Source organism: Streptomyces sp. NPDC012794, from assembly GCF_042901085.1.
GTDB lineage: Bacteria > Actinomycetota > Actinomycetes > Streptomycetales > Streptomycetaceae > Streptomyces.
In genome coordinates, this window is the sequence record NZ_JBIBCI010000007.1 from 57172 (window position 1) to 286709 (window position 229538).

Consider the following 229538-nt stretch of genomic DNA (forward strand, 5'->3'; position numbering starts at 1 on the left):
AGCCGAGCCTGGGGGTTTCCGTACGCGCGTACGACGGAGGGGCGCGGGATCAGCCGATCCCGCGCCCCTCGCGGTACCGCGTCAGGAGGCGGCCGGCGGCGTCGGCCCGCCGGGGGTGTCCTTGTGCGCGATCTTGCCCAGGGCGTCCTTCGCCTTGTCCGCGCCGGTCGTGATCCTGGCGCTGTACTTGCCGTGGGTCTTGGAGTCCACGACCCTGGCGACCTTGTCCAGGCCCTCGCCGATCTTGCCCTCGTGCTGCTGCGCGAGGTCACCGACCTTCTCCTTCGCGGGAGCGAGTTTGGCCTTCAGATTGTCCATGAACCCCATGGGGCACCTTCCAGTGGCGTGACTAGGTACGGGCGCCCTCGCCGGACTCGCTGTCCGCGGCAGCTTCCACCGACTGCTGCTTGGGGATCTCCACGGCCTCCGCCGCGGGGGCCCCGGCCACCGCAGTCCCGGTTTCCTCGGCCTTCCCGGCCTCCTCGGCCGGCTCGGTCTCCGCCTCCAGCGCCTCCGCCGTCCCGGCCTCGGTGGCGGCCTGATCGGCCACTACCTCTCCCTTGCGGCGAAAAATCCGGTCAAAAACGCCCATGTCTACTCCCATAACGTTACTCGTGCGGGTGAAGTTCCGCCCTGGCCGGACCGGCCTCCACCAGATGCGCGCCAGACGCACGCCGGGCCGGAACCTCTTCAGGGCAACGACGCCGCCCGCACCCCGTCACCTCACCCGATCGGGTACATGCCGCGGGGTTTGCGAGACTGTTCCGGTGAGCAACGCAGCCCCCGCCCCGCGGGTCATCGCCGTCGTCGGACCCACCGCGGCCGGAAAGTCCGACCTGGGCGTCGCCCTGGCCCGCCACTTCGACGGCGAGGTCGTCAACGCCGACTCCATGCAGTTGTACCGGGGGATGGACATCGGCACCGCCAAGCTGACGCCCGAGGAACGCGGCGGCGTCCCGCACCACCTCCTCGACGTCTGGGACGTCACCGAGACCGCCAGCGTCGCCGAGTACCAGCGCCTGGCCCGCGCGGAGATCGACGCGCTGCTCGCCCAGGGCCGCACCCCCGTCCTCGTCGGCGGATCCGGCCTGTACGTGCGCGGCGCGCTCGACGCGATGGAGTTTCCCGGCACCGACCCCGAGGTACGGGCCCGCCTGGAGGCGGAGGCCACCCTGCGCGGCCCCGGCGCCCTCCACGCCCGCCTCGCCGCCGCCGACCCGGCGGCCGCCGCCGCGATCCTGCCCAGCAACACCCGCCGCATCGTCCGGGCCCTCGAGGTCATCGAGATCACCGGCAAGCCCTTCACCGCCAACCTGCCCGGCCACGAATCCGTCTACGACACCGTCCAGATCGGCGTCGACGTGGCCCGCCCCGAGCTCGACGAGCGGATCGCGCTGCGCGTGGACCGCATGTGGGAGGCCGGACTGGTCGACGAGGTCCGGGCCCTTGAGGCCCGGGGACTGCGCGAAGGCGTCACCGCCTCCCGCGCGCTGGGCTACCAGCAGGTACTGGCCGCCCTCGCCGGGGAGTGCACCGAGGACGAGGCGAGGGCCGAGACCGTACGCGCCACCAAGCGCTTCGCCCGCCGCCAGGACTCCTGGTTCCGCCGCGATCCCCGCGTGCACTGGCTCAGCGGAGCCGCCGCCGACCGGGCGGAACTCCCCGGGCTCGCGCAGTCGTTGGTCGAACGAGCGGTCACAGCCTGATCACGTGATTGCATCGGGAAGCTCCGTGTGCCCGTCGCGGGCCCGGGTCCGTGCCATCATCAAACTTCTGAACAGTGGCGTACGAAGTCCGAGTGGGGAGGGCGCGTGGCTATGGAGGCCGGCCCTCGTGACACGGGGCGGGACGACACCGGGCGGGAAGCGGACCCGATGCTCCGCGGCGGGTCCGGCGAGCCGGGCGCGTCCGCCGGCACCGGCGTACCGGACGCCCCGGCGGGCTCCGGCGGACCCGGCACCCCCGTCGGCGCCGACTCCGTCACCGACGGTCTCGGCCTGCCCGCCGAACCGGCCCGTCTGAGCCCCGACGGCCCCGACGCCCCGGAGCCGGGCACGGAGGCGGCCGGCCCCGCCTTCGAGGTCGAGCTGCGACCGCAGCGCCGCCTGCGCATCTGGCAGATCGCTCCCATCGTGATGCTGGCCGCCGCCGGCTCCCTGATGTTCGCCTTCCCCCTCGCCTTCGAGTTCGGAGACGGCGGAGCCGTCGTCGCCATGCTCGGCTTCCTCATCAGCTGCTGCGCGGGCGGCTGGGGCATGATGGCCGCGCGCCGCGTCGGCTACACCTGGCCCGGGCTGCCGCCGCGCGGCAGCGGCCGCCGCCCCGACTGGCGCATGGCCGCGCTGTACGCGCTGGTCGCACTGGCCGTCGTAGCACTCGCCGTGTACCGGGTGGCCCGGCTGCGCTGACCGGCGCGGACCGGCGGCGTCACCCCACGCGGCGACGGCCCGGCCGCATGCCGGTACCGCAGGCCGCGGCGGTGACCCGCTCGGTACCATGGGCGCGTGACGCACACCAGCCTCCCCTTCCTCAAGGGCCACGGGACCGAGAACGACTTCGTGATCGTCCCGGACCCGGACAACGCCATCGAGCTGCCCGCCACCGCCGTCGCCGCCCTGTGCGACCGCCGGGCCGGCATCGGGGCCGACGGTGTGCTGCACGTGGTGCGCTCCGCCGCCCACCCCGAGGCCGCGCACATGGCCGGCGAGGCCGAGTGGTTCATGGACTACCGCAACAGCGACGGCTCCAGCGCCGAGATGTGCGGCAACGGCGTCCGAGTCTTCGCCCGCTACCTCCAGCACGCCGGCCACGTCGAGCCGGGCGACCTCGCCATCGCCACCCGCGGCGGCGTCAAGCGGGTCCACCTCGACAAGACCGGCGACGTCACCGTCTCCATGGGCCGCGCACTGCTCCCCGAGGGCGAGGTCACCGTCTCCGTCGGCGAACGCTCCTGGCCGGCGCGCAACGTGAACATGGGGAACCCGCACGCCGTCGCGTTCGTTGAAAGCCTCGACCACGCCGGCACGCTGTACAGCCCCCCGCCGTTCAGCCCCGCCTCCGCCTACCCCACCGGGGTCAACGTCGAGTTCGTCGTCGACCGCGGCCCCCGGCACGTCGCCATGCGCGTCCACGAGCGCGGCTCCGGCGAGACCCGCTCCTGCGGCACCGGCGCCTGCGCCGTCGCCGTGGCCGCCATCCGGCGCGACGGAGCCGATCCCGCCGAGACCGGCCGGCCCGTCTCGTACACCGTCGACCTCCCCGGCGGCACCCTCGTCATCACCGAACACCCCGACGGCAGCGTCGACATGACCGGACCGGCCGTCATCGTGGCCTCCGGCGAGTTCGAAGCGGCCTGGCTGACGGAAACGGCCTTCGCCTGAAGATTCCCTCTCATGGGTGATCCGTTTCACGCTGAGCAAGAGGTGGACTGCGCCACGTGGTGGGGTCGGTAACATCAGGCACCGGCCCTGAGGGCTCACCCCATGCCCGCCACCGCCGGTCGAAGCCGCCGGAGGTGCCCATGAGTGCAGAGGCCACGAACCCAGAAGCACACGCCGAGATCCGCCCTGAGCTGCGCAGACGAGGCCGGAGCCGACTCGATCTGCGCCGCCTGGGCCGCGCGGCCCTGCTCGGACCCACGTCCCGCGACCGCCTGCCGGACGCCATCGGGCACGTAGCGGAAGCCCACCGCGCCCACCATCCGGACGCCGACCTGTCCATCCTGCGGAAGGCCTATGTGCTCGCCGAGCACTCCCACCGCGGCCAGATGCGCAAGAGCGGCGAGCCCTACATCACACACCCCCTCGCCGTCACCCTCATCCTCGCCGAACTCGGCGCCGAGACCACCACCCTGACGGCCTCCCTCCTCCACGACACCGTCGAGGACACCGATGTGACCCTCGAACAGGTCCGGGCCGAGTTCGGCGACGAGGTCTGCTTCATCGTCGACGGCGTCACCAAGGTCGAGAAGATCGACTACGGGGCCGCCGCCGAACCGGAGACCTTCCGCAAGATGCTCGTGGCCACCGGCAACGACGTCCGCGTGATGTCCATCAAACTCGCCGACCGGCTCCACAACATGCGCACCCTCGGCGTGATGCGCCCCGAGAAACAGGCACGCATCGCCAAAGTCACCCGCGACGTCCTGATCCCCCTCGCCGAACGCCTCGGCGTCCAGGCCCTCAAGACCGAGCTGGAAGACCTCGTCTTCGCGATCCTCCACCCCGACGAGTACGAGAACACCCGCGCCCTCATCGCCGCCCATGCCGGCGAGGACGACCCCCTCGCCGCCATCGCCGAATCCGTACGCACCGTCCTGCGTGACGCCGGCATCGCCGCCGAGGTCCAAGTACGGCCGCGGCACTTCGTCTCCGTCCACCGCATCTCCCGGCAGCGCGGCGAACTGCGCGGCTCCGACCTCGGCCGCATCCTCGTCCTCGTCGCCGAGAACGCCGACTGCTACGGGGTGCTCGGCGAACTCCACACCTGCTTCACCCCGGTCGTCTCGGAGTTCAAGGACTTCATCGCCGTCCCGAAGTTCAACCTCTACCAGTCACTGCACACCGCCGTCGCCGTCCCCGAGGGGTACGTCGCCGAAGTCATCGTCCGCACCCGCCAGATGCACCGCGTCGCCGAAGCCGGCGTCATCGCCCTCGGCAACCCCTACGCCACCGGCGGCGAGACCGCCGACTGCGACGAGGAACGCGTCGACCCCACCCGCCCCGGCTGGCTCTCCCGGCTCCTCGACTGGCAGCAGTCCGCACCCGACCCCGACACCTTCTGGAGCGTGCTGCGCGCCGAACTGGCCCAGGACCGGGAGATCACCGTCTTCCGCGCCGACGGGGGCACGCTGGGCCTGCCCGCCGGGGCCAGCTGTATCGACGCCGCCTACGCGCAGCACGGCGAGGCGGCCCACGGCTGTATCGGCGCCCGCGTCAACGGGCGCCTCACCTCCCTCTCCTCGCCGCTCTCCGACGGCGACACCGTCCAGCTGCTCCTCGCGCAGGACGCCTCCTCCGGGCCCGCCCCCGACTGGCTGGAGCACGCCAGGACCCCGGCCGCCCGGATCGCCATCAGCAGCTGGCTCCAGGCCCACCCCGACGGCCCCGGACCCGCCACCGCCGCGCCCCGCGCGCCGCTGTCGGTGCCCGGGCTGCGCGGCGGCGGGGGCAACGCCGTCGCCGACCTGCCCGACGCGCACGTCCGCCTCGCCGGATGCTGCACCCCCGTACCGCCCGACGCGGTCGCCGGGTTCGTCGTACGCGGCGGCGCCGTCACCGTCCACCGCGTCCACTGCCCGGCCGTGGCCCAGATGCGCGCCCTGGGCCGCACCTCGGTCGCCGTGCACTGGCGGGCCACAGCGGACTGCCGGGTCACGCTGAACGCCGAATCGTTCGGGCGCCCGCACCTTTTGGCCGACCTGACCGAGGCCATCGCCCGGCTGGGGGTCGAGGTGGTCTCCGCCACCGTGGAACCGCCCGTGGAACAGCGGGTCCGGCACAGCTACACGCTGCAACTGCCCGACGCGGCGGTACTGCCCGCGCTGATGCGGGCGATGCGGGACGTGCCCGGCGTGTACGACGTGAGCCGGGTGTAGGGCCCGCTCGGCGGGAGGAGAGGGGCGGGGCCCAGGGGGGCTGGGGAAGGCTTCGGGGGAGGCGCGGGGGCGTCGGGGGTTCGGGGGCGTGGGGGTGTAGGCGTACCGGGGCGCGTCAGGGCTGGTTCCCCGGCCTCGGTGGGGGCTCGTGGAGACGTACGTGCGCGGGAGGTGCCGCGTAGGGGTGTACGCAGTCCTGTGCCCGGCTCCGGCGCCTCGTTCGGGTGGAGTCGTCGCGCGCCGCTCGCGGGCCCGCGACAAGCGCTGGTAAGCGGTGGTGGATGCAGCTCACCTCCCCGCGCCTGCGCGCCTCCCTGCTCGCCGCGGCCTCCCTCACCCTCGTCGCCGCCGTGCTGCCCCCGCCGAAACCGCTGGGCATCGGCGACCGGCTCTTCCCCGAGCTGGGCAACCCCGGCTACGACGTCCTCTCCTACGACCTGTCCTTCACGTACAAGGACAACCGCAGCCCCCTCGACGCGATCACCGCCATCGAAGCCCGCACCCTGGAACCGCTGGAGCGGATCAACCTCGACTTCACGCACGGAACCGTCTCCTCCGCCGAGGTCAACGGGCTGCCCGCGCGCTTCGAGTCCGCCGGGGAGGACCTCGTACTGACCCCCGCGCACCCGGTCCCGGCGAGCGCCCCGCTGCGCATCACCGTCCGGCACACCAGCGACCCGCGCGGCAGGGCCTCCGACGGAGGGTGGGTCACCACCGAGGACGGCCTCGCCATGGCCAACCAGGCGGATGCCGCCCACCGGGTCTTCCCCTGCAACGACCACCCCGCGGACAAGGCCTACTACACCTTCCGGATCACCGCCCCGTACGGCTACACGGCCGTCGCCAACGGGCTGCCCGGCGCCCTCCCCGCCGCCCGCGGGGGCGGCGCCACCGAGTGGACGTACAGGACCGTGCACCCGATGGCCACCGAGCTGGCCCAGGTCTCCGTCGGCCGCTCCGCCGTCGTCCACCGCACCGGACCGCACGGCCTGCCGCTGCGCGACGTGGTGCCCGCCGCGGACCGGGAGCGGCTGGAGCCCTGGCTGGCGAAGACCGCCGGGCAGGTGGCGTGGATGGAGGAGCGCGTGGGCCGTTACCCCTTCGAGAACTACGGGGTGCTCATCGCCCGGGCGAAGACCGGCTTCGAGCTGGAGACCCAGACGCTCTCGCTCTTCGAGCACGGCCTGTTCGCAGGGGAGGCGGCCGGCTACCCGGAGTGGTACGTGGAGTCCATCATGGTCCACGAGCTCGCCCACCAGTGGTTCGGCGACAGCGTGACCCCGCGGACCTGGTCCGACCTGTGGCTCAACGAGGGGCACGCCACCTGGTACGAGGCCCTGTACGCCGACGGGCTCGGCAAGTACCCCCTGGAGCGGCGGATGCGCGAGGCCTACCAGCGCTCCGACCAGTGGCGGGCCCAGGGCGGCCCCCCGGCCGCCCCGAAGGCGGCCCCGCCCGGCGAGAAGATCGGCCTCTTCCGCCCCGTCGTCTACGACGGGGCCGCGCTGATCCTCTACGCCCTGCGCCAGGAGATCGGCGCCGCGGCCTTCGACCGGGTCGAGCGGCGCTGGGTGGCGGAGCACAAGGACGGGATCGCGGGCACGGAGGACTTCGTACGGCTGGCCTCGCAGGAGGCAGGACGCGACCTCACGGCCTTCCTGCGGCCGTGGCTGTACGGGGAGACCACCCCGGCGATGCCCGGACACCCGGAGTGGGGCAGCCCGGCGTCCTCCAAGGCCGCCCCCGCCGCCTCCCCGGCCGTACCGGCCGGGTCCTCGGGGAAGCCGTAGCGGCGGGAAAAACGGTATGACGGGCGGGGAACGGGCATGACACCATCGACGAGTCCGACCGGGAACCCGGCGGAATCCCGCTCCGGGAACCGCCCCGGGGAATCACCGGACCGGACCACGCGTTGGAAGTGACAGTGTTATGTCACGCACAGCGGTACCTTTGGCCCTGGCTGAACCGGCCGGGCGCCGGAACCGGCCGGCGCGACACCATCGAATCGACGTAAGGATCCAATGACCTCCTCTTCTTCCCCTTCCCAGGACCCGCGGGACGCGCAGAACGTGCGGGACTCGCAGAGCTTCACCGAGAGCCTTCGGGCCGATGCCCTGATGGAAGAGGACGTCGCCTGGAGCCACGAGATCGACGGCGAGCGGGACGGCGACCAGTTCGACCGCTCCGAGCGCGCGGCCCTGCGCCGCGTGGCCGGTCTCTCGACCGAACTCGAGGACGTCACCGAGGTCGAGTACCGCCAGCTCCGCCTGGAGCGCGTGGTCCTCGTCGGTGTCTGGACCTCCGGCACGGTCAGCGACGCCGAGAACTCCCTCGCGGAGCTCGCGGCCCTCGCCGAGACGGCGGGCGCCCTCGTACTCGACGGTGTGATGCAGCGACGCGACAAGCCCGACCCGGCCACCTTCATCGGTTCCGGCAAGGCCCGCGAGCTGCGCGACATCGTGCTCGAGAGCGGGGCCGACACCGTCGTCTGCGACGGCGAGCTCAGCCCCGGCCAGCTCATCGCGCTCGAGGACGTGGTCAAGGTCAAGGTCGTCGACCGGACCGCCCTCATCCTCGACATCTTCGCCCAGCACGCCAAGTCCCGAGAGGGCAAGGCGCAGGTCGCACTCGCGCAGATGCAGTACATGCTGCCGCGACTGCGCGGCTGGGGTCAGTCGCTCTCCCGGCAGATGGGTGGCGGCGGCGGTGGCGGCATGGCCACCCGAGGCCCCGGTGAGACCAAGATCGAAACGGACCGGCGCCGCATCCGCGAGAAGATGGCGAAGATGCGCCGGGAGATCGCCGAGATGAAGACCGGCCGGGACATCAAGCGGCAGGAACGCCGCCGCAACAAGGTTCCCTCGGTCGCCATCGCCGGCTACACCAACGCGGGCAAGTCCTCGCTCCTCAACCGCCTCACGGGCGCGGGCGTACTGGTGGAGAACGCGCTGTTCGCCACCCTCGACCCGACGGTGCGCCGGGCCGAAACCCCCTCGGGCCGCGTCTACACCCTGGCCGACACCGTGGGCTTCGTCCGGCACCTGCCCCACCACCTCGTCGAGGCGTTCCGCTCCACGATGGAGGAGGTCGGCGACTCCGACCTCATCCTGCACATCGTGGACGGCTCGCACCCGGCACCGGAGGAGCAGCTGGCGGCGGTGCGCGAGGTCATCCGCGAGGTCGGCGCGGTCGACGTGCCCGAGATCGTGGTGATCAACAAGGCGGACGCCGCCGACCCGCTCGTCCTCCAGCGGCTGCTGCGCATCGAGCGGCACTCCATCGCGGTCTCGGCCCGCACCGGCCAGGGCATCGAGGAACTCCTCGCGCTCATCGACGCCGAGCTGCCCAGGCCCGCGGTCGAGGTGGAGGCACTCGTGCCGTACACCCGCGGCGCACTGGTCGCCCGGGCGCACGCCGAGGGCGAGGTGATCTCCGAGGAACACACCCCGGAGGGGACCCTGCTCAAGGCGCGGGTCCACGCGGAACTGGCGGCGGAACTGACGCCGTACGTGCCCGCCAAGCAGTAGGGGCACGACACGCCCGCATGACGGAGGGCCCCCGCACGAGCGGGGGCCCTCCGTCATGTGCGGACGGGGTCCGCTCCGCTCCGCGCGGGCTCCTACTTGAACTTGGCGCTCACCGCGTCGTAGATGCCCTTGGCCTCCGGGCCCAGCTTCGGACCGGCCAGCCAGCCGGCCTTGGCCGGACCGATCGAGGTGTTCGACACCAGCGCCGGCTTGCCGTCGGCACCCGTCGCGACCCAGCCGCCCCCGGAGGAACCGCCCGTCATCGTGCAGCCGATGCGGTACATCACCGGGTCCGCCTGCCGCAGCGCCAGCCGGCCCGGCTTGTCCGCGCACTGGAACGCCTTCTGCCCGTCGAACGGAGCCGCCGCCGGGTAGCCCGTCGCCGTCACGCCCGCGATCTTCCCCACCGCCGGCGCGTTGAACTCCACCGGCAGCGCCGTACCGACCGTCTCCTCCAGCGACTTGCCGCCGCCCTTCTCCGGCGTCACGTGCAGCACCGCGAAGTCGTACGGGGCACCCGCGCCACCCGTCGGACCGCCGGTCGCGATCCACTGGTCCGAGGTCTGCGCCCAGTCGCTCCACCACACGCCGTACGGGGCCACCTGCTCGCGCGGCGCGCCCTTGAGCGCCGCCGCCGGCTTGCCCGCGTTGTTGTAGGAGGGGACGAAGGCGATGTTGCGGTACCAGCCGCCGGCCTTGCCCGCGTGTACGCAGTGGCCGGCCGTCCAGACCATGTTGGACTTGCCCGGGCGGGCCGGGTCCTTCACCACGGTCGCCGAGCAGACCATCGAGCCCTCGGGACCGTCGAAGAAGACCTTGCCGGACGCCGGAACGCTCGTGTGGTACGGCGCGGCGGCCGGCTTGGCGGCCACCGGAGCCGGGGTCGGGTCGGTGACGCCCTGGTCCTTGCCGGCGTCCGGGTCGACGGCCGGGCGCTGCGGCTGCTCCGCGTCACGCATCCGGTCCGGATCCCAGAGACCGTCGATGATCGGGTTGACGTAGTCGCCCGCCTCGCGGAGCCAGTCCTCCTTCTTCCAGTTCTTCCACGCGCCCCCCTTCCACTTCTCCAGGTCGAAGCCGTGCTGCTTGAGCTTGTCCTTGAGCTCGTCCGGGATCTTGAGCCCGTCCGCCGCGCCGGACGGCAGGCTCGCAGCCACGGTCGGCTTGGCGTCGGAGCCGGCCTCACCGTCGCCGGGTCCGCAGGCCGAGGCGGTCAGCGCGAGCGCGGCCGCACTGAGGAGCGCGGTGACCGGTCGGTTCGGTCGCATGTCGTGAGTCCCCCTGGAGTTTCGAGGTGTTGAGACGGAGTCGATCGAGGTGGATCGCAGACCCCCACTATGCCGCCGAGGCCTAGGACGGCGGTCCCCGGGTCGGTGGTTCCTGCCGCGACGCCGTGGCGTCAGGCGTCGGGCGTCGGGGCCGCAAGGATCTTCGGGCGGACCGTGATCCGAAGCCGTCATCGTCGTTGGTACGTACGGGGGATGGTGCAGCAGCGCGCGTGTTCGACGCGCGATCCGAAGACCAGCCTGCGGGAGGACCGACAGTCGTGGCCGTGACCGAGCCGACCGCAGCCGCGGCACAGATGCCACCGCAGGCCTCAACCGCCCCTGCACCGCCGACCCCCGCGCCCCTGGCGACGCGGGCCGCGCGGCAGGTGCCGGCGCAGGGCGGGAGGGGATCCGCCTCGGCGGAGGGCATCCTGCGCAGGCAGTCGCTGCGGGAGTCCGCCGCCCGGACCTACGCCCGTTCCCTGCCCATCGTCCCCGTGCGCGCCCGGGGGCTGACGATCGAGGGCGCGGACGGGCGGCGCTACCTCGACTGCCTCTCCGGCGCGGGGACCCTCGCCCTCGGCCACAACCACCCCGTCGTCCTCGAAGCCATCCGGGGAGTCCTCGACTCGGGGGCTCCGCTGCACGTCCTCGACCTGGCCACCCCGGTCAAGGACGCCTTCACCACCGAGCTCTTCGAGAACCTGCCGCCCGCTCTGGCCGCCGACGCCCGCGTCCAGTTCTGCGGGCCCGCCGGGACCGACGCCGTCGAAGCCGCCCTGAAACTGGTCCGCTCGGCCACCGGACGCACCGGGCTGCTCACCTTCACCGGCGCGTACCACGGTATGACCGCCGGGGCGCTGGAGGCGTCGGGCGGTGCCGGCGACGTACGGGTGACCCGGCTGCCCTACCCGCAGGACCACCGCTGCCCGTTCGGGGTCGGCGGGGCCGAGGGCGCCCGGCTCGGCGCCCGCTGGACCGAGAGCCTGCTCGACGACCCCAAGGGCGGGGTACCGGCGCCCGCCGCCATGATCGTCGAGCCCGTGCAGGGCGAGGGCGGGGTCCACCCGGCCCCCGACGCCTGGCTGCGCAGGATGCGGGAGATCACCGCCGCCCGCGGCATCCCGCTGATCGCGGACGAGGTGCAGACCGGGGTGGGCCGTACCGGCGCCTTCTGGGGCGTCGACCACGCCGGGGTGGTCCCCGACGTGATGGTCCTGTCCAAGGCGATCGGCGGCAGCCTGCCCCTGGCCGTCATCGTCTACCGGGCCGAACTGGACGTCTGGGCCCCGGGAGCCCACGCCGGAACGTTCCGCGGAAACCAGCTCGCCATGGCCGCGGGCACCGCGACCCTCGCCTACGTCCGCCGCAACGGGCTCGCCGAGCGTGCGGCCGTCCTGGGCGAGCGGATGCTGACGGCCCTGCGCGGTCTGGCGGCGGACCAGCCCTGCATCGGCGACGTCCGGGGCCGCGGCCTGATGATCGGCGTCGAACTCGTCGACCCCGAAACCGGCGCCGCCGCACCCGCCCTCGCCGCCGCCGTGCGGGAGGAGTGCCTCGGCCGCGGCCTGATCGTCGAACTCGGGGGCCGCCACTCCAGCGTCGTCCGTCTGCTGCCGCCGCTGACCCTGACCGACGAACAGGCAGCAGCCGTCCTGGACCGGCTGGCCGACTCCATCCCCGCCGCCGCCCGCCGGCCCCACTGACCGCACGCGAAGGACCCCCGATGCCCGACCCCTCCACCACCCCCCGCCCGCCGGCCTCGACCGCGCCGCCGAGCGACCCGACCCCCGGCTCCCTCCCGCCGACCCCGGCTGCGGCGGCGGGCGGCGCGCCCCCCGGCCCGACCGCCACCCCCTCGGCCGCAGGCACGCTCCCGCCGGGCACGGCGAACCCGGCAGCGGCGTCGAGCGGCCTGGCCCCCGGCCTCGCCCCGGCTCCCACCCCCCTCCCGCCGACCCCGGCTGCGGTGCCGGGCGGCGCGGCCCCCGGCACGCTCCCGCCGGCCTCGACGCACCCGGCTACGGCATCTCCGGCCGCGGAGCGGCAGCCGGCCGATCCCGGACGGTCCCGGGCCGGAGCGGTGCCCGCGCCCTCGCCCGGACTCCAGGCGGCGCAGGCCACCCCCTCCCCCTCGGCCCCCGGCCCCCTCCCGCCCACCCCGGCCCACCCGGCAGCGGCGGGCCTGCCGCCTGCCCCCGGCCCGGCGCAGGCGGCCTCCACTGCCGGCGCTCCCGCAGCCGCGGCTGCTCCGGGCCACCCGGCGCCCGGCCCCGTTCACCAGCCCGCTCCGGCTCAGGGGGCACCGCCCGACCACCGCGGCCCGACGCCGGCGCAGCCCCTGGCCGCTCCCGGCCACCCCGGCCCGGCGGCCGCGCCCCGCCCGGCGCAGCCCGACGCGCCCGCCGCCCCGCAGGCACCCACGGGCCCCCACCCGGACTCCGCACCGCCCCAGCGGCCGGCGGCACCCCCGGCGGCGGAGCCGGAGCAGGCCGACCCGGGACGGCACCGGGCCGGAGCGGTGCCCGCGCCCTCACCCGGACTCCCGGCGCCGGCCACCCCCGCCCACCCCCCGGCGGGCACCGTGCCCCGGCAGAAGGACGGCACCCTCCGCCCCCGGGTGGGCGGCCCCGGACCCGCCGGCCCCGACCCGGCGGCGCTGCCCGACCTGCTGGACCACCCCGACCCGGCCACGGCCGCCGAATCCGCGACGGTGGAGAACCTGCTGCGGTGCTGGGTACGCGAGAGCGGCATCGGCCGCCCCGACGGGCCCGTCGGAACCCTGCTCCGCATCCCCCTTCCCGCGTCCGCGGCCGCCCTGCTCGTGCCCGTCCGGTACTGGTCCCCGACGGGCTGGCACCGCTTCGGCCCCGCCCGCCTCGAAGGCGCCCCGGCCCACGCCCCGGCCGTGGACGCCGTCACCCTCGCCGCCCTGCTCGCCCGGCAGGGCGACGGCCGCAGCGGCACCGACCTCGTCGGCCGGGTCGCCGACTCGGTGCGCCGCACCGCCGAGTTCATCGCCGACCGGCGCCGGCGCCCCACCGGCCCGGCCCCCGTCGCGGGGCACCTCTTCCTCACCGCCGAACAGTCCCTCCTCCTCGGCCACCCCCTCCAACCGGACCCCAAGAGCCGCGAAGGACTCTCCGAAACCGAAGTACGCCTCTACTCACCCGAACTCCACGGCTCCTTCCCCCTGCACTGGATCGCGGTCGCGCCCGAGGCCCTCGCCACCGACTCCTCATGGACCGAACGCGGCCGCCCGGTCTCCGCCGCCCAGCTCCTCACGCGGCTCGCCCCCGGACTGCCGCTGCCCCCCGGCACCACAGCCCTTCCCCTGCACCCCTGGCAGGCCCGCGACCTCCTCCACCGCCCCGCCGTCACCGCCCTCCGCGACGCGGGACTCATCACCGACCTGGGCCCGCACGGCGCCCCCTGGCACCCCACCTCCTCCGTCCGCACCGTCCACCGCCCCGGCGCCCCCGCGATGCTCAAGCTCTCCCTCGGCCTGCGCATCACCAATAGCCGCCGCGAAAACCTCCGCAAGGAACTCCACCGCGGCGTCGAAGTCCACCGGCTGCTGCGCACCGGCCTCGCCGAGCAGTGGCAGACCGCCCACCCCGGCTTCGACATCGTGCGCGACCCCGCCTGGGTCGCCGTCGACGCCCTCGACGGCACCCCCGTCCGGGGATTCGACGCCGTACTGCGCCACAACCCCTTCCACTCCGACGACGACGCCGTCTGCGTCGCCGCACTGACCTCCCTGCGCCCATGGCCCGGCCGGACCACGATGCGCTCCCGCCTCGCCGACACCCTCTCCCGGCTCGCCCTCACCACCGGCCGCCCCGTCTCCGCCGTCGCCACCGAGTGGTTCCTGCGCTACCTCGACCACGTCGTCCTGCCGGTCCTCGCCTTCGACGCACTCGCCGGCATCGCCCTCGAAGCGCACCAGCAGAACACCCTGGTCCTCCTCGACCGGGCTGGCTGGCCCATCGGCGGCCGCTTCCGCGACAACCAGGGCTACTACTTCCGCGACTCCCGGCGCGCCGAACTGGAACGACGCCTCCCCGGCATCGGCGGCGCCAGCGACACCTTCGTCCCGGACGCCGTCGCCGACGAACGCTTCGCCTACTACCTCGGCATCAACAACGTGATCGGCCTCATCGGCGCCTTCGGATCCCAACGGCTCGCCGACGAGCGCGTGCTCCTCGCCGCCTTCCGCCGCTTCCTCGGCAAGGCCTCCCGTCTCGGGCCGGTCCCCGCGCAGCTGCTCGACTCGCCCACCCTCCGCTGCAAGGCGAACCTGCTCACCCGCCTGGGTGGCCTCGACGAGCTCGTGGGCCCCGTCGACAGCCAGTCCGTCTACGTCACCATCACCAACCCCCTCCACGACTGACGCGCTCCCACCCACACCGAGAAGAGCCCCCATGCCTCCCACGGACACCACGACGAGCACCCTCGGCGGCCCCGCCTCCCACAAGGTCACCGCGCACCGCTTCACCGTCGGACTGCTGCCGCTGCTCGCCGAGGCGGACCTCCTCGAATCACCAGCGTGCTGGGGCGTGGCCGCGACACCGGCCGGAGCCTTCCGCCTCGAACCCGTACGGCCGGGCCGGGACCTGGAACTGCTCACCGGGTGGATGAACGACCCCGAGGTGGCCGCCTACTGGGAGCTGAGCGGATCCGCCGCCGTGACCGCGTCGCACCTGCGCGCCCAGCTCGACGGCGACGGCCACAGCATTCCCTGCCTCGGCCTCCTCGACGGCAGCCCCATGAGCTACTGGGAGATCTACCGGGCCGACCTGGACCCGGTTTCCTTCTACTACCCGGCGCTCTCCCACGACACGGGTATCCACCTGCTCATCGGAGACGGCGCGAACCGGGGCAGGGGCCTGGGCACCATGCTGCTGCGCGCGGTCACCGAGCTCGTCTTCGACAACCGCCCCCGCTGCACACGCGTCATCGCGGAACCGGACATTCGCAACACCCCCTCCGTTTCAGCCTTCATGAACGCCGGTTTCCGCTATTCCACGGAAATCGACCTCCCCGAGAAGCGAGCCGCTCTGATGATCCGTGAACGGGCGCTGCGCAATCTGCTCTGATTGGCGCCCCGGTCATACGGTCATACGGTCCTCCCGGATATCGGGCTCATCCAGCTCATGCCCTTTGTCCAGGCTCAGTTCGCGTCTTCGGTTTTCACAGCTCTCATCTCCAGAACTTCACGGCCCGCAGCAAGGTTCCCGATATTCGAGGAGTCCCGTGCCGAATTTCCCCGCCGCCCCCGGCTCCTTCGAAGACGACGTTCCCCCCTCGCCACAGCATCCGTGCACGCCGCCCGCACTCAACCGGCCCACCTGGGACCTCGCGGCGCGCCGGCTACTGGCCAAGATGCTCGGCGAGTTCGCTTACGAGGAGATCATCAGCCCCGTCCCGGCCCCCTCGACGGCCGGTGACGACTGGACCCTCACCCTCGACGACGGCAGCGGCCTGGGCTTCCGCGCCCGCCGCCGCGCGTACGGGAGCTGGCACGTCAGCCCGGACACGATCACGCTGACGCCGCCGGGCCCCGTGGCGGAGCCCCCGCTCGCGTTCGGGGACCCGTACGGCTTCCTCGTCCGGGCCCGCACCCTGCTGCGGCTCGACGGGCCGACCCTCGGCCACCTGATCCACGAGCTCAGTTCCACCCTCGCCGCCGACGCCCGGCTCGACCACCACGCGCTCACCGCGGACGTCCTCGCCGACCTGGACTACGCGGCGCTCGAAGGCCACCAGACCGGCCACCCCTGGCTCGTCCTCAACAAGGGCCGGGTCGGATGGTCCGCCTCGGACGCCGCCGCCTGGGCCCCCGAGGCGCGCACCCGGCAGCGGCTGCCGTGGCTCGCGGCCCACACCTCCCTGGCGGAGTACCGGGGCACCGCCGGACTCGAGGATCCGGCGCGGCTCTACGCGGCCGAGCTGGACCCGGTCACCCGGGCGGCGTTCGACCGGATCCTGCGCGACCGGGGCCTCGACCCGCTCCGCTACCTCTACCTGCCCGTCCACCCCTGGCAGTGGGACGAGGTCGTCCTCCCCCTCTTCGCCCCCGACCTCGCCTCCGGCGCCCTGGTGCCGCTCCCCGCCGACCCCGACGACAGGATCCCGCAGCAGTCGATCCGCACCTTCCTCAACCTCACCCGTCCCGACCGTCACAGCGTCAAACTCCCGCTGTCGGTCTTCAACACCACCGTCTGGCGCGGCCTGCCCAGCGACCTCAGCCTGGCCGCGCCCGCCGTGACCGCCTGGATCCACTCGATCCGCGACTCCGACGCCTTCCTGCGCGACGAATGCCGGGTCGTCCTGCTCGGCGAGGTCGCCTCGGTCACCGTCCGCCACCCCGTGTACGACCGGCTCCCCGAGGTCCCCTACCAGTACAAGGAGCTCCTCGGAGCGATCTGGCGCGAGCCGCTGGCCGGCCGGCTCGACCCGGGGGAGCGGGCCCGCACCCTCGCCTGCCTCCTCCACGTCGATCCGCGAGGCCGCTCCTTCACCGCCGAGCTCGTCGCCCGCTCGGGCCTCACCCCCGAAGCCTGGCTGCGCCGGCTCTTCGCCGCCCTGCTGCCGGCGCTGCTGCACTTCCTCTACCGCTACGGCACCGTGTTCTCCCCGCACGGCGAGAACACCGTCGTGATCTTCGACGAGCAGGACGTTCCGGTCCGCCTCGCGGTCAAGGACTTCGTGGACGACGTCGCCATCAGCGGTACGCCCCTGCCGGAGCACGCGTCCATGCCCGACGAGGTCCGGGCGGCGCTGCTCACGGAGCCGCCCGGCTTCCTCACCCAGTTCATCCACTCCGGACTGTTCGTCGGCGTCTTCCGCTACCTGTCCGCCCTGTGCGAGGACCGGCTCGACGTGCCCGAGAGCCGGTTCTGGGCCCTCGTGCGGGCGGAGACCCTCCGCTACCAGGACCGTTTCCCCGAGGACAAGGACCGCCACCGCCTCTTCGACCTGCTGACGGAACGGATCGACCGGCTCTGCCTCAACCGCAACCGGCTTTACGCGGACGGCTACCGAGACCGGCCGGACCGCCCGGGCGCCGTCGTCCACGGAACCGTCCCGAACCCCTTGCACGGACCCTGAAGAGTGATCGATGCGGTCGCTGTCGGTGGCGCCCCGTAGGGTTGGCAGTGCTATGACGAAGCCCTCCCTCCCCGACCTGCTGCACGCCGCCGTCTCCGCCGTCGGCGGTACGGAGCGGCCCGGCCAGGTGGCCATGGCCGAAGCCGTCGCCGAAGCGATCGACGACAACTCCCACCGGCTGATCCAGGCCGGCACCGGCACCGGCAAGTCCCTCGGCTACCTGGTGCCGGCCCTCGCGCACGGCGAGCGCGTGGTCGTCGCCACGGCGACGCTCGCCCTCCAGCGCCAGCTCGTCGAGCGCGACCTGCCGCGCACGGTCGAGGCGCTGCATCCGCAGCTGCGCCGACGGCCGCAGTTCGCCATGCTCAAGGGCCGGTCGAACTACCTGTGCCTGCACCGCCTGCACGAGGGGGCTCCGCAGGACGAGGAGGAGGGCCTCTTCGACCAGTTCGAGGCGGCCACCGCGACCAGCAAGCTGGGCAAGGACCTGCTGCGCCTGCGCGACTGGGCGGACGAGACCGAGACGGGCGACCGCGACGACCTCACCCCCGGCGTCTCCGACAAGGCCTGGAGCCAGATCTCCGTCTCCTCCCGTGAGTGCCTGGGCGCCACGAAGTGCGCGTACGGTGCGGAGTGCTTCGCGGAAGCGGCCCGGGAGCGGGCCAAGCTCGCGGACGTGGTCGTCACCAACCACGCGCTGCTCGCCATCGACGCCATCGAGGGCGCCCCCGTGCTGCCGCACCACGAGGTGCTGATCGTGGACGAGGCGCACGAGCTGGTATCCCGCGTCACCGGCGTCGCCACCGGCGAACTCACCCCCGGCCAGGTCAACCGGGCCGTGAAGCGGGCCGCGAAGCTGGTCGACGAGAAGACCGCGGACGCCCTGCAGACCGCTTCGGAAACCTTCGAGCGGGTGATGGAGCTGGCGCTGCCCGGTCGCCTGGAGGAGATCCCCGAAGACCTCGGCTATGCGCTGATGTCCCTGCGTGACTCCGCACGCAACGTGATCTCCGCGATCGGCGCCACCCGCGACAAGTCCGTCCACGACGAGGACGCCGTCCGCAAGCAGGCCCTCGCCGCCGTGGAGAACGTCCACACCGTGGCGGAGCGGATCACGAACGGCTCCGAGTACGACGTCGTCTGGTACGAGCGCCACGACCGTTTCGGCGCCACCCTGCGGGTCGCCCCGCTCTCGGTGTCCGGGCTGCTCCGCGAGAAGCTCTTCGAGGACCGCTCGGTGGTCCTCACCTCCGCCACCCTCAAGCTGGGCGGCGACTTCAACGGGGTCGCGGCCTCGCTCGGCCTCTCCCCGGAAGGCGTCGAGGGCGACGGGGTGCCGGTGTGGCGGGGGCTGGATGTCGGGTCCCCGTTCGACTACCCCAAGCAGGGCATCCTCTACGTCGCGAAGCACCTGGCGACGCCGGGCCGTGAGGGCACCCGCGGCGACATGATGGACGAGCTGGCGGAGCTGATCGAGGCGGCGGGAGGCCGCACCCTGGGCCTGTTCTCGTCCATGCGCGGCGCCAAGGCGGCCGCGGAGGAACTGCGCGGACGGCTCGACAACCCGATCCTGCTCCAGGGCGAGGAGACGCTGGGCGAGCTGATCAAGGCCTTCGCGGCGGACTCGCGGACCTGCCTGTTCGGGACGCTCTCGCTGTGGCAGGGCGTGGACGTGCCCGGGCCCAGCTGCCAGCTGGTGATCATGGACAGGATTCCCTTCCCCCGCCCCGACGACCCGCTGATGAGCGCGCGGCAGAAGTCGGTGGAGGAGAACGGCGGCAACGGCTTCATGGCGGTCGCCGCCACGCACGCCGCCCTGCTCATGGCCCAGGGTGCGGGCCGGCTCGTACGGGCCTCCGGCGACCGGGGCGTCGTCGCCATCCTGGACCCCCGCCTGGCCACGGCCCGGTACGGGAGCTTCCTGCGGGCGTCGCTGCCCGACTTCTGGTACACCACGGACCGCAACCAGGTCCGCCGCTCCCTGGCCGCCATCGACGCGAGCGCGAAGGCCGACGGCAAGTAGGGCCGCAGGGGCCGCGGCCCACGGCGCCGTGACGGCCCACGAGGAGGACGCGGGCGCCTGGGAGCGCGTACCCGGGCATGCAACAGCTCCGGGACCGGCGCAGTGGGTCCCGGAGCTGGCTGAGGGGCGACGGGTCGGACTCAGACCCGGCGCAGTACGGCGACGACCTTGCCGAGGATGGTGGCCTCGTCGCCGGGGATCGGCTGGTAGGCGGAGTTGTGCGGGAGCAGCCACACGTGACCGTCCTCCCGCTTGAAGCGCTTGACGGTGGCCTCGCCGTCCAGCATCGCGGCGACGATGTCGCCGTTCTCCGCGACGGGCTGACGACGGACGGTGACCCAGTCGCCGTCGCAGATCGCGGCCTCGATCATCGAATCGCCGACGACCTTGAGGACGAACAGTTCGCCGTCGCCGACGAGCTGGCGGGGCAGCGGGAACACGTCCTCGACGGATTCCTCGGCCAGGATCGGGCCACCGGCCGCGATCCGGCCCACCAGGGGAACGTAGGAGGCCGCGGGCTTGCCGGTGGTGTCCGTGGGCTGCGAGCTGGGCTGGTCGGAGCCGCGCACCTCGTAGGCGCGGGGCCGGTGCGGGTCACGCCGCAGGAAGCCCTTGCGCTCCAGGGCCATCAGCTGGTGTGCCACGGAGGAGGTGCTGGAGAGGCCGACCGCCTGGCCGATCTCGCGCATCGACGGCGGGTAGCCGCGACGCTGCACCGAGTCCCGGATGACCTCGATCACCCTCCGCTGCCGGTCCGTGAGTCCGGAGCTGTCGGCGCGGATGCCTGGAGGCCGCCCTGGCAGCGAGCGCGCGGGGCGTACGGCCTCCGCCTCCTGGTTCTGACTTACGTCATTCATGGCATGCACCGGCTCGAGTCGGCTCTGGGAGCGGTTCTGGGCAGTGATGGTGGCACTGTCTGCGGTGGTGGTCACGTCGTCGGCCCCTCTCGAAATGTTCTCCCTAGCTGGACAACGGTAGTTGCTTTCGAAAGGTTGCGCCAAACACACGTTCGAGTGAAAAATCGCGGATCGTCCACCTGGGTTAGATCGGCGGGTGTATGGGTGGCCGGGCCTGTGGATCGGGGCTGCTCACCGGCATGGGTGACCGGTCCGGAGGCCGGCCGGGAGAGGGGTGGCCGACCGGTCGGGCCGAACGCGGGTTCGGCTCCGCGTCCGCTCCTTACGGTACCCTTCCCGGTTGGATCGGCTGTGCCCGGGCGGGGCCCGGCGGTGTGCCCAGTGTGGCATCGGGAGCCCCCGTAACCGGCCCTCTGGCACCGCGACACGCGGAGTGGTGTAAATCCGGCCCAACCCAAGATCTAGTGGTTGGATGGGCGCGACCACCCAGAAGTTGTGGTCCTCGGTCCGCTGAGGCTCCCGGGATCGCATATGCTTGTGGCTGCTTCACGAGCCCCCGGCGGAGACTCGCTCTCCGTCGTCGGCGGGCTCCGTGGGGTGATTCGATCGTGCCAAGAGGAGGGTGAGGGAACCATGCACTGCCCCTTCTGCAGGCACCCCGACAGCCGCGTCGTCGACAGCCGCACCACCGACGACGGAACGTCGATCCGCCGGCGCCGTCAGTGCCCCGACTGCTCCCGTCGCTTCACGACGGTGGAGACGGCCTCGCTGATGGTGATCAAGCGCAGCGGGGTCACCGAACCCTTCAGCCGTACCAAGGTCATCTCAGGCGTGCGCAAGGCGTGCCAGGGACGGCCGGTCACCGAGGACGCCCTCGCCAAGCTCGGCCAGCGGGTCGAAGAGGCGGTGCGCGCCACCGGGAGCGCCGAGCTGACCACCCACGACGTGGGTCTGGCCATACTCGGCCCGTTGCAGGAGCTCGACCTCGTCGCGTACCTGCGGTTCGCATCCGTTTACAGAGCGTTCGACACCCTTGAAGACTTCGAGACCGCCATCGCGGAACTGCGCGAGCCGCGGCCTCACCCCCATGAGTGCGAGCCCGGAGGGACCCCCCCGGTCGTCCCCGTGCCCGCCTCCGCCGCCGACTGACCGCTCGGCCGCAGCGCAGCGCGGTCCGGCCCGTCGGCACGGCGAGATTCGCAGATAGAAGACACACAGCACTGTGCCGCGGAATATCGCTGGCACTTTAGGGCGTTTTTGCCCGCATATGGGAGGCAGGCGGCATGACAGAGACGGCGAGCAGCTCGGCACGTGGTTCCCGCGCCAAGGGGACCAAGGCCGCCAAGGGCGGCCTGCGGATCGAGCGCATCCACACCACCCCCGGCGTGCACCCCTACGACGAGGTGAACTGGGAGCTCCGTGACGTCGTCATGACGAACTGGCGCGACGGCTCGGTCAACTTCGAGCAGCGCGGCGTCGAGTTCCCCGACTTCTGGTCGGTGAACGCGGTCAACATCGTCACCAGCAAGTACTTCCGCGGGGCCGTCGGCACCCCGCAGCGCGAGACCGGTCTGAAGCAGCTCATCGACCGCATCGTGAAGACGTACACGAAGGCCGGCGAGGACTACGACTACTTCGCGTCCCCCGCCGACGCGGAGATCTTCGAGCACGAGCTGACCTACGCCCTCCTGCACCAGATCTTCAGTTTCAACTCGCCGGTGTGGTTCAACGTCGGCACGCCCCAGCCGCAGCAGGTCTCCGCCTGCTTCATCCTGGCCGTCGACGACTCCATGGAGTCGATCCTCGACTGGTACAAGGAAGAGGGCATGATCTTCAAGGGCGGCTCCGGCGCCGGCCTGAACCTCTCCCGCATCCGCTCCTCCAAGGAGCTCCTCTCCTCCGGCGGCAACGCCTCCGGCCCGGTCTCCTTCATGCGCGGCGCCGACGCCTCCGCCGGAACGATCAAGTCGGGCGGCGCCACCCGCCGCGCGGCCAAGATGGTCGTCCTGGACGTGGACCACCCGGACGTCGAGGACTTCATCGCCACCAAGGTGAAGGAGGAGGAGAAGATCCGGGCCCTGCGCGACGCGGGCTTCGACATGGACCTCGGCGGCGACGACATCACGTCCGTCCAGTACCAGAACGCCAACAACTCCGTCCGCGTGAACGACGAGTTCATGACGGCCGTCGAGAACGGCACCAAGTTCGGCCTGCGCGCCCGCATGACCGGCGAGGTCATCGAGGAGGTCGACGCCAAGGCGCTCTTCCGCAAGCTGGCCGAGGCCGCCTGGGCCTGCGCCGACCCGGGCATCCAGTACGACGGTGTGATCAACAACTGGCACACCTGCCCCGAGTCCGGCCGCATCACCGCCTCGAACCCGTGCAGCGAGTACATGCACCTGGACAACACGTCCTGCAACCTCGCCTCGCTCAACCTGATGAAGTTCCTGAACGACGACGGCAAGGGCAACCAGTCCTTCGACGCCGAGCGCTTCGCCAAGGTCGTCGAGCTCGTCATCACCGCGATGGACATCTCCATCTGCTTCGCCGACTTCCCGACCCAGAAGATCGGCGAGAACACCCGCGCCTTCCGTCAGCTCGGCATCGGCTACGCCAACCTCGGCGCCCTGCTGATGGCGACCGGCCACGCCTACGACTCGGACGGCGGCCGCACCCTCGCCGCGTCGATCACCTCGCTGATGACCGGCACCGCGTACAAGCGCTCCGCCGAGCTGGCCGCCATCGTCGGCCCGTACGACGGCTACGCCCGCAACGCCGACTCGCACAAGCGCGTCATGAAGCAGCACGCCGACGCCAACGCCGTCGCGCCGCGCACCGAGGACCTGGACAACGCGATCTGGGCCGCGGCGACCGAGGCCTGGCAGGACGTCCTGCGCCTGGGCGAGAAGAACGGCTTCCGCAACGCCCAGGCCTCCGTCCTCGCGCCGACCGGCACCATCGGTCTCGCGATGTCCTGCGACACCACCGGTGTCGAGCCGGACCTGGCCCTGGTCAAGTTCAAGAAGCTCGTCGGCGGCGGCTCGATGCAGATCGTCAACGGCACCGTGCCGCAGGCCCTGCGCCGCCTCGGCTACGCGGAAGAGCAGATCGAGGTGATCGTCTCCCACATCGCCGAGCACGGCAATGTCGTCGACGCGCCCGGCCTCAAGCCCGAGCACTACGAGGTCTTCGACTGCGCCATGGGCGAGCGTTCCATCTCCCCGATGGGCCACGTCCGCATGATGGCCGCGATCCAGCCCTGGATCTCCGGCGCGATCTCGAAGACGGTCAACATGCCGGAGTCGGCGACCGTCGAGGAGATCGAGGAGATCTACTTCGAGGCGTGGAAGCTGGGCGTCAAGGCGCTCGCGATCTACCGCGACAACTGCAAGGTCGGCCAGCCCCTCTCCGCCAAGAAGAAGGAGGAGGAGAAGGCCGAGATCACCGAGAAGGCCGAGGAGACCATCCGCACGGCGGTCGAGAAGGTCATCGAGTACCGCCCGGTCCGCAAGCGCCTCCCCAAGGGCCGTCCCGGGATCACCACCTCCTTCACGGTCGGTGGCGCCGAGGGCTACATGACCGCGAACTCCTACCCGGACGACGGTCTGGGCGAGGTCTTCCTGAAGATGTCGAAGCAGGGTTCCACCCTCGCGGGCATGATGGACGCCTTCTCGATCGCCGTCTCCGTCGGTCTGCAGTACGGCGTCCCGCTGGAGACGTACGTCGCGAAGTTCACGAACATGCGCTTCGAGCCGGCCGGTATGACGGACGACCCGGACGTGCGCATGGCCCAGTCCATCGTCGACTACATCTTCCGTCGCGTGGCCCTGGACTTCCTGCCCTTCGAGACCCGCTCGGCGCTCGGCATCCACTCCGCCGAGGAGCGCCAGCGCCACCTCGACACCGGCTCCTACGAGCCGCTCGAGGACGAGGAGCTCGACACCGAGTCCCTCGCCCAGTCGGCGCCGCTCGCGTCGGTCCCGACCGCTTCCGCTCCGAAGCCGGCCGCGACCGTCCCGGTCCCGGCCCCCAAGACGGCGCACAGCAACGCCGAACTGGTCGAGATGCAGCTCGGCGTCTCCGCCGACGCCCCGCTCTGCTTCTCCTGCGGTACGAAGATGCAGCGCGCCGGCTCCTGCTACATCTGCGAGGGCTGCGGCTCCACCAGCGGCTGCAGCTGAAGAAGCGCGGAATCGGTTCCGGTTCCGTGATCGGACACCCCCGCCCAGGTCGTTGACCCGCGGGTGAGAGAGGGAGTCGCCCCCCCGGGCGGCTCCCTCTCCGCCGTTCCCGGCCCGCGGCGACGGCGGCGGGGGCGTGGCCGGCACCGTCAGTGCGGGATCGCGCGGGAGGGACGGGTGACCAGGTCCTCGCGGAACTCCGCGATCCTGGAGTGGACCTGGCGCATCAGGTGGGTGTCCTCGATGCGGTCCAGGTAGAGGCAGCGGTCGGCCAGCCCGCGCAGCTCGAAGGCGAAGCACAGGGACATCAGCGGGTTCACGAAGAGCTCGCTGCCCCGGGTGCGTTCGGTGAACCGCACGTCGCCGAAGGAGCCGCGCACGGCCGCCGCGATCGAACCCGCCACGATGCTCGGACGGTCCGGCGTGTGGTCCTGGGCGTGCGCCACCGCGTCCAGGAAGAGCGCGCCCTCCCGCGTGGCCCGGGGTATCGAGAACGCGCCGAGGTAGGCCCCGTCCCGCTCCAGCGCCGCGATGTTCTCCAGGACCAGGGCGTGGCTGACCCCGTGGTACGCGTCCACCCCGAAGCCGACCGACACCACGAGCCGTTCCGGTACGTCGTCCAGCGCGGCCAGCGCCGCCACGCTGGTCAGGTCCTCCTCGGGCGTCCCCAGGCCGGCCTCGTCGCCCCGCATCAGGATGTCGGTGCCCCCGTCGACCAGCACCACCGCGTCGATCCGGTGGAGGTCGATCAGCGCCCGGTAGGCGGCGCGCAGCGGCTGCACCCCGACCTGGGGGAAGGCGTACACCGTCGAGGGGTAGCGGTGCAGCCGGAGCCACCGCGAGAGGGTCCGTTCCGGGAAGTAGGCCAGGTGGGGCGCGGAGTCCGGGGTGACGGCGGCCAGGTCGGGAGCCGTCCAGTCCTCGGCGGGCAGGCCGGCCAGGGTGCTGAAGGAGAGGTTGGCCAGGTGCACTTCCTTGCCCTGGTGCAGCAGGGAGAGCGCGATGGGCAGGCCCGAGTAGATGTCGAAGCCACCTCCGGCACCGGCGACGAGGATCCGCCGCGCCGTGGCGAGACGGTCGAAGAGCGGGTTGGTGTGCAGGGCGGTCATGGCGATCATTGTGCGGGGCCCGGGGCTGCGCGGGCACGGGGTTTTCGGCGGGGGAGCGGGGAGCCATGTGGAGCGGGGACGAACTGGACCTGGGTGCGTACCTGGAGCGGATCGGGCTCGGGACGGAGACGGGGCGGGTGGCGCGGGAACTCCGGCCGGACCTCGAGACGTTGTACGAAGTGCACCGGGCCCACACGGCCACCATCCCCTTCGAGAGCCTGGACGTCCTGCTCGGCCGCCCCGTCGCGCTGGAGGTCGAGGCCATCGAGGACAAGCTCGTACGCGCCCGCAGGGGCGGCTACTGCTACGAGCAGAACTCGCTGCTGGCCGCCGCCCTGGAGCGGATCGGCTACGAGGTCTCCGGGCGCGGCGCCCGCAACCGCACCCGGGGCGATTCCCTGCCGGCGGTGACGCACGCGATGCTCGTCGTCACCGTCGAGGGCGAACCGTGGCTCTGCGACGCCGGGTTCGGCTACATGGGCCCGCGCGAGCCCGTCCCGCTCGCGCGGACCGGCAGGGAGGTGCGCCAGGGCCCGTGGGCGTACGCCGTCCACGAGGAGGAGGACGGCGTCCTCGTGCTCCGCACCCGCCGCGGTGAGGAGTGGCGCGACCTGTACGCCTTCTCCCCGCAGCGGTACCACCCCGTCGACTACGTCGTGCTGAACCACTACAGCTCCACCCACCCCCGCTCCGCCTTCCTGGGCAAGACCCTCGTGCAGCTCCCGGGCGACACCGTGCGCACGACGCTCGTGGACCACGAGCTCATGCGCCTGCACCCCGACGGGCGGACCGAGCGGGAGGCCGTGGCCTCCGATCGGCTGCTCGCCCTCCTCGGCCGGGAGTTCGGGCTTCGGCTGCCCGAGCGGGATGCGGCGGAACTGGTACGGATCCACCGCTCCGGGGACTGACCGGGGCCGCGCCCGGCCCGTACGATGGCGCGGTGCTGGTCAAGTGGATTCGCTGCACGGTGACGGACCGACGCGGGTTCGAGCGCGGGCAGCGCAAGTGGGCGGGGCTGCCCGGCGAACCCGGTTTCCGGGGGCAGGGCGGCGGCTGGAGCAGAGGCCGGCAAGGGGTCGCGCATGTCTTCGCGTTCTGGGAGAGCCGGTCCTTCTACGACTCCTTCATGGCCCGCTCGCACGACAGACTGGCGGCCTCGCAGAACGGCACCTACACCGACGCGAGGGTCACGCTCTTCGACCACCGCTTCGACGTGAAGACGGGCTTCGAGCCGCGCTTCAGCGACGCCGACGTGGTCCGCGTCGCCCACACCCGGGTACGGGAAGGGCGCGTGGACCACTTCGCGCTGATGCAGGAGAAGGTGTGGAACCCGGCCATGGCGGGATCGCCCGGCATGATCCGGGGCCTGTTCGGGGAGGCGCCCGGCCGGGAGTTCCTGGTGCTCTCGATGTGGCGGGCGGCGGCGGAACACGGCAAGTACCGGCAGGAGAGGGTGGAGCGGCTGTCGCTGCGCGCCCAGACCGAAGCGGACGTCGAAGCGCTCACCGGGGACGTGGTCGACCTCGAATCCGGCTGGACGGTATGACCGTAGGACAACCGTCATCCTCGCCCGGCGTGCCCGGGTCACCGCCGCCCCGGAGGCCGAATAGGGTCGGGGGATGGTTCGACCACGGCGCATCGTCCTCGTCCGGCACGGGGAATCGGAGGGAAACGTCGATGACACGGTGTACGAGCGGGAGCCCGACCACGCCCTGCGGCTGACCCGAGCCGGCCGCGAGCAGGCCGCGGCGGCGGGGGCGCGGCTGCGCGAGCTCTTCGGGGAGGAGACCATCAGCGCGTACGTCTCCCCCTACCGCCGGACCCTGCAGACCTTCCGCGAGCTGCGGCTGGACCCGGTGCGTGTACGCATGCGCGAGGAGCCCCGGCTGCGCGAGCAGGACTGGGGGAACTGGCAGGACCGCGACGACGTCAAGCTCCAGAAGGCGTACCGGGACGCGTACGGCCACTTCTTCTACCGTTTCGCGCAGGGCGAGTCGGGCGCAGACGTCTACGACCGCGTCGGCTCCTTCCTGGAGAGCCTCTACCGCAGCTTCGAGGCGCCGGACCATCCCGAGAACGTCCTGCTGGTCACCCACGGGCTGACCATGCGGCTCTTCTGCATGCGCTGGTTCCACTGGTCGGTGGCCGAGTTCGAAGCCCTCTCGAACCCGGGCAACGGAGAATTCCGCGTCCTGCAGCTCGGACCCGACGGCCGGTACCGGCTGGACCGCCCGTTTGAGCGGTGGACCACACCCGAGCCTTATGACCTGGACGGCTAAAGTGACGCGCGATGACCGCTGACTCCACTCCCGAGACGCGCTACGCACGCGCCATGTCCAGCCTCCGAGGGCTGGCGCTGGGGGACGCCCTGGGCTCCCAGTACTTCGTTCCCGTCAACTATCCGCTGCTCAAGCGGCGCGAGCTGCCGGCCGGCAGCGAGCCGTGGCAGTGGACCGACGACACCGAGATGGCCTGCTCGGTGGTGGCCGTGCTGGCCAGGCACGGGCGCATCGACCAGGACGCGCTGGCGGCCTCCTTCGCCGACCACCACGACTTCGACCGCGGTTACGGGCCCGCCGTGAACCGGATGCTGCGCCTCGTCCGGGAGGGTGAGGACTGGCGCACGCTGGCCGCCGAGCTCTTCAACGGGCAGGGCTCCTGGGGCAACGGCGCCGCCATGCGGATCGCCCCGCTCGGGGCCTGGTACGCGGACGACCCCGAGCAGGCCACGCACCAGGCGGAGATCTCCGCCTACACCACCCACCAGCACCGCGAGGCGGTGTGCGGGTCGATGGCGGTCGCCGCCGCGGCCGCGCTGGCGGCGTCCCCGGCCGGCGTGCCGACCGCCGAGGACCTGCTGGACGGGGTGATCGCGCTCGTGCCGCGCAGTGCCGTGGGCGCGGGGGTGCGCAGGGCGCGGGACATGCTGGACTACGGCGACGCGACCACGGTGGCCGCGGTACTGGGCTGCGGGAGGCGCACGAGCGCCCACGACACGGTGCCCTTCGCGCTGTGGTCGGCGGCCCGGGCGCTGGACGACTACGAGAGGGCGTTCTGGACCACCGCCCAGGTGGGCGGCGACGTCGACACCACCTGCGCGATCGTCGGCGGGGTGCTGGGAGGGCGCGGCGACGCGGTGCTGCCGCAGGCGTGGCTGGACCGGACCGAGGCCCTCCCGGCGTGGCTGCCGGCCCTGCCCGGGTGACGCTCCCCGGCCCGTGAGCCGCCCCGCGGCTCGCCCCTGCGCGCGGTTCTTCGCGAACGCGATCATGTGCAGGGCGGCCCGTTCCGCGACATGGTCCGGAACGGGCCGGGCGCGGCGGCGCCAGAGGTGATCCGTGAGCTGTTCAACGCGGAATCATGCGAGGAACGTGCGCCCCGACGCCAGGGGCGCCATGCTCGCCGAGGTGAGTGCGGTGATGCTCAGGCACCGCGCCAGGGTGTGCGGGAGCGAAGGACCCGACGCCGAGATCGCGGAGACAGGCCGGCGGGCCGAGGGTGCCGGTGCTCCGCGCGCGAACCGCGGCCGAGCTCCGCCGCCGCCTCCGTACGGGCTCGGCGACACCCGCGCACGAGCCCGCGCGGGCACCTCGCGAAGCCGGCGGAGGAGCCCGGGGCGCAGCCGCGTACGCGCGCCACCCCGACCCGTGGACGCCCCCCGGACACCGCTTGCCCCGGGCCGGGGTGTGCAGGCGGCGCGGGGCGGCGTAACCTTGCTGGCGCCATGCCGTACGAAGCACCCACCCACACCGTCGAGCGCTCCCTCCGTGCAACCACCGGCGCCAAGGTCATCGCCGGGGTCGACGAGGTCGGACGAGGGGCCTGGGCCGGCCCCGTCACCGTCTGCGCGGCGATCACCGGCCTGCGCCGGCCGCCCGAGGGCCTCACCGACTCCAAACTGCTCACCCCGAAGCGGCGCGACGTGCTGCTCGAGGTCCTGGAGGACTGGGTCACCGCACACGCCCTCGGCCACGCCTCCCCGGAGGAGATCGACGAACTCGGCATGACGGCGGCCCTGCGGCTCGCGGCGGTGCGCGCACTGGAGGCGCTCCCGGTCCGGCCCGACGCGGTGATACTCGACGGCAAGCACGACTACCTCGGCCCGCCCTGGCGGGTCCGTACGGTCATCAAGGGCGACCAGTCCTGCGTCGCCGTGGCCGCGGCCTCGGTGATCGCCAAGGTCCGGCGCGACCGGATGATGGCCGAACTCGGCGTACCGGGCGACGGAATCGAGGACTTCGCCTTCGCCGCCAACGCCGGCTACCCCTCGCCCGTGCACCGGGCCGCACTGGAGGTGCGCGGGCCCACCGCGTACCACCGGCTCTCGTGGTCCTACCTCGACGCGCTGCCCCAGTGGCGGCACTTGAAGAAGGTGCGCCGCAGCGAGGAAGCGATGGAGCTGGAAAACGGAGGCCAACTCGGCTTCGATTTCTGATCGCACCCACGTGCCACCGACCGGTACGTTTCGTACCGGTGTTTGATAGATGTCAACTCCCGCCTCTCACCCCCGCCATCGAGGAGCCTCAGATTCACGAGAGTGCCCAGGGTCCCCGCGTCACGCCGGCCGCGAGCCGCACCGCGCAGACCCCCCGCCCTGTACCTGGTCCGCGTCCCGTAGCCGTTCCCCGGCCCGGGCGCCCCGGTCCCTCTCCCGCGGCGGCGAGCCCCGCGGGTGTCGTCCCCCGGCCCGGTCCGCCCGCGCCGCGCGCGGCACAGGCCACCCCCGGACCCGTTCCCGCAGCCTCCGCCGCGCCGTCCGTCTCGGCGGCGGTTCCGCAGGTCCAGCTGATCCCGGCGTCCGCCGAGGGTGCGCTGGACGCGGCCGAGGAGGCAGTGGACCTGCTGCTCGACACCGGGCGCGCGCCCGGCGAGATCCTGGTGATCACCACCGGGGACCCGCACCCGTGGGCCGCCCACGAGCTGTCCTTCGGCGAGGCCTCCTACTGGGCCCAGCACGACGCCGGGGACGACGTCTTCTACGCGGACGTGGCGCACGTGCAGCGCGCCTCCGGCCGCCCCGTCGTGGTCTTCGCGGCCAACGGCGGACCGGCCGGGGCGACTTCCACCGCGCTGCCGGTGGCGCTCGCCCGGGCGGGTGCGCTGCTGATCGTGTGCGGCGACGTCGCGCAGATCAACTCCGTGCTGAGCGCGAGCGTCTGACGCTCCGTATCCCGTACGGGCGAGGGGCGGGGCGGGCCGCGGGGCCGGCCCCGCTGAAGGCCGGCCCCCGGCCGGCCGGTGCCGGCGGTGCCGACGGTTTCCGGGGCGCCGCCGCGCCGGAGCCCGCCGGCGCGGGCCTCAGCGCGCGGCGGTCCGGCGCAGGGCCTCCGCGGCGCCGCCCACGGTGCTCAGGGTGAGCGGTGCGGGATCGGTGGTCACGGAGCCCAGCGGCTCCGGACGCGAGTCCGAGCCGGGCCGCCGCCCGCCCCGGCCGTCACCCAGCACCTGCCAGCCGCCGCGGGTCAGCGTGATGTACGCGCCGCAGCGCAGCCCGTGCAGCGTGCAGGCGTCACGCAGCCCCCACATCCAGGCGCCGTCCTCCTCGGTCCAGCGCTCGTCACCCTCACGGCAGTACATCAGCACCGCCGTCCGGACCGGGGTCCGTCGCCGCAGGTCGTGCGGGATGATCCGGCGCAGTCGCGAGAGCAGCGCGTTGCGGTACTCCCAGCCGTCCGCCGAAACGGACTTCTGCACGAACGAGGCGCTCGCGACGAGCTCTTCCTCGGGGCCCAGCACGGCGATGACGGCCGTGGCCGGAACCGGGCTGTGGCGGGAGTGCAGCCCGCTGACCACCTCGCGCGGATTGCGCAGCAGGGGAACCCCCGCCGCCGTCCACTCGGAGGGCTCGAGCAGTCTGCCGTGCCGGCTCGTGCCACCGGCCGCCGCTGCCAGTGACGTGGTCGAGGACGGGGCGAATCCGAAGGTCACGGTCCTCCCTTCGGGTACACGCCCGCGTACGGGCACGGCTGAGGTGTGGGCGCGCCGCGGCGCGGCCCAGGAGAGTGCCGACGAGCCGAGCGGGAGCACTCCGATTCTCGCGCGGCCCGCGAGGATGGGGCAATGAGCATTTGCGGCCGCGGACCGGAATTCGCCGGTATGCCGCTCATATCCTTGCCCCGCCACACCGGAGATGACGCATTCCGCTACGGCTGGAGGGCGAGCACCAGCGGAAACACCCCTTCGACCCCTGCCCGCCGCAGCAGCCGGGCGGCCACGGCGAGGGTCCATCCGCTCTCCGCGCGATCGTCGACGAGGAGCACCGGACCCTGGACCTGGGCAAGGCTGGCCGCCAGGGCTGGCGGGACGGTCAACGCCTGGTGGAGCGCCCGGACCCGCTGGGCGCTGTTCGAGGACGGCAGCCCGAACTCCGGTGCCTGATCCGTGTATTCCAGGGCTCCCAGCAGCGGGAGCCGCCCCACCTCGGCGATGCGCGCGGCCAGGGAACCGACCAGCTGCGGGCGGCTGCGCGAAGGCAGCGCCACCACGCCCACGGGCCGGGCCGGGGCGTCGGCCGCCCCCGAGGCCCAACCACCGGGCCCCCGGGCCCAGTCGGCGAGCACGGCCACCACGGCCTGCACGACATCGTCCGGAACGGGCTGATCGGCCGCCTGCGGGGCCAGCATGGGGCGCAGCCGGTTGCCCCAGCCGATGTCGGACAGCCTGCCCAGGGCGCGGCCGGTCGAGGACTGCTCCCCGGCCGGGATCCGCCCCTTGAGGTCCACGCCCACCGCCGCGAGGCCGGTCGGCCACATTCTGCGCGGTTCCAGTTCCACGCCGGGACGGCCCAGTTCGCCCCGGGCGGTGTCCAGCGCGGCACCGGAGACCTCCGCCGTGAAGCGGGCGCCGGCACAGTTGTCGCAGCGGCCGCAGGCAACGGCCTCCTCGTCGTCGAGCTGGCGGCGCAGGAACTCCATCCGGCACGCGGTGGTCGCCACGTAGTCCCGCATCGCCTGCTGCTCCGCGGCCCGCTGCCTGGCCACCCAGGCGTAGCGCTCGGCGTCGTAGGCCCAGGGCTCACCGGTGGCGGTCCAGCCGCCCTTGACGCGGTGGACGGCGCCGTCGACGTCGAGCACCTTGAGCATCGTCTCCAGCCGGGTGCGGCGTAGGTCGACCAGCGGCTCCAGAGCGGGCAGCGACAGCGGACGGCCCGCCTGCGCCAGCACGTCCAGGGTGCGGCGGACCTGCTCCTCCGGGGGGAAGGCCACCGACGCGAAGTACTGCCAGATCGCCTCGTCCTCCCGGCCCGGGAGCAGCAGGACCTCGGCGTGCTCGACACCGCGGCCCGCGCGGCCGACCTGCTGGTAGTAGGCGATGGGGGAGGAGGGCGAGCCCAGGTGCACCACGAAGCCCAGATCGGGCTTGTCGAAGCCCATCCCCAGGGCGGAAGTCGCCACCAGGGCCTTGACCCGGTTGGCCTGGAGGTCGCTCTCCGCCTGCTCGCGGTCGGCGTTCTCGGTCTTGCCGGTGTACGAGGAGACCGTGTGCCCGCGGTGGCGCAGGTAGGCGGTGACCTCCTCGGCGGCGGCCACCGTCAGGGTGTAGACGATTCCGGAACCCGGCAGCTCGGCCAGGTGGTCGGCGAGCCAGGCCAGCCGGTGCGCGGCGTCGGGCAGCGTCAGGACGGCCAGGCTCAGGCTCTCGCGGTCCAGCGGGCCGCGCAGCACCAGCGCGTCCGTGCCGGCGCCGGTACCCAGCTGCTCCGCGACGTCGGCCGTCACCCGGGCGTTGGCGGTCGCGGTTGTCGCCAGCACGGGAACGCCCGGCGGGAGATCGGCGAGCATCGTGCGCAGCCGGCGGTAGTCGGGACGGAAGTCGTGGCCCCAGTCGGAGATGCAGTGCGCCTCGTCGACCACGAGCAGCCCCGTGGCCGCCGCCAGCTTGGGGAGCACCTGGTCGCGGAAGTCGGGGTTGTTGAGCCGCTCCGGGCTGACCAGCAGGACGTCGACCTCGCCCGCCGCCACCTCGGCCTGGATGCCCTCCCACTCCTCGGGGTTGGCGGAGTTGATGGTGCGCGCGTGGATACCGGCCCGGGCGGCGGCCTCGACCTGATTGCGCATCAGCGCGAGCAGCGGGGAGACGATGACCGTCGGACCGGCTCCGGCGGCCCGCAGCAGGGAGGTGGCCACGAAGTAGACCGCGGACTTGCCCCAGCCCGTGCGCTGCACGACCAGGGCCCGCCGCTTGTGCGCGACGAGGGCCTCGATCGCCCGCCACTGGTCCTCGCGCAGCCGTGCGGTGCCCGTGGGGTCGCCCACGAGGCGGGCGAGTACAGAATCGGCCGAGGACCTCAGGTCTGCGTTCATGCCCCCATGCAACCCGATGCCTCTGACATCGCGCCAATGCGGCCCCGCACCTGTGGATGTTGAAGACCGGACGAGTTATCCACAGGGGTTTCCGGTTCGGGCCGGGCACGGGACCGTCGACGCATGACGACGAACAGCGAATCACCCAGCCCGTCCGGACGGCCCTCCCTCAGTCCTTCCGGGGCCCCCTCCGAATCCCAGATCACCCTGCGCAGCCCGGCGGAACTGGCCGACGCGCTGCCCTACATGCTCGGCTTCCACCCCACCGACTCCCTCGTCATGGTCACCGTGCACGGCGAGAACGGACGCTTCGGCGGCCGGCTCCGCGTGGGCATCCCCCTCACCCCCGCGGAATGGGAGGACACCGCCCGGCAGGTCGCCGAATGCCTGATCCGCGGCAGCGAACGGCGCGGCGACAAGCCCGACGGCATCGTGGTCTTCCTCTGCCAGGACCCCAGGGACGGCGAGAGCGGGCAGCGGGTCATGACCCGGCTGCGGCCGCTCGCCCAGCGGCTGCGGGTCGCCTGCGGCGCCCTGGACGTGCCGGTCCTGGAGGCCCTGTGCCTCTCCGCCGGCCGCTACTGGTCCTACACCTGCGGCGACGACGGATGCTGCCCGGCCGAGGGAAACCCGCTGGCCCCGCCCGGCACCTCGGTGATGGCCGCCGCGGCCACCTTCGCGGGGCTCCAGGTCCGGGGCTCACTCAAGGAGATCGAAAGCCGGCTGACCCCGCTCGGCGGGACCTGGGCCGTCGAGCAGGAGGAAGCCCTGGAGCGGGCCGCCACCGCCCTCGTGCCGAGGATCCTCGACGGGGCGACCAGGGAGGAGGTCGGCGCGGAGACCCTCGCCCTGGCCCGGACCCTGATGCGGCGCCTGACCCTCGCACCGCCCGTGGAGGGCGGCCCCCGCGCCGACGACTGGGACGACGCGCTGCTCGGCCACGACGAGGCCGCCGCCGTGATCCTCGGGCTCCAGGACCGGGAGATCCGCGACATCGCCGCCGAGTGGATGGAGGACGAGGAGGCCGCCCCCGCCCTGAGGCTGTGGCGGGCCCTCGCCCGGCGCTGCGTCGGGGCCTACGGGGAACACGCGGCCGCCCCGCTGACCCTGGCGGGCTGGGTCTCGTGGTCCACCGGTGACGAGCCGACCGCCCGGATCGCCTTCGGGCTGGCCCTGCGCGCCGACGCCGAGTACCGCTTCGCCCAGCTGCTCCACCACGCCTGCAACGAGGGCATCGACCCGGAGGGCCTGCGGGAGTGCCTGCGCGAGGAGCGCAGGCGCCGCGAACCGGGCCGCAGGAGGCGGGCCGCGGCCACCCGCCCGCCCGGCCGCCGCACCGGACGGCACCGCCGCGCCTCCCGCCGCCCCGAGGGGAGCGGGCAGTGAGCCCCCGCCAGGTCTTAGCGGGCGCCCGACGGCGGCCGGCCGGCACGGCCCCGCCCCGGAATCGGCCCGCCAGGCGCGCGCAGCCGCCACCGGGGCCCGTGACCAGGGTGGGGGTGGGGACGTTCAGGTGGAGGGTGGTGGGGGCCCGGCCGCGCCGCCGCCCCGCAGAACCGGCCGGAGCGCAGACAAGGCGGCACATGGCTCCCTCCGTACCCCGCAGCGGCCCGCCCGGGCCCCCTCCCACTCCGGCGCCCCGTCCACCCGAACCGGCGCCCGGCCACCCGCCGCAGCGCTCGGCCGGTCTCCCGCCCGGGGTCGTCGGGGCAACGTGGCAGCCCTCGGGGCAGCCGTCCGGCGCGGGCGCGGGCGCGGGCGCGGGCCCGCTCGGGCAGGGGCGAGACGGCGGAGCCGGGCTGCCCGGGCAGGAGTCTGGTGCCGCTGGTGATGGCGGTGGCGGCGGTGCCGCCGGGCGCAGGGCCGAGTTGCCTCCGGTGCACGGGGCGGTCGTCTGTGTCGCCGCCCCCTGCCTGGCCATCTCGCCCGAGCACGGCCAGCTGACCGGGCGGGGGACCGACGGGATCTACCGCTCCGGGCGCCGGCTGCTGTCCCGCTGCGTGCTGCGCGTCGCCGGGCGGGACCCGGTCGCCCTCCACGGCCGCAGCCTCGGCGCCGACCGGGCCGCCTTCACCGCCACCGTCCGCACCGGAGTCGAACTTGGACCGGACCCCGACATCGGGGTGGAACGGGTCCGCCACGCCGACGGCACCGAGCGCATCACCGTGCGCAGCTTCGCCGCCCGCCCCCTGCGCCTGCCCGTCGAGGTCTGCCTCGGCACCGACCTGGCCGACCTGGCCGCGGTGGCCGCGGGGCGCGCCGGGCCGGAGCTTCCCGCCGCGGTGCACGCGGCGGGACTGCGGTGGGGCAGCGGGGACGCCGTGGCCGTCACCACCGCCGAACCGGCCCCCGACGACGCCCTCGCCTCGGCGGGGCTCCTGCGCTGGGAACTCGAACTGGGCCCCGGCGAATCCCGCACCATCGAGCTGCGGACCACCCCCGACCGCCTCACGCGGGCCCCCGCCGGGCAGGTGGCGAACCCGCTGGCCGCAGCCCGCGCCGAGGGGGACGACCCGAGGGCCGACGCCTGGTTCCGCACCAGCGTCGAGGACCTCCGGGCCCTGCTCCTGCGGGACCCCGCGGCACCCGGCGACGCCTTCGCCGCGGCAGGAGTGCCGTGGCGGCTCGGGCTCGCCCCGGCGGAGTCGCTGTGGGCCGCGCGGATGGCACTGCCGCTCGGCACCGGACTGGCCGCCGCCACGCTGCGGACGCTGGCCCGCGCCCAGACCGGGGGACGGGGCCCGGACGCGGGGAAGATCCCGGGTCCCCTGCGGGCCGCCGGGCCGCAGCTGCCGCCCGGGTGCACCGGCACCGAAGCCACCCTCGGCTTTCCGGCGGTGCTCGCGGAGGCCCGGCGCTGGGGCCTGCCCGAGGAGGACGTGGCCCGGCTGCTGCCCGTCGCGGAGCGCTGCCTGGACTGGCTGCGCGGGGCGCTCGGGGAGGACGGCTTCCTGGCCGATCCCGATCCGGGGCCGCGGCGCTGTGAGACCCAGGCCCACGCCCATCGGGCCGCGCTCCTCGGCGCCGATCTGCTGGACGGGTGCGGGCGCGGCGGAGCGGGGGAGTGGCGGGAGTGGGCGGCCGCGCTGCGGGAGCGGTTCCGGGACCGGTTCTGGATCGACGGCCCGGACGGGGGCCGCCCCGCCGCCGCCCTGCACCCGGACGGCCGGCCGCTGCCCCGGCTCACCGGAGCCGCCGCGCACCTGCTCGACCCGGGCCTGCTCGGCGGGGGTCGGCTCGCCCCCGGGCTGCTGGACGCCGTCCGTACCGAACAGCTCGCCCGGCTGCTCGGAGCCCCCGCCATGGACTCGGGGTGGGGGCTGCGGAGCATGGCCACCAGGGAGCCGGGGCACAACCCCTTCGGCCACCGGTCCGGAGCGGTCCGGGCGCACGAGAGCGCCCTCGCGGTGGCCGGGCTGGCCCAGGCGGGCTTCGAGAAGGAGGCCGCCGGTCTGCTGCGGGGCCTGCTCGACGCGGCCGAGGCCTTCGGATACCGGCTGCCGGAGATGTACGCCGCCGAGCAACGCACGGCGGGCAGCGCCCCGTTGCCGCATCCCGCGGCCTGCCGGCCGGCCGCGGTGGCCGCCGCCGCCGGGATCCACGCGCTCACCGCCCTCGCCGGCATCCGCCCCGACGCCCCGGCGGGCACCGTCGCCGTGGCCCCCCGGGCGGGCGCCCCGCTCGGCGCCCTGCGCCTCTCCGGCCTGCGGGTGGCGGGGGAGCCCTTCACCGTCCGGGTCAGCCGTCTCGGCGTCGGCATGGTGGAGGAGGCCGCCGATGGACTGCAACTGGGAGGCTGAGACGAAGGCCGGGAGGCGGTCCCGCGCGGTGGGGAGGATCCTGTCCGCGCTCCGGATCACCGCCCTCGGGATCACCAAAGGACTGTTTATCGTCAAGCAGACGACTATGATCGCGGCATGCCTCCCTACGACCCGTCGGCCTTTCCGCCCTTCGCTGTCACCGTCGACCTGGTCGTGCTCACCGTGCGGCGCCACGCGCTCTGCGCGCTGGTCGTCCGACGGGGTGAGCAGCCGTTCCAGGGGCGCTGGGCGCTGCCCGGCGGCTTCGTGCGCGGGGACGAGGACCTGGCCGGTGCCGCGGCCAGGGAACTCTCCGAGGAGACCGGGCTGTGCGCGCACGACCCGGCCGCACCCGGCGTGGGCAACGGCGCGCACCTCGAGCAGCTCGCCACCTACGGGGACCCGCAGCGCGACCCCCGGATGCGGGTGGTCAGCGTGGCGCACCTGGTCCTCGCCCCCGACCTGCCCGCCCCGAGGGCCGGCGGCGACGCCAACAGCGCCCGCTGGGCTCCCGTCGACGAACTCCTGGAAGGCCCGGACCGGGCCTCCGCCGGGCTCGCCTTCGACCACGCCACGATCCTCGCCGACGGCGTCGAGCGGGCCCGTTCGAAGATCGAGTACTCCTCCCTGGCCACCGCCTTCTGCCCGCCCGAGTTCACCGTGGGTGAGCTGCGGCGGGTGTACGAGGCCGTGTGGGGCGTGGCGCTCGACCCGCGCAACTTCCACCGCAAGGTCACCGGGACCCCCGGGTTCCTGGTGCCCGCCGGGGGGACGACGACCCGTCAGGGCGGACGGCCCGCCCAGCTCTTCAGGGCCGGCGGCGCGACCTTGCTCAACCCGCCCATGCTTCGCCCCGAGGTCTGACCGGCCGGAGCCGCGCCGACGGCGCCCTCCGCCGTCCGGGGGCCTGCCTGCGGCCATATCTACACGAACCCGGGGCGGTTGCGCACAAAATCGGACATATCGCGTTATCTTGCTTGCGGTACCCACGCTGCCGCAGAGCGGTCTCACACCCCGCGAGAGAAGCGATGCTCCAGGCCATCGGACTTACCAGCACATCCCGTCGAGATCTCCCGCCCCTCGTGGACGACCTCACCTTCGAGGCCCGTCCGGGGTGCGTGACCGCCCTGCTCGGAGAGCCGGGTTCGGGCAAGACCACCGCACTGCGGCTCATGCTCGAACTCGAACCGGGCCGCGGCGTCACCTACTTCCGCGGCCGCCCGCTGCACCGGATCCCGCATCCGGCCCGCGAGGTCGGGGTCCTCCTCGGCGACGTCCCCGGACACCCGTCGCGGACGGTCCGCGGTCAGCTGCGGATGCTCTGCGCCGCCGTCGGTGTCCCGGCCTCCCGGGCGGACACCATGATGGAGGTCGTCGGCATCGGCGGCCTGCGCGACCAGCGGCTCGGCTCCCTCTCGGCCGGCATGGACCGCCGGGTCGGGCTGGCCGCGGCCATGCTCGCCGATCCCTGCACCCTGATCCTCGACGAGCCCGCGGCGGGGCTGGCCCCGCGGGACCGGGCCTGGCTGTACGGCCTGCTGCGCGGCCACGCCTCCCTGGGCGGAGCCGTGCTCTTCACCACGGGCGACGCCAAGGAGGCCGCCCGCAGCGCGGACCGGGTCGTCTCCATCGCCGCGGGCCGGCTCGTCGCCGACCAGGACGCCGCGGACTTCGCGCGCACCAGGCTGCGGCCCCGCGTCGCCGTGCGCACCCCGCACGCCGCCCGGCTGGCCGACGTACTGGGCCGCGAGGCCAGGGCCGCGCACCGGGTGGTCGAGATCGTCGAGGAGAGCGGCAGCCGGCTCTCGGTGTACGGGAGCAACTGCGCCGAGGTGGGCGAGGCCGCGTTCCGTCACGGCGTACTGATCCACCAGCTCGCCGACGAGACCGGCGACACCGGAGCACCCGTCCCGCCCGTGCCGCAGGCCCGCACCGGAGCCGGCTCCGGCGCCCGGGTGGAAGCCCGCGCGGAGGCCCGGGTGGAAGCCGCCGCCCAGGTCCGCACCGGACCGGGCGTCCCCGCGGCCGGCGGTGGCGCGGGCGTCCACCGCGAACCCGGCGCCGCCGGTGCGGGCCCCGCCGGAGGGGCCCGCACCGAACCGCCCGCCGAAACCCCGCCCGCTCCCGGCCCCGCCGCCCCCGCCCACGCGTCCACCGGGCGTGCGCGGGCCCTCGCCGGGCCCGCCCGGCACGCCCGCTCCGGCCGTCCCGCGCGCCCGGCCCCGCCGGTGCGCCGAGTGGGCGGCCCGCTGCGACCGCTGCGCTACGAGCTGCGCCGCGTCTTCGGCACCGCCACCCCCTTCCTCACGGCCGCCCTGGTCGTCGCCGTCTCCGCCGCCACCGCCCTCGTGCTGGCCCGCACCGGCCACACCCCGCTCAACCGGATCCTCGCCGCCTGGCCGCGGCCGTTCCCGCTGCCCCCGGCCGCGCTCGGCGCCGGACTGCTGGGCGCCCTGGCCTTCGGTGAGGAGTACCGCTACCCCGCCCTCGCGGCCGACCGCGGCACCGTGCCGCGCCGCTTGGGGCTGCTCACGGCCAAGCTCGGAGTGTGTGCCGCCCTCGCCCTCCTGCTCGGAGCCCTCGTGGTCACCGCCGACGCCGCGGCGCTGCGCCTCGTCTTCGGCGCGGCACCGCTGCGGGTACCGGCCGACTGGCTCGCGGCCGCCGCGAGTTGGGCCGGGCTGCTGGTCGGCTGCGCCTGGGCCGGGGTGCTCGCCTCCGGGGCCTTCCGGTCCTCCCTCGCGGGCATGGCAGCCGTGATCGCCGTACCGGTGGCGGTCGTCCCGCTGGTGCGCGGAGCCCTGGAGGGGCAGTCCGCGTACCCGGCGAGCGGGGTGGCCTCCCGGCTGCGGGCCCTGGCCTCCGCACCCTGGCCCGTGGAGGCCGACCGCTTCGTGCTGGGGGCCCTTCGGGTGATGGCCCAACCCGTCGGCGCAGCACTGGTGTTGTCGCTGATGGTCCTGTTGTGCGCCTATGGGTTCACAGGACTGCGCGCACGAGTCCGTTGGTGATCGTTGCGATGCGGGAGGCGACTGCCAGGTGACCGGAGAAGACCGCTTCGCACGAAGTCACGCGAAGCGGACCGCAACTCCCCGCAAAAGGTCCGGTTCCTTACGATAAGTCGTCAATTGCGTAGGTGGCACCGATCACCCTTTCGTGTGCTTTTCACCAAAGACCTCAAGGGTCATGGAGGCACGGCCGACAAAGGATTCGTGAGTACCCTTGCGCACACCATGATGACCGCCGCCCGCCATGCCGACACCGGCCTCGCCGGCCCGGGCGATCTCGACCGCTACCCCTACGCGGAGGCCGCCGGCTCCGACCGGGTGGGGCCACCCCACTGGGACGGCGGCGACGTCGAGTTGAGCCGCGTCGGCCGCCGTGCGGCCGGCAGCCGCGGCCGCGGGCTCCACGGCCAACTCGTCCAGCAGCTCGGCCAGATGATCGTCTCCGGCGACCTCGGCGCGGACCGGCCCCTGGTGCCCGAGGAGATCGGCCAGCGCTTCGAGGTCTCCCGCACCGTCGTCCGCGAATCACTGCGCGTCCTGGAGGCCAAGGGCCTCGTCAGCGCCCGGCCCAACGTGGGCACCCGGGTCCGGCCGGTCGCCGACTGGAACCTCCTCGACCCCGACATCATCGAGTGGCGCGCCTTCGGTCCCCAGCGCGATGACCAGCGCCGCGAGCTCAACGAGCTCCGCTGGACGATCGAGCCGCTGGCCGCCCGCCTCGCCGCCGGCCACGACCGCCCCGACGTCCAGCAGCGCCTCTCCGACATGGTCGAGATCATGGGCCACGCCCTCGGGCAGGGAGACGCGATCACCTTCGCGCGCGCCGACAACGAGTTCCACGCGCTCCTGATCCAGATCGCGGGCAACCGCATGCTGGAGCACCTCTCGGGCATCGTCTCCGCCGCCCTCCAGGTCTCCGGCAACCCCGTCACCTCCTGCGACCGCCCCAGCGAAACCTGCGTGGCGCACCACGCGCGCATGGTCGAGGCCCTGGCCTCCGGCGACAGCGTGGGTGCCGAGAACGCCATGCGTCAGCTCCTGACGGTGCACCCGGAGGTAGAGCGCGTGGTTCCCGCACCGCGCGAGCACTGACGCTCCGACGCACGGGGGCGTGGGAGCGCACCACCGGTCGCCGGGTCCTTCGGGCCCGGCGACATCGGCGTGCGGACCTCCCCGCGCGGCGGCCCCCGGCCGGGCCGTACGGCCGCGCGACCGGCACGGGTGCGTACGCCGTGTGACGCAAGCCACGGAGGGGCGCACTCGGGACACGAAGATTGGGCGTAACGCTCCGCGACGTCACGCGATGAACTAAGAGGTGATGGCCGACGGAGGGAAGACAGCAGCCCTTGGGGATGCTGTGCAGCTCCCCGGCCCCTGCCCGCGCCCCCGGCCCATCCCCAGTCGGTGGTCGTCGGCTCCGGTCCAGCACCACGCCGGGGTCGGAAGCCGTTCCCATCGTTCCGAGAGGTTGTTCGTGTCGGCCAGCACATCCCGTACGCTCCCGCCGGAGATCGCCGATTCCGAGTCTGTGATGGCGCTCATCGAGCGGGGCAAGGCCGAGGGGCAGATCGCCGGCGATGACGTGCGTCGGGCCTTCGAGGCTGACCAGATTCCAGCGACCCAGTGGAAGAATGTTCTGCGCAGCCTCAACCAGATCCTCGAGGAAGAGGGTGTGACGCTGATGGTCAGTGCCGCGGAGTCGCCCAAGCGCACCCCCCGCAAGAGCGTCGCGGCGAAGACTCCCGCGAAGCGGACGACGACGAAGACCGTCGCGGCCAAGACGGCGGACGCCCCGCCAGCGGCCGACGCCGTCGCGGAGCCGGCGACGACGGACCCCGGCACCGCCGACGCGCTCGCCGGGGAGCCCGCGCCCGAGCCCGCCGCGAAGAAGACGGCGGCGAAGAAGACCGCCGCCAAGAAGGCCACCGCCAAGAAGACCGCCGCGAAGAAGACGGCGGCGAAGAAGACGGCGGCCAAGAAGACCGCCGACGAGGGCGAAGCGGAGGGCCTGGAAGAGGGTCCCGAGGCCGTGAAGGCGGAGGCCGAGGAAGAGGACGAGGGCGGCGAGAACAAGGGCTTCGTCATCTCCGACGACGAGGACGACGCCCCCGCCCAGCAGGTCGTCGTGGCCGGTGCCACCGCCGACCCCGTCAAGGACTACCTCAAGCAGATCGGCAAGGTCCCCCTCCTCAACGCCGAGCAGGAGGTCGAGCTCGCCAAGCGGATCGAGGCGGGCCTGTTCGCCGAGGACAAGCTGGCGAACTCCGACAAGCTTGCCCCCAAGCTCAAGCGCGAGCTGGAGATCATCGCCGAGGACGGCCGCCGCGCCAAGAACCACCTGCTGGAGGCCAACCTCCGCCTCGTCGTCTCCCTGGCCAAGCGCTACACCGGTCGCGGCATGCTCTTCCTCGACCTGATCCAGGAAGGCAACCTGGGCCTCATCCGCGCGGTCGAGAAGTTCGACTACACCAAGGGCTACAAGTTCTCCACGTACGCCACCTGGTGGATCCGGCAGGCGATCACCCGCGCCATGGCCGACCAGGCCCGCACCATCCGCATCCCGGTGCACATGGTCGAAGTGATCAACAAGCTCGCCCGCGTGCAGCGCCAGATGCTCCAGGACCTGGGCCGCGAGCCCACCCCGGAGGAGCTCGCCAAGGAACTCGACATGACCCCCGAGAAGGTCATCGAGGTCCAGAAGTACGGCCGCGAGCCGATCTCCCTGCACACCCCGCTCGGCGAGGACGGCGACAGCGAGTTCGGTGACCTCATCGAGGACTCCGAGGCGGTCGTCCCGGCCGACGCCGTGAGCTTCACGCTCCTGCAGGAGCAGCTCCACTCGGTCCTCGACACGCTGAGCGAGCGCGAGGCCGGCGTGGTCTCGATGCGCTTCGGACTGACCGACGGGCAGCCCAAGACCCTCGACGAGATCGGCAAGGTCTACGGGGTCACACGCGAGCGCATCCGCCAGATCGAGTCGAAGACGATGTCGAAGCTGCGCCACCCGTCACGTTCGCAGGTGCTGCGCGACTACCTGGACTGAGCCGGGCCGAGGGGCCGCGGCCGGGCGGGCGCGGCCCCGGGCTCGGCCGGATCCCGAGCTGCCGTCGGGCGGGCTGCGGCGTGCCCTCGACCGCGTCGGCGGGCCTCCGGCACCGCCCCGGGCAGCAGGTGCGCATGTTCCCGGGTCATCCCACTCTGGGTGTATTCGAGCACACTCAGAGTCAGGAGGCCTCATGCGTCGTCCCTTCGCCCGTGTCCTGGTGGGCGCTCTGACCCTCGTGGCGGGAGCGGCCGCGGCGCCGCTGGCCCAGGCGCCCAGGGTGGCCGCGGACAGCATCGTCATAGGCGGGAGCCCGGTGCGGGTCGCCGACAGTCCGTGGGTGGTGGCCCTCGCCAGCCGTGACCGGTTCGGGGGTATCCGCGACGGGCAGTTCTGCGGGGGTGTCGTCGTGGCACCCACCACGGTGGTGACGGCGGCGCACTGCCTGGGCCGCCAGGTGCTGGGCGGGCCCGTCGAATCCGTCACCGACTTCCGCGTGATCACCGGACGTACGGAGCTCCGCGCACCCGAGGGCCGTGAGATCGCGGTACTGGGCGCCCGGGTGAACCCGGCCTACGACCCCGGGACCAATGCCGGGGACCTGGCCGTCCTGGAGCTGGCCGAGGCGGTGCCGGCGGACCACGTCCTCCCCATGGCCGGCGCCGGCCACCCCGCCTACGGAGCGGGCACCGAGGCGGCCGTGTACGGGTGGGGAGACACCAGCGGCTTCGGCGACTACGCGTACGGGCTGCGGGCGGCGCGGGTCACGGTACTGGCGGACGACGTCTGCCGCCGGGCGTACCCGGGGGACTCGGACGGGCGCTACCAGGAGGACTCCATGGTGTGCGCGGGCGACCGCTCCGGCGGGAAGGACGCCTGCCAGGGCGACAGCGGCGGGCCGCTGGTGGCCCAGGGGCGGCTCATCGGGCTGGTGTCCTGGGGCCGGGGCTGCGGGCGCGCGGACAGCCCGGGGGTGTACACCCGGATCGCCCCGTTGGTCGGCTTCGTGAGCGGCCCGCAGGGGGACGTACGGCCGGGCGAGCTCTAAGGACACCACCCGAGGCCGCGGAGGGGCTACAGGTGGCCCGTACGGCCCCTGAAGGGGTACGGGGACCGGAAGCGGCGGGGCCCGGGCGGTCCCGGACATGAGGACGGGCGGCCATCCCTGGGTCTCAGAGATGCCGCCCGTCGACCGGCCTGGCCGGTCCTGGCTCGTCGGATGCGAGGTTCAGGCTTGTGTCAGCGGTCCTCGTCGGCCGCGCTGGCGGCGGCCGGAGCGGACGTAAGCCGCTCGGTCTCATCCTGTATTTCCGCGGCGATCTTCTTGAGTTCCGGCTCGAACTTACGCCCGTGGTGGGCGCAGAAGAGCAGTTCACCACCGCTCAGGAGGACGACGCGCAGATATGCCTGGGCGCCGCAACGGTCGCATCGGTCAGCGGCCGTCAGCGGGGTCGCGGGTGTCAGAACAGTAGTCACGTCGCCTCTTCTCTAGCTCGACGAGCTGTCGTACCAGGGTCAACATCCAACCAGGCCGAAAACGTTCCCGCTCGCGGCTTTTCCTCGAAACTTCCTTCCGAAGCTGGCCGGCTGCTGCCGGTTGGCGGCGAAGGAGCCGTATTGCGTTGCTTTACGGTTTCGCGTTGTCAGTCGTTCGCTTGTAGCAGTTCTCGTCCTCCCGGCGTGAGTGCCGGTTGTGCATGAGGACGTGCCCGAACCCTAAATGGTTCATGCGTCGAAGGGAACGTGATGTTTGCTTCACCCCCACGGGGGATCGAACATCCGTGCGGATCTGCACTACGCTGTGGGAGCCACGAGGGTGGCGTTGCATCGGCTCTACCAGGCCTCGGTACCCTTCGAGCGGCGACCGAGCCATCCCTGCGCCCGACCGGGCCAGAAAAGAAATTCAGCGAGGAGCGAACTGCGTGACCGCCGACACGTCCGTGCCTTCCAGCGCGCTGCTGTCCGGAGCAGACCGGGACGGCTCCAACTACACCGCGCGGCACCTGCTCGTCCTCGAAGGCCTCGAGGCCGTCCGCAAGCGCCCCGGTATGTATATCGGCTCCACCGACAGCCGAGGCCTGATGCACTGCCTCTGGGAGATCATCGACAATTCCGTCGACGAGGCCCTGGGCGGCTACTGCGACCACATCGAGGTGATCCTCCACGACGACGCCTCCGTCGAGGTCCGCGACAACGGCCGCGGCATCCCGGTCGACGTCGAGCCCAAGACCGGCCTGTCCGGGGTCGAGGTCGTCATGACCAAGCTGCACGCCGGCGGCAAGTTCGGCGGGGGATCGTACGCGGCCTCCGGCGGTCTGCACGGCGTCGGCGCCTCCGTGGTCAACGCCCTGTCGGCCCGCCTGGACGTCGAGGTCGACCGGGGCAGCTCCACCCACGCCATCAGCTTCCGCCGCGGCGTCCCCGGCGTCTTCGCGGACCAGGACCCCGACAGTGCCTTCGACCCCGCGAGCGGGCTGCGCAAGGTCAAGCGGATCCCCAAGGGCAGGACGGGCACGCGGGTCCGCTACTGGGCCGACCGGCAGATCTTCCTCAAGGACGCCCGGCTCTCCCTGGAGACCCTCTACCAGCGCGCCCGCCAGACCGCCTTCCTCGTGCCCGGCCTGACCATCCTCGTCCGCGACGAGCGGGGCCTCGACGGCGCGGGCAAGACCGAGGAGACCTTCCGCTTCGACGGGGGCATCAGCGAGTTCTGCGACTACCTCGCCCCGGACAAGGCCGTCTGCGACGTCCTGCGCCTGACCGGCTCGGGCACCTTCAAGGAGACCGTCCCGGTCCTCGACGACCGCGGCCACATGACCCCCACCGAGGTCACCCGCGAGCTCGGCGTGGACATCGCCCTGCGCTGGGGCACGGGGTACGAGACCGGCGTCAAGTCCTTCGTGAACATCATCGCCACCCCCAAGGGCGGCACCCACGTCTCCGGCTTCGAGCGCTCGGTCACCAAGACGGTGAACGAGGTGCTGCGCTCCGCGAAGCTGCTGCGCGTCGCCGAGGACGACGTGGTCAAGGACGACGCCATGGAGGGCATGACGGCGGTCGTCACCGTCCGGCTCGCCGAGCCGCAGTTCGAGGGCCAGACCAAGGAGGTGCTCGGCACCTCCGCGGCCACCCGGATCGTGGCCGCCGTCGTCGCCAAGGAGCTCAAGGCCTTCCTGACCTCCACCAAGCGCGACGACAAGCAGCAGGCCCGCGCCGTGATGGAGAAGATCGTCGCGGCCGCCCGGACCAGGATCGCGGCCCGCCAGCACAAGGAGGCGCAGCGCCGCAAGACCGCGCTGGAGTCGTCTTCGCTGCCCGCCAAGCTGGCCGACTGCCGCAGCGACGACGTGGAGCGCAGCGAGCTCTTCATCGTCGAGGGCGATTCCGCGCTCGGTACGGCCAAGCTCGCGCGGAACTCCGAGTTCCAGGCGCTGCTGCCGATCCGGGGCAAGATCCTCAACGTCCAGAAGTCCTCGGTCTCGGACATGCTCAAGAACGCCGAGTGCGGAGCGATCATCCAGGTCATAGGAGCCGGCTCCGGCCGCACCTTCGACATCGACGCCGCCCGCTACGGGAAGATCGTCCTCCTCGTCGACGCCGATGTGGACGGCGCGCACATCCGCTGCCTGCTGCTCACGCTCTTCCAGCGGTACATGCGCCCGATGGTCGAGGCGGGCCGGGTCTTCGCGGCCGTGCCGCCGCTGCACCGGATCGAGCTCGTCCAGCCCAAGAAGGGTCAGGACAAGTACGTCTACACGTATTCGGACAACGAGCTGCGCCAGACCCTGCTGGAGTACCAGCGCAAGAACATCCGGTACAAGGACGCCATCCAGCGCTACAAGGGCCTCGGCGAGATGGACGCGGACCAGCTGGCGGAGACCACCATGGACCCCCGCCACCGCACCCTGCGGCGCATCAACATCGGCGACCTGGACTCCGCCGAGCAGGTCTTCGACCTGCTCATGGGCAATGAGGTGGCCCCGCGCAAGGAGTTCATCACCGGCTCCGCGGCGACCCTGGACCGCTCGCGCATCGACGCCTGACCCGCGCGCGGTACCGGCCGGCGGCGGCCGGTACCGCGGATGCGGAAACTTCGTTCCGGCACACCGGTGCCGCTCGCTCCATCACCTGAAGGGGTGAAGAGCACCGGTACATCAGTCCGGAAACCGACCACCCGGCACATCCTTGTGGGCACGCGGCCAATGCGGCGGCGGACAAGGAGAGTTCGGTGGACAAGCACGAAGGCCGTGATGCCGGAACGGTCCGGCTGGACGACCCCTGGTACGACGCGCTGGCCGTGGGCTGGGGCGAGGGATCGGACACGGTCCCGGCCCAGGTCGCCCCGCCTCCCGGAGGCCGGGCCGGGCCCGGCGCGTCCGACATCTACCTGGAAGTGCAGCGCAGCGCCGCCTTCCAGGAGGTCCGCGGCCGCTACCGCGGGTTCGTCGTCCCCGCGACCGCCGGCTTCTTCCTCTGGTACGTCGCCTACGTGGTCGCCGCCACCGCGGCACCCGGGTTCATGGCCCGGCCCGTGGCCGGCGCGGTCAACGTGGCCCTGCTGGCCGGCCTCGGACAGTTCCTCAGCACCTTCCTGCTGACCTGGGCCTACGCCCGGCACGCGCGGCTGCGCCGCGACCGGGCGGCGCTCGACCTGCGCTGGACGGTCTTCGAGCAGGAACGCGTACAGGAGCGGGCGCGGGGACGGGGCCAGGAGCGCGCACAGGGACGGGCGCCCGCCCGCGAGCAGCAGCACGGGCAGCCGCGGACGGCGGCCGGCCCCGGGGAGGACGCGTGACCACCGAGCACCAGACCCTCGCGCTGATCCTCTTCAGCGCCTTCATCGCGGTCACCCTCGGCATCACGACCTGGGTCAGCCGCAACCGGCACGGCTCGGCCGAGGAGTTCTACGCGGGCGGGCGGCTCTTCTCACCGCTGGAGAACGGTTTCGCCATCGCCGGCGACTACATGTCGGCCGCCTCCTTCCTCGGGATCTCCGGGCTGATCGCCCTCTTCGGCTACGACGGCCTGCTCTACTCCGTCGGCTTCCTCGTCGCCTGGCTGGTGGTCCTGTTCCTGGTCGCCGAACTGGTCCGCAACTGCGGGCGGTTCACCCTCGCCGACGTGGTCGCCGCGCGGATGAGCGAGCGGCCCGTCCGGATCGCCGCCGGAACCTCCTCGGTGGTCGTGTCGGTGCTGTACCTGGTCGCGCAGATGGTCGGGGCGGGCACCCTGGTGGGCCTGCTGCTCTCGGACGCGGGCCCCGCCGCCCGGACCCTCACCGTGATCGGCGTGGGCGCGCTGATGGTGGTCTACGTGACCTTCGGCGGGATGCGGGCCACCACCTGGATCCAGATCGTCAAGGCCGTGCTGCTGATGGGCGGGGCCCTCGCCCTGACCGTGCTCGTCCTGCTCCGCTTCCACGGGAACGTCGACCAGCTCCTGACCGGCGCCGCGGAGCGCAGCGGGCACGGGGCCCGCTTCCTGAGTCCCGGCCTGAAGTACGGAGGGGACTGGACCGCCCGGATCGACTTCATGAGCCTCGGTCTCGCCCTGGTCCTGGGCACCGCCGGGCTGCCCCACATCCTGTCGCGCTTCTACACCGTGCCGACCGCGCGGGCCGCCCGCCGGTCGGTGGTGTGGGCGATCGCGCTGATCGGCGGCTTCTACCTGATGACCGTCGTCCTCGGATTCGGGGCGGCCGCGCTGGTGGGTCCCGACGAGGTGCGGGCCTCGAACGCCTCAGGGAACACGGCCGTACCGCTGCTGGCGGCCTTCCTCGGCGGGGGCGCCGAGTCCACCGGGGGCGCGGTGCTGTTCGCGATCGTGTCGGCCATCGCCTTCGCGACCATCCTCGCCGTGGTCGCCGGGATCACCCTGGCCTCGTCGGCCTCCGTCGCGCACGATCTGTACGCCTCCCTCAGGCGCCGCCGCGCCAGGCAGCGCAGCGAGGTGGCCGTGGCCCGGGTCGCGGCCGTGGGGATCGGGGCGGTGGCCATCGCCCTGGGGCTGCTGGCGCAGGACCTGAACGTGGCCTTCCTGGTGGGGCTGGCCTTCGCAGTGGCGGCCTCCGCCAACCTGCCGGTGCTGCTGTACTCGCTGTTCTGGCGGGGCTTCACCACACGGGGGGCGGTCTGGTCGGTGTACGGCGGGCTGGTTCCGGCGGTGCTGCTGGTCGTCCTGTCACCCGTCGTCTCCGGGAGCCCCGAGTCCCTCTTCCCGGGGGTGGACTTCCAGTACTTCCCGCTGCAGAACCCGGGGATCGTCTCGATCCCGCTCGGCTTCCTGGCCGGCTGGCTGGGCACCGTCACCTCGGCGGAGGAGGCGGACGAGCGCAAGCACGCCGAGACGGAGGTCCGCTCCCTGACCGGGGCCGGTGCGGTGTGAGCCGCCCGGTTCCTAAGCGGTGTCCGACGGGCGCCAGGCGTAGCGGTGTTCGGGGCGGCCGGTCTCGCCGTAGCGCAGGGCCAGGGTGACGCGGCCGGCGCGGTCCAGCAGCTTCAGGTAGCGCTGCGCGGTCTGCCGGCTGACGCCGGCGCGGTCGGCGATCTGCTGGGTGGACAGGGGGCCTTCGGCGGCGCGCAGCACCTGGCGGACCAGCTCCGCGGTGGTGGGGGAGTGGCCCTTGGGCAGCTCGTTCGGAGTGTCGGCCGCGGCGAGGGCGCCGAAGATCCGGTCGACCTCGGCCTGTTCGGCCTCGCCGCCGCCGGAGAGGGAGCGGCGCAGGGAGGCGTAGGCCTCCAGCTTGGCGCGCAGGCCGGCGAAGGTGAACGGCTTGACCAGGTACTGGAGGGCGCCGAGCCGCATGGCCGCCTGGACGGTGGCCAGGTCCCGGGCGGCCGTGACCATGATCACGTCGGTGTGGTGGCCCAGCTGGCGCAGGCGGCGCACCAGGTCGAGGCCGTGCCCGTCCGGGAGGTAGTGGTCGAGGAGGACCAGGTCCACCGGGCGGGCGGTGAGGAAGCCGAGGGCCTCGGCCGCCGAATGGACCTCGCCGGACACCTGGAATCCGGGAACCTTCGCCACGTAGGCCGCGTTGATCCTGGCAACACGCATGTCGTCGTCGACGACCAATACGTGGATCGGGGTCTCGTTCATCGCAGGGCCTCCGGGAGTACGACGGAGAACTCCGCCCCTCCGTCCGCTGCTTCACCGGCCCGGGCGCTGCCGCCCTGCCGCTCCGCGAGGCGGCGCACGAGGGCCAGCCCCAGCCCGCGCTCGCGGTGGGCCTTGGGCTGCTTGGTCGACCAGCCCTCGGTGAAGACGTCCTCGCGCCGGCCGGCGGGGATCCCGGGACCGCTGTCGCGCACCCGCAGGACGGCGGTGCGTCCCTCCGCGCGGATGTCGACCTCGACCAGGGGCGAGGCCGAGCCGGCCGCCGCGTCCATGGCGTTGTCCACGAGATTGCCGAGGATCGTGACCAGACCGCCCGGGTCCACCAGGCGGTCGGGGAGGAGGGCGGACGGGGAGAGGCGCAGCGTGACCCCGCGCTCGGCGGCGACGGTGGCCTTGCCCACCAGCAGGGCGGCGAGCAGGGGGTCGTGGACCTTCTCGGTGACCTGCTCGGCCGTGGTCCGGTGCACGCCGACGACCTCGGTGACGAAGGCGACGGCTTCCTCGTGCAGTTCCAGTTCGAGCAGGCCGAGCAGGGTGTGGAGACGGTTGGCGTGCTCGTGGTCCTGTGCGCGCAGGGCGTCGATCAGACCTTTGGTGGAGTCCAGTTCGCGGCCCAGGCGCTCCACCTCGGTGCGGTCGCGGAGGGTGGCGACGGCTCCGCCGTCCGCGGTGGGCATGCGGTTGGCGACCAGGACCCGCGGGCCCTGGACGGTCAGCAGGTCACGGCCGGTGACCCGGCCGGTCAGGACGTCGCTGGTGCGGCCCGAGCCCAGCACCTCGTCCAGGGGCCGGCCGGCGAGGGTGTCCGCGCTGTCCTCGGGGAGTCCCAGCAGCCGGACGGCCTCGTCGTTGACGAGGCGGACCCGGTCGTCCGGATCGAGGGCGATCACGCCTTCTCGGATGGAGTGCAGCATGGCCTCGCGTTCCGCGAGGAGGCCCGCGATATCGGAGAAGGCCAGGTCGCGGGTCTGCCGCTGGATCCGGCGCGAGAGCAGGTAGGCGGCCAGCGCACCGGCGGCCAGGGCGCCGCCCGCATGGGCGAGCAGTCCGGGGATGGCACCGAGCAGCCGGTCGCGGACGCTGTCGTAGGCGATGCCGACGGAGACGGCGCCGACGACCTCCCCGTCGGCGGCGACCAGGGGGACCTTGCCCCGGGCGGAGCGGCCCAGGGTGCCCTCGTCTATCTCCATCACGTCGTGGCCCGCGAGGGCGTCGCCGGGGTCGGTGGAAACGGGCCGTCCGATGCGGTCGGGGCTCGGGTGCGAGCGGCGGATGCCGTCGAGGTCGATGACGACGACGTACTCGGCCCCGGTCGCCCGGCGAATCCGTTCGGCGGCGGACTGCACGGGGCTGTCCGCGGAGGGCCGCGACCGCAGGAGGTCGGCGGCCAGGGACGGGTCCGCCGCCGCGCTCTGGGCGATGGCCAGGGCCCGCCGCATCGCCTGGTCGTCCAGCTGGCCGCTCAGCGGGGCCAGGAAGAGACCGGTCGCCAGGACGGCGACGCCCGCCGCGATGGCCAGCTGCGTCAGCAGGATCTGTGAGACGGCCCGTCTGGGCAGCCCGAGGCGCCGAGAGCCCGTGGGGAGGAACCGCATGACTAGCACCGTAGGCGGGCGGGAGAGGAAGCGGAATTTCCCCCGTCTATGAGAAGGCCCACCCGCAGGCGGTGCGTCGCGACCGCCCGGCCGGGGCCGGCCGGCCGGATGGCGGCCGTTCCGGGCGGCGCCCCGGGGGCGCGGCGGGTATCAGGGCAGCGGGCGGGGAGGCCGGGGGCCCGTGTAGTGGCCGCTCGGGCGCATGCGCAGGGGGCGTTCCTGGTACTCCTCCAGCGCGTGCGCGATCCAGCCCGCCGTCCGGGCGACCGCGAAGACCGTCTCCCCTGCCTCGGCGGTCATCCCGCAGGACACCGTCAGTACCGCCAGCGCCAGGTCCACATTGGCGTGCAGCCCGTGCCGGGCCATCACCGCCGCCACGTCACGTGCCGCGCCGAGCGCCGGGGCGGCCTGCGGGAGCGCCTTCAGGCGCCCGAACAGGGCCCGGGCCCTCGGGTCCTCGCCCCGGTAGAGCCGGTGGCCGAGCCCGGGCACCGGGCGACCCGCGCGCAGGTGCTCCGCCACCACCGGCGCGGCACCGCCCCGCTCCAGCACCTCCGCCAGCATGCGGTGCGCGAGCCGCCCGGCCGCCCCGTGCAGGGGACCCTCCAGCGCGCCGAGCCCGGCCGAGACGACCGCGTACGGATGGGCCCGCGCCGAGGCGGCCACCCGTACCGCCAGGGTGGAGGCGGCCAGGTCGTGGTCGGCCAGCAGGGCCAGGGCCAGGTCCAGAGTGCCGACCGCCGCGGGGTCCGGCTCCCGCCCGGTCAGGCGGGGCCACAGGGCCCGGGCGAGCGGCCCGTCGGCGTCCCCGCCGGCCTCCCGGGGTGACGGCCCGGGCAGGGCGCCGACCAGCGTCGGGATCAGGCAGCGCGCGGAGCCCAGTACCGCCTCCTCGGACAGGTCGAAGCGCAGCGGGTCCACCACCGCCGCGGCGGCGACCGCGACCCGCAGCCGGTCGAGGGGCCCGCTGTGCTCGGGCAGCGCGGCCACCGCCCGCCGGGCGGCGGCGAGCGCCTCCGGGGGAGCGGTGAACCGGGCGCCCCGCGGCAGGGCGCCCGTCCAGAGCCATTCGGCGACCTCCTCGAAGGCGTACGCGGAGGCCAGTTCCACGGCGTCGACGCCCCGGAAGAAGTACCGGTCGTCCTCGATGAGGGTGAGCGAGGTGCGCACGGAGAGCTCCCCGGCGGGGACCGCGGCCTCCCGCCGGCTGCGCCTCGCCAGGGCCTCCACCTCGCGGGCGTCGAAGGTGCTGCCCCGCCCGACCGCGTCGCGGCGGCTGCCGAGCTGGCCGCGGCTGACGTACGCGTAGACGGTCGCGGGCTTCACCCCGAGGAGCTGCGCGGCCTCGCGGGTGGTCAGCCGTCTCTCGGTACCGGTCTCGCCGGGCCGGCCGTCGCCGTGGTCGTCGCTCATGACACACAGCCTACATATGTTGATTCAATCAATATTGACATGGATCGCATCACGGATGGATGGTCGATCCATGAACACCACCGTCGAAGTACCCCGCGGTCTCGCGGGAGTCGTGGTCACCGAGACCCAGCTCGGTGACGTCCGGGGCCGTGAGGGCTTCTACCACTACCGCCAGTACTCGGCCGTCGAACTCGCCGAGAGCCGCACCTTCGAGGACGTGTGGCACCTGATGTTCCGCGGCACGCTCCCCGCGGACCTCGCCGAGCGGGACGCCTTCGCCGCCGAGACCGCCACGCTGCGGCACCTGCCCGTCGAGGTGCGGGACGCCCTCCCGGCCCTGGCCCGTGCCACCGCCCCCTCCGGGCCGCTCTCCGGACTGCGCACCGCGCTCTCGCTGCTGGGCGCCCGCTCCGGATTCCGGCCGGTCTACGACCTCGACCCCGGCCGCCGGGCCGCCGACGCCCTCGCCGCCTGCGCCGCCGTGCCCACCCTGCTCACCGCCCTGCACCGGCTGGGCCGGGGCCTGGAGCCGGTCGGACCGCGCGACGACCTCCCGTACGCCGCCAACTACCTGTGGATGCTGACCGGCACCGAACCCGACCCGGTCCGCGCCCGCGCCGTCGAGCGGTACCTGATCTCCACCGTCGACCACGGCTTCAACGCCTCCACCTTCACCGCCCGCGTCATCGCCTCCACCGGTGCCGATGTCGCGGCCTGCCTCGCCGGGGCGATCGGCGCGCTCTCCGGCCCCCTGCACGGCGGCGCGCCGAGCCGGGCCCTGGACACCCTGGACGCCATCGGCACGGTGGAGCGCATCGGCCCCTGGATCCGGGAGCGGGTGCTGGCCGGGGACCGGATCATGGGCTTCGGCCACCCCGTGTACCGCACCGAGGACCCGCGTTCGCGGATGCTGCGGGAGATCGCCCGGCAGTTCGGCGGGCCGCTCGTGGACTTCGCCGTCGAGGTCGAGCGGCAGGTGGAGGAGATCCTCGCCGAGCTCAAGCCGGGCCGTGAGCTGCACACCAACGTGGAGTTCTACGCGGGCGTGGTCATGGAGCTGTGCGGGCTGCCGCGCGAGATGTTCACCCCGACCTTCTGCGCGGCGAGGGTGATCGGCTGGAGCGCCAACGTCCTGGAACAGGCCGCCGACTCGAAGATCATCCGCCCGGCCGCGCGCTACACCGGCCCGACCCCGCCGCGGCCGGTACCCGTGCCCGCCTGAGGCCGGCCTCGGCTGGCTACGATCGTCCGGATGAACAGCGTCCAGCCCATCCCCGTCGTGGTCCTCGCCGGATTCCTCGGTTCCGGCAAGACCACCGTCCTCAACCACCTCCTCGCCAACCGGGGCGGCACCCGGATCGGCGTCGTCGTGAACGACTTCGGCTCGATCGAGATCGACGCGATGTCGGTGGCCGGACAGGTCGGCGACTCGATGGTCTCCCTCGGCGGCGGCTGCCTGTGCTGTGCGGTCGACGGCAGCGAACTGGACGCGTACCTGGACAGGCTCGCCGCGCCCGTCCACCGGATCGACGTGATCGTCATCGAGGCCAGCGGGCTCGCCGAGCCCCAGGAGATGATCCGGATGCTGATCGCCAACGAGAACCCGGCGATCCGCTACGGCGGTCTGGTGCAGGTCGTCGACGCGGCGGAGTTCGACCGGACCCGGGCCGCGCACCCCGAGACCGACCGTCACCTCGCCGTCGCCGACCTGGTGGTGCTCAACAAGACCGACCGGGTGGACCCCGCCGAACGTTCCCGGATCGAGGGGGAACTCGCCGCGCTCTGCGCCCCGGGGACGCCCGTGGTCGGCGCCGACCACGGGCGCATCGACCCGGAGATGCTGTTCGACCGCCGCCCCTGGGCCGAGACGCGCGGGCAGCTCTCCTTCGAGGACCTGATCGCGGAGGCGGCCCAGGACCACGACGGCGGCGCCCACGCCGGGCACGCGCACGCCCGCTACGAGAGCGTCGAGTTCACCTCCGACCAGGCCCTCTCCCCGCGCCGGCTCATCAACTTCCTCGACCGGCGCCCGGCCGGCCTCTACCGGATCAAGGGGTTCGTCTGGTTCGGCGTGCCCGGCCACGAGGAACGGTACGAGGTCCACGCGGTCGGCCGCTTCCTGCGGTTCGGCCCCGGCCCCTGGGGGCGGGGGGAACCGCGCCGCACGCAGCTCGTCCTGATCGGCGCCGGCATCGACGGACCGGGCCTGCTGCGCGAGCTGGAGGCCTGCCGCGAACCGGCCCCGCACGAGGCCCGCCCCGAGAGCATGTGGGCGGTCCTGCGCTACGCCCCCCGGCCGGCGCCGACCGAGCCCTCGGACCCCTTCGCGCCGGAGGACGCCCTTGGGCCGGAGGGCCCGTTCGACTCCGAGGGCCCGTTCGCGCCGGACTTCACACAGGAGCCGTGAGCCCCGGCCTCAGGGCCGGCGCTCAGGCCACCTCGACGCCGTACTCCCGCAGCAGGTCCGCGAGGCCGCCCCGGTAGCCCTTGCCGCCGATGACGAACTTCCAGTCGCCGTTGGGGCGGCGCCGGAAGGAGCCCAGCACCAGGGCCGTCTCGCCCGCCCGGCCGTCGGAGACCTCCAGCTGGTCGATCTCCGCGCCCGTCGCGTCCAGCAGCCGGATCCGGGCGTCGGTGAAGCCGGCCAGATCGGCGTCCGGATTCACCTGGGGGTCGACCGCGGCGACCAGCACCAGGCGGTCGGCGCGCTGCGGGAGGGCGTCGAAGCCGACCTCGACGGCCGCCTTGTCCGGGGCGGAGTGCGGACGCGAGCGCACCGAACCGTCCGGGGTCCCGGGGTTGTTGAAGAAGACGAAGTGGTCCTCGCTCAACACCCGGCCGCCCTCGCAGACCAGCGCGCACACGTCCAGTGCCACGCCGCCCGACCAGGTCATGCCCAGCAGGTTGCGGTCGGCGGGGACGGGAGGCAACTCGGCCCCGGCGGCCGGGCCGGCCGCGGTGGGCGTGGCGGCCGGGCCCCCGGCGCCGGCCTCCGGCGAGGAACCGGCGCTCCGCTGCGCCGGGACGGAGCCGCCGCCGAGGCGCCCCCGCAGGCCGTACCGGTGCAGCAGCTCCACCAGGTCCGCGCCGGGAACCAACTCCAGCGGCTTGCCGTTGGCAAAGGTGTACGACCCCGGTCCGAAGGACGAGGTGGTGACCAGCACCCCCTTGTTCGCCCCCGCGTCCTGGACCGTGCCGTACAGGTCCCGTACCGCCGTCGGCGGCACGGTGTTGCGGTAGCGCTTGACCTGCACCACGATCCGCCCGCCCCGGATCGGGGCCGGGTCCAGCGCCTCGACGTCCACACCGCCGTCGCCGGACCGCTGTGTGGTCACCGCCTCCATACCCATCGCCCGGAAGAGTTCGGCGACCAGGTTCTCGAAGGCGATCGGGTCCATCTGGAAGAGGTCGGGTTCCTCCTCGCCGCCCCCGGTGTGCCCGCCGTGGCTGACGACGCCCCCGCCGACCTCGTCCGGCCGGCGGCCCGCACGGACGGCCGTCAGCTGGTCCGGCCGCGCCGACAGCTGCCCCCGCAGCCCCTCGGTCAGGCAGTCCACCGCGCTCACCTGCTCCAGCCGCAGCCCGGAGAAGGCGGTACGCGCCGCCTGCACGGCCGCCAGTACGATCTGGGCCTCCCGGCCCGTCACCGGATCGTGGTCGTCCACGAAGCCGTTGACCACCACCGAGTCCAGGGCGCCGAACTCGTCCGCCGCGTACAGCTCGCGCGGTACCAGCAGCAGGCACTGGGCGAGCACGTCCCGGTACAGCGCCCGGCGCTGCGTGGCCGGACGGGCCGTCTCCCTGTCCTGGTCCGTGCTCGGCGTGTACCGCACGGACTTCACCTCCGGCACCACCTCGTACCGGGGCAGCTCCCAGTCCAGTACGAGCTGGCGCGCCGCGGGGTCGTACGCCGCCGACACCTGGCGGGGCAGCTCGCCGGGCCAGGCGGTCGAGGCGTACAGGGCCGCGGAGAAGTACTCCACCACCGCGTCGGGCTCTCCCGCGCGCAGGGCGCCGGCCAGATCGGTGAGGCCGTCGTTGTGCCGGCGGATACCGGCGAGCTGCTCCGCCGCCCACCGGTCGTACTGCTCCCGGTACGCCGCCAGCCGGCGCAGGCGGTCCTGTTCGGCGGCGTGCGCGGCCTGCCAGGCCCGCGTGTACCGGTCGTGGGCCTCCCGCTCCGCCTGGGCCCGGCCGCGCGAGCCGAGGGTCCAGCCGCCGCCCTGCTGCTGGAACTGCGCCAGCTGCGGCATGGGCACGGGGTGCGCGAGGGCGCCGGGGTCGAAGGGCTGGAGCTGCTCGGCCCGCACCAGGGAGGCCATCCGGAACGCCGGTGCCCGGCAGCCCGAGGCCAGCAGCCCCCGCAGCGCCTCCACCCGCGCGTCCAGCTGCTCGGTACGACGCCGCGCCTCGGCCTCGCGGTGCTGCCGGTAGGCGGCCTGCTGCTCGCGCCGGTCCCGGGCCGCCTCACGCTCGTACGCCCGCTGCCGGCGCTCCGCCTCGCGCATCTGGATCAGCTGCGTCTGCTGCTGCTGTCGCTGGGCCTCGGCCCAGACCCCGATCATCCCGCTGGACCGACGACTCATCGGCTCTGCTCTCCCCCCACCCGCGTGTACCGGGAAAACAGTAGTGGGCGGGCGGGGCGGGCGGCCCGGCGAACGCCGACGCCCACCCGTTCCGCCCGCCCCTGTCACACGGCTACAGCGCGGCCCCCGCCAGCGACCCGACGTCGGCCGGAAGCGCCGTCCCCGAGCCGTCGCGACGCGGGTCCGGGGCCGGCAGGGCGGCCGGGGAGCCGTTCTTCGAGGCCGCCCGGACCGGGGCGTTGCCCGCCCAGGCCAGTGTCAGCGTGTCCTCGCCCTTCAGGAACCGCTGGCAGCGCACGCCGCCGGTGGCCCGGCCCTTGCGCGGGTACTGGTCGAAGGGGGTCACCTTGCCGGAGCGCACCGAGTCGTCGAGCGTGCCGTGCGAGCCCGCCACGGTGAACACGAGGGCGTCCCGGGCCGGGTCCACCGCCGAGAAGTGGATCACCTTGGCGTTCTCCGAGAGCTTGATGCCCGCCATACCGCCCGCCGGGCGGCCCTGGGGGCGCACCTGGCCCGCCGGGTAGCGCAGCAGCTGGGCGTCGTCGGTGATGAAGACCAGGTCCTCCTCACCCGTGCGCAGCTCGACGGCGCCGACGACGCGGTCGCCCTCCTTGAGGGTGATGACCTCCAGCTCGTCCTTGTTCGCCGGGTAGTCGGGCACGACCCGCTTGACCACGCCCTGTTCGGTCCCCAGGGCCAGGCCCTGCGAGGACTCGTCGAGCGAGAGCAGGCAGACCACCGTCTCGTCGGCCTCCAGCCCGGAGAGGAACTCCGCGACCGGGGCGCCGCCCGCCAGGTTCGGCGCGGCGTGCGTGTCCGGCAGCTGCGGCAGGTCGATCACCGAGAGCCGCAGCAGCCGCCCGTACGAGGTGACCACGCCCACCTCGGCCCGGGCGGTCGCCGCGACCTGCGACACGATCACGTCGTGCTTGGCCCGGGGCCCGCCCTCCTGCTCGGGAAGCGGCTCGCCCGTCACGGTACGCGCCAGCAGGCCCGTCGAGGACAGCAGCACCCGGCACGGGTCGTCCGCGACCTCCAGCGGAACCGTGCCGACCGCCGTGGCCGCCGACTCCAGCAGGACCGTGCGGCGCTCGGTGCCGAACTTCTTCGCCACCGCGGCCAGTTCGCTGGAGACCAGCTTGCGCAGCTCGCTGTCGGACTCCAGGATCCCGGTCAGCTCGTCGATCTCACCGGTCAGCCGGTCGCGCTCGGACTCCAGCTCGATCCGGTCGAACTTGGTGAGCCGGCGCAGCGGGGTGTCCAGGATGTACTGGGTCTGGATCTCTCTGAGCGAGAACCGCTCCATCAGCCGGGCCTTGGCCTGCGCCGAGTTCTCGCTGTCCCGGATGAGCCGGATGACCTCGTCGATGTCGATGAGCGCGACCAGCAGGCCCTCGACCAGGTGCAGGCGGTCGCGGCGCTTGGTGCGGCGGAACTCGCTGCGCCGCCGGACGACCTCGAAGCGGTGGTCGAGGTAGACCTCGAGCAGCTCCTTGAGGCCGAGCGTCAGCGGCTGGCCGTCCACCAGCGCCACGTTGTTGATGCCGAAGGACTCCTCCATCGGCGTCAGCTTGTAGAGCTGCTCCAGCACCGCCTCCGGGTGGAAGCCGTTCTTGATCTCGATGACCAGGCGCAGGCCGTGCGAGCGGTCGGTGAGGTCCTTGACGTCGGCGATGCCCTGGAGCTTCTTCGAGCCGACCAGGTCCTTGATCTTCGCGATGACCTTCTCGGGGCCCACCGCGAACGGCAGTTCGGTGACGACCAGGCCCTTGCGGCGCGCCGTCACGTTCTCCACGGCCACCGTCGCGCGGATCTTGAACGTGCCGCGGCCGTTCTCGTACGCGTCCTTGATCCCGGACAGTCCCACGATCCGGCCGCCCGTGGGCAGGTCCGGGCCCGGCACGAAGCGCATGAGCGCCTCCAGGTCCGCCTGCGGGTGGCGGATCAGGTGGCGGGCGGCCGCGATGACCTCGCCCAGATTGTGCGGGGGCATGTTCGTGGCCATGCCGACCGCGATCCCGGACGCGCCGTTGACCAGCAGGTTCGGGTAGGCGGCGGGCAGCGCGACCGGCTCGCGCTCCTGACCGTCGTAGTTGGCGGTGAAGTCGACCGTGTCCTCGTCGATCGACTCCGTCATCAGCGACGTGGCGTCGGCCATCCGGCACTCGGTGTAACGCATCGCGGCCGGCGGGTCGTCGTTGCCGAGCGAGCCGAAGTTGCCGTGGCCGTCGACCAGCGGCAGCCGCATCGAGAAGGGCTGGGCCATGCGCACGAGGGCGTCGTAGATCGACGCGTCGCCGTGCGGGTGCAGCTTGCCCATCACCTCGCCGACGACGCGTGCGCACTTCACGTACCCCCGGTCGGGGCGCAGGCCCATCTCGTTCATCTGGTAGACGATGCGCCGGTGCACCGGCTTCATCCCGTCCCGCGCGTCCGGCAGGGCGCGGGAGTAGATCACGGAGTAGGCGTACTCAAGGAAGGAGCCCTGCATCTCATCGACGACGTCGATGTCGAGGATCCTCTCCTCGAAGTCCTCCGGCGGCGGGGTCTTCGTGCTGCGGCGGGCCATCGCTGCGCGGCTCCTTAACCAAGGTTCGGGTGTACTGGGTGGATCTGGCGGGGTTGACGCGGACCATTGTGGCCCGACGCACCGACAACGCGGACTCCGACCCCGGGGGTCCCCCGTACGGAGTCGGGGGAGTGACCCGGGAACTTCTCCGGCCGTCGGTGCGCTTGCATACAGTGGCAGGTCTGACAGAAATCTCTGCATCGCGATCGAAGGGACCACATGCCCATGGGTCACACGGCCACAGCTCAGGCCGGCTCCGGCAGCCTGACAGCGACCGAGCACCGGCTGGCCAACGGCCTGCGCGTGGTGCTGTCCGAGGACCACCTCACTCCGGTCGCCGCCGTCTGCCTCTGGTACGACGTCGGCTCGCGCCATGAAGTCAAGGGGCGGACCGGTCTGGCTCACCTCTTCGAGCACCTGATGTTCCAGGGTTCGGCGAGCGTACCGGGCAACGGCCACTTCGAGCTCGTCCAGGGCGCCGGCGGCTCCCTGAACGGCACCACCAGCTTCGAGCGCACCAATTACTTCGAGACGATGCCGGCGCACCAGCTGGAACTCGCCCTGTGGCTGGAGGCGGACCGCATGGGCTCGCTGCTGGCCGCCCTGGACGAGGAGTCCATGGAGAACCAGCGCGACGTCGTCAAGAACGAGCGCCGCCAGCGCTACGACAACGTTCCGTACGGCACCGCCTTCGAGAAGCTGACCGCCCTCGCCTACCCGGAGGGCCACCCGTACCACCACACCCCGATCGGCTCGATGGCCGACCTGGACGCCGCCTCCCTGGAGGACGCGCGCCACTTCTTCCGTACGTACTACGCGCCCAACAACGCCGTGCTTTCGGTCGTGGGCGACATCGACCCCGAGCGGACCCTCGCCTGGATCGAGAAGTACTTCGGCACCATCCCGGCGCACGACGGCAAGCAGCCGCCGCGCGACGGCACGCTCCCCGAGATCATGGGCGGGCAGCTGCGCGAGGAGATTGTCGAGGAGGTCCCGGCGCGCGCGCTGATGGCCGCCTACCGCCTGCCGCACGACGGCACCCGCGAGTGCGACGCCGCCGACGTGGCACTGACCGTGCTGGGCGGTGGCGAGTCCTCCCGCCTGCACAACCGCCTGGTACGCCGCGACCAGACGGCCGTCGCGGCCGGCTTCGGCATGCTGCGCCTGGCCGGCGCGCCCTCGCTGGGCTGGCTGGACGTCAAGACCTCCAGCGGCGTCGAGGTGCCCGCCATCGAGGCGGCCGTCGACGAGGAGCTCGCGCGGTTCGCCGCCGAGGGCCCGACGGCCGAGGAGATGGAGCGGGCGCAGGCGCAGCTGGAGCGCGAGTGGCTGGACCGGCTGAGCACGGTGGCCGGACGGGCCGACGAACTGTGCCGCTTCGCGGTGCTGTTCGGCGACCCGCAGCTGGCCCTGACCGCCGTCCAGCGGGTGCTGGACGTCACCGCCGAGGAGGTGCAGGCCGTGGCCGCGGCCCGGCTGCGCCCCGACAACCGCGCGGTACTGGTCTACGAGCCGCTGGCCGGCGCCGAGGCCCACGAGACCGAGCAGCACGACGAGAACGAGGGGGCGGAGCAGTGAGCGACACCGCAGCCGTCACGATGACCTTCCACCCGCGGCCGCAGGCCGGCGAGGCGAAGCCGTGGGCCTTCCCGGCCCCCGAGCGTTCCACGCTCCCCAACGGCCTGACCCTGCTGCGCTGCCACCGCCCCGGCCAGCAGGTGGTGGCGGTCGAGGTCAACCTCGCGGCCCCGCTGGACGCCGAGCCCGAGGGCCTCGACGGGGTGGCCACCATCATGGCCCGCGCCCTCTCGGAGGGCACCGACAAGCACTCCGCCGAGGAGTTCGCCGCCGAGCTGGAGCGCTGCGGCGCCACGCTCGACGCCCACGCCGACCACCCCGGCCTGCGGGTCTCCCTGGAGGTCCCGGCCTCCCGGCTGCCCAAGGCGCTCGCGCTGCTCGCCGAGGCCCTGAGCGCGCCCGCCTTCGCAGACAGCGAGGTCGACCGACTGGTGCGCAACCGGCTCGACGAGATCCCGCACGAGCTGGCCAACCCGCAGCGCCGCGCCGCCAAGGAGCTCTCCAAGGAGCTGTTCCCCGCGACGCTGCGCATGTCCCGCCCGCGCCAGGGCACCGAGGAGACGGTCGCGCGGATCGACGCCGGGGCCGTACGCGCCTTCTACGAGGCGCACGTACGCCCCTCCACCACCACCGCCGTGGTGGTCGGCGACCTGACCGGCATCGATCTGGACGCCCTGCTGGCGGACACCCTGGGTACGTGGACGGGCGACACGGCCGCGCCCCGCCCCGTCCCGCCGGTGACGGCCGACGACCGGGGCCGCGTGGTCATCGTGGACCGGCCGGGAGCCGTCCAGACGCAGTTGCTGATCGGCCGGATCGGCCCGGACCGGCACGACATCGTCTGGGCCCCGCAGGTGCTCGGCACCTACTGCCTCGGCGGCACCCTCACCTCCCGCCTGGACAAGGTGCTGCGCGAGGAGAAGGGCTACACGTACGGCGTGCGGGCCTTCGGGCAGGTCCTGCGTTCGACCGCCGACGGCAAGGGCGCCTCGATGCTCGCCATCAGCGGTTCGGTGGACACCCCCAACACGGGTCCCGCGCTGGAGGACCTCTGGAAGGTGCTGCGCACCCTCGCGGAGGGCGGACTGACCGACGCCGAGCGGGACGTGGCGGTGCAGAACCTGGTGGGCGTGGCCCCGCTGAAGTTCGAGACGGCCGCCTCGGTCGCCGGCACGCTCGCCGACCAGGTGGAGCAGGAGCTGCCGGACGACTACCAGGCGCGGCTGTACGCGCGGCTGGCCGAAACCGGTACGGCGGAAGCCACTTCGGCCGTGGTGAGCGCCTTCCCGGTGGACCGTCTGGTCACCATCCTGGTGGGCGACGCCGCGCAGATCGAGGAGCCCGTCCTGGCCCTCGGGATCGGCGAGGTCACCGTCGTCTCCAACTGAGCGGCGCACCGTCTGAGACGGGCCGGCAACCGGCCCCGTTTCCAGGGGGCTTCGGCGGAACATCCGCCGAAGCCCCCTTTGTCCGTTTGGTGGAGTGGCTGCGTGTATGCGGTGTGGCGTACGCAACAAAAGCGCTCGTCTGTTTGGCGATTGACTGACGATCCGCCTAGCGTCGGCCGTGCTGTTCGTCAGTTCGTACCCGCCGCACCCGCGGCACCGGACAGCGATCGCCGAGTCCCCGTCAGGCGCGAGCCTGGGGAGCCGGGGACCCACATGCGTCCCTGGGGTGAATCGGACCCCCTCGCAAGAGGAGGCCCGTAGGAGACCTTCCTGCTCCGAACCCGTCAGCTAACCCGGTAGGCGAGAGGGAAGGAAAGGATCACCCCCTTCATGGCGTTTGGCAGTCGTGCCGCCGGTTCTGGTAAGCACCGTGGTTCCAGCCGTCTGAGCCGCAAGACCGCCGGCTACGCCGGCATCGCCGCCCTCGCCACCACGGGCGTGGTCGGCACCCTGGCCGCTCCGGCCTTCGCGGCGGACAACAGCGGCGCTCCGTCCATGGAGGACACCGGTCAGAACTCGATCGTCGTCGCCGACGGTCTCCAGGACGACATCAAGGTCCAGGCCGAGTCCCAGCAGCGCGCCGCCGAGGCCGTCGCCGCCCAGGCGCAGGCCGAGGCCGAGGCGAAGCAGCGGGCCGCCGAGGCCAAGCGTGCCGCCGAGGCCGCCGAGGCCAAGGCCAAGGCCGAGCGTGAGGCCGCCGAGGCCAAGGCCAAGGAGGAGGAGCGCAAGCGCTCCAACGCCTTCGTGGCCCCGGTCAGCGCCTCCGTCACCACCCAGTACGGCGCGGGCGGCGGCATGTGGTCCTCCGGCAGCCACACGGGCATCGACTTCGCCGTCGGCCAGGGCACCTCCGTGCACGCCGTTGGCGCGGGCACCGTCGTCGAGGCCGGCTGGGGTGGCGCATACGGCAACAACGTCGTCATCCGCCACAACGACGGCACCTACACCCAGTACGGGCACATGTCCTCGCTGAACGTCTCCGTCGGCGAGCAGGTCGGCGCCGGCACGGTCATCGGCCTGTCGGGCAACACCGGCAACTCCAGCGGCGCGCACCTGCACTTCGAGGCCCGCACGGGCGCCTCGTACGGCTCGGACATCAACCCGCTGACGTACCTGCGCAACCGCGGCGTCGGCATCTGACACGCGTCACGTTTCACGTTTTACGCTTCAACGAAGAAGGCCCCGGCTCCCAGAGCCGGGGCCTTCTTCGTTTCGGATTTCCGGACTTTCCTCGGAAAATATCGCGTGTTGCAATAGAGTCGCAGCACGGCCACGATAAACCGAACCGAAACCCAGCGGAGGTCCGGCCTTGCGTATTCCGGCGCACGCGGTGTGCACAGCGATTCGCGACGATATCGTCTCCGGATTCTTCGGGCCGGGCGGCCGGCTGACCGAGGAGGTGCTCGCCCGCCGCTACGGGGTCTCGCGCGTCCCGGTCCGTGAGGCGCTGCGGACCCTGGAGTCCGAGGGCTTCGTCACCACCCGGCGGCACGCCGGAGCCTGTGTGGCCGAGCCGACCGAGCAGGAGGCCGCCGACCTGCTGGAGCTGCGGATGCTGCTGGAGCCGCTCGCCGCCTCCCGGGCCGCCCGCCGGCGCACCGACGGCCACCTGAAGGTGCTGCGGGGGCTGGTCAGGCTGGGCCGGGAGAGGGCCGGACGGGCCCAGGGGGAGGACCTGCGCGCCCTGGGGAGCTGGTTCCACGAGACGCTGGCCCAGGCCTCGGCCAGCCCGGGGCTGATCGCCCTGCTGACGCAGACCCGGCGCAAGATCGCCTGGATGTACGTGGTGCAGGCCCCCGCGCAGCCCGTGGAGTGCTGGGCGGAGCACGGCGCGATCGTGGACGCGGTCGCGCGCGGGGACGCGGAGCGGGCCAGGGCCCTGACCGCGCTGCACGCGCAGCGGGCGGCCGAGGCGCACCGGCCGAGGGTGAGGAATCCGCAACCTGCCGTAAACACGGCGAGCGCTCCGCATTAACACGTCCCGTATACAACGGAGGGATATCCGTGTGGGCCGGGCTTCCCTCGATTTCCCGTCCGGCATTACCGCGCCCTGCTCAGTTTCCCCTGCGCGAATTCGGAATTTCCCGGAGGTGCGGAAAGGGCCCCTGCTTTCCGCGGTCCCGCTCTTCCGTCGTCCCGCTCTTCCGCCCTCCCGTCGCCCGTCGTCCGGGCGGCGCCGGAAAACGCGGAAGCCGCGGTCCCCGGGGTGGTGGGTGGGGACCGCGGCTTCCGGCGTACCGGACCCGAAGGGGTCAGACGGTCTCGGGGAGCTCCTCGAGACCCTCGGCGACCAGCTTCGCGAGGCGGTCGAGCGCGACGTCAGCGCCCTCGGCGTCCGAAGCCAGGACGATCTCCTCGCCGCCCTGGGCGCCCAGGCCCAGGACCGCCAGCATCGACGCGGCGTTGACGGGGTCGCCGCCCGCCTTCGCGATGGTCACCGGGACGCCGGAGGCGGTCGTCGCCCGGACGAAGATCGAGGCGGGACGAGCGTGCAGGCCCTCGGCCCAACCGACGTTGACGCGGCGCTCTGCCATGGTGATGCCCTTCAGGTTCTTGCGGTTGTCTAGACCAGTCTCTCACGCCGTCCGGAATGCTCGGGCCCGCCCTTCGGCCCGGATCCACCGCCGTTCGACCCTCCCCAGCTTGCACTGGTTCGCCCCGGTCCGCCGCATTCGCCGCGCCCTCGCCAAACGGCCCGCCCACCGCACCCGTACACCAGCCCGGGCCGCCCCTTAAGGTGACCCCATGACCACCGCGTCGGACCCCTCGTACCCGGCCCACTGGGAAGCGGACGTCGTGCTGCGCGACGGCGGCACCGCCCGGATCCGCCCCATCACCACCGAGGACGCGGGCCGCCTGGTCAGCTTCTACGAGCAGGTCTCGGACGAGTCGAAGTACTACCGCTTCTTCGCCCCCTACCCCCGCCTCTCGGACCGCGACGTCCGCCGCTTCACGCACCACGACTACGTGGACCGGGTCGGCCTGGCCGCGACCATCGGCGGGGAGTTCATCGGCACCGTCCGCTTCGACCGCATCGGCCCCGACGGACGGCCCGCCTCCGCCCCCGCGGACGAGGCCGAGGTCGCCTTCCTCGTCCAGGACGCCCACCAGGGCCGCGGGGTCGCCTCCGCCCTCCTGGAGCACATCGGCGCGGTGGCCCGGGAGCGGGGCATCCGCCGGTTCGCGGCCGAGGTGCTCCCCGCCAACACCAAAATGATCAAAGTGTTCACGGACGCCGGCTACCAGCAGAAGCGCAGCTTCGAGGACGGCTCCGTCCACCTCACCCTCGACCTCGAACCCACCGCCGAGTCCCTCGCCGTACAGCGCGCCCGCGAACAGCGCGCCGAGGCCCGCTCCGTGCAGCGGCTCCTCGCCCCCGGCTCCGTCGCGGTGATCGGAGCCAGCCGCTCCGGGGCGGGCGTGGGCGCCACCGCCCTGCGCAACCTGCGCGACGGCGGCTTCCGCGGACACCTCTACGCCGTCAACGAAGCCCGCGCCCCCGGTATGGAGGGCGACCTCCTGGAAGGCGTACGCGCCTACCGCGGCCTCGCCGACATCGGAGCCCCCGTCGACCTCGCCGTGATCGCCGTCCCCGCCGCACGCGTCCCCGACGCCGTCGCCGCCTGCGGGGAGCACGGGGTGCAGGGGCTGGTGGTCCTGTCCGCCGGATACGGCGAGAGCGGCCCGGCCGGACTCGCCCGCCAGCGAGAACTGGTGCGGCAGGTCCGCTCGTACGGGATGCGCCTCATCGGGCCCAACGCCTTCGGGGTGATCAACACGGCCCCGGAGGTGGAGCTGAACGCCTCGCTCGCCCCGGTCCCCGCCGGCGCGCGCGGCAGGATCGGCCTGTTCACCCAGTCCGGAGCCATCGGCATCGCCCTGCTGTCGGCCCTGCTGCGGCGCGGAGAGGGACTGTCGTCCTTCGTGTCGGCCGGGAACCGGGCCGACGTCTCCGGCAACGACATCCTCCAGTACTGGTACGAGGACGAGGCCACCGACGTGGCCCTCATGTACCTGGAGACCCTCGGCAACCCCCGCAAGTTCACCCGCCTCGCCCGCCGCACGGCCGCCGCCAAGCCGGTGGTCGTCGCCCGCGGCGGCCGCCACACCCCCGCCGGACACGTCGTCCCCGGCACCCGGCTCCCCGAGGCCACCGTCTCCGAGCTGCTCCGCCAGGCCGGCGTCATCCGCGTCGACACCGTCACCGAGCTGGTCGACGTCGGCCTGCTGCTGGCCGGCCAGCCCCTGCCGGCCGGACCCAGGGTGGCGATCCTCGGCAACTCCGAGTCCCTCGGCGTGCTCACCTACGACGCCTGCCTGACCGAGGGGCTGCGCCCGCTGCCCCCGCTGGACCTGACGACCGCCGCCGGTCCCGCCGACTTCCGTACGGCCCTGTGCGCCGCCCTCGCCTCCGACGACTGCGACGCCGTCGTCGTCACCGCCATCCCGTCCGTGAGCGACCGCGAGCTGGCCGACGACCTCGCGCGGGCACTGCGGCAGGCCGTCGCCGAGGTCCCGGGCAAGCCCGTGGCCGTCGTGCACGTGGAACTCGGCGATCTCGTCGATGCCCTGTCCGCCGCCGGCGACACGTCCCGCGCCGAGCCCCCCGCGGCGCCGCTCCCGCCCGCCGTGCCCGCGGCAGGCGAGCCGGCGGTCGGGGGTCCCGCGGCCGCCGGCGACGGGCCCGGCGGTGACGAACCCTGCCTCGAAGGCGCCGGCCGCATCCCCGCCTACCCCGCCGCCGAGCGCGCCGTGAAGGCCGTCGCCGAAGCCGTGCGGTACGCCCGCTGGCGCCGGGACAACGCCCGGACCGGGCAGGTCCCCGAGTACGAGGACATCGACGAGGCCGGCGCCGCCGCCCGGCTCGTCACCCTGCTGGCCGGCGTCGAAGAGGGGACCGCGCTGACCCTGGACGAGGACGACGCCCGCGAGCTGCTCGGCCGCTACGGCATCCGGGTCCTGCCCACCCTCCCCTCCCCCAGCCCCGACGCCGCCGTCCGCGCGGCCCGGGTCCTCGGCTACCCGGTCGCCCTCAAGACCACCGCCCCGCACCTGCGCCACCGCGCCGACCTGGGCGGCGTACGCCTCGACCTCACCACCGAGGCCGAGCTCAGGCGCTCGTACGAGGAGCTCACCGACGCCCTCGGCAAGCCGGCCGAGCTCCAGCCCGTGGTGCAGACGATGGCTCCGCGCGGGGTGGACACCGTCGTCCGCGCCACCGTCGACCCCGCCGCCGGAGCCGTCCTGTCCTTCGGGCTCGCCGGAGTCGCCTCCGAGCTGCTCGGCGACACCGGGCACGGCCTGATCCCCGCCACCGACCGGGACGCGGCCGCCCTGATCCGCTCCATCCGCACCGCGCCGCTGCTCTTCGGCTGGCGCGGCAGCGACCCCGTCGACACCCCCGCCCTGGAGGAACTGCTGCTGCGGCTGTCCCGGCTGGTGGACGACCACCCCGAGGTCACCGGGGTCTCGCTGGAGCCGGTCGTCGTCGCCACCGAGGGGCTCTCCGTGCTCAGCGCCACCGTCCGCGTGGCCCACCCGCCCGCGCGGACCGACCTCGGGCCCCGCACCCTGCCGAGCTACTGAGCGCACGGCAGGCAGGGGCAGCCCGTAGGGGCCTTAGGATGGACCTCATGGCGAAATCCGGTACGACGACCCAGGGGCTGCGCGCGGCCATCGAGCGCAGCGGCTACTACCCGGCCCTCGTGGCCGAGGCGGTGGAGGCCGCCGTGGGCGGCGAGCCGATCTCGTCGTACCTGGTCCACCAGGAGACCACCTTCGACTCCAACGAGGTGCGCCGGCACGTCACCGTGCTGGTCCTGACCGGCAACCGGTTCATCGTCAGCCACACCGACGAGCAGGCCGCCGACGCCGGGTCGCCGTCCCCCTACGCGACCACCTCCACCGAGTCGGTCAAGCTCTCCAGCATCTCCTCCGTGGTGCTCAGCCGCGTCGTGGCCAACCCGGAGTCGTACACGCCCGGCCAGCTGCCCCGTGAGGTCGTCCTGACCATCGGCTGGGGCGCGGTGTCGCGCATCGACCTGGAGCCCGCCGCCTGCGGCGACCCGAACTGCGACTCCGACCACGGCTACACCGGCAACTCCACCGCCGACGACCTCAGCCTGCGCGTCAGCGAGGCCGGCGACGGCCCCGAGACGGTCCGCCAGGCGCTGGTCTTCGCGCAGGCGCTCAGCGAGGCGACGGCGGCGACCTCCGGTCCCGCCCGCTGATGTCGTACTCCGTGCCCTCGAACTGGCAGGACGAACCGGAACTGCTCGACCTCGCGGGCGCCCCGGTCCCGCAGTACGGCTCCGGCTCCCTCGCCGACCTGCTGCCCACCCTCGCCTCCGGCCAGGGCGTACCCGGCCTCACCGCCGGGATCACCGAGCTGGCCCCGGCCGACCGGAACTGCGTGTTCCTGGTCGACGGCATGGGCTGGGAGCAGATCAGGGCGCACCCGGGCGAGGCCCCGTTCCTCACCTCCCTGCTCGCGAGCTCGCGCGGCGGCACGGGCCTGCCGATCACGTCCGGTTTCCCGGCGACGACCGCCACCTCCCTGGCCTCCGTCGGCACCGGCCTGCCGCCCGCCCGGCACGGCCTGCCCGGCTACGCCGTGCGCAACCCGGCCTCCGGCCGGCTGATGAACCAGCTCCGCTGGCAGCCCTGGACCCCGCCCAAGCCCTGGCAGCCGTACCCGACCGTCTTCCAGCTCGCGGACGCGGCCGGGGTGCACACCGCGCAGGTGTCCGCGCCGCACTTCCAGACCACTCCGCTCACCCAGGTCGCGCTCAGCGGCGGCACCTTCCACGGCCGGATGACCGGCGAGGAACGCATGGACCTCGCGGCGATCCAGCTCGCGGAGGGCGAGCGCTCGCTCGTGTACACGTACTTCAGCGAACTCGACGGGGCCGGCCACCGGCACGGCGTCGACTCCGACGCCTGGCGCGGCCAGCTCATGTACGTCGACCGGCTCGTGCAGCGCCTCGCGGAGCAGCTGCCGCCGCGCTCCGCCCTGTACGTCACCTCGGACCACGGCATGGTCGACGTCCCCTTCGACGAAGACTCCCGGATCGACTTCGACGAGGACTGGGAGCTGGGCGCGGGCGTGGCCCTGCTCGGCGGCGAGGGCCGGGCCCGGCACGTCTACGCGGTGCCGGGCGCGGAGGCCGACGTACTGACCGTGTGGCGCGAAGTGCTCGGGGACCGCTTCTGGGTCGCGAGCCGCGAAGAGGCCCTGGAACTGGGCTGGTTCGGGACGCCGGGCGAATGCGACGAGCGGGTCCTCGGGCGGATCGGCGACGTGATCGCCGCGGCCCAGGCCGACGCCGCGATCACCGCCTCCCGCAACGAGCCCAACGAGTCGGCGCTCACCGGCATGCACGGCTCCATGACCCCGGCCGAGCAGCTGGTCCCGCTGCTCGAAGTCCGCACCTGAGCACCCCTGTTCGCCCTTCTCCCGCCCTGACCCGAAAGGTCCCGTACTTCCCATGCCCGAGCTGGTGTTCTTCTCCGGAACGATGGACTGCGGAAAGAGCACGCTGGCGCTCCAGATCGCCCACAACCGTGACGCTCGCGGCCTGCAGGGCGTGATCTTCACCCGGGACGACCGGGCGGGGGAGGGCAAGCTGTCCTCCCGCCTGGGACTGGTGACGGAGGCGGTGGAGGCGCCGGAGGGCATGGACCTGTACGCGTACGTGGTCGCCCAGCTCTCCAAGGGAGGCAAGGCGGACTACGTGATCGTGGACGAGGCCCAGTTCCTCGCGCCCGAGCAGATCGACCAGTTGGCGCGCATCGTGGACGACCTCGGCATGGACGTCTTCGCCTTCGGCATCACGACGGACTTCCGGACGAAGCTGTTTCCCGGCTCCCAGCGCCTGATCGAGCTGGCGGACCGCCTGGAGCAGCTCCAGGTCGAGGCCCTGTGCTGGTGTGGCGCCCGTGCCACGCACAACGCCCGGACGGTGGGCGGGGAGATGGTGGTCGAGGGCGCGCAGGTGGTGGTCGGGGACGTGAACCGCCCGGCGGAGGAGATCGGCTACGAGGTCCTCTGCCGCCGTCACCACCGCAGGCGCATGACCTCGGCCGCGGCCCACGCCGGCGCCCTCTCCCCGGACGTCCTTCCGGTCAACCACGTTTGAGAGGGCGGGCCCGAACGCGGCGTGCGCGAGGGAGACGCCGTCGGCTTGGGTGAGCCCGCCCGCACCTGGCGGGTACACGCGGCGGGGAACCAGGGCCGGAACCGGGCACGGTGACGGGAAGTAGTCTAAAAAAGTATCCCAGTTCGGCCGTCCCGCCAGCCACACTGACCTCATGACCCGTCGCGACTTCGACGAACTGCCGGGCCCTGATCGGCAACCACAGGCAGTCCAGCCGGGCTACGGCTCGGTCTACCCGACGCCACAGCCCGGATCGGGGCCCGCGCCGGGCAATCCCTACGCGCAACCGCCGGTGCAGGCAGCGGACTTCGTACGCCCGCCCCGCCGCGGTCCGCGGGGCGGGACCGGCGTGCTGGTGGCGGCCCTGGTCGCGGCCCTGCTCGCCCTCGGCGGCGGCTCGTACATCCTCCTGCGCGACGGCTCCGGCGATGCCGGGGACGGCGACGCCGCCGCCCCCGCCGCTCCCGCCGCGTCCGCGTCCGTGGACCAGGGAGACGGCCAGGGTCCCGGCGGCCCCCCGTTCGTCTTCGACCCCAACGCCGGGATCCAGCCGGGCGAGGGCCGGGTCTGGCTGGTGTCGAACCGGACCGAACTGGCCGGCTCCGGTGCCTCGCAGCACGGCCCCTGGCGGGTGGGGGACGCCGTGATCAAGGCGATGTACAAGGAGGTCACCGCCTACACCGCGACGGACGGCAAGGAGAAGTGGAGGCTTCCCCTCGCCACGCCGCTGTGCGGGATCCCGGAGAGCCCCGCCCCGAACGGGAAGATCGTCGTCGGGGTCCGGGAGAAGGACAGCGCGACCTCCCAGTGCACCCACCTCCAGCAGGTCGACCTCGCCACGGGCCAGGCGGGCTGGAAGGTGGAGATACCGAAGGAGAAGGCCTTCGACCAGGCTCCGGAGTTGCGGCTGGCCATCTCAGGGGACACCGTCGCGGTGGCGCGTGCCGCGGTCGTGAGCGGTTTCTCGGTCACCGACGGGCGCAAACTCTTCGGTACACCGAGCAGCGGCTGCACCCCCGCGACGGTCGGCGGCGGCGCCGCCAGGCTGATGCTCGTACGCGACTGCTTCGGCCAGGGCTCGGCCGACCGGCAGTCGGTGATCGAGGAGATCGACCCGGCGACCGGCGCTGCCAAGTGGAGCCACCAGTACGCGAAGGGCTGGAACATCGGCCAGATCCTGTCCGTGGACCCGCTCGTCGTCAGCACCTACAACACGCAGGAGAAGGTCTGGAACATCACGGCCTTCGCCGCCGACGGCAAGGTCCGCTCGCAGACCAACGCCGCCTTCGGGGTCAGCAAGCGGTGCAACGGCTGGGGCAGCGGCAGCGGCGACCTGCACGACTGCAACGCGGCGGTGACCGACGCGGACACCCTCTACATAGCGGGCGGCACACCCGACGCCACGTACCCGCTGCACGTCGACAAGCCCGACGAGGTGATCGCGGTTGACCTCAACACCGGTCAGGTGAAGTGGCGCACGACGGGCCCTGACGGCCGCGTCATGTTCCCGCTGGCCATCGAGGAGGGGAAGGTCGTCGTCTACGTCGACACGGACAAGGGCCTGTCCGCGGCGATGGCGGCCATCCCGACGGGCGGAGGCCGGCCCCAGATATTCCTGCAGAGCCCGAAGAACGCCAAGGGGCCCGAATCCGCCTTCTACACCTCCAGCGTCCGGCTGGCCTGGGGCGAGGGGCGCGTCTTCCTGCTCAACGGGTCCGTACGCAGCCCGGAGCCGAAGAAGGTGGACCACTCCCTGCTGTCCTTCGGGAAGTAGGTCGCGGGACCCCGGCGGGAAGGGTGGCCGGATCCGCGCCCTCCCCGCCCCCGAAGCGTGACGAGCGGCGGCCACCGCCCTATTGTTGCGCGCCATGTGGCCAGGACAGCAGACGCCCGATGGGGACCAGAGCAGGCAGAACCCGGGGCAGAACCCTTACCGGCAGCCGGTTCCCGGACAGCAGGGCGCCCAGACCGGCCCCTACGGACCTGGCGTATTCGGCCAACCTTGGCAGGGCGCCCCGCCCGGTACGCACCAGCAGCACCCGTCCGGCGCGCCGACTCCGCCTCCCGGACCGGCGCCGCGTTCCGCGTCCCGGCGCAAGGCCGCCGTGGCGATATCGGCGACGGTGGCCGCGGGGGTGGCCGTCGCGGTGACCGCCGCGGTCCTCTTCCGGGACGGCGACAGGGCGGACGGCGCCGGGGGGCCGGCTTCCTCCGCACCCGCCTCCGGTTCCCCGTCCGGCTCCGTGTCCCCGGGCGCCCCGGGCACCGTGCAGCCGACGGTCAAGGGCTGGAAGGTCGTGGTGAATCCGAAGCACGGCACCGCCTTCGACGTACCGCCGGACTGGGAGGTCCTGGAGCCGCAGATCTTCAGCGGCTTCACGGACGACAAGGACCCTGACAAGCCGGTGATCGGGCACACCGCGCCCGCCTTCTTCAAGAAGAAGTGGTGCAGTCTGGATGCCAACGGCGACGGCTACGTCAACGACATCGCACTCGCGTCCACCGGTACCAAGGGCGCCGACGGCGCGAAGACCACCGACGAGGTCGCCCAGAAGACGGCGACGGCCTGGGCATACTCCGCGTTCGCATCCCCGGACAAGGAGATCGTCAAGTGGGACAAGCCGGTGGCCTACACAACCAAGGCCGGGGTCAAGGGGAGTTACGTGAAGGCCCGCACCGAGGGCGCCAAGAAGGACCACAAGTGCGCGGGGGACGGCTGGGCGATCGCCTTCGGCTTCAAGAATTCCAAGGGCGACTTCGTCGCCTGGGACTTCTACGGCCGGACGGGCGTCCAGGGGGCCGTCCGCGACGACCTGGTCATGCGCATCCTCAGCACGGTCCGCCTCTCCGGCGACCCGGTCCCCGACCCCCTCCGCAAAGAGACCTCCCCTCCGCCTCCGTAAGCGTGGAGGCAACCCCGGCGGAGTGCCTGCCGCGGGCACGCTGCAAGCCTGCGGACGCTCACTGTCCGGATGAGGGCATCTCGCAGAGTCACGGGCGGACCGGACGGGGATGTCCTACCGTTGGCGGCGCGTGCCGATGGGGGCCGCGAAGCTCCGAAAGCCGTGGGACGGGGGACGTACAGTGCCGATCGGATGCGTCGATCGCGTGGAGCACATGAGGAATTGCGCTCGGTGCTGGCGGGGCTCACGGAGGGGCGGGGCGGTCTGCGCATGGCGGGCCTGGCCACCGATCGTTCTCGGAGACGGCGAGGCCGGCCGGTGATGCGCGAAGCACGCATGCCGGTGGGCTTTCCGCCGTGCGCTGCCGAACTGGGGTGGCCATGCTGACGATCACCAAGGAGTTCCACTTCTCGGCCAGTCACGTTCTCGACCGGCTGCCGAGCCGGCACCCCTGCGCCCGTATGCACGGCCACAACTACGTGCTGGTGCTCGAGCTCCGCGCCCGCAGGGAGGACCTCACCGAGGCGGGGTTCGTACGGGACTACCGGGATCTCGACGCGTTCAAGAGATGGGTGGACGACACCCTCGACCACCGTCACCTGAACGAGGCGATGGGGGGTGCTTCGCCTTCTGCGGAGAACCTCGCCCTGTGGGTCTTCGATCTCTGGACGGAACGGATCCCCGAGCTCGCGGCGGTGAAGGCCTCCGAGACCCCCAAGACCTGGGCCGAGTACCGGCCCCGGTGACGCCCGGCGCGCGTCCCGGGCCGGCTTCCACCGTCAGAAGCGGCCGGGGGAGGCCGGGCCGACGATGCTGAATACGGCGCCGTCGCGGTCCCTCAGGGTGCGTTCGTCGGGGTAGGCGGCGGAGTCCCCGGCGGGGACGGTGCTGCCGCCCAGCTCGGTGGCCGCCTCCACGGCGGCGTCGAGGTCGGGGACCCGGAAGTGGACGCGCCAGCGCGGCCTCAGGTGCGGGTCGGGGGCCTCCGCGAGCGTTCCGCCGTGCAGCCGGGCCACGGTCCGGCCCGCGCGGCGGAGCAGGATGCGGTCGTCCTCCTCGACGTAGGCGACCTCGCAGCAGTTCCCGTGGTCGCAGGCCCACTCCAGGACCTCGCCGTAGAAGATGGCCGCGTCGAAGGCGTTCCTCGTGTGCAGTTCCAGCCAGGCCGGCGCCGCGTCCCCGCCCATACCCCAGTCGGGAATGGCCTCGCCCTGCCAGATGCCGAAGACCGCCCCGTCCCGGTCGGATGCGAGCGCCGCCCGGCCGGTGCCGAAGGACAGGGGGCCGACGGCCACCGTTCCGCTGCGCTCCCGGATGCGTGCCGCTGTGACGTCCGCGTCGTCCACCGCGAAGTACGGGGTCCAGGCGACGGGGATGCTGAGGGTGGGGGGCAGGGCGCCGAGACCGGCCACCGGGACCCCGGTGGCGAAGCCGACGGTGAAGGCCTCGCCGAGGTGGGCGGGCCCGAATTCCCATCCGAGGACCGCGCTGTAGAACTCCTTCGCCGCACCGAGGTCGCGGGCCATGAGGCTGACCCAGCAGGGTGCGCCGAACGTTTCGTGACTCGATGTCGACACGGTGAACCCCATCCGCCGGTGCGCCCCCGGAAGCCCTTCCACAGTACTCGCGGGCGGCTTCCCGGGGGGTCGCGTAGCCGTGCGGGCGCGCTCCGTCAGGTCGGGGCACGCCCGCCACATCCTCGTACCGGGCCGCGGCGGACCCACGGCGACACGCCGTCACGCCTCCGGGGCGAGGCCGTCGGCCACCAGGCCGGCCAGGACCGCCCGGCCCAGGGTGTCGACCGCGGAGCGGGGGCGGACCATCACCGTGAACTCCTTCACCCGGCCCGCGTCGTCGAACTGGAGCAGGTCGATGCCGTGGATCTGCTTGCCCTCCACCAGCGCCCGGAAGGGCAGGATCACCGACGGGGCCTCCTCGCCGTCCGTGCAGGTCTCCGCCGCGCCCTCCAGCCGCCCCAGGTAGCGCAGGTCGTCGAAGGTGCGCAGCAGGACGCCGAAGAGGCCCAGCACGGCGGCCTTGCCCTCGAACGGCTTGAACTTCACCGGGCTGTAGAGCCGGATGTCCTCGGCGAACAGGTCGTCCAGCGCGGCGAGGTCGCGCTTCTCCACGGCGGCGCGGAAGCGTTCGGCGGTTTCCATGGCCCCTCCTCCGATCGGTGATTACTCAACGGGGCGAGTAGTCAGATTTTTGAGTATCGTGCCGGTACGGGCACCGAAAGGGAAGAGGGATACCGGCCATGGCCTTGCGGCACGCGGTACTGGCGGCACTGCTCGACGGCGAGTACAGCGGCTACCAGCTGGCGAAGGCGTTCGACATCAGCGTCGCGAACTTCTGGCACGCCCTGCCCCAGCAGCTCTACGCCGAACTGGCGCGGCTGGAGTCGGACGGGCTGGTCGCGGGCCGGGAGGTGGTGCAGGAGTCCCGGCCCAACAAGCGGCTGTTCCGCGTCACCGACGCCGGGCGGGCCGAACTGGAGCGGTTCGCCGGGGCCCCCTCCAAGCCCTCCTCGATCCGCGACGACCTCCTGGTGAAGGTCCAGAGCGCCGACCGCATCGGCACCGCCCCGGTCATCGAGCAGCTGGAGCAGCGGGCCACCGCCGCCGAGGCCAAGATCGAGCTGCTGCGCACGCTGCTGCGCACCATGCGCGGCGGGATGGACGAGGACGCGTACCTGCTCCGGGGAGAGCGGATCGGCGGGTACCTGACGTGCCTGCGGGGGGTGGCCTTCGAGGAGGGCCACCGGGACTGGTGCCTGCGCGCGGCGGACGTGCTCAGGCGGAGGGAGGGGAGCAACCGTGCGGAGGACTGAGTACCTGCGCTACGTCGCCCTGGGCGACAGCCAGACCGAGGGGCTCGGGGACGGTGACGACACCACGGGCCTGCGGGGCTTCGCCGACCGGCTCGCCGGGCACCTCGCGGCAGCCGCTCCCGGGCTGCTGTACGCGAACCTCGCGGTCCGGGGCCGGCTCGCCGGGCAGGTCCGCGTGGAACAGCTCGCGCCCGCCCTCGCGCTGCGGCCGGACGTCGCCACCGTCGTCGCCGGGGTCAATGACCTGCTCCGGCCGCGCTTCGACGCCGCGGAGGTGGCTGGGGAGCTGGAGGAGGTGTTCGCCGCGCTGACGGTCGCCGGCGCCCGAGTGGCCACCGCGACCTTCCCGGACGTGGCGCGCATCGCACCCCTGGCCAGGCCGCTGGGCCCCAGGGTGACCGAGCTCAACACCCGCATCCGCGCCGCCGCCGGCCGCCACGGGGTGGTGGTCGCCGAGACCGGCCGGGCGGCCGTCGCCACCGATCCGCGCCTGTGGACCGCCGACCGGCTCCACGCCAGCCCCCTGGGCCACGCCCGTATCGCCGCCGCCCTCGCCGAGGTCCTGGAGCTGCCCGGCAGCGGCGGGGCCTGGAAGGAGCCGCTGCCGCCCCGGCCGCCCCGCTCCGGCGCCCGGGCAGTCGCCGCCGAGGCGGCCTGGGCGGCCGGGTTCCTCGGCCCCTGGCTGGGCCGCCGGCTGCGCGGCACCTCCTCCGGCGACGGCCGCGGCGCGAAGCGCCCGCAGCTGCTGCCCGTCAGGGCCGCCTAGGTGTATTGACCACGAGCGTTGTTAACGGGGGCCGGTCTTGATCACGACGAAGACCTCCGGTGTGGTGGAGGTGTCTAAGCTGCACCGCACACGGAGGTCTTCGTGTCCCACCGTAATGCCCGGCTGACCGTTCACGGCAGGCGGATCCTGGTCGAACGCGTCCAGGCGGGACGGCCAGTCGCGCATGTCGCGGCCGAGATGGGCATATCCAGGCCCACCGCCCACAAATGGATCCGCCGGTGGCGGGCCGAGGGCGACGCCGGCCTCGCCGACCGACCCAGCAGGCCGGGCACGACACCGCACCGCACCCCGGCCTCGATGGAGGCCAAGGTCTGCCGACTGCGGACCGAACGCAAACTCGGCCCGGCCCGGATCGGACCCATCCTGGGCCTGCCCACCTCGACCGTGCACCGGATCCTGACCCGGCACGGCCTGAACCGCCTGGCCTGGCTCGACCGCCCCACCGCAGCGATCGTCCGCCGCTACGAACGCGCCCGCCCCGGCGAGCTGGTCCACGTCGACATCAAGAAACTTGGCAACATCCCCGACGGCGGCGGGTGGCGGGTGGTGGGCCGCACGGCAGGCGACCGCAACCGCCAGGCCACCACCACCCTGCGCAAGAGCAGCACACCCGTGATCGGCTACAGCTACATCCACTCCGCCGTCGACGACCACTCCCGCCTGGCCTACAGCGAGGTCCTCACCGACGAACGCAAGGAGACAGCCGCCGGATTCTGGACCCGGGCGAACGCGTTCTTCGCAGCCCACGGGATCACCGTTGAACGCGTCCTGACCGACAACGGCTCCTGCTACAAGGCCAAGCTCTTCACCCAGACCCTGGCCGCGGCCGGCATCACCCACAAACGCACCAGGCCCTACCGGCCGCAGACCAACGGCAAGGTCGAACGCTTCAACCGCACCCTACTCGAGGAATGGGCCTACCTACGGCCCTACACCTCCAACGACGAACGGACAGCGGCCCTGGCAGACTTCCTCCACACCTACAACCACCACCGCAGCCACACCGCACTGGGCGGCATGCCACCCATCAGCCGCGTGAACAACGCTGCGGGTCAATACACCTAGGGAGCAGCCGTCCGCACCACGGCGAAGACCGCCCCCTCCGGGTCCGCGACCATGGCCAGCCTGCCCGTGATCCGGTCCCGCGGCGGTGCGACGACGCGGCCGCCCAGCTCGGTCACCCGGGCGGCGACCGCGTCGGGGTCGGCCACCTCGAAGTACGTCATCCAGTGCGGCCCCCGGTCGTGCGGCAGCGCGCGGCCGACCCCGTGGACGGCGGCGACCGGACGGCCGCCCAGGCGCAGCGTCAGGTAGTCGAAGTCGGCCGAGAGGTCCGGGTGCCGCTCGGCGTCGTGGCCGAAGACGTGCTCGTAGAACTTGCCGACCGTCGAGGTGTCCTGGGTGACCAGCTCGTTCCACACGGGGGTGCCGGGCGCCCCCGCCCGCCGGGTCCCGGGGAGCCCGTCGGCCTGCCAGATCCCGAAGATCGCGCCCAGCGGGTCGGAGCAGATCGCCATCCGTCCCGCGGCCCCGGCATCCAGCGGGCCCACCGCCACCGTGCCGCCGCAGGACCGGATGGACTCGGCGGTGCAGTCGGCGTCGTCCGTGGCGAAGTACGTCGTCCACGCCACCGGAAGATGGCGGTCCGGCGGCATCTCGCCGATCCCGGCGACCTCCTCGCCGTCGAGGAAGGCCCGGACGCACGGGCCGAACTGGGTGGGGCCGGGCTCGTACTCCCAGCCGAACAGGTCGGCGTAGAAGTGCTCCGTGCTCCCGAGGCCGTGCACCATCAGGCTCACCCAGCACGGTGTGCCGGATGTGCGCCGCGAAGCTCCCGATGCCTCCGTCATGTCAGCCGTCTCCTGCCGTCGTGTCCCTGGTCCCCGCAGATGCTTCCACTCCGCGGCATCCGGCGCGCCCCGACCGGCCGCACGACCGGGGCCCGGAACAGAGATGACCGAATCACTGCGGCCCGTCGATGTCCGGCTTGTTACACGGGTTCGAGGGCCGGGAGGAAGATGGGCCCATGACTGCGATTCTCTCGGCCTCCGAACTGAAGAGCGAGCTGGCCGCTCCCCGGCCGCCGGTGCTCCTGGACGTCCGCTGGCAGCTGGGCGGCCCCGACCAGCGTCCCGCCTACGAAGCAGGGCACATCCCCGGTGCCGTCTACGTCGACCTCGACCGCGAACTGGCAGGTCCGCCGGGGGCGGGCGGCCGCCACCCGCTCCCGGACCCGGAGGACTTCGGCGCCGCGATGCGCCGGGCCGGTGTACGCGCCGACGCGCCGGTGGTCGTGTACGACGGCGGTCTGGGCTGGGCGGCCGCCCGCGCCTGGTGGCTGCTGCGCTGGACGGGGCACCCGAACGTGCGCGTGCTTGACGGGGGTCTGGCCGCGTGGACGGCGGTCGGTGGCGCCCTGACCGCCGAGGCGGTGACACCGGCCGAGGGTGATTTCAAGCCAACCCCGGGGGCGTTCGGGCTGCTGGAGGCCGACGACGCGGCCACGCTGGCCCGCACGGGCCTGCTGCTGGACGCCCGCGCGGGGGAGCGCTACCGCGGCGAGGTCGAGCCGATCGACCGGGTCGGCGGGCACATTCCGGGCGCGGTGTCGGCCCCGACCACGGAGAACGTCGGCCCGGACGGCCGGTTCCTGCCGGCCGGGGAGCTCCGCGCCCGGTTCGCGGCGCTCGGCGTGGCGGGGGACACCGCGGTCGGCGTGTACTGCGGTTCGGGGGTTTCCGGGGCGCACGAGGTCCTCGCGCTGGAGGTGGCCGGCATCGCGGCGAGCCTGTACGCGGGCAGCTGGTCGCAGTGGTCCTCGGACCCGGCGCGGCCCGTGGCCACCGGCCCCAACCCCTGACGGTTCCGCGGCCGGTGACGCCCCCTCGGGGGTGCCACCGGCCGGGCTACTCCTGCTTCTTGCGCCGGGTCCCGAAGACGATCTCGTCCCAGCTGGGCACGGCCGCCCGGCGCCCCGGCCGGACCCCGTCGGCCTCGGCCTGCCGGTCGGTGGTACCGGTCAGCCGCTCGCGGTGGCCCGCCACCGTGCGCGGCATCAGCACGTCCGCGTACGCCGCACCGGCGCCGGCCGACGCCGCCGCGGCGGGCGGCTCCTCGGACTCCGGCTCCTCGGCGGACGTCTCCGTACGGTCCGGGACCACCAGGTCGCCCCGGAAGCTCGGGACCGCCTCCAGCAGGCTGGTCAGGGTGTCCCGTTCCTCCTCGGGCTCCGGTGCGGGCGGCGGGGAGGGCCGGTTCTCGGGCCGTTCCAGCTGCCGGTCGAGCGCGCGGTCCAGCGGCCGGTCGCGGGGCAGCCGGGCGATCCTCGGCACGAAGGGGAAGCTCGGCTCCGGGGTGGAGGGCAGGTCGTCGGCCTCGCCGATCAGGGAGCGGGCTTCGTCGTCCACCGCCACGACGAGCCGGCGCGGCGGGTCGTACGACCAGCTCGCCGAGTGCGGTTCGCCCGCCACCCGGTAGACCAGCAGCACCTCCCAGGTGCCGTCGTCGCGGCGCCAGGAGTCCCACAGGACGGAGTCCTTGTCGGCCCCGCGCAGCGTGAGGCGCTCCTGCACGGCCTCGCCGAGCTGCGGGCCGGTGTTCTCGCCGGGGCGGCGTACGGGGGTCTTGCGGGCCCGCTCGGCCATGAAGGCGCGCTCGGCCAGTACCGGACCCTCGAAGCGGCGTACCCGGTCGACCGGGATGCCCGCGAGCTGCGCGACCTCCTCCGCGGAGGCACCGGCCCGTATGCGGGCCTGGATGTCGCGGGGGCGGAGGTGGCTCTCCACCTCGATCTCGATCTGGTTCAGGCGCGCGCGGTCATTGCGCACGGCAGCCCGCAGCCGCTCGTCGATCGGAAGCGTGTACTCCGTGCTGTCCGCAGCCTTGAGCACCAGTCGTGTTCCGTCATTCGAGACGGCCACGACACGCAGTTCGGGCATGGGGACCTCCCGGGTGGTGCCTGCCGACGTCACGTGCGTCGCTGCTTCCGCTAGTCGAGTGTGGCCTGCCCGGGTGCAGCCTGCCACAACCTTGCCGAGTTAAACCGGCGTGTCGGGCATGCGCCCTTGATCGACGTTATGGCACGGTTACCTGTTGGGCACGCACAGTGACGGGGTGGTTACTGTGCGCAGCAGGAGCCCGTGCAATACCGCGGCATCACCGGTCTTGAGCGCCGCTTCTCCATCAGCCGGCCCCCTCTCCCGGGTCCGGACATCCGCGAGGAAGGACGGCCCCAGGGCTCGCCACAGTACTCCATTCGGGCCACCCGGGTGGACCGCCGCGCCGCCGAACTTGTCCCGGGCGGCGGGAGTCGGCCTGCCCGGAATCGGTTCCGCGGCCGGGTCCACCTGCGGACGCGGCCGTTTCCGGGTGTCGCGCTTCACACAATCCGCATGAACGGAACGGACCGCTTCGCTCGGGGCGCCGAGGAGCGGTCCCCCCGGCGCCCCCTGAGCGGGGGTCAGTCCCCGAGGACCCGCCTCAGGTAGTCGTTGCCGAACAGCCGGTCCGGGTCCAGCCGGTCCCGCAGCGCGGTGAACTCGGCGAAGCGCGGGTAGGCCGCGGCGAGGTACTCCGCGTCCCGGGTGTGCACCTTGCCCCAGTGCGGCCGTCCCCCGTGGGCGGTGAAGATCCGCTCGGCGGCGGTGAAGTAGGCCTGGTACGGGGTGCCCCGGTACATGTGCACCGCGATGTACGCCGTGTCCCGCCCGGACGCGGTGGACAGCGCGATGTCGTCCGCCGGGGCCGTGCGCACCTCCACCGGGAAGCTGATCCGCAGCGGGGAGCGTTCGACCATCGCCTTGAGCTCCCGCAGCGCCTCCACCGCCCGCTCGCGCGGAAGTGCGTACTCCATCTCCACGAACCGCACCCGGCGCGGGCTGGTGAACACCTTGTACGGGATGTCCGTGTAGGTCCGCGCCGACAGGGCGCGGCTGGCGACGCGGGCGATCGAGGGGATCGTCGCCGGGACGGCGCGGCCCAGGGAGTTGACGGCCTGGAAGAGGCCGTTGGAGAGCAGCTCGTCCTCGATCCAGGCGCTGACCGCACCGGGCGGGGCGGCGGGGCCCTGGCTGCGGTTGTTGCGCTTGGTGTTGCAGTTGCCGGTGTGGGGGAACCAGTAGAACTCGAAGTGTTCGTTCTCCGCGACGTGCTGGTCGAACTCGGAGGCCACCTGCTCGAAGCGCATGGGCTCCTCACGGGCGGTCAGGAGGAAGAGCGGCTCCACCGCGAAGGTCAGCGAGGTGACGATGCCCAGGGCGCCGATGCCGATCCGGGCCGCGGCGAAGACCTCGGGGTTCTCCTTCTCGGAGCAGGCCATCAGCCGGCCGTCCGCCGTCACCAGCTCCAGTGCGCGGATCTGGGCGGCGATGGAGGCCGAGTCACGGCCGGTGCCGTGGGTGCCGGTGCTGGTGGCGCCGGAGACGGTCTGCTCCATGATGTCGCCCATATTGGTGAGCGAGAGGCCCTGCCGGGCCAGGTCCCGGTTCAGGTCCTTGAGGGCGGTGCCCGCCGCCACGGTGACGGTGCCGGCCGCCCGGTCGACCGACAGGATCCCGCTGAGCGCCTGCGGCCGTACGAGCACCCCGTCGGTCGCGGCCGCCGCGGTGAAGGAGTGGCCGGTGCCGACCGCCTTCACCCGCAGCCCCTCCCCGGCGGCCCGGCGGACCGCCTCCTGGAGCTCGCCGACCGAGGCCGGAGTCACCACGCGCGCGGGCGTGGAGCGGACGTTGCCCGCCCAGTTACGCCACGCGGCCGGTGCGTTCTTCGCTGCTGCTGTCCCCGACGTCGCCATCGCTGACTGGCTCCTCCCCTTGCGCCGGCCTCGTCAGCCGGCGGTATCCCGCGAACGCAACCGCCGCCGCGGCCACTCCCGAGGAGATCGAGACCACGAACCCGCGCTGGGCTCCGGCCGCGTCGATCACCAGACCGGTCGCCGAGGAGCCGACCGCCACCCCGACCGCCAGGCCGGTGCTGATCCAGGTCATGCCCTCGGTGAGCTTCGCGCGTGGTACGTGCGCTTCGATCAGGGCCATCGTGGTGATCATCGTGGGAGCGATGGCGAGGCCCGAGACGAAGAGCGCCACGGCCAGAAACGGAAGGTTCCCGGCCAGTAGGAGGGGGATCATACTCACGGCCATCGCACAGATGCCCAGTACCCAACGGCGTTCGGCCTTGCCCTTGAGGTGGAGCAGGCCGAAGACGATTCCGGCGATACAGGACCCCGCCGCCCAGATCGCCAGGATGAAGCTGGCGGACGATTTGCTGCCCTGCTCGTCGGCGAAGGCCAGCGTGGACACGTCGATGGACCCGAAGATCGCGCCCGTCGCCACGAAGGTGGCCGTCAGCACCTGCAGTCCCGGGGACCGCAGGGCCGAGGCGCGTCCGGTGTCCGGGGCGCGCGGATGCGGGGCCGGTTCCGTGGAGCGCTGCGCGGTGAGCAGCCAGACGCCGACGAGCAGGCAGCCGGCCGCGATCACCGGTCCGGCCTCGGGGAACCAGGTGGTGGACAGGCCGATGGCGAGGATCGGACCGAAGATGAAGCAGACCTCGTCGATCACGGACTCGAAGGAGTACGCGGTGTGCAGGTCGCGCGGGGAGTCGCGGTAGAGCTCGGTCCACCGGGCCCGGACCATCGAGCCGACGCTCGGCACGCAGCCGGCGACGGCGGCGCACACGAAGAGCGTCCAGTCGGGCAGGCCGTACGCCGCCGCCAGCACCAGTCCGGTGACGGCGGCGACGGAGACCACGGTCGCGGGGCGCAGCACCCGGCGCTGCCCGTACTGGTCCACCAGCCGGGAGACGAGGGGGCCGACGAAGGCGGCGGCGAGGGCCAGGGTGCCGGTGAGGGCGCTGGCCATGGCGTAGCGGCCGGTCATCTCCGAGATCATCGTGAGGATGCCGACGCCCACCATGGATATCGGCAGGCGGCCTATGAGGCCGGCGGCGCTGAACCCCTTGGTGCCGGGGGCCGCGAAGATCGCGCGGTAGGGACTGGGCAAGGTCGCTCCGTAAGGGACGTCATCGGCCCATACAGGTTAGGACCGCCGGCAAGGCGCCCGCATGGGGAAAAATCAGCGCTTCGGCTTAGGGTTACCTTACCTACGCCGCGTCCGGGATGCGGACCGGCCGGTTCTCCCCGGCGGAACCCGGGTGGCAGGATTCGAGGCATGTCAGACCAGCTCCGTGCACCCGCCGCGCCGGTGGCCGAAGGCCTCGCCGCCCCCTACGACGCCCTGCTGCTGCTCTCCTTCGGCGGCCCCGAGGGACCCGACGACGTCGTGCCGTTCCTGGAGAACGTCACGCGCGGCCGCGGCATCCCGCGCGAGCGGCTCAAGGAGGTAGGGCAGCACTACTTCGGCTTCGGCGGGGTCAGCCCGATCAACGCGCAGAACCGCGAACTGCTGGACGCCCTGCGCAAGGACTTCGCCGAGCACGGACTGGACCTGCCCGTCTACTGGGGCAACCGGAACTGGGCCCCGTACCTGACGGACGTGATGCGGGAGATGGTCCGCGACGGGCGCCGCCGCATCGCCGTGCTCGCCACCAGCGCCTACGCCTCCTACTCGGGCTGCCGCCAGTACCGCGAGAACCTCGCCGACGCGCTCGCCTCCCTGGCGGAAGAGGGCCTGGAGCTGCCGCGCGTGGACAAGCTGCGGCACTACTTCAACCACCCCGGCTTCGTGGAGCCCATGATCGACGGAGTGCTGGCCTCGCTCGCGGCCCTGCCCGCCGAGGTCCGGGACGGGGCGCACCTGGCCTTCACCACCCACTCCATCCCGAACGCCGCGGCCGACACCTCCGGCCCGGTCGAGGACCACACCGAGGACGGCGGGGGCGGGGCCTACGTCAAGCAGCACCTCGACGTGGCCCGCGCCATCGCGGACGCCGTCGCGGTCGAGACGGGCACCGCGCACCCCTGGCGGCTCGTCTACCAGTCCCGCAGCGGGGCCCCGCACATCCCCTGGCTGGAGCCGGACATCTGCGACCACCTGGAGGCCCTGCACGCCGAGGGCGCGCCCGCCGTGGTCATGGTCCCGATCGGCTTCGTCTCCGACCACATGGAGGTCCTGTACGACCTCGACACCGAGGCCACGGCCAAGGCCGCCGAGCTGGCCCTGCCGGCCCGGCGCTCCGCGACCGTCGGCGCCGACCCCCGCTTCGCCGCAGCGGTACGGGAGCTGGTGCTGGAGCGCGCGGCCCGCGAGCGCGGGGAGCGCCCGCAGGAGTGCTGGGTGGGCGCCCTGGGCCAGAGCCACGACCTGTGCGCGGTGGGCTGCTGCCCGGCCCGCGCGCCCCGGCCGGCGGCCGCCGGCGCGGACAGCCCGTACGCGTAGGGGGAGAGCATGATCCCGGAAGAGCTGAAGACCGAACTGCTGGAGGTGGCCCTGGAGGCCGCCCGGCGGGCCGGGGAGCTGCTGCGCGACGGCCGGCCGGCCGATCTGGCGGTGGCCGCGACCAAGAGCAGCCCGATCGACGTGGTGACCGAGATGGACATCGCAGCCGAGAAGCTGATCACCGGCGTCCTCGCCGAACGGCGGCCCGCGGACGGGCTGCTGGGCGAGGAGGGCGCCGACAGCCCCGGCACGAGCGGGGTGCGCTGGATCGTCGACCCGCTGGACGGCACCGTCAACTACCTCTACGGGCTCCCGAGCTGGGGCGTGTCCATCGCGGCCGAGTACCGGGGCGAGACGGTGGCCGGCGTCGTGGCGGCGCCGATGCGCGGGGAGACGTACCACGCGGTGCTGGGCGGCGGGGCCTGGTCGGGCACCGCCCCGCTGGCCTGCCGGCCGGCGGCGCCCCTGGACCAGGCGCTGATCGGCACCGGCTTCGCGTACGTCCAGACGCGGCGGGCCCACCAGGCCGAGGTCGCCGCGCGGATCATCCCGCTGGTGCGGGACATCCGGCGCGGCGGTTCGGCGGCGCTCGACCTGTGCGACGTCGCGGCCGGGCGCCTCGACGGGTACTGGGAGCGCGGGCTGAACCCCTGGGACCTCGCGGCGGGCGAACTGATCGCCCGTGAGGCGGGCGCGCGGACCGGCGGGCGGCCTTCGGAACCGGCCTCCGGGGAACTGGCGCTGGCGGCCTCCCCGGCGGTCTTCGCGTCGCTCCAGCCGCTGTTGGAGGAAGCCGGAGCCTGGCACGACTGACGTGACGCCGGAGCCGAACCGGCACGACCGGGGGACACGGCGGGGCGACAGCACCGGGCCCCGGGGGGCCGGGGGGGGGGGGGGGGGGGGGGGGGGGGGCGGGGGCCGGGGGGGGGGGGGGGGGGGGGCGCCGCCCCCCCGCCCCGGTCCCCCCCCCCCCCCCCCCCCCCCCCCCCCCCCCCCCCCCCCCCCCCCCCCCCCGCGGGCGCCCCGGGCCCCCCCCCCCCCCCCCCCCCCCCCCGCCCCCCCCCCCCCCGGGGCCCGGTGGGTGCGCCGTGAGCCCGGAGGTGGCTTCGGGTCAGGCGGCCGAGACCGGCACGCCGTGTTCCGCGGCGAGCCGCTGGAGGTCTTCCAGTTCGGCCTGCTCCACATCCGCGAGGTAGTCGTCGCCCGTCTCACGGGCCTTGCTGAGGTCCGACTGCGTGGCCTTGATGCGCTGCAGGAGACCCGCGGTGAATGCGTCCATGGTGGGTGCGCCCCCTCTGCGTGGGTCGGCGGCGGGAGAGCGCGAAGCGGTCCGCCGCGTCAGGGTGTGGTTGGGGTGTGCTCTCGTCCTCCCCGGCACCCTGGGCGCAGAAACCTCGTGAGGCGAGGGAATCCTCACTTCCGCCCCCTACACCCGCCTCCGGAGGGCCCCAGGGGCGCCTTACAGCCGGTTTACGGCCGAAACCGGCAGGATGGAGGCGCAACAGACGTGTGCCCGGTGGGGCTCGAAGGAAGGAAACGACGTGCGCGTACTCGTCGTCGAGGACGAGCAGCTGCTCGCCGATGCGGTGGCCACGGGCCTGCGCCGGGAGGCCATGGCCGTGGACGTCGTGTACGACGGCGCCGCGGCGCTGGAGCGCGTCGGGGTGAACGACTACGACGTGGTCGTGCTCGACCGGGACCTTCCGCTGGTGCACGGCGACGACGTCTGCCGGAAGATCATCGAGCTCGGCATGCCCACCCGCGTGCTCATGCTCACCGCCTCCGGTGACGTCAGCGACCGCGTCCAGGGCCTGGAGCTGGGGGCCGACGACTACCTGCCCAAGCCCTTCGCCTTCACCGAGCTGACCGCCCGCGTGCGCGCCCTCGGGCGGCGCACCACCGTCGCGCTGCCGCCCGTACTGGAGCGGGCCGGCATCAAGCTGGACCCGAACCGGCGCGAGGTGTTCCGTGAGGGCCGCGAGGTGCAGCTCGCGCCGAAGGAGTTCGCGGTGCTGGAGGTGCTCATGCGCAGTGAGGGGACCGTGGTCTCCGCCGAGCAGCTGCTGGAGAAGGCCTGGGACGAGAACACGGACCCGTTCACCAACGTGGTCCGGGTGACCGTCATGACCCTGCGCCGCAAGCTCGGGGAGCCGCCCGTCATCGTGACGGTGCCCGGTTCCGGATACCGGATCTGACCCGGTGGCCTCGACCCCGTCACCGCCCCCGGCGCCACCGAAACCGACCTGGGACCCCGGCGAGCCCGAGGGTCCTTTCCCTTGGCTGAGGCCGACCATCCGGATAAGGCTGACGCTGCTGTACGGCGGCATGTTCCTGATCGCCGGGATCCTGCTGCTGTCGATCATCTACCTGCTGGCCGCCCAGGCCCTGAGGGAGGGCAACGCGCTCCCCTTCAAGATCGTCGGCGGCCAGAAGGTCGAGGTCTCCAGCACCACCTGCTCCGGCGTGGGCATCGACCAGTCGATCGACCAGTTCAACGCCGCGATCGCGCAGTGCATCCTCGAGCAGCGCAGGCACGCTCTGGACGACCTGCTCAGCCGGTCCCTGATGGCCCTGCTGGGCCTCAGCGTCATCGCCTTCGCCTTCGGCTACGCGATGGCCGGCCGGGTGCTCTCGCCGCTGGGCAAGGTCACCCGTACCGCCCGCCGGGTGGTGGGGTCCGACCTGACCCGCCGGATCGAGCTGGACGGGCCGGACGACGAGCTGAAGGAGCTCGCCGACACCTTCGACGAGATGCTCGACCGCCTGGAGCGGGCCTTCACGGCCCAGCAGCGCTTCGTGGCCAACGCCTCGCACGAGCTGCGGACCCCGCTGGCGATCAACCGGACGCTGCTGGAGGTCCACCTCTCGGATCCCGGAGCCCCGGTGGAGCTCCAGCAGCTGGGCAAGACGCTGCTGGCCACCAACGAGCGCAGCGAGCAGCTGGTCGAGGGCCTGCTGCTGCTGGCGCGCAGCGAGAACCAGATCGTGGAGCGCAAGCCGGTCGACCTCGCCGAGGTCGCCTCGCGCGCCCTCGACCAGGCCCGCGGCGAGGCGATCGCCAAGGGCGTGGAGATCCGCGGTCACCAGGCGCCGGCCGTGGTGCAGGGCAACGGCGTGCTGCTGGAGCGGATCGCCCTGAACCTGGTGCAGAACGCCGTCCGGTACAACGTGCCGGACGGCTGGGTGGAGGTCACGACCGAGGCCCAGCCCGGCCAGGCGGTGCTCGTCGTCTCGAACACGGGTCCCGTTGTTCCCGCGTACGAGGTGGACAGCCTCTTCGAGCCCTTCAGACGGCTGCGTACGGAACGAACGGGCAGTGACAAGGGTGTGGGGCTCGGTCTGTCGATCGCGCGCTCCGTGGCGCGCGCACACGGCGGCCGCATCCTCGCGACCCCCCGCGAGGGCGGTGGCCTGGTGATGCGTGTCACGTTGCCCCTTTGAACCACCCGGGTTCTGTTCGCCCTGGGCGCAACGGAACGGCGGCCTCCACGGGGCGGTTCCTGTGTGATCGATCACAGTGTCGAGTGTCGGGTCATGCGCGTTGTGTGACCCCAAGCTGGCCGGAAAGCCCGGGAAGTCCGGGTTTCCGGCCCCCCGGATGGCGGGAAATACACGGGGTGGCGTTCGTGCAGGACGGCCCCCCGACCGTGTACGGTCCCGCTCGACATCCCGGCCACGGAGTCCTTCGGGTGCGCGGCCGGGTGTCGATTGAGTAACAGACCTTGATGTGAGGCAAAATCTCCGCCTCAGGTCGGGCACAAGTCCGGCCTCTCGCGCGTTACGTGCGCTGAGACACCGCTAAATCCCAGAGGGGGAGAGCGAAAAAATGGCAACGGACTACGACACTCCGCGCAAGACCGACGACGACGTCGACAACGACAGCATCGAAGAACTCAAGGCCCGGCGCAGTGACAAGGTCACGTCGAGCGTCGACATCGAGGACTTCGACGGCGCCGAGAGCCTGGAGCTCCCGGGGGCCGACCTCTCCAACGAGGAGCTGGCCGTCCGGGTGCTGCCCAAGCAGGCCGACGAGTTCACCTGCATGAGCTGCTTCCTGGTGCACCACCGCAGCCAGCTGGCGCGCGAGAAGAACGGCCAGCCGATCTGCCGCGACTGCGACTGAGGACGGCCGTGACCGGCTCGACGCCCTTTCGGAAGCGACGTTTCCGGAAATCTGGCGATCCGGAGGCGCAGGCGCGCGCGGTGACCACGGGCCCGGAAACGGGTTCCGCGGACGCCGGCGGCCGGGCCCCCGGGACGACTGTGGTGCCGTCCGACACCGCCGCGGCGGTGCCGTCGGCCGCAGTGGCGGACGAGGAGTCCCGGGGCAGGCCCGGGACGCGTCGGATGCAAGCCGTCAAGAACGGTGTGCGCAAGGGCGGCGAGAGCGCGAAGGCCGCCGCCCTGTACATCACCGACCTGATCATCGAGAACGCCCCGCGCGTTCCGGTGCGGGACCTCGCCGCCCTGCGGGCGCAGTTCCCGGACCTCGGTCCCGAGGAGCTGGCCGACAAGCTGGTCGCCGGGGCCGCCAACGCGACCTCCACCGTGGGCGCGGGCATCGGCGCCGCGGCCATGCTGCCCGTGCCGCCCGCGATGCCGGCGGAGCTGGCCGCGGAGATCACCGGGGTCGCGGCGATCGAGCTGAAGCTCATCGCCGAGCTGCACGAGGTCTACGGGCAGCGCCCGCCGGGCGGCCTGAAGGACCGCAGCCTCGCCTACCTGACCTCCTGGACCCAGGAGCGCGGGATCGACCTGACCAAGCCGACCACGCTGAACGCGGCGCTCGGCGGGCAGATGAAGCGCGAACTGCGCCAGCAGATCATGAAGCGGATGATCCGCAACCTGCCGAACCTCATGCCGTTCATGGTCGGCGCGGCCGTCGGAGCCGTCATGAACCGCCGGGACACCAGGAAACTCGCCGAGAAGGTCCGTGGGGACCTCCGCGCCCGCGCCGTGCCCTGGGGCGCCCTCCCCGCCCTGCCGCCCCTGGAGCGCCCCTCCGGGCCCCTTCCCGAGGCCACCAGGGCCGCACTCGAGGGCCGCCGCCCGGACCCCGAGGGCTGAACCGCACCCGCCCCGGCCCGGTCAGGCGGCCGCGGCTGCGGTCTTCGCCGCGCGTACGGCCGCCGCGAGGGCCTGGGGCTCGCGCGTGGAGAGGTACACGTACGGCGTCGGGTCCGCCGGGTCGGTGACCTCGATCCGGACCGCCGTGGGGACGTAGCCGCGCAGCAGCATGAAGGCCCGGGTGTCGGCCTTGTACGTGCGCCAGGCGCGGGCCTCCTCGCCCTCCAGCACCTCGGGCTCGCCCAGGGCCGTGACCGGGATCCGGGCGTCGCCGGCGGCGAGGGCGCCGTTCACCACGCGCACGCGCGCGGAACCGTACGAGCTCACCAGCATCCCCGCCGCCGCGCCGCCGCCGACCAGGCCCGCCAGCGACGGCAGGGCGCCGAGCGGCAGGAGCATCAGCGCGCACGCCAGACCGGTCAGCGCGGCGATGGCCCACCAGGAGCGGGGGGCGGAGAGGCGTTCGTCGTGGTGCGCGGGAGAGAGCTGCATGGGACCAAGCCTCCCACGGGGCGACCGGTGGGTAGCCGCGCGGGTAAGGTCAGCGGCTGTGAGTGGACGAGACACAGCGTTGACACCTCCGGCCGATGCCTCCGCACCGGTCCGGCACCCCGATGCCCCCGCGCCCGGGGAGCTCCTCGGCGCGCACTACGCCCACTGCTTCGGCTGCGGCGGGGGCCAGCCGCACGGGCTCCATCTGGAGGCCCGCGCGGGTGAGGGCGTGCGCGTCACCGCCGAGTTCACCGTCAAGCCCGCCCACCAGGGCGCACCCGGTCTGGCCCACGGCGGCGTACTGGCCACCGCGCTCGACGAGACGCTGGGCTCCCTGAACTGGCTGCTGCGCGTCATAGCGGTGACCGGCCGGCTGGAGACCGACTTCGTACGGCCCGTGCCCGTGGGCACCGTGCTGTACCTGGAGGCCGAGGTCACCGCCGTCGCCGGCCGGAAGATCTACTCCACGGCCGTGGGCCGGATAGGCGGGGCGGACGGCCCCGTCGCCGTCCGCGCCGACGCGCTCTTCATCGAGGTGAAGGTCGACCACTTCATCGACAACGGTCGGCCCGAGGAGATCCGGGCGGCGATGTCCGACCCGGACCAGGTCAGGCGCGCACGCGCCTTCGAGGTGAACCCCTGATGTCCCAGAACAACCGCGCACCCCGTCATGAGGTCGACGTGCTGATCCGCCGCGTCGACCCGGAGGTGCCCCTTCCCGCCTACGGACACCCCGGCGACGCCGGCTGCGACCTGGTGACCACCGTGGCCGCCGAGCTGGAGCCGGGGGAGCGGGCCGTACTGCCCACGGGCGTCTCCATCGCCCTGCCCGACGGGTACGCGGCCTTCGTGCACCCGCGCTCGGGCCTGGCCGCTCGCTGCGGGCTCGCGCTCGTGAATGCCCCGGGGACGGTGGATGCCGGGTACCGTGGGGAGATCAAGGTGATCGTGGTCAATCTCGACCCGCGCGAGAGCGTCCGGTTCGAGCGCTTCGACCGCATTGCCCAGCTGGTTGTCCAGCGGGTCGAGAAGGTGCGCTTCCACGAGGTGGCGGAGCTTCCCGGCTCGGCCCGGGCCGACGGGGGGTTCGGCTCCACCGGCGGTCATGCGGCCGTGGCCGGATCCGGGGCTGGTCAGCAGCAGGGTGGGAATGGCTACGCTTCGGTCGTATCCGACCGGGAAGGACAGTGACGTGTTCGGACGTCGCAAGAAGAACGACTCCGCCAAGGACGGCGGCGCGGCCGAGCAGGTCGTGAACGGCGTGGCTGCCGACGAGGGGAACGGCGACGAGTCCGCCGCCCCGCGCAGGCTGAACCTGCCCCCGGCCCCGCGGCCCGACGGCCCGTGGGACGTCTCCGAGGTGCCCGGCAACCCGGCGGACGGCCGGGTCGACCTGGGCGGCATCCTCGTACCCGGTGTCGAGGGCATGGAGCTGCGCGTCGAGGTCGCGGGTGACGCGATCGTGGCCGCCACCGTCGTCCTGAACGACAGCGCCGTGCAGCTGCAGGCCTTCGCCGCCCCCAAGAAGGAGGGCATCTGGGGCGAGGTCCGCGACGAGATCGCCTCGGGCATCACGCAGCAGGGCGGCATCATCGACGAGGTCGACGGCCCGCTGGGCTGGGAGCTGCGCGCGCAGGTCCCCGTACCGCTGCCCGACGGCCAGACCGGCGCCCAGCTCGTGCGTTTCGTCGGCGTCGACGGCCCGCGCTGGTTCCTGCGCGGCGTCATCTCCGGCCAGGGCGCGGTGCGCCCCGAGTCGGCCGGGGTGCTGGAACAGATCTTCCGGGAGACCGTCGTCGTCCGCGGCGACGGCCCGATGGCCCCGCGCGACCCGATCGTCCTGAAGCTGCCGAACGACGCCCAGATGGTGCCGGACGGCGTGCAGACGGCCGAGGAGCAGGACGGTTCGCGCTTCTCCGGCGGCATGGGCCAGCTGGAGCGCGGCCCGGAGATCACCGAGGTCCGCTGACCCCGTTCCCGGACCAGGGCGTTTTCCGGCCCGCGGGCCCGGTTCCCCCCGGGGGGAACCGGGCCCGCGGGCCTTCGCGTGCCCGGGACCCGCGGGGCCGCGTCAGGAACGCGTCAGAGATGTCCGGCAGACGCCCTTTCGGTACGTGAACAGCGGGAACGTCCCCGAGAATGAGCGCATGGCACGCGGCATACTCAGGATCCACCTCGGTGCGGCGCCCGGTGTGGGCAAGACGTACGCCATGCTCGCGGAAGGCCACCGCCGGGTCGAGCGGGGCACGGACTGCGTCGTCGGCTTCGTCGAGCACCACGGGCGGCCGCGCACCGAGGCGATGCTGCACGGGCTCGAACAGGTGCCCAGGCGGGAGCTGTCCCACCGGGGAGCCGCCTTCACCGAGATGGACGTGGACGCCGTGCTCGCCCGCCGTCCCGCCGTTGCCCTGGTGGACGAGCTCGCGCACACCAACGTCCCCGGCTCGCGCAACGGCAAGCGCTGGCAGGACGTGGAGGAACTGCTGCGCGCCGGGATCGACGTGGTGACCACTGTCAACATCCAGCACCTGGAATCCCTCGGGGACGTGGTGGAGACGATCACCGGGGTGCGCCAGCGGGAGACCGTGCCGGACGAGGTGGTGCGGCGGGCCGACCAGATCGAGCTGGTCGACATGTCCCCGCAGGCGCTGCGCCGGCGGATGGCGCACGGCAACATCTACCAGCCGGACAAGGTCGACGCGGCCCTCTCGAACTACTTCCGGCCGGGCAACCTCACCGCGCTGCGCGAGCTGGCCCTGCTGTGGGTCGCCGACCGGACCGACGAGCACCTCCAGCGGTACCGGGGCGAGCACGGGATCCGTTCGACCTGGCAGGCCCGCGAGCGGATCGTGGTGGGCCTCACCGGGGGGCCCGAGGGCCGTACGCTGATCCGCCGGGCCGCGCGGATCGCCGCCAAGGGCTCCGGCAGCGAGGTCCTCGCCGTCTACATCGCCCGCAGCGACGGGCTGACCTCGGCCTCGCCCAAGGAACTCACCGTGCAGCGGACCCTGGTCGAGGACCTTGGAGGAACGTTTCACCATGTGATCGGCGACAACGTCCCCGAGGCGCTCCTCGCCTTCGCCCGCGGAGTCAACGCCACCCAGATCGTGCTGGGCTCCAGCCGGCGCAAGCCCTGGCAGTACGTCCTGGGACCCGGGGTGGGCGCCACCGTGGCCCGCGACTCGGGCCCCGACCTCGACGTGCACATCGTCACCCACGAGGAGGTGGCCCGCGGGCGGGGCCTGCCCGTGGCCCGCTCGGCGGCCCGGCTCGGGCGGCCGCGGATCGTGGCCGGCTGGGTGGCCGGCGTGGTCCTCCCCGCACTGCTCTGCGCCCTGCTGACCAACATCGACGCCGATCCCGGCCTCGCCAACGACATGCTCCTCTTCCTGGCGCTCACGGTCGCGGCCGCGCTGCTGGGCGGCCGGTGGCCGGCGCTGGCCTCGGCGGCCTTCGGCTCCCTGCTGCTGAACTACTTCTTCGCCCCGCCCCTGCACCGGTTCACCGTCTCCGACCCCAAGAACATCACGGCCATCGCGGTGTTCTTCGGCGTCGCCGTCTCGGTGGCCTCGGTGGTGGACCTCGCCGCCCGGCGCACGCACCAGGCCGCGCGGCTGCGGGCCGAGTCCGAGATCCTGTCCACCCTCGCCGGGAGCGTGCTGCGCGGCGAGACCGCCCTCGACGCACTGCTGGAGCGGGTGCGCGAGACCTTCGCGATGGAGTCGGTGGCCCTGCTGGAACGGGCCGGCGAGGTGGAGCCCTGGACCCCGGCCGGCAGCGTCGGCCCCTGCCCGGCGGCCCGGCCCGAGGACGCCGACGCCGACATGCCGATCGGCGACCACATGGCCCTCGCCCTGTCCGGGCGGGTGCTGCCCGCCGAGGACCGCCGGGTGCTCGGCGCCTTCGCCGCCCAGGCGGCCGTGGTGCTGGACCGCCAGCGGCTCGTCGGGGAGGCCGAGGGGGCCCGGCGGCTGGCGGAGGGCAACCGGATCAGGACCGCGCTGCTCGCCGCCGTCAGCCACGACCTGCGTACGCCCCTGGCGTCCATCAAGGCCTCCGTCAGCTCCCTGCGCTCCGACGACGTGGACTGGTCCGAGGAGGACCGCGCCGAGCTGCTGGCCGGCATCGAGGAGGGCGCCGACCGGCTCCACCACCTGGTGGGCAATCTGCTGGACATGTCCCGGCTCCAGACCGGCACCGTGACACCCCTGATCCGGGAGGTCGACCTCGACGAGGTGGTCCCGATGGCAATGGGCGGCGTACCGGAGGACAGCGTGCTGCTCGAAGTGCCGGAGACCCTGCCCATGGTGGCGGTGGACCCGGGGCTGCTGGAGCGGAGCGTGGCCAACGTGGTGGAGAACGCCGTCAAGTACAGCCCGCCGGGCCGGCGGGTCCTGGTCGCCGCCAGCTTCCTCGGCGACCGGGTCGAGCTCCGCGTCGTCGACCGCGGCCCCGGGGTCCCCGACCAGGCCAAGGACCGCATATTCGCCCCGTTCCAGCGCCACGGGGACGCCCCGCGCGGTGCCGGCGTGGGCCTGGGGCTCGCGGTCGCCCGGGGCTTCGCCGAGGCCATGGACGGCACCCTCACCGCCGAGGACACCCCCGGCGGCGGACTCACGATGGTGCTCACCCTGCGCGCGGTGCCGCGCGGCGGCCCGCCGGACCCCTCCGGAACCGAACCGACCCAAGCCGGGGACCTCCCCGAACGACAGAAAGCAGGTCCCCGATGACCCGGGTGCTCGTGGTGGACGACGAACCGCAGATCGTCCGGGCCCTCGTGATCAACCTCAAGGCGCGCAAGTACGAGGTCGACGCGGCCGCCGACGGGGCCGGCGCCCTGGAGCTCGCGGCCGCCCGCCACCCCGACGTGGTCGTCCTCGACCTCGGCCTGCCCGACATGGACGGTGTCGAGGTGATCAAGGGGCTGCGCGGCTGGACGCGGGTGCCGATCCTGGTGCTCTCCGCCCGGCACAGCTCCGACGAGAAGGTCGAGGCCCTCGACGCCGGAGCCGACGACTACGTCACCAAGCCCTTCGGCATGGACGAGCTGCTGGCCCGGCTGCGCGCCGCCGTCCGCCGGGCCGAGCCGTCCCCCGGGCCGGGCGGGGACGAGGTGGTCGTCGCGACCGAGGGCTTCACGGTGGACCTCGCCGCCAAGAAGGCGGTGCGCGAGGGGCGCGACGTACGCCTCACCCCCACCGAGTGGCACCTGCTGGAAGTGCTCGTGCGCAACCGCGGGAAGCTCGTCAGCCAGAAGCAGCTCCTCCAGGAGGTCTGGGGGCCCACCTACGGGACGGAGACCAACTACCTGCGGGTCTACATGGCCCAGCTGCGCCGCAAGCTGGAGGCGGACCCCTCCCGCCCGCGGCACTTCGTCACCGAACCGGGCATGGGGTACCGCTTCGAGGAATAGCGCGGGGCTTCGAGACGCGGCGGGGGCGCCGGTAGGCTTCCCGTATGAGTGCTGAACCGCGTCCCGAGAAGCCCGCGAAACCGGCCAGGCCGGCGGGCCGGTTCCGCCGGATGATAGAGCGGCTCTCCACATCCCAGGAGGAGCTGCATTCGGCGGAACTGCAGGAGGACGCAGAAGCCGCGGGGTGCACGCGGATCTGCGACTGCCACGACCGCCAGATAGTGAAGGTGACCGGCACGCTGCGCACGGTCACCCTCCGCCCGCGCGCGGGCGTCCCCGCCCTGGAGGCCGAACTGTTCGACGGCTCGGCCGCGCTGGACGTGGTCTGGCTCGGGCGTCGCTCGATCGTGGGAATCGAGCCCGGCCGGCGCATGATCGCCTCGGGCCGGATCTCGATGAGCCACGGCCGCCGGGTGCTCTTCAACCCGAAGTACGAACTCCGACCGCTCGGACAGGAGCACTGACCGGTGACGTCACTCGACAAACCGACCACGCCGGACCCGGGCGCCGTGCCCTCCGACGACCAGAAGGCGGTCACCCAGGCCGCGCTCTTCGACGCCTTCGGCGGCGTCCGCGGCACCGTGGAGACGATGCTCCCCGGCCTGCTCTTCGTGATGATCTACACGATCAACAAGGACGTGAAGATGTCCGCCATCGCGGCGGGCGTCGTCGCGGTGCTGCTGGTCGTCGTCCGGCTGCTGCGCAAGGACACCGTCAAGCACGCCTTCAGCGGTGTCTTCGGCGTGGGCGTCGGCGTGGCCTTCGCCCTCTTCACGGGCAGCGCCAAGGGCTTCTACCTGCCCGGCATGATCTACGGGGTCGGCCTGGGCCTGGCGTTCACGGTCTCGGCGCTGGTGGGGTTCCCGCTGCTGGGGGTGATCCTGGGGCCGGTCTTCAAGGAGAACCTCTCCTGGCGCACCCGCAACCCCGGGCGCAAGAAGGCGTACACCAAGGCCAGCCTGGCCTGGGGACTCATCTTCCTGGCGAAGTACGCGATCCTCTTCCCGCTGTACTGGTGGGGTGACGAGACGCAGCTCGGCTGGGTGCTGATCGCGCTGAAGCTCCCGCCCATGGTGCTGGCCGTGTACTTCACCTGGGTCTTCCTGGCGAAGGCGCCGCCGCCGATCGACGTGATCGCCGAGTACGAGGCCGAGGAGCTGGCCGCCCGGCAGAAGCGGGCCTGAGCCGCGGCACGCGGGAGGGGCGGGGCGGCCATCCGGTCACCCCGCCCCTCCCGCGTGCGGCGCTGCCGCCCGGGCCCGGGCGGCAGAGGGTCCTACGCGCTCAGTGCCGGGCCTGGAGGAGGTCCTCCAGCTGCTCCTCGCGGGCCTGGGCGGCCACGAAGAGCAGCTCGTCGCCCGGCTCCAGGGTCTCCTCGCCGTGCGGGGTGAGCACGCGGTTGCCGCGGATGATGGTGACCAGGGAGGTGTCCTCGGGCCAGGTGATCTCGCTGATCTGGGTGCCCGCGACCGAGGAGTCGGGCGGCAGGGTCAGCTCCACGAGGTTGGCGTCGCCGTGGCTGAAGCGCAGCAGCCGCACCAGGTCGCCGACGCTGACGGCTTCCTCGACCAGGGCCGACATCAGGCGCGGCGTGGAGACGGCGACGTCGACGCCCCAGGACTCGTTGAAGAGCCACTCGTTCTTCGGGTTGTTCACGCGGGCCACCACGCGCGGGACCCCGTACTCGGTCTTCGCGAGCAGGGACACGACCAGGTTGACCTTGTCGTCGCCCGTCGCGGCGATGACCACGTTGCAGCGCTGCAGCGCCGCCTCGTCGAGCGAGGTGATCTCGCAGGCGTCGGCGAGCAGCCACTCCGCCTGCGGCACCCGCTCCACCGAGATGGCGGTCGGCGCCTTGTCCACGAGGAGCACCTCGTGGCCGTTCTCCAGCAGCTCTCCCGCGATGGAGCGGCCCACGGCCCCGGCTCCGGCGATCGCGACCCTCATGCGTGTGCCTCCTCGGGACCCTCGGCGCAGGCCGCCTCGACCTTGTCGATCTCGTCCGTGCGCATCATCACGTGGACGAGGTCGCCCTCCTGGAGGACGGTCTGCGAGGTCGGCAGCGTGGCCTCGCCCAGGCGGGTGAGGAACGCCACGCGGACGCCGGTCTCGTCCTGCAGCTTGCTGACCTTGTGCCCGATCCAGGCCGGGGAGATGTGCACCTCGGCGAGCTGCACGCCACCGCTCGGGTCGCGCCACAGCGGCTCCGCACCCGAGGGGAGCAGCCGGCGGAGCATCTGGTCGGCGGTCCACCGTACGGTCGCGACGGTGGGGATGCCGAGACGCTGGTACACCTCGGCGCGCTTGGGGTCGTAGATGCGGGCGGCGACGTTCTCCACACCGAACATCTCGCGGGCGACGCGCGCGGCGATGATGTTGGAATTGTCACCACTGCTGACGGCGGCGAAGGCGCCCGCCTCCTCGATCCCGGCCTCGCGGAGCGTGTCCTGGTCGAAGCCGACACCGGTGACGCGGCGGCCGCCGAAGGAGGCCCCGAGCCGGCGGAATGCGGTGGGGTCCTGGTCGACCACGGCGACCGTATGACCCTGCTGTTCCAGGGTCTGCGCGAGGGCGGAGCCCACTCTTCCGCAGCCCATAATGACGATGTGCACGGCCGTCCTTCCGGCTGACAGCGGCTCGCTGGTTTCCAGCCTCATTGCATGCTCTGGCTAATCAGGGTCTCAGACCATGGCCCAAGCTACACACGGGCGGTCACCAGCGTGACCATTTGGGGTCCGGCAGGTGCTTCATTGGCGGCGCATTGGTGCGGATCGGAGGCAGGGGGTTCGTCAGCCACATTTCGAACGCTTACGATCCTCTGCGTGTCCAAACTGACCGACGTGCCCAAACGGATCCTGATCGGCCGGGCGCTGCGCAGCGACCGCCTCGGGGAGACGCTCCTCCCCAAGCGGATCGCCCTTCCCGTGTTCGCATCCGACCCCCTCTCCTCGGTGGCATATGCCCCCGGCGAGGTGCTGCTGGTCCTGTCCATCGCGGGTGTGTCGGCGTACCACTTCAGCCCCTGGATCGCGCTCGCGGTCGTCGTGCTGATGTTCACGGTGGTCGCCTCCTACCGGCAGAACGTCCACGCCTACCCCAGCGGCGGCGGCGACTACGAGGTGGCCAACACCAACCTCGGACCCGCGGCGGGCCTCACCGTGGCGAGCGCTCTGCTCGTCGACTACGTCCTCACCGTCGCCGTATCCATTTCCTCCGGCGTGGAGAATCTCGGCTCCGCCGTCGATTTCGTCATCGAGCACAAGGTGCTCTCGGCGATCGTCATGATTCTGCTGCTCACGCTGATGAATCTGCGCGGTGTGAAGGAATCCGGGAAGCTCTTCGCCATCCCGACGTACGTGTTCGTCGGCGCCGTGTTCGCGATGATCGCCTGGGGCGTGTGGCGCGGCGTCGTGCAGGGCGAGACGATGGAGGCCCCGACCGCAGGCCTGGAGATCAAGGCCGAGCACCAGGGGCTGGCCGGATTCGCGCTGGTCTTCCTGCTGCTGCGGGCCTTCTCCTCGGGCTGTGCCGCCCTGACCGGTGTCGAGGCGATCAGCAACGGCGTACCCGCCTTCCGCAAGCCCAAGAGCAAGAACGCCGCCGCCACCCTCGCCCTCATGGGCGCCCTGGCCGTCACCATGTTCTGCGGGATCATCGGCCTGGCCATGGTCACCGGCGTGAAGATGGCCGAGGCCCCCGCGACCAACCTGCTGGAGAACGGCGTACCGGTCGGCGACGGATTCGTCCAGCACCCCGTGATCTCCCAGGTCGCCGAGGCCGTCTTCGGCAGCGGAAGCTTCCTCTTCATCCTGCTCGCCGCGGCCACCGCGCTCGTCCTGTTCCTGGCCGCGAACACCGCCTACAACGGCTTCCCGCTGCTCGGCTCGATCCTCGCCCAGGACCGCTACCTGCCGCGCCAGCTGCACACCCGCGGCGACCGGCTCGCCTTCTCCAACGGCATCGTGCTGCTCGCCGGCGCCGCCATACTGCTGGTGTGGCTCTATGACGCCGACTCCACCAAGCTGATCCAGCTCTACATCGTCGGCGTGTTCGTCTCCTTCACGCTGAGCCAGATCGGCATGGTCCGGCACTGGAACCGCCACCTGAAGAACGAGCGCGACCAGGCCGCCCGCCGCCGGATGATCCGCTCGCGGGCGATCAACACCTTCGGCGCCTTCTTCACCGGCATGGTGCTGGTCGTCGTCCTCGCCACCAAGTTCACCCACGGGGCCTGGGTCGCCCTGCTCGGCATGCTGATCTTCTACGGCACCATGACCGCGATCCGGAAGCACTACGACCGGGTCTCCGCCGAGATCGCCGCCGACGACGGCCCCAGCGACGACAGCGTGCGGCCCTCCCGGGTCCACTCGATCGTCCTGGTCTCCAAGGTCCACAAGCCGACCCTGCGCGCCCTGGCCTTCGCGAAGCTGACCCGCTCGGACACCCTGGAGGCGCTCAGCATCAGCGTCGACCCGACCGAGACCAAGGCCTTGCGGGCCGAGTGGGAGCGGCGCGGGATCAACGTCCCGCTGAAGATCCTCGACTCGCCCTACCGCGAGATCACCCGCCCGGTGGTCGAGTACGTCAAGGGGCTGCGCAGCGAGAACCCGCGCGACGCGGTCAGCGTCTACATCCCCGAGTACGTCGTCGGGCGCTGGTACGAGCACCTGCTGCACAACCAGAGCGCGCTGCGGCTCAAGGGCCGGCTGCTGTTCACGCCGGGTGTGATGGTCACCTCGGTGCCCTACCAGCTGGAGTCCTCGGAGCTCGCCAAGCGGCGGGCGAAGAAGCGCCAGGAGTGGAACGCCCCGGGCGCGGTGCGCCGAGGCCCGGTGGACACCCCGAGGCCGCGTCCGAAGGAACCGGCGAAGTAGCGTCGGCGTCGGCGTCGTCGGCGGCGGCGGCGTCGGCGTCGGCGTCGGAGCGGCTGCGTCGGAGCGGTCGGGTAGCCGATGGCGAAGTGGCCGCGATGGCGCCGCGGACCGGTGGCGAACCGGTGGCGAACGGCCGGAGGAGATCCACGTAAACTGGTGGGTCGGTCCTCCGGCCGTTTCCTTTCTTCGATCCACTTCCTTGGAGCCTCCTCACCATGACCGAGCAGAACGAGAAGCAGTCACTGGTCGGGGAGGAGTACGAGGTCGAGGTCGGCCCCGTCGCGCACGGCGGCCACTGCATCGCCCGTACGGCGGACGGCCGCGTCCTGTTCGTCCGCCACACCCTGCCCGGCGAGAAGGTCGTCGCCCGTGTGACGGAGGGCGAGGCGGACTCCCGCTTCCTCCGCGCCGACGCGGTCAAGGTCCTGACCGCCTCCAAGGACCGGGTCGAGGCCCCCTGCCCGTACGCCGGCCCCGGCAAGTGCGGCGGCTGCGACTGGCAGCACGCCAAGCCGGGCGCCCAGCGCCGGCTCAAGGGCGAGGTCGTCGCCGAGCAGCTGAAGCGGCTCGCCGGGCTCACCCCCGAGGAGGCCGGCTGGGACGGCACCGTCATGCCCGCCGAGGGCGACAAGCTGCCGGCCGGCCAGGTGCCGCAGTGGCGCACCCGCGTCCAGTACGCGATCGACGAGACCGGCCGGGCCGGCCTGCGCAAGCACCGCTCGCACGACATCGAGCCGATCGACCACTGCATGATCGCCGCCCAGGGAGTCTCGGAACTCGGCATCGAGAAGCAGGACTGGCCCCAGATGGCCACCGTCGAGGCCATCGCAGCCTCCGGCTCGAACGACCGCCAGGTCGTGCTCACCCCCCGCCCCGGCGGCCGCCTTCCGCTGGTCGAGCTGGACAAGCCGGTCTCCGTCCTGCGCGTGGAGGAGAAGGACGGCGGGGTGCACCGCGTCCACGGCCGCCCCTTCGTCCGCGAGCGCGCGGACGGCCGTACGTACCGCGTCGGCATGGGCGGCTTCTGGCAGGTCCACCCCCAGGCCGCCGACACCCTGATCAAGGCCGTCATGCAGGGCCTGATGCCGCGCAAGGGCGAGATGGCCCTCGACCTCTACTGCGGCGTCGGCATCTTCGCGGGCGCGCTCGCGGAGCGCCTCGGCGAGACGGGGGCCGTCCTCGGCATCGAGTCGGGCAAGCGCGCGGTGGAGGACGCCCGCCACAACCTGGCGGACTTCCCCCGGGTCCGCATCGAACAGGGCAAGGTCGACACGGCCCTCCCGAAGACCGGCATCACCGAATGCGACCTGGTCGTCCTGGATCCGCCCCGCGCGGGCGCGGGCAAGCAGACGGTCCGCCACATCGCGAGCCTCTCGGCCCGCCGCATCGCCTACGTGGCCTGCGACCCGGCGGCCCTGGCACGCGACCTGGGCTACTTCCGCGAAGCGGGCTACAAGGTCCGCACGCTGCGCGCCTTCGACCTCTTCCCGATGACCCATCATGTCGAGTGCGTCGCGATCCTCGAGCCGACCGGAAAGGGCCTCTGACCTACAGGTTAGGGCGGTGTGCGTTATGGGCGTTGTGTGCGTTACGGGCGATATCGTGACGCTCATAACGCACGTTTGACGCGCGCCGTCGACGATGCCTGACGAATCGTCAGGCGCGTGAAGGGTGCCCCTCCCGGGAGATTACGATCTTGCTGCGGGGGCGCCCCTCCGTGTGGTGGCGACCAAGTGGGTCGGCGTCTGCCCCGCGCTGGTACCTTGCCCCTCCCCGGGCACCTCTTTCATGACGCTCTCCCCGTACGAGGATGAGCGCCGCCTGGGGCAAGGGCGCCCCCGCGAGGTGCTGTGACGGCCCCACTTCGCCGACTTTGGCCGCCCGTATGCGGCCGGCCCAGACGTAGATCCCCGGGCCGGATGGTTCACTCAGGATTTGGGGTCAGGTTTCGTGGCCCGAGCGGAGTTCGGCCAGCAGGCGGCCGATGTCCGTGAGGACGGTTCCCTGGAGGGTGTGTACCGCCGGCGTGGCATCAGCGGCTGCGCGTTCCTGCTGTTCTACCCGGTCGAGTTCTGCCCCCGCGTCGGCGATCAGGCCGTCCAGGTGCCCGGAGTCGGTGGGGGACGTCTGGCCGATCTCCTGCATCGCTGTGGCTGCCCTTCGCAGCAGCGTGCTGGAGGCGGTCCGGAAGGACGTCGGCAGGTTCTCGATTTCTCCGCTTTCGAGGGCGTAGTCGACGGTGCGGGTCAGGGAGCGCAGGTGGTCCATGGCGCGTTCGGCGACGGTGACGGCGTCACGGGCACGGGGCAGGGCAGCCTCGGCGCTGTCGACGGCGCGACGGGGGTGGAGGCGGCTGTTCTCGATCTCGCTGTCGATGCTGGTCCGGATGCGTTCGCATTCGGCGGCGAGTTTGCGCCAGTCGCGGCGCCAGTGCCGGATGCGCTGGGTGTCGGGGTCGTTCCCTTCGAAGATCTCGGCCAAGTCGTCGAGGCGGCGGCTCATCGCGGTGTACAGGTCGGCGACGGCCTGTTGCCGGTGATGGACGTGGCGGGCGGGCGCCAGGACAAGGTGGGCCGTGAGACCGCATAGCGCACCGAGGGCCACCGAGGCGGCCAGGTGGCCGATGTAGTCGATGCGTCCCTGGCCGGAGGAGAACGCGAAGAAGCCGACGATGGCGACCTGGGTGCCCTGTTGGCCGAACCGCTCGATCCTTCCCAGGCAGAGCGCGATCAGGGTGAGGAGTCCGAACGTCCAACCGTGAATCCCCGCCGTGGCAGCCAGGGAGGCCGCGAGTGCCGCGCCCACCGCCATCGCCAGCAGATACTGGACGCAGTCACGCACCGAGCGGTACACGGTGGCCTGCAGGGCAACCAGGGCGGTGAACGGTGCGAACGTGGAAACGGTCGGCGGCAGCAGATAGCGGGCGATCACCCACGCGGCCATGGCCGCGACCACGGATTTGGCGCCGAGGATGAGATCGTCACGCTCGCTGCCCGGGCCCCGTGCGGCCCGCCGCAGGTATTCGATTCTTCCCGCAGCGGCCGCTCGTACCCGGCTGCGTCTCTCGCCCGGTCTGGGCACAGTCGATCACCTCGCCAGAGCGTGTTCCCCTCGGGCCGAGATCAAACGTCGGCGGCGCGGAGTGGGATGGTCAGGCGGCCGTGGCCCGGGGTACGGGCTCCTTCTGGTCACGCTCGATCTCGGCGCGTTCCTGCGCGATCTCCCGGGTGAGGAAGAAGTTCAGGATGGTACGGATGGCGGCGATGGCCGCGAGCTGGCCGATTTCGGTGAAGCTGGGGGCGACCGCCGTGCGCAGGACGTCGCCCGCCAGCTGGAATTCCAGTCCCAGGACGAGGAAACGGCCGAGGCTGAGGCGGATCTTGTTGTTGAACTCGCCGATGAGGGAACGTCGTCGCAGGCCGGTCGTGGCAAACCGGGCGAAGGCCCAGATGGCGCCGGTGAAGATGATCAGCGCACCCGCGGCCTCGATGAGGTGGACCAGCCATCCGATCATCTCCCGCACTCCCGACTCGGACACCAGCTCACCTGACATGTTCATGGGCCCGCTTCTACCTGCGGTTGTGTGCCTACACGGTTCGGGGCGGTGTCTCTTGCCACACCCGGCGGACGTACGAGAAGCGGCTGGGGGTGCATGAAACGGGGCTGGTGAAGCATGCGCGGAGGATGGAATGCGTGATGTACGAGCAGGACTCGGGCCGGTCGGAGCATAGGGAGTGTGAGCTGCCGGACGATGCCTGCCAGTCGGCCCTCAAGCGGCTGCGCGACCTCAGCGACGGCGAGTTCGCCTGGATTCGGCTGACGGATCCCGCCGAGGGGGAACTCGTCCAGCTCACCGAGGAGCTGGGCCTGCACCCGCTGGCCGTCGAGGACGCGATGCACGGACAACAGCGCCCGAAACGCGAGCGATTCGGCGACGTGCTGGCCGTCGCGCTGAAGACCCTCCGATATGTGGAAGAAGAGACGGCGGTGGAGACCGGTGACATCATGATCTTCGCCGGACCTCACAGCGTTCTCACCGTGAGCCACGGACCGATCGACCCCTGCGCCGAGGCCGCGCGCAGGCTCGACGCAGACCCGGACATGCTGCGCCTGGGTCCCTGGGCTGTCCTGCACGCCGTGCTGGACGTCGCTGTCGACGCGTACAGCGACGCCGCCCGCACGGTGCGCGCCACGCTGAACCGGCTCGAAGACGAGGTGTTCTCGACTTCCCGCGTCGACCACACCCAAAGCATCTACTCCCTCAAGCGGGAAGTCCGTGAGTTCCGGGACGCCGTGCAGCCGCTCGTCCCGGTGGTCCAGAGCCTCCTGAGCGGCCCGGGCGCGAAGGAACAGCCGCCGAAGATCGCGCCGTATCTCCGGGACGTCGCCGATCACCTGCACCGTACGGACATCGAGGTGCGGACACTGGACGAGCTGCTGGACTCAGTCCTCGGGGCTCAGCAGGCGCGTGTGGGCACCTGGCAGAACGACGACATGCGGCGTATCTCCGCGTGGGCGGCGATCTTCGCGATTCCCACGATGGTCGCCGGCGTCTACGGCATGAACTTCGAGCACATGCCCGAGCTCGGCTGGACCTACGGCTACCCCCTCGCCGTGGGCCTCATGGCGCTCGCGTCAGGCGCCCTCTACCGGGCCTTCCGCCGCAACGGCTGGTTGTAGAGCACCGCGGCCGGGTGCTCGCCCCGGCCGCGGTGGCCCCGGTCTCCGCCTCTCGGGGGAGGGCCCGGGTTCTCACGTGCCCTCGCTGACATGAGTGGCGCCGCGATGGAAAGCCGCCAGGTATGACACACACATCGAAGCCAGACTCCCGCGAGGACGACAAACGCGGTGAATCCGGCCGCGAGAGGACGGCGGGGCCCGGCCCGCAGGTGGAAGAGCAGGCCCCGGATCAGCTCACCGAGCTGCCGAAACGGTCGTGGGAGGCGGTGCTGCGCGGCACCGTGAAGGAGTTCAAGGACGACGAGCTCGCCGACCGGGCTGCGGCGCTGACCTACTACGGGGTGCTCGCCCACTTCCCTGCCCTGCTGGTGCTGGTGTCCCTGCTGGGCCCGCCCGCACGCCCCTTGAACTTTCGGGTCCTCGAACATGCGGTCCAGCCTGACCGGAGCCTGCTTGGCAGGCTCGGAAGCCCCCGAGTGCCCTCGATGCCGAAGGCCCCGCGATGGGCTACCGAGCGGACTCTCCCGCCCGCCTCACTCTGCTCGAAACGGTCATGCCGTACCCGGTGCCCGGATCAAGGTCCTGCGCGGAGCCGTTACCACTGAGGGCGAGGAGCAACTGGACGCCGCCTTCTCCCGCTCTCTGACCGCGGCAGGGCTGCAACTGATCGTCCACCTGGGCTCCCTCGAGTGCGCCGACTCCACGCTGCTCGGCCTACTCCTGGCAGCACGCGCCCGAACAAGCCTCCACGTTGTCCCCCCCCGGCCCCTCCCCGGACCGCCGTATGAGCGGCACAGGCATTCGCGACGTCCTTCGCCCCCACGGCAACCTCACAGCCGCGCTCACCGCCAATGCCGCCAACGGACCGTCAGAAACGGGCCCGGTTCCCCCGCCGGCCAGAGCTGACAGCCCGCCGCTTCTACCTGCCCACCGTTCTGCAGACGGCGCCCCATCGACCCGGTCGGCGATGACGGGCCTATCCAGCTGGACGGGACGCGGTCCGGTCAAATCCAGCTGGCTGGTGCGCTGCAGGCGAAGTATCTCTTTGAGCATGGTGGAGCCGGCGACGGCCCAGACCGCTGACGTACAAGACCACCCTGCGTAGGCCCGGCTCGGCCGCTTGCCCGGTGATCTGCGACATCGCGCGGCTCGTCACCAGCTGCTCCACACGGAACCCCCATGCTCCCAGCTCGACGGACGCAGCGGACCGAGCCGGACCCTGCGTGCGATGCAGCCAAGGCCCTGGACCGGTCAACCGAGGCGAGCCTGTCCGTCTGAGCTCGGCTCTCCTCCATCGGGGGCCGAGCGGTCGAGCCGGGCTGTAACGGGTGTGGCTGCGATGCCGTGCAGGACCACAGAGAGCAGCACGGTGAAGGTCACCACGGCCCACAGCTCGCGGGCCGGGGCGGCGAAGTCTGCTTCACCCAGTGCGTACGCGAGGTAGAAGAAGGAGCCGATGCCTCGGATGCCGAACACCGCGATGGCGATGCGCTCCTTTCCCACGGCCGCGCCCCGCATCTGTACGGCCCAGCCGACGACCGGGCGGATCAGCAGGAAGAGCACGAGACCGAGAACGGCTCCGCGCCAGGTGAGTGCGGCGAGGCCGCCGTCGGCGATGAAGCCGCCGACGAGGAAGAGGATGACGGCGGTGAGCAGCCTTTCGACCTGGTCGGTGAAGGCGTGCATGACACGGTGATACCGGTGGGCGCGCTCCGCGTTGCGGATCGTGCAGGCGGCGACGAACACGGCGAGGAAGCCGTAGCCGTGCAGGAGCTCGGTCAGCCCGTAGGCAGTGAAGGTCGCGGCCAGCGCGACGAAGCCCTCCCGGTGCTCGGAGAGCCGCAGTGCTCTCCAGGAGGCCTGGAAGAACATCCAGCCGAGGAGCCGCCCCACACCGAGCCCGACCACCAGTCCCACCACGCTGCGTACCAGGATGTCGCTCCATGCCCAGTGCCAGAGCCCATCGGTGGACCAGCCTGTCGGAGAGGCTGTGGTCAATGTGATGGCCGCCAGGACGAAGGGGAAGGCCAAGCCGTCGTTGAGTCCGGCCTCGCTGGTGAGCGCGAAGCGGACTTCGTCCTCGTCGTCTTCGGTCGGCTCCCCCACGCGTACTTCGGCGGCCAGCACCGGGTCCGTGGGAGCGAGGGCGGCCGCCACCAGCAGGGCCACGGCCGGCGGCCACCCCACCAGCCACCCCGCGACGGCCGCGGTGACCAGGATCGTCAGCGGCATGGCCGAACCCAGCAGCCGCCACGTCGTCGACCAGGCCCTCCAGCCGGGCGGCCTGTTGATGGCCAGCCCCGCCCCCATCAACGCGACGACGACGCAGACCTCCGTGAGGTGCTCCACCACACCGCGGTGCCGGACGGGATCGAGCGCGGGAAGCGCGTCGAGCGGCAGCAGGAACACCAAGAACCCCGCTGCCAGGAACACCATGGGCAACGACAGGGGCCGCTTCGCCAGCGCGGTCGGGAGTACCGCCGCGCACAGAGCCCCCAGCCCCACACAGGCGTACACCACATCGATCCCCGTCAAACCCGGCAAGCCGATCCCCGTTCCCGTACGAAACCGTCGCTGGGTCCCCTACCCGATCTTTACCCGGGCAGCCGCAACACCCCACCGTGCCCGCAGAGGGGCCCGACGACCGGTTCGTCTACCTCTCCGGCGTCCTGCCCACGGCCTGGCAGGCTGTCGAGTACGCGGTGATCCCGAGGCAGCGGTTCGGCGTGGACCGCCTGTCCGCGCTGTACCTCGCCATCGACCTCTGCGTACGCGGTACGGCATCACCCCGCGGGCGGCACTGCTCCGCTGAGCCGTCGCGCCACCGCGCACGGGACGGGCGGGCAGTCCGTCGCGGGCGGGGCAGTCCCCCTCGGGCCGGCGGTCAGGCGCCCGGGAGGAAGAGGCAGAACAGGTGGCCGTGGGGGTCGCGCAGGACCCTTACCCTTTCCTGCGGTTGGTGTTCCTCCACGGTCGCGCCCAGCGCGCGGGCCCGCTCGATCTCCGCCTCCAGGTCGTCGACCTCGAGGTCCAGGTGCGCCTGCATCTGCTGGGTGCCGGAGCGCTGTGGCCACACGGGGGGCGTGTGGTCGGTCTCCAGCTGGAAGCTGAGGCCGGGGCGTTCCTTCTCCGGGGCGCGCAGGCGTACCCACTGCGGCTCCCGCTCGACCTCTTCCCAGCCGAGGAGGGCCCGGTAGAAGTCGGCCAGGGCGGGCGGATCGGGAGTGCCGAGAACGAAGGCACCGAGCGTCGTCGTCATGCTCCTCCCCCTGCCCAGGAAGCGGCCTCTAATCCGGGCGCCGGTTCAGGTCGCACGAAAGGGCAGGGGTGCGGGGTCCCTCGGCGGGAAGACGGTCACGTGTGGCTTTGTGCCCGAACGCCGGCTGAAGAGGAGGAGCAGGGATGTTGGTGAAGGGCTTGAAGGGTTTCCGTGGATTCATACTCCGCGGGAACGTGGTCGATCTGGCGGTCGGCATCGTGATCGGAGCCGCTTTCACTGCCGTGGTCAACGGCTTCGTGAAGGCGTTCCTCACCCCGCTGGTCGGTCTGGCAGCCGGGGTACGGGGCAACTTCACATCCCGGACCTTCAAGGTGGCGGGCACGGACTTCCCGTACGGCGGCTTCATCGACGCGGCCATCAGTTTCGCCCTGGTCGCCGCCGCCCTCTACTTCCTCGTCGTCCTTCCGGTGAACAGGCTCCACGAGCGGTTCGCACCGCACCAGGACATCCAGGCCGACAAAAGGGACTGCCCCGCCTGCCTGAGCCCGGTCCCCGTCCGCGCACGGCGCTGCGCGCACTGCACAGAGGAGCTCACTCCCGGCCCGGAGGCACCGCAGTACCCGCATGAAGCGGCCGCGCATCCGCGCGAGCGGGCGTAGGGCACGTGCCGATCCGAGGGAGGGCCTCCCGCAGTCGCCCCTTCCTGCTCCTGGCCGCGGCCTTCACCCTCTCCGGCTTCGCCACGTACTGTCGTCATGAGCCTCATCCCGCTCCTCCCATAGCGAGGCGCGAACGCGGCAACCGCCGCCTGGGCCCTCGGACTCGGCGGCGCCGGCCAGACCCTCGGCCGCACCCTCCACACAGGCCTGTCGACCCGGACGTCCGTCACGACCCGTACGGTCGCCCTCGTTACCCTCGGCGGCGTGACCACGGCAGCGCTGGCCCTCATCCCGGGCCGCATGCCCCTCTTGGTCTTCCTCGCGGTCATCACCGGAGTCGTCCGAGGCAACCTCACCCCTCCTCCAGGCCACTGCCGTCACCGGCCGCTGGGCACCACCCACTACGGCCGCCTTTCCGGACTCCTCGGCGCACCCGCCCACATCGCGGCAGCCCTGGCCCCCTGGGCAAGCGCAGCCCTCGCGGCCCCATTCGGCGGCTACCCCCGCCTTGGACTGTCCGAGTGGCCAGCAGTCCGACAATTTTCGGTCAATTGGGCTGGAAACGCATTGTTTCCGGGGTTTCCCGAAACAGGAGAACCTGGGGGCGAGGGAAGAGGGCACGGGCAGAGCCGAGGGGGAGCCGCCATGTCCGGACCGCTGTACGTTCCCGTCCTGCCGGCCAAACCGCACGCTCTGGCCGCCTACCAGCACTTGGACCCGGCTGTGCAGTCGGCCGTCACACCACTCTGGAACCTGCCTCCGCGGCCGGGCCTTCCGCCGGACGCCCTCCGCGTGCAGATCCGGCGTGACGCGCACGCCGTGAGCAGGAGGCAGCGCCACCATCCTGCCTGGCTCGACGCCCCGTTCGCCGACGCCGGACAACTCACCGCACTGTCCTCCGTGTTGGCGGAACTGGGCGGACTGGGCCCGTTGCGGCCGGTCACCGGCCCCGACCGCCCCGCTTCACACCAGGCGGCTTCCCTGGCACAGGCCCGGACAAGCGGGAACGGCCTCGGCATACGGGTTGCCGTGCCCAGGGAGTGGGACGGCGCCGCCGCCTTCGCCGTACGCGGTCTCCTGGCACAGGCGGATCCGGCCGTCGAGACGGACCTCCTGCTCGACCTGGGCGCCGTCCTGGCCGACCGGGCTGAGGCCGCGAAGGAGGCCCTGCGCGCCCTCGACGCCCTGATGCCGCTGACCGCGTGGCGCACCGCCGCCGTCCTCAGCGGAGCGTTCCCCGAGGTGACCGCCGACAAGCTGGAGCACGGCCTGCGCGCCGAACCCCGGAGGGACTGGCACACCTGGCGCGAGCTGTCGGACAGCGACCGCGGGTACGTGTCCTGGTTGAGCTACGGCGACTACGGCATCCAGCCCGTCCGGGCCCTCGCACGCGAGGCGTCCGCCGGTCGTGGCGGCCCGCCCTGGGGAACGCTCCGCTACACCACCGAGGAGTCGTTCGTCCTCGCCAAGGTCCTCGCCCGCGGCGAGGATCGCACCACGGTCAACCGGGCGGCAGCCCGGCAGCTCACCGAGCTGCCGGGCTTCCGGGGCGCGGGGGCCGGGGCGGGGGAGAGCTGGCTGCGGGACTGCCGGGACGGGCGGGGTGCCTCCGGGACGGGCAACGCGACGGTCTGGCTCCGTGTGGGAAACGTCCAGCACATGTCGTACGTCGTCCGTTGCCTGTGCGCATGACCCGGGCTCACCGCCCCCTTCCGTGCGGGAGCGGTCAGGTGAAGAGCGGATCCAGCATCGCCTCCCCGGCCGGCACCCGCCAGGCCGGCAGCCGCACCGTCCGGGCCACTGGCGCGGGTTTCGCCCCCCGCCCCCCGGACGGCAGCCCGATCAGCAGGTCACCGCGTGCGTGGACGAGCCGCAGATGGCGGGCGGGATCCTGCTCGGGCAGGGGGCCCGTGTCGATGAGCACCGCCGTGTTCTCCCCGTCCACCGTGAACAGCAGGTCCACCGTGTGCCCGCCGACCACCGCCGCGCGTTCCAGGTCGGTGATGCCACGGGTACCGAGATACTCCTGGAGCCGGTCGGCGAGCTCCTCGCGGAATCCGGGCGCCGCCGGGGGACCGGCGACCGTGTCCCGGTCTGCGGAGGCCCCCGCGCGCAGCACGGTCGAGCGTTCCGCGAGCAGGGAGGGCAGCCCCGCCTGCCCCTGCCAGAAGCGATGGCTCCCCACCGTGATCAGCTGCGACTTGGCCCGGGTGACCGCGACGTTCCAGAGGTTGACCTGGCTCGCCACCCAGTGCGTCGTCTTCGGCGGGGTGTTGTCCGTGGCCACCGGGCTCAGGACCATGACGTCGCGCTGACCGCCCTGGAAGGCGTGCACCGTACCGACCCGGACCCGGTCGTCACCGGCCCACACCGGGGCCAGCGCCTCCTTCTGCGCGCGGAAGGGCGTCACCACCCCGACCGTGGCGTCCTCGGGCAGCCGTGCCAGCAGCTCGTCCACCGTCCGCCGCACCTGGTCCGCCTCGGCCCGGTTGCGCCAGGACCGGCCGCCGCTGCCGGCCGCGGACTCGCCGTACGGCACGTCCACCCAGCCGAGCACCGGAGGCGGATCGGCCGTCCCCGCCGGATCGACCGGCGGGACCTGCCTGCGGACATCGGTGAGGACCTGCAACTGGCCGGCGTAGCAGTAGCCGTTGACCACGTCCGCGATCTGCGGATGGCACCGGTAGTGCTCGTCGAGCAGCAGCGCCGCCTCACCGTGCTGCGCCGCCGCGTGGTACGAGGCGTACACGTGGTAGGCCAGCCGGTGGTCCTCCAACTGTGCGGCGGTCAGGCCGGCCCGCACTCGGGCCTGCCGTTCCTGCTCCGGGCTGATCCCGGGAATGTGGCCGAGCTGCATGGGGTCGCCGATGATCAGCGCCCGCTTCGCCCGGAACAGCAGTGGCAGCACCGATGGGATCGAGCACTGGCTCGCCTCGTCGATCACCACGAGGTCGAAGAGCTTCGGGGCGAGTTCGAGCTGGCGCACCGAGTGCGTACTGATGGCCCACGCCTTCAGGTGCGCCATCAGGTTGCGCTGGCTCTTCTGGAATCCCGAGCGCCGACGCAGCGCCTGGAGCCGCTGGTTCATCAGCGACCGGCCCCGCACGATGCCCTCGGCCGCCACGGCCTGCGCCAGCTCCCCGGACACCGCGGAGGACGCCGCGGCGCTGTCCAGCCGGGCCTGCTTCAGCGCCTCTTCGTCCCAGGCCAGATGCGCCGGTACGAGCTCCCGCAGGGCCCGCTCCACCGCCACGGCCTCCGCGAGGCCGAGCAGCAGCTCGGGCGGGGCAGGGCGCTCCGCGGCCCAGGACGGCCACGAAGCCTCGGATCCGCCGCCGGACGAACCCGCGAGGGCTGTGAGGGCCCGCCCCCGGCGCCACCTGCCGAAGGTCAGCCATCCGGCTCCGGCGGCCCTCCGGGCGCGCTCCTCCCAGCGGGCGAGCGCAGCCGGCTCCTCCGCCGACCAGGCGCCCTCCAGCAGCCGGACGGGCAGCGCGAGCCCGTCCGCCCGCCGGGCCCGCTCGCGGACCAGCTCCAGCAGGCGCGCCTCCTCGCCGATCCGCCCTGCCGCCTCCGCCCGGAGCGCAGCCGTACGCGCGTGACGGTTGCGCAGCTCACCGGCCACGGTCGCGGCACCACGGGCCGGGGCCGCTGCGGGCCGGGCCAGCAGTCCGGCCAGCTTCTCGGCCTCCCGTTCCCGGGCTTCCACGTTCCCGGTCCGCATGAGCAGGCCGGGCGAGATCTCGTCGCAGCGCTCGGCCACCACGTTGACGGCCTCGTTGTTCGTGGACGCGACCAGTACGGACTGCCCGGCGGCGACGGCGGTCGCGACCACTGCCGTGACCACCTCGCTCTTGCCGGTACCGGGCGGGCCGGTCGCGACGGTGAGCCGGCGGGTCATCGCCGAGGAGATCACCTGCTCCTGGCTCTCGTTGCACGGGCCGGGGGAAACCACCCTCACGGCCGCCCCATCACGATCCGTCCCGTCACCGCGGTCGCCGCCACCGGTCAGGAGGGCTTCCAGCGCGGTACCCGCCATCTGTCCGGAACGCGTGGACATCTGGAGCAGGTTGTCGACCAGGCCCTCGGTCGCGACCCGCTCCATGCCGGAAGGCGCGAGCAGCACGGCGGCGTTGTGGGCGCCGGGCCGCAGCGAGTCCATCACGGACCGCTCGCTGAGCGAGGACAGGTCGAGGGGCTCCAGCTCCGGAACGCCCAGCTCGGTCAGGAGCTCCCGTACCGCCTTGACCATCTGGCTGCCGTTGCCCTCCTGCCAGCTCGGCTGCCAGCGGGCCAGCAGCTCGCCGGCCTCGTCGTCGGACAGCAGCTCGGTGATCACGCCGGTGTGCAGGGACGGGACCCCGCTCGGACGCAGCAGGTCGCGGCCGTTCTCGTCCGGGGTCAGCTCCATCGGCTGGACCAGCAGCGGCGCGATCCGCACCGCCGCCCGCCGGCGGCCGTCCCCGCCGCGTTCGGGAAGGGTGATCGCGGGATACCCGTACCAGAACTCCTGGAGCCCGGCCCCGTCGGCTTGCGCACCCGTGTTCTTCGGCTCGGGCAGCTGCCCGGGGGCGGGGAAGGAGTGCCCGAGCCCGGACTGGATCGACTCCGGGCCCTGGCCCAGCAGGAAGTACGCCCGGCCCCGGCCGCCGTCGCGGTCGGGCAGCATGCCGGACGCCGCCTGGGCGCCGAGGCAGTGCGCGTAGTACCGCAGGAGCCGCTGCGGGTCGACGCCCTCTCCGGCGTCCTGGGCGACCAGCTGCCGCGCCTTCAGCAGGGCGGGGGAGACCCCGGACCGGGCGGCGGCACGGTCCGCGTCGCGCGGCGCGTCGGGAAGACGGACCGGACGGGCGACCGAGCGGGCGAAGGGCAGTGAACGGGTGGCCCGGATCGTGGACTTGGTCGGACGCTGCTCTTCGGGGACGCCCTTGATCACCATTTGCGCGGTCAGGTACTCGAAGAGGTCGTCCGGGGTGATCCAGCCGCCCTCCTTGATCCGCCCGCTCCGCAGGCCTTCCACGATCTCCCCGGTGAACCGGGAGGTACCGAGGGAGGACCCCTTCGGCGCCATGGCGGACGCAGCCTGGAGAGCGTCGGAGGCGGTGATGAAGTACACGCCGGTCGGGCGCAGCAGCGTACTGGGCGCGGGCCGGTCACCGGTGTCCGCGTCCCTGCCGCCCTTGGCCGTCCACCCCTGCACGACGGACCCGCTGGAACAGCAGTCCAGCAGCACCAGCTTGGACGCGGCCCGGCATGACGTGAGCATCCGTTCCAGGAACTCGGCCGGGACGGCCGTGCCCGGCAGGTCGTCCGGGTCGGCGTCCCGGGTCAGGAAGTACAGCTGCCCGTCGGCCTCGCAGAACTGGCCGTGCCCGCTGAAGTAGAGCAGCGCCGTCTCGCTGGACTGCCGGTCCTCCAGGAACTGCTCGACGGCGTACAGCATTTCGGCGCGGGTCGGCTCGGCGACCATCGCGCAGTCGTTGTACATGCCGATCTCGGTGCTTTCCAGCACCGCCCGCATGTAGTGCAGGTCGGCCCGGACGGGCGGCAGGTCGTGGTAGTGCTCGCTGTCGTACGTGGATACGCCGATGAGCATGGCGTACCGGTCGTTGCCGCTCACTGCGCGCCCGGCCCCGCCTCGCCGCCGTCCGCGTCCTCGTCACGGGTGTCGGACGCACCGTCGGCGAGGAACCTGTCGATCAGCTCGCTGTCGGCCCGGGCCTCCTTGCCGGACACGCTCAGCGTCGTCCCGTCCGCCCGGGTGATGACGATGGTCCGCTGGGGTACGCGGGCCAGCCAGACCTGGATGCTCGCCGCGACGAGGGAGCCCCCGCTGAAGATCAGCCCGACCAGGTCCGTGACCGGGCCACCCTTGTCGGACTCGTCCTCGGGCCGAGGGCGCGGGATATCGAGCGCGGCCCGCGGATCGGCCTCGGCGAGGGCGGCGAGCAGCTCGCGCGCTTCGCGCCGGGCGCGCAGCGGGTCCTCGTCGACGATGGCGATGCGGTGGCCGGCGCCGGCCGGGTCAGTGGTGGTGCTCACGTTCTTCGTCCCCCTGCGTCTTCCCCGTGCGGCTGACACACGGACGGGCGAGCGTACCGAAAACCCCTGGCAGCGAACTCGCCAGTTTCCGGAAAATGCCTGGTCATTGGCCTGAAACCGCCAGCTCGGCCCATCTGGTGCCATCGGGGTACCCCGACGTGCGGTGTCGCCGCCCGGCCGGATTCCGTGTCAGGCCGCGAGGAACCGACTCGGTGGCCCGTGCCAGGAGACACGCGGTTCTTCGCGGGCTCGGGTTTCCTGTTCCGCCTGCTCCAGGCGGTAGACCACGTCGAGCGGGGAGCCGACCGCAGGCACAGGGGGAGGCATGTCGTCATGCGACCGGGGGCAACGATGGGAGACGGAGGACCAGCCGCTTCCCGCGCCCTCTCGGAGTCCGGCAGAGGTGTTCAGGGGCCGTGGCGGTGATCGCTCCGAGCCGTCCGGCGGCCGTTTTCAGCCGAGTGCCTTCGTCACTGTCTGCGATCACGGCTGATGCGCGAGAATGGCCGGCGATGACCGCCACCACCAGCACCCCGCAGCCTCGACCGGACGGGTACGGGCCCTTCGCCCATCTCACCGTCCAGAACACGGCTCTCTACCGTCATGTGATGCGGGTGTTCGTCACGGCCAAGGAGCGGTTCGCGGTGCACCTGCGGCCCGAGGACGTGCACGCCGCCCTGCCGGGCGAGGTGCGGACCGCCGACCTGGATGCCGTGGTGAAGGCGCTGGACAGTCTCGTCGGCTGGGGGAATCTGCGCGCCGATCCCGATACCGCGCGGGTCACCGCCGTCGAGGACTTCTACCGGAAGCGCTTCATCTACCAGCTCACCCGCGCCGGAGAGGCCGCCGAGGAAGCCCTCGGCGTCTACGACGAAGCGCTCGGGCGGCGTGGCGCCCTGCAGGCCGTCGCCCTGCACGACATCGTCACCCAGCTGCGGGCCCTGCTCGTGCTGGCAGCCGAGGAACAGCCGGATCAGGCCAAAACCCACCTGGCGCTTGACACGCTGGCGAGCCGGTTCACCGCACTTGCCGACAACGCCCGCGCCTTCATGGGGTCCCTGCAACGGACCATCGACCTCCACGACGTCGAGGAGGAAGTCTTCCTCGCCTACAAGGACCGGCTCATCCAGTACCTGGAGAGGTTCATCCAGGACCTGATCACCCTCGGCGGGCGCATCGCCCGGCTCATCCTGGAACTGGAAGAGGGCGGCGGCATCGGGCCGCTGCTGCGGGCTGCCGCACGGCGTGAGGCCGCCGACGCGTCGCCGGAGGAGGCGGGGCAGGCGGAGCGGGAGGCGTACGAGCGGTGGGCGGGGCGCTGGTCCGGGCTCGCCGCGTGGTTCATCAGCCGGGAAGGGCGGGAATCGCAGGCCCGGCTGCTGCGCGGGCGGGCCCTCGGCGCGATTCCGCAGCTCCTGGCCGTCGTACGGTCGCTGAACGAGCGCAGGGCCGGCCGCTCCGACCGGTCCGCCGACTTCCGTACCCTTGCCCGGTGGTTCGCCGAGGCCCCCGACGACGACTCCCGGCACCGGCTGTGGCGCACCGCCTTCGGGCTCTACCCCGCGCGGCACCTCACCGTCGACGCCGAGACCCTGGCCGCCCGTGCGGCCCGTCCGGTTCCCGCCGCGACGCCGTGGTCGGAGGCCGAGCCGCTGCGGATCAGCCCCCAGCTGCGCCGTACGGGCAGCTACGAGCGGCGTGGCAAGCCCCGCAAGGTCGAGGACCGGGGGGAGCCGCGTCGCAGGCTCGCCGAGGTGGCCGCCAAGCAGGCCGCCGAGACCGCGGCGGCCCGCTCCCGGCTCGTCACCGGCGGGATCACCCGGCTGTCGGGGCTCGGTGAACTCGATCCCGTGTCCTTCGGGCTCTTCCTCCAGCTGCTGGGCGACGCGCTGGCCACCTGGCGGCCGGGCATGCGGCACACCGTGGCGACCAGCAACGACGGCTCCATGGAGATCCGGCTCAGCGCGCTCGCCGACGGCGGAACCGCGGAGATACGGACCCCTGAGGGTGTCTTCCGCGGTCCCGACCACCTCATCGAGATCCTCGACCTGACGGACGGCGGCGGCGCCCGATGAGCACTCCGCTCGCAGAGGTGCTCGACGGACAGCACGCCGCAGATCTCCGCAAGGCGGCCCGCGCCCTGCTCAAGCAGCCCCTCCTGCTCGCCCGCGGCCGGTACGCCGACGAGTTCCGCCTCGTCCGCCGGCACGCCTCCGAGCTCCGCGAATGGTTCGACCGCAACACCGGTTGGGCCCTCCAGACGGATGCCGAGGCCGCCCGCCTGCGCAAGATCCCCGGCGTCCTCACCGACCCCACCCACCCCGCGCGCGAGGCCACCCGCGCCGCCGCCCCCTTCACCCGCCGACGCTACGTGCTGCTGTGCCTGGCGCTGGCCGCCCTCGAACGCGGCGAGGGGCAGATCGCCCTCGGCCGCCTCGCCGACCAGGTCGTCCTCGACGCCGCCGACCCCCACCTCTCCCGGGCGGGCATCCAGTTCACCCTGGACCGCCGCGACGAGCGCCTCGACCTCGCCGCCGTCGTACGGCTCCTGCTCAGCCTCGGAGTGCTGCGACGCGTCGCCGGTGACGAGGAGGCGTACGTCAGCGGAGCCGGCGATGTTCTCTACGACGTGGAACGCAGGGTGCTGGCGGGCCTGCTCGCGGCCCGCCGCGGCCCCTCCACCGTGCACGCCGAGACCCTCGGGGACCGGCTGGCCGAACTCGTCGCCGAAACCGCCCTGGACAGCGACGAACTGCGCTTCCGAGCGATGCGGCGCTCGCTGACGCGCAGACTGCTGGACGATCCGGTGCTCTACTACGACGAGCTGAGCGACGCCGAACTCGGTTACCTCACCCGGCAGCGAGGCTTTCTCACCTCCCGCATCACCGAGCTGACCGGACTCGTTCCCGAGGTGCGGGCCGAGGGCATCGCCATGGTGGACCCGGACGACGATCTCACCGACGTCCGGATGCCCGAGCAGGGAACCCACGGCCATGTCACGCTGCTGCTCGCCGAGCACCTGGCCGGGGCGGGCGGCCCGGTCACCGCCGATCAGCTGGCGCTCCGGGTCCGGGAACTCGCCGCCGAGCACGGCGGGTTCTGGGCCAAGTCCGCGCGGGAGCCGGGCATGGAGGCCGAACTCGTCGCGCAGGCCGTCGCCCGGCTCGCCGCCCTCGGCCTGGTCTCCCGCACCGCCTACGGCGTGGCGCCGCGTCCCGCCCTCGCCCGGTACGCGGTCGGCGCGACCGTACTCCTTGAACCAGGCACCGCACGTATGCCCGCGCAGCGAAAGGCCCGCACGCCGTGACCCGCCTCCCCGACCCGCTGCGCTCCCGCTGGCAGCCCCTGCGCATCGGACTCGTCGATCTCTTCCACTACGACGTGGAGGAATTCCACTTCCGGGACGGGCGCCTGCTCCTGCGCGGGAACAACGGCACCGGCAAGTCCAAGGTGCTCGCCCTGACCCTGCCGTTCCTCCTCGACGGCGACCTCGGCTCCCGCCGCGTAGAACCCGACGGCGACCCGGGCAAGAGGATGGAGTGGAACCTCCTCCTCGGCGGCGAGCACCCGCACTCCGAGCGGCTCGGCTACACCTGGATCGAGTTCGGCAGGCTCGACGAGGCCAGCGGCGAGCGGCACTTCCGTACGCTGCTCTGCGGGCTCAAGGCCGTCAGCGGGCGGGGCATCGCCCGGCACTGGTACGCGCTCACCCGCCAGCGTGTCGACCACGGCCCGGAGGCATCCGCCGAGGGGTCCCTCAGCCTGCTCGACGCCACGGGCACCGCGCTGTCCCGGGACCGGCTCGCGGAGGCCGTCGCCGGGCACGGCATGGTGTACGACCAGGCCAAGACCTACCGCAGGGCCGTCGACGAGGCCCTCTTCGCACTGGGCGAGCAGCGTTACGGCGCCCTGGTCGACCTGCTCATCCAGCTCCGCCAGCCCCAGCTGTCCAAGCGCCCCAACGAGGCCGCGCTCTCCCGCGCCCTCACCGAGGCCCTGCCGCCGATGGATCAGGCGGTCATCGCCGATGTGGCCGAGGCCTTCCGGTCCCTGGACGAGGAGAAGGAGGAACTGGCCGCCGCGTCCGCCGCCGAACGGGCCGCCTCCGCCTTCCTGGAGCACTACCGGCGCTACGCCCGTATCGCCACCCGCAGGCGCGCCCGCCTCCCGCGCGGTGAACACTCCCGCTACGAACACCTCCAGCGGGACCTCGCCGAAGCGCAGGCCCAGCAGACCCGGGCCGAGGAGGAGCGGGCGGAGGCCGAGCAGCGGATCGCCGCTCTGGAAGAGACCCAAGCACGTCTGCGGGCCCAGGACAGCGCCCTGCGCGAGGGCCCCGAGATGCGCAACGCCCGGGAGCTGGAACAGGCGGCGACAGCGGTCGAGCGGACCGCCCACGCCCTGGTCCGGGCCCGCGACGACCGGGATCAGGCCGCAGGTCTGCACACCCGGGCGCTCGGGCGGCTCGGAGCCGCCGAGAACCGGCTGGACGCTGCCGGCCGGCGGGCCGAGGAGACCCTGCGCCAGGCGCAGGAGGCGGCCGACGCCGCGCGGATCGAGCTGCCCGCGGACGACCGGCTGCCCGAGCCCGAACTGCGGCGCGCGGCCCAAGAGTCGACGGACCGCGGCCAGCGCGTGCTCGCCCACGCGGAGGGCCTCTTGGCGGAGGCCGAGCACGCGGTCGAGGGGCGGCGCCGGGCTGCCGTCCGGCTCGACGAGGCGGACACCGACCTGGACCAGACGACGGCGGCACTCGGCCGGGCGGAGGAGGCCGCGGCCCGCGCCGGGCAGGCCCTGCTGGACGACGTACGGGAACACGCGCGCACCTGGACCGAGCTGGCCTGTCCCGACCCGGCCGGCCTGCTCGACGAGCTCCAGGAGTGGACGCGGCACCTCGACGGGCCCTACCCGGCCCGCGTACACGCGGCGCGCGCCCACAGCGCAGCCTCGGTGCGGCTGGCCGACCGGGCGGCCGGAGCCGCACGCCGGACATCGGAGCTGACGGAGCGCACCGGCCGGGTCCGCGCGGAGCTGACCGCGCTGGAGGCAGGCGGCCGCCGCACCCCCCAGCCCCCGCCCACCCGCACGCCGGGCCTGCGCGAGCGGCTTCCGGGCGCCCCGCTGTGGCGGCTGGTGGACTTCGACGGCGGCCTCCCGGACCGGGAGCGCGCCGGGCTGGAGGCGGCACTGGAAGCGTCCGGGCTGCTCGACGCCTGGATCCTGCCCGACGGCTCGGCGCTGACCGCGGACGGGCACGACGTACTCCTCTCCCCGGCGGCCGGCCCGGTGGCGGGGCCCTCGCTCGGGGGGCTGCTGCGCCCGGCCGTGGACGGCGGCGACGTGCGGGCCTCGGCGGTGGGCGAGGACACGGTGGTGCGGCTGCTCGCCGCCATCGGTGCGGGAGGGGACAGCGGGGCCGCCACCTGGGCGGCGACCGACGGGCGGTTCCGGGTCGGTGCGCTCACCGGCCGCTGGGCCAAGCCCGCCGCCGAATACGTCGGCGAGGGCGCCCGGGAGGCGGCCCGGCGGGCCCGTATCGCGGACCTGAGCGCGGAACTCGACTGCCTTCAGGAGGAGTTGGACGTCACCCTGGCGGAGGTGGAGGAGGTGGCCGCGCGTCGCCGTACCCTCGACGGTGAGCTGGCCGCGGTACCCGACGAGAGCACCCTCACCCGCGCGCATGCCCAGGTGACGGCCGCCGCCGAGGCGGTACGCAGGACCCGGCTGCGACGCGAGGAACGCGCCGTCGACCTCACCGAGGCGGCCGGGCGGGCAGAGCGGGCCGTCACCGACCTCGCCGGGACGACGGCCGAACTGGGCCTGCCCGCCGACCGGGAAGGCCTGGCCGCCGTACGCCGGGCGCACGGCTCCCTCGCCGTGGCCCTGGCCGCCCTCTGGCCGGCGCTGCGTGAACGCGCAGAGGCGGCCCGCCAGGCCGAGGAGGAACGCGCCGAGGCCGTACGGGCGGGCGAGCGGACCGCCGAACTCGCCCTGAGGGCCGAGGAAGCCGGACGGGAGGCGGCGGCGGCGGACGAGCGGCACACCACACTGCGGTCCACGGTCGGCGCGGCCGTAGCCGAACTTCAGCGACGGCTCACCGAAACGGCCGAAGCCCTGCGCGCCTGCGAGGCCGACCAGAAGGCCACCCGGCAGCGCCATGCCGAGGCCGGACGGGAGGCGAGCAAGGCCGAAGGCCACATCGAGCGGCTCGGGAAGAACCTCGCGGAAGCGGCGCGGACGCGCGCCGAAGCCATCGCGGGGCTGCAACGGTTCACCACCACCGGACTGATCGCGGTCGCCCTGCCCGGCCTCCAGGTGCCCGGCGCCGGCGACGGCCCCTGGGCGGCAACGCCCGCCATCGCGCTCGCCCGTGCCATCGAGGCGGGTCTGTCGTCGGCCGATGACTCGGACGGTGCGTGGGAGCGCGTACAGCGCCGTCTGAGCGAGGAACTCAAGACCCTCCAGGACACACTGTCCCGGCACGGCCACACCGCCTCCGCCCGCATGGTGGAGGACGGCATGGTCGTCGACATCGTCTACCAGGGCCGCGAGCGGGCCGTCCCCGAACTCGCCGAGGCGCTCGCCGCCGAAGTCGGTGAGCTGACCCGCATCCTGTCCGCCCACGAACGGGAGATCCTCGAAACCCACCTGATCACCGAGGTCGCGGGCACCCTCCAGGAGCTCATCGGGGCCGCCGAGCGTCAGGTGCGTGACATGAACGCCGAGCTGGAGGACCGCCCCACCTCCACGGGCATGAAACTGCGGCTCGTCTGGCGGGCGTCCCGCAAGGCCCCCTCCGGACTCGCCCAGGCCCGAGAGCGCCTGCGCCAGTCCGCCGACGCCTGGACGGCGGAGGACCGTGCCGCCGTCGGCGAGTTCCTCCAGGCCCAGATCGCCCGGCAGCAGACCGACGACACCTCCGGCAGCTGGCTCGAATACCTCACAGCCGCGCTCGACTACCGGTCCTGGCACGAATTCGGGGTCGAGCGGCACCAGCACGGCCGCTGGGTCCCGGCCACCGGCCCGGCCTCGGGCGGCGAGCGAGTCCTCGCCGTGTCCGTGCCGCTGTTCGCCGCGGCCTCCTCGCACTACGCGAGCGCCGGCAGTCCGTACGCGCCCCGCCTGGTCACCCTGGACGAGGCGTTCGCGGGCGTCGACGACGACTCGCGGGCCAAGTGCCTGGGTCTCCTCCAGGCCTTCGACCTGGACGTCGTCATGACCAGCGAGCGCGAATGGGCCTGCTATCCCCAAGTCCCCGGCATCGCCATCGCCCAGCTGTCACGGATCGACGAGGTGGCGGCGGTACTCGTCACCCGCTGGGAATGGGACGGCACACGGCGATTCCGCCGCGAGGACCCGGTGCGGCCGCCGGATCTCGTGGACGCGGCGGCGGAAGCGGCCGGACCGGAGCCGCTGTGGAACTGACGCCCGCCGCCGCGCCCGTCGACCACGCCAGGCTGCGCCGCCTGCTGGGAGACCCCGGCCTGTCATGGTTGGTCGACCGTGCGCGCCGGCGCCTGGAGCGTGAACAGCCTCTCACCGGTCCGGTTTCACTCAGCGCGCCCACCGCGTCCCAGAGGGCGTCGGCCGAGCGGCTCCTTGGCCGCTCTCCCGGCAGCGGCCGCTCCCTGAGCGTCCGGCTCGACGAGGTGGACGCCGTCCTGCGCCGCAGCGGTATCAGCCCCGGCGGCCTGGCCCCGGCGGTGGTGGCCCTCACCGGGCCGATCGTCCTCCTCGGCCCGGCCCGTGAGGCGCAGGAGCGGGCCTGGCAGGAGGCGTACGCCCCGATCGACGCGCTCGCGGACCAGGTTCCGGCGCTCGCCGCCTGGGCGGCCCGGCTCCGGGGTGACGGTCTCGTACGGCGCCTCGCCGGCGGTCCCGCCGCAGCGCGTGCCCTCCTCGGCCAGGCCGCCGTCGCCCTCGGCTCCCTTCCCGTGGACCCGCCCTCGTCGCTCCCCGCCTTCGCGGCCCGGCGGCTCGGCAGTGCCCACGCCCTGGACGACGGCGCACCGTTGGCGACGATCACCCTGTCGGGCATCCGGGCGCTGACGGGATTCCCCGACGGGACGGGTGCCGCATGGCGTCGGGAGGCGTGGGCGTCGGCGGGTCTCCTGCGCGACGAGTTGTCCTCGACGGTCCTCACCCTGAACCTGAGGGGCACGCCCGCGCTGGACTGGATGGCCGACGCCGGCGAGCCGTCCGTGCTGACCCTCCGTCAGCTGATCCGCAGGCCACCCGCCCCGGCGGCCCCGGCCGTTCGGATCTGTGAGAACCCGGCGGTACTCGCTGCGGCCGCTGAAGCGTACGGCCCGCGCTCCGCGCCACTGGTGTGTCTCCAGGGGCAGCCGTCCGCTGCCGCTCTCGTCCTCCTCCGCCACCTGCACGAAGGCGGGGCGGCGCTCCACTACCACGGAGACTTCGACTGGGGCGGCCTGCGCATCGCCTCGGCCCTGCTGCGCCGCGTTCCCTGGCGGCCGTGGCGTTACACGGCAGCCGACTACCGCGCCGCAGCGATGGCGGATGCTGACGGCCTGCCGCCACTCGCCGGACAGCCGGCCGAGGCTCCCTGGGAACCGGCCCTGCGGGAGGCCCTCTTGGAGCTGGGAGTCCGCGTGGAGGAGGAGACGGTACTCGACGTGCTGCTCTCCGACCTCGCGTGAGGGCAGTGGGGCCGAGAACGCCCGCGGGCGGCGGACGCCGGCCTGGGGTCGGGGTACGCCGCCTCGGGGTGGACCTGGTCGGGGTTACCTCGGGTCGCGGTTGAACTTAGACGTGGACCAGCGGTAGCCGAGCACCGTGAGGGCCAGGCACCAGGCGAGGGCGAGCCAGCCGTTGTTGCCGATCTCGCTGCCGAGCAGCAGTCCGCGCAGGGTTTCGATGGCCGGGGTGAACGGCTGGTACTCGGCGACCGGCTGGAACCAGCCCGGCATGGCGCCGACCGGGACGAAGGCGCTGGACAGGAGGGGCAGGAGGATCATCGGCAGGGCGTTGTTGCTGGCGGCCTCGACGTTCGGGCTGATCAGGCCCATGCCGACCGCGATCCAGGTGAGTGCCAGGGCGAAGGCGGCGAGCAGTCCGAACGCCGCGAGCCACTCCAGGGCGGTGGCGCCGGTGGACCGGAAGCCGATGGCCGCGGCGACGGCGCCGACGAGGACCACGCTGGCGATCGCTTGCAGCACGCTGCCGACGACGTGTCCGACGAGCACCGAGCCGCGGTGGATCGCCATGGTGCGGAAGCGGGCGATGATGCCCTCGGTCATGTCGTTGGAGACGGACACCGCGGTCCCCACCACGGTGCCCCCGATGGTCATCAGCAGGATGCCGGGGACGAGGTACGCGATGTACTCGGAGCGGTCCGCGCCGCCGCCGCCGATGCCCGCGCTCATGACGTCGCCGAAGACGTAGACGAAGAGCAGCAGCAGCATGACCGGTGTGAGCAGCAGGTTCAGCGTCAGGGACGGGTAGCGCCGGGCGTGCAGGAGGTTGCGGCGCAGCATGGTGGACGAGTCGCGCACGGCGAGGGAGAGGGAGCTCATCGGCCGGATTCCTTCGGCTGGTCGGGAACGCGGGTGCCGCCGGTCAGGGCGAAGAACACGTCGTCGAGGTCGGGGGTGTGGACGGTCAGTTCGTCGGCTTCGACGCCGGCCGCGTCGAGCCAGTCGAGGATGGAGCGCAGCTCGCGCTGGCTGCCGCCGCTGGGGATCTGCAGGGCGAGGGATTCGTCGTCCGGGGTGGCTCCCCGCAGGGCGAGGGCGGCGGACCGGTACGCGGCCGGGTCGGTGAAGCGCAGGCGGACGTGCCCGCCGGGGATGAGCCGCTTGAGCTCCTCGGCGGTGCCCTCGGCGGCGATCTTCCCGTCGTTGAGGACCGCGATGCGGTCGGCGAGTTCGTCCGCCTCCTCCAGGTACTGCGTGGTGAGGAAGACGGTGACGCCGCCGTTGACGAGTTCGCGGATGATGCCCCACATGTTGTGGCGGGAGCGCGGGTCGAGGCCGGTGGTCGGCTCGTCGAGGAAGATGATCCTGGGCCCGCCGACCAGCGTCATGGCGATGTCCAGGCGGCGCTTCATGCCGCCGGAGTAGGTGGAGGCGGGCTTCTTGGCGGCGTCGGTGAGGTCGAAGCGCTCCAGCAGCTCGGCGGCGAGGCGCTTGCCCTGGCCGCGGGAGAGGTGGTGCAGGTCCGCCATGAGGAGCATGTTCTCCTCGCCGGTGATCAGCCCGTCGACGGCGGAGAACTGCCCGGTGACGCCGATCGCCGCGCGTACCGCCTGCGGGTCGGTGGCCGGGTCGTGGCCGGCGATGCGGATGTCGCCGGAGCCGGCGCCGGGGGAGACGAGGGTGGAGAGGATCTTGACGGCCGTGGTCTTGCCGGCGCCGTTCGGGCCGAGCAGGGCGAAGACGGTGCCTGCCGGGATGTGGAGGTCGATCCCGTCGAGGACGAGCTTGTCACCGTAGGACTTTCGCAGGTTCGAGGCCCAGACGGCGGCGGGCGGCTCCTGGGCATGGTGTCCATTAGTCGTGGACATGACAGAAGTCGGCATGTGGTCCTCCCTTTCGGAGGCTGGAGTGACGGGGGACGGGCCGGTGTTCAGCCCCGGGCGCGCACGATGTCGACGTTGCCGTGCCGGGTGCGGACGAGGACCCTGACGGTGTCCTCGGCCTCTCCCGGGGCCTGGGACGCGGTGAGCGTGTTGCGCACCTGGCCGACGCCCGCGTTGATGTCGAGCCAGGCTGCCGTACCCTCGCGGATGCCGACCTCGACGGCCCCGTACGAGGTCTCCAGCTGGACGGTGCCACGGGCCACGTCCCCCACGCGCAGGGTGCCGTGGGCGGTGGTCGCGGTGACCGAGTCCTCGGCGCGCTGGATGGCGATGTCGCCGTTCGCGCCGCTCACCCGCAGCTCCCCGGTCGCGGCGCCCACGGTCGTGGTGCCGTGCGAGTTCTTCAGGACCGCGGGGCCGTCGAGCAGGCCGATGCGCAGACTGCCGGAGCTGGTGGTGATCTCGGCCGCACCCTCGACCCGGTCCACGGTAATCGAGCCGTGCGACGCGGTCAGGTGGAGCGGGCCGGTCGCGTCGAGGCGGACGTCGCCGGACGAGGTCTTCACGCGGACCTCGCCGAGCCGGCCCTCGCCGAGCACCTGGGTCCAGGCGCCGGTCATGTCGATGTCCGAGCCCGTGGGCAGTGCGACCGTCACGTCGACGATGCCGGTGCGGCCGAACATGTTCGACTTGGGCGTCCTGACGGTCAGTGCGCCGCCGGCGTACGTGACCTCCGTCTGGGCGGCCGTCCGTACGTCCAGGTCCTTCTTCGGGTCGCGGGGCCGTACGTCGACGACGGTGTCGGGGCGGTCGTCGCCGGCCGTGAACTGGATGGAACCGGCCTCCACGCGTGCGGTGACCGAGATCGGTTCGGGAGTGTCGAAAGAAGGCATGGCTGTCCCGTCCTCTTGGGTCTTCGGGTCGTCCCCGCTGGTGGGACGTGGTGTGGGTGAAGTCGTGCGGGTGGGAGGGGCGCGGAGTCAGCGCACCCAGCCCGTGAAGTTCTGCCCGATGGTCCGGGCCTTCTCCGTCGGCCTGGGCTGGGCGCCGCCACCTCCGCCGACCGCGGCCGACACGGCCCGGACCAGCCACGCGTTGACCGACAGGCCCTCGCGGCTCGCGGCCTCCTCGGCACGCGCCTTGAGGTGGGCCGGCAGGCGCAGGTTGACGCGGGCGGTGCCGCCCTCGTCGCCGTCGGCCGGGGCCTCGGCCCTGAACGCTTCGACGGGCGCGGCCGGTTCTGCGGGGGCGCCGCGGTCGGCGGGCGGCAGCGACACCACGAAGTCGGGGTTCAGCCCGCGCAGCCGTACGTCGACCGATCCGGGGGCGATGTCACGGGTGATCTCGTCCATCGCGGCGGAGAGCACGTGGAGCATGGTGAGCCGGGTCGCCGACTCCAGGGGAGCGGTGAGCCGCTCGGCCAGCTCGCGGGCGTCTTCGCCGCCGGCTTCGGCGGCCACCGCGAGCTCGCGGCGAAGGGTGTCGACATACGGCGTGAGGTCCATGACGTCATCATGGCATCACTTTGGCACCATACGCAAGCCCTGGTGGCGTCATGGGGCATGGTGGGGGCGACGGGACCCCTCTGACCTGCGGAAATGTGTGTCTGATGCGCTGAGCGGTGGTGGTGTCACGCGGGTTGAGGGCTCGGGGATGGCGCTATGTGGCACCGGGTGGCGTCAGATGGTGCCACCCGGCGCCATCGGTTGGCGCAACCAGAACGCCGTCAGCGCCGCTGCCCCGGGACCCGGAACCGGAGCCGGCAGATCACCGCATCGGTGTCCCGGCGTACGGCGTGGGCGAGGACCGCGCCCCGCTGGTTCTGCAGGAGCCGCTGCCACAGACGGGCGGGTTCGGTCTCCGGGATGAGGACGGTGACCTGCGTGCCGGGCCGGGACCGGGAAAGGGCGTTGACGTATGCGGACACCGGCCTGCCCAGCGAGCGGGTCGGGGAGGCGATGCCGATGAGCGCGACGCCGGGGTTCCACAGCTCCCAGTCACGCCGCAGCGCTTCGGCCGCAGCCCGGTCCTCGGACGCCGGGTGCGTGACCGTGACGGCGTACCTCGTCGCCGAGGGAGCGGGCGGCGGTGAGCGCCTGACAGGTCAGTCGGGACAGGCCCGAGACCGGAACGACGACCAGCGAGCGCGTGCGGCGCGGCGGCTGCGGGATGCGGCCGAGCTCCCGGCGGGCGCCGATGCCGTCGTAGGCGCGGCGGACCCGCCCCATGGCCCAAACCAGCAACGGCAGCGCGAGGACGATCAGCCAGGCGCCCTCGGTGAATTTGGTGGCGGTCACCACGACCGCGGAAGCGCCGGTCAGCAGCGCGCCAGAGCCGTTGAGCGCGGCCTTCGCCCCCCACCCCAGCGGCTGCTCCGCGTACCAGTGCCGCACCATGCCCACCTGGCAGATGGTGAAGTGAGCGCCCGGCCGGTGCCCGGCCCGCACGCTCACCGCACCGCGGAGGGGAAGGCGTCCCGCGTGGTCAGCGAGGCCGCCAGCAGCCGCACCAGGTCGTTGCACCGGTACAGCGGCCTGCCCTGGGCGTCCAGCCCGGACAGCTCCAGCAGGGCGCGGTCCACCAGGGCGTCCAGGGCCGACTCCGTCTCCTCCTCCGCCGAGCCCAGCACCAGCGCCGCGTACTGGGCGGAGAAGGGCTCCCCGTCCCAGTCGGCGAGTCCTGTCAGCGCGGCCAGCTCGGCGCCGCCCACCCGGCGCACGCAGTGCACCAGCGCCTCGCGCACGCTCACGTCCCCGTACGCAAGCTCGCCCAGCGGGCCGTCCGGATCGGCGAGCCGGGCCGCCAGCCGGGCCACCGGCCAGTGCGGCCGTGCCGCGAGCCGGGCGCCGGTCACGGAGAGGGCCAGCGGCAGCCCGGCGCAGTACGCCACCAGGTCGTCGGCCGCGTCCGGGTCCGCCTCCAGCCGGTCCCGGCCGACCAGCGAGGCCAGCAGTTCCAGCGCCTCCTCGTCGTCGACCGGGGTCAGCGCGATGGTGTCCGCGCCCGCCACCCGGGCCAGCCGGACCTGACTGGTGATCAGCACCGCCGCCTCGGGACCGCCCGGCCTCATTGGCGGGTTATCGCTCGCCGTGCGCCTCCGGGAGTGCGCCGATATCCGCAGGTCAGGGCGGGCCGTCGGTTCAGACGGGCAGGCCCGTTGGTTCCTTGACGCGCTTCATGATGATCTGGGAGTTGACCTCGGTCACCCCGGACAGCGCCGTCAGCCGCTCGATCCACAGTCGTTCGTATGCGCGCAGGTCCGCGACCGCGATGCGCAGCAGGCAGCCCGGACTGCCGAACAGGCGGTACGCCTCGACGACGTCGGGGATGTCCTGGAGCGCCGCCTCGAAGGCCTCGACGGCGTCCCGGTCCCGGCGGACCTCCACCGACACCAGCACCTCGAACCCGCGGCCCACCGCGTCGGGGTCGATCACCGCGCGGTACCCCTGGATCACCCCGTCCTGCTCCAGCTGCCGCACCCGGCGCATACAGGGGGAGGGGGTCAGGCCCACGCGCTGGGCCAGCTCCTGGTTGCTGAGCCGGCCATCGCGCTGGAGCTCGCGCAAGATTTCACGATCAATCGCGTCCATGGCGCAATTATCGCTCGCCCTTCGCCGCAGGTGAGCTGGAACACGCAATCGTATTGCGCGTAGATCTCACTATCATTGCCCTCTCCAGAAAATCTGTACGAACTCCGGCCGGGGGTCGGTCCACACGTGAGGGAAGGGTGGCCATGGGGCGCATCGTCGTCATCAGCACCGGCGGGACGATAGCCAGCCGGTGGAAGGGCTCCGGCTTCGCCGCCGAAGCGGACGGCCGCGAGGTCATGGCCACCGCACCGCTGCCCGAGGGCGTCACCGTCGACGTCGTCGACCTGTTCAGCGTCAACAGCCCCCGCCTCACCACCGCCCACCAGCTCACCCTGCTGCGCACCGTCCACGAGGTCCTCGCCGACCCCGGCGTCGACGGCGTCGTCGTCACCCACGGCACCGACACCCTCGAGGAGTCGGCCTTCCTCGTCGACCTCCACCACCACGACGCGCGCAGCGTCGTCTTCACCGGCTCGCAGCTCCCCATGGGCTCCGCCGACGGCGACGGCCCCGGCAACCTCTACGACGCCCTCCTCACCGCAGCGACCACGCGCGGTCTGGGAGTCCTGATCACCTTCGCCGGCCGGGTGCACGCCGCCCGCGGCACCGTGAAGACCCAGGCCGTGGCCCTGGACGCCTTCGCCGACCCCTCGAAGGAGCTGCTCGGCAAGATCGGCTTCGGCAAGGTCGCCGTGCTGCGCCGGCCCGAGCGCCCGGCCGCCCTCGCCCTGCCCGCCATGCCGGAACTGCCGCCGCGCGTGGACATGGTGATGCACCACGCCGACGCCGACCCGCTGCTGCTGAACGCCGCCGTCGAGGCGGGCGCCCAGGGCATCGTCCTCATCGGCACCGGCGCGGGCAACGCCACCCCCGAGATCGTCGACGCCGTACGGGCCGCCGTGGCCCGGGGCGTCCTCGTCGCCCTGACCACGCGGGTCGCGGCCGGGCCCGTCACCGAGATCTACACGCACGGCGGTGCCGTCGACCTCGTCGCCGCGGGCGCCGTCCCGACCGGCACCCTGCGTGCCGGCCAGGCCCGGATCGCGGTCCTGGCCGCGCTGCTGTCCGCCACCGACCCGGCCGAGCGGACGCGGACCCTGCGCGCCGCCCTCGGCACGCCGGACCCGGTGCTCGTCGACGCGTAGGGTTCCGCCGCCGCACCGCTCCCGGGCCCCATAGGATCCCTGCAACGGACACGACGTCGCGGGGGGACGCGGACATGGAGCCCGGGATCATCGGCATCCGACTGGCCTCGGCGGCCATCGGCCCGCTCGTCAAGAAGCTCTTCGTTGCCGAAGGCCCCGGGGCGGGCCTCGTCGACAAGCCGGTCCGGATCTCCGGATACGTCTCCTTCACCGGCGAGAAGCGCTCCCTGACGGAGTCCGACCTGCGCACGCTGGCCGCCAAGCTGGTCGGCCAGGCCCTGCGCACGGGCGAACGTCCCATCGCCGCCGACGAACAGCACGCGGTGGCCGACGCGCTGGCCGCCACCCTGCACGCCCTCGGCGACCTCACCCTCAGCGACGTGGACGCGGTCCGCCTCGGGGCCGCCGACTTCGCCCGGGAACTGCGCCGCGCCGCCGGCCGCCCCGAACGGGAACTGAGCGCGGACGGCACGTACTTCTACGAACGCCTCCTTGAAGCCGCCTGCCTGCACATCCTGCACTTCTTCACGCAGCGCTCCACCTTCGTCGCCCACGCCCTGGTGGCGCAGACCCGGGGCATCGCGGAACTGACCGCCAAGGTGGACGAACTGATCCGCCGCGACCCGCTGCCCGGGGCTCAGGACGCGGCGTTCGAGGAGGAGTACCTGCCGTACGTGGCGCGCAGGCACGCGAAGCTCACCATCTACGGCATCGACCTGGGCGACTCCCCGAGCCGCTGGCCACTGGACGCGGCGTACCTGAGCCTGGAGGTGACGGCGGTCGGGCGCTCCGCGGGAGCGACGTCGAAGTCCTTCCTGGCCGCCCTGGACGCGCTGGGGACGGACCTGCGAATGCCGGCGTCGGATCAAGACGCCCGCGTCGCCGAAGCCCTGGCCAAGGAGCCCGAACTGACGGCCCACGTGCTGGCTCTCGCCGGTGCCCCCCAGCCCGCCGACCAGGCCCTGGCCGGCAGCCGCCGGGTCCTGCTGCGCGGCGAGGCCGGCTCCGGCAAGACCACCCTCGTCCAGTGGCTGGCCGTGTCCGCCGCCCGCCAGGACCTCCCGCCGCAGATGGCGTACCTGGAGGACCGCATCCCCTTCGTGCTGCCCCTGCGCACGCTGACCCGGCACGGCGAACGGCTGCCGGAGCCGCGGGAGTTCCTCAACGCCGCCGGCTGCCCGCTCGGCGGGAGCCAGCCCGACGGCTGGGCCCACCGCGTCCTGGCCTCCGGTCGCGGCCTGGTCCTGATCGACGGCATCGACGAGGTCCCCGACCGCGAGCGGGAACGCGCGCGCACCTGGCTGCGGGACCTGATGGACCTGTACGACGGCGACAACCGCTGGCTCGTCACCTCCCGCCCCTCGGCCGTCGGCACGGACTGGCTCGCCGAGGACGGCTTCACCGAGCTGACGCTCTCCGCGATGGGCCCCGCCGAGATCGCCACCTTCATCAGGCGCTGGCACGCGGCCGCCCGCCAGGGCACGGACCGGGACGAGGAACTGGAGGCGTACGAGGCCCAGCTCCTCGCAGCCGTCCGCCTCAAGCCCGACCTCGGCCGCCTCGCCACCAACCCCCTGATGTGCGGCCTGATCTGCGCCCTCCACCGCGACCGGCGCGGCTACCTCCCGCACGGCCGCAAGGACCTGTACGAGGCCGCGCTCTCCATGCTGCTGAGCCGTCGCGACCGCGAGCGCGACCTGCGGGTCCCGGACCTCCGTGAGGAGCCGCAGCTCGACCTGCTCCAGCGGCTCGCTTACTGGCTGATCAAGAACGGCCGCACCGAGATGGACCGTTCACGGGCCGAGGACATCATCGCCCGCGCCCTGCCCGCCGTCCCGGAGGCGGCGGCCCTGGGGGAGGCGCCCGCCGTCTTCGAACACTTCCTCCAGCGCAGCGGGCTGCTCCGCGAACCGGCACCCGGCACGGTCGACTTCGTCCACCGCACCTTCCAGGACTTCCTCGGCGCCCGCGCCGCCGTCGAGGACGGCGACTTCGGCCTGCTGACCGCTCGCGCCGCCGACGACCAGTGGGAGGACGTCATCCGGATGGCGGTCGCGCTCGCCCGGCCCGCCGAACGCGTGACGGTCTTCCGCGACCTGCTCGCCCTGGGCGACGGCTCCACCGACCGGCGCGTACAGGCGCGCGTCTACCTGCTCGCCGCCGCCTGCCTCGAACACGCGACCACCCTCGCCCCGGACGTGCGCGCGGAGGTCGAATCGCGTACGGCCACCCTCATCCCGCCACGGAACCAGGAGGAAGCCCGAGCCCTGGCCGAGGTCGGCCCCCTGGTACTGGGCATCCTCCCGGGTCCCTCGGGACTCGCCGGCGGGGACGCCTACCACGTGGTGATCACCGCCTCACACGTCGCGTCGCCGGCCGCGGTTCCCTTCCTCGCCCAGTTCGCCCGGCATCCCTTCACGCCCGTCCGTTCGCAGCTCGTTTGGGCGTGGTCGCGCTTCGACCTCGGCGACTACGCGGACGAGATCATCGCCCGCCTGGAGCCGGCCGGCCTGCTCTACACCGTCCAGTCCGATGAGCAACTGGAGCAGCTGGAGCGCATCGGGCTCCGCCCGGCCGGTCTGGACGTGAGGCACGGTGTGTCCTTGGCGGCCCTGTCGGACTTCCTGGGCAGCTGTCGCCCCTCCCGGCTCGTGCTTCTGGGCTTCCCTGCGGCCGACCTGACCTTCCTCACGGCGCATTCCGCACCGCGCGCCCTCTCCATCATGGACTGCCCGAACCTGGCGGACCTGACCGCGATCGGCGGGCTGCCGCTCGAGCAGTTGGACATCACCACCTCCCGGACGGACTTCGACCTCCGCGCGCTTACAGAGCTCGGGCAGTTGCGGACCCTCACCGTCGACGGTCCTGCCGGGATGGCCTGGACCGTGCGGGACCTGCCCCCGAACGCCCCCTTGAGCGCCCTGTCCGTCTCCGGCGAGACAGCCAGGACACACACGCTCGAGGGGCTCGGGAGCTTCCGCGAACTCCGCCAGCTGGCGCTCAACCCGGCGTCCGGTCCGGTGTCGGTCGCCGACTGGCAGGAGATCCGCGCCTTGCCCCTCGACTTCCTCACGGTGCCCGCCGCGTCGCTCGACATGCTCCCGGCGGACGCGACCCTGCCGAGTGTGGTCAGTCTGCACCTCTCCAGCAGCGGGGACGGCGCCCTCCGGAAGGCCATCCAGCGGCTGCCGGCCCTCTTTCCCCGGCTGACGTTCTGCCAGTTCGTCGGAGACCTCAGCGCGGAGGGGGACATCGACATCGCACCCCTGGCGGCACTGACGGAACTGGAGGAGCTCTTCATCGAAGCGGACAGAGACCGTGTCCGCGGCACCGACCTGCTGCGGAACGTGTCCTTGGGCTGCTTCCCGACCGACGGCTGACCGCCCTGTAGGCCTGGTGCTCCGGACCCGCACAGGCGCGGCTCAGTGACCGAACGCCCCCAGGATGCGGTCCGCCGCCGACGTCGCCGTGACGGAGCCCTCCCGGACGGCCGCCTCCAGGGCGGGAGCCAGCTCCCGCACCGCGGGATCGGCCCGCAGCCGCTCCAGCAGGGCCTCGCGGACCATCGACCAGGTCCACTCCACCTGCTGCGCGGCCCGCTTCGCCGCCAGCCGGCCCCCCGTCTCCAGGACGGTCCGGTGCTGCTCCAGGCGGTTCCAGACCTCGTCCAGACCCGCCGACTCCCGCGCGCTGCACGTCAGCACCGGCGGGGTCCACGCGGCGTCCGCCGGGTGCATCAGGCGCAGCGCGCCCGACAGTTCCCGGGCGGCGGCCTTCGCGTCGCGCTCGTGCGGGCCGTCCGCCTTGTTCACCGCGAGGACGTCGGCCAGCTCCAGGACGCCCTTCTTGATGCCCTGCAACTGGTCGCCCGTACGGGCCAGGGACAGCAGCAGGAAGGAGTCCACCATCCCGGCCACCGTGGTCTCCGACTGGCCGACGCCGACCGTCTCCACGAGGACCACGTCGTAGCCCGCCGCCTCCATGACGATCATCGACTCGCGCGTGGCCCTGGCCACCCCGCCCAGCGTCCCCGCCGACGGGGACGGCCGGACGAAGGCCGCCGGGTCGACCGCGAGCCGCTCCATCCGGGTCTTGTCACCCAGGATGGAGCCGCCCGTACGGGTCGAGGACGGGTCGACCGCGAGGACGGCCACCCGGTGCCCGAGGCCCGTCAGCATCGAGCCGAACGCGTCGATGAAGGTGGACTTGCCCACCCCCGGCACCCCGCTGATGCCGATCCGGCGCGCCCTGCCCGTGTGGGGCAGCAGCTCTGTCAGCAGCCGCTGCGCCAGGACGCGGTGGTCCGCCCGGGTGGACTCGACGAGGGTGATGGCACGCGCGACGTGCGCGCGCTTCCCGTCGAGCACGCCCTTCGCGTACACCTCGATGTCGATCTTCGGGGGCATACCCGGCGCCGCCTACAGCCCGTGGCCCAGATCCGCGGCCAGCCGCGTCACCAGGTCGTGGGCCGCGTCCGGGATGACCGTCCCCGGCGGGAAGACCGCCGTCGCGCCCATCTCCAGCAGCGTCGGGACATCGGCCGGCGGGATCACCCCGCCGACCACGATCATGATGTCCTCGCGCCCCTCCTCCGCCAGCTGCTCGCGCAGCGCCGGGACGAGGGTCAGGTGGCCGGCCGCCAGCGACGAGACGCCCACCACGTGGACGTCCGCCTCGACGGCCTGACGGGCCACCTCCGCCGGGGTCTGGAACAGCGGGCCGACGTCCACGTCGAAGCCCAGGTCCGCGAAGGCCGTCGCGATCACCTTCTGGCCGCGGTCGTGGCCGTCCTGGCCCATCTTCGCGACCAGGATGCGCGGACGGCGGCCCTCCGCCTCCTCGAACCGGTCGACGAGCGCACGGGTGCGCTCCACGGACGGGGACTCGCCTGCTTCGGTGCGGTACACACCCGAGATCGTACGGATCTGGCTCGCGTGTCGCCCGTACACCTTCTCGAGTGCGTCCGAGATCTCACCGACGGTCGCCTTCGCCCGCGCCGCGTCCACCGCCAGCGCGAGCAGGTTGCCCTCCAGGCCCTGGCCGGCGCCGCGCTCGGCGGCGTTCGTCAGCGCGCGCAGGGCGTCCTGCGTACGCGCCTCGTCGCGCTCCTCGCGCAGCCGCCGCAGCTTGGCGATCTGCTGCGCGCGCACCGAGGAGTTGTCGACGACGAGGACGTCGATCTGCTCGTCGTTCTCCACCCGGTACTTGTTCACGCCGATCACCGGCTGGCGGCCGGAGTCGATCCGCGCCTGCGTACGGGCGGCGGCCTCCTCCACGCGCAGCTTGGGAATGCCCGCGTCGATGGCCTGCGCCATCCCGCCGGCCGCCTCCACCTCCTGGATGTGCTGCCAGGCCCGGCGCGCCAGGTCGTACGTCAGCTTCTCCACGTACGCGCTGCCGCCCCACGGGTCGATCGACCGGCAGGTCCCCGACTCCTGCTGGAGCAGCAGCTGGGTGTTGCGGGCGATGCGCGCCGAGAAGTCCGTCGGCAGCGCCAGGGCCTCGTCGAGGGCATTGGTGTGCAGCGACTGGGTGTGACCCTGGGTCGCCGCCATCGCCTCGATGCACGTACGCGTCACGTTGTTGAAGACGTCCTGCGCGGTCAGCGACCAGCCGGAGGTCTGCGAATGCGTGCGCAACGACAGCGACTTGGCGTTCTTCGGGTCGAACTGCCGGACCAGCTTCGCCCACAGCAGGCGAGCGGCGCGCAGCTTCGCGACCTCCATGAAGAAGTTCATGCCGATCGCCCAGAAGAACGACAGGCGCGGCGCGAACGCGTCCACGTCCAGCCCGGCGCCCTGACCCGCGCGCAGGTACTCCACCCCGTCCGCGAGGGTGTACGCCAGCTCCAGGTCGGCCGTGGCCCCCGCCTCCTGGATGTGGTACCCGGAGATCGAGATCGAGTTGTAGCGCGGCATCTTCTGCGAGGTGAAGGAGAAGATGTCCGAGATGATCCGCATCGAGGGCTTCGGCGGATAGATGTAGGTGTTGCGGACCATGAACTCCTTGAGGATGTCGTTCTGGATGGTCCCTGCGAGCTTGTCGGGGGAGACGCCCTGCTCCTCCGCCGCCACGATGTAGAGCGCGAGGACCGGCAGCACCGCGCCGTTCATCGTCATCGACACCGACATCTTGTCGAGGGGGATCCCGTCGAACAGCTGCCGCATGTCGTAGATCGAGTCGATCGCCACACCCGCCATGCCGACGTCGCCCGTCACGCGCGGGTGGTCGCTGTCGTAACCCCGGTGCGTCGGCAGGTCGAAGGCGACCGACAGGCCCTTCTGCCCGGACGCCAGGTTGCGCCGGTAGAAGGCGTTGGACTCCTCGGCCGTGGAGAAACCGGCGTACTGCCGGATCGTCCAGGGCTGGTTCACGTACATCGTCGGGTACGGCCCGCGCAGGTACGGGGCCATGCCCGGGTACGTGCCCAGGAAGTCCAGGCCCTCCAGGTCGCGCCCGGTGTACAGCGGCTGCACGCCGATGCCCTCCGGGGTCTCCCACAGCAGGTCGCCGGCGGCGGCCCCGGTGGACTCCTTCACCGCCGCCCGCCACTGGTCCTCGGAGGCACCGCGCGGGGCCGCGCCGAGGGCGAGCTCGGAGAAATCGGGGATGCTGCTCACTGCGCGACTCCCATCCGGTCGAGTACGGAGGACAGCACGGCGACCGCGTCGCAGCCGGCGAAGACGTACTCGTCCACGGCGCCGGCCGAGGTGCCGGGCCTGCCCGCGAGGAACACGGTCGTCGCGCCGGCCCCGCGCAGGGCGGAGGCCACCGCCCCGGCCTGCTCCTCGTACAGCGCGTCGCTGGAGCACAGCACCGCCACGCCGTCCGCGCCGCTCGCCGCGTACGCCTCGGCGGCGCCTGCCGCGTCCACGGACACCGGGTCGTGCACCGGCTCGATGCCGCCCGCCTGGAAGAGGTTCGAGGCGAACGTGGCGCGCGCGGTGTGCGCGGACGCCGGGCCCAGCGCGGCGAGAAAGATCCGCGGCCGGGCGCCGGTGGCCTCCAGGTGGGCGTCGCTGCGGGCGCGCAGCGCCTCGTACGCCTCGTCGCGCCGCACCCGGGGCAGACCGCCGGACGGCGACGCCGGCAGGGGCTCGCGCACCAGGGGCTTCTCCGACAGCAGCGGGAACTCGCTGACGCCGGTGACGGGTTCGCGGCGGGTGGCCAGCTTCTTGGAGCGTGCCGCCCAGGTGGCCGCGAGGCGCTCGGCGACCAGCCCGGAACGCAGCGCGGCGGCCTGTCCGCCCGCCCGCTCGACGGTCTGGAAGAACTCCCAGGCGGCGTGGGCGAGTTCCTCGGTGAGCTGCTCCACGTAGTACGAGCCGCCCGCCGGGTCGATCACCCGGGCCAGGTGCGACTCCTCCAGCAGGACGGTCGAGGTGTTGCGGGCGATGCGGCGCGCGAAGGCGTCGGGCAGGCCCAGCTCGCTGTCGAAGGGGAGCACGGTGACGGAGTCCGCGCCGCCCACCCCGGCCGCCATGCAGGCGACGGTGGTCCGCAGCATGTTCACCCACGGGTCGCGGCGGGTCATCATCACCGGCGAGGTGACGGCGTGCTGCCGCTGGGCGCCCGCTCCGGGAGTGCCGCAGGCCTCGGCGATCCGGGCCCACAGCCGCCGGGCGGCACGGAGCTTGGCGATGGTCAGGAACTGGTCGGCGGTCGCGGAGTAGCGGAACTCCAGCTGCCCGAAGGCGGCTTCGGAGCTCAGCCCGGCCTCCGTCAGGGCGCGGAGGTACGCCACGCCGGTGGCCAGGGACAGCCCCAGCTCCTCGGCGGCCGAGCCGCCCGCCTCGTGGTAGGGCAGCGCGTCGACGGTCAGCGCGCGCACGCCCGGCCAGGAAGCCGCCGCCTCACGGGCGATCTCTGCGGCGGGGGCCGGGTCCAGGGCCTCGCCGGTGCGGGCCTCGTGGCCCAGCGGATCGATGCCGAGCGAGGCGCGGGCGGCGTCCGGGGCGGTGCCGCGCTCCGCGAACAGGGCGAGCAAGGCCCTTGCGGCGTCGGCGTATTCGGCGCCCGCGTCCAGGGCGACCGGGGCGAGGTCGAGGTAGACCCCGTCCAGGGCCCGGCCCAGGCCCTCCACCGGGATGCCGTGGTGGCCGACGGGCAGCCACAGGGAGGTCGTGCCGTTCTCGAGGTCGGCGAGGGCCGCCTCGTTCACCCGTACCGGATCACTGCCCGCGATGCGCTGGCGCACGTCCCAGCCCGAGGCGCTGTTGCCCTCGGGAGTACCGCCCCGTACGAAGGGCGCGAACCCCGGGAACCCGGTGTCGGGGCAGTCCGCGTCGGGGCGCGCCGTGTACAGCGGGCGGGTGATGAGCCCGTCCTCGAGCGTGGTGGACAGTGCTGCTTCCGCTGCCTCGCCGGTTACTTCCTTGCCCGACTTGCGCAGTACGCCCTCGACGAGGCGTTGCCACTGCTCATGTGTCGCGTCAGGAAATTCGGCGGCCAGGGAGAGCCCGTCGTCAGGCAGGACCGTCATGGCTCGAATGCTAGGGGGGCCTACTCGGCGGTACCAGAACCATCGGATGTGATCTCGCCCTCTCAGATGAGCCGGCCCAGGCCGTGCGGCGTGCGCGCCAGGCCCGCCACCGTGCCGCACGATCCAGCCTCGCCGGCGTGTGAGGCGCGGGGTCTGGGGCGGAGCCCCGGGGAACGGTGGAAGGGCGGACAGGGGACGGCCCCGCGCAGCGGCGGCCTGCGCACCCCCACCGGGCCACGGTCATGGCCAGCGCGTTGCGGGGCCATGAAATCCAGCCAGCCGTTTCCGGCCGCCCGGCGCGGAGAAACGCCAGGTCAGCAGGGCTCACCGGCCGGCCCCCGAGCCCTCCGGCGGGGATTGACCCACCGCGGGGCCCTGACACGCTCCGAGCCATGACCGCGAACGACCTCCTCGCTCCGCGGCTCCACACCCCCGGCCTCCGTACCGCGCCGGGCACGTGTCCGGGCCGCTGTCCGGCCCGCATCGGTGCCTGACACTCCAGGCCGGCCCTTACTCCGCCGCCCTGCCGGCCCCGCCCCGCTCCGCCGTGCCCGAAGACCCGGAGCCGTTTCCGGCGGTGCCGGACCCCTGGACGTGCCGCGCCGCCCTCCGGCGATCCCCTTCCCCCCACGCCCCGCTTCCCGGGGTGCCACCGGCGGCTCCCCGCGGACAGAGCCGGCACCCGCCGGTGTCCGCTCCGCCCGCCCACCCGAAACCCGCCACACCTCCGAGGAGTCCCCGTGCCCGCCGCAACCACCCCCGCCCCCATCACCACCGTCACCCGCCTCGGCGGCGAGCTCGCCGCCACCACCGTCGCCGAGATCCGCGCCGCCCTCCTCACCCACAAGGTCGTCTTCTTCCGCGGCCAGGACCACCTCGACGAGGCCGGCCACGAGGCCTTCGGCCGGCTGCTCGGCACGCCCGTCGCACACCCCACCGTCCCCTCCGCCGACGGCCGCTACGCCCTCGGCATCGACTCCCACCACGGGGCCCGCGCCAACCAGTGGCACACCGACGTGACCTTCGTCCCGGCCTACCCCGCCTTCTCCGTCCTGCGCGCCGTCACCGTCCCCCCGTACGGCGGCAACACCCTCTGGGCCAACACCGCCACCGCCTACGCCCACCTCCCCGAGCCGCTGCGCGCCCTCGCCGACGGCCTGCGCGCCCTTCACTCCAACGAGTACGACTACGCCGCCCTGCGGCCGGACGGCCTTCCCGAGGCCCTCGCCCAGTACCGCGAGGTGTTCACCTCGACGGCCTTCCTCACCGAGCACCCGGTGGTCCGCGTCCACCCCGAGACCGGCGAACGCACCCTGCTCCTCGGCAACTTCGTCCAGCGGATCCAGGGGCTCACCGGCCGCGACAGCCGTGCCCTCCTCGACCTCTTCCAGGCCCACGTCGAGAGCCCCGAGAACACCGTCCGCTGGCAGTGGCGGACCGGCGACGTCGCCATCTGGGACAACCGCGCCACCCAGCACTACGGCGTCGACGACTCCGACGACCACGAGCGCGTCCTGCGCCGCGTCACCGTCGACGGCGACGTCCCGGTCGGCCCCGACGGGGTGGCCTCCCGCCTGATCAGCCCGGAAGCCGTCCCGGAGCCCTCCTTCGGCATCGCCTCCGGCGCCTCCGCCACCACCGCCTGACCGCCAGAACGGAGCACCCCGTGCCGCCCAGACTGCTCGCCCTCACCGGCAGGGCGCCGCCGACGGCTTCAACATCATGGCGCCCGTCCTGCCCACCGGCCTCACCGACTTCGTGGACCACGTCGTGCCGGTCCTCCAGGCCCGCGGCCTCTTCCGCACCGAGTACGCGGGGGGCACCCTGCGCGAGCACTACGGTCTGCCGCGCCCCGCCAACCGCCACACCCGGCAGGGGGACGGGAACGCTGCCCGGGCGGCCCTCAGACCGGGAGCGAGTTGCGGTGGGAGCGCCGCCTGGCCGCGCTGAGCAGGGCCTGGATCTGGGCGCCCGCCTGGTCGACGTCGTCGAGGACGGAGGGGAAGGGCAGTCGCACGTCGCGGTGGCCGGCGCGCTCCTCCAGGCGCAGGGTGATCCCGTACCGGTCCAGGGCGAGCGGCAGCGCGCGCACGACGGCGGCCGAGGGCCGCGGCCGTACCAGCCGCAGCAGCAGGGTCACCAGCTCGGGGTGGTCGTCGAGGAGGTGGGTGAGCATGCCCGCCTCGTACGGGGCGAGCGGGTCGGGCCAGGCCCCGTCCAGTTCCTCCAAACCGATGTACGAGGTCCCGCGCGCGGTCTCCAGCACCGCCCGGCCGTACTCCACGCAGGTGGTGGTCCCGGGGGCGGAGTCCTCGCCGGCCCAGGGCGTCAGCAGGTGGCCCAGGACGGTGACGCGGGCGCGCACCCGGTCGCGTACGGGCGTCGGGGCGATGTCGGTGAACTCCAGCCGGATGGTGGGGAGTCCGGTGCCCGGCAGCGGGGCGGGGTGCCCGGCCAGGGGGGCGGCGGGGTGCAGGTGCAGCCGTCCGAGCACGTCCCCACCGTCCAGGTTGCGGACCTCGTGGCGCACCCCGTCGACGACCACCGTCATCGAGTGGGCGGCGGCCAGGACGGAGCGGACCAGCTCGGCCTCGGTGGGCCGGGCGGCGGAGGTGGCGGCGGGGGCACCGGGCAGGCGCATGCGGATCTCTCCCTCATCGGAGATTGACTTAGGTATGCCTAACCTAACCCATCGGTGAGGCGGGGAGTACCCCGCGCCCCAGCCGGGCGAGCGTCTCGGCGATCCGCACGGTCGAGAAGCCCAGCGTATGCCGCTGGAACTGGTAGACCTCCGGGGAGAGCGGGCTGAGCAGGGCGTCCACGCTCACGTCGGGGTCGTCGGCACCGGCCTCCACCAGCAGGCCTCGCACGTGTGCGCGCCAGTGCCGGTACGCGCCGCCCGTGAACCGGGCCGGACCCGGGCCGATGCCCAGGGCCAGCGGCAGGTGCCGCTCCAGGTGTTCCAGGGCCGCGGAGTAGAAGGCCGCCAGCCGCTGCGCCGGAGGAGCGCCGGGCCCCAGCGGCGGCGGGCCGAACGCGAGCCGCCCGCCGAGGATCCGCTCGTGCTCCTCCAGGAGGGCGCCGGCCACGGAGGCGGGATCGGGGAAACGGCGGTAGAGGGTGGCCCGCCCGACCCCCGCGGCCTTGGCTATGTGGTCCATCGTCACGCTGCGCGGATCCCGCTCGGTGAACAACTGCTCGGCGGCTGCGAGGATCTGGGCGCGGTTGCGGATCGCGTCCTCGCGCAGCGGGGGCCGCCCGGCGGCCGTGATGTCGCGTAGCGTGCGGACCTCGTCGCCATTGGTCATGGCGGCGACCCTACGTGCTCCGTGTCGGTGTTGGGCTGAACGGGTGAAACACGAGAGGATGGGTGGATGCACATGAAGCGCGCGGCCGAGGCGGCCCGGTGAGCAGGTACGACGTCACCGACGAGCAGTGGGAGGGGCTCGCGCAGGTGGTCCCCCTGCGCAGCCGCAACGAGTGGCCCTCCCGGGTGGACCACCGCACCATCCCCAAGGCTCCCGGACCGGCCGCGGCGGAACAGCGGCGCTTCGTGGTGATCCGGGTCCAGATCTTCGCCGACGCGCGGGAGGTGGCGGAGTACCTGATCGCGCAGATCCCCGTACTGCTGGACCTCACCGGCGCGGACAGCGAAGTGGCCAAGCGGATCCTCGACTTCAGCAGCGGTGTGGTCTTCGGCCTCGGCAGCGGCATGCACCGCGTCGACCGCAACGTCTTCCTGCTGGCGCCGGTCGGCACCGAGGTGGAGGGAATCGCGGCGGCGGCCGTCCCCCGATCGTAGGAAGGTCGCGGCGGCGGAACGGTTCGGCGGTCACCCGGCCCGCCCGGCGGACCGTACCGTCCGGCCATGGACGCCACCCTGGACACGGCGAGGCCCGGTGCAACCGCCGCCGCCCCGACCGGTACGCCCGCCGCCGCCCCGACCGGTGCAACCGCCGCCGCCCCGACCGGTACGCCCCCGCGCGACGAGACCACTGACAGCCCGTTACGCCCGCCCCCCGCCCGCGGCACCCGTTCCGGCAAGCCGCCGCGCCCCGCCGGAGCCACCGCCTCCGGCGGCGCTCCCGCCGACGCCGCCCCACCCCGCCCGGCCGTCACGCAGCTGCGGCTGTCCGCCTTCGGGACCCACCGGGCGGCCGTGTTCCCGCTGGGCCCCGTGACCCTCTTCACCGGCCCCAGCGGCAGCGGCAAGTCCCAGGCCCTGGCCGCCTACCGGGCGCTGGCCCAGCTCGCCTCCGGAGCCACCCTGAGCGAGGCCTTCCCCGACGCGCGGGCCCGGGTGCCCGAAGGGGCCCGGCCCGGCCCCGGCGGGCGGCGCGGGTTCCACCTCGGCTGCACGGTCGACGGCCCGTCCGGCCCCGTCCACCTCGACCTCGCCGTCCAGGCCGAGCCCGTGCTGCGCATCGCCGGCGAACGGCTCTCCCAGGACGGCCGGATCCTCCTCACCACCGCCCTGCGCGACCCGCGCCGCCGCACCGTCGAGGCCGCCTGGTTCACCGGCGGAACCGTCGGGGTGACCCGAGCGCAGCTGCCCGACGACCGGCTCGGTACCGGCCTGCTGCCCCTGCGCGTCGCCGGGTCCACGGCCGGGCAGCGGCGGGTGCTGGCCGCCGCCGAGCAGGTGGTGGTCGCCCTGCGGGCGGTCTTCCCCTGCGATCCGCGTCCCGGCCGGATGCGGGCGCCCGTCCCGCCCGGGGAGGGCCGGCTGCGCACGGACTGCGGCAACCTGGCCGACGTACTGCGCCGGACCCGCCACGAATGCGGCACCCGCCACGCGCTGCTCGCCGCGGCGGCGCGGGCCGGATGCGCCGGGCCGGTGGCCGGGCTCGACGTGCGGGCCGTCCCCGACGGCACCGGCCTCGTGGCCGCCGTACTGGACCGGGGCCCCGCCCTCCCCGCCACCGGGCTGGACCGCCTCGGCGCGGGGGAGCTGCGCTTCCTGGCGCTGGCCCTCGTCCTGCTCACCGGACCCGGCGTGCTGGCCGTGGACCCGGCCGCCGAACTGCTCTCCGCCCGCCAGGCCCTCACCGTCCTCGCCGACGGCCTCGACCGGGGACTGGACCGCCGGCAGGCCGCCGAACTGCTGCGCCTGGCCCTGCTGTCGGGCGGACGCGGGCACATCCGGCTGGTGGCGGCGGTCGGCGAGGACACCGCGGGAACCGGACGGGGACTCCCGGGCGTCTCGGTGGTAGACCTGTCCCCATGAACGACGCCGCACCCACGGACGACGGTCCCGCTCACCAGCAAGGCGAACGCCTTCACCAACTCCAGCGAAGGCTCGCCGACTTCGCGGCCGCCCGGCACTGGGCCCCGTACCACACGCCCAAGAACCTGGCCGTGGCGCTGAGCGTGGAGGCCGCCGAACTGGTCGAGATCTTCCAGTGGCTGACGCCGGAACAGTCGGCGGCGGTCATGGAAGATCCCGAAAGCGCACACAGAGTGGCCGACGAGGTCGCCGACGTGATGGCGTATCTGCTGCAGTTCTGTGAGGTTCTCGGGGTGGATGTGCTGGATGCGCTGGCCGCGAAGATCGAGAGGAACGAACACCGCTTCCCGGTAACCGGGGCTTCGACACCAGATTGTCACTCTTCGGAGTGATGGCGTCGTCCACAACCATGTTTGTGTCCACAGATTTCCGAATACCCCTGGCTTTACTGACTCGCTGCCTTCACTCTGGGTAGTGAAGCATGAGGGGATGTCGTGCGGACGGGGGACGGCATATGGATGCGGTACGGCTCATCGCGGCCGGCCGGCACGCGCTGGCACGGAGCGGGGCGGCATGGGGCATCGTGGGCGAGGCCTGGCAGGCCCAGGCGCTCGCGCAGGGCATCGGGAGCTGGCTGGCCGTCAGCGGGCCGGCCGAGCTGAGGGCGGAGGCGCGGGGACTGGGGGAAGCCGGCGGCAGGGGCTGCGGGGTGGTGGACCGGGCGGCCCTGCTCGGTGAGGGGAGACCGCCCGAACAGCCCCCGAGAGCGGCGCAGCTGAGCGGAGTGGCCGACCTACGGCAGACGCTGCTCGGGCTCCAGGAGCTGCTCGGCGAGGTCGGCATAGCCCTGGTCGGGGTCGCCTGCGCGACGGACGAGGAGGGCCTGTACTGGCAGTGCATAGAGTCGATCGACGCGGCGGACGAGTCCAGCGACCGGGTACGAGCACTGCTGCGCCGGATGACGTTCGTGCCGGAGCGGGGTCCGGCTTCGGGAGTCGGCTGAGCCGGGAGTGAGCGGCAGGATCGGCGCCACCGGGCCCGGCCGCGGCTGAGGGTCCCGGCGCGGGCGACGGGACCCCCGCGCGGTCAGCGGGACCGGTCCGAGCGGAGCTCGCCCTCGTACGCGCGGGTAGCGGGAGACGCCGGGGGAGTACGGTCCGCGGAGTGCTGGAGGTCGGCGTCGAGCTGCGAGAGGTCGGCGTTCAGCGCCGCCATCAGCTCCTCCATCTGCTGCAACAGGCCCTTCGGCGCCCCGCCCCGGGCGGGCGCCGCGGGCTCCTGGCGTGCGTCGTCGTGTGCTGCCTGTCCGGTCTGTCCTGGATGCTCGGGCACGGACTCGTGGGACATGGCGGCCTCCTCGGCCCTGGCCCTTCCGGTGCGGAAGGGGGCGGTGGACGCATCGGCGGGAGGCCGCCGGCGCGCGGGCCGGGCGGTCCGGCTCCGTCCGAGCCAACGATCTCCATCGCCGCTGGTCACTGGCGGGGCGGGGGGCGGGTCTCCCGGTTGACGCGGATTCACCCGGCAGGGGTGGTCGGGGCAGGATGGGGAGCATGGATCTCCGCATTTTCACCGAACCGCAGCAGGGCGCCAGTTACGACACGCTCCTGACCGTCGCCAAGGCCACCGAGGACCTGGGCTTCGACGCGTTCTTCCGCTCGGACCACTACCTGCGGATGGGCTCCACCGACGGCCTGCCGGGCCCCACCGACGCCTGGATCACCCTCGCGGGCCTGGCCCGCGAGACGAGGCGGATCCGGCTGGGCACGCTGATGACGGCCGGAACCTTCCGGCTGCCCGGCGTCCTCGCGATCCAGGTGGCGCAGGTCGACCAGATGTCCGGCGGCCGTGTCGAACTGGGCCTGGGCGCGGGCTGGTTCGAGGAGGAGCACAAGGCGTACGGGATCCCCTTCCCGGCGGAGCGGATGGCCCGGCTGGAGGAGCAGCTGGCCATCGTCACCGGCCTGTGGGCGACCGAGCCCGGCGCCACCTTCGACTACCGGGGTGTCCACTACCAGGTGGAGAACTCCCCGGCGCTTCCCAAGCCCGCCCAGGCCAAGGTGCCCGTCCTCATCGGCGGGCACGGCGCGCGGCGCACCCCGCGCCTCGCCGCCCGGTACGCCGACGAGTTCAACATGCCGTTCGCCTCGGTGGAGGACAGCGGCAGGCAGTTCGCCCGGGTCCGGGAGGCCGCCGCCGAGGCCGGGCGCAAGGCGGACGAACTCGTCTACTCCAACGCCCTGGTGGTGTGCGTCGGCAAGGACGACGCCGAGGTGGCCCGCCGGGCCGCCGCCATCGGACGCGAGGTGGACGAGCTCAAGGCCAACGGCCTGGCCGGCTCCCCGGACGAGGTGGTGGAGAAGCTCGGCACCTACTCCGCCATCGGCTCCTCGCGCGCCTACCTCCAGCTCCTCGACCTCGACGACCTGGACCACCTGGAGCTGATCTCAGCCCGGGTGCTGCCCCAGCTCGGATAGGGGACCGTGGAACCATGCCCCGTGCGACCGGCCCGCTCGCCGAAGTCCTGACCCGCAGGGTCGTGCTCCTGGACGGCGGGCTGAGCAACCAGCTCGCCGACCAGGGCTGCGACCTGTCCGGGGGGATGTGGACGGGCCGGGTGCTCGCCGAGCGCCCCGACCAGGTGGCGGCCGCCCACACCGCGTACGTCCGGGCCGGGGCCGAGGTGCTGATCACCGCGAGCTACCAGGTCGGACAGGACCCCGCCCTGCTGGAGCGGAGCGTGCGGGTGGCCGGCGGCGCGGCGCGGGCCGCCGGCCACGAGGTCTGGGTGGCCGCCTCGGTGGGCCCGTACGGGGCGGTCCTGGCGGACGGCTCCGAGTACCGCGGACGGTACGGGCTGGGCGTGGAGGAGCTGGCCGCCTTCCACCGGCCCCGGATCGGGGCGTTGCTGGCGGCGGGCCCGGACGTGCTGGCGCTGGAGACCGTCCCGGACGCCCTGGAGGCCGCGGCCCTGCTGCGGGTGCTGGCGGGGACGGGGGCCCGTGCCTGGCTCAGCTACACCGTCGCGGGCGGCCGCACCCGGGCCGGCCAGCCCCTCGCGGAGGCCTTCGCCCTGGCGGCCGCCGCGCCCGAGGTGATTGCGGTCGGCGTCAACTGCTGTGATCCGGCCGATGTGCTGCCCGCCCTGGAGGCCGCCGCGTCCGTCACCGCGAAGCCGCTGGTGGCCTACCCGAACGACGGCTCCGTCTGGGACGCGGCCGCCGGCAGCTGGAACGCCCCCGCCGCCCCGGTCCCCTGGCCGGTCCGGGCCTGGCGCGCGGCCGGAGCGCGCCTCATCGGCGGCTGCTGCCGCATCGGCCCGGACGGCATCGCCGCCCTCGGCGCCCAGCCGGCCTGACCGGGACCCGGGCTCCGGGACCCGGGCTCCGGGCTCCGGGACCTGTGGCGCGGCCAGGGCAAGGGCCTGCGACCGACTGTCACTCGATCGGGTGAACGCCCTTTCTGGTCGGCTGCCGCTGGGATAGGCAGGAGAGATGAAGCGCACCAGCAGGACGGGCGCCGCCGCCAGGCGCCGCATCACCCGCTCCAGGGCGTGCGGGGAGAAGAAGCAGTTCGCGAACGAGGCCGCGGCGGAACGGGCCGCGAGCGAGATGAACCGGATCCAGCCGTGGCAGCACGAGCGGATCGCCTACCTGTGCCCGTACAGCGGCAGCGAACCGCACTGGCACATCGGCCGCCCGCTCAACATTCCCAAGCAGCGCTGAAGGCACGACGCCCCATGGAGGTGCTCGCAGGACGGTGGCCGAATCACCTCAGGGGGTGGTCCGGCCGCCGCACGTCGGCTGGACCCGGTCGTTGTGCAGGGTCCGACACCCCCTACGGGCGAGAGGAACCCCCATGGGACGCAGGAAGCCCAACAAGCCGGGGCGCGGCCGCCAGGCGCAGTACACGCTCCAGCAGTTGCAGCCCCCCGGCTACGACGAGTGGCTCCGGGTCGACCCGAAGTCCGCCGAAGCCGCCGACGATCCACGCCTGTCCCCGGACGCCGTCGACCTCGTACGCCGCCTCGGGCGCCTGCGCGCCTTCTACCCGGGCCGCATCCCCGTCCAGGCCGTGCACCTCGACGTCGCCATCGACGAGGGCACCGTCCTGCTGCGCCAGGGCGACACGGTCGCGCCGCTGCCGGTCGGCGTGGCCGCGGAGATGCTCGGCGCCGACCCGGCCGGCGACCAGGTCCGCAGGAGCCTGCACGAACTGCACGCCCACGGCGGCGTCCTCGTGGACACCGGCACGGAGGCGACACTCCTGCGGATCGTCGCCCAGCGCCCCGAACGCCCCGGCGATCCCTGGGTGTTCGCCGACTCCCCGGAGGAGACGCTCGTCCCGAAGGTCTGCGTGCCCGCGTACCCCGGTGACATCAGCCTCGACGAGTTCGCCGCCCTGGCCTTCATCAGGTCCCACATGGCCGGGGGCACCGAGGCCGACCCGGAGGAGTTCGCCCGGCACGAAGGCGTCGGAACCGTCGAGCGGGCCCGCGAGCTCTTCGGGGCCGTCGCCGAGCTCGCCGGGGTCAAGGGCTGCTCGGCCTGCCCGTCCGGTCACATCTGCACCCGTGATCCCGGCCCGTCCGACGACTGATCCCGGGAAATCCGTTCGCCCCGGCGATGCCGCCCAGGTCATGCTGGAGCGCATGTTCCTGACGATCAGCACCACCGGCACGACGGAGAATCCGGCCACTGACCTGGGATTTCTGCTGCACAAGCATCCCGGGAAGGCGCAGGCGTTCTCCACCTCGCACGGCACCGCCCACGTGTTCTACCCCGAGGCCACGGCCGAGCGGTGCACGGCCGCGCTGCTGCTCGAGGTGGACCCCGTCGCGCTCGTGCGGCGCGGTCAGGGCAAGGGGTCGGGCGGAACGCCCGACGCCGCCCTCGCCCAGTACGTCAACGACCGCCCGTACGCCGCTTCCTCGCTCCTCGCCGTGGCGCTGAGCGCGGTCTTCCGCACCGCCCTCAAGGGGCAGTGCGCCCTGCGGCCCGAGCTGCCCGGGCAGCCGCTCCCGCTGCGGATCGAGGTCCCGGTGGTGCCCGCCCGGGGCGGCCCGGAGCTGGTGCGCCGTCTGTTCGGGCCGCTGGGCTGGGAGAGGGTGGAGACCGGCCCGATCGTGCTGGACGAGCGGTTCCCGGAGTGGGGCGACAGCCGCTACGTGCGGCTCGTGCTGGAGGGCCGGCTGCGGCTGGAGGACGCCCTGCGCCAGCTGTACGTACTGCTGCCGGTGCTCGACGACGCCAAGCACTACTGGATCGCCCCCGACGAGGTCGACAAGCTGCTGCGCGCCGGGGACGGCTGGCTGCCCGCGCACCCCGATCACGCGCTCATCACCGCCCGCTACCTGGCCCGCCACAAGCGCCTCACCCAGGAGGCCATGGAGCGCCTGGAGCTGGCCCGGCTGGCCGAGGCCGACGGGAGCGAGGCCGAGGAGCTCGACAACGCCGTCGACGACAGCCCCGTCGACGACACCGCGGACGCCGCCGCGGACACGGCCGACGGAACTCCGGACGCGCTGGAGCGGGCCGTGCCGCTCGCCGTGCGACGGCGTGACGCGATCCTCGGCGCACTGCGCGAGGCCGGCGCCCAGCGGGTGCTCGACCTCGGCTGCGGCCAGGGCCAGCTGGTGCAGGCCCTGCTCAAGGACCCGGCGTACACCGAGATCGTCGGCGTCGACGTGTCGGTGCGGGCGCTGACGACGGCCGCCCGGCGGCTGCGGCTGGAGCGGATGGGGGAGCGCCAGAGCTCCCGGGTCCGGCTGCTCCAGGGCTCGCTCGCCTACACCGACAAGCGGCTGGCCGGCTATGACGCGGGCGTGCTGAGCGAGGTGATCGAGCACGTGGACCTGCCCCGGCTGCCGGCGCTGGAGTACGCCGTCTTCGCCGCGGCCCGGCCCCGCACGGTCCTCGTCACCACCCCGAACGCCGAGTACAACGTGCGCTGGGAGTCCTTGCCCGCCGGACACGTCCGCCACCGGGACCACCGCTTCGAGTGGACCCGCGAGGAGTTCCGCGCCTGGGCCGGCCGCGTCGCCGTCCGGTACGGCTACACCGTCGTCCACGTGCCCGTCGGCGACGAGGACCCCGAGGTGGGGGCGCCGACCCAGATGGCCGTCTTCACCACCGCCACCGAGAGCCCGAAGGAGGCCGAGGCAGCATGAGCACCACCACCGAGCGCGCGGGCCACCGCGTACTTCCCGTCACCGACCTGTCCCTCGTCGTCCTCATCGGCGCCACCGGATCGGGCAAGTCCACCTTCGCCCGCAAGCACTTCAAGCCCACCGAGATCCTCTCCTCCGACCACTGCCGGGGCCTGGTCGCCGACGACGAGAACGACCAGAGCGCCAGCAAGGACGCCTTCGAGGTCCTCCACCACATCGCCGGCAAGCGGCTGGCCGCCGGCCGCCTCACCGTCGTGGACGCCACCAGCGTCCAGCGGGAGTCCCGCCGCGAGCTGGTCCGCCTGGCCCGCGAGCACGACGTCCTGCCCATCGCGATCGTCCTCGACATGCCCGAGGCGGTCTGCGCCGAGCGCAACGCCGCCCGGCCCGACCGGGCGGGACTGCCGCGCCGGGTCATCCAGCGGCACCGCTCCGAGCTGCGCCGCTCCCTGCGCGGCCTGGAGCGCGAGGGGTTCCGCAAGGTGCACGTCCTGCGCACGGTGGAGGAGGCCGACTCCGCCGAAGTGGTGCTGGAGAAGCGCTTCAACGACCTCACGCACCTCACCGGCCCCTTCGACATCATCGGTGACGTCCACGGCTGCTCCTCCGAGCTGGAGACCCTGCTCGCCGAGCTCGGCTACGAGGACGGCGTCCACCCCTCGGGCCGCACCGCGGTCTTCGTCGGCGACCTCGTCGACCGGGGCCCCGACAGCCCCGGCGTGCTGCGCCGCGTGATGGGCATGGTCAGGTCCGGCAACGCCCTGTGCGTGCCCGGGAACCACGAGAACAAGCTCGGCCGTTACCTCAAGGGCTCCAAGGTCCAGCAGACCCACGGCCTCGCCGAGACCGTCGAGCAGCTCTCCCGCGAGAGCGAGGAGTTCGTGCAGGAGGTCAGGGAGTTCATCGCCGGTCTGGTCAGCCACTACGTCCTCGACGGCGGCAGGCTCGTCGTCTGCCACGCGGGGCTGCCCGAGAAGTACCACGGCCGTACCTCCGGCCGGGTCCGCGCGCACGCCCTCTACGGGGAGACCACCGGCGAGACCGACGAGTTCGGCCTGCCCGTGCGCTACCCGTGGGCCGAGGACTACCGGGGCAAGGCGGTCGTGGTCTACGGCCACACCCCCGTCCCGGACACGGCCTGGATCAACAACACCATCTGCCTCGACACCGGCGCCGTCTTCGGCGGCCGGATGACCGCCCTGCGCTGGCCGGAGCGCGAACTGGTCGACGTACCGGCCCAGAAGGTCTGGTACGAGCCGGTCAAGCCGCTCGCCGCCGAGGTGCCCGCAGGCCACGAGGGGCGCCCGCTCGACCTGTCCGACGTCCATGGCCGCCGGGTCGTGGAGACCCGCCACCTGGGCAACGTCGGCGTCCGCGAGGAGAACGCGGCCGCGGCCCTGGAGGTCATGAGCCGGTTCGCGGTGGACCCCCGGCTGGTGCCGTACCTGCCGCCGACCATGGCGCCGACGGGCGCCTCCCAGGAGGAGGACGGCGCCGGCGGGCCCTTCCTGGAGCACCCCGCCGAGGCCTTCGCCCAGTACCGGGCCGACGGCATCGGCCGGGTGGTGTGCGAGGAGAAGCACATGGGGTCCCGCGCCACCGTCCTGCTCTGCCGGGACGCGGACGTGGCCCGCGAGCGGTTCGGGGTCGAGGACGGCTCCACCGGCTCCCTCTACACCCGTACCGGCCGGCCCTTCTTCCCGGACCGGCAGGTCACCGAGGAGTTCCTCGCCCGGCTGCGTGCCGCGGCCCACGGGGCGGGGCTGTGGGAGGAGCTCGGCACCGGCTGGCTGCTCCTCGACGGGGAACTGCTGCCCTGGTCCCTGAAGTCCACCGGCCTGCTGCGCAACCAGTACGCGGCCGTGGGCGCCGCCTCCCGTACCGTCCTCCCGGCGGCCGTCGCCGCGCTGGAGGCGGCCGCGGCCAGGGGCGTGGACACCGGGGCGCTGCTGGAGCGCCAGCGCGGGCGGGCCGCCGACGCCGCCGCCTTCACCGAGGCGTACCGGCGCTACTGCTGGACCACCGACGGGCTGGACGGCGTACGGTTCGCGCCGTTCCAGCTGCTCGCGGCGGCGGGCCGGTCCCTGGCGGCCGTACCGCACGACGAGCAGCTGGCCTGGCTGGACCGGCTCGCGGACGCCGACGAGCGGACCGCCGGCCCGCTGCTGCGCCGGACCCGCCGCGTGTACGTGGACACCGGCGACGAGGAGTCCGTCCGCGCGGGCACCGGCTGGTGGCTGCGGCTCACGGCCGAGGGCGGCGAGGGCATGGTCGTCAAACCGCTCCAGGCGTACGCCCGGGACGGGAAGGGCCGGCTGGTCCAGCCCGGGCTGAAGGTCCGCGGGCGCGAGTACCTGAGGATCATCTACGGTCCGGAGTACGCCCGTCCCGGCCGGCTGGAGCGGCTGCGCCACCGGTTCCTCGGACACAAGCGCTCGCTCGCCCTGCGCGAGTACGCGCTCGGTCTGGAGGCGCTGGACCGGCTGGCGGCGGGGGAGCCGTTGTGGAGGGTCCACGAGCCGGTGTTCGCGGTGCTCGCGCTGGAGTCGGAGCCGGTCGACCCCCGGCTGTGAGCGGCGTCCGTAAAGGCGCGGCGTAAAGGGAGGGGCCCCGTACGGCCGCGAATTAGGTCGTATGGGGGAACTTTCCCCTCCAAGCCCCGGGAAAGCGCCGGCGGGATCGTTCATCCAGGGCAGCGGAGTGTCCGCGACCCAGGAAGGACGGAACGTCACTTATGAAGATGACCGCGCGCGGAAGCATTGCGGCGCTCATGACCTGTATGGCCGCGGCCGGCGCGGCCTCCCCGGCCGTGGCCGACTCGGTCCCGGTGGGTGTCCCGCTGGAGGCAGTGGAGACCACGCTGGGACTGCCCGCCCCGCACCTGGCGACGGGGGTCCCGGTGCCGCTCGTCGGCGCCCCGGAGGCACCCCGGTTCCACCGGGGTGACCTGCTGCCGACGCCCTTGCTCCCGGTGGTGCCGATCGCGGCCGACCTCGGGGCCACCCGTCTCACGTCCCCGGTGCCCAACCTGATGGGCGAGCAGAAGACGGACGGCGAGGGGTTCGTCGAGTCGTCGGACAGCACCCTGCTCACCCGCACTCCCGGCGCGAACGTCCGTGCCCCACTGACGATGCCGGACGCGAGCAACTCGGGGCTCCCGAACCTGGCCGTCCCGGACCTGGGCCTGTCGGCCCCGGACGTCGTCGGCACCCCGACGGCGCTTCTCGGCCTGCGCTGAGCCGGGAAAGCCGACGCGAGGTCAGAAAGCCGCCCGGTCTGGGAACGTGTACGGCATGGGATTCCATGTCGACTCCGAGACCGGGCGGCTTCGCCGCGTCATCCTCCACCGGCCCGATCTGGAGCTGAAGCGGCTCACACCAAGCAACAAGGACGCCCTGCTCTTCGACGACGTGCTGTGGGTGCGCCGGGCCCGCCAGGAGCACGACGGCTTCGCGGACGTGCTCCGCGACCGGGGGGTGTCCGTCCACCTCTTCGGCGACCTCCTGCGGGAGGTCCTCGACGTCACCGAGGCGCGGCACCTCGTACTGGACCGGGTCTTCGACGAGAAGGAGTACGGGCCGCTCGCCACGGACCACCTGCGCGCGGTCTTCGACGGGCTGCCGTCGGACGCCCTCGCGGAGGCGCTGGTCGGCGGCATGACCAAGCGGGAGTTCCTGGAGCGGCACGCCGAGCCGGTCTCGGTGCGCTTCCACGCCCTGGAGATGGACGACTTCCTGCTCGGGCCGCTGCCGAACCACCTCTTCACCCGTGACACCTCCGCCTGGATCTACGACGGGGTGTCCATCAATGCCATGCGCTGGCCCGCACGCCAGCGCGAGACCGTGCATTTCGAGGCGATCTACCGGCACCATCCGCTCTTCACCGGGTCCGGACCCTTCCACTACTGGTCGCAGGGCCAGCCGGACTACCCCTCCACGATCGAGGGCGGGGACGTCCTGGTCATCGGCAACGGCGCGGTACTGATCGGGATGAGCGAACGCACCACCCCGCAGGCGGTGGAGATGCTGGCCCGCGGCCTGTTCGCGGCCGGCTCGGCGAAGGTCATCGTGGCCCTCGACATGCCCAAGCGGAGGGCCTTCATGCACCTGGACACGGTGATGACGATGGTCGACGCAGATACGTTCACTCAGTACGCCGGCCTCGGCATGCTGCGCTCGTACACGATCCGGCCGGGCGAGGGCGCGAGCGACCTCCGGGTCAGCGACCACCCGCCGGAGCACATGCACCGGGCCATCGCCTCCGCCCTCGGCCTGGGCGGCGTGAGGGTGCTCACGGCCACGCAGGACGTGCACTCGGCGGAGCGCGAGCAGTGGGACGACGGGTGCAACGTGCTGGCCGTGGAGCCGGGAGTGGTCGTCGCCTACGAGCGGAACGTCACCACCAACACGCACCTGCGCAAGGAGGGGATCGAGGTGATCGAGATCCCCGGCAGCGAGCTGGGGCGGGGCCGCGGCGGTCCGCGCTGCATGAGCTGTCCCGTCGAGCGGGACCCCGTGTGACATGATCCACCCGCCCTGTATATCAATACGGAGGATCGTATAGACTTCCAGCATCCCCTGTCAGCGCCACCCAGGAGCGTCCCCATGGCCACCGACCTCTTCGGTCGCAGTTTCCTCAAGGAGCTCGACTTCACCGCCGCCGAGTTCCGCGGCCTGGTCGAGCTCGCCGCCGAACTGAAGGCGGCCAAGAAGGCGGGGACCGAGCAGCGCCTCCTCCAGGGGAAGAACCTCGCGCTGATCTTCGAGAAGACCTCCACGCGCACCCGCTGCGCCTTCGAGGTCGCCGCCGCGGACCAGGGCGCCCACACCGTCTACCTCGACCCCTCGGGCTCCCAGATCGGCCACAAGGAATCCGTCCGGGACACGGCACGGGTGCTCGGCCGGATGTTCGACGGCATCGAGTACCGGGGTGACAGCCAGCAGGCCGTCGAGGAACTGGCCGCCCACTCCGGCGTGCCCGTCTTCAACGGTCTCACGGACGACTGGCACCCGACCCAGATGCTCGCCGACGTGCTCACCATGACCGAGCACAGTGCCAAGCCGCTGGAACGGATCTCCTTCGCCTACCTCGGCGACGCCCGTTTCAACATGGGCAACTCCTACCTGGTGACCGGCGCCCTGCTGGGCATGGACGTACGCGTCGTCGCGCCGAAGGCGTACTGGCCGGCCGAGGCCGTCGTGGCGCGGGCCCGGGAGCTCGCCGCGGTCAGCGGGGCCCGGATCACCCTGACCGAGGAGGTGGCGGAGGGCGTGGCGCAGGCCGACTTCGTGGCCACGGACGTCTGGGTCTCGATGGGCGAGCCCAAGGAGGTCTGGGACGAGCGGATCGAGGCGCTGGCCCCGTACGCCGTGACCATGGACGTGCTGCGGGCGACCGGAAACCCGGACGTGAGGTTCCTGCACTGCCTGCCCGCCTACCACGACCTGGGCACGAAGGTGGCCCGGGAGGTCCACGAACGGCACGGGCTGGACTCGCTGGAGGTGACGGACGAGGTGTTCGAGTCCGAGCACTCCGTCGTGTTCGACGAGGCGGAGAACCGGCTGCACACCATCAAGGCCGTGCTCGTCGCGACGCTGGCCGAGCGCGCCGCATAGTCATACGTGCCGCCCGGCCGGGGACCCGTGCGCCCCGCCCGGGCGGCACCGCGCGCCCTTCTGTCGCGTTTCTCTGACGGTGGTCACCAATCGGTGATAACTTCGATCGTGTGAGCCCCTTCACCGGTTCCACTCCAGCGACCGAACGGTGGCGCCACCTGCGGGTGACCCGGCAGGACGGCGTGGCCACCGTCACCCTCGACCGCCCCGAGAAGCTGAACGCGCTCACCTTCGGCGCCTACGCCGACCTGCGCGATCTGCTCGCCGAACTGTCCCGCACCCGGTCCGTACGCGCCCTCGTCCTCGCCGGCGAGGGCCGCGGCTTCTGCTCCGGCGGGGACGTGGACGAGATCATCGGCGCGACCCTCGCCATGGACACCGCCGAGCTCCTCGACTTCAACCGGATGACCGGCCAGGTGGTCCGCGCGATCCGCGAATGCCCCTTCCCGGTCATCGCCGCCGTGCACGGGGTGGCCGCCGGCGCCGGCGCCGTGCTCGCCCTCGCCGCCGACTTCCGGATCGCCGACCCCTCCGCCCGCTTCGCCTTCCTCTTCACCCGCGTCGGCCTCTCCGGCGGTGACATGGGCGCCGCGTACCTGCTGCCCCGCGTCGTCGGCCTCGGCCACGCCACCCGGCTGCTGATGCTCGGAGAGCCCGTACGCGCCACCGAGGCCGAGCGGATCGGTTTGCTCAGCGAACTGGTCGACGAGGGCAAGGCCGACGCCCGCGCCGCCGAACTGGCCGCACGCCTCGCCGCCGGACCCGCCCTCGCCCACGCCCAGACCAAGGCCCTGCTCACCGCCGAACTGGACATGCCCCTGGCCGCCTCGGTGGAACTCGACGCCAACACCCAGGCCCTGCTGATGAACGGCCAGGACTACGCGGAGTTCCACGCCGCCTTCACCGCGAAGCGGCCCCCGGAGTGGAAGGGCAGGTAGCCACATGTCCGCGAGCGCCATAAGGGTGGCCGTCGTCGGCGGCGGACCGGGCGGACTGTACGCCGCCGCGCTGCTGGCCCGCCGGGGGCACACGGTGGAGGTCTGGGAACGCAACGCCCCCGACGACACCTTCGGATTCGGCGTGGTCCTCTCCGACGAGACCCTCGGCGGCATCGAACGGGCCGACACCGTCGTCCACGCAGCCCTCGGCGCCGAGTTCGTGCGCTGGGACGACGTGGACGTCGTGCACCGGGGCCGCCTGCTGACCTCCGGCGGCCACGGCTTCGCCGCCCTCGGCCGCCGCCGGCTGCTGGAGATCCTGCACGAACGCTGCGCCGGCCTCGGCGTCCGGCTCCGCTTCCGCGCCGAGGCCCCCGACGCCTTCGAACTGGCCCGCTCCCACGACCTGGTGGTCGCGGCGGACGGGGTGCACAGCGCGACCCGCGCACGCGGTGCCGCCCACTTCCGGCCCACCGAGACCCCCGGGCGCTGCCGGTACATCTGGCTCGCCGCCGACTTCGCCTTCGACTCCTTCCGCTTCGAGATCGCCGAGACCGAGCACGGGGTCATGCAGCTGCACGGCTACCCGTACGCCCGCCCCTCGTCCGACCTGCCCGCGTCGGGGTCCGCCGGGTCACCGGGCCCGTCCGGTGCCTCGACCGTGATCGTGGAGATGCGGGAGGAGGTGTGGCGGGCCGCCGGCCTCGACCTGTGCGACGAGGACGAATCGGCGTCCCGCTGCGCCAAGACCTTCGCCGAGGCCCTGCGTGGCCGGCCGCTGCACGGCAACCGCTCGGCGTGGACCCGCTTCCGCACCGTCGTCAACGAGCACTGGTCGCACGGCAACGTGGTGCTGCTCGGCGACGCGGCGCACACCGCCCACTTCTCCATCGGCTCCGGCACCAAGCTCGCCGTCGAGGACGCCCTCGCCCTCGCCGAAGCCCTGGACCGCGAGCCCGACGTCCCCTCGGCCCTCGCCGCCTACGAGGAGGAGCGGCGCCCGGCCGTGGCCAGCACCCAGCGCGCCGCCGTCGCCAGCATGCGCTGGTTCGAGGACCTCGCCGGATACGTGGACCAGCCCGCCCGGCAGTTCGCCTTCAACCTGCTCACCCGCAGCCGCCGCGTCACCCACGACAACCTGCGGCTGCGCGACGAACGGTTCACCCGGGCGGTGGAACGCGACTTCGGCTGCCCCGAGAACGCGGACGGCACGGGAACCCCGCCCATGTTCACCCCGTTCACCCTGCGGGGACTCACCCTGCGCAACCGCGTCGTGGTCTCGCCGATGGACATGTACTCGGCCCGGGAGGGCGTGCCCGGCGACTTCCACCTCGTCCACCTGGGCGGGCGGGCCCTCGGCGGCGCGGGGCTCGTCATGACGGAGATGGTGTGCGTCAGCGCCGAAGGCCGGATCACCCCCGGCTGCGCCGGCCTGTGGACGGCGGAGCAGGCGGCCGCCTGGAAGCGGATCGCCGACTTCGTCCACGCCTCCGCGCCCGGTACGGCCCTCGGCGTCCAGCTCGGCCACTCCGGCCGCAAGGGCTCCACCCGCCTGATGTGGGAAGGCATGGACGAACCGCTCCCGGACGGCAACTGGCCCCTGGTCGCCGCCTCCGCGCTGCCCTACCGGCCCGGGGTCTCCGCCGTCCCGCGCGCCCTGGAAGCCGCCGACCTCGCGGCGATCCGCTCCGACTTCGCGGCGGCCGCCGTCCGCGCCGCCGAATGCGGCTTCGACCTGCTGGAACTGCACTGCGCGCACGGCTACCTGCTGTCCGGGTTCCTCTCCCCGCTCACCAACCGCCGCGACGACGCCTACGGCGGCCCCCTGGAGAACCGGCTCCGGTTCCCCCTGGAGGTCTTCGACGCGGTCCGCGAGGTCTGGCCCGAGGACCGCCCCATGACGGTCCGGCTCTCGGCCACCGACTGGGCGCCCGGCGGCACCACGCCCGAGGACGCCGAACGGATCGCGGCGGCCTTCGCCGCCCACGGCGCCGACGCCGTCGACGTGTCCACCGGACAGGTCGTCGCCGACGAGGCCCCCGAGTACGGGCGCTCCTACCAGACCCCCTACGCCGACCGGATCCGCAACGCGCTCGGCGTCCCCGTCATCGCCGTCGGCGCGATCTCCTCCTGGGACGACGTCAACTCCCTGCTGCTGGCCGGCCGCGCCGACCTGTGCGCGCTCGGCCGCCCCCACCTGTACGACCCGCACTGGACCCTGCACGCGGCCGCCGAACAGGGGTACGCGGGCCCCGGCGCGCCCTGGCCCGCCCCGTACCGGGCCGGCAGCCGCAGGCCCCCGGCCGGCAAGGGGTAGATCAGAGCGCCTCCAGCACGACGCGGTCCTCGACCGGCGTGTAGCCGAGGCGCTGGTAGATGCCGTTGCTGGTGGGGTTGGCCAGGTCGGTGAAGAGCAGCACGTGATCGGCGCCGGCCGCGTACGCGGCGCCGCTCGCGGCGTGCGTGACCCCCGCGGCGTAGCCGCGGCCCCGCGCGGCGGGCGGGGTGTAGACCGGCCCGATCCGCGAGGCGCCGGCGAGGGGGCGGGAGAAGCCGGCCACCGACACCGGGACGCCCCCGTGCTCCCAGAGCAGGCAGCCGCCGTAGGAGATCCGGTCGCGCAGGGCGGCCTCGGAGGGCGTGCCCGGCGCGTCGCACTCCCGGTGGAACGCCGTGAGCCACTCCACCAGCAGCGGCAGGTCCGCCTCTGCGGCGGGCCGGCCGCCGCCCTCGGGGACCGGGTCCGGGGCGCGGAGCCCGTCCAGCCGGTACAGCCGCAGCTCCTCGGCGACGCGGGCCGGCGCTCCCCACACCCCGGCCAGCGCCGAGGCGTCGGACCGGCGGGCGTTCAGGGCCCCGGCGCCGCGGAGCAGCGGCTCCGACGCGAAGGCGGAGCCCAGCTCCCGGACCGCCTCCACGGGCAGTGCCCCGAGCAGCAGCGGGAAGGGCGGGGTGCACAGCAGGGCCCCGGCGACGGCTCCGTCCGCCCCGGTCCACCAGCCGAAGACGGGGTCGGCTGAGCCGAAGGCGTGCGGGCCCCGCCGCACCAGGGCATCCGTGACGGTCAGCAGGCTGGTGTTGACGACGGGCTGCGCGGCGACGGCCGGGCACGCGGCGGCCAGATAGGCCGCCAGATCAGTGCTGAAGGTCCATGTCATGCCCCATCGTGGCGGGCCGGGGAGCCGGTCGCACCGGGATTTCCGGCGCCGGGGGCCGGGGGCCGGGAGCCGGGGGCAGGCGGAGCCGGCGTCGGCAGGCGGCAGCGCGTGCGGGGCCGGTGGTGCGCGCTCCCTCGCGTGGGGGAGACGATCCCCCCGCACGGGGGAGGAGCGGGGCCCGGGCCGCTGGGATCTTGGGAGGGCGAGCAGCCGCCGGCCGGCGGCGGCCACGGGCCGAGGAGGAACCATGAGCGGGACGCACCCCATCCAGGCGGAGTTCGGCCGGGTCACCGGACCGGCGCGGCTACGGATGCACGAAGCGGGCGCCCGTGTCGCGCAGCCGGGCGTGGAGTTCGGCGAAGACCGCCGCGGCGCGGTCGCCGGGCCAGTCCGCCGGGAGCAGCTCCCGCGACAGCCCGGGGTCGGCGTAGGGCAGTCGCCGCCAGGAGTCCAGGGCGGCCAGGTAGGCCCGGTAGGCGGCCTCGGGAGTGGGCTCGGGGCCCGTCTGGAGGGCCCGCAGGACCGGTTCGTGCCGGTCGAGGAACTCCTCGTGCTGCTTGGCCAGGGCCGTCAGGTCCCACCAGCGGCCCACCGCCTCGGCGGTCGGGGCGAAACCGAGATGCGTGCCGCGGAAGAGTTCCACGTATCCGGTCAGGTGCAGCCGCTCGAGGGTGTGCCCCGTTTCCTCGGCCAGCTGGGCGGGCGCGATCCACACGCCCGGGGCCACCGACCCGAAGCCCAGCCGGGCCAGGCGCGAGCGCAGCAGGTGCCGCTTGTGCCGCTCCTGCTCCGGAACGGAGAAGACGGCGACCAGCCACTCCTGGGACACCGGCACGGCTCCGTAGATCCGCCGGTCCCCGTCCTCCAGCAGCAGCCGGGCCTCCTCGGAGAGCTCGTATGCGGCCGAGCCGTCCGCGGCCTTCGCGGGCACCAGGAAGCCGCGCCGTTTCAGCCGGGACACCGAGGAGCGGACGGAGGGCGCGTCGACCCCCGCCGCGCCCAGCAGGCGGACCAGCGCCGATACCGGGACGGCCCCTTCGAAGGACCGCCCGTAGGTTCCGTAGAACGTGACGATCAAAGATCGCGGAGTGTGCTGCTCGACCACGGGTTCACTCTAGATCGCGCAGCCGGAACCGCTGAAGTTTGCCGGTCGGGGTCCGCGGCAGCGCGGGCAGGAAGACGAAGGAGCGCGGGCACTTGTGCGGGGCGAGCTCCCCCTTCATGAAGGTCCGCAGGGCTTCCTCCGTCAGCACCGCGCCGTCGCGCGGCACGGTGTAGGCCACCACGACCTGCCCGCGCCGCTCGTCCGGACGGCCGATGACCGCGGCCTCCGCGACGTCCGGATGGCGCAGCAGGGCCTCTTCCACCTCGGGGCCCGCGATGTTGTAGCCCGAGGAGATGATCATGTCGTCGGCGCGGGCGACGTAGCGGAAGTAGCCGTCGGGGTCCCGGACGTAGGTGTCGCCGGTCAGGTTCCAGCCGTCCCGGACGTACTCGCCCTGGCGGGGGTCGGCGAGATAACGGCAGCCGACCGGTCCGCGCACCGCCAGCAGCCCCGGCTCGTTGTCCGCGACGGGCCGCCCGGAGGGGTCCACCACCCGGGCCTCCCAGCCGGGTACCACCCGGCCGGTGGTACCGGGGCGGATGTCCTCGTCGGCGGCGGAGATGAAGATGTGCAGCAGTTCGGTGGCCCCGATGCCGTTGATGATCCGCAGCCCGGTGCGCTCGTACCAGGCCTGCCAGGTCGCGGCGGGCAGGTTCTCGCCGGCCGAGACGCAGCGGCGCAGCGCGGACAGGTCGTAGGCGCCCGTGTCGTAGGGGCCCAGGGTGTCCAGCATCGACCGGTACGCGGTGGGCGCGGTGAACAGCACCGTGACCCGGTGCTCGGCGAGCGCCGGCAGCAGCGTCCGGGGGGTGGCCCGCTCCAGCAGCAGCGCGCAGGCGCCGGCGCGCAGCGGGAAGACGACCAGCCCGCCGAGGCCGAAGGTGAAACCGAGCGGCGGACTGCCGGCGAAGACGTCGTCGGGGCGGGGCCGCAGGACGTTGCGGGAGAAGGTGTCGGCGACGGCGAGGAGGTCGCGGTGGAAGTGCATGCAGCCCTTGGGGCGCCCGGTGGTCCCGGAGGTGAAGGCGATCAGCGCGACGTCGTCGGCGGAGGTGTCGACGGCGGGGTAGGGCGCGGAGTGCGCCTCGGCGAGCCGCAGCAGGTCGTCTGCGCCCGTGCCGCCGTACGGGGTGATCCGCAGTCCGGGTACCCGGGCCCGGGCGAGGTCGTCGAGGGCGCTCACATGGCACAGGGCGTGCCGTACCTCGGCCATGGAGCACACCGTGGCCAGCTCCTGGGCGCGCTGCTGGGCCAGGACGGTGACGGCCACCGCGCCCGCCTTCATCACGGCCAGCCAGCAGGCCGCGAGCCAGGGACCGGTGGGCCCGCGCAGCAGCACCCGGTTGCCCGGGACGACGCCGAGGTCGATGGTGAGGACGTGGGCGAGGGCGTCGACGCGCTCACGGAGCTCCCCGTACGACCACACCCCGCCGGCGCCGTCGCGGAAGGCGGGCCGGTCCGGCCCGAAGCGTGCGACGGTGGCGTCGAGCAGTTCGGCGCCGCAGTTCAGCCGGTCCGGGTAGGCCAGTTCGGGCAGCTCGAACAGGAGCTGCGGCCAGGCGTGGGCGGGCGGCAGGTGGTCGCGGGCAAAGGTGTCGGCGTGAGCGGATGGCTTGAGCTCCAAGGCGGTTACGCCCCCTTGCGACGTCCGGATTTTTGGGGTGGAGCCGGCCGTGCGAATGCCTTCCGAGCGTATCGTGATGGTGACGGCAGTCAACAGGACGCGATAAGAGTGTCGACAGGACTTGGGGGCATGCGGATGGCCGGCTTCGCGCTCGCGGCGGAACAAGAGGAATGGTGCGGCCGGTTGCGCGCCCTGGCGCGCGAGCGGCTCAGGCCGCTCGCCGAGAAGGGCGAGCCCGGACGGGTGAACCGGCCCCTGCTGGCCGAGCTGGGGGAACTGGGCTTGCTGGAGCGGGTCTTCGCCTCGGGGGCGCTGGAACTTTGCCTGCTGCGGGAATCCCTCGCCTACGGGTGCACGGAGGCGGAGACGGCCCTGGCCCTCCAGGGGCTCGGGGCCCACCCGGTGCTCCGGTCGGGCAGCACGGCCCAGCGGGAGCGGTGGCTGCCGGGGGTCCGGGCGGGACGGCACGTGGCGGCCTTCGCGCTGAGCGAGCCCGGAGCCGGCTCCGACGCCGCGGCCCTCGCCCTGGCGGCGGCCCCGGACGGGCCGGGCTGGCGGCTGACGGGGACCAAGTGCTGGATCTCCAACGCTCCCGAGGCCGACTTCTACACCGTCTTCGCCCGTACGGGTGGAGCCCCCGGAGCGAAGGGCATCACGGCCTTCCTGGTCCCCGCCGACCGCCCGGGGCTGACGGGGGAGGCCCTGGAGATGCTCTCCCCGCACCCGATCGGCTCGCTCGCCTTCGACGGTGTACCGGTCGGCCGCGAGGACGTACTCGGCGAGCCCGGTCAGGGGTTCCGCGTGGCGATGGAGACCCTGAACCTCTTCCGGCCCAGCGTGGGCGCCTTCGCGGTCGGCATGGCGCGGGCCGCCCTCGACGCGACGCTGGCCCACACGGCGGGCCGGGCCGCCTTCGGCGGGGTGCTCGCCGATCTCCAGGCGGTGGCGCACCGGGTGGCGGAGATGGCCACCCGCACCGAGGCCGCCCGGCTGCTGGTGTACGCGGCGGCCGGGGCGTACGACGGCGGCGCGCCGGACGTCCCCGGCCGCGTCGCCATGGCCAAGCTCCTCGCGACCGAGACGGCCCAGTACGTGGTGGACCACGCCGTACAGCTGCACGGCGCGGCCGCCCTGCGCCGGGGCCACCTGCTGGAGCACCTCTACCGCGAGGTGCGCGCGCCCAGGATCTACGAGGGGGCGAGCGAGGTGCAGCGCACCATCATCGCCAAGGAGCTCTACCGGGGGGTGGCGCCGCGATGAGCCCCGAGCGCCTCAACCCGCCGGAGCTGTCCCCGGCCACCGGCTTCTCCCACGCCGTGTCGGCCACGGGGTCGCGGATCGTCTTCCTGGCCGGCCAGACCGCGCTGGACGGCTCCGGGAAGGTGGTCGGGCAGACCCTGCCGGAGCAGTTCGAGCGCGCCCTGGCTAATCTGCTGACCGCCCTCGCGGCGGCCGGCGGCGTCCCGTCCGACCTGGCCCGGGTGACGGTGTACGCCGTGGACGTGGAGGCGTACCGCGCGCACGCCGCCGAACTGGGCCGCGTCTGGCGCCGCCTCGCGGGCCGCGACTACCCGGCGATGGCGGTGGTCGGGGTGGTCCGCCTCTGGGACACCGAGGCCCAGCTGGAACTGGACGGGATCGCGGTGCTTCGGTAAGCGCGCCGCCCGCGCCTCCGCCGCCCGCGCCTCCGGCCGGCGGCCGGGTTGCCCGCCGGAGGCGCGGGCGGCGGGCGGCGGGGGTCAGGGGCGGCCGATGACGTGGCCGCCGTCCACGCGCAGCGCGTGGCCGGTGACGAACTCGGCTCCCGCCAGGTACAGCACCGCCTCGGAGATCTCGGACACCTCGCCGATCCGGTTCAACAGGGCGAGCCCGCCGAAGGAGTCCACCTCGGTTCCGGCGTGCAGCGGCGTGCGGATCACCCCCGGCGCGACGAGGTTGACGCGGATGCCGTCCGCCGCCAGCTCGGCGGCCAGGCTCGTCGTCAGCGCGTGCACACCGGCCTTGCTGACGATCGGGGCGGAGCAGGGGAAGCCTGCGACCGCGTGGTCCACCAGCACGGTGCCGATGTTGACGATGCTGCCGCCCCGGCCCTGGGCGCGCAGGGCCCGCACCACGGCCTGGGTGGTGAGGTACGTGCCCTTGAGGTTGCCGGTGAGGAACCCGTCGAGCTGCTCCTCGGTGACCTCGGTGAAGGGCGTGGAGGCGAAGGTGCCGGCGTTGTTGACCAGGACGTCGATGCGGCCGAAGCGCTCCAGCGCGGTGCGCACGAGCAGCTCGCCCGTCTCCTTCGCCGCGATGTCGCCCGCCGCCCACGCGGTGCGCTCCGGCTGGCCCAGTCCGGCCGCGGCCTTGGCGAGGCGGTCGCGGTCGCGGCCGCCCAGGACCACGTTGGCCCCGTCGGCGAGGAAGGCCCGGGCGATGTCCAGGCCGATACCGCTGGATGATCCGGTGATCAGGGCGGTGCGGCGGGTCGTGGTGTCGGTCATGTCCGTGGTGCCTTTCGGTCGGCTCGGTGGAGACACCAGAAACGTATGAGCCGTCAACCGATAACACCACGACGGAAATTGGAGCATGGGATAATCCAGCGTTATGGATGTGGACCTGCGGGACCTGGAACTCCTCGACGCCACCGCCGAGACGGGCTCGCTGACCGCGGCCGCCGAGCGGCTCTACGTCAGCCAGCCCGCCCTGAGCCAGCGGCTGACCCGGCTGGAGGACCGGCTGGGAATGCGGCTCTTCGACCGGCGGGGCCGGCGCCTGGTGCCCAACGCGGCCGGCCGCCGGATGCTCGTCACCGCCCGCCGCATCCTGGGCGAGCTGGAGTCGGCCACCCGCGACCTGCGGGACATCCGCGACGGCCGCGAACGGCGGGTGCGCTTCGCCGCCCAGTGCAGCACCACCTTCCCCTGGCTGCCGCCCGTACTGCGGGCCTTCCGGGAACGGGAGCCGGACATCGAGGTGAGGATCGGGACCGTCCCCGACGACGCCCCCATCCCGGCCCTGCTCGAGGACGAGATCGACGTGGCGCTCATCACCAAGCCGGACGCGCGGATGGACCGGGTGACCCTGACCCGGCTCTTCGAGGACGAGATGGTGGCGGTGGTGCCCGACGGCCACCCCTGGGCGGGGCTCCCCCACCTCACCGCCCGTGACTTCGACGGCGCGGACCTCGTCCTCTACGACGTCTACGACCAGAGGCGCATGCCCGCCGAGCCGCTGCCGATCCCCGCCGGGGCCCAGCCCGGCCGGGTCACCACCATGCCGGTGGTGACCGATCTGGTGGTCGAGATGGTGGCGGGCGGCCAGGGGGCGGCGGTGCTGCCGAACTGGGTGGCCGCCCCGTACGCGTCCTCGCACGGCCTGGCCCTGGTCCGGATCGGCGAACGGCCGCTGACGCGGACCTGGTTCTGCGCCACCCGGCCGGGTCCCCACCCGCCGCACCTGGAGAGCTTCGTGGAGGAACTCCTGACCCGCCTCAGGGCTCCCGGGCGATGACCGGCGGGCGTCCGGCACGGAGGCGAGGACCGGCGCCCGGCCGGCAAGGCCGTCCGTACGGGGCTCAGCGGGCGTCCAGCAGGGTGCCCAGGTCGAGCCCCAGCATGCGCCCGCTGCCGCACAGGGTGTACCGCCGGCACAGGTCGCCCTCCGGGTCCCTGGGGATCCCGCACTCCGCGAGTCCCTCCGTGATGACCCGCATCCGGGCCCGGTGGAAGTCCCGGAAGCCGGCTCCCGGCCGCAGTGCGGCGATGCCGGCGTCCTGGGCGGCGAGCACCAGCTCGTAGACCTGCCGCTGCACGGGGGAGAAGCGGCCCTACAGCGGGACGGTGCGGGTGATGTCGGCCGTGTAGAGGGTGTCGGTCTCCACGCCCGCGTCCAGCAGCAGCAGTTCGTCGCGGGCCGGCGGGGGCCCGAGGGTGTCCGGGCGGGCGCAGCGGATGCCGGTCAGCCGCTCGGCTCCGCCAGGTCCGGCCGGCGTCCCACCCGGAACTGGCCGTAGCGGCGGTCCCGGTAGCGTCGGTCGCGGGGGCCCCCTCAAGAAGTACTGAACTGGTGGGCCCCTAGGTCTTGTCAGTGCAATTTCACATTACTATGTTACAGCTCACACCGCGGCACGTTAATCCCCGTCAAACGCCGTGTGACGCAGGGCAGTTCGCACCTTTCCCCCACCTCCCTCCCAACAGGAGTCATCGGTGTTCCAGCACAGAGCTGTGCGTACGTCTCTCCTCTCCGCCGCCGTGGCGGTCACCCTCCTCGCCACCGCCGGCCAGGCCTCGGTCCAGGCCGCCGCCCCGGCGGCCCCGGCCGCCCCGGCCACCACCTTCTCCGCCGGAGCGCGGGGTGCGACCGCCACGGCGCCCAACCCCTTCGACGAGGTCGACCGGCTGGCCGACGCCAAGCCGCTCACCCCGGCGCCCGCCCCGGCCCCCGGCGGCAAGGCCGTCACCGACGGCCGGGTCCCGGGCGCCGCCCCGGCCGTGGAGGCCCCGGGCTCCACCGCGAGCGCCGAACGCGCGGAGAAGAGCCGTGAGTCCGCCCTGACCGCGCCGACCGCGAAGAGCGTCGCCGCGGGCGTCCCCTGCACCCTCGACGGGATCAAGAACCTCACCCCGGAGCAGTTCGCCGACTTCCTCGCCGACCAGGCCGTCACCGCCGACGGCTGTCTGCGCGGTCTGATCTGGACCTGGGACGCCCGCCTGGCGCCCGTCATGTCCGACGCCCACGTGCAGGCCGTCGCCCGCCGCATATCCAGCCTGGCCGCCGCCCACGACGGCCGTAACTCCTCGCACCTGGAGGAGATGTTCACCTACCTGCACGCCGTCGCCTACCACGACTTCTCCCGCGACGAGATCGACGTCACCGACGCCCCCACCGTCGCCGCGATCCGCCAGGCCATCGACGCCTTCGGCAACGCCGCGCGCACCTTCGACGTCACCCCCTCCAATGCCCGCACCCTGCGCGAGGCCCTGTACTCCGCCGGACCGGGCCTGCGCCACCACCAGCTCGGCCTGGTCAAGAAGGTCCTGGCCACCATGGACCCGGCGCACCCGGCCACCCACCTCGACGCCGGCTGGGCGGGCGCCGTCCTCGCCGCCCTGTCCACCAACTACCTGGGCGTCTACCCGGGCAACCAGGACACGGCCTTCCACGCGGCGGTCGCGGGGGACGCCCAGTACCGCGCCGCCTTCAAGGCCTTCGCCGGCTACACCCACCTGAAGGGCACCGGCAACGCCTGGGTGGCGCGCGACGCCCTCAGCGAGTACGCCCGCTTCGGCCAGGTCGAGGGGCTGCGGGACCAGGTCGTCGCCGACCTCGGCACCATGCTGGAGCCCGCCAAGTCCGGCCTCGGCACCGAGGCCTGGGCGAAGATCGTCTCCTGGCTCAACTTCTACGGGGCCTGCAAGCCGTACGGGGTGTGCAAGGAGGACATCGAGAAGCAGATCTTCCCGTACACCTACACGTACGACAACGGCGCCATCAAGGTCCGCACCGGCCTCGACAAGACCACCGTCGACCAGCTGTACTACGCGAGCAAGCAGGTCAAGACCCAGTTCCACCGCGTGCTCGGCACGGACCAGCCGCTCGCCGGCGACCCGAACAGCACCCTCAACATCGTGCTCTACGGCTCCCGCGCCGACTACGAGAACTACCACCCGATCCTGACGGGCTACGACACCAACAACGGCGGCATCTACATCGAGAACGGCGCCACCTTCTACACCTACCAGCGCCGCGTCCCGCAGGACTCCTCCCTCACCCTCGAAGAGCTCTTCCGCCACGAGTACACGCACTACCTCAACGGCCGCTTCGCCGTCCCCGGCTTCTTCGGCCAGGGCCCCTGGTACGAGGGCGACCGCACCACCGCCATGGACGAGGGCACCGCCGAGTTCTTCGACGGCGCCACCCGCGACAACGGCATCGCCGTCCGCAAGTCCCTGGTCAAGAGCATCATCAACGACACCGCCGGCGGCGGCCCCCGCATGACCGTCGAGCAGCTGCTGAACGCCACCTACGACGGAGACGGCTTCCGCTTCTACAGCTACGCGGGCACCTTCTTCGAGTTCCTGTGGACCGAGAAGCCCTCGCTGCTGCGTGAGATGTACGGCCACCTGCGGGCCAACGACGTCGCCGGCTACGACGCCTGGCGCCACCGCCTGGGCGCGGACGCCTACCTCCAGCGCGACTACAACCGCTTCCTGGATGCCCAGATCGCCAAGGTGGACCAGCTCTTCGTGCCGAACACCACGTTCACGCCGAACGAACGGCTGCGCGACGCGGCGCTCGCCTCGGTGAAGTCCTCCTTCGCGGCCGCCACCTACAACACCCCGGACTGCGTGGAGAACGGCGACCCCGGCAAGCGCCGCTTCACCTGCACGGGCCGGATCACCGCGAACCTGAAGAACTGGCGCAGCGACGACCAGAACTTCAAGGACATGTCCGAGACGGTCGACTACTTCATCCTCGACCGGGCGGGGGCGGCCTCCAACAACCTGGCCGACATGAACTGCTCCTTCGGGCCGCTGGAGATCTGGAGCAACAAGACGGCGGCCACCGCCTCCTACAGCTGCGAAGGTCCGCTCCGCAGCTGATACACACGTCCGGCCGGCCCCGCACCTGACGGGGGGCGGGGCCGGCCGGGCACCCTAGGCACCCTCAAAAGAATGTGACATATTACTGACCATGGACGTCGTGATCATTGGCGCCGGCGTCGTCGGAGCCGCGTGCGCGTACTACGCGACCCGCTCCGGTCTCTCCGTGGCGGTGGTGGACCGGGGGTCCGTCGCCGGCGGCACCACCGGCGCGGGGGAGGGCAACCTGCTCGTCTCCGACAAGGAACCGGGCCCCGAGCTCGACCTCGCCCTCCTCTCGACGGAGCTCTGGCGCGACCTCCGGGCCGTACTCCCCCGAGCGGTCGAGTACGAACCCAAGGGCGGCCTGGTCGTCGCCCCCGACCCGGCGACCCTCAAGGCCCTGCGCGTCTTCGCCGAAGGCCAGCGCGCCGCGGGGGTCATCGCCGACGAGGTGGGACCGGACGCCCTCCACGACCTGGAGCCCCACCTGGCCCCGGACCTGGCGGGTGGCTTCCACTACCCCCAGGACGCCCAGGTCCAGCCCGCCCAGGCGGCCGCCCACCTCCTGGCCGCCTCCGGCGCCACCCTGTACCTGCACGAAGAGGTCACCGGACTCCTGGTGGAGTCCGGGAGGGTCCAGGGGGTGCGCACCTCCCGGCGCATCCTCAGGGCGCCGGCCGTGGTCAACGCGGCGGGCACCTGGGCCGGTGCCCTCGCCTCCCTGGCCGGCACGACCCTCCCCGTCCTTCCCCGCCGGGGTTTCGTACTGGTCACCGAACCCCTGCCCCGCGTGGTCCGCCACAAGGTCTACGCGGCCGACTACATCGCGGACGTGGCCAGCGACTCGGCGGCCCTGCAGTCCTCGGCCGTGGTGGAGGGCACCCCCTCCGGCCCGGTCCTCATCGGCGCCACCCGCGAACGCGTCGGCTTCGACCGCACCCTTTCCGCCGAGGCCCTGCGCCGCCTGGCCTCCCAAGCGGCGGCCCTGTTTCCCGTACTCGCGGACGTCAAGGTGATCCGTACCTACCACGGCTTCCGCCCCTACCTCCCGGACCACCTCCCGGCCATCGGCCCCGACCCCCGGGTGCCGGGGCTCCTGCACGCCTGCGGCCACGAGGGCGCGGGCATCGGCCTGGCCCCGGCCACGGGCGCCCTGATCGCCGCCGCCCTCACCGGCACCGAACCCCGCCTCCCCCTCGCCCCCTTCCGCCCGGACCGCTTCCCGCGGACGCCGGAGCCGCCGGGGGCGGGGTGGGACGCCGTCCGGCACTGACACGGCGCGCACCCGGCGCGCCGTCCGGTCGCGGCGGTGTCCCGACCGGGCGGCGACCATCGCAGCCCGCCCCGTACGACACCCCGCCCCGGCGCCGCCCCGGCCCGCCTCCAGCCCCCGCAGCCCCGCCCCACCCGCCCGGCCAGGGCGACCGCACCCCGAGGAGACCCTGATGCGCAGCCCCCGCGAGCTGGTGGGCGGCAGCCCGGCGGCCGCCCACCCGATCAGCTTCGACGGCCGCGAACTCCCGGCCCAGGAGGGCCAGTCCATCGCCGCCGTCCTGTGGTCCGCCGGGATCCTCGCGTGGCGCACCACCCGTGAGGGCGGCGCCCCCCGCGGGGCCTTCTGCGGGATCGGCGCCTGCTACGACTGCCTCGTCACCGTCAACGGCCGCCCCAACCAGCGGGCCTGCCTCGTCCCCGCCCGCCCCGGAGACACCGTCACCACCCAGGAGGGCACCGGCCATGCCGACCTCGCCGTCTGACCGCGCCACCCCCGGCGCGGGCGCAGCCGCCGACCTCGCCGACCTCGCCGTCATCGGTGCCGGCCCCGCCGGGCTGGCCGCCGCCGTCACCGCGGCCCGCCTCGGCCTGCGCGTCGTCCTCCTCGACGCCGCCGACCGCCCCGGCGGCCAGTACTACCGCCACCCCGCCCCCGCCCTCGGCGCAGCCCGCCCCCAGGCCCTGCACCACGGCTGGCGGGCCTTCGCCACCCGCGAAGCCGCCCTGCGCGCCCACGAGGCGGCGGGCCGCGTCGCCTACCTCCCCGGGCACCACGTCTGGACGGTGGTCCCCGCACCCGCCGGCACCTGGACCCTGCACGCGGTGGCCGGTCACGGCCCCGACGAGGCGCCCGCGACCCGGCACGCCCGCCACGTCCTCCTCGCCACCGGCGCCTACGAACGGCAGCTGCCCTTCCCCGGCTGGACGCTGCCCGGGGTCGTCGGCGCCGGCGGAGCGCAGGCCATGCTCAAGAACAACCTCGTCCTGCCCGGCCGCCGCGTCGTCGTCGCCGGATCGGGCCCCCTCCTCCTCGCCGTGGCCGGCTCCCTCGCCGCCGCCGGAGCCGCCGTGCCCGCCGTCGTCGAGGCCGCCTCCTACACCGCGTACGCCCCCCGGACCCCGGCCCTGCTGCGCAACCCCGCCAAACTCGCCGAAGGCGCCACGTACGGCGGCGCCCTGCTGCGCCACGGCATCCGCCTGCTGACCCGGCACGCCGTCACCGAGGCGCACGGCACCGGCCGGGTCGAGGCGGTCACCGTCGCCCGGCTCGACGAGGACTGGCGCCCCCTGCCCGGCACCGCCCGCCGGATCCCCTGCGACGCCCTCGCGGTGGGCCACGGCCTGGTTCCGCAGCTGGAGCTGGCCACCGGACTCGGCTGCGCCACCCGCCGCTGCCCCGACGGCACGGCCGCCCTGGAGCTGGACGCGGCGCAGCGCACTTCCGTCCCCGGCGTCTGGTCGGCGGGCGAGACGGGGGGCATCGGCGGCGCCGAACTGGCCCTCGCCGAAGGGGAGATCGCCGCCCACGCGATCGCCGGACGGCCCGTCCCGGCCGCTCTGGTCCGCCGTCGCGCCCGGCTGCGCGCCTTCGCCGACGCCATGGCCGCCGCCCACCGCCCCGGCCCCGGCTGGACCGGCTGGCTGCGCGAGGAGACCGACGTGTGCCGCTGCGAGGAGGTCCCGGCGGGCCGGATCCGCGAGGCCGCCCGGGACCTGGGCGCGCGGGACGCCCGTACGGTCAAACTGCTCACCCGGGCCGGGATGGGATGGTGCCAGGGCCGGATGTGCGGTCCGGCCGTGGCCGCCCTGGCGGGGGAGTCCCCCGCACCGGACCGGCGCCCGCTGTCCTGCCCGGTTCCGCTGCGCCACCTGGCCGGCCTGGAGCGGACGGCCCCGCAAGACCGCTCCCCCTCGGACGGGCCCACGTCGGACGGGTCCCCCTCGGACGGCTCTCCCTCGGGCGGGCCTCCTCCGAGCGGCCAACTTCCCGCCCCCGGCCGCTGACCGGTCCCCCCGGACCCTTGTGGCCACCTCACACCCGCTAGTAAAATGTCACACACCACACTAGGGAGCCTCCTCATGAACCACGCGCCCACCCCCACCCCCGCGCCCCGCCCCGACACCCGCACCCGCCCCTGGCACGGCATCATGGTCGCCACCGCCCTGCCCCTGCGCGCCGACCTCACCGTCGACTACGACGCCTACGCCGAACACGTCGCCTGGCTCATCGCCAACGGCTGCGACGGCGTCGTCCCCAACGGCTCCCTCGGCGAGTACCAGACCCTCACCGACGAGGAGCGCGCCCGCGTCGTCCGCACCGCAGTCGAGGCCGCCGGCGACGGTGCCCGCGTCATGCCCGGCGTGGCCGCGTACGGCAGCGCCGAGGCCCGCCGCTGGGCCGACCAGGCCGCCGAGGCCGGAGCGGGCTCCGTCCTGCTCCTGCCCCCCAACGCCTTCCGCGCCGACGAGGAGACCGTACGCGCCCACTACGCGGAGGTCGCCGGCTCGGGCCTGCCGGTGGTCGCGTACAACAACCCGTACGACACCAAGGTGGACCTGACGCCCTCCCTCCTCGCCCGCCTGCACGCCGACGGCAGCATCGTCGCCGTCAAGGAGTTCAGCGGCGACGTCCGCCGGGCCTACGAGATCGCCGAACTCGCCCCCGGCCTCGACCTGCTCATCGGCGCCGACGACGTCCTGCTCGAACTGGCCCTCGCGGGCGCCGTCGGCTGGATCGCCGGCTACCCCAACGCCCTGCCGCAATCCTGCGCCACCCTGTACCGGGCCGCCGTCGCCGGCGACCTCGCCACCGCCCTGCCGCTCTACAAGTCGCTGCACTCCCTGCTCCGCTGGGACTCCAAGACCGAGTTCGTCCAGGCCATCAAGCTGTCCATGGACCTCGCCGGACGCCCCGGCGGCGCCACCCGCCCGCCCCGCTTCCCGCTCACCGGGGAGACCGAGGCCGCCGTGCGCGCCGCCACCGAGAAGGCCCTGGCCGAAGGACTCAACTAGGTCCCCCGGAGGGGACGACGGAGGGAACCGGAATGCGCACGCGCCACATCTACCACGCGGTGGACTCCCACACCGAGGGCATGCCCACCCGGGTGATCACCGGGGGAGTCGGGGTGATCCCCGGCGCCACCATGGCCGACAAGCGGCTCCACTTCATGGAGCACATGGACCACGTCCGTACCCTGCTCATGTACGAGCCGCGCGGCCACGCGGCGATGAGCGGCGCCCTCCTCCAGCCCCCCACCCGGCCCGACGCCGACTTCGGCGTGCTCTACATCGAGGTGTCGGGCCTGCTGCCCATGTGCGGGCACGGCACGATCGGGGTGGCGACGGTCCTGGTCGAGACCGGCATGGTCCCGGCCGTCGAGCCGGTCACCACGGTCCGGCTCGACACCCCGGCCGGACTGGTGAGCGTCGACGTACGCGTCGAGGACGGCGCCGCCACCGCCGTCACCCTCACCAACGTCCCCTCCTTCTGCGTGGGCCTGGACCTGAAGGCCGAGGTTCCGGGCTTCGGCACGGTCACCTACGACCTCGCCTACGGCGGCAACTTCTACGCCTTCGTCGAACTCGACGCGCTCGGGCTCCCCTTCGACCGGGCCCGCAAGGACGACCTCATCGCGGCCGGGCTCGCGGTCATGGACGCGGTCAACGCGGGCCCCGACCGCCCCGTCCACCCCGAGAACCCCTCCATCGCCGGGGTCAAGCACGTCTACCTCGCCGCCCCCGGCTCCGACGCCCGCCGCTCCCGGCACGCCATGGCCATCCACCCCGGCTGGTTCGACCGCTCGCCCTGCGGTACGGGGACCAGCGCGCGCATGGCCCAGCTGCACGCCCGGGGGCTGCTGCCGCTCGGCACGGACTTCGTCAACGAGTCGTTCATCGGCACCGAGTTCACGGGCCGGCTCGTCGGCGAGACCACGGTCGGCGGACACCCGGCGGTGGTCCCCACCGTCACCGGCCGGGCCTGGATCACCGGCACCGCCCAGTACTTCCTCGACCCGACCGACCCCTTCCCCGGAGGGTTCCTGCTGTGACCGCCGTCCGCACCACCGACTACCACACGGCGGGGGAGCCCTTCCGCATCGTCGACACCGCCGCCGACGGGATGCCCCCCGTCCCGGGGGACACCGTCGCCGAGCGCTGCGCCACGGCCATCGGCCCCGGAGGCTCCGGGACCGCGCCGCGCCGGGGCCCGCTGGACGACGTACGGCGGATGCTCGTACAGGAACCGCGCGGGCACGCCGGGATGTACGGCGGGTTCGTCGTGCCCCCGGACGACGACGGGGCCCACCTAGGGGTGCTCTTCTGGCACAAGGACGGCTACTCCACCGCGTGCGGCCACGGCACCATGGCGCTCGGCGCCTGGGCCGTGGACACCGGGCGGGTCGCCGCCCCCGACGACGGGGACGCCCAGGTGCGCATCGACGTACCGTCCGGCCGTGTCACCGCCACCGTCCACCGGGCGCAGGGCCGCACCACCGGGGTCACCTTCCGCAACGTCCCGGCCCGGGTGGCCGCCCGCAAGGTCCCGGTCGCCACCACCCTCGGCATCGCGGAGGTGGACATCGCGCACGCCGGGGCCTGCTACGCCTCCGTCGCCGCACGTGACCTGGGCCTGGAGGTCACCCGGGCCGCGCTGCCGTCCCTGGTGCGCGCCGGGCGGGAGATCCGTGCCGCGCTGGCCACCCACCCCGCGGCCTGGCACCCGGCCGGGCCGCTGCTGTCGGGCGTGTACGGGGTGATCCTCCACGAGGAGCTGCCCGACACCCCCTTCGGGCCGCACCAGCGCAACGTCACCGTCTTCGCCGACGGGCAGACCGACCGCTCGCCCTGCGGCTCCGGCACCTCCGCCCGGCTCGCGCTGCTGGCGGAGGACGGCCGGCTCGGGGCGGGGGAGGACCTGCTGCACGAGTCGGTGACCGGCACCGTCTTCACCGGGAGGATCCTGGGGGACGGGGTCACCGAGGTCACCGGTACGGCCTACCGCACCGGCGAGCACCTCTTCACCGCCGACCCGTACGACGCCCTCGGCGCGGGCTTCCTGCTGTGACGCCCCCGCCCGCCCCGGCCGGGGGCGCCGGAGCCGCGCTCCCGCAGTTCGGCGCCGGGGAGATGGCCCGACTGATCACCCCGGCGGCCGCCGTCGACGCCCTGGCCGGGGCCCTGCGCGCCGGTCTGGATCCGGAGGCCTGCCCGCAGCGCACCGGCGTCCCCGTCCCGGCGGGGGAGCTGCTGCTGATGCCGGCGGCCACGGGCGCGTACGCCGGGGTGAAGGTCGCCGGGGTCGCGCCCGCCAACCCAGCGCGGGGGCTGCCCCGGATCACCGGCAGCTACCTCCTCCTGGACGGCCCGACCCTGTCCCCGCTGGCCCTGCTCGACGGCGCGGCCCTGACCGCCCTGCGCACCCCGGCGGTGTCCGCGCTCGCCCTGCGCCATCTGGCTCCGGAGGGGCGGCCGCTGCGGCTGCTGCTCTTCGGCTCCGGCCCGCAGGCGTACGGCCACCTCGAAGCGGTGCTCGCCGTCCGGGAGCTGGCCGGGGCGGTGGTCGTCGCCCGGGGCGCGGAGGGCGCCGCCCGGCTGGCCGCGCACGCCCGGTCCCTCGGGGTCGCGGCCCGCACAGGTACGGGCACCGCCGAGGAGGTGGCCGGAGCCGATCTGATCCTGTGCTGCACGACCGCCCGGGAGCCGCTGTTCGACGGGCGGCTGGTCGCCCCGGGAGCGGTGGTCGTCGCCGTCGGCTCGCACGAGCCGGACGCCCGGGAGACGGACACCGCCCTCGTGCGACGCGCGGCGGTGTACGTCGAGTCGCGCGCGGCGGCGCTGCGCGAGGCGGGGGACCTGCTGGTGCCGGAGGCCGAGGGGGCGATCGGCCCCGGTCATATCAGCGGCACCCTCGCCGACCTGGTGAGGGGCCGCGATCCGCTGACGGGGCGGCCGAGTTGTCCCCAGCTCTTCAAGAGCGTGGGCATGGCCTGGGAGGATCTGGCGGTGGCGGTGGCGATCTACCGGGCGGCGACCGGGGACAGCGGCGAAACGTGACATTGTACGCTGTTCCCCTGCCCGTCGCTTGTGTGCGGGGTCTCGGAGGAAGAGCAATGGGTGACCTGAAGCAGCACAGTCTCATCAAGGCGCAGGAGCGGCTCCGCGACCAGGTCGGCCATGCCCTCCGGGCCGCCCTGATAGCAGGCGAACTGCGCCCCGGCAGCGTCTACTCGGCGCCCGGCCTGGCCGCCGAGCTCGGCGTCTCCGCCACCCCGGTCCGCGAGGCCATGCTCGACCTGGCCCGTGAGGGCCTGGTGGAGCCGGTCCGCAACAAGGGTTTCCGGATCACCGAGGTCAGCGAGCGCGACCTGGACCAGTACACCGAACTGCGCACGATGATCGAGGTCCCGACCATCGGCAAGATCACCAAGATCGCCACGGCCGAGCAGCTGGAGGCCCTGCGCCCCGTCGCGGAGGAGATCGTCAGCAGCGCCCGCGAGCACAACCTCATCGGCTACCTGGAGGCCGACCGCCGCTTCCACCTCGGCCTGCTCGCCCTCGCGGGCAACGAGCGCCTGGTCGAGACCGTCGGCGACCTGCGCAAGCGGTCGCGGCTGTACGGCCTCACGGGCCTGGACGAGGCCGGCAAGCTGGTCTCCTCCGCCGAGGAGCACATCGAGCTGCTCGACCTGATGCTCTCCGGCGACGCGGAGGCCGCCGAGGCCTGCATGCAGCGCCACCTCGGTCACGTCCGCTCGCTCTGGGCCCAGGGCCGCGACGAACCCGTGGGCCGCACACCGGGCGTGCTCGGCTCGGGCGTCTGAGCCGGGGCCGGCCCCCGACGCGGCGGCCCAGGCGATCCGACCCCGCGTCACGCAGGGGCTGAACCACGTACGGCCCCAGGGCCCGGACCTTCGGGTCCGGGCCCAACTCGCGTTCACCCGACGGGTTTTGGACACGGCTGGATAACGGCGGCGACAACCCCTTGTCAGTGCAATTTCACATTACTATGTTACCGGTCACACCCTAAAGCGCGGCCCTTCCCTGGAGTGACCCATGACCAAGCGCACCCAGCTCACCCTCGCCACCGCCCTGGTGGCGACGCTCGTACTCGGCGCCTCGGGCTGCTCCGGCACCAAGAAGGGCCCCGCGGCCGGCGGCGCGTCCAACCCGGCCACCGCCAACGAGGGGAAGGTCCTCGGCGGCACCCCGGTCAAGGGCGGCACCCTCACCGTCCTGTCCAACCAGGACTTCTCCCACCTCGACCCCGCCCGCAACTGGGTCATGCCGACCATCGACTTCGGGACCCGGCTGCTCTACCGCACGCTCGTCACCTTCAAGGCCGAGCCCGGCAAGGCGGGCAGCGAACTGGTCCCCGACCTCGCCACCGACCTCGGCACCCCCTCCAACGGGGGCCGCACCTGGACCTTCACCCTCAAGGAAGGCGTCAAGTACGAGGACGGCAGCCCCATCAAGGCCCAGGACATCAAGTACAACGTCGAACGCTCCTTCGCCCCCGACCTCACCGGCGGCCCCGACTACGCGGCCCAGTACCTGGCCGGCACCGAGGGCTACAAGGGTCCCCTCCAGGGACAGCACCTCGACTCCGTGAAGACCCCCGACGACCGGACGATCGTGTTCGAACTCAAGCGCCCGGTCGCCGAGTTCTCCGCCACCGCCACCCTGCCGACCTTCGCGCCCGTCCCCCAGGCCCAGGAGAAGGGCACCCAGTACGACGCCCGCCCCTTCTCCTCCGGCCCCTACAAGATCGAGACGTACGACCGCGACAAGAAGCTCGTGCTCGTCCGCAACGAGCACTGGGACCCGAAGACCGACACCGTCCGCAAGGCTTACCCCGACAAGTTCGTGGTGGTCATGGGCCTCAAGGGCGGCCAGATCGACGACCGGATCATCGCCGGCGAGGGCGCCGACGCCTCCGCCGTCCAATACTCCGACATGCGCCCCGAAAGCGCCCCCAAGGTGCTGCCCAAGCCGGACGTCAAGGCGCGCCTGCTCGCCGAGTCCCAGGGCTGTACCGAGATGCTCCACCTGAACAACTCCCGCGCCCCCTTCAACGACCCCAAGGTCCGCGAGGCCATGCAGTACGCGATCGACAAGGAGGCCGTCATCACCGCGAGCGGCGGCCCCGCCCTCAACGAGACGGCCACCGCCTACCTGCCCCCGGCCCTGTCCGGCGGCAAGCAGGCCGACACCCTCAAGATCGCCCCGTCCGGCGACCCCGCCAAGGCGAAGGAACTCCTCAAGGCCGCCGGCAAGGAGGGCCTGAAGGTCTCCCTGGCCGTCTCCACCGGCGACAAGGGCAAGGCCGAGGCCATCCAGCAGGGCCTGTCCCGCGCCGGCGTCGAGGTCGTCATCGACACCGTCGACCCGGGCGCCTACTACGACGTCATCGGCGACCTCTCCACCACGCCCGACATGACCCTCACCGGCTGGTGCCCCGACTACCCCTCCGGCTCCACCTGGATCCCCTTCGTCTTCGACGGACGCACCATCAAGGACAAGGGCAACCAGGGCAACTACAGCCAGTTCCGCGACGAGGCCGTCATGAAGCGGATCGACGAGATCAACGCCATGGCCGACGCCAAGCAGGCCAACCAGGCCTGGATCGACCTCGACGCGGAGATCATGAAGAAGTCCCCGTCCGTCCCCGTCATGCTCAAGCGCAAGCCGCTGCTCGTCGGCCCCAACATCGCCGGCGCCTACGGCCACCCCGTCTGGACCGGCACCATCGACTACGCGACCGTCGGCCTCAAGGACCCCTCGAAGAGCCAGGGCTGAGGCGGCCAGGGACCCACAGCGCCATGACCACCACCGCACCGGCGTCCGGAGCCCCGGCCCCCGACGCCCCGCCGCCCGGAGCGCCGGCCAAGGACCTCCCCCCGGGCAGCAGCCCCTGGCAGCTCGCCCGGCGGGAACTGGGCCGCCGCCCCGCCGTCCGCGTCAGCGCCGCCGTCGTCCTCCTCTTCGTCCTGATGGCCGCCACCGCCCCCTGGCTGGGAGCGCTCGGCGGCTGGTCCCCCGAGGAGTTCGACAAGAGCGCCGTCGACCCCTACCTCGGCGGCCTCCCGCTCGGCTCCCTCGGCGGGATCAGCCCCGAGCACTGGCTCGGCGTCGAACCCGTCACCGGACGCGACCTGTTCGCCCGCGTCGTCCACGGCGCCCAGGTCTCCCTGCTCATCGCCTTCGCGGCCACCGCCATCGTCGTCCTCGCCGGAACCGCCGCCGGCATCGCGGCCGGCTACTTCGGCGGCCGCACCGACGCCGTCCTGTCCCGGCTGATGGACCTCACCATGTCCTTCCCCTCGCTGATCTTCATGATCGCGATGCTGTCGGTGGCCAAGGACGTCAACCGCATCGCCTTGATGACCGCCGTCATCGGGCTCTTCGGCTGGCCCGGAGTCGCCCGCGTCGTCCGGGGCCAGACCCTCTCCCTCAAGCACCGCGAGTACGTCGACGCCGCCCGCGTCGGCGGATCGAGCGCCTGGCGCATCCTGACCCGCGACATCCTCCCGGGCGTCGCCGCCCCCGTCATCGCCTACACCACCCTGCTCATCCCCGGCATGATCAGCACCGAGGCCGCGCTCAGCTACCTCGGCGTCGGGGTCCGTCCTCCCACCCCGTCCTGGGGCCAGATGATCGCCGAGTCCGTGGCCTTCTACGAGACCGACCCGATGTACTTCGTCATCCCGAGCGTCTTCCTCTTCCTCGCGGTCCTCGCCTTCACCCTCCTCGGCGACGCCCTGCGCGACGTCCTCGACCCGAGGGGCGGCCGCAGTTGATCCTCTACCTCCTGCGCCGCCTCGTCGCCCTGGCCGGCGTGCTCCTCGCCATCGCGGCCGTCACCTTCCTCATCTTCTACGTCCTGCCCTCCGACCCGGCCGCCGCCGCCTGCGGCAAGACGTGCAGCGCCGAACGACTGGCCGACGTACGCGCCCACCTGGGCCTCGACCAGCCCCTGTGGCGGCAGTTCGCCGACTTCCTCACCGGCATCTTCACCGGCCGCACCCTCGGCTCCGGCCAGTACGCCGTCCAGTGCGACTTCCCCTGCCTGGGCTACTCGTACGAGAACTCCCTGCCGGTCTGGGACCTGCTGATGGACCGGCTCCCGGTCTCCGCCTCCCTCGCCGTCGGCGCCGCCGCGCTCTGGCTCCTGCTGGGCCTCGGCGCCGGCGTGACCGCCGCCCTGCGCAAGGACACCGCCACCGACAAGGCCCTGATGGTCGGCGCGGTCGCCGCGGCCTCCCTGCCCGTCTACTTCACCTCCGTCATGCTCATCTACGGGGTCATCCGCACCGCCGGACTGCTGCCCTACCCCAGCTACCAGCCCTTCACCGACGACCCCCTCGGCTGGGCCGCGAACCTGCTGCTGCCCTGGACCGCGCTCGCCCTGCTCTACGCCGCCATGTACGCCCGCCAGAGCCGCGGCTCGATGATCGAGGCGATGGCCGAGCCGTACATCCGCACCGCCCGCGCCAAGGGCATGCCCGAGCGCACGGTCGTCGTCAAACACGGGCTGCGCTCCGGCATGACCCCGATCCTCACCATCTTCGGCATGGACCTCGGCGGCCTGCTCGCCGGAGCCGTCATCACCGAGTCCATCTTCGGGCTCCCCGGCGTCGGCAGGCTCTTCTACGGAGCCCTCGTCAGCTCCGATCAGCCCGTGGTCCTCGGCGTCACCCTGCTCGCCGCCTTCTTCATCGTCGTCGCGAACCTCGCCGTCGACCTCCTGTACGCCGTCATCGACCCGAGGGTGAGGTACTGATGACCACCCCGCTGCTCGAAGTGCGCGACCTGTGCGTCACGTTCACCACCCCGCGCGGCACCGTACGCGCCGTCGACTCGCTCGGCTTCACCGTCGAGGCGGGCCGCACCCTCGGCATCGTCGGAGAATCCGGATCGGGGAAGTCCGTCACCTCCCTCGCGGTCATGGGCCTGCACCGCACCGGCGCCGAGGTCAGCGGCTCCGTCACCCTCGCCGGGCAGGAGCTCACCGGCCTGCCCGAGAAGGAACTGGCCAAGGTGCGCGGCCGCAGGATGGCCATGATCTTCCAGGACCCGCTGTCCAGCCTGCACCCCTACTACACCGTCGGCGAGCAGATCGCCGAGCACTTCCGCGTGCACTTCAAGGCCGGACGGGCCGCCGCCCGCAAACGCGCCGTCGACATGCTCGGCGAGGTGGGCATCCCCGAACCGGCCCGCCGGGCCGGGGAGTACCCGCACCAGTTCTCCGGCGGCATGCGCCAGCGCGCGATGATCGCCATGGCCCTCGCCTGCGAACCCGACCTGCTCATCGCCGACGAGCCCACCACAGCCCTCGACGTCACCGTCCAGGCGCAGATCCTCGAACTGATCGCCCGCCTCCAGGAGGAACGCGGCCTCGGCGTCGTGATGATCACCCACGACCTGGGCGTGGTGGCCCGCGTCGCCCACGAGGTGCTGGTCATGTACGGCGGCCGGGCCGCCGAACAGGCCCCCGCGGACGCCCTGTTCGCCGACCCCGCCCACCCCTACACCCGGGGGCTGCTCGACTCCCTGCCCCGCCTCGACAGCGCCGACGACGTCCCGCTGCCCTCCATCCCCGGCTCCCCGCCGTCGCTGCTCAACCGCACCCCGGGCTGCGCCTTCGCCCCGCGCTGCCCCCGGGCCGCCGCCGGCCCGCCGCAGGAGCGCGAGCGCTGCGCGGCCGAGCTGCCCGCGCTGCTCCCGTACGGGTCCCCGGCCCGGACGGCCGCCTGCCACTTCGCGGGATCCGCCCCCGCCCCCACCCCGGAGGTGTCCCGATGACCGCCCCGGCCGCCCGCCAGGACCGGGCCGCACGGCCGGACGACCCGGCCGGGCCCCTGCTCTCCGTACGGGACCTGACCATGACCTTCCCCGGCAAGCGCTCGCTGACCGGGCGCCGGGCGGCACCCGTACGGGCCGTCGACGGGATCTCCTTCGACCTGGAGGCCGGCCGCACCCTCGGCCTCGTCGGCGAGTCCGGCTGCGGCAAGTCCACCACCGGCCGGATGCTGGTGCGGCTGCTGGAACCCACCTCCGGCAGCGTCTCCTTCGACGGCCGGGACATCAGCCACCTCTCGCAGGGCGAGCTGAGGCCCCTGCGCAGGAACATCCAGATGGTCTTCCAGGACCCCCACTCCTCCCTCAACCCGCGCCAGACGGTGGCCCGGATCATCTCCGACCCGCTGATGGTGCAGGGCTGGAGCGCGGCGGACGCCCGCCGGCGGGCCGCCGAGCTGATGGAGCTGACCGGGCTGATCCCCGAGCACATCGACCGCTACCCGCACGAGTTCTCCGGCGGCCAGGCCCAGCGCATCGGCATCGCCCGCTCGCTCGCCACCAGCCCCCGGCTGGTCATCGCCGACGAACCGGTCTCCGCCCTCGACGTCTCCGTCCAGGCGCAGATCGTCAACCTGATGGAGCGGCTGCGCGCCGAACTGGGCCTGGCCTACGTGTTCATCGCGCACGACCTGTCGGTCGTCAAGCGGGTCAGCGACCGGGTGGCGGTCATGTACCTCGGCCGGATCGTCGAGATCGGGGACAAGAAGTCCCTCTACGAGAACCCGCAGCACCCCTACACCCGGGCGCTGCTGTCCGCCGTACCGCTGCCCGACCCGGCGGCGGAGCGGCGGCGCGAGCGGATCGTGCTGCTCGGCGACCCGCCGAGCCCGGCCGCCCCGCCCCCGGGCTGCACCTTCCATCCGCGCTGCCCGCTGGCGCAGGAGATCTGCCGCACCGAGCGGCCGACGCTGCGGCTCGTCGCCTCGCGCGAGGTGGCGTGCCACCTGGCGTAGGCGGTGGGTCCCGGGTGACCGACGGGACCGCGGGAGGGGGAGGGGCCCCGGGGACGACGAAGTCCCCGGGGCCCCGCGCCGTTCGCGCCGCTCAGAGGGCCGGGCCCAGCTCGCGGCGGAAGAACTCCAGCTCCAGCGCCATGATCTTCTCCCGTGCCCCGCCCGGGGTCATGTGCGTGACCCCGGGCAGCGCCAGCAGCTGGTGCGGGCGGCCGGCGTCCGTGAGGGCCCTGGAGAGGCGCAGGGTGTGGGACGGGTGGACGTTGTCGTCGGCCAGGCCGGTGACGAGCAGCAGCGGCCGGACCAGCGCGGGCGCGTCCGGGATCAGGGAGTCACGCTCGTACACCCGCGGGTTCTCCTGCGGGAGTCCGAGGTAGCGCTCGGTGTACGCGGTGTCGTAGTGCCGGAAGTCGGTCGGCGCGGCCCCGGCGGCCGCCGCGTGGAAGACGTCCGGGCGGCGCAGCACGGCCATGGCCGCCAGGTAGCCGCCGTACGACCAGCCGCGCACCCCGACCCGGCCGAGGTCGAGGTCGCGGTGGCGCTCGCCGAGCGCCCGCAGCGCCGCGACCTGGTCCTCGAGGGTGACCTCGGAGAAGCCCCGGTACATGGCGTGGGTGAAGGCGGGCGAGACGTACGGGGTGCCCCGGTTGTCGACGGTGACCACGGCGAAGCCCTGGTCGGCCCACCACTGGCGGTGCTGCCAGCGGCGCGGCTCGGCGCACACGTCCTGGAAGCCGGGTCCTCCGTAACCGTCAACCAGGACGGGCAGCTTCCGGCCGGGGACATGGCCGCGGGGCAGCACGAGCGCGGTCGGGACCCCGTGTTCGGTGACCCGCTCCAGGACCGGTTCCACCCGGTACGGCAGCGGCGCGGACAGATCGGCGGGGCTGGACTCCCGGCCGTCGGGGGCGCGTACGGTGCGCCGGATCCCCCCGGCGCCGGCGCCGGTGAGCAGCAGCGCCCCGGAGGCCGCGGCGGACACGGAGTGCACCCCGGGACCGTCGGCGAGCGGGGTCAGCGCACCGCTGTCGGGGTCCAGCAGCAGCACCTGCTGCTCGGCGGGGTCGCGCTGCCCGGCCTCGATCAGCAGCAGGCCCTGGTGCAGGCCGGCCACCCGGCGGACCTGTATCCCGTCGCCGGTGAGCGGCTTGCCGTCGACGGCGAGGGCGCGCGCGGCCCCGCCGGGGGTGTCGGTGGCGGTGAGCATCCGGCCGTCGGGCAGCCGGGCCGGGGTACCGGGCACGAGTGGGTCCACCCACTGGGGGTGCGTGGTGCGGGAGAGTTCGGTGGTGCGGCCGGTGGCCGGGTCGGCGCTCAGCAGCAGCACGTTGAGCTGGAGCCGGTCCTGGACGGTCAGCAGGATCTCCGTCGCGGAGTCCCAGCCCGCGTCGGAGACGTAGGGGAAGGCCTCGGCGTCCCAGTCGAGCCGGACCCGGCCGCCGTCCGGTCCGAGCACCCAGAGCTGCACGTCGGCGTTGGGGCCGCCCGCCTCGGGGTACGCGAAGTCCTCGGCCGGGAGCTCCGGGTGCGCCGGGTCGGTGAAGTGGCGGCGCTGGAGGGCGCTCTCGTCGACGCGGGCGGCGAGCAGCGTGACCCCGTCGGGGGACCACCAGTGGCCCCGGGTGCGCCCGAGTTCCTCGGCGGCGGCGAACTCCGCGACGCCCCAGCGGGCTCCGTCGGCGGGGCTGGTGCGGCTGCCCGGGTGGACGTACAGGGCGTCGTCCGTGACGTACGCGATGCGGGAGCCGTCGGTGTTGGGGCGGGGGTCCAGGGCGGGGCCGGCGGTGGGGACCGGCGAGGGCGTGCCGGTGCCGTCGCAGGTGACCTCGTACAGCTTTCCGTAGAGCGGGAAGACGGCGCGGCGGCCGTCGCCGGTGAGGGCGTACGAGCCGATCCCGGCGGCGACGAGCCGGGTGCGCTCGCGCAGCCGGCGCTCGGCGACGGGGAGCGGGCCGGGCTCGGGGGAGAGGGCGCGCGGGTCGGCGAGCCGGGTTTCGGTGCCGGTGGCGGTGTCGAGGATCCAGAGGCTCTCCAGGGGATCGGTGGGGCCCGTGGAGCGCAGGAACCAGAGGAGGCGGCCGTCGTCGCCGAAGGAGAAAGCCCGGGGGGAGCCGTACGTGAACCGGGCCGTGTCGGCGGAGAGCCTGAGGAAATCATCCATGATCCCCATTGTGGCATGTACAATGTCACATGGCATAGGCCGTTCGAGTGGTGGACCTCCGTCCCCGGGCTTAGCGTCGACTGGTGGACCCGAACGCACTGCCGAGCGACAACGGGACCGACGGCAAGCTCCGCGGGAGCGGAAACGGGCTGGCCCTGTTCGTCATTGCCTCGTGCCAGCTCATGGTCGTGCTCGACATCACCGTCGTGAACATCGCGCTACCACACATCCAGACCGCCCTCGACTTCTCGACCGAGAGCCTCTCCTGGGTGGTCAACGCCTACACCCTCACCTTCGGAGGCCTGCTCCTGCTGGGCGGCCGCACCGGCGACATCCTCGGCAGGAAGCGCGTCTTCGTCTTCGGAGTGCTGCTCTTCGGCCTGGCCTCCCTCCTCGGCGGACTCGCCCAGAACGCCGGCCAGCTGATGGCGGCCCGGGCCCTCCAGGGTGTCGGCGCGGCCATCGCCTCCCCGACCTCGCTCGCTCTGATCACCACCACCTTCCGCGAAGGCCCGGCACGCAACCGGGCCTTCGGCGTGTTCGCCGCCGTCTCCGCCGGCGGCGGTGTGATCGGGCTCGTGGCGGGCGGGGTGCTGGTCCAGTGGCTCAACTGGCGCTGGGTGTTCTTCGTCAACGTCCCGATCGCCCTGCTGATCGCCTTCCTGGCCGCCCGGGTCCTGCGCGACTCCGCGCGCCACCCCGGGCACTTCGACCTCCCCGGCGCGCTGCTGGGCACCTGCGGCATGGTCAGCCTCGTCTACGGCTTCATCCGCGCCTCCCAGGAGGGCTGGCGCGACGGGCTCACCCTCGGCTCCTTCGCCGCCGCCGTGGTCCTGCTGGCCCTGTTCCTCCTCAACGAGCGGCGCTCGCCCCAGCCGATCACCCCGCTGCGCATGTTCGCCGACCGCAACCGCGCGGGAACCTACGGGATCATGCTCTTCCTCGCCTGCGCGATCTTCGGCATGTTCTTCTTCCTGACCCTGTTCGTGCAGAACGTCCTCGGCTTCAGCCCGCTGCGGGCCGGACTCGCCTTCCTGCCCGTCAGCGTCATGGTCGCGCTGGCGGCCGGATTCGCCTCGCAGTTGCTGCCCAAGTACGGGCCGAAGCCCTTCATGGTCACCGGCGCGCTGTGCTGCGCGACGGGACTGGGCTGGCTGACGCTCAGCGACGTCCACTCCACCTACCCGGGCAGCATCCTCGGCCCGCTCCTGGTGTTCGCCACCGGCATGGGGCTGCAGTTCGTCTCGCTGACGCTGATGGCCCTGTCCGGCGTCCCCGACCGCGAGTCCGGCGCTGCCTCCGGGCTGCTCAACTCGATGCAGCAGGTCGGCGGGTCACTGGGGCTGTCGATCCTGGTCACCGTCTTCGGAACGGCCAGCCGCAACGAAGCGAAGGAGCAGGTGCCGGCCTTCCTCGGCACCGCGAGCCCCGAACAGAAGGCCTTCTTCACGCGCACCGGGCAGCTTCCCCGCCCCTGGGCCGACCAGGTGCTCACTTCGGGCGTGACCGCGGCCTTCGTGGCGGCGTCCCTCTTCACGCTCGCCGGCGCCGTCATCGCGCTCCTCGCGATCCAGGTGCGGCCCTCGGACCTGGAACACCTCCAGGGCAACCACACCCCGGCTCCCGTCCCGGACGAGCGGGGCAGGTAGGCTCTGCCGCTCATCGCAAACCGGGGGGAATTTCCGATGTTCCGATCGACCGTGCGCGGCGTCGCCGCGGCAGCCCTGACCGTCACCCTGGCGGCCTTCACCGTCTCCTGCGGGAGCGAGCCCGAGCCGAAGGCCGCCTCGGCCCCGCCGCCCTCGGCGTCCGCCACCGCATCGCCCGCCGCCTCCGCCGCCGCGTCCCCGGCGCCCGGCGCCTCCGGCGGTACGGGTGCCCCCGCGTCACCCGCGTCACCGGCCGCGACGCCCACCGCCCGGCCCACGGCCCCGGCCTCCGCGAGCGGCCTGCCCTCCGCACCGCCCGAACGCGTCCGGGACGCCTTCGCCGGACTCCAGGCGACCCTGGGCGACTCCTGCACCCCCGGCAACTGCGCGTACTTCCTCGGCCGCGTCCACGACGAACTCCACCGCCTGGACCGGGCGATGAAGGCCGACCCGAAGGGCCCCGGTCACTTCCCCGAGCCGATCGCCCTGATCGCGAAGCTCGACGGGCAACTCGGCGGTGACCGCGGCTTCGAGAACCTGAAGAAGCACCAGAGCGCGCTGACCGCCACCCGGGACGAGATCAACACCTGGATGCAGGACCACCCCGACGACTACCGCTGACCGGCCCCTCCCGCTACCGCAGCGCCGCGCGCAGCCGGGCCCCGTCGGCCCGGACGACCGTCCGCAGGGCCGGCCGGGAGCCGTCCGCGACGCGCGGGGGCCGGCGTACGTACGGGGAAACCGGGTCGGAATCTCTTCTTCCTGAGGCCCGTGACGACCGCGGGCCCGCTAAACCTCCACGCGGCGGATCCGGCAGCGAGCCGGTCCCTCCGCCCGCAGGGTGATCCCGGCGCTCACCGGGATCTCCTGGTCCACGGCCTCGAACTCGTAGGCGCGCAGCAGCATCGCCAGCGCGATCACCGACTCCAGCATCGAGAAGTGCTGCCCGATGCAGGCGCGCGGGCCGCCGCCGAAGGGGAACCACGCGTAGCGGTGGCGGCCGGCCTCGGCCTCCGGCGTGAAGCGGTCGGGGTCGAAACGTTCCGGGTCGCTCCAGTACCGGGGGTGGCGGTGCGTCACCCAGGGGGCCAGGATCACATCGGCGCCGGCCGGGACGGCATGGCCCTCGATCTCGGTGGCGGCGACCGCCTTGCGGCCGATCACCGGGGCCGCCGGGTACAGCCGCATCGCCTCCCTGAGCACCTGCGTGAGGTAGGGGAGCCGCTCCAGGTCCGAGGCCTGCGGCGTACGCCCGCCGCCCAGTACGCCGCGGACCTCCTCCCGGGCCCGGGCCTGCTCCTCGGGGTGCCGTCCGAGCAGGTGCAGGGCGAAGGCCAGCGAGGTCGCCGTGGTTTCGTGCCCGGCGAGCAGGAATACGAGTACCTGGTCCCGCAGTTCGGCGGCGTCGAAGGTGCCGTCGTCCGCGCTCCGCGCAACGGCGAGCAGCGTCAGCAGGTCCTCGCCCGCCGGCTGCCCGGAGGCGTCCCCCCGCCGCCGGGCGATGATCCCGTCGCAGACGGTGTACAGCTCGTCCAGCGCGACGGCCGCCCGCCGGTTGCCCGGGGTCGGCCAGGTGCGCGGGAGGTTGGCGGGGGAGTAGCCGCGGCGCAGCACGTACTCCGTGATGACCGGAAAGCACCGGTGCACGACGTCCACGGTGGCGTCGACGTCCGCGCCGAACAGGATCCGTGACACGGCGCGCAGGGCCAGGTGCATCATCTCGGCGGAGACGTCGACGATCCCGTCCCGGGCCTGCGTCCACGCGGCCAGGGTGTCCTCGGTCTCGGCGGTGACGGCCCCGGCGTAGGCGTCGACCCGCTTGCGGGTGAACAGCGGCTGCACCAGCCGGCGCTGGCGCAGGTAGTCCGTGTCCTGGCTGGTCAGCAGGCCGTTGCCGAAGGAGTCCCGGACCTCCTGGTAGAAGGCGTTGTCCTTGCGGAAGTTGGCCGCCTCGGAGGCCAGCACCCGCTGGGCGCCCTCCGCGGAGAACACGCAGTACAGCTCGGCGCGCAGCCCGGGCGGGCCGGCGCTGATCCGTACGACGTCCCCGTGCCGCTGCCGGGCCCGCTCATAGGTCCCGAGGGAGTCCGTCTTCAGGTCGAAGAGCGACCCGAGCAACGGCACCCCCTCCAGCCCGGGAACCCCCGCCCCGCCCGTCCGCACCAGCATGCCCGCCCCCGCCTCTCGTCACCGTCCCGGGGGATTCTGCCCGCCCCACCGCCCCGGGGCGAGGCCCCATCAGCCATCCGACCGAATCCCACCCCTGCCGCCGGTGGAGCCGTCGGCCCGCCGCTCCACCGGCCCACGCGTGTGGAGTCGATATCCTATCGAACCGGGCTAACTCGCCATCTATAGGCCTATGTTGGTGCTAGTCTCCGAGGTCATGCCCTCAGTGACAGCGGTACGCCCGAGGAACCCCCAGAAGCCCCGGCTTCCCGCGACCCTGCGCCCTGCAAGCCGGCCTGATGACGCTTTCGTCGAGGACGCGATGATCCGCGGCGTGGCATACAACGGCGACGTTCTCGCCGGTCACACCCTGGAGCTGGTGGAGGTTGAGCAGTCTCGCCTCGAAGGGGTGCGGTTCACCGGGGCGTGCATGAGGCAGGCGGTGTTCTCCGACACGGTTTTCCAGACTTGCGACTTCGCGACGCTGCGCGCTCAGGACGTGTCCCTCGTACGGGCCGAGGTAACGGCCGGCCGTCTGACCGGGGCGTCCTGGTCGCAGTCGCATTTCAACGACGTACGGTTCGAGGGGGACCGAGCGGACCTGTCGCTGTGGCGGCATTCGAAGTTCAAGTCGGTGACCTTCGAGGACTGCAACCTGACGCAGGCGGACTTCCAGTTCGCCGAGCTGCGGGATGCGCTGTTCTCGCACTGCGATCTGACCGGCGCCCAGTTCGGCAACGTGCAGGTGCAGCGGGTGCGGTTCGAGGACTGCACGATGGCGGACGTGGGTGGGGCGGCTTTCCTGAGGGGTGCCGCCGTGCAGGGGCCCGGAGCACTGGATCTCGCCCTGGCCCTTGTACGGGAGGCCGGGATCAGGCTGGAGCTGTAGCCGATCATGCCGCCGGGGTCAGGTCCCGGTGCGCGAATTCCCGCCCCGAGATCGACGCGGCGACGCGGTCCATGTCGTAGTCGTGGCAACAACACCCCGAGTCGATCGCCGAGCACTCGTTCAGGGTCGGATCATCGGCGCCGTGCTGGCCATGATGGAGGGCGTCGACCCGGCCAGGGTCGCGTTGATGTGTCTCTTCCACGACACGCAGGAGACCCGGATCGGGGACATCCCCCACATCGGCCGCCGGTACAGTGGCGGAACGAGTACCTGGGCTGACCCCCGGGCCGGGAGACGGTGAAGCCCCCGTCGGCCGGTTGTGAACCGGCTGACGGGGGCTTCGAACCCTGCCCCGTCCGGGGCGAGCCTTCCGGATTCTCAGATGTCCCGGAAGATCTCGATCTGGGCGCCGACCGAGTTGAGGCGTTCGGCGAGTTCCTCGTAGCCGCGGTTGATGACGTACACGTTGCGCAGGACCGAGGTGCCCTCGGCCGCCATCATCGCGAGGAGGACGACCACCGCGGGGCGGAGGGCCGGGGGGCACATCATCTCGGCCGCGCGCCAGCGGGTGGGGCCCTCGACCAGGACGCGGTGGGGGTCCAGGAGCTGGAGCCTGCCGCCGAGGCGGTTCAGGTCGGTCAGGTAGATGGCCCGGTTGTCGTACACCCAGTCGTGGATCAGGGTCTTGCCCTGGGCGGCCGCGGCGATGGCGGCGAAGAACGGGACGTTGTCGATGTTCAGCCCGGGGAAGGGCATCGGGTGGATCTTGTCGATCGGGGCTTCGAGCTTGGAGGGGCGGACCGTGAGGTCGACCAGGCGGGTGCGGCCGTTGTCGGCGACGTACTCGGCCGAGCGGTCGTGGTCGAGGCCCATCTCCTCCAGGACCGCGAGCTCGATCTCCATGAACTCGATCGGGACGCGGCGGATGGTGAGTTCGGATTCCGTCACCACGGCGGCGGCCAGGAGGCTCATCGCCTCGACCGGGTCCTCGGAGGGCGAGTAGTCCACGTCGACGTCGATGGCGGGTACGCCGTGGACGGTCAGGGTGGTGGTGCCGATGCCCTCGACCTCGACGCCCAGGGCCTCCAGGAAGAAGCACAGGTCCTGGACCATGTAGTTGGAGGAGGCGTTGCGGATGACGGTGACCCCGTCGTGGCGGGCCGCGGCCAGCAGGGCGTTCTCGGTGACCGTGTCCCCGCGTTCGGTCAGGACGATGGGCCGGCCCGGGGAGACCCCCGGCTCGACCTTCGCGTGGTAGATGCCCTCGGTGGCGGTGATGTCCAGGCCGAAGCGGCGCAGGGCGATCATGTGGGGCTCGATGGTGCGGGTGCCGAGGTCGCAGCCGCCGGCGTACGGCAGGCGGAACTGGTCCGTGCGGTGCAGGAGCGGGCCCAGGAACATGATGATGCTGCGGGTGCGGCGGGCCGCGTCCGCGTCGATGGCGTCCATGTCGAGCTGGGCCGGCGGGACGATCTCCAGATCCACGCCGTCGTTGATCCAGCGGGTGCGGACACCGATGGAGTTGAGGACTTCGAGGAGCCGGTACACCTCTTCGATGCGGGCCACCCGCCGCAGGACGGTGCGTCCCTTGTTGAGCAGGGAGGCGCACAGCAGCGCCACGCACGCGTTCTTGCTCGTCTTGACGTCGATGGAGCCGGAGAGGCGGCGTCCGCCGACGACGCGCAGGTGCATCGGGCCGGCGTAGCCCAGGGAGACGATTTCGCTGTCGAGCGCTTCACCGATTCGGGCGATCATCTCAAGGCTGATGTTCTGGTTGCCGCGCTCGATGCGGTTCACCGCACTCTGGCTGGTGCCGAGGGCGTCGGCGAGCTGACTCTGTGTCCAGCCCCGGTGCTGCCGGGCGTCACGGATGAGCTTGCCGATGCGTACGAGGTAGTCGTCTGCCATGGATGCACCGTATCTCAGATATGAGATGTGGTTCGCGTGGGGTGCGGCAGACGGGTGCAATCGGTCCGTCAGATTCCACTTCCGGCCCAACCCGGCTTGCGCCACCCGGACTCCGCCGCGCCCTTCTCCGGTCGAATCGGGCCAATCGCTCGAAACCGCTCTGGGATGCGGCCGGGTCCCCCGACGCGTCCGCGGTCTGAGAGCTGGTCCCCTCCACGTGGCACGATCCCGCCTCGGAGTACGACGCGTACCGGTCGTTCCATCAGCGATCGCTTGCGACGGGCCGGCTCGACGTCCGGCCGCTTCCTGTGCAGCCGTGTCCTGCGCTGCGCGCAGGACACGGCAGAGCGATCGGCGCCGTGCGCCCGACCGCGGTCCAGGTCCTGTGCCGGTGCGGGGCGTCGAGGTTTCGGCTCGCCGCCGCCTCGTCCCTCCGGAGCGGAACGTGTTCACGGGTGGGCTCGACGAGCTCGCTCCGCCGGGGGGCGTTCCGGCGTCGCCGTTCGACGACAGCTTCTGGAACGGTTTCCGCCCCTGCATGGAATGACATTCTCCGGCGAGCTGGCGGAGTGGTCCTGCGACGCGGTCGGCCGGCTCGCCGCGACCGCAGCCGACGCCGCCGCCCACATCGGCATCCGTACGCCAGTGCTGTTCACCGTCGTACGGGCCTGACCGCCGCCACCCCACCCGACGCGCCGCGCCGGCCGGCGCCCGGACCTCGCGGCGCGAGGTCATCCCGGCGTGCCGGAGCGGCCGCCCGGTGGACGGTTCCGGCGGGCCGCTGTCCTTTGGCAGTCACGGTGGTCCGGTGCGGTGTCCTGACCTGGGGCGACAAGGTTGGATGCCAAACGATCAGACCGTGTGTGTGCCGGGACGCGGAGGCGTCGCCGGCCATGATTGTTGTCACCCGGCGGCCTGTAGCTTCCTCGCATGACGAGGTATGCAGATCCAGGTGCAGTCGAGTGGGTGGAGTCCGGTGGCGGGCCGTTGATCGTTGTGCCCGAAGTGGTCCTGTCTTCGTGGTCGGGTGCGGACAGCGACGAGTCTGAAACCGACTACGACAGAGCCTGCGGCGTCGACGGGTATGCCGGCCTGGTGGCGGTCGGGCAGTCGCAGGCCCTGATCCTCGGTGATGACCCCGCCTCGACGTCCTTCCTTCCGGAGCGCGGCCTGTTCGTGCGGTGGTGCGCCGCCGAATCGGAGGAGCAGCTTCTGGGCAGCGTTGATGCCGCGCTCGCTGATGCCCGTTGGGAGCCTGAGCAACTTTGGGACGTGCCGGGGCCAGTGGTCTTGTTCGACTCGGCTTGGCCTGGTGACGAGCTGGAGCCAGAGAACCATCTGCGGGTGGAGCTGGAGCCAGGGCGCTATTCGGTTCGTGCCGCATATGTGGAACCGAATCCGGAGACCTGGCTCAATCTGGTTCAGCTTCGGCGTCTTCCCTAGCAATCGGCCAAGCCTGTCCGTCACCCGGCACGGCCAGGTTCGCTGTCAAGGAAGCCGAAGCGGCCGGGTTCGCTGTCAAACGCCTCGATTGAATGACAACGGACAGCCGCGAGGTGTGCACCTCGTCCCCGCCCCGGACATGTACTAGAGTTATCTCGACATCGAGATATCTGCCGAAGGCGTTCCGCAGCCGCCCCCGCTGATAAGGGTTACCTAACTTAGCCTGACCTTAGCGGATTGGCCACAGGGCGTGGCGGCAGGATGCGGTTATACGCGCGAAATCATGCATGAAGGAGACTGTCGTGTCGGCGAACAGCTTCGACGCCCGCAGCACGCTGCAGGTGGGCGACGAGTCGTACGAGATCTTCCGGCTGGACAAGGTTGAGGGCGCCGCCCGCCTTCCCTACAGCCTGAAGGTCCTGCTGGAGAACCTGCTCCGCACGGAGGACGGCGCGAACATCACCGCCGACCACATCCGGGCGCTCGGTGGCTGGGACTCCCAGGCGCAGCCCAGCCAGGAGATCCAGTTCACGCCGGCCCGCGTGATCATGCAGGACTTCACCGGCGTTCCCTGTGTCGTGGACCTCGCCACCATGCGTGAGGCCGTGAAGGAGCTCGGCGGCGACCCGTCCAAGATCAACCCGCTGGCGCCGGCCGAGCTGGTCATCGACCACTCCGTCATCGCCGACAAGTTCGGCACCAAGGACGCGTTCTCCCAGAACGTGGAGCTGGAGTACGGCCGCAACAAGGAGCGCTACCAGTTCCTGCGCTGGGGCCAGACCGCCTTCGACGAGTTCAAGGTCGTCCCCCCGGGCACCGGCATCGTCCACCAGGTCAACATCGAGCACCTGGCCCGCACGGTCATGGTCCGGAACGGCCAGGCGTACCCCGACACCCTCGTCGGCACCGACTCGCACACCACCATGGTCAACGGCCTGGGCGTGCTGGGCTGGGGCGTCGGCGGCATCGAGGCCGAGGCCGCGATGCTGGGCCAGCCGGTCTCCATGCTGATCCCGCGCGTCGTGGGCTTCAAGCTGACCGGCGAGCTGCCGACCGGCACCACCGCCACCGACCTGGTGCTCACCATCACCGAGATGCTGCGCAAGCACGGCGTCGTCGGCAAGTTCGTCGAGTTCTACGGTGAGGGCGTCGCCGCCACCTCGCTCGCGAACCGCGCCACCATCGGCAACATGTCGCCGGAGTTCGGCTCGACCGCCGCGATCTTCCCGATCGACGACGAGACGCTGAAGTACCTGCGCCTGACGGGCCGCGACGCCCAGCAGGTCGCGCTGGTCGAGGCGTACGCCAAGGAGCAGGGCCTGTGGCTGGACCCGGCCGCCGAGCCGGACTTCTCCGAGAAGCTGGAGCTCGACCTCTCCACGGTCGTCCCCTCCATCGCCGGCCCGAAGCGCCCGCAGGACCGCATCGTCCTCGCCAACGCCTCGCAGCAGTTCGCCCAGGACGTGCGCAACTACGTCGACGACGTGGACGAGGCGGGCAAGGAGTCCTTCCCGGCCTCCGACGCCCCGGCGAACCACCCGAACGGCGCCCCGTCCAAGCCCACCCTGGTCACCCTGGCCGACGGCTCCTCCTTCGAGATCGACCACGGCGCCGTCACCGTCGCCGCGATCACCTCCTGCACCAACACCTCGAACCCCTACGTCATGGTCGCCGCGGCGCTCGTGGCCAAGAAGGCGGTCGAGAAGGGCCTGACCCGCAAGCCGTGGGTCAAGACCACCCTGGCCCCCGGCTCGAAGGTCGTCACCGACTACTTCGACAAGGCCGGCCTGACCCCGTACCTCGACAAGATGGGCTTCAACCTCGTCGGGTACGGCTGCACCACCTGCATCGGCAACTCCGGTCCGCTGGACGAGGAGATCTCGAAGGCGATCAACGAGCACGACCTCGCGGTCACCTCGGTCCTCTCGGGCAACCGCAACTTCGAGGGCCGCATCAACCCCGACGTCAAGATGAACTACCTGGCCTCCCCGCCGCTGGTCGTCGCGTACGCCATCGCGGGCTCCATGAAGGTGGACATCACCAAGGACGCCATCGGCACCGACACCGAGGGCAAGCCGGTCTTCCTCCAGGACATCTGGCCCTCCGAGGCCGAGGTCAACGACGTCGTGGCGAACGCCATCGGCGAGGACATGTTCAACAAGTCCTACCAGGACGTCTTCGCGGGCGACGCCCAGTGGCAGGCGCTGTCGATCCCGACCGGCAACACCTTCGAGTGGGACCCGCAGTCCACCTACGTCCGCAAGCCCCCCTACTTCGAGGGCATGACGATGGAGACCACCCCGGTCTCCGACATCACCGGCGCCCGCGTGCTGGCGAAGCTGGGCGACTCGGTCACCACCGACCACATCTCCCCGGCCGGTGCGATCAAGGCCGACACCCCGGCCGGCAAGTACCTCACGGAGCACGGCGTCGAGCGCCGCGACTTCAACTCGTACGGTTCCCGCCGCGGCAACCACGAGGTCATGATCCGCGGTACGTTCGCCAACATCCGCCTGCGCAACCAGATCGCGCCGGGCACCGAGGGCGGCTTCACCCGCGACTTCACCGTCGAGGGCGCGCCGGTCTCCTTCATCTACGACGCCTCGCAGAACTACCAGGCCGCCGGCATCCCGCTGGTCATCCTGGCGGGCAAGGAGTACGGCTCCGGCTCCTCCCGCGACTGGGCGGCCAAGGGCACCGCGCTGCTCGGTGTCAAGGCCGTCATCGCCGAGTCCTACGAGCGCATCCACCGCTCCAACCTGATCGGCATGGGCGTCCTGCCCCTGCAGTTCCCCGAGGGCGCCAACGCGGCCTCCCTGGGCCTCACCGGCGAGGAGACCTTCTCCTTCACCGGTGTGGAGGAGCTGAACAACGGCACCACCCCGCGCACGGTCAAGGTCACCACCGACACCGGTGTCTCCTTCGACGCGGTCGTCCGCATCGACACGCCGGGTGAGGCCGACTACTACCGCAACGGCGGCATCATGCAGTACGTCCTGCGGAACCTGATCCGCGGCTAAGGGCGCGCCAGGCGGAGCGATCCGCCGTCTGTCGGCACCATAGGGCCGTACCCCCGTTAAGGGGGTGCGGCCCTTCCGCTTTTCGCGGCGGCGGTCCCAGGTGACGGACAGGTCTCAACTCGGAAAAGCCGGGAACGATCCTTGTGCACGATCTTGCTGAGCCGAGCGGAAGTGGACTATACCTGTGCCCGTCCGGGCCACCGTGCGATCAGCGGCTCCGGGCCGGGGGAAGCCGGGGTGCCCGCGGTGAGGCCCGCCTTGTGGTAACTGCCGCGATTTCCGGCCTCCTTCACACTTCTGACGAAGGCGAGGACATGAGCATGGGATCCACTGGTGAGGGCCTCGGCCGCCGTGATCTGATCAAGCGTTCCGCAGCGCTCGGACTGATCGGCGTGCCGACGATGAGCTTCCTGTCCGCCTGCGCCTCCGGTGGTGAGGGCACCACGAAGGGCCCCGACAAGGGGGTCGTGTCCAAGGAGAACCCCTTCGGCGTCGCCAAGGGCGGCAAGCTCGACGTGGTCGTCTTCAAGGGCGGCTTCGGCGACGACTACGCGAAGGCCTGGGAGGCCGCCTTCGACAAGAAGTGGGGCACCACCAGCTCCCACGTCAGCACCCAGGAGATCGCGGCCAAGCTCCAGCCCCGCTTCAACGGCGGCACCCCGCCGGACGTCGTCGACGACTCCGGCGCCCAGCAGATCAAGATCGACGTCCTCGCGAAGGGCGGCCAGCTCGCCGACCTCAGCGTCGTGCTCGACGCGCCCTCGCTCGACGACCCCGGCAAGAAGGTCCGGGACACGCTCATCCCCGGCACCGTCGAACAGGGCACGCAGGGGGGCAAGTTCGTCGCCCTCTACTACGTCTACACCGTCTACGGCTTCTGGTACTCGGGCAAGCTCTTCAAGGAGAAGGGCTGGACCGAGCCCAAGACCTGGGACGAGTTCCTGGCCGTCTGCGCCAAGGCCAAGGAGGCCGGCATCGGCGGCCTGGCCCACCAGGGCAAGTTCCCGTACTACATCAATGTCGTCATCATGGACCTGATCGCCAAGAAGGGCGGTCTGGAGGCCATGAAGGCCATCGACAACCTGGCGCCGAACGCCTTCGAGGGCAACCCCGCCGCCCTGGCCGCCGTCGAGGCGGTCTACGAGGTGGTCGAGAAGGGCTACCTCATGCCCGGCACCAACGGCCTGACCCACACCGAGTCCCAGACCGCCTGGAACCAGTACAAGGCGGCCTTCATCCCCTCCGGCTCCTGGCTGGAGAACGAGCAGCTCAAGCAGACCCCCGACGACTTCGACATGAAGTTCCTGCCGGTCCCGGTCCTCGCCGACAGCAAGCTCCCCTTCGAATCCATCCGGGCCGGCGCCGGCGAACCCTTCATCGTCCCGGAGAAGGCCGCGAACAAGCCGGGCGGCCTGGAGTTCCTGCGTTCGATGCTGTCACGCGAATGGTCCACCCTCTTCGCCCAGCAGGCCAACTCGCTCACCGTCGTCAAGGAAGGGGTCGACCCGGCCGTCAAGCTCCGCCCGGGCACCGCCTCGGCCGTCTCCGCCGTCAAGGCGGCGGGCCCGAACACGTTCAACTACCTCTACCCCGACTGGTACAGCGAGATGGACGCCGAGATCCAGAACGCGTCCAATGAGCTGATGACCCAGCGGATCCAGCCCAAGGAGTGGATCAAGCGGGCCCAGGCTGCGGTAGACAAGGCTGCCAAGGACCCCAACGCCAAGAACAACCGCCGCAGCTGACCACACGTCCACCGGCAGCGTCATCAGGGACGGACACCATGAGCCACGTAGCCCGGCGCGGAGGAAGGACCGGCTTCATCGCCGGCTTCCTCCTCCTGCCGCTCGCGCTGTACCTGACCTTCGTCATCTGGCCGTACGTTCAGACGTTCGGATATTCCTTCACCAACTGGTCGGGCCAGTCACCGACGTTCGACTTCGTCGGCCTGGAGAACTACTCCGCCCTGATGAGGGACGAGGTCTTCCGCATCGCCCTCTGGCACAACCTGCTGCTCCTGGTGTTCGTCCCGGTGATCACCATCCTGCTCGCCCTCTTCTTCGCCTTCATGGTGAACGCGGGAGGGCGCGGCGGGGCCGGCGGGGTGCGGGGCGTCCGCGGATCGGCCTTCTACAAGATCGTCTACTTCTTCCCGCAGGTCCTCTCCCTCGCCATCCTCGCGGTGCTCTTCGGGGCGGTGTACCGCAGCGACGAGGGCGGCCTGCTCAACGGGTTCCTCATCCGGGCCGGCCTGGCCGATCCGGCCCACCCCGTCGAATGGCTCAACGACCCCGACCTCGTCCTGTGGTGCCTGCTGCTCGTGGTGGTCTGGCACGGCGTCGGCTTCTACCTCGTCCTCTTCTCGGCGGCCATGCAGTCCGTGCCGAAGGACATCTACGAGGCCGCGCTGCTGGACGGCGCCGGCCGCGCCCAGACCTTCTTCAGGGTCACCCTGCCCCTGCTGTGGGACTCCGTGCAGACCTCCGCGGTCTACCTGGGCATCGCGGCGATGGACATGTTCGTCCTGGTGTCGACCATGACCTCGGCCCAGTTCGGCGGCGGACCCGACCACCACAGCGAGGTCATGGCCACCGTACTGATGCGCAACTTCCTGTACTTCGGCAAGAGCGGCTACGCCTGCGCCATGGGCGTGGTCATGCTCGTCCTGACCATGATCCTCTCCATCGTCACGCTGCGCGCCACCCGCCGCGAGCGCATCGAGTTCTGAGCGGGAGACACGATGACCACAGTGATCAAGGCGCCGGGCGAGCCCTCGGCGGAGCGGTCCGGCGCTGCCGGCGGCAGGGGCGGGGACGGCGGCCGGCGCCGCTCCGACGGCATGGCGCTCAACGTCTTCTCGCACGGCTTCCTCGCCGTCTGGGCGGTGCTGATCGTGCTGCCGCTGGTCTGGCTGGCGCTCGGATCGTTCAAGACCGACACGCAGATCGGCGCCTCGGCCCTCAGCTGGCCCTCCAACTGGCACTTCGACGCCTTCGGCCGCGCCTGGGACAAGGGCATCGGCGGCTACTTCGGCCACACCCTGATCGTGATGGCCTTCTCGGTCCCGCTGACCATGCTGCTCGGCTCCATGGCCGCGTACGTACTGGCCCGCTACCCCTTCCGGGGGAACCGGATCATCTACTACTTCTTCGTCAGCGGGGCGATGTTCCCCGTCTTCCTGGCGCTCGTACCGCTGTTCTTCATGGTCAAGCGCCTGGACATGCTCAACACGTACCAGGGGCTGGTCCTGGTCTACATCGCCTACTCGATGCCCTTCACCGTCTTCTTCATGCACTCCTTCTTCCGGACCCTGCCGACGGCGGTGCACGAGGCCGCCGTGATCGACGGGGCCTCCGACACCCGGATCTTCTTCCAGGTGATGCTGCCGATGGCCAAGCCCGGCCTGATCAGCGTGGGGATATTCAATGTCCTGGGCCAGTGGAACCAGTACATCCTGCCGTCGGTCCTGATGCAGCCGCAGAGCGGATCGGACCCCGAGCGCTACATGCTCACCCAGGGGCTGATCCAGCTCCAGTACCAGATGGGCTACGAGACGGACCTGCCGGTGCTGTTCGCCGGCGTGACCATCGCGATGATCCCGATGCTTGTGGTCTACCTGTCCTTCCAGCGCCAGATCCAGGCCGGCCTGACCTCGGCGACCCTGAAGTAGCGGTCCGGCCGGCGCGGACCGTCGTACGGGCGGCCGGCGCGCGCGGGGCGGCGGGGAACGCCACGGGGTGCGCCGGGGGCACGGATGACGTATGCCTGACAGGAGAGACAGCGCTTCGGCGACCGTGGCACGATCTTCGCGGCCCTAGTTCATACTTTCCGGCTATGTGTCCGGTTCGCTCCGTCTCAGGGTCTTGACGACGGAGTGGCCAAAGGCTCGACTTAAGGTTCACAAGTTGGAGAGACGCCGGGGTCTCGGAGCGCATAGCCGCGACACCGGCCGGGGGGCGGCGGATTTCCGCCGCTAATGGGCAGGAGTGGATGAGTCGTGCAGACTCCCGGATCGCAGTCCTCGCTGCACCGCGCGAACCTGGAACGAGTCGTGCGGGCCGTGCGCCTCGCCGGTTCGCTGACCCAGGCGGAGATCGCCCGCACCACCGGACTGTCGGCGGCCACGGTCTCCAACATCGTCCGCGAGCTCAAGGAGAGCGGGACCGTCGAGGTCACCGATACCTCGGCCGGCGGACGCCGCGCCCGCAGCGTCTCGCTCAGCGGCGACGCCGGCATCGTGATCGGCGTGGACTTCGGCCATACCCACCTGCGGGTGGCCGTGGGCAACCTGGCGCACCAGGTGCTGGCAGAGGAGGCCGAACCGCTGGACGTGGACGCCTCCTGGGTCGACGGCTTCGACCGGGCGGAAACCCTGGTCGGGCGCCTGGTCGAAGGCATCGGCGTGGCCCGCGACAAGGTCATCGGCGTGGGGCTCGGCGTACCGGGCCCCATCGACGTGGAGTCCGGCACGCTGGGCTCGACCGCGATCCTGCCGGGCTGGGCCGGGATCAATCCGCGCCAGGAGCTCTCGCAGCGCCTGGGCGTACCGGTCTACGTGGACAACGACGCGAACCTCGGCGCGCTGGGGGAGCTGGTCTGGGGCAGCGGCCGCGGGGTCCGCGACCTGGCGTACATCAAGGTCGCGAGCGGTGTGGGCGCGGGCCTGGTGATCAACGGGCAGATCTACCGGGGACCCGGCGGCACCGCCGGGGAGATCGGGCACATCACGCTGGACGAATCCGGCCCCGTCTGCCGCTGCGGCAACCGCGGCTGCCTGGAAACCTTCGCCGCCGCGCGCTACGTGCTGCCGCTGCTCCAGGGCACGCACGGGCCCGAGCTGACGATGGAGAAGGTGGTCGAGCTGGCCCGGGGCGGGGACCCGGGCTGCCGCCGGGTGGTCACCGACGTGGGCCGCCACATCGGCAGCGGCGTGGCCAGCCTCTGCAACCTCCTGAACCCGAGCCGGGTGGTGCTGGGCGGTTCGCTGGCGGAGGCCGGTGAACTGGTCCTTTCGCCGATACGCGAGTCCGTGGGGCGGTACGCGATCCCCAGCGCGGCCCGTCAGCTGTCGGTGCTCACGGGCTCGTTGGGCGGCCGGGCGGAAGTGCTCGGCGCACTCGCTCTCGTACTCAGCGAGATGGGCGATTCGACGCTTTTGGCGGAAAATGGCATTGGGGTGCGAGCTCCCGCCGTCATGTCTTCAGTTAGATAACGGATGGCACCGTTGTCATCTCGTTAAGGATTCACTCCTTGACGACAAACTTGCGGCCGGGGTTGACTCACATCCACCTCGGCCGCAGCGTTGCGGCCTCGTCAGGGAGGTTCAACGAATGAACACGCGTATGCGCAGAGCCGCCGTAGCCGTCGCCGCGGGTGCCATGGCCGTTTCGCTGGCCGCATGTGGCAGTGCCAAGGAAGCGGGCGGCGAGAAGAAGCCCTCCGGCTCCGCCGCCGCCGGTGACGCCATCAAGGTCGGTCTGCTCCTGCCGGAGAACCAGACCGCGCGCTACGAGAAGTTCGACAAGCCGCTGATCGAGAAGAAGGTCGCCGATCTCACCGGCGGCAAGGCCGAGGTGGTCTACGCCAACGCCAAGCAGGACGCGACCACGCAGAACTCGCAGGTCGACACGATGATCACCAACAAGGTGAACGTCCTGATCATCGACGCGGTCGACGCCAAGGCCATCGCGGGCTCGGTCAAGAAGGCCAAGGACGCCGGCATCCCGGTCGTCGCCTACGACCGCCTGGCGGAGGGCCCGATCGACGCCTACACCTCCTTCGACAACGAAGAGGTCGGCAAGGTCCAGGGCAAGGCCCTGCTGGAGGCCCTGGGCGACAAGGCCAAGGACGGCCAGGTCGTCATGATGAACGGCTCCGTCACCGACCCGAACGCCGCGCTGTTCAAGAAGGGCGCCCACTCCGTCCTCGACGGCAAGGTGAACATCGGCAAGGAGTACGACACCAAGGAGTGGAAGCCGGAGAACGCCAACACCAACATGGCGGGCGCGCTCACCGCGCTCGGCAAGGACAAGGTGATCGGCGTCTACTCGGCCAACGACGGCATGGCCGGCGGCATCATCACCGCCCTCAAGGCCGCCGGTCTGTCCCCCCTCCCGCCGGTCACCGGCCAGGACGCCGAACTGGCCGGCGTCCAGCGGATCGTGGCGGGCGAGCAGTTCATGAGCGTCTACAAGCCGTACGCCCCCGAGGCCGCGGCCGCCGCCGAAATGGCCGTCGCCCTCGCCAAGGGCGAGAAGATCGACGGCATCATCAACAACAAGGTCGACAGCCCGACCTCCAAGGGCGTCCCGTCCGTGCTGATCCCGGTCGTCTCGCTCACCAAGGCCAACATCAAGGACACCGTCGTCAAGGACGGCGTCTACACGGTCGAGGAGATCTGCACCGACAAGTTCGCGGCCGCCTGCGCCGCCATCGGCCTCAAGTAAGGCCCCCGTCGCCGCCCCCGCGCGGCGGCCCACCTGCCCTGCCCGGTGCCCCGCACCTCATACCCCGCCACCCGCGGGGCGCCGGGCAGAAACGCTTCACCTTTCGCTTGTCACAATCCCCCATCCGCCCCGCTCCTGCTCTTTTGCACGACATCCCCGCCGGTCAGGCGGCGAAGGAGATGGTTCATGTGTCCGCTGCGCCCGTGCTGGCGTTGCGAGGGGTCTCGAAGCGGTTCGGCGCCGTCCAGGCCCTGACCGACGTAGAACTCGAGATCCACTCCGGTGAGGTCGTCGCCCTGGTCGGCGACAACGGCGCCGGCAAGTCCACGCTGGTCAAGACGATCGCCGGCGTGCACCCCATCGATGACGGAGTCATCGAGTGGGAGGGCCGCCCGGTCTCCATCAACAAGCCCCACGACGCCCAGAACCTCGGCATCGCGACCGTCTACCAGGACCTCGCGCTGTGCGACAACATCGACGTCGTCGGCAACCTCTTCCTCGGGCGCGAGCTCAAGCGATTCGGCGTCCTCGACGAGGTGGAGATGGAGCGCCGCGCCCGCGAGCTCCTGACCACCCTGTCCATCCGGATCCCCAGTGTCCGGATCCCCATCGCCTCGCTCTCCGGCGGCCAGCGCCAGACCGTGGCGATCGCCCGCTCCATGCTGGGCGAGCCCCGGCTCGTCATCCTCGACGAGCCCACCGCCGCCCTCGGCGTCGAGCAGACCGCACAGGTGCTCGACCTCGTGGAGCGGCTGCGCGAGCGCGGCCACGCCGTCATCCTCATCAGCCACAACATGGCCGACGTGAAGGCCGTCGCCGACAAGGTGGCGGTGCTGCGGCTGGGCCGCAACAACGGCGTCTTCAACGTCGCCGACACCTCGCAGGAAGAGATCATCTCCGCCATCACCGGGGCCACGGACAACGCCGTGACCCGCCGGGCGGCCCGCACCGGGGAGGCCCGCAAGTGAGCACCGAACACCACACCTCGGCGGAAGAGGTGGCCAAGCTGGCCAACCCCGCCGCCCCGGCGGACGCCATTCCCGTGGTGGACCCGCGCCTGCTCGTGCGCGAGCAGGGGCTGTCCGGCTACCTGAGCGAGTTCGGCCGCAAGATGAAGGCCGGCGACCTGGGCTCCATCCCGGTCGTCCTCGGCCTGATCATCATCTGGGGCATTTTCCAGGGGCTGAACTCGAACTTCCTCTCCCCGGAGAACCTCTCCAACATCGCGATCACCATGGTCGCCACCGGCATGATGGCCGTCGGCATCATCTTCGTCCTGCTGCTCGGCGAGATCGACCTCTCGGTCGGCTCCGTCAGCGGTGTCTCGGGCGCGATCGTGGCCGTCCTCGCCGTCACCCACGGGATCAACGAGTGGCTCGCGATCCTCGCCGCCGTCGCCGGCGGCGCCCTGATCGGTGCCGTCCACGGCTTCTTCTTCGCCAAGATCGGGGCCCCCGCCTTCGCGGTCACCCTGTCCGGCCTGCTGTTCTGGTCCGGCGCGATGCTCCAGATCCTGGGCAGCAACGGCACCGTCAACCTCGACTCCGAGGGCGTGGTCGGGCAGCTCACCACGTACTACTTCTCGGACGTGGCCGCCGGCTACGGCCTCGCGGCGCTCGCCACGGTGGCGTACTTCCTCGCCACCTTCTTCGACAACCGCCGCCGGGAGGCCGCCGGAGTCCCCTCGCGGCCCCTGAGCGAGATCCTGCTGCGCACCGGCCTGCTGGCCCTGTTCACGTTCGGCCCCGCCGTCGTGTTCAACCAGTACAAGGGCCTGCCGCTGGCCCTGGTGCTCTTCGTGGTCGCCCTGGTCGGCACGGACTTCGTCCTGCGCCGCACCACCTTCGGCCGCAACGTCTTCGCCCTCGGAGGCAGCGTCGAGGCCTCCCGCCGCGCCGGCATCAACGTCAACGGGATCCGCATCGCGGTCTTCGCGATCGCGGGCACCTTCGCGGCCATCGGCGGCCTCTTCTGGGCCTCCAAGATCGCGGCGGCCAACCAGAGCGCCGGCGCCGGCGACCTCCTGATGAACGTCATCGCGGCGGCCGTCATCGGCGGAACCAGCCTCTTCGGCGGCCGCGGCCGGACCTGGAACGCCCTCCTCGGTGTGATGGTCATCACCAGCATCCAGTACGGTCTGGCCCTGGAGGGCATCGCGACCCCGATCCAGTACATGATCACCGGTGCCGTCCTGCTGGCCACGGTGGTCATCGACTCGGTGACCCGCAAGACCCAGAAGACGGCCGGCCGCGCCTGACCGCGCGACCTGGGCCGATCCCGGGCGGTAAGACCCGTCACAGTGCCCGGTGCCACTCCGTGTGGCACCGGGCACCCGTGCGTGCACGCATGCGTACGGATGTGCAGGTATACACCCGTTCGCGAGGTGTGGTGCCGCTGCGGGGCGCACAGGTATGACAAAGGCGTGCCCCGCCAGGCACCGCCCGATGACCGGCTCCGCGAGCGGAACATTAGACTCGACAGACCAGCAAGCAACTGCAAGGAGGCACGGGTGCTGCTGACCCGCATCAAGGGACCGCGCGATCTGGACCGGCTCAGCCAGGAGGAGCTGGTTCAGCTCGCCGCCGAGATCAGGTCCTTCCTCGTCGACGCCGTCTCCAAGACCGGCGGGCACCTCGGCCCCAACCTCGGCGTGGTCGAACTGACGATCGCCCTGCACCGGGTCTTCGAATCGCCCAAGGACAAGGTCCTCTTCGACACCGGCCACCAGGCCTACGTCCACAAGCTGCTCACCGGCCGCCAGGACTTCGGGAACCTGCGCGCCAAGGGCGGCCTCTCCGGCTACCCCTCGCGCGCCGAGTCCGACCACGACGTGATCGAGAACTCCCACGCCTCCACGGTGCTGGGCTGGGCCGACGGCCTCGCCAAGGCCAACGAGGTGCTCGGCCGCGAGGACCACCACGTCGCCGCCGTCATCGGCGACGGCGCGCTGACCGGCGGCATGGCCTGGGAGGCGCTGAACAACATCGCCGCCGCCAAGGACCGCCCGCTCGTCATCGTCGTCAACGACAACGAGCGCTCGTACGGCCCCACCATCGGCGGCCTCGCCAACCACCTGGCCACCCTGCGCACCACCGACGGCTACGAGCGCTTCCTGGCCCGCGGCAAGGAGATCCTGGAGCGCACCCCGGTCGTCGGGAAGCCGCTCTTCGAGACCCTGCACGGCGCCAAGAAGGGCCTCAAGGACTTCATCGCCCCGCAGGGCATGTTCGAGGACCTGGGCCTGAAGTACATCGGCCCCATCGACGGCCACGACATGGAGGCCCTGGAGTCCGCCCTCCAGCGCGCCAAGCGCTTCAGCGGCCCGGTCATCGTCCACTGCCTCACCCAGAAGGGCCGCGGCTACACCCCGGCCCTGGAGCACGAGGCGGACCGTTTCCACGCGGTCGGCGTGATCCACCCCGACACCGGGCTGCCGGTCAAGACCGCCGCCGCCAGCTGGACCTCCGTCTTCGCCGACGAGATGGTCAAGCTCGGCCACGAGCGCGAGGACATCGTCGGCATCACCGCCGCCATGCTCCACCCGGTCGGCCTCAACAAGTTCGCCGAGGCCTTCCCGGACCGCATCTACGACGTCGGCATCGCCGAGCAGCACGGCGCCACCTCGGCCGCCGGGCTCGCCACCGGCGGCGTCCACCCCGTCTTCGCGGTGTACGCCACCTTCCTCAACCGCGCCTTCGACCAGGTCCTCATGGACGTGGCCCTGCACAAGTGCGGGGTCACCTTCGTGCTGGACCGCGCCGGGGTCACCGGTGACGACGGCGCCTCCCACAACGGCATGTGGGACATGTCCATCCTCCAGGTCGTCCCCGGCCTGCGCCTGGCCGCCCCGCGCGACGCCGAGCAGCTGCGCGCCCAGCTGCGGGAGGCCGTCGAGGTCAAGGACGCGCCGACGGTCGTGCGCTACTCCAAGGGCGTCGTCGGCCCGGCCGTCCCCGCCGTCGGCCGCATCGGCGGCATGGACGTCCTGCGCGCCCCGGACCCCGAGGTCACCCGGCCGGACGTACTCCTCGTCTCCGTCGGCGCCCTCGCCCCGATGTGCCTGGAGATCGCCGGCCTGCTGGACAAGCAGGGCATCTCCTCGACCGTGGTCGACCCCCGCTGGGTCAAGCCCGTGGACGAGGCCCTCGCCCCGCTCGCGGACCGCCACCGGGTCGTCGTCACCGTCGAGGACAACGGCCGCACCGGCGGTGTGGGCGCGGCCGTCTCCCAGGCCCTGCGCGACGCGGGCGTCGACGTGCCGCTGCGCGACTTCGGCATCCCGCAGCGCTTCCTCGACCACGCGCTGCGCAAGGAGATCATGGCCGAGATCGGCCTGACCGCCCCGGACATCGCCCGCCAGGTCACCGGTCTGGTCGCCAAGCTGGACGGGCGCTACGAGAACGAGCACGCCGCCCTCGACTAGCCTGACGGGCCCGACGGGCCCGACGGGCCGGACCGCGCGGTTGCACGTCACGGGCCGGGAGATCACCCTTGAGGGGTGGGCCTCCCGGCCCGTTCGCGTACTTCTTGGGAGGTGCGTAGGTGAGCACGGATCAGAACAGCCCGTTCCGCACCAAGACGGTGGAACAGTCCATCCGTGACACGGAGGAGCCGGAGCACGCGCTCCGCAAATCGCTCTCCGCCTGGGACCTGACGGTCTTCGGTGTCGGCGTCATCATCGGCACCGGCATCTTCGTCCTCACGGGCATCGCGGCCCGGAACAACGCCGGACCCGCCACCGCCCTCGCCTTCGTGGCCGCAGGCGTCGTCTGTGCCCTCGCAGCGCTCTGCTACGCGGAGTTCGCGTCCACCGTCCCGGTGGCCGGCTCGGCCTACACCTTCGCGTACGCCTCGATCGGCGAGCTGCCCGCCTGGATCATCGGCTGGGACCTGGTGCTCGAATTCGCGCTCGGCACCGCCGTCGTGGCGGTCGGCTGGTCCGGATACGTACGGCACCTCATGCACACGAACCTCGGCTGGGACATGCCCGTCGCGCTGTCCGGGCCCGACGAGGGCGGAACCTTCGACCTGCTGGCCTTCCTCCTCGTCCTGGTGCTGACCGCGGTCCTCGTCGTCGGGACGAAGCTGTCGGCCCGCATCACCGCGGTCGTCGTCGCCATCAAGGTCACCGTGGTGATGCTGGTCATCATCGCGGGCCTGTTCTTCATCAAGGCCGACAACTACTCCCCGTTCATCCCGCCCGCCGAGCCCCAGGCCGGCGGAGCCGGCTGGCACGCGCCACTGGTCCAGCTGCTGTTCGGCTACGAACCCACCAACTTCGGCATCATGGGCATCTTCACCGCGGCCTCCCTCGTCTTCTTCGCCTTCATCGGCTTCGACGTCGTGGCCACCGCGGCCGAGGAGACCAAGAACCCGCAACGGGACATGCCGCGCGGCATCCTGGGCTCGCTGCTGATCTGCACGGTGCTGTACGTCGCGGTGACGGTCGTGGTCACCGGCATGCAGTACTACCGGGAGATGTCGCCGACCGCCCCGCTCGCCGACGCCTTCAAGGCCGTCGACCAGCCCTTCTTCTCCGGGGCCATCAGCCTCGGGGCGTCCGTCGGCCTCATCACGGTGTGCATGATCCTGCTGCTGGGCCAGACCCGCGTGTTCTTCGCGATGAGCCGTGACGGACTGCTGCCGCGGGTCTTCTCCGTCACGCACCCGAAGTACCGCACCCCCTACCGGGCCACCCTGCTGCTCGGCGTGCTCATCGCCGTCGTCGCCGGGTTCACCAGCCTCGAGAAGCTCGCGGAACTGGTCAACATCGGCACCCTGTTCGCCTTCGTCATCGTGGCGCTCGGCGTGATCATCCTGCGCAGGACCCGACCCGACCTGCACCGGGCCTTCCGCACCCCGTGGGTGCCGCTGATCCCGATCCTGTCGATGGCGGCGTCGGTCTGGCTGATGCTCAACCTGCCGGCCGAGACCTGGCTGCGCTTCGGGATCTGGATGGCGGTCGGCATCGTCGTCTACTTCCTGTACGGCAGGCGCAAGAGCCGCCTGGCCCAGGCCGGCCAGGACGCGGAGTACTAACGCGAACCCGACGGGGAGGGCCTGGGCGCCGGAGACTTGGCGCCCGGGCCGCCCTTGGCGGGGGAGTCCTTCGCCGAGGCGGGGACCTTCTGGTCGGTGCGCAGGGCCTCCCACAGCTGGGAGGCCTGCTCCTGTGCGACGACGACCCGGTTGCGGTCCACCTTGTCGTAGGCCACCGGCAGCATGATGGTCTCCATGGTGGACGGGTCCACGCCCTTCATGCTCTGCGCGAAATCGGACAGCGCGGTGAGCGAGGCCAGATCGGAGTCGGTGGTCAGCGACTTGGTGCCGGCGTCGGCCAGCTTGTAGAGCCGCGCCGGATTGCCGAAGGCGTCCTGCTTCTTGATCTCGGACAGCATCGCGATCATGAACTGCTGCTGGAGCCCTATGCGTCCGAGGTCGCTGCCGTCCCCGTAGCCGTAGCGGGTCCGTACGAACTTCAGCGCGTCGGTGCCGTTCAGCCGGTGCGTGCCCGCGTCGAGCTTGAGGCCGCCCTTCGCACCGGTCATCGGCTGGTCGAGGGTGACGGTGACCCCGCCGAGGGCGTCCACCAGCCCCTTGAAGCCGGCGAAGTCCACCTCGACGAAGTGGTCCACGCGGATCCCGGACAGCTGCTCCACCGTCTTGACCACGCAGGCCGGACCGCCCAGCGCGTAGACGGAGTTGAACATGACGCGGCCGGCTTCGGGAACGGTCTTGCCGTCCCTGTCCTTGCACTCGGGCCGGGTGATCAGGGTGTCGCGCGGAATGCTCACCGCGGTGGCCCTGGCCCGGCCCTCGGGTATGTGCACCAGCATGGCGGTGTCGGAGCGGGCCCCGCTCACGTGGCCGTGGTCCAGTTCGCCGTTGGCGCCGGCCCGCGAGTCGGAGCCGAGGACCAGGACGTTCCGCGCGTTCCCGGCCGACTTGGGCGGCCGGTTGTCCGTGCCGATGGCCTGGTCCAGGTCGACGCTGTCGATGTTCCCGTTGAGGTGGTCGTAGACCCACCAGCCGGACCCCGCCGCGCCGAGGACCACGACGGCCGCCGTCCAGGCGAGCCCCCGCCGGATCCGTGCGGCGCGCGAGCGGGGCGGTGTCGTGGTGGCGGTGGAGTCTGAAGTCATGCCCGGGGACCGGTCCTTCCGAACGGGTGGCGGGAGATCCGGTGGGGATCTCGGGGGGATCTCGCGGGCTACAACATAGACGCAGGAGGCCGCCCCGGGCCCCCGGGGTATCCTGATTCTGTTCGAATGGTGAAGCGGAAGGGTTGCTGCGGTTCATGGCGACGCGATCCCGACGCGCTCCGAACAGCTCCCCCGAGCGGCCCTCCCCCGGAGCGGGCCGAGTCCCCGCCGGCGACTGGAACACCGTGGCGCTGGGCCCCCTGACCGGCCGTTGGCTCCTCGCGGGCAAGGACGGCCGGCTCACCGCCTACGCGCGCGCCGAGAGCGGCCTGCTCCGCTGGACCGAACGCGCCCCCGGCGGACCCGGCTGGAGCGGCCCCGACCTCTTCCCCGCCGACGGGCTGACCGACCTCACGGTGGGCCAGGGCCCCGACGGGTACGCCCACTTCGCGGGCCGGCGCCGCACCAGGACCGGGGACGCCGAGACGGTCACCTACCACCACGCGGTGCAGTACCAGACCGGCCGCCCGATGGGGCCCTGGCATTCCCTCGGCACCCTCTACCAGCGGCCCGAGATGCACCACCGCGGAGGCCCCCCGACGCTGGCGGTGGACGCCCAGGGCACGCCCCACGTCTTCGTCCGCAACGCCGGACGCGGCGTCCACGTCAAACGCCAGGACAGGAAGGGCGGCTGGCAGGACTGGGAAGACCTCCGCGGCAGCAAGTTCTTCGAGGGCACCGGCGCCGACTCCACCCCCGAGGGCAGGATCTGGCTGGCCGCGCCCGGCGAGAGGGGCCTCTCCCGCTGGGCCCAGTCGGGGCCCGGCGGCCCGCTGGAGCGGGGCGAAAACATCCCGTACCTCGCCCAGGACGGTTCGGTGCGCACGCTGGAGACGGCTCCGGGCCGCGTCACCCACTTCTGGCACGCCGCCGACGGAAGCGGGGTGTTCGCCTGCCGGGACGGCGCCGGGGTGCTGGCGCTGGGCGGCGGGCCGGCGGCCGGGGCGGTGGCCGCCGTGCGCGCGCTGGTCGACGGGTACGACTGCACGGTCCTGGCCTACCGGGCGGTCAACGGGCGCACCGCCCTGGCGGGGTACCCCACGGAACACGAGGCGGCCGGACTCTGGTGGACCGAGATCGGCGAGGAGTGCCTGGGCTCCCCGGCCCTCGCCGTCGACGCCCGGGGCATGGTCGTCATCGCCTGTATCGGTGCCCGGGGCGAACTGCTGGTCAACCGGCAGAAGGACAGCTCCGGCCTGTCACTGGGCCGCTGGCAGCGGTTCTGACGGCTCGGGGCGCCGCCGCCCCTGGGGCGGGATCCTCGGCAGGTTGTGCCGGTCCACCGCCAGCGCCGATATCCGGTGCAGGAAGTCCACCGAGCGCCCGGCCGTGTCCGGGGTGATCCAGGCGTCGTCGATGTCGCACAGCTCCACCCGCACGGGGGAGCCGGCCAGCACGATGGGCAGGGTGTAGGCGATGGTGGACGCGAAGGTCAGCACGGTCCGGGCGATGGGCTCGGTCAGCGCGGTCAGTTCGAGCGGCAGCTCGGGATGGACGATCTCCATGCCGGTGAGCGCGGCGATCCGCTCCAGCTTGGGGCCGCTCTCCCTGCGGTGCGCGAAGTAGCGCCCGGCCGCCCGGTGGTGCGCGATCCAGCCGACCGCTTCGATGTACCGGTCCTCGTCGACGACGCCGGTCTCCACCAGGGAGCTGCCCGCCAGGTCGGCCCCGGACCGCACGCGCACCGGGCCAAAGGCCGCCCGGCTCCAGGCGTAGTCGTTGGGCCGTACCTCGGTGCCGGGCGGTGCGGTGACCGGCATGCAGGTGAAGAAGGTGGCCCGTTCCAGGTCCCCGCGGGCCAGCCAGCGGTTCACCGGGCCGCCCTTGGCGGAGGGCTTGAGCTCGCCCTGGTGCCAGCGGGTCAGCTGCCGGCCGCAGGTGAGCAGGCTGACCAGCTCGGTGGTGGCGGTGCCGTCGTCGACGACGACCACCTCACGGGCCTTGGAGCGGGGCAGCAGCAGCTGGATCGTACGGGAGAACAGGTCCCCGATGACCAGGCGCCGGGCGGCCGCGACCGCCCGGCCGAGACGGACCAGTTCCCCCGCCCGTCCCAGGTAGCCGGCGCGCACCTCGTAGCGCCGCCAGACCACCTTGGACTGCGAGGCGAACCGGCACAGCCGGCGGACCTGCGCACGCGAGCGCGGGTCCGTCGGCTGGAGGACGGCGATGGTGAGGGATGCTGCCTCGCCCGGGTGGACGTACGCCCACTCCAGGACGTTCAGTAGTTGAGCCGGGCTCTCCACCAGGGCGAGGGTGTCGCTCATGCCGAGGCCGTCACCCCCTCGGCGGCGAGGGTGCCCTGGACGCGGCGCAGCTTCTTCATGGGGCCCAGTTCGGAGGCGTAGACGCGCTTGACGCCGTCACCGAGGGCGGTCTCGATGGTGCGGATGTCGCGGACCAGCCGGGCGAGGCCGCCGGGCTCCACGGAGGCGGCCTGGTCCGAGCCCCACATGGCGCGGTCGAGGGTGATGTGGCGCTCGACGGCGCAGGCGCCGAGGGCGACGGCGGCCAGGGTGGTCTGCAGGCCGGTCTCGTGGCCGGAGTAGCCGATCGGGACGTTGGGGTACTCCTCCTGGAGCGTGTTGATCACGCGCAGGTTGAGTTCCTCGGCCTTGGCCGGGTACGTCGAAGTGGCGTGCAGCAGCACGACGTTGGCGCTGCCCAGCACCTCCACCGCGTGCCGGATCTGCTGGGGCGTGGACATGCCGGTGGACAGGATGACCGTCTTGCCGGTCGCGCGCAGGGCGAGGAGCAGCTCGTCGTCGGTCAGGGAGGCGGAGGCCACCTTGTGGGCCGGTACGCCGAACTTCTCCAGGAAGGTCACGGCCTCGGTGTCCCACGGGGAGGCGAACCAGTCGATGCCCCGCGCGGCGCAGTGCTCGCCGATGGCCCGGTACTCGTCCTCGCCGAACTCGACGCGGTGGCGGTAGTCGATGTAGGTCATCCGCCCCCAGGGGGTGTCCCGCTCGATGTCCCACTGGTCGCGCGGGGTGCATATCTCGGGGGTGCGCTTCTGGAACTTCACCGCGTCACAGCCCGCGTCGGCGGCCGCGTCGATCAGCGCGAGGGCGTTCGCGAGCTCACCGTTGTGGTTGATCCCGATCTCACCGATCACATAGGTGGGCCGGCCGGGGCCGACCTCCTTGTTCCCGATGCGGCGGATCCGGTTGCTGTGCACCACTGTTCAGAGTTCCTTTCCGGGGTACTGCGAGGGGTACTGCGAGGGATCCGGCGACGACGGGGCCGCCGGAGTCTGCTGCGGGTCGAGGAGGGGGGCCAGGGCCCGTGCCCGGGCGAGGTCGCCGGGCTCGTCGATCTCGATGGCCCGCTCCGGGGCCGTGGGGACGAGCTGGGTCCGGCCGAAGAAGCGGTGGCCGTGCCGGCGGAAGCCGTCGGCGCGCATGGCGTAGACGGAGCCCGACTCCAGGTACTCGGGGGTGCGGTCCTGGCGGCGCAGGCGTACGGAGCTGTCGTGGTTGACCCCGTGCGCGTGGTGGCCCGGGCCTGCCCCGTCGGGGCCGGTGCCCCACAGGAATCCGTGGAAGGGCACCGCGGTGAAGGCGGAGTCGGCGCCGTCGCGGACCACGGCCAGGACCGTCCCGTCGACCTCCTCCGGGGTGGTGAAGGGGCTGGTGCACTGGACGAAGACGAGGACGTCCACGGGTTCCCCGTGCCGCTCCTCCAGTACGTCCAGCGCGTGCAGCAGCGCGGACTCGCTGGAGGCCCGGTCGGAGCCCAGCTCGGCGGGGCGGTCGACGAGCTCGGCGCCGGCCTCGCGGGCGGCCCGGGCGATGGCCGCGTCGTCGGTGGAGACCACGACCCGGGTCACGTGGGCCGCGCCCCGGCAGGCGAGGACCGCGCGGGCGACGAGCGGGACCCCGCCGACCTCGGCGGTGTTCTTCCCGGGGATGCCCTTGGAGCCGCCCCGGGCGGGTATGACGGCGGTGACGTTCACGAGGCTTCCCCCTGGGGTTCCGACGACGGGGGCGCTCATACGCCGCCCCACTGCTGGATCTTCGGGGCCACGCGCTGGACCCCGAACTGGTAGGCCACCTTCAGCACACGGCGGGAGGTGCGACGCATGGGGCCGCTCGGGCGCCCCGCGGCGGCGCCCGCACCGGGGGAGCCGTCCGGGTTCAGGCCCCGGCGGCGCAGCAGCGTCCCCACGTACTCGGGTGCGCTGCCGGCCGTGTAGTACGGGGATATCGGCGGCAGCGGGACACCGCGCAGCTGTTCGATGCGGTGGCGCAGTTCCCCGTACGGATTCACCGCGCGGATGCCCTGGTCGGCCGTCCAGGATTCGTCCGCGAGCGGGGCGTCGCCCTCGTCTATCGCGGTCCAGTCGGTGACGCAGCCGGAACCGGTGAAATAGTGGTTTCCGTGGACTTCCCGAACGCCGAGATCGCTGAGGATGGCGGTCGGCATTCCGCGGTGCATCGATTCCAGCGCGGCGGTGGAACTGACCGTCACCAGCAGGTCGGTACGGTCGAGGGTGTCCGACATGTTTCCGTACACGAAATGCAGATTCGGCGGCAGCGGCTCTTCCAGCTGTTCCGCGAGGACCTGGTAGTGGAAGGCCTCCACGTGGGTGGTCGCCTCACCGGGCCTGCTGCGGAGTTTGACCAGTACGTCGCGCCCCGGGCGCAGTCGCGCGTGGGATATGGCGCGGCGCAGCATGTAGAGCCGGCCATTGCGGTCGGCGGGCACCGAGGGCTGGACGGCGAAGCAGACCGTATAGGGATGGGTGGCGTGGGTCCGGCTCGGGTCGTACGGTCTCTGGTCGAGAAAGGGGAGCGCCGTCTGCACGATGCAGGAAACGGGAATTCCGAGGGGTTCGTACACCTCGGTGAAACGGCGCCGGTCGAAAGGGCTGTTGGCGAGGACGATGTCGGCGCCGGCGCGCAGCAGGAGCCCGTCGGCCATCTTCTCGTAGACGACGCCGACGTATCCGGTCATCACGATCGGCCGCCGGGGCGCTCCCGCGAACCGGTGGGCGAGCGCGTGCAGAGCCGCGTGCGTGGCGCCGCCCACCGTGCCCAGGATGATCAGATCCGCTCCGTCGAGTTCCGGCGCCGCCGCGAAACCGGCGAGCGTGGCCTCGGTGATCGAGGCGGGGGTGATGCCGACCTCCGCCAGCTGGCGCGCGGTCGGGGTGCTGCGGCCGCGCAGCATGTGGGCGTGCACCTCGCTGCCCGGTGCCAGGCCCACCGCCAGCCCCGCGCCCCATTTCCAGCGGGTGTCGGAGTCTGCGAGCACGTGGATGCGCACTTGGTGATTCCCGGGTCGGTCGGCGGAGCCCAACTGCCGTCGGCGTACCCGCGGCCGAGCGCGGGCAGGGGCGGGACTGCCGCCGGGCCCGATAGACCCTACATGCTCACCTCAGCCATACGTGTCACGAAAAGGCTTCGACCGCCGAGGGAGTTGTACGTCACACCCGGGCGTTCCGGCGGCCTCTCCGGGCGCTTCTATCATGATGTCCGGTCCGTCCGTGCGGCTTCGGCGGAGGTGTGTGGGCAATGGGGAGAAGGTGAGTGCTTCCGGTGGTGACCCTTTCGGTGATCGTCGCGATGTGTGACGTCCGGGAGTTCTGCCGGACGGCGCTCAAGTCGTTGGCGCTCAATGCCCGGGAGGATTTCGAGTTCATCGTCGTGGACGACGGATCCGTTGACGGGACGTCAGAGATCCTGCGGGAAATGGTGCCGGGGATTCCCGGTGCCGTACTGATCCGGAACGAACGGAATCTGGGGATATCGGCCACCCGGAACATAGGCCTCGCGGCCGCCCGCGGACGCTTCTTCACCTTCCTCGACGGCGACGACTGGTACGCCCCCGGATATCTCGCGCAACTGGTCGGCTGGATGAGCCAGGCCGGCGTCGATTTCCTGCGCACCGGCCATGTCCGTGTCTACGGCAGAAAGCGGAAGATCGTCATGGCGCCCCTCGCGCCGAGGGCCCTTCCGCTGAATCCCGCCGATTACATCGGCCCGGTCGACGCCTCGACCTTCATGGACTACCCGCAGTCCTGGGCCGGCATCTACGACCGCGAGCGCCTCCTGGAGGCCGGCGCGCTGTTCTTCGACGAGAGCCTGCGCACCGCGGAGGACCGCCCCTGGTTCTACAAACTGCACCTGCGGACGCGTTCCTTCGGAGTCGTCGACCTCCACGGCATCTTCTACCGCCGCGATGTGGCCACTTCCCTGACGAAGGTCCCCGACGAGCGGCAGCTCGACTTCCTTCCGGCCTTCCGCCTCATATTCGAGGAGCTCGCGGGACATCCGCGCGGATATGAACTCTCCTTCAAGGCGATGCGAACCCTCTGCGCGCTCATCGTCATTCACATGGACCGCGCCGAGTCGTACGAGGAACTCACCCGTGGCCTGCTGATGGAGCGGGCGGCGCAGATCCTCTTCGACCTCCCCCAGGACGTCCTCGAGGGGACGCTGGAAGGAATGGACTCCACACGCGTGAAGAAGCTCAGAGCACTGATGTCCCGTCACCCGGGCGCCGCCGCCCGATGACCCGGATATTCGCCGCCTCCACCCTCTACGGCGCCATGACGGTGGCCGCCGCCATCGACGCCGGCCAGCTCGGCCACGACGACCGCGAGCGCATCCTGCTCGTGTGCAACAACGTCGACATCCCCGAAGTCGCGACCCCTCTGCACCAGATGCCGGGCGCAGCCGCCGTGCTCGCGCGCTTCCACCGCGTCGTCTACTGGAACGACCTGATCTACCCGTTCCACCCGGCGCTCTGGTCCCCCCGGGACGAGGACGCCCCGCTGTGGCGCACCGTCATGGCGGAGAAGATCGGCATCCGGCCGGGCCCCCTGGAACTCGTCGTCGAGTCGATCCAGGTCAAGCCCGCCCAGGCCCTCTGCAAGATCTTCTCGGACGCCACGCTCGCCGTCTACGCCGACGGCCTCATGAGCTACGGCCCCACGCGCAACGACCTGCCCCGAAGCATCCACGGCCGCATCGAACGGGTGCTCTACCTCGACCTGGTCCCCACCCTGCTGCCCATGCTCCTCACCGAGTACGGGATCCCCTCGCAGCCGGTGCACACCGCCGCCGTCCTCAAGCTGATGGCGGAGGTCACCCACGAATGCCGGCCGATCCTGGACCGGGTGGTCCCGCCGCAGCTCGCCCGGACCGGCCCGGACAGCGCCGTCCTGCTCGGCCAGTACCTCTCCCCCCTCGGCATCCTCACCGAGGAGGAAGAGGAGGAGCTGCACCTGCGCATGTTCCGGCACGCACTGCGGCTCGGCCACACCTCGATCGTCTTCAAACCCCACCCCAGCGCCCCCTCCAGCCTCGCCGACACCCTCGGCGAGGCGGCCCGCGCGGCCGGGGTCCCCTTCCTGCTGCTCGACGTACCGGTCCTCGCCGAGACCGTCTTCGAGTACCTGCGCCCCCGCCAGGTCATCGGCTGCTTCTCCACCGGCCTGTTCACCGCGCGTGCCCTGTACGGGATCCCCGTCGCCCAGATCGGGGCGCTCGAGGTGATCCGCCGGATGCGCCCGTACGCCAACAGCAACCGCATCCCCGCCACCCTCACCCATGCCCTGCTGCCCGACCTGGACGCCCCGGCCGGCCCGCCGGCCGACCGGGTGCTGGACGTCGGCTACATCCGGGGCGAGGTCACCCCGTACGTCCAGGCCGTCGGCTACTGCATGCAGCCCAAGCGGTACGCCTTCCTGCGCCCGGTGGCCGAGGAGTACGTGGCCGCCGCCGTCGACCAGTGGGAGGGCCGGCCCGAGCTGTCCATGCACTTCAACGAGCGGACCCGGACCCGCCTGGACCTGCCCGGCCCGCGCACCTGGAAGTGGCGGCGCGGCAAGGGCTGGACCTTCCTCGCCGCCAGGGAGCGGGCCGACGACGACGCGCCCTTCACCGACATCACCCTCAGCGGCTTCGCCTCCCTCGTCGAGGCGAAGGACGACCGGGGCGTCCTGGAGGTGGGTGCGCGGCTGCTCGCCGAGCACGAGAACCTCGACCTGCTCATCGGCATGGCCCAGGCCCACATCCGCCGCAAGGAGACCGACCAGGCCAGGCGGCGGATCGAGCGGGCCATCCAGATCTCCGCGGACAGCGGGCGCGCCCTGGTCTGGCTGCGGATCGCCGAGACCGCCGCGAAACTGGGCAAGCCCGGCGACGACCTGCGCCGCGAGGCGGGCCGGCGGGCGCTGACCCTGAATCCGGACTCGCCGGCCGCCCAGCGCCTGGTCAAATCCGGCCGGCTCGGCCGCAGGTGACACGGGAACGGCCCCGCCCGCACCAGGTGCGGACGGGGCCGTTCTGCGTACTGCGGGGTGTTACGCCGGGACGCTGGCGACACCGGGGGCGAGGAACTTCTTGCCGTTCACCCGCTCGGAGACGCCCTCACGGTCCAGGTACGGGGTGATGCCGCCCAGGTGGAAGGGCCAGCCCGCACCGGTGATGAGGCAGAGGTCGATGTCCTGGGCCTCGGCCACGACACCCTCCTCCAGCATCAGGCCGATCTCCTGCGCCACCGCGTCCAGGACGCGGTCGCGGACCTGCTCCTCCGTCAGGACGGAGTCGCCCTGCACCAGGAGGGCGGCGACCTCGGGGTCCAGCTCCGGCTTCCCGGAGTCGTAGACGTAGAAGCCGCGCTTGCCGGCCTCGACCACGCGCTTGAGGTTCGGCGAGACGGTGAAGCGCTCCGGGAAGGCGCGGTTCAGGGTCTCGGAGACGTGCAGACCGATCGCCGGGCCGACGAGCTCCAGCAGCACCAGCGGGGACATCGGCAGGCCGAGCGGCTCGATGGCCTTCTCGGCGGTGACGACCGGGGTGCCCTCGTCGATGACGTTCTGGATCTCGCCCATGAAGCGGGTCAGGATGCGGTTCACGACGAACGCCGGGGCGTCCTTGGTGAGGACCGCGGTCTTCTTCAGCTTCTTGGCGACACCGAAGGCCGTGGCCAGCGAGGCGTCGTCGGTCCGCTCACCGCGGACGATCTCCAGGAGCGGGAGGATCGCGACCGGGTTGAAGAAGTGGAAGCCCACCACGCGCTCCGGGTGACGGAGCTTGGAGGCCATCTCGGAGACCGACAGCGAGGAGGTGTTGGTGGCGAGGATCGCGTGCGCCGGGGCGACCGCCTCGACCTCCGCGAACACCTTCTGCTTGACGGACATCTCCTCGAACACGGCCTCGATGATGAAGTCCGCGTCCGCGAAGCCCTCGGCCTTGTCCAGGACACCGGTCACCAGGGCGGTCAGGCGGTTGGCCTTGTCCTGGTTGATGCGGCCCTTGCCGAGGAGCTTCTGGATCTCGGCGTGGACGTAGCCCACACCCTTGTCCACGCGCTCCTGGTCGATGTCGGTGAGGACCACCGGCACCTCCAGGCGGCGCAGGAACAGCAGCGCCAGCTGCGAGGCCATCAGGCCCGCGCCGACGACGCCGACCTTGGTCACCGGGCGCGCCAGCGACTTGTCCGGGGCGCCGGCCGGGCGCTTGCCGCGCTTCTGGACCAGGTTGAAGGCGTAGATGCCCGAGCGCAGTTCGCCGCCCATGATGAGGTCGGCCAGGGCCGTGTCCTCGGCGTCGAAGCCGGCCTGGAGGTCGCCGTCCTTGGCCGCGGCGATGATGTCCAGCGCGCGGTAGGCGGCGGGAGCGGCGCCGTGCACCTTGGAGTCCGCGATGAAGCGGCCCTTGGCGACGGCCGCGTCCCAGGCCTCGCCGCGGTCGACCTCGGGCCGTACGACCTCGGTCTCGCCCTTGAGGACCTTCGCGGTCCACAGCAGGGACTGCTCCAGGAAGTCCGCGCCCTCGAAGATCGCGTCGGCGATGCCGAGCTCGAAGACCTGCTTGCCCTTGAGCTGGCGGTTCTGGTTCAGCGAATTCTCGATGATGACCGAGACCGCGCGCTCCGCGCCGATCAGGTTCGGGAGGATGGCGCAGCCGCCCCAGCCCGGAACCAGGCCGAGGAAGACCTCGGGCAGGGAGAAGGCCGGGATGGCCTTCGAGACGGTGCGGTAGGAGCAGTGCAGGCCGACCTCGACACCGCCGCCCATCGCCGCGCCGTTGTAGTACGCGAAGGTGGGGACGGCCAGCGCGGAGAGGCGCTTGAAGACGTCGTGGCCGCCCTTGCCGATGGCGAGCGCGTCGTCGTGCTTCTTCAGCAGCTCGACGCCCTTGAGGTCGGCGCCGACCGCGAAGATGAACGGCTTGCCGGTGATGCCCGCGCCGACGATGGAGCCGGCGGTGGCCTCCTGCTCGACCTGGTCGATCGCCGCGTTCAGGTTGGCGAGGGACTGCGGGCCGAAGGTGGTCGGCTTGGTGTGGTCGAAGCCGTTGTCCAGCGTGATGAGCGCGAAGCGCCCGGCGCCGAACGGCAGGTCCAGGTGGCGGACGTGCGCGGACGTGACGACCTCGTCCGGGAACAGCTCGGCCGCACCCTTCAGGAGCTCAGCGGTGGTGCTCACTTGGCGTCTCCCTCGGCGGTGAAGTGCGGGTTCTCCCAGATGACCGTGGCGCCCATGCCGAAGCCGACGCACATGGTGGTCAGGCCGTAGCGGACGTGCGGCTGCTCCTCGAACTGGCGGGCCAGCTGCGTCATCAGGCGGACGCCGGAGGAGGCCAGCGGGTGGCCGAACGCGATGGCGCCGCCGTACTGGTTCACCCGGGCGTCGTCGTCGGCGATGCCGTAGTGCTCCAGGAAGGCCAGCACCTGCACGGCGAAGGCCTCGTTGATCTCGAACAGGCCGATGTCCTCGATGGACAGGCCGGCCTGGGCGAGGGCCTTCTCGGTGGCCGGGATCGGGCCGTAACCCATGACCTCCGGCTCGACGCCCGCGAAGGAGTACGAGACCAGGCGCATCTTGACCGGGAGGTTGTTCTCCCGGGCGAAGTCCTCGGACGCGATGATCGCGGCGGTGGCACCGTCGTTGAGACCGGCGGCGTTGCCCGCGGTGACCCGGCCGTGCGTACGGAACGGGGTCTTCAGGCCGGCCAGGTTCTCCAGGGTGGTGCCCGGGCGCATCGGCTCGTCGGAGGTGACCAGGCCCCAGCCCGTCTCGCCCGCGGCCTCGTTGGTGTTGCGCACCGAGATCGGGACCAGGTCTTGCTGGATCTTGCCGTCGGCGTACGCCTTGGCGGCCTTCTCCTGCGAGCGCACGGCGTACTGGTCGGCGCGGAGCTTGGTGATCGTCGGGTACCGGTCGTGCAGGTTCTCGGCGGTCATGCCCATGAACAGGGCGGACTCGTCGACCAGCTTCTCGGAGACGAAGCGCGGGTTCGGGTCCACGCCCTCGCCCATGGGGTGGCGGCCCATGTGCTCGACACCGCCGGCGAGGGCGACGTCGTACGCACCGAAGGCCACGCCGCCCGCGACCGCGGTCACGGCGGTCAGCGCGCCGGCACACATGCGGTCGATGGAGTAGCCCGGGACGGACTGCGGCAGGCCCGCGAGGATGCCGGCCGTGCGGCCCAGCGTCAGGCCCTGGTCGCCGATCTGCGTGGTCGCGGCGATGGCGACCTCGTCGATCTTCTTGGGGTCCAGGTCCGGGTTGCGGCGCAGCAGCTCCCGGATCGCCTTCACGACGAGGTCGTCGGCGCGGGTCTCGTGGTAGATGCCCTTCGGGCCCGCCTTGCCGAACGGGGTGCGGACGCCGTCGACGAAGACGACGTCCCTGACGGTACGAGGCACGTTGGCTCTCCTCCAGGTACGGGATGGCGCTGCTGCGCGGGGGCGGCCCGGCCGGTGTGGCTGAGCGCCCGCTCACCCGGCCCATGCTACTTGCGGGTAACCAATGTGCACACCCCCTCCCCGAGGAGCGGCGAAGGTCACACTCCGCCGGCGCCGGCCGGAGCGGCTGCCGACCCGGCGCAGCGGGAGGAACGCGTGCAGGCCCCCGGCTCGGGAGCCGGGGGCCTGCACGGGGTTCGGCGGCTCAGGCGGTCGCGGCCAGGGCCGTGACCAGGGCCGGGGTCACCTGCTCGATCTGCCAGGGGCGGGCGCCGTGGCCGGCCAGGGCCTGCGCCACCGCGTCCGCGTCGAGCGGCTTGGGCGGCTCCCAGCACACCCGGCGCACCGTGTCCGGGCTGATCAGGTTCTCCTGCGGCAGGTTCAGCCGCTCGGCCAGGGCCGAGACGGCCGCCCGGGCCGCCGACAGCCTGGCCGCGGCGACCGGGTCCTTGTCCGCCCAGGAGCGCGGCGGGGGCGGGCCCGAGGGGGACGCGCCCGGCTGCGGCAGCTCGCTCTCGGGCAGGGCCCTCGCCCGCTCCACGGCGGCCATCCACTGGTCCAGCTGGCGCCGGCCCATCCGCTGCCCGTACCCGGGCAGGGCCGACAGGGCGTGCACGTTCACGGGCAGGGCCAGGGCCGCCTCCACGATCGCGGCGTCGCCCAGCACCTTGCCGGGGGAAACGTCCCGGCGCTGCGCGATGCGGTCGCGGGACTCCCACAGCTCCCGTACGACGGCCATCTGCCGGCGGCGGCGCACCTTGTGCATGCCGGAGGTGCGGCGCCAGGGGTCCTTGCGGGGCGGGGCGGGCGGGGCCGAGGCGATGGCGTCGAACTCCTGGCGGGCCCACTCCAGCTTGCCCTGCCGGTCCAGTTCCTTCTCCAGCGCGTCCCGCAGGTCCACCAGCAGCTCCACGTCGAGCGCGGCGTAGCGCAGCCACGGCTCGGGGAGCGGGCGGGTGGACCAGTCGACGGCGGAGTGCCCCTTCTCCAGGGCGTAGCCGAGCACGCTCTCGACCATGGCGCCGAGTCCGACCCGGGGGAAGCCGGCGAGGCGGCCGGCCAGCTCGGTGTCGAAGAGGGAGGCGGGCACCATGCCTATTTCACGCAGGCACGGCAGGTCCTGGGTGGCGGCGTGCAGGATCCACTCGGTCCCGGAGAGGGCCTCGCCCAGCGCGGACAGGTCCGGGCAGCCGACCGGGTCGATCAGCGCGGAGCCCGCGCCCTCGCGGCGCAGCTGCACGAGGTAGGCGCGCTGGCCGTACCGGTAGCCGGAGGCGCGCTCGGCGTCCACGGCCACGGGCCCGGTGCCGGCGGCGAAGGCCGCGACGACGCGGGCGAGGGCCTCGGCGTCGGCGACGACCGGCGGGATGCCCTCACGGGGCTCGAGCAAGGGAATCGGCGTCGGCTGCCCATCGGACGGAACCTCGGCGTCCGGGGGGCCGCCCCCGGTGGTGGTGCGCAGGTGTGCTGCGGTCTCTTGGGCGTCGGTCACCGGTAAAGGGTATCCGTGTATGGGACGCGCCCGTCGCCGGAACGTTCCGTCGACGGGCGCGCGGGGAAGAAGGCGGCCGGTTCCCGGGGTCTCCGGGGCGGTCCGCCCGGGAACCTCGGGACGGGGATCAGTGGATGATCCCCGTCCGCAGCGCGACGGCGACCATCCCGGCCCGGTCGCCGGTGCCGAGCTTGCGGGCGATCCGGGCGAGGTGGGACTTGACGGTCAGGGCGGACAGGCCCATCGAGACGCCGATGGCCTTGTTGGACTGGCCCTCAGCGACGAGGCGCAGGACCTCGACCTCGCGGCCGGAGAGCTCTCGGTAGCCGCCCGGGTGGCTCGGGGCACCCGGGGGGCGGCGGTGCATACGGGCGGCGGCGGCGCCGATGGGGGCGGCGCCGGGCCGGGTGGGGAGCCCGATGTTGGTCCGCGTACCCGTGACGACGTAGCCCTTCACTCCGCCCGCGAGGGCGTTGCGCACGGCACCGATGTCATCGGCGGCGGACAGGGCCAGGCCGTTCGGCCAGCCGGCGGCGCGAGTCTCGGAGAGCAGGGTGAGACCGGAACCGTCGGGCAGGTGTACGTCGGCCACGCAGATGTCGCGCGGGCTGCCGACGCGGGGGCGGGCCTCCGCGATGGACGAAGCCTCGATCACGTCACGGACTCCGAGGGCCCACAGATGGCGGGTCACGGTGGAACGGACGCGCGGGTCGGCCACGACGACCATGGCCGTCGGCTTGTTCGGGCGGTAGGCGACCAGGCTTGCGGGCTGCTCGAGAAGAACGGACACCTAGGCCTCCTGGGGGAGTGGCGGGACGGCCGGCTCGGGGAAGGAAGCCGGTTCGCACCGTGCGGATGGTCACTGAATCCTTCGGCACGTCACCCACCCGGCTTTAGGGAATGATCACGATTTAGTGAGTAACAATTCGGGCAATTCGGACGCACGATCGATCAAAGGGCGATCAGAAGGTCGCCCGGCGAACGCACTTCTGACACACCGTTACGACATCGAGCGGTCGTTCCCGTGCGCGGGCGGGGCCGGACGGCCCCCTCGGGGCGGCCGGCTACGGGTGGTGCGGACCGCGCCGCTGTGGCAGGGACACCACGCCCGTGACGTTGTCCGTCGGCCCCATCGGAGGCAGCCCCGCGATCTGGCACAGCAGCTCGCACCACGCCGCCAGGTGCGCGGTCGTGTCCGGCACCCCGCCCACCCCCTCGCGCGGCGTCCACGAGGCCCTGATCTCGATCTGGGTGGCCGGACGCCGCTCCGCGAGCCCGCCGAAGTAGTGCGAGGCCGCCATCGTCACGGTGCCGCTCGCCTCCCCGTACGCCAGCCCGCGCGCCTCCAGCGCCCCCGTCAGCCAGGACCAGCACACCTCCGGCAGCAGCGGGTCCGCCGCCATCTCCGGTTCCAGCTCGGCCCGTACCAGCGTCACCAGCCGGAAGGTGCCCTGCCAGGCGTCGTGCCCCGCCGGATCGTGGAGCAGGATCAGCCGGCCGTCGGCGAGATCGTCCTCGCCCTCCACCACCGCCGCCTCCAGCGCGTAGGCGTACGGCGCCAGCCGCTGGGGAGGCTTCGTCGGCTCGATCTCGATCCCGGACCGCAGCCGCGCCTTGCGCAAGCCGTCGACCGCCCGCCGGAACGGGAGCGGGACGGAACTCTCCTTCGCGCTGTCCGTACCCTCGGCGCCATCTGAAAATCGTCCCTGAGCCGCAGCCATGCCGGGAAGACTAGGCGGAACGAGCGCCCGTACGGCGCAGGGACACCCGCGCCGGGCCGGGCACTTCTTCATACGTGCGAAGATTCGGGTCGTGAGCGCCAACGACCGCCCCCAGGGCCCGCCGAGCCAGACGTACGATTCCGCCTTCCTGAAGGCGTGCCGGCGGGAGCCGGTGCCGCACACCCCGGTGTGGTTCATGAGGCAGGCCGGCCGCTCACTCCCCGAGTACCGCAAGGTGCGCGAGGGCACGGCCATGCTGGAGTCCTGCATGCGCCCCGACCTGGTCACCGAGATCACCATGCAGCCCGTGCGGCGCCACGGCGTCGACGCGGCGATCTTCTTCTCCGACATCGTGGTGCCGCTGAAGGCCATCGGCGTCGACCTCGACATCAAGCCGGGCGTCGGCCCGGTCGTCGCCCGGCCGATCCGCCGCCGCGAGGACCTCGCACAGCTGCGCGACCTCACCCCGGAGGACGTCCCGTACGTCACCGAGGCGATCGGCATGCTCACGGGTGAACTGGGCGGCACGCCGTTGATCGGCTTCGCCGGCGCGCCTTTCACCCTCGCGAGCTACCTCGTCGAGGGCGGCCCCTCCAAGAACCACGAGCACACCAAGGCCCTGATGTACGGGGAGCCGGAGCTGTGGGCCGAGCTGCTCGACCGCCTCGCCGAGATCACCTCCGCCTTCCTGAAGGTCCAGATCGAGGCCGGCGCCTCCGCGGTCCAGCTCTTCGACTCCTGGGTCGGCGCCCTCGCCCCGGCGGACTACCGCCGCTCGGTCATGCCCGCCTCCGCGAAGGTCCTGGACTCCGTCGCCCCGTACGGCGTCCCGCGCATCCACTTCGGCGTGGGCACGGGTGAGCTGCTCGGCCTCATGGGCGAGGCGGGCGCGGACGTCATGGGCGTCGACTACCGGGTCGCGCTGGACGAGGCCGTCCGCCGCGTCGGCCCCGGCAAGGCGCTCCAGGGCAACCTGGACCCCGCCGTCCTCTTCTCCACCCCCGAGGCCGTCCAGGCCAAGGCGGACGAGGTCCTGGCCGCCGCGGCCGGCCTGGAGGGCCACGTCTTCAACCTCGGCCACGGCGTCCTGCCGACCACCGACCCGGACGCGCTGACCCGCCTGGTGGACTACGTCCACACCAGGACGGCCCGCTGATCCCCGCCGCCCGCCCGGGCGGCCCCCACGCGCCGCGGGACACCGTCCCGCGGCGCGTCGGCGTTCGGGGCCCCGCAGTCCTAAACGGCCGAGCGGACCGCTGAGACGGCCTTGCGGGCGGCGACCAGTACCGGGTCCCAGACCGGGGAGAACGGCGGGGCGTACCCCAGGTCCAGGGAGACCACCTGCTCCACCGTCATCCCCGCCGTCAGGGCGACCGCGGCGATGTCCACCCGCTTCGCGGAGCCGGCACCGCCGACGATCTGGACACCGAGCAGGCGGCCCGTACGCCGCTCCGCCAGCATCTTGACCGTCATCTCCTGCGCGCCCGGGTAGTAGCCCGCCGTGTTCGTCGAGCGGATGGCGGCCGTCACGAAGCGCAGGCCCGCCTCCCGGGCGTCCTTCTCCCGCAGCCCCGTACGGGCGATCTCCAGGTCGCAGACCTTGCTGACCGCCGTGCCGACCACGCCGGGGAAGGTGGCGTAGCCGCCGCCCACGCCCGAGCCGATCACCTGTCCGTGCTTGTTGGCGTGGGTGCCCAGCGGGATGTGCCGCATGCGGCCCGCCACCAGGTCCAGCACCTCCACGCAGTCACCGCCGGCCCAGATGTCCTCGTGGCCCCGCACCCGCATCGACAGGTCCGTCAGCAGGCCCCCCGACTCGCCCAGCGGCAGCCCGGCCGCGCGGGCCAGGGCCGTACGGGGCTCCACGCCGAGGCCGAGCACGACCACGTCCGCCGGGTACTCCCGC

183 protein-coding genes, 4 pseudogenes and 1 riboswitch (2 of these 188 only partly in view) are annotated in these 229538 nt (G+C 72.6%); of the genes and pseudogenes, 125 read left to right on the plus strand and 62 right to left on the minus strand.

What is annotated here, in order from left to right; translation table 11 throughout:
* Positions 1-2, plus strand: partial view of a hypothetical protein gene (locus ACFY7H_RS15465; RefSeq protein ID WP_388938217.1) — a 2-nt sliver only. It extends 727 nt beyond the left edge of the window; a 2-nt sliver of its 729-nt coding sequence is all that appears in the window; its start codon lies beyond the left edge, outside the window; only part of the stop codon is in view: it crosses the left edge, with 2 bases visible at positions 1-2.
* Between the two features lie 79 nt (positions 3-81).
* On the opposite strand, the gene ACFY7H_RS15470 is transcribed toward ACFY7H_RS15465, so the two are convergent.
* Positions 82-327: an antitoxin gene (locus ACFY7H_RS15470; RefSeq protein ID WP_388938219.1), complete on the minus strand. Its 246-nt coding sequence runs from the start codon at positions 325-327 to the stop codon at positions 82-84.
* Between the two features lie 22 nt (positions 328-349).
* The gene (locus tag ACFY7H_RS15475; RefSeq protein WP_388938221.1) at positions 350-550 is read right to left on the minus strand and encodes a gliding motility protein; all 201 of its coding nucleotides are present in this window, start codon (positions 548-550) and stop codon (positions 350-352) included.
* A 217-nt stretch (positions 551-767) separates the two neighbouring features.
* On the opposite strand from ACFY7H_RS15475, the gene miaA reads away from it, so the two are divergent.
* From miaA to hflX, 6 genes are all read left to right on the plus strand, one after another.
* On the plus strand, positions 768-1706 hold the full coding sequence (miaA, locus tag ACFY7H_RS15480; RefSeq protein ID WP_388938223.1) for a tRNA (adenosine(37)-N6)-dimethylallyltransferase MiaA: 939 nt from the start codon (positions 768-770) through the stop codon (positions 1704-1706).
* Between the two features lie 111 nt (positions 1707-1817).
* On the plus strand, positions 1818-2408 hold the full coding sequence (locus tag ACFY7H_RS15485; protein WP_388938652.1) for a hypothetical protein: 591 nt from the start codon (positions 1818-1820) through the stop codon (positions 2406-2408).
* 96 nt (positions 2409-2504) lie between these two features.
* Positions 2505-3380 (plus strand): diaminopimelate epimerase, encoded by an 876-nt coding sequence (dapF, locus tag ACFY7H_RS15490; RefSeq protein ID WP_388938225.1) that lies wholly within the window; start codon positions 2505-2507, stop codon positions 3378-3380.
* Positions 3381-3520: 140 nt separating this feature from the next.
* Positions 3521-5596 (plus strand): RelA/SpoT family protein, encoded by a 2076-nt coding sequence (locus ACFY7H_RS15495; protein WP_388938227.1) that lies wholly within the window; start codon positions 3521-3523, stop codon positions 5594-5596.
* 281 nt (positions 5597-5877) lie between these two features.
* Positions 5878-7386 carry a M1 family metallopeptidase gene (locus ACFY7H_RS15500; protein ID WP_388938229.1) on the plus strand — a complete coding sequence of 503 codons (1509 nt, stop codon included), beginning with the start codon at positions 5878-5880 and terminating at the stop codon, positions 7384-7386.
* A 231-nt stretch (positions 7387-7617) separates the two neighbouring features.
* Complete coding sequence (gene hflX / locus ACFY7H_RS15505) at positions 7618-9123, plus strand: GTPase HflX (RefSeq protein ID WP_388938231.1); 1506 nt, start codon at positions 7618-7620, stop codon at positions 9121-9123.
* A 92-nt stretch (positions 9124-9215) separates the two neighbouring features.
* Here hflX and ACFY7H_RS15510 read toward each other — a convergent pair whose 3' ends face one another.
* A complete protein-coding gene (locus ACFY7H_RS15510) occupies positions 9216-10391 on the minus strand; it encodes a trypsin-like serine peptidase (protein ID WP_388938233.1) in 1176 nt (391 codons plus the stop codon).
* A gap of 314 nt (positions 10392-10705) precedes the next feature.
* Here ACFY7H_RS15510 and ACFY7H_RS15515 point away from each other — a divergent pair, with 314 nt between their 5' ends.
* The 5 genes from ACFY7H_RS15515 (at position 10706) to ACFY7H_RS15535 (ending at position 19527) form a co-directional block, all read left to right on the plus strand.
* Positions 10706-12097: a diaminobutyrate--2-oxoglutarate transaminase family protein gene (locus ACFY7H_RS15515; RefSeq protein ID WP_388938654.1), complete on the plus strand. Its 1392-nt coding sequence runs from the start codon at positions 10706-10708 to the stop codon at positions 12095-12097.
* A gap of 815 nt (positions 12098-12912) precedes the next feature.
* Positions 12913-14784, plus strand: coding sequence for an IucA/IucC family protein (locus ACFY7H_RS15520; RefSeq protein ID WP_388938656.1), 1872 nt, complete (start codon positions 12913-12915; stop codon positions 14782-14784).
* A gap of 31 nt (positions 14785-14815) precedes the next feature.
* The gene (locus ACFY7H_RS15525) at positions 14816-15490 is read left to right on the plus strand and encodes a GNAT family N-acetyltransferase (RefSeq protein WP_388938235.1); all 675 of its coding nucleotides are present in this window, start codon (positions 14816-14818) and stop codon (positions 15488-15490) included.
* A gap of 157 nt (positions 15491-15647) precedes the next feature.
* Positions 15648-17504, plus strand: coding sequence for an IucA/IucC family protein (locus ACFY7H_RS15530; RefSeq protein ID WP_388938237.1), 1857 nt, complete (start codon positions 15648-15650; stop codon positions 17502-17504).
* Positions 17505-17556: 52 nt separating this feature from the next.
* Positions 17557-19527, plus strand: a complete 1971-nt coding sequence (locus tag ACFY7H_RS15535; RefSeq protein ID WP_388938239.1) for an ATP-dependent DNA helicase — start codon at positions 17557-17559, stop codon at positions 19525-19527.
* A 140-nt stretch (positions 19528-19667) separates the two neighbouring features.
* Here the strand turns inward: ACFY7H_RS15535 and lexA are convergent, their stop codons facing one another.
* On the minus strand, positions 19668-20459 hold the full coding sequence (lexA, locus tag ACFY7H_RS15540) for a transcriptional repressor LexA (RefSeq protein WP_388938241.1): 792 nt from the start codon (positions 20457-20459) through the stop codon (positions 19668-19670).
* Between the two features lie 558 nt (positions 20460-21017).
* On the opposite strand from lexA, the gene nrdR reads away from it, so the two are divergent.
* Together nrdR and ACFY7H_RS15550 are read left to right on the plus strand one after the other, a co-directional pair.
* The gene (gene nrdR, locus ACFY7H_RS15545) at positions 21018-21533 is read left to right on the plus strand and encodes a transcriptional regulator NrdR (RefSeq protein WP_388938244.1); all 516 of its coding nucleotides are present in this window, start codon (positions 21018-21020) and stop codon (positions 21531-21533) included.
* Positions 21534-21667: 134 nt separating this feature from the next.
* The gene (locus tag ACFY7H_RS15550) at positions 21668-24565 is read left to right on the plus strand and encodes a vitamin B12-dependent ribonucleotide reductase (RefSeq protein ID WP_388938247.1); all 2898 of its coding nucleotides are present in this window, start codon (positions 21668-21670) and stop codon (positions 24563-24565) included.
* A 149-nt stretch (positions 24566-24714) separates the two neighbouring features.
* Here the strand turns inward: ACFY7H_RS15550 and ACFY7H_RS15555 are convergent, their stop codons facing one another.
* The gene (locus tag ACFY7H_RS15555) at positions 24715-25674 is read right to left on the minus strand and encodes a DUF1152 domain-containing protein (protein WP_388938249.1); all 960 of its coding nucleotides are present in this window, start codon (positions 25672-25674) and stop codon (positions 24715-24717) included.
* 65 nt (positions 25675-25739) lie between these two features.
* Between ACFY7H_RS15555 and ACFY7H_RS15560 the strand changes: the two genes are divergently transcribed.
* The 6 genes from ACFY7H_RS15560 to ACFY7H_RS15585 all read left to right on the plus strand — a co-directional run bounded on the left by ACFY7H_RS15560 (position 25740) and on the right by ACFY7H_RS15585 (position 30834).
* Positions 25740-26582, plus strand: a complete 843-nt coding sequence (locus ACFY7H_RS15560; protein WP_388938251.1) for an arylamine N-acetyltransferase — start codon at positions 25740-25742, stop codon at positions 26580-26582.
* Positions 26583-26614: 32 nt separating this feature from the next.
* Entirely contained in the window at positions 26615-27220 is a 606-nt protein-coding gene (locus tag ACFY7H_RS15565; RefSeq protein ID WP_388938253.1) for a YdbC family protein, read from the plus strand.
* A 73-nt stretch (positions 27221-27293) separates the two neighbouring features.
* Positions 27294-27953 carry a histidine phosphatase family protein gene (locus tag ACFY7H_RS15570; RefSeq protein WP_388938256.1) on the plus strand — a complete coding sequence of 220 codons (660 nt, stop codon included), beginning with the start codon at positions 27294-27296 and terminating at the stop codon, positions 27951-27953.
* Between the two features lie 11 nt (positions 27954-27964).
* The gene (locus tag ACFY7H_RS15575) at positions 27965-28879 is read left to right on the plus strand and encodes an ADP-ribosylglycohydrolase family protein (RefSeq protein WP_388938258.1); all 915 of its coding nucleotides are present in this window, start codon (positions 27965-27967) and stop codon (positions 28877-28879) included.
* Between the two features lie 519 nt (positions 28880-29398).
* Positions 29399-30109, plus strand: coding sequence for a ribonuclease HII (locus ACFY7H_RS15580; protein ID WP_388938260.1), 711 nt, complete (start codon positions 29399-29401; stop codon positions 30107-30109).
* A gap of 38 nt (positions 30110-30147) precedes the next feature.
* Positions 30148-30834, plus strand: a complete 687-nt coding sequence (locus ACFY7H_RS15585; protein ID WP_388938262.1) for a hypothetical protein — start codon at positions 30148-30150, stop codon at positions 30832-30834.
* 138 nt (positions 30835-30972) lie between these two features.
* Here the strand turns inward: ACFY7H_RS15585 and ACFY7H_RS15590 are convergent, their stop codons facing one another.
* Together ACFY7H_RS15590 and ACFY7H_RS15595 are read right to left on the minus strand one after the other, a co-directional pair.
* Positions 30973-31602: a hypothetical protein gene (locus tag ACFY7H_RS15590; RefSeq protein ID WP_388938264.1), complete on the minus strand. Its 630-nt coding sequence runs from the start codon at positions 31600-31602 to the stop codon at positions 30973-30975.
* Positions 31603-31817: 215 nt separating this feature from the next.
* Positions 31818-33977, minus strand: a complete 2160-nt coding sequence (locus tag ACFY7H_RS15595) for a RecQ family ATP-dependent DNA helicase (RefSeq protein ID WP_388938266.1) — start codon at positions 33975-33977, stop codon at positions 31818-31820.
* A gap of 123 nt (positions 33978-34100) precedes the next feature.
* Here ACFY7H_RS15595 and ACFY7H_RS15600 point away from each other — a divergent pair, with 123 nt between their 5' ends.
* The 7 genes from ACFY7H_RS15600 to ACFY7H_RS15630 all read left to right on the plus strand — a co-directional run bounded on the left by ACFY7H_RS15600 (position 34101) and on the right by ACFY7H_RS15630 (position 44876).
* Positions 34101-35363, plus strand: a complete 1263-nt coding sequence (locus ACFY7H_RS15600) for a DUF4192 domain-containing protein (RefSeq protein WP_388938268.1) — start codon at positions 34101-34103, stop codon at positions 35361-35363.
* 197 nt (positions 35364-35560) lie between these two features.
* A complete protein-coding gene (locus ACFY7H_RS15605) occupies positions 35561-37777 on the plus strand; it encodes a glycogen debranching N-terminal domain-containing protein (protein ID WP_388938270.1) in 2217 nt (738 codons plus the stop codon).
* 117 nt (positions 37778-37894) lie between these two features.
* Positions 37895-38641 (plus strand): NUDIX domain-containing protein, encoded by a 747-nt coding sequence (locus ACFY7H_RS15610; RefSeq protein ID WP_388938272.1) that lies wholly within the window; start codon positions 37895-37897, stop codon positions 38639-38641.
* A gap of 164 nt (positions 38642-38805) precedes the next feature.
* Positions 38806-40788, plus strand: coding sequence for an ATP-binding cassette domain-containing protein (locus ACFY7H_RS15615; RefSeq protein WP_388938274.1), 1983 nt, complete (start codon positions 38806-38808; stop codon positions 40786-40788).
* A 147-nt stretch (positions 40789-40935) separates the two neighbouring features.
* Positions 40936-41877, plus strand: a complete 942-nt coding sequence (locus ACFY7H_RS15620) for a FadR/GntR family transcriptional regulator (protein ID WP_388938276.1) — start codon at positions 40936-40938, stop codon at positions 41875-41877.
* A 376-nt stretch (positions 41878-42253) separates the two neighbouring features.
* On the plus strand, positions 42254-43828 hold the full coding sequence (locus ACFY7H_RS15625) for an RNA polymerase sigma factor (RefSeq protein ID WP_388938278.1): 1575 nt from the start codon (positions 42254-42256) through the stop codon (positions 43826-43828).
* Between the two features lie 193 nt (positions 43829-44021).
* Complete coding sequence (locus tag ACFY7H_RS15630; protein WP_388938280.1) at positions 44022-44876, plus strand: serine protease; 855 nt, start codon at positions 44022-44024, stop codon at positions 44874-44876.
* A 191-nt stretch (positions 44877-45067) separates the two neighbouring features.
* Here ACFY7H_RS15630 and ACFY7H_RS15635 read toward each other — a convergent pair whose 3' ends face one another.
* Positions 45068-45304: a hypothetical protein gene (locus tag ACFY7H_RS15635; RefSeq protein ID WP_125816943.1), complete on the minus strand. Its 237-nt coding sequence runs from the start codon at positions 45302-45304 to the stop codon at positions 45068-45070.
* 446 nt (positions 45305-45750) lie between these two features.
* Between ACFY7H_RS15635 and ACFY7H_RS15640 the strand changes: the two genes are divergently transcribed.
* The 3 genes from ACFY7H_RS15640 (at position 45751) to ACFY7H_RS15650 (ending at position 50212) form a co-directional block, all read left to right on the plus strand.
* Entirely contained in the window at positions 45751-47871 is a 2121-nt protein-coding gene (locus ACFY7H_RS15640; RefSeq protein WP_388938282.1) for a type IIA DNA topoisomerase subunit B, read from the plus strand.
* Between the two features lie 185 nt (positions 47872-48056).
* The gene (locus ACFY7H_RS15645; RefSeq protein ID WP_388938284.1) at positions 48057-48623 is read left to right on the plus strand and encodes a DUF485 domain-containing protein; all 567 of its coding nucleotides are present in this window, start codon (positions 48057-48059) and stop codon (positions 48621-48623) included.
* Positions 48620-50212 (plus strand): cation acetate symporter, encoded by a 1593-nt coding sequence (locus ACFY7H_RS15650; RefSeq protein WP_388938286.1) that lies wholly within the window; start codon positions 48620-48622, stop codon positions 50210-50212. Before ACFY7H_RS15645 ends, ACFY7H_RS15650 begins: the two co-directional genes overlap by 4 nt.
* A 12-nt stretch (positions 50213-50224) precedes the next feature.
* Here the strand turns inward: ACFY7H_RS15650 and ACFY7H_RS15655 are convergent, their stop codons facing one another.
* From ACFY7H_RS15655 to ACFY7H_RS15665, 3 genes are all read right to left on the minus strand, one after another.
* Positions 50225-50923: a response regulator gene (locus tag ACFY7H_RS15655; RefSeq protein ID WP_388938288.1), complete on the minus strand. Its 699-nt coding sequence runs from the start codon at positions 50921-50923 to the stop codon at positions 50225-50227.
* The gene (locus tag ACFY7H_RS15660) at positions 50920-52536 is read right to left on the minus strand and encodes an ATP-binding protein (RefSeq protein WP_388938290.1); all 1617 of its coding nucleotides are present in this window, start codon (positions 52534-52536) and stop codon (positions 50920-50922) included. The genes ACFY7H_RS15655 and ACFY7H_RS15660 overlap by 4 nt, the downstream gene beginning before the upstream one ends.
* 150 nt (positions 52537-52686) lie before the next feature.
* Positions 52687-53949 carry a citrate synthase gene (locus tag ACFY7H_RS15665; RefSeq protein WP_388938292.1) on the minus strand — a complete coding sequence of 421 codons (1263 nt, stop codon included), beginning with the start codon at positions 53947-53949 and terminating at the stop codon, positions 52687-52689.
* Positions 53950-54019: 70 nt separating this feature from the next.
* Here ACFY7H_RS15665 and ACFY7H_RS15670 point away from each other — a divergent pair, with 70 nt between their 5' ends.
* Positions 54020-55171: a citrate synthase/methylcitrate synthase gene (locus ACFY7H_RS15670; protein WP_388938294.1), complete on the plus strand. Its 1152-nt coding sequence runs from the start codon at positions 54020-54022 to the stop codon at positions 55169-55171.
* 30 nt (positions 55172-55201) lie between these two features.
* Positions 55202-56356: a CobW family GTP-binding protein gene (locus ACFY7H_RS15675; protein ID WP_388938296.1), complete on the plus strand. Its 1155-nt coding sequence runs from the start codon at positions 55202-55204 to the stop codon at positions 56354-56356.
* 22 nt (positions 56357-56378) lie between these two features.
* On the opposite strand, the gene ACFY7H_RS15680 is transcribed toward ACFY7H_RS15675, so the two are convergent.
* Together ACFY7H_RS15680 and ACFY7H_RS15685 are read right to left on the minus strand one after the other, a co-directional pair.
* Entirely contained in the window at positions 56379-58535 is a 2157-nt protein-coding gene (locus tag ACFY7H_RS15680) for a restriction endonuclease (RefSeq protein ID WP_388938298.1), read from the minus strand.
* 112 nt (positions 58536-58647) lie between these two features.
* Positions 58648-61104, minus strand: coding sequence for a DNA topoisomerase (ATP-hydrolyzing) subunit A (locus ACFY7H_RS15685; RefSeq protein WP_388938300.1), 2457 nt, complete (start codon positions 61102-61104; stop codon positions 58648-58650).
* Positions 61105-61329: 225 nt separating this feature from the next.
* Between ACFY7H_RS15685 and ACFY7H_RS15690 the strand changes: the two genes are divergently transcribed.
* The 4 genes from ACFY7H_RS15690 to ACFY7H_RS15705 all read left to right on the plus strand — a co-directional run bounded on the left by ACFY7H_RS15690 (position 61330) and on the right by ACFY7H_RS15705 (position 66105).
* Positions 61330-62682, plus strand: coding sequence for a M16 family metallopeptidase (locus tag ACFY7H_RS15690; RefSeq protein ID WP_388938302.1), 1353 nt, complete (start codon positions 61330-61332; stop codon positions 62680-62682).
* 20 nt (positions 62683-62702) lie between these two features.
* The gene (locus ACFY7H_RS15695; protein ID WP_388938657.1) at positions 62703-64070 is read left to right on the plus strand and encodes a M16 family metallopeptidase; all 1368 of its coding nucleotides are present in this window, start codon (positions 62703-62705) and stop codon (positions 64068-64070) included.
* Positions 64071-64288: 218 nt separating this feature from the next.
* Positions 64289-64448, plus strand: a riboswitch (cyclic di-AMP (ydaO/yuaA leader).
* A gap of 12 nt (positions 64449-64460) precedes the next feature.
* Positions 64461-65270 carry a M23 family metallopeptidase gene (locus ACFY7H_RS15700; protein WP_388938304.1) on the plus strand — a complete coding sequence of 270 codons (810 nt, stop codon included), beginning with the start codon at positions 64461-64463 and terminating at the stop codon, positions 65268-65270.
* A gap of 169 nt (positions 65271-65439) precedes the next feature.
* Positions 65440-66105: a GntR family transcriptional regulator gene (locus ACFY7H_RS15705; protein WP_388938306.1), complete on the plus strand. Its 666-nt coding sequence runs from the start codon at positions 65440-65442 to the stop codon at positions 66103-66105.
* A gap of 277 nt (positions 66106-66382) precedes the next feature.
* On the opposite strand, the gene ACFY7H_RS15710 is transcribed toward ACFY7H_RS15705, so the two are convergent.
* A complete protein-coding gene (locus ACFY7H_RS15710; RefSeq protein WP_361598842.1) occupies positions 66383-66664 on the minus strand; it encodes an HPr family phosphocarrier protein in 282 nt (93 codons plus the stop codon).
* A gap of 211 nt (positions 66665-66875) precedes the next feature.
* On the opposite strand from ACFY7H_RS15710, the gene ACFY7H_RS15715 reads away from it, so the two are divergent.
* The 7 genes from ACFY7H_RS15715 to ACFY7H_RS15745 all read left to right on the plus strand — a co-directional run bounded on the left by ACFY7H_RS15715 (position 66876) and on the right by ACFY7H_RS15745 (position 75935).
* Positions 66876-69716, plus strand: coding sequence for a GNAT family N-acetyltransferase (locus ACFY7H_RS15715; protein WP_388938309.1), 2841 nt, complete (start codon positions 66876-66878; stop codon positions 69714-69716).
* Positions 69717-69763: 47 nt separating this feature from the next.
* Positions 69764-70360, plus strand: a complete 597-nt coding sequence (locus tag ACFY7H_RS15720; protein ID WP_388938311.1) for a DUF5998 family protein — start codon at positions 69764-69766, stop codon at positions 70358-70360.
* On the plus strand, positions 70360-71565 hold the full coding sequence (locus ACFY7H_RS15725; RefSeq protein ID WP_388938313.1) for an alkaline phosphatase family protein: 1206 nt from the start codon (positions 70360-70362) through the stop codon (positions 71563-71565). Before ACFY7H_RS15720 ends, ACFY7H_RS15725 begins: the two co-directional genes overlap by 1 nt.
* Before the next feature lie 52 nt (positions 71566-71617).
* Positions 71618-72268 (plus strand): thymidine kinase, encoded by a 651-nt coding sequence (locus tag ACFY7H_RS15730; protein WP_388938315.1) that lies wholly within the window; start codon positions 71618-71620, stop codon positions 72266-72268.
* 172 nt (positions 72269-72440) lie between these two features.
* Positions 72441-74060, plus strand: a complete 1620-nt coding sequence (locus ACFY7H_RS15735; protein WP_388938317.1) for a PQQ-binding-like beta-propeller repeat protein — start codon at positions 72441-72443, stop codon at positions 74058-74060.
* A gap of 331 nt (positions 74061-74391) precedes the next feature.
* Entirely contained in the window at positions 74392-75189 is a 798-nt protein-coding gene (locus ACFY7H_RS15740) for a hypothetical protein (protein WP_388938319.1), read from the plus strand.
* 380 nt (positions 75190-75569) lie between these two features.
* Positions 75570-75935 carry a 6-pyruvoyl tetrahydropterin synthase family protein gene (locus ACFY7H_RS15745; RefSeq protein ID WP_388938321.1) on the plus strand — a complete coding sequence of 122 codons (366 nt, stop codon included), beginning with the start codon at positions 75570-75572 and terminating at the stop codon, positions 75933-75935.
* Between the two features lie 33 nt (positions 75936-75968).
* On the opposite strand, the gene ACFY7H_RS15750 is transcribed toward ACFY7H_RS15745, so the two are convergent.
* Positions 75969-76715, minus strand: a complete 747-nt coding sequence (locus ACFY7H_RS15750; protein WP_388938659.1) for a VOC family protein — start codon at positions 76713-76715, stop codon at positions 75969-75971.
* Between the two features lie 210 nt (positions 76716-76925).
* Positions 76926-77348 carry a nuclear transport factor 2 family protein gene (locus ACFY7H_RS15755; RefSeq protein WP_388938323.1) on the minus strand — a complete coding sequence of 141 codons (423 nt, stop codon included), beginning with the start codon at positions 77346-77348 and terminating at the stop codon, positions 76926-76928.
* Positions 77349-77446: 98 nt separating this feature from the next.
* On the opposite strand from ACFY7H_RS15755, the gene ACFY7H_RS15760 reads away from it, so the two are divergent.
* The 3 genes from ACFY7H_RS15760 (at position 77447) to ACFY7H_RS15770 (ending at position 79871) form a co-directional block, all read left to right on the plus strand.
* A complete protein-coding gene (locus ACFY7H_RS15760) occupies positions 77447-78019 on the plus strand; it encodes a PadR family transcriptional regulator (RefSeq protein ID WP_388938326.1) in 573 nt (190 codons plus the stop codon).
* Complete coding sequence (locus ACFY7H_RS15765) at positions 78006-78785, plus strand: SGNH/GDSL hydrolase family protein (RefSeq protein WP_388938328.1); 780 nt, start codon at positions 78006-78008, stop codon at positions 78783-78785. The genes ACFY7H_RS15760 and ACFY7H_RS15765 overlap by 14 nt, the downstream gene beginning before the upstream one ends.
* A gap of 102 nt (positions 78786-78887) precedes the next feature.
* Complete coding sequence (locus ACFY7H_RS15770; RefSeq protein WP_388938331.1) at positions 78888-79871, plus strand: IS481 family transposase; 984 nt, start codon at positions 78888-78890, stop codon at positions 79869-79871.
* On the opposite strand, the gene ACFY7H_RS15775 is transcribed toward ACFY7H_RS15770, so the two are convergent.
* A complete protein-coding gene (locus tag ACFY7H_RS15775; protein WP_388938333.1) occupies positions 79868-80656 on the minus strand; it encodes a VOC family protein in 789 nt (262 codons plus the stop codon). The genes ACFY7H_RS15770 and ACFY7H_RS15775 overlap by 4 nt on opposite strands.
* Before the next feature lie 176 nt (positions 80657-80832).
* Here ACFY7H_RS15775 and ACFY7H_RS15780 point away from each other — a divergent pair, with 176 nt between their 5' ends.
* Entirely contained in the window at positions 80833-81666 is an 834-nt protein-coding gene (locus ACFY7H_RS15780; RefSeq protein WP_388938335.1) for a sulfurtransferase, read from the plus strand.
* Positions 81667-81712: 46 nt separating this feature from the next.
* Here ACFY7H_RS15780 and sepH read toward each other — a convergent pair whose 3' ends face one another.
* The 3 genes from sepH to ACFY7H_RS15795 all read right to left on the minus strand — a co-directional run bounded on the left by sepH (position 81713) and on the right by ACFY7H_RS15795 (position 85804).
* On the minus strand, positions 81713-82744 hold the full coding sequence (sepH, locus tag ACFY7H_RS15785) for a septation protein SepH (RefSeq protein ID WP_388938338.1): 1032 nt from the start codon (positions 82742-82744) through the stop codon (positions 81713-81715).
* Between the two features lie 521 nt (positions 82745-83265).
* Positions 83266-84597 carry a D-arabinono-1,4-lactone oxidase gene (locus tag ACFY7H_RS15790; protein WP_388938340.1) on the minus strand — a complete coding sequence of 444 codons (1332 nt, stop codon included), beginning with the start codon at positions 84595-84597 and terminating at the stop codon, positions 83266-83268.
* On the minus strand, positions 84545-85804 hold the full coding sequence (locus ACFY7H_RS15795) for an MFS transporter (RefSeq protein ID WP_388938342.1): 1260 nt from the start codon (positions 85802-85804) through the stop codon (positions 84545-84547). Before ACFY7H_RS15795 ends, ACFY7H_RS15790 begins: the two co-directional genes overlap by 53 nt.
* A gap of 168 nt (positions 85805-85972) precedes the next feature.
* Between ACFY7H_RS15795 and ACFY7H_RS15800 the strand changes: the two genes are divergently transcribed.
* Entirely contained in the window at positions 85973-87139 is a 1167-nt protein-coding gene (locus tag ACFY7H_RS15800) for a ferrochelatase (protein ID WP_388938344.1), read from the plus strand.
* Between the two features lie 9 nt (positions 87140-87148).
* Positions 87149-87952 (plus strand): inositol monophosphatase family protein, encoded by an 804-nt coding sequence (locus ACFY7H_RS15805; RefSeq protein WP_388938346.1) that lies wholly within the window; start codon positions 87149-87151, stop codon positions 87950-87952.
* A 298-nt stretch (positions 87953-88250) separates the two neighbouring features.
* Here ACFY7H_RS15805 and ACFY7H_RS15810 read toward each other — a convergent pair whose 3' ends face one another.
* Positions 88251-88418: a hypothetical protein gene (locus ACFY7H_RS15810; RefSeq protein WP_164720975.1), complete on the minus strand. Its 168-nt coding sequence runs from the start codon at positions 88416-88418 to the stop codon at positions 88251-88253.
* A gap of 262 nt (positions 88419-88680) precedes the next feature.
* Between ACFY7H_RS15810 and ACFY7H_RS15815 the strand changes: the two genes are divergently transcribed.
* The 4 genes from ACFY7H_RS15815 to ACFY7H_RS15830 all read left to right on the plus strand — a co-directional run bounded on the left by ACFY7H_RS15815 (position 88681) and on the right by ACFY7H_RS15830 (position 92206).
* A complete protein-coding gene (locus tag ACFY7H_RS15815; protein ID WP_388938348.1) occupies positions 88681-89334 on the plus strand; it encodes a response regulator transcription factor in 654 nt (217 codons plus the stop codon).
* Positions 89335-89338: 4 nt separating this feature from the next.
* A complete protein-coding gene (locus tag ACFY7H_RS15820) occupies positions 89339-90580 on the plus strand; it encodes a sensor histidine kinase (protein ID WP_388938350.1) in 1242 nt (413 codons plus the stop codon).
* 385 nt (positions 90581-90965) lie between these two features.
* Positions 90966-91262 (plus strand): DUF4193 domain-containing protein, encoded by a 297-nt coding sequence (locus tag ACFY7H_RS15825; RefSeq protein WP_007267048.1) that lies wholly within the window; start codon positions 90966-90968, stop codon positions 91260-91262.
* 8 nt (positions 91263-91270) lie between these two features.
* Positions 91271-92206 carry a hypothetical protein gene (locus ACFY7H_RS15830; RefSeq protein WP_388938352.1) on the plus strand — a complete coding sequence of 312 codons (936 nt, stop codon included), beginning with the start codon at positions 91271-91273 and terminating at the stop codon, positions 92204-92206.
* Positions 92207-92227: 21 nt separating this feature from the next.
* On the opposite strand, the gene ACFY7H_RS15835 is transcribed toward ACFY7H_RS15830, so the two are convergent.
* The gene (locus tag ACFY7H_RS15835) at positions 92228-92698 is read right to left on the minus strand and encodes a DUF3093 domain-containing protein (RefSeq protein ID WP_388938354.1); all 471 of its coding nucleotides are present in this window, start codon (positions 92696-92698) and stop codon (positions 92228-92230) included.
* A gap of 58 nt (positions 92699-92756) precedes the next feature.
* On the opposite strand from ACFY7H_RS15835, the gene ACFY7H_RS15840 reads away from it, so the two are divergent.
* The 7 genes from ACFY7H_RS15840 (at position 92757) to ACFY7H_RS15870 (ending at position 99295) form a co-directional block, all read left to right on the plus strand.
* Positions 92757-93341, plus strand: a complete 585-nt coding sequence (locus tag ACFY7H_RS15840) for a PaaI family thioesterase (protein WP_388938356.1) — start codon at positions 92757-92759, stop codon at positions 93339-93341.
* Positions 93341-93889, plus strand: coding sequence for a dUTP diphosphatase (dut, locus tag ACFY7H_RS15845; protein WP_388938358.1), 549 nt, complete (start codon positions 93341-93343; stop codon positions 93887-93889). The genes ACFY7H_RS15840 and dut overlap by 1 nt, the downstream gene beginning before the upstream one ends.
* 1 nt (position 93890) lies before the next feature.
* Positions 93891-94667: a DUF3710 domain-containing protein gene (locus tag ACFY7H_RS15850; RefSeq protein WP_388938360.1), complete on the plus strand. Its 777-nt coding sequence runs from the start codon at positions 93891-93893 to the stop codon at positions 94665-94667.
* A 178-nt stretch (positions 94668-94845) separates the two neighbouring features.
* Entirely contained in the window at positions 94846-97428 is a 2583-nt protein-coding gene (locus tag ACFY7H_RS15855; RefSeq protein ID WP_388938362.1) for a DUF4118 domain-containing protein, read from the plus strand.
* Positions 97425-98111, plus strand: a complete 687-nt coding sequence (locus ACFY7H_RS15860) for a response regulator (protein WP_388938364.1) — start codon at positions 97425-97427, stop codon at positions 98109-98111. The genes ACFY7H_RS15855 and ACFY7H_RS15860 overlap by 4 nt, the downstream gene beginning before the upstream one ends.
* 44 nt (positions 98112-98155) lie before the next feature.
* The gene (locus tag ACFY7H_RS15865; RefSeq protein ID WP_125816976.1) at positions 98156-98575 is read left to right on the plus strand and encodes an OB-fold nucleic acid binding domain-containing protein; all 420 of its coding nucleotides are present in this window, start codon (positions 98156-98158) and stop codon (positions 98573-98575) included.
* Between the two features lie 3 nt (positions 98576-98578).
* Positions 98579-99295, plus strand: coding sequence for a DUF3159 domain-containing protein (locus tag ACFY7H_RS15870; RefSeq protein ID WP_388938367.1), 717 nt, complete (start codon positions 98579-98581; stop codon positions 99293-99295).
* Between the two features lie 100 nt (positions 99296-99395).
* Here ACFY7H_RS15870 and ACFY7H_RS15875 read toward each other — a convergent pair whose 3' ends face one another.
* A complete protein-coding gene (locus ACFY7H_RS15875; protein ID WP_388938369.1) occupies positions 99396-100058 on the minus strand; it encodes a potassium channel family protein in 663 nt (220 codons plus the stop codon).
* Positions 100055-100723, minus strand: a complete 669-nt coding sequence (locus ACFY7H_RS15880; protein ID WP_388938371.1) for a potassium channel family protein — start codon at positions 100721-100723, stop codon at positions 100055-100057. Before ACFY7H_RS15880 ends, ACFY7H_RS15875 begins: the two co-directional genes overlap by 4 nt.
* Before the next feature lie 210 nt (positions 100724-100933).
* Here ACFY7H_RS15880 and ACFY7H_RS15885 point away from each other — a divergent pair, with 210 nt between their 5' ends.
* On the plus strand, positions 100934-102985 hold the full coding sequence (locus ACFY7H_RS15885; protein WP_388938373.1) for an APC family permease: 2052 nt from the start codon (positions 100934-100936) through the stop codon (positions 102983-102985).
* A gap of 215 nt (positions 102986-103200) precedes the next feature.
* On the plus strand, positions 103201-104532 hold the full coding sequence (locus ACFY7H_RS15890) for a class I SAM-dependent RNA methyltransferase (RefSeq protein ID WP_388938375.1): 1332 nt from the start codon (positions 103201-103203) through the stop codon (positions 104530-104532).
* Positions 104533-104926: 394 nt separating this feature from the next.
* Here the strand turns inward: ACFY7H_RS15890 and ACFY7H_RS15895 are convergent, their stop codons facing one another.
* Positions 104927-105940, minus strand: coding sequence for an aromatic acid exporter family protein (locus ACFY7H_RS15895; protein WP_388938376.1), 1014 nt, complete (start codon positions 105938-105940; stop codon positions 104927-104929).
* A 196-nt stretch (positions 105941-106136) separates the two neighbouring features.
* Positions 106137-106544, minus strand: coding sequence for a DUF1622 domain-containing protein (locus ACFY7H_RS15900; RefSeq protein ID WP_388938378.1), 408 nt, complete (start codon positions 106542-106544; stop codon positions 106137-106139).
* A 137-nt stretch (positions 106545-106681) separates the two neighbouring features.
* On the opposite strand from ACFY7H_RS15900, the gene ACFY7H_RS15905 reads away from it, so the two are divergent.
* Positions 106682-107665, plus strand: a complete 984-nt coding sequence (locus ACFY7H_RS15905) for a magnesium and cobalt transport protein CorA (RefSeq protein WP_388938380.1) — start codon at positions 106682-106684, stop codon at positions 107663-107665.
* A gap of 1251 nt (positions 107666-108916) precedes the next feature.
* On the opposite strand, the gene ACFY7H_RS15910 is transcribed toward ACFY7H_RS15905, so the two are convergent.
* Entirely contained in the window at positions 108917-110200 is a 1284-nt protein-coding gene (locus ACFY7H_RS15910; protein ID WP_388938381.1) for a cation:proton antiporter, read from the minus strand.
* Between the two features lie 349 nt (positions 110201-110549).
* Positions 110550-110924, minus strand: a complete 375-nt coding sequence (locus ACFY7H_RS15915; RefSeq protein ID WP_366868050.1) for a VOC family protein — start codon at positions 110922-110924, stop codon at positions 110550-110552.
* Positions 110925-111067: 143 nt separating this feature from the next.
* Between ACFY7H_RS15915 and mscL the strand changes: the two genes are divergently transcribed.
* Both mscL and ACFY7H_RS15925 read left to right on the plus strand, forming a co-directional pair.
* Positions 111068-111544 carry a large conductance mechanosensitive channel protein MscL gene (gene mscL, locus ACFY7H_RS15920; RefSeq protein WP_388938383.1) on the plus strand — a complete coding sequence of 159 codons (477 nt, stop codon included), beginning with the start codon at positions 111068-111070 and terminating at the stop codon, positions 111542-111544.
* A gap of 645 nt (positions 111545-112189) precedes the next feature.
* Positions 112190-113236: a hypothetical protein gene (locus tag ACFY7H_RS15925; RefSeq protein WP_388938384.1), complete on the plus strand. Its 1047-nt coding sequence runs from the start codon at positions 112190-112192 to the stop codon at positions 113234-113236.
* Positions 113237-113270: 34 nt separating this feature from the next.
* On the opposite strand, the gene ACFY7H_RS15930 is transcribed toward ACFY7H_RS15925, so the two are convergent.
* Entirely contained in the window at positions 113271-117164 is a 3894-nt protein-coding gene (locus ACFY7H_RS15930) for an AAA domain-containing protein (RefSeq protein WP_388938385.1), read from the minus strand.
* The gene (locus ACFY7H_RS15935) at positions 117161-117586 is read right to left on the minus strand and encodes a hypothetical protein (protein WP_388938387.1); all 426 of its coding nucleotides are present in this window, start codon (positions 117584-117586) and stop codon (positions 117161-117163) included. Before ACFY7H_RS15935 ends, ACFY7H_RS15930 begins: the two co-directional genes overlap by 4 nt.
* A gap of 512 nt (positions 117587-118098) precedes the next feature.
* Between ACFY7H_RS15935 and ACFY7H_RS15940 the strand changes: the two genes are divergently transcribed.
* The 4 genes from ACFY7H_RS15940 to ACFY7H_RS15955 are packed head-to-tail and all read left to right on the plus strand — an operon-like array spanning position 118099 to position 126246.
* Positions 118099-119661, plus strand: a complete 1563-nt coding sequence (locus tag ACFY7H_RS15940) for a TIGR02677 family protein (protein WP_388938389.1) — start codon at positions 118099-118101, stop codon at positions 119659-119661.
* On the plus strand, positions 119658-120893 hold the full coding sequence (locus tag ACFY7H_RS15945) for a TIGR02678 family protein (protein ID WP_388938390.1): 1236 nt from the start codon (positions 119658-119660) through the stop codon (positions 120891-120893). The genes ACFY7H_RS15940 and ACFY7H_RS15945 overlap by 4 nt, the downstream gene beginning before the upstream one ends.
* Positions 120890-125011 (plus strand): TIGR02680 family protein, encoded by a 4122-nt coding sequence (locus ACFY7H_RS15950; protein ID WP_388938392.1) that lies wholly within the window; start codon positions 120890-120892, stop codon positions 125009-125011. Before ACFY7H_RS15945 ends, ACFY7H_RS15950 begins: the two co-directional genes overlap by 4 nt.
* The gene (locus ACFY7H_RS15955; protein WP_388938394.1) at positions 125002-126246 is read left to right on the plus strand and encodes a TIGR02679 family protein; all 1245 of its coding nucleotides are present in this window, start codon (positions 125002-125004) and stop codon (positions 126244-126246) included. The genes ACFY7H_RS15950 and ACFY7H_RS15955 overlap by 10 nt, the downstream gene beginning before the upstream one ends.
* An 84-nt stretch (positions 126247-126330) precedes the next feature.
* On the opposite strand, the gene ACFY7H_RS15960 is transcribed toward ACFY7H_RS15955, so the two are convergent.
* The 7 genes and pseudogenes from ACFY7H_RS15960 to ACFY7H_RS15990 form a co-directional block, all read right to left on the minus strand.
* Entirely contained in the window at positions 126331-127122 is a 792-nt protein-coding gene (locus ACFY7H_RS15960; RefSeq protein WP_388938396.1) for an ABC transporter permease, read from the minus strand.
* On the minus strand, positions 127119-128126 hold the full coding sequence (locus ACFY7H_RS15965) for an ATP-binding cassette domain-containing protein (RefSeq protein WP_388938397.1): 1008 nt from the start codon (positions 128124-128126) through the stop codon (positions 127119-127121). The genes ACFY7H_RS15960 and ACFY7H_RS15965 overlap by 4 nt, the downstream gene beginning before the upstream one ends.
* A gap of 47 nt (positions 128127-128173) precedes the next feature.
* Positions 128174-129019, minus strand: a complete 846-nt coding sequence (locus ACFY7H_RS15970; protein WP_388938399.1) for a DUF4097 domain-containing protein — start codon at positions 129017-129019, stop codon at positions 128174-128176.
* A gap of 87 nt (positions 129020-129106) precedes the next feature.
* Positions 129107-129631, minus strand: coding sequence for a toxin-antitoxin system HicB family antitoxin (locus ACFY7H_RS15975; protein ID WP_388938401.1), 525 nt, complete (start codon positions 129629-129631; stop codon positions 129107-129109).
* A 221-nt stretch (positions 129632-129852) separates the two neighbouring features.
* Positions 129853-130543 (minus strand): annotated as a pseudogene (locus ACFY7H_RS15980) (amino acid permease); the annotation flags it as partial.
* A 32-nt stretch (positions 130544-130575) separates the two neighbouring features.
* A complete protein-coding gene (locus tag ACFY7H_RS15985) occupies positions 130576-131196 on the minus strand; it encodes an NB-ARC domain-containing protein (RefSeq protein WP_388938403.1) in 621 nt (206 codons plus the stop codon).
* Between the two features lie 70 nt (positions 131197-131266).
* Complete coding sequence (locus tag ACFY7H_RS15990; protein ID WP_388938405.1) at positions 131267-131716, minus strand: Lrp/AsnC family transcriptional regulator; 450 nt, start codon at positions 131714-131716, stop codon at positions 131267-131269.
* 143 nt (positions 131717-131859) lie between these two features.
* On the opposite strand from ACFY7H_RS15990, the gene ACFY7H_RS15995 reads away from it, so the two are divergent.
* Both ACFY7H_RS15995 and ACFY7H_RS16000 read left to right on the plus strand, forming a co-directional pair.
* On the plus strand, positions 131860-132861 hold the full coding sequence (locus ACFY7H_RS15995) for an asparaginase (protein ID WP_388938407.1): 1002 nt from the start codon (positions 131860-131862) through the stop codon (positions 132859-132861).
* A gap of 74 nt (positions 132862-132935) precedes the next feature.
* A complete protein-coding gene (locus ACFY7H_RS16000) occupies positions 132936-136241 on the plus strand; it encodes an NACHT domain-containing protein (protein ID WP_388938409.1) in 3306 nt (1101 codons plus the stop codon).
* Between the two features lie 42 nt (positions 136242-136283).
* Here ACFY7H_RS16000 and meaB read toward each other — a convergent pair whose 3' ends face one another.
* The 3 genes from meaB to ACFY7H_RS16015 are packed head-to-tail and all read right to left on the minus strand — an operon-like array spanning position 136284 to position 141343.
* Positions 136284-137267, minus strand: coding sequence for a methylmalonyl Co-A mutase-associated GTPase MeaB (gene meaB, locus ACFY7H_RS16005; protein ID WP_388938411.1), 984 nt, complete (start codon positions 137265-137267; stop codon positions 136284-136286).
* Between the two features lie 12 nt (positions 137268-137279).
* Positions 137280-139481 (minus strand): methylmalonyl-CoA mutase, encoded by a 2202-nt coding sequence (gene scpA, locus ACFY7H_RS16010; RefSeq protein ID WP_388938413.1) that lies wholly within the window; start codon positions 139479-139481, stop codon positions 137280-137282.
* The gene (locus ACFY7H_RS16015) at positions 139478-141343 is read right to left on the minus strand and encodes a methylmalonyl-CoA mutase family protein (protein ID WP_388938414.1); all 1866 of its coding nucleotides are present in this window, start codon (positions 141341-141343) and stop codon (positions 139478-139480) included. The genes scpA and ACFY7H_RS16015 overlap by 4 nt, the downstream gene beginning before the upstream one ends.
* A 740-nt stretch (positions 141344-142083) precedes the next feature.
* Between ACFY7H_RS16015 and ACFY7H_RS16020 the strand changes: the two genes are divergently transcribed.
* Together ACFY7H_RS16020 and ACFY7H_RS16025 are read left to right on the plus strand one after the other, a co-directional pair.
* On the plus strand, positions 142084-142989 hold the full coding sequence (locus tag ACFY7H_RS16020; protein WP_388938415.1) for a TauD/TfdA dioxygenase family protein: 906 nt from the start codon (positions 142084-142086) through the stop codon (positions 142987-142989).
* 52 nt (positions 142990-143041) lie between these two features.
* Positions 143042-143293, plus strand: a pseudogene (locus tag ACFY7H_RS16025) (hypothetical protein); the annotation flags it as partial.
* Here the strand turns inward: ACFY7H_RS16025 and ACFY7H_RS16030 are convergent.
* Together ACFY7H_RS16030 and ACFY7H_RS16035 are read right to left on the minus strand one after the other, a co-directional pair.
* On the minus strand, positions 143247-143984 hold the full coding sequence (locus tag ACFY7H_RS16030) for a DUF2470 domain-containing protein (protein WP_388938416.1): 738 nt from the start codon (positions 143982-143984) through the stop codon (positions 143247-143249). The pseudogene ACFY7H_RS16025 and the gene ACFY7H_RS16030 overlap by 47 nt on opposite strands.
* Positions 143985-144027: 43 nt before the next feature.
* On the minus strand, positions 144028-144651 hold the full coding sequence (locus ACFY7H_RS16035) for a TetR/AcrR family transcriptional regulator (protein WP_388938418.1): 624 nt from the start codon (positions 144649-144651) through the stop codon (positions 144028-144030).
* 98 nt (positions 144652-144749) lie between these two features.
* On the opposite strand from ACFY7H_RS16035, the gene ACFY7H_RS16040 reads away from it, so the two are divergent.
* The 4 genes from ACFY7H_RS16040 to ACFY7H_RS16055 all read left to right on the plus strand — a co-directional run bounded on the left by ACFY7H_RS16040 (position 144750) and on the right by ACFY7H_RS16055 (position 147573).
* Positions 144750-145145 (plus strand): cell division protein SepF, encoded by a 396-nt coding sequence (locus tag ACFY7H_RS16040; RefSeq protein ID WP_388938420.1) that lies wholly within the window; start codon positions 144750-144752, stop codon positions 145143-145145.
* 66 nt (positions 145146-145211) lie between these two features.
* Positions 145212-146570 carry an ATP-binding protein gene (locus ACFY7H_RS16045; RefSeq protein ID WP_388938422.1) on the plus strand — a complete coding sequence of 453 codons (1359 nt, stop codon included), beginning with the start codon at positions 145212-145214 and terminating at the stop codon, positions 146568-146570.
* Complete coding sequence (locus ACFY7H_RS16050; RefSeq protein WP_388938424.1) at positions 146567-146962, plus strand: nucleotide pyrophosphohydrolase; 396 nt, start codon at positions 146567-146569, stop codon at positions 146960-146962. The genes ACFY7H_RS16045 and ACFY7H_RS16050 overlap by 4 nt, the downstream gene beginning before the upstream one ends.
* 122 nt (positions 146963-147084) lie before the next feature.
* Entirely contained in the window at positions 147085-147573 is a 489-nt protein-coding gene (locus ACFY7H_RS16055; RefSeq protein WP_388938425.1) for a DUF6099 family protein, read from the plus strand.
* 83 nt (positions 147574-147656) lie between these two features.
* Here the strand turns inward: ACFY7H_RS16055 and ACFY7H_RS16060 are convergent, their stop codons facing one another.
* Complete coding sequence (locus ACFY7H_RS16060; RefSeq protein WP_388938426.1) at positions 147657-147917, minus strand: hypothetical protein; 261 nt, start codon at positions 147915-147917, stop codon at positions 147657-147659.
* A 203-nt stretch (positions 147918-148120) separates the two neighbouring features.
* Here ACFY7H_RS16060 and ACFY7H_RS16065 point away from each other — a divergent pair, with 203 nt between their 5' ends.
* The 11 genes from ACFY7H_RS16065 (at position 148121) to ACFY7H_RS16115 (ending at position 161606) form a co-directional block, all read left to right on the plus strand.
* Positions 148121-149044 (plus strand): LLM class F420-dependent oxidoreductase, encoded by a 924-nt coding sequence (locus ACFY7H_RS16065; RefSeq protein WP_388938428.1) that lies wholly within the window; start codon positions 148121-148123, stop codon positions 149042-149044.
* 14 nt (positions 149045-149058) lie between these two features.
* Positions 149059-149925 (plus strand): homocysteine S-methyltransferase, encoded by an 867-nt coding sequence (gene mmuM / locus ACFY7H_RS16070; protein WP_388938430.1) that lies wholly within the window; start codon positions 149059-149061, stop codon positions 149923-149925.
* Positions 149926-150061: 136 nt separating this feature from the next.
* A complete protein-coding gene (locus tag ACFY7H_RS16075; protein WP_388938431.1) occupies positions 150062-150292 on the plus strand; it encodes a hypothetical protein in 231 nt (76 codons plus the stop codon).
* 133 nt (positions 150293-150425) lie between these two features.
* Positions 150426-151166, plus strand: a complete 741-nt coding sequence (locus tag ACFY7H_RS16080; RefSeq protein ID WP_388938432.1) for a hypothetical protein — start codon at positions 150426-150428, stop codon at positions 151164-151166.
* A gap of 52 nt (positions 151167-151218) precedes the next feature.
* Positions 151219-152736, plus strand: coding sequence for a 3' terminal RNA ribose 2'-O-methyltransferase Hen1 (locus ACFY7H_RS16085; protein WP_388938434.1), 1518 nt, complete (start codon positions 151219-151221; stop codon positions 152734-152736).
* A complete protein-coding gene (locus tag ACFY7H_RS16090) occupies positions 152733-155309 on the plus strand; it encodes a polynucleotide kinase-phosphatase (RefSeq protein WP_388938436.1) in 2577 nt (858 codons plus the stop codon). The genes ACFY7H_RS16085 and ACFY7H_RS16090 overlap by 4 nt, the downstream gene beginning before the upstream one ends.
* A 197-nt stretch (positions 155310-155506) precedes the next feature.
* A complete protein-coding gene (locus ACFY7H_RS16095; RefSeq protein ID WP_388938438.1) occupies positions 155507-155974 on the plus strand; it encodes a hypothetical protein in 468 nt (155 codons plus the stop codon).
* Positions 155975-156029: 55 nt separating this feature from the next.
* Positions 156030-157256: an arginine deiminase gene (locus ACFY7H_RS16100; RefSeq protein WP_388938440.1), complete on the plus strand. Its 1227-nt coding sequence runs from the start codon at positions 156030-156032 to the stop codon at positions 157254-157256.
* An 84-nt stretch (positions 157257-157340) separates the two neighbouring features.
* Positions 157341-158351 (plus strand): ornithine carbamoyltransferase, encoded by a 1011-nt coding sequence (argF, locus tag ACFY7H_RS16105; protein WP_388938441.1) that lies wholly within the window; start codon positions 157341-157343, stop codon positions 158349-158351.
* Positions 158352-158461: 110 nt separating this feature from the next.
* Complete coding sequence (locus tag ACFY7H_RS16110) at positions 158462-159289, plus strand: enoyl-CoA hydratase family protein (protein ID WP_388938443.1); 828 nt, start codon at positions 158462-158464, stop codon at positions 159287-159289.
* Between the two features lie 4 nt (positions 159290-159293).
* On the plus strand, positions 159294-161606 hold the full coding sequence (locus ACFY7H_RS16115) for a bifunctional salicylyl-CoA 5-hydroxylase/oxidoreductase (RefSeq protein WP_388938445.1): 2313 nt from the start codon (positions 159294-159296) through the stop codon (positions 161604-161606).
* A gap of 1 nt (position 161607) precedes the next feature.
* Here the strand turns inward: ACFY7H_RS16115 and ACFY7H_RS16120 are convergent, their stop codons facing one another.
* From ACFY7H_RS16120 to ACFY7H_RS16130, 3 genes are all read right to left on the minus strand, one after another.
* Positions 161608-162447, minus strand: a complete 840-nt coding sequence (locus ACFY7H_RS16120) for a GNAT family N-acetyltransferase (protein WP_388938447.1) — start codon at positions 162445-162447, stop codon at positions 161608-161610.
* Positions 162448-162751: 304 nt separating this feature from the next.
* Positions 162752-163552 (minus strand): PaaX family transcriptional regulator C-terminal domain-containing protein, encoded by an 801-nt coding sequence (locus ACFY7H_RS16125; protein ID WP_388938449.1) that lies wholly within the window; start codon positions 163550-163552, stop codon positions 162752-162754.
* A 4-nt stretch (positions 163553-163556) separates the two neighbouring features.
* Positions 163557-165176, minus strand: a complete 1620-nt coding sequence (locus ACFY7H_RS16130) for an AMP-binding protein (protein WP_388938452.1) — start codon at positions 165174-165176, stop codon at positions 163557-163559.
* Positions 165177-165311: 135 nt separating this feature from the next.
* On the opposite strand from ACFY7H_RS16130, the gene ACFY7H_RS16135 reads away from it, so the two are divergent.
* On the plus strand, positions 165312-166436 hold the full coding sequence (locus tag ACFY7H_RS16135; RefSeq protein WP_388938660.1) for an acyl-CoA dehydrogenase family protein: 1125 nt from the start codon (positions 165312-165314) through the stop codon (positions 166434-166436).
* A complete protein-coding gene (locus ACFY7H_RS16140) occupies positions 166433-166831 on the plus strand; it encodes a RidA family protein (RefSeq protein WP_388938454.1) in 399 nt (132 codons plus the stop codon). Before ACFY7H_RS16135 ends, ACFY7H_RS16140 begins: the two co-directional genes overlap by 4 nt.
* A gap of 84 nt (positions 166832-166915) precedes the next feature.
* Here the strand turns inward: ACFY7H_RS16140 and ACFY7H_RS16145 are convergent, their stop codons facing one another.
* A complete protein-coding gene (locus tag ACFY7H_RS16145; protein ID WP_388938457.1) occupies positions 166916-167662 on the minus strand; it encodes an SDR family NAD(P)-dependent oxidoreductase in 747 nt (248 codons plus the stop codon).
* A 103-nt stretch (positions 167663-167765) separates the two neighbouring features.
* Between ACFY7H_RS16145 and ACFY7H_RS16150 the strand changes: the two genes are divergently transcribed.
* Positions 167766-168671: a LysR family transcriptional regulator gene (locus tag ACFY7H_RS16150; protein WP_388938459.1), complete on the plus strand. Its 906-nt coding sequence runs from the start codon at positions 167766-167768 to the stop codon at positions 168669-168671.
* A gap of 67 nt (positions 168672-168738) precedes the next feature.
* Here ACFY7H_RS16150 and ACFY7H_RS16155 read toward each other — a convergent pair.
* Positions 168739-169065 (minus strand): annotated as a pseudogene (locus ACFY7H_RS16155) (M24 family metallopeptidase); the annotation flags it as partial.
* A 301-nt stretch (positions 169066-169366) separates the two neighbouring features.
* On the opposite strand from ACFY7H_RS16155, the gene ACFY7H_RS16160 reads away from it, so the two are divergent.
* From ACFY7H_RS16160 to ACFY7H_RS16225, 14 genes are all read left to right on the plus strand, one after another.
* Entirely contained in the window at positions 169367-171763 is a 2397-nt protein-coding gene (locus ACFY7H_RS16160; protein WP_388938462.1) for a collagenase, read from the plus strand.
* Positions 171764-171854: 91 nt separating this feature from the next.
* A complete protein-coding gene (locus tag ACFY7H_RS16165; protein ID WP_388938464.1) occupies positions 171855-173018 on the plus strand; it encodes an NAD(P)/FAD-dependent oxidoreductase in 1164 nt (387 codons plus the stop codon).
* Positions 173019-173190: 172 nt separating this feature from the next.
* Entirely contained in the window at positions 173191-173502 is a 312-nt protein-coding gene (locus ACFY7H_RS16170; protein WP_388938466.1) for a (2Fe-2S)-binding protein, read from the plus strand.
* The gene (locus ACFY7H_RS16175; protein ID WP_388938468.1) at positions 173483-175024 is read left to right on the plus strand and encodes an FAD-dependent oxidoreductase; all 1542 of its coding nucleotides are present in this window, start codon (positions 173483-173485) and stop codon (positions 175022-175024) included. Before ACFY7H_RS16170 ends, ACFY7H_RS16175 begins: the two co-directional genes overlap by 20 nt.
* Before the next feature lie 75 nt (positions 175025-175099).
* Positions 175100-176032 (plus strand): dihydrodipicolinate synthase family protein, encoded by a 933-nt coding sequence (locus ACFY7H_RS16180; RefSeq protein ID WP_388938470.1) that lies wholly within the window; start codon positions 175100-175102, stop codon positions 176030-176032.
* A 32-nt stretch (positions 176033-176064) separates the two neighbouring features.
* On the plus strand, positions 176065-177069 hold the full coding sequence (locus ACFY7H_RS16185) for a proline racemase family protein (RefSeq protein WP_388938472.1): 1005 nt from the start codon (positions 176065-176067) through the stop codon (positions 177067-177069).
* Positions 177066-178085, plus strand: a complete 1020-nt coding sequence (locus tag ACFY7H_RS16190; RefSeq protein ID WP_388938474.1) for a proline racemase family protein — start codon at positions 177066-177068, stop codon at positions 178083-178085. Before ACFY7H_RS16185 ends, ACFY7H_RS16190 begins: the two co-directional genes overlap by 4 nt.
* A 62-nt stretch (positions 178086-178147) precedes the next feature.
* Positions 178148-179074, plus strand: coding sequence for an ornithine cyclodeaminase family protein (locus ACFY7H_RS16195; RefSeq protein ID WP_388938662.1), 927 nt, complete (start codon positions 178148-178150; stop codon positions 179072-179074).
* 56 nt (positions 179075-179130) lie between these two features.
* Positions 179131-179841, plus strand: coding sequence for a GntR family transcriptional regulator (locus ACFY7H_RS16200; RefSeq protein WP_388938476.1), 711 nt, complete (start codon positions 179131-179133; stop codon positions 179839-179841).
* Positions 179842-180073: 232 nt separating this feature from the next.
* On the plus strand, positions 180074-181816 hold the full coding sequence (locus ACFY7H_RS16205; RefSeq protein WP_388938478.1) for an ABC transporter substrate-binding protein: 1743 nt from the start codon (positions 180074-180076) through the stop codon (positions 181814-181816).
* A gap of 23 nt (positions 181817-181839) precedes the next feature.
* Entirely contained in the window at positions 181840-182817 is a 978-nt protein-coding gene (locus tag ACFY7H_RS16210) for an ABC transporter permease (RefSeq protein WP_388938480.1), read from the plus strand.
* Positions 182814-183800 (plus strand): ABC transporter permease, encoded by a 987-nt coding sequence (locus ACFY7H_RS16215; protein ID WP_388938483.1) that lies wholly within the window; start codon positions 182814-182816, stop codon positions 183798-183800. Before ACFY7H_RS16210 ends, ACFY7H_RS16215 begins: the two co-directional genes overlap by 4 nt.
* Positions 183800-184822, plus strand: a complete 1023-nt coding sequence (locus ACFY7H_RS16220; protein WP_388938485.1) for an ABC transporter ATP-binding protein — start codon at positions 183800-183802, stop codon at positions 184820-184822. The genes ACFY7H_RS16215 and ACFY7H_RS16220 overlap by 1 nt, the downstream gene beginning before the upstream one ends.
* Positions 184819-185832 carry an ABC transporter ATP-binding protein gene (locus ACFY7H_RS16225; protein ID WP_388938487.1) on the plus strand — a complete coding sequence of 338 codons (1014 nt, stop codon included), beginning with the start codon at positions 184819-184821 and terminating at the stop codon, positions 185830-185832. Before ACFY7H_RS16220 ends, ACFY7H_RS16225 begins: the two co-directional genes overlap by 4 nt.
* 91 nt (positions 185833-185923) lie before the next feature.
* Here the strand turns inward: ACFY7H_RS16225 and ACFY7H_RS16230 are convergent, their stop codons facing one another.
* Positions 185924-187993, minus strand: a complete 2070-nt coding sequence (locus ACFY7H_RS16230; RefSeq protein WP_388938489.1) for a prolyl oligopeptidase family serine peptidase — start codon at positions 187991-187993, stop codon at positions 185924-185926.
* Between the two features lie 83 nt (positions 187994-188076).
* Here ACFY7H_RS16230 and ACFY7H_RS16235 point away from each other — a divergent pair, with 83 nt between their 5' ends.
* Positions 188077-189642, plus strand: a complete 1566-nt coding sequence (locus ACFY7H_RS16235; protein WP_388938491.1) for an MFS transporter — start codon at positions 188077-188079, stop codon at positions 189640-189642.
* A 36-nt stretch (positions 189643-189678) separates the two neighbouring features.
* Positions 189679-190263, plus strand: coding sequence for a hypothetical protein (locus tag ACFY7H_RS16240; RefSeq protein WP_388938493.1), 585 nt, complete (start codon positions 189679-189681; stop codon positions 190261-190263).
* A gap of 168 nt (positions 190264-190431) precedes the next feature.
* Here ACFY7H_RS16240 and ACFY7H_RS16245 read toward each other — a convergent pair whose 3' ends face one another.
* The gene (locus tag ACFY7H_RS16245; protein ID WP_388938495.1) at positions 190432-191811 is read right to left on the minus strand and encodes a cytochrome P450; all 1380 of its coding nucleotides are present in this window, start codon (positions 191809-191811) and stop codon (positions 190432-190434) included.
* 331 nt (positions 191812-192142) lie between these two features.
* Here ACFY7H_RS16245 and ACFY7H_RS16250 point away from each other — a divergent pair, with 331 nt between their 5' ends.
* Both ACFY7H_RS16250 and ACFY7H_RS16255 read left to right on the plus strand, forming a co-directional pair.
* Positions 192143-192697: a pentapeptide repeat-containing protein gene (locus ACFY7H_RS16250; protein ID WP_388938497.1), complete on the plus strand. Its 555-nt coding sequence runs from the start codon at positions 192143-192145 to the stop codon at positions 192695-192697.
* A 95-nt stretch (positions 192698-192792) separates the two neighbouring features.
* Positions 192793-192950 (plus strand): annotated as a pseudogene (locus ACFY7H_RS16255) (HD domain-containing protein); the annotation flags it as partial.
* A 125-nt stretch (positions 192951-193075) separates the two neighbouring features.
* Here ACFY7H_RS16255 and ACFY7H_RS16260 read toward each other — a convergent pair.
* Positions 193076-194605, minus strand: coding sequence for a helix-turn-helix domain-containing protein (locus ACFY7H_RS16260; RefSeq protein WP_388938499.1), 1530 nt, complete (start codon positions 194603-194605; stop codon positions 193076-193078).
* A 543-nt stretch (positions 194606-195148) separates the two neighbouring features.
* Between ACFY7H_RS16260 and ACFY7H_RS16265 the strand changes: the two genes are divergently transcribed.
* The 12 genes from ACFY7H_RS16265 (at position 195149) to ACFY7H_RS16320 (ending at position 211553) form a co-directional block, all read left to right on the plus strand.
* On the plus strand, positions 195149-195277 hold the full coding sequence (locus ACFY7H_RS16265) for a hypothetical protein (RefSeq protein ID WP_388938501.1): 129 nt from the start codon (positions 195149-195151) through the stop codon (positions 195275-195277).
* A 258-nt stretch (positions 195278-195535) separates the two neighbouring features.
* Positions 195536-196048: an immunity 21 family protein gene (locus ACFY7H_RS16270; RefSeq protein ID WP_388938503.1), complete on the plus strand. Its 513-nt coding sequence runs from the start codon at positions 195536-195538 to the stop codon at positions 196046-196048.
* Between the two features lie 302 nt (positions 196049-196350).
* The gene (acnA, locus tag ACFY7H_RS16275; RefSeq protein WP_388938506.1) at positions 196351-199068 is read left to right on the plus strand and encodes an aconitate hydratase AcnA; all 2718 of its coding nucleotides are present in this window, start codon (positions 196351-196353) and stop codon (positions 199066-199068) included.
* Between the two features lie 320 nt (positions 199069-199388).
* The gene (gene ngcE, locus ACFY7H_RS16280) at positions 199389-200813 is read left to right on the plus strand and encodes an N-acetylglucosamine/diacetylchitobiose ABC transporter substrate-binding protein (protein WP_388938664.1); all 1425 of its coding nucleotides are present in this window, start codon (positions 199389-199391) and stop codon (positions 200811-200813) included.
* A gap of 38 nt (positions 200814-200851) precedes the next feature.
* Complete coding sequence (locus ACFY7H_RS16285; RefSeq protein ID WP_388938508.1) at positions 200852-201796, plus strand: carbohydrate ABC transporter permease; 945 nt, start codon at positions 200852-200854, stop codon at positions 201794-201796.
* A 12-nt stretch (positions 201797-201808) separates the two neighbouring features.
* Positions 201809-202738: a carbohydrate ABC transporter permease gene (locus ACFY7H_RS16290; RefSeq protein ID WP_388938511.1), complete on the plus strand. Its 930-nt coding sequence runs from the start codon at positions 201809-201811 to the stop codon at positions 202736-202738.
* 327 nt (positions 202739-203065) lie between these two features.
* Positions 203066-204280 (plus strand): ROK family protein, encoded by a 1215-nt coding sequence (locus tag ACFY7H_RS16295; protein ID WP_388938513.1) that lies wholly within the window; start codon positions 203066-203068, stop codon positions 204278-204280.
* Positions 204281-204398: 118 nt separating this feature from the next.
* Entirely contained in the window at positions 204399-205514 is a 1116-nt protein-coding gene (locus ACFY7H_RS16300) for a sugar ABC transporter substrate-binding protein (protein ID WP_388938515.1), read from the plus strand.
* Between the two features lie 179 nt (positions 205515-205693).
* Positions 205694-206482: an ATP-binding cassette domain-containing protein gene (locus tag ACFY7H_RS16305; RefSeq protein ID WP_388938517.1), complete on the plus strand. Its 789-nt coding sequence runs from the start codon at positions 205694-205696 to the stop codon at positions 206480-206482.
* Positions 206483-206511: 29 nt separating this feature from the next.
* Positions 206512-207771 carry a sugar ABC transporter permease gene (locus ACFY7H_RS16310; protein ID WP_388938665.1) on the plus strand — a complete coding sequence of 420 codons (1260 nt, stop codon included), beginning with the start codon at positions 206512-206514 and terminating at the stop codon, positions 207769-207771.
* 252 nt (positions 207772-208023) lie between these two features.
* Entirely contained in the window at positions 208024-209937 is a 1914-nt protein-coding gene (gene dxs, locus ACFY7H_RS16315; RefSeq protein ID WP_388938519.1) for a 1-deoxy-D-xylulose-5-phosphate synthase, read from the plus strand.
* Positions 209938-210056: 119 nt separating this feature from the next.
* Entirely contained in the window at positions 210057-211553 is a 1497-nt protein-coding gene (locus tag ACFY7H_RS16320; protein ID WP_388938522.1) for an amino acid permease, read from the plus strand.
* On the opposite strand, the gene ACFY7H_RS16325 is transcribed toward ACFY7H_RS16320, so the two are convergent.
* A complete protein-coding gene (locus ACFY7H_RS16325; RefSeq protein ID WP_388938525.1) occupies positions 211550-212656 on the minus strand; it encodes an LCP family protein in 1107 nt (368 codons plus the stop codon). The two genes, ACFY7H_RS16320 and ACFY7H_RS16325, sit on opposite strands and share 4 nt — an antisense overlap.
* A gap of 155 nt (positions 212657-212811) precedes the next feature.
* Between ACFY7H_RS16325 and ACFY7H_RS16330 the strand changes: the two genes are divergently transcribed.
* Positions 212812-213942, plus strand: a complete 1131-nt coding sequence (locus ACFY7H_RS16330; protein ID WP_388938527.1) for a hypothetical protein — start codon at positions 212812-212814, stop codon at positions 213940-213942.
* On the opposite strand, the gene ACFY7H_RS16335 is transcribed toward ACFY7H_RS16330, so the two are convergent.
* Genes ACFY7H_RS16335 through ACFY7H_RS16350 form a run of 4 tightly spaced genes read right to left on the minus strand, consistent with a single transcriptional unit; the run spans position 213916 to position 217984 of the window.
* Entirely contained in the window at positions 213916-214980 is a 1065-nt protein-coding gene (locus ACFY7H_RS16335) for a hypothetical protein (RefSeq protein ID WP_388938529.1), read from the minus strand. The two genes, ACFY7H_RS16330 and ACFY7H_RS16335, sit on opposite strands and share 27 nt — an antisense overlap.
* Positions 214977-215897 (minus strand): N-acetylneuraminate synthase family protein, encoded by a 921-nt coding sequence (locus ACFY7H_RS16340; RefSeq protein ID WP_388938531.1) that lies wholly within the window; start codon positions 215895-215897, stop codon positions 214977-214979. The genes ACFY7H_RS16335 and ACFY7H_RS16340 overlap by 4 nt, the downstream gene beginning before the upstream one ends.
* Before the next feature lie 3 nt (positions 215898-215900).
* A complete protein-coding gene (locus ACFY7H_RS16345; RefSeq protein WP_388938533.1) occupies positions 215901-216671 on the minus strand; it encodes a cytidylyltransferase domain-containing protein in 771 nt (256 codons plus the stop codon).
* Positions 216672-216706: 35 nt separating this feature from the next.
* Positions 216707-217984: a DUF6716 putative glycosyltransferase gene (locus ACFY7H_RS16350; protein WP_388938535.1), complete on the minus strand. Its 1278-nt coding sequence runs from the start codon at positions 217982-217984 to the stop codon at positions 216707-216709.
* Between the two features lie 272 nt (positions 217985-218256).
* Between ACFY7H_RS16350 and ACFY7H_RS16355 the strand changes: the two genes are divergently transcribed.
* A complete protein-coding gene (locus tag ACFY7H_RS16355) occupies positions 218257-219234 on the plus strand; it encodes a glycosyltransferase family 2 protein (protein ID WP_388938537.1) in 978 nt (325 codons plus the stop codon).
* Entirely contained in the window at positions 219231-220967 is a 1737-nt protein-coding gene (locus tag ACFY7H_RS16360) for a polysialyltransferase family glycosyltransferase (RefSeq protein WP_388938539.1), read from the plus strand. Before ACFY7H_RS16355 ends, ACFY7H_RS16360 begins: the two co-directional genes overlap by 4 nt.
* A gap of 60 nt (positions 220968-221027) precedes the next feature.
* Here ACFY7H_RS16360 and ACFY7H_RS16365 read toward each other — a convergent pair whose 3' ends face one another.
* The 5 genes from ACFY7H_RS16365 to ACFY7H_RS16385 all read right to left on the minus strand — a co-directional run bounded on the left by ACFY7H_RS16365 (position 221028) and on the right by ACFY7H_RS16385 (position 227632).
* The gene (locus ACFY7H_RS16365) at positions 221028-223157 is read right to left on the minus strand and encodes a 3-hydroxyacyl-CoA dehydrogenase NAD-binding domain-containing protein (protein ID WP_388938541.1); all 2130 of its coding nucleotides are present in this window, start codon (positions 223155-223157) and stop codon (positions 221028-221030) included.
* On the minus strand, positions 223154-224380 hold the full coding sequence (locus ACFY7H_RS16370) for a thiolase family protein (RefSeq protein ID WP_388938543.1): 1227 nt from the start codon (positions 224378-224380) through the stop codon (positions 223154-223156). Before ACFY7H_RS16370 ends, ACFY7H_RS16365 begins: the two co-directional genes overlap by 4 nt.
* A gap of 244 nt (positions 224381-224624) precedes the next feature.
* Positions 224625-225911 (minus strand): HRDC domain-containing protein, encoded by a 1287-nt coding sequence (locus tag ACFY7H_RS16375; RefSeq protein WP_388938546.1) that lies wholly within the window; start codon positions 225909-225911, stop codon positions 224625-224627.
* Positions 225912-226038: 127 nt separating this feature from the next.
* Positions 226039-226701, minus strand: coding sequence for a response regulator transcription factor (locus tag ACFY7H_RS16380; protein WP_007267191.1), 663 nt, complete (start codon positions 226699-226701; stop codon positions 226039-226041).
* Between the two features lie 274 nt (positions 226702-226975).
* The gene (locus ACFY7H_RS16385) at positions 226976-227632 is read right to left on the minus strand and encodes a DUF3000 domain-containing protein (protein WP_388938548.1); all 657 of its coding nucleotides are present in this window, start codon (positions 227630-227632) and stop codon (positions 226976-226978) included.
* A 91-nt stretch (positions 227633-227723) separates the two neighbouring features.
* Between ACFY7H_RS16385 and hemE the strand changes: the two genes are divergently transcribed.
* Positions 227724-228788: a uroporphyrinogen decarboxylase gene (gene hemE, locus ACFY7H_RS16390; RefSeq protein ID WP_388938550.1), complete on the plus strand. Its 1065-nt coding sequence runs from the start codon at positions 227724-227726 to the stop codon at positions 228786-228788.
* A gap of 80 nt (positions 228789-228868) precedes the next feature.
* Here hemE and ACFY7H_RS16395 read toward each other — a convergent pair whose 3' ends face one another.
* Positions 228869-229538 carry the 3' portion of an FAD-dependent oxidoreductase gene (locus ACFY7H_RS16395; RefSeq protein ID WP_388938553.1) on the minus strand. It continues 710 nt past the right edge of the window, so only the last 670 of its 1380 coding nucleotides appear in the window; its start codon lies off the right edge, out of view; it ends in the stop codon at positions 228869-228871.

What these genes read in the sequence shown, in the direction of transcription:
- ngcE (WP_388938664.1), top strand. Translation starts at nt 199,389, where the DNA reads ATGGGATCCACTGGTGAGGGCCTCGGCCGCCGTGATCTGATCAAGCGT.
- ACFY7H_RS16015 (WP_388938414.1), bottom strand. Translation starts at nt 141,343, where the DNA reads ATGACGGTCCTGCCTGACGACGGGCTCTCCCTGGCCGCCGAATTTCCT.
- ACFY7H_RS16045 (WP_388938422.1), top strand. Translation starts at nt 145,212, where the DNA reads ATGGACGCCACCCTGGACACGGCGAGGCCCGGTGCAACCGCCGCCGCC.
- ACFY7H_RS15890 (WP_388938375.1), top strand. Translation starts at nt 103,201, where the DNA reads ATGACCGAGCAGAACGAGAAGCAGTCACTGGTCGGGGAGGAGTACGAG.
- ACFY7H_RS15710 (WP_361598842.1), bottom strand. Translation starts at nt 66,664, where the DNA reads ATGGCAGAGCGCCGCGTCAACGTCGGTTGGGCCGAGGGCCTGCACGCT.
- ACFY7H_RS15925 (WP_388938384.1), top strand. Translation starts at nt 112,190, where the DNA reads ATGTCCGGACCGCTGTACGTTCCCGTCCTGCCGGCCAAACCGCACGCT.
- ACFY7H_RS15655 (WP_388938288.1), bottom strand. Translation starts at nt 50,923, where the DNA reads ATGAACGAGACCCCGATCCACGTATTGGTCGTCGACGACGACATGCGT.
- ACFY7H_RS15860 (WP_388938364.1), top strand. Translation starts at nt 97,425, where the DNA reads ATGACCCGGGTGCTCGTGGTGGACGACGAACCGCAGATCGTCCGGGCC.
- ACFY7H_RS15975 (WP_388938401.1), bottom strand. Translation starts at nt 129,631, where the DNA reads ATGGACCTCACGCCGTATGTCGACACCCTTCGCCGCGAGCTCGCGGTG.
- ACFY7H_RS16335 (WP_388938529.1), bottom strand. Translation starts at nt 214,980, where the DNA reads ATGAGCGACACCCTCGCCCTGGTGGAGAGCCCGGCTCAACTACTGAAC.
- ACFY7H_RS15720 (WP_388938311.1), top strand. Translation starts at nt 69,764, where the DNA reads ATGGCGAAATCCGGTACGACGACCCAGGGGCTGCGCGCGGCCATCGAG.
- ACFY7H_RS15790 (WP_388938340.1), bottom strand. Translation starts at nt 84,597, where the DNA reads ATGGCGACGTCGGGGACAGCAGCAGCGAAGAACGCACCGGCCGCGTGG.
- ACFY7H_RS16120 (WP_388938447.1), bottom strand. Translation starts at nt 162,447, where the DNA reads ATGACATGGACCTTCAGCACTGATCTGGCGGCCTATCTGGCCGCCGCG.
- ACFY7H_RS16285 (WP_388938508.1), top strand. Translation starts at nt 200,852, where the DNA reads ATGAGCCACGTAGCCCGGCGCGGAGGAAGGACCGGCTTCATCGCCGGC.
- sepH (WP_388938338.1), bottom strand. Translation starts at nt 82,744, where the DNA reads ATGCCCGAACTGCGTGTCGTGGCCGTCTCGAATGACGGAACACGACTG.
- mscL (WP_388938383.1), top strand. Translation starts at nt 111,068, where the DNA reads ATGTTGGTGAAGGGCTTGAAGGGTTTCCGTGGATTCATACTCCGCGGG.
- ACFY7H_RS16030 (WP_388938416.1), bottom strand. Translation starts at nt 143,984, where the DNA reads ATGCGCCTGCCCGGTGCCCCCGCCGCCACCTCCGCCGCCCGGCCCACC.
- ACFY7H_RS16150 (WP_388938459.1), top strand. Translation starts at nt 167,766, where the DNA reads ATGGATGTGGACCTGCGGGACCTGGAACTCCTCGACGCCACCGCCGAG.
- ACFY7H_RS16145 (WP_388938457.1), bottom strand. Translation starts at nt 167,662, where the DNA reads ATGACCGACACCACGACCCGCCGCACCGCCCTGATCACCGGATCATCC.
- ACFY7H_RS15965 (WP_388938397.1), bottom strand. Translation starts at nt 128,126, where the DNA reads ATGCCGACTTCTGTCATGTCCACGACTAATGGACACCATGCCCAGGAG.
- ACFY7H_RS16290 (WP_388938511.1), top strand. Translation starts at nt 201,809, where the DNA reads ATGACCACAGTGATCAAGGCGCCGGGCGAGCCCTCGGCGGAGCGGTCC.
- ACFY7H_RS15570 (WP_388938256.1), top strand. Translation starts at nt 27,294, where the DNA reads ATGGTTCGACCACGGCGCATCGTCCTCGTCCGGCACGGGGAATCGGAG.
- argF (WP_388938441.1), top strand. Translation starts at nt 157,341, where the DNA reads ATGGCCACCGACCTCTTCGGTCGCAGTTTCCTCAAGGAGCTCGACTTC.
- ACFY7H_RS15810 (WP_164720975.1), bottom strand. Translation starts at nt 88,418, where the DNA reads ATGGACGCATTCACCGCGGGTCTCCTGCAGCGCATCAAGGCCACGCAG.
- ACFY7H_RS16305 (WP_388938517.1), top strand. Translation starts at nt 205,694, where the DNA reads ATGGTTCATGTGTCCGCTGCGCCCGTGCTGGCGTTGCGAGGGGTCTCG.
- ACFY7H_RS15915 (WP_366868050.1), bottom strand. Translation starts at nt 110,924, where the DNA reads ATGACGACGACGCTCGGTGCCTTCGTTCTCGGCACTCCCGATCCGCCC.
- meaB (WP_388938411.1), bottom strand. Translation starts at nt 137,267, where the DNA reads ATGCCCCCGAAGATCGACATCGAGGTGTACGCGAAGGGCGTGCTCGAC.
- ACFY7H_RS15825 (WP_007267048.1), top strand. Translation starts at nt 90,966, where the DNA reads ATGGCAACGGACTACGACACTCCGCGCAAGACCGACGACGACGTCGAC.
- ACFY7H_RS16240 (WP_388938493.1), top strand. Translation starts at nt 189,679, where the DNA reads ATGTTCCGATCGACCGTGCGCGGCGTCGCCGCGGCAGCCCTGACCGTC.
- ACFY7H_RS15985 (WP_388938403.1), bottom strand. Translation starts at nt 131,196, where the DNA reads ATGAGGCCGGGCGGTCCCGAGGCGGCGGTGCTGATCACCAGTCAGGTC.
- ACFY7H_RS15685 (WP_388938300.1), bottom strand. Translation starts at nt 61,104, where the DNA reads ATGGCCCGCCGCAGCACGAAGACCCCGCCGCCGGAGGACTTCGAGGAG.
- ACFY7H_RS15730 (WP_388938315.1), top strand. Translation starts at nt 71,618, where the DNA reads ATGCCCGAGCTGGTGTTCTTCTCCGGAACGATGGACTGCGGAAAGAGC.
- ACFY7H_RS16325 (WP_388938525.1), bottom strand. Translation starts at nt 212,656, where the DNA reads ATGACTTCAGACTCCACCGCCACCACGACACCGCCCCGCTCGCGCGCC.
- ACFY7H_RS15805 (WP_388938346.1), top strand. Translation starts at nt 87,149, where the DNA reads ATGATCCCGGAAGAGCTGAAGACCGAACTGCTGGAGGTGGCCCTGGAG.
- ACFY7H_RS16170 (WP_388938466.1), top strand. Translation starts at nt 173,191, where the DNA reads ATGCGCAGCCCCCGCGAGCTGGTGGGCGGCAGCCCGGCGGCCGCCCAC.
- ACFY7H_RS15550 (WP_388938247.1), top strand. Translation starts at nt 21,668, where the DNA reads ATGACAGAGACGGCGAGCAGCTCGGCACGTGGTTCCCGCGCCAAGGGG.
- ACFY7H_RS15600 (WP_388938268.1), top strand. Translation starts at nt 34,101, where the DNA reads ATGACGACGAACAGCGAATCACCCAGCCCGTCCGGACGGCCCTCCCTC.
- ACFY7H_RS15715 (WP_388938309.1), top strand. Translation starts at nt 66,876, where the DNA reads ATGACCACCGCGTCGGACCCCTCGTACCCGGCCCACTGGGAAGCGGAC.
- ACFY7H_RS15665 (WP_388938292.1), bottom strand. Translation starts at nt 53,949, where the DNA reads ATGAGCGACGACCACGGCGACGGCCGGCCCGGCGAGACCGGTACCGAG.
- ACFY7H_RS16210 (WP_388938480.1), top strand. Translation starts at nt 181,840, where the DNA reads ATGACCACCACCGCACCGGCGTCCGGAGCCCCGGCCCCCGACGCCCCG.
- ACFY7H_RS15555 (WP_388938249.1), bottom strand. Translation starts at nt 25,674, where the DNA reads ATGACCGCCCTGCACACCAACCCGCTCTTCGACCGTCTCGCCACGGCG.
- ACFY7H_RS15535 (WP_388938239.1), top strand. Translation starts at nt 17,557, where the DNA reads ATGACGAAGCCCTCCCTCCCCGACCTGCTGCACGCCGCCGTCTCCGCC.
- ACFY7H_RS16060 (WP_388938426.1), bottom strand. Translation starts at nt 147,917, where the DNA reads ATGTCCCACGAGTCCGTGCCCGAGCATCCAGGACAGACCGGACAGGCA.
- ACFY7H_RS16095 (WP_388938438.1), top strand. Translation starts at nt 155,507, where the DNA reads ATGACCTGTATGGCCGCGGCCGGCGCGGCCTCCCCGGCCGTGGCCGAC.
- mmuM (WP_388938430.1), top strand. Translation starts at nt 149,059, where the DNA reads ATGCCCCGTGCGACCGGCCCGCTCGCCGAAGTCCTGACCCGCAGGGTC.
- dut (WP_388938358.1), top strand. Translation starts at nt 93,341, where the DNA reads ATGTCCCAGAACAACCGCGCACCCCGTCATGAGGTCGACGTGCTGATC.
- ACFY7H_RS15690 (WP_388938302.1), top strand. Translation starts at nt 61,330, where the DNA reads ATGGGTCACACGGCCACAGCTCAGGCCGGCTCCGGCAGCCTGACAGCG.
- ACFY7H_RS16165 (WP_388938464.1), top strand. Translation starts at nt 171,855, where the DNA reads ATGGACGTCGTGATCATTGGCGCCGGCGTCGTCGGAGCCGCGTGCGCG.
- ACFY7H_RS16260 (WP_388938499.1), bottom strand. Translation starts at nt 194,605, where the DNA reads ATGGCAGACGACTACCTCGTACGCATCGGCAAGCTCATCCGTGACGCC.
- ACFY7H_RS16220 (WP_388938485.1), top strand. Translation starts at nt 183,800, where the DNA reads ATGACCACCCCGCTGCTCGAAGTGCGCGACCTGTGCGTCACGTTCACC.
- ACFY7H_RS15610 (WP_388938272.1), top strand. Translation starts at nt 37,895, where the DNA reads ATGCCTCCCTACGACCCGTCGGCCTTTCCGCCCTTCGCTGTCACCGTC.
- ACFY7H_RS15900 (WP_388938378.1), bottom strand. Translation starts at nt 106,544, where the DNA reads ATGAACATGTCAGGTGAGCTGGTGTCCGAGTCGGGAGTGCGGGAGATG.
- ACFY7H_RS15990 (WP_388938405.1), bottom strand. Translation starts at nt 131,716, where the DNA reads ATGGACGCGATTGATCGTGAAATCTTGCGCGAGCTCCAGCGCGATGGC.
- ACFY7H_RS15595 (WP_388938266.1), bottom strand. Translation starts at nt 33,977, where the DNA reads ATGAACGCAGACCTGAGGTCCTCGGCCGATTCTGTACTCGCCCGCCTC.
- ACFY7H_RS15605 (WP_388938270.1), top strand. Translation starts at nt 35,561, where the DNA reads ATGGCTCCCTCCGTACCCCGCAGCGGCCCGCCCGGGCCCCCTCCCACT.
- ACFY7H_RS15865 (WP_125816976.1), top strand. Translation starts at nt 98,156, where the DNA reads ATGAGTGCTGAACCGCGTCCCGAGAAGCCCGCGAAACCGGCCAGGCCG.
- ACFY7H_RS15695 (WP_388938657.1), top strand. Translation starts at nt 62,703, where the DNA reads ATGACCTTCCACCCGCGGCCGCAGGCCGGCGAGGCGAAGCCGTGGGCC.
- ACFY7H_RS15995 (WP_388938407.1), top strand. Translation starts at nt 131,860, where the DNA reads ATGGGGCGCATCGTCGTCATCAGCACCGGCGGGACGATAGCCAGCCGG.
- ACFY7H_RS16035 (WP_388938418.1), bottom strand. Translation starts at nt 144,651, where the DNA reads ATGACCAATGGCGACGAGGTCCGCACGCTACGCGACATCACGGCCGCC.
- ACFY7H_RS15750 (WP_388938659.1), bottom strand. Translation starts at nt 76,715, where the DNA reads ATGGCCCGCGACCTCGGTGCGGCGAAGGAGTTCTACAGCGCGGTCCTC.
- ACFY7H_RS15495 (WP_388938227.1), top strand. Translation starts at nt 3,521, where the DNA reads ATGAGTGCAGAGGCCACGAACCCAGAAGCACACGCCGAGATCCGCCCT.
- ACFY7H_RS15945 (WP_388938390.1), top strand. Translation starts at nt 119,658, where the DNA reads ATGAGCACTCCGCTCGCAGAGGTGCTCGACGGACAGCACGCCGCAGAT.
- nrdR (WP_388938244.1), top strand. Translation starts at nt 21,018, where the DNA reads ATGCACTGCCCCTTCTGCAGGCACCCCGACAGCCGCGTCGTCGACAGC.
- ACFY7H_RS15485 (WP_388938652.1), top strand. Translation starts at nt 1,818, where the DNA reads ATGGAGGCCGGCCCTCGTGACACGGGGCGGGACGACACCGGGCGGGAA.
- ACFY7H_RS16270 (WP_388938503.1), top strand. Translation starts at nt 195,536, where the DNA reads ATGACGAGGTATGCAGATCCAGGTGCAGTCGAGTGGGTGGAGTCCGGT.
- ACFY7H_RS15615 (WP_388938274.1), top strand. Translation starts at nt 38,806, where the DNA reads ATGCTCCAGGCCATCGGACTTACCAGCACATCCCGTCGAGATCTCCCG.
- ACFY7H_RS16195 (WP_388938662.1), top strand. Translation starts at nt 178,148, where the DNA reads ATGGCCCGACTGATCACCCCGGCGGCCGCCGTCGACGCCCTGGCCGGG.
- ACFY7H_RS15875 (WP_388938369.1), bottom strand. Translation starts at nt 100,058, where the DNA reads ATGAGGGTCGCGATCGCCGGAGCCGGGGCCGTGGGCCGCTCCATCGCG.
- ACFY7H_RS16115 (WP_388938445.1), top strand. Translation starts at nt 159,294, where the DNA reads ATGTCCGCGAGCGCCATAAGGGTGGCCGTCGTCGGCGGCGGACCGGGC.
- ACFY7H_RS15970 (WP_388938399.1), bottom strand. Translation starts at nt 129,019, where the DNA reads ATGCCTTCTTTCGACACTCCCGAACCGATCTCGGTCACCGCACGCGTG.
- ACFY7H_RS16080 (WP_388938432.1), top strand. Translation starts at nt 150,426, where the DNA reads ATGGGACGCAGGAAGCCCAACAAGCCGGGGCGCGGCCGCCAGGCGCAG.
- ACFY7H_RS15660 (WP_388938290.1), bottom strand. Translation starts at nt 52,536, where the DNA reads ATGCGGTTCCTCCCCACGGGCTCTCGGCGCCTCGGGCTGCCCAGACGG.
- ACFY7H_RS15580 (WP_388938260.1), top strand. Translation starts at nt 29,399, where the DNA reads ATGCCGTACGAAGCACCCACCCACACCGTCGAGCGCTCCCTCCGTGCA.
- ACFY7H_RS15525 (WP_388938235.1), top strand. Translation starts at nt 14,816, where the DNA reads ATGCCTCCCACGGACACCACGACGAGCACCCTCGGCGGCCCCGCCTCC.
- ACFY7H_RS16140 (WP_388938454.1), top strand. Translation starts at nt 166,433, where the DNA reads ATGAGCCCCGAGCGCCTCAACCCGCCGGAGCTGTCCCCGGCCACCGGC.
- ACFY7H_RS15575 (WP_388938258.1), top strand. Translation starts at nt 27,965, where the DNA reads ATGACCGCTGACTCCACTCCCGAGACGCGCTACGCACGCGCCATGTCC.
- ACFY7H_RS16075 (WP_388938431.1), top strand. Translation starts at nt 150,062, where the DNA reads ATGAAGCGCACCAGCAGGACGGGCGCCGCCGCCAGGCGCCGCATCACC.
- ACFY7H_RS16225 (WP_388938487.1), top strand. Translation starts at nt 184,819, where the DNA reads ATGACCGCCCCGGCCGCCCGCCAGGACCGGGCCGCACGGCCGGACGAC.
- ACFY7H_RS15775 (WP_388938333.1), bottom strand. Translation starts at nt 80,656, where the DNA reads ATGACGGAGGCATCGGGAGCTTCGCGGCGCACATCCGGCACACCGTGC.
- ACFY7H_RS15760 (WP_388938326.1), top strand. Translation starts at nt 77,447, where the DNA reads ATGGCCTTGCGGCACGCGGTACTGGCGGCACTGCTCGACGGCGAGTAC.
- ACFY7H_RS15470 (WP_388938219.1), bottom strand. Translation starts at nt 327, where the DNA reads ATGGGGTTCATGGACAATCTGAAGGCCAAACTCGCTCCCGCGAAGGAG.
- ACFY7H_RS16360 (WP_388938539.1), top strand. Translation starts at nt 219,231, where the DNA reads ATGACCCGGATATTCGCCGCCTCCACCCTCTACGGCGCCATGACGGTG.
- ACFY7H_RS16200 (WP_388938476.1), top strand. Translation starts at nt 179,131, where the DNA reads ATGGGTGACCTGAAGCAGCACAGTCTCATCAAGGCGCAGGAGCGGCTC.
- ACFY7H_RS15675 (WP_388938296.1), top strand. Translation starts at nt 55,202, where the DNA reads ATGAACAGCGTCCAGCCCATCCCCGTCGTGGTCCTCGCCGGATTCCTC.
- ACFY7H_RS15700 (WP_388938304.1), top strand. Translation starts at nt 64,461, where the DNA reads ATGGCGTTTGGCAGTCGTGCCGCCGGTTCTGGTAAGCACCGTGGTTCC.
- ACFY7H_RS15780 (WP_388938335.1), top strand. Translation starts at nt 80,833, where the DNA reads ATGACTGCGATTCTCTCGGCCTCCGAACTGAAGAGCGAGCTGGCCGCT.
- ACFY7H_RS15755 (WP_388938323.1), bottom strand. Translation starts at nt 77,348, where the DNA reads ATGGAAACCGCCGAACGCTTCCGCGCCGCCGTGGAGAAGCGCGACCTC.
- ACFY7H_RS16055 (WP_388938425.1), top strand. Translation starts at nt 147,085, where the DNA reads ATGGATGCGGTACGGCTCATCGCGGCCGGCCGGCACGCGCTGGCACGG.
- ACFY7H_RS16175 (WP_388938468.1), top strand. Translation starts at nt 173,483, where the DNA reads ATGCCGACCTCGCCGTCTGACCGCGCCACCCCCGGCGCGGGCGCAGCC.
- ACFY7H_RS16090 (WP_388938436.1), top strand. Translation starts at nt 152,733, where the DNA reads ATGAGCACCACCACCGAGCGCGCGGGCCACCGCGTACTTCCCGTCACC.
- ACFY7H_RS16330 (WP_388938527.1), top strand. Translation starts at nt 212,812, where the DNA reads ATGGCGACGCGATCCCGACGCGCTCCGAACAGCTCCCCCGAGCGGCCC.
- ACFY7H_RS15560 (WP_388938251.1), top strand. Translation starts at nt 25,740, where the DNA reads ATGTGGAGCGGGGACGAACTGGACCTGGGTGCGTACCTGGAGCGGATC.
- ACFY7H_RS15745 (WP_388938321.1), top strand. Translation starts at nt 75,570, where the DNA reads ATGCTGACGATCACCAAGGAGTTCCACTTCTCGGCCAGTCACGTTCTC.
- ACFY7H_RS16265 (WP_388938501.1), top strand. Translation starts at nt 195,149, where the DNA reads ATGACATTCTCCGGCGAGCTGGCGGAGTGGTCCTGCGACGCGGTCGGC.
- ACFY7H_RS16185 (WP_388938472.1), top strand. Translation starts at nt 176,065, where the DNA reads ATGCGCACGCGCCACATCTACCACGCGGTGGACTCCCACACCGAGGGC.
- ACFY7H_RS15960 (WP_388938396.1), bottom strand. Translation starts at nt 127,122, where the DNA reads ATGAGCTCCCTCTCCCTCGCCGTGCGCGACTCGTCCACCATGCTGCGC.
- ACFY7H_RS15680 (WP_388938298.1), bottom strand. Translation starts at nt 58,535, where the DNA reads ATGAGTCGTCGGTCCAGCGGGATGATCGGGGTCTGGGCCGAGGCCCAG.
- ACFY7H_RS15500 (WP_388938229.1), top strand. Translation starts at nt 5,878, where the DNA reads ATGCAGCTCACCTCCCCGCGCCTGCGCGCCTCCCTGCTCGCCGCGGCC.
- ACFY7H_RS15835 (WP_388938354.1), bottom strand. Translation starts at nt 92,698, where the DNA reads ATGCAGCTCTCTCCCGCGCACCACGACGAACGCCTCTCCGCCCCCCGC.
- ACFY7H_RS16230 (WP_388938489.1), bottom strand. Translation starts at nt 187,993, where the DNA reads ATGGATGATTTCCTCAGGCTCTCCGCCGACACGGCCCGGTTCACGTAC.
- ACFY7H_RS15905 (WP_388938380.1), top strand. Translation starts at nt 106,682, where the DNA reads ATGTACGAGCAGGACTCGGGCCGGTCGGAGCATAGGGAGTGTGAGCTG.
- ACFY7H_RS15735 (WP_388938317.1), top strand. Translation starts at nt 72,441, where the DNA reads ATGACCCGTCGCGACTTCGACGAACTGCCGGGCCCTGATCGGCAACCA.
- ACFY7H_RS16385 (WP_388938548.1), bottom strand. Translation starts at nt 227,632, where the DNA reads ATGGCTGCGGCTCAGGGACGATTTTCAGATGGCGCCGAGGGTACGGAC.
- ACFY7H_RS16180 (WP_388938470.1), top strand. Translation starts at nt 175,100, where the DNA reads ATGAACCACGCGCCCACCCCCACCCCCGCGCCCCGCCCCGACACCCGC.
- hflX (WP_388938231.1), top strand. Translation starts at nt 7,618, where the DNA reads ATGACCTCCTCTTCTTCCCCTTCCCAGGACCCGCGGGACGCGCAGAAC.
- ACFY7H_RS16300 (WP_388938515.1), top strand. Translation starts at nt 204,399, where the DNA reads ATGAACACGCGTATGCGCAGAGCCGCCGTAGCCGTCGCCGCGGGTGCC.
- ACFY7H_RS15515 (WP_388938654.1), top strand. Translation starts at nt 10,706, where the DNA reads ATGCCACCGCAGGCCTCAACCGCCCCTGCACCGCCGACCCCCGCGCCC.
- ACFY7H_RS16245 (WP_388938495.1), bottom strand. Translation starts at nt 191,811, where the DNA reads ATGCTGGTGCGGACGGGCGGGGCGGGGGTTCCCGGGCTGGAGGGGGTG.
- ACFY7H_RS15855 (WP_388938362.1), top strand. Translation starts at nt 94,846, where the DNA reads ATGGCACGCGGCATACTCAGGATCCACCTCGGTGCGGCGCCCGGTGTG.
- ACFY7H_RS15670 (WP_388938294.1), top strand. Translation starts at nt 54,020, where the DNA reads ATGAACACCACCGTCGAAGTACCCCGCGGTCTCGCGGGAGTCGTGGTC.
- ACFY7H_RS16100 (WP_388938440.1), top strand. Translation starts at nt 156,030, where the DNA reads ATGGGATTCCATGTCGACTCCGAGACCGGGCGGCTTCGCCGCGTCATC.
- ACFY7H_RS16065 (WP_388938428.1), top strand. Translation starts at nt 148,121, where the DNA reads ATGGATCTCCGCATTTTCACCGAACCGCAGCAGGGCGCCAGTTACGAC.
- ACFY7H_RS15630 (WP_388938280.1), top strand. Translation starts at nt 44,022, where the DNA reads ATGCGTCGTCCCTTCGCCCGTGTCCTGGTGGGCGCTCTGACCCTCGTG.
- ACFY7H_RS16135 (WP_388938660.1), top strand. Translation starts at nt 165,312, where the DNA reads ATGGCCGGCTTCGCGCTCGCGGCGGAACAAGAGGAATGGTGCGGCCGG.
- ACFY7H_RS16085 (WP_388938434.1), top strand. Translation starts at nt 151,219, where the DNA reads ATGTTCCTGACGATCAGCACCACCGGCACGACGGAGAATCCGGCCACT.
- ACFY7H_RS15725 (WP_388938313.1), top strand. Translation starts at nt 70,360, where the DNA reads ATGTCGTACTCCGTGCCCTCGAACTGGCAGGACGAACCGGAACTGCTC.
- ACFY7H_RS16205 (WP_388938478.1), top strand. Translation starts at nt 180,074, where the DNA reads ATGACCAAGCGCACCCAGCTCACCCTCGCCACCGCCCTGGTGGCGACG.
- ACFY7H_RS16000 (WP_388938409.1), top strand. Translation starts at nt 132,936, where the DNA reads ATGGAGCCCGGGATCATCGGCATCCGACTGGCCTCGGCGGCCATCGGC.
- ACFY7H_RS16050 (WP_388938424.1), top strand. Translation starts at nt 146,567, where the DNA reads ATGAACGACGCCGCACCCACGGACGACGGTCCCGCTCACCAGCAAGGC.
- ACFY7H_RS15800 (WP_388938344.1), top strand. Translation starts at nt 85,973, where the DNA reads ATGTCAGACCAGCTCCGTGCACCCGCCGCGCCGGTGGCCGAAGGCCTC.
- ACFY7H_RS15940 (WP_388938389.1), top strand. Translation starts at nt 118,099, where the DNA reads ATGACCGCCACCACCAGCACCCCGCAGCCTCGACCGGACGGGTACGGG.
- ACFY7H_RS15510 (WP_388938233.1), bottom strand. Translation starts at nt 10,391, where the DNA reads ATGCGACCGAACCGACCGGTCACCGCGCTCCTCAGTGCGGCCGCGCTC.